At 41.4% G+C, this 230,686-nt stretch carries 181 protein-coding genes, 4 tRNA genes and 4 other RNA genes (1 of these 189 running past the window's edge); 102 read left to right on the top strand and 87 right to left on the bottom strand.

Annotation, left to right across the window (positions count from 1 at the left end; translation table 11 throughout):
• Window positions 1-34: 34 nt before the first annotated feature.
• Window positions 35-955 (bottom strand): AEC family transporter, encoded by a 921-nt coding sequence (locus AL038_RS10110; RefSeq protein WP_062152439.1) that lies wholly within the window; start codon window positions 953-955, stop codon window positions 35-37.
• Window positions 956-1,286: 331 nt separating this feature from the next.
• Here AL038_RS10110 and AL038_RS10105 point away from each other — a divergent pair, with 331 nt between their 5' ends.
• From AL038_RS10105 to AL038_RS10095, 3 genes are read left to right on the top strand one after another with little or no spacing between them, the layout of a single operon-like run.
• On the top strand, window positions 1,287-1,985 hold the full coding sequence (locus AL038_RS10105; RefSeq protein ID WP_066246125.1) for a glycine zipper 2TM domain-containing protein: 699 nt from the start codon (window positions 1,287-1,289) through the stop codon (window positions 1,983-1,985).
• A 24-nt stretch (window positions 1,986-2,009) separates the two neighbouring features.
• On the top strand, window positions 2,010-2,522 hold the full coding sequence (locus AL038_RS10100) for a hypothetical protein (RefSeq protein WP_062152435.1): 513 nt from the start codon (window positions 2,010-2,012) through the stop codon (window positions 2,520-2,522).
• 13 nt (window positions 2,523-2,535) lie between these two features.
• Entirely contained in the window at window positions 2,536-3,162 is a 627-nt protein-coding gene (locus tag AL038_RS10095) for a hypothetical protein (RefSeq protein ID WP_062152433.1), read from the top strand.
• Window positions 3,163-3,342: 180 nt separating this feature from the next.
• Here AL038_RS10095 and AL038_RS10090 read toward each other — a convergent pair whose 3' ends face one another.
• The 5 genes from AL038_RS10090 to waaA all read right to left on the bottom strand — a co-directional run bounded on the left by AL038_RS10090 (window position 3,343) and on the right by waaA (window position 8,256).
• The gene (locus tag AL038_RS10090; protein ID WP_062152431.1) at window positions 3,343-3,702 is read right to left on the bottom strand and encodes a phasin family protein; all 360 of its coding nucleotides are present in this window, start codon (window positions 3,700-3,702) and stop codon (window positions 3,343-3,345) included.
• A gap of 217 nt (window positions 3,703-3,919) precedes the next feature.
• A complete protein-coding gene (gene phbB, locus AL038_RS10085) occupies window positions 3,920-4,666 on the bottom strand; it encodes an acetoacetyl-CoA reductase (protein ID WP_062152427.1) in 747 nt (248 codons plus the stop codon).
• 147 nt (window positions 4,667-4,813) lie between these two features.
• Entirely contained in the window at window positions 4,814-5,338 is a 525-nt protein-coding gene (gene phaR, locus AL038_RS10080) for a polyhydroxyalkanoate synthesis repressor PhaR (RefSeq protein WP_062152425.1), read from the bottom strand.
• A gap of 151 nt (window positions 5,339-5,489) precedes the next feature.
• Entirely contained in the window at window positions 5,490-6,668 is a 1,179-nt protein-coding gene (locus tag AL038_RS10075) for an acetyl-CoA C-acetyltransferase (protein ID WP_062152423.1), read from the bottom strand.
• Window positions 6,669-6,966: 298 nt separating this feature from the next.
• Window positions 6,967-8,256, bottom strand: a complete 1,290-nt coding sequence (gene waaA, locus AL038_RS10070) for a lipid IV(A) 3-deoxy-D-manno-octulosonic acid transferase (protein WP_066246124.1) — start codon at window positions 8,254-8,256, stop codon at window positions 6,967-6,969.
• 396 nt (window positions 8,257-8,652) lie between these two features.
• On the opposite strand from waaA, the gene AL038_RS10065 reads away from it, so the two are divergent.
• Both AL038_RS10065 and mrdA read left to right on the top strand, forming a co-directional pair.
• Window positions 8,653-9,948 carry an ATP-binding response regulator gene (locus AL038_RS10065; protein WP_161575458.1) on the top strand — a complete coding sequence of 432 codons (1,296 nt, stop codon included), beginning with the start codon at window positions 8,653-8,655 and terminating at the stop codon, window positions 9,946-9,948.
• Between the two features lie 82 nt (window positions 9,949-10,030).
• The gene (gene mrdA, locus AL038_RS10060) at window positions 10,031-11,950 is read left to right on the top strand and encodes a penicillin-binding protein 2 (protein WP_062152420.1); all 1,920 of its coding nucleotides are present in this window, start codon (window positions 10,031-10,033) and stop codon (window positions 11,948-11,950) included.
• 68 nt (window positions 11,951-12,018) lie between these two features.
• Here mrdA and AL038_RS10055 read toward each other — a convergent pair whose 3' ends face one another.
• Window positions 12,019-12,462 carry a DMT family transporter gene (locus AL038_RS10055; RefSeq protein ID WP_062152418.1) on the bottom strand — a complete coding sequence of 148 codons (444 nt, stop codon included), beginning with the start codon at window positions 12,460-12,462 and terminating at the stop codon, window positions 12,019-12,021.
• A gap of 135 nt (window positions 12,463-12,597) precedes the next feature.
• Here AL038_RS10055 and trxA point away from each other — a divergent pair, with 135 nt between their 5' ends.
• The gene (gene trxA, locus AL038_RS10050; protein WP_062152416.1) at window positions 12,598-13,461 is read left to right on the top strand and encodes a thioredoxin; all 864 of its coding nucleotides are present in this window, start codon (window positions 12,598-12,600) and stop codon (window positions 13,459-13,461) included.
• Between the two features lie 108 nt (window positions 13,462-13,569).
• The gene (locus AL038_RS10045; RefSeq protein WP_062152414.1) at window positions 13,570-14,379 is read left to right on the top strand and encodes a cytochrome C assembly family protein; all 810 of its coding nucleotides are present in this window, start codon (window positions 13,570-13,572) and stop codon (window positions 14,377-14,379) included.
• Window positions 14,380-14,540: 161 nt separating this feature from the next.
• Here the strand turns inward: AL038_RS10045 and ubiB are convergent, their stop codons facing one another.
• The 11 genes from ubiB to petA form a co-directional block, all read right to left on the bottom strand.
• A complete protein-coding gene (gene ubiB / locus AL038_RS10040) occupies window positions 14,541-16,199 on the bottom strand; it encodes a ubiquinone biosynthesis regulatory protein kinase UbiB (protein ID WP_062152412.1) in 1,659 nt (552 codons plus the stop codon).
• A gap of 19 nt (window positions 16,200-16,218) precedes the next feature.
• On the bottom strand, window positions 16,219-16,839 hold the full coding sequence (locus AL038_RS10035) for a ubiquinone biosynthesis accessory factor UbiJ (protein ID WP_062152410.1): 621 nt from the start codon (window positions 16,837-16,839) through the stop codon (window positions 16,219-16,221).
• A gap of 15 nt (window positions 16,840-16,854) precedes the next feature.
• Window positions 16,855-17,598: a bifunctional demethylmenaquinone methyltransferase/2-methoxy-6-polyprenyl-1,4-benzoquinol methylase UbiE gene (ubiE, locus tag AL038_RS10030; protein ID WP_062152408.1), complete on the bottom strand. Its 744-nt coding sequence runs from the start codon at window positions 17,596-17,598 to the stop codon at window positions 16,855-16,857.
• Between the two features lie 87 nt (window positions 17,599-17,685).
• Complete coding sequence (locus AL038_RS10025; protein ID WP_062152407.1) at window positions 17,686-18,429, bottom strand: UDP-2,3-diacylglucosamine diphosphatase; 744 nt, start codon at window positions 18,427-18,429, stop codon at window positions 17,686-17,688.
• A gap of 95 nt (window positions 18,430-18,524) precedes the next feature.
• On the bottom strand, window positions 18,525-19,022 hold the full coding sequence (locus AL038_RS10020; RefSeq protein ID WP_062152405.1) for a peptidylprolyl isomerase: 498 nt from the start codon (window positions 19,020-19,022) through the stop codon (window positions 18,525-18,527).
• A gap of 89 nt (window positions 19,023-19,111) precedes the next feature.
• A complete protein-coding gene (locus tag AL038_RS18880; protein ID WP_066246123.1) occupies window positions 19,112-19,963 on the bottom strand; it encodes a peptidylprolyl isomerase in 852 nt (283 codons plus the stop codon).
• 258 nt (window positions 19,964-20,221) lie between these two features.
• The gene (locus AL038_RS10010) at window positions 20,222-20,749 is read right to left on the bottom strand and encodes a DUF3305 domain-containing protein (protein WP_062152402.1); all 528 of its coding nucleotides are present in this window, start codon (window positions 20,747-20,749) and stop codon (window positions 20,222-20,224) included.
• A gap of 12 nt (window positions 20,750-20,761) precedes the next feature.
• A complete protein-coding gene (locus tag AL038_RS10005; RefSeq protein WP_062152400.1) occupies window positions 20,762-21,169 on the bottom strand; it encodes a ClpXP protease specificity-enhancing factor in 408 nt (135 codons plus the stop codon).
• 86 nt (window positions 21,170-21,255) lie between these two features.
• On the bottom strand, window positions 21,256-22,011 hold the full coding sequence (locus tag AL038_RS10000; protein WP_062152398.1) for a cytochrome c1: 756 nt from the start codon (window positions 22,009-22,011) through the stop codon (window positions 21,256-21,258).
• A 25-nt stretch (window positions 22,012-22,036) separates the two neighbouring features.
• The gene (locus tag AL038_RS09995) at window positions 22,037-23,296 is read right to left on the bottom strand and encodes a cytochrome b (RefSeq protein ID WP_062152396.1); all 1,260 of its coding nucleotides are present in this window, start codon (window positions 23,294-23,296) and stop codon (window positions 22,037-22,039) included.
• Complete coding sequence (gene petA, locus AL038_RS09990) at window positions 23,296-23,898, bottom strand: ubiquinol-cytochrome c reductase iron-sulfur subunit (RefSeq protein WP_062152394.1); 603 nt, start codon at window positions 23,896-23,898, stop codon at window positions 23,296-23,298. Before petA ends, AL038_RS09995 begins: the two co-directional genes overlap by 1 nt.
• 536 nt (window positions 23,899-24,434) lie before the next feature.
• Here petA and AL038_RS09985 point away from each other — a divergent pair.
• On the top strand, window positions 24,435-25,247 hold the full coding sequence (locus AL038_RS09985; RefSeq protein WP_062152392.1) for a DUF4395 family protein: 813 nt from the start codon (window positions 24,435-24,437) through the stop codon (window positions 25,245-25,247).
• 175 nt (window positions 25,248-25,422) lie between these two features.
• Here the strand turns inward: AL038_RS09985 and AL038_RS09980 are convergent, their stop codons facing one another.
• The 3 genes from AL038_RS09980 to lspA are packed head-to-tail and all read right to left on the bottom strand — an operon-like array spanning window position 25,423 to window position 28,551.
• Complete coding sequence (locus tag AL038_RS09980) at window positions 25,423-27,054, bottom strand: alpha-D-glucose phosphate-specific phosphoglucomutase (RefSeq protein ID WP_062152390.1); 1,632 nt, start codon at window positions 27,052-27,054, stop codon at window positions 25,423-25,425.
• 42 nt (window positions 27,055-27,096) lie between these two features.
• Window positions 27,097-28,029 carry a type II secretion system minor pseudopilin GspK gene (gspK, locus tag AL038_RS09975; protein ID WP_062152389.1) on the bottom strand — a complete coding sequence of 311 codons (933 nt, stop codon included), beginning with the start codon at window positions 28,027-28,029 and terminating at the stop codon, window positions 27,097-27,099.
• Entirely contained in the window at window positions 28,030-28,551 is a 522-nt protein-coding gene (gene lspA / locus AL038_RS09970; RefSeq protein WP_101539199.1) for a signal peptidase II, read from the bottom strand.
• Between the two features lie 95 nt (window positions 28,552-28,646).
• On the opposite strand from lspA, the gene AL038_RS09965 reads away from it, so the two are divergent.
• Window positions 28,647-29,558: a LysR family transcriptional regulator gene (locus tag AL038_RS09965; protein ID WP_062152386.1), complete on the top strand. Its 912-nt coding sequence runs from the start codon at window positions 28,647-28,649 to the stop codon at window positions 29,556-29,558.
• A 32-nt stretch (window positions 29,559-29,590) separates the two neighbouring features.
• Here the strand turns inward: AL038_RS09965 and AL038_RS09960 are convergent, their stop codons facing one another.
• Window positions 29,591-30,700 (bottom strand): CobW family GTP-binding protein, encoded by a 1,110-nt coding sequence (locus tag AL038_RS09960; protein WP_066246122.1) that lies wholly within the window; start codon window positions 30,698-30,700, stop codon window positions 29,591-29,593.
• A 357-nt stretch (window positions 30,701-31,057) separates the two neighbouring features.
• Between AL038_RS09960 and AL038_RS09955 the strand changes: the two genes are divergently transcribed.
• Window positions 31,058-31,636 carry a FlgO family outer membrane protein gene (locus AL038_RS09955; RefSeq protein ID WP_062152384.1) on the top strand — a complete coding sequence of 193 codons (579 nt, stop codon included), beginning with the start codon at window positions 31,058-31,060 and terminating at the stop codon, window positions 31,634-31,636.
• 61 nt (window positions 31,637-31,697) lie between these two features.
• Here AL038_RS09955 and AL038_RS09950 read toward each other — a convergent pair whose 3' ends face one another.
• The 5 genes from AL038_RS09950 to AL038_RS09930 all read right to left on the bottom strand — a co-directional run bounded on the left by AL038_RS09950 (window position 31,698) and on the right by AL038_RS09930 (window position 37,446).
• Entirely contained in the window at window positions 31,698-32,525 is an 828-nt protein-coding gene (locus AL038_RS09950) for a hypothetical protein (RefSeq protein ID WP_062152382.1), read from the bottom strand.
• 34 nt (window positions 32,526-32,559) lie between these two features.
• Window positions 32,560-33,381, bottom strand: a complete 822-nt coding sequence (locus tag AL038_RS09945; protein WP_062152380.1) for a hypothetical protein — start codon at window positions 33,379-33,381, stop codon at window positions 32,560-32,562.
• Window positions 33,382-33,417: 36 nt separating this feature from the next.
• A protein-coding gene (locus tag AL038_RS09940; RefSeq protein WP_101539186.1) for an IS5 family transposase occupies window positions 33,418-34,166 on the bottom strand; the annotation gives its coding sequence in 2 pieces (ribosomal slippage) (window positions 33,418-33,752 and window positions 33,752-34,166; 750 coding nt in all).
• A 69-nt stretch (window positions 34,167-34,235) separates the two neighbouring features.
• Window positions 34,236-34,850, bottom strand: coding sequence for a glycerol-3-phosphate 1-O-acyltransferase PlsY (plsY, locus tag AL038_RS09935; protein WP_062152378.1), 615 nt, complete (start codon window positions 34,848-34,850; stop codon window positions 34,236-34,238).
• A gap of 1 nt (window position 34,851) precedes the next feature.
• Entirely contained in the window at window positions 34,852-37,446 is a 2,595-nt protein-coding gene (locus tag AL038_RS09930; protein WP_062152376.1) for a penicillin-binding protein 1A, read from the bottom strand.
• 140 nt (window positions 37,447-37,586) lie between these two features.
• Here AL038_RS09930 and AL038_RS09925 point away from each other — a divergent pair, with 140 nt between their 5' ends.
• The 7 genes from AL038_RS09925 (at window position 37,587) to AL038_RS09895 (ending at window position 49,920) form a co-directional block, all read left to right on the top strand.
• Complete coding sequence (locus tag AL038_RS09925) at window positions 37,587-38,672, top strand: pilus assembly protein PilM (RefSeq protein ID WP_062152374.1); 1,086 nt, start codon at window positions 37,587-37,589, stop codon at window positions 38,670-38,672.
• A gap of 54 nt (window positions 38,673-38,726) precedes the next feature.
• On the top strand, window positions 38,727-39,371 hold the full coding sequence (locus AL038_RS09920; protein ID WP_062152372.1) for a PilN domain-containing protein: 645 nt from the start codon (window positions 38,727-38,729) through the stop codon (window positions 39,369-39,371).
• Window positions 39,372-39,375: 4 nt separating this feature from the next.
• Complete coding sequence (locus tag AL038_RS09915) at window positions 39,376-40,017, top strand: type IV pilus inner membrane component PilO (RefSeq protein WP_083991489.1); 642 nt, start codon at window positions 39,376-39,378, stop codon at window positions 40,015-40,017.
• A gap of 142 nt (window positions 40,018-40,159) precedes the next feature.
• Window positions 40,160-40,717 carry a pilus assembly protein PilP gene (locus AL038_RS09910; protein ID WP_062152368.1) on the top strand — a complete coding sequence of 186 codons (558 nt, stop codon included), beginning with the start codon at window positions 40,160-40,162 and terminating at the stop codon, window positions 40,715-40,717.
• Window positions 40,718-40,814: 97 nt separating this feature from the next.
• On the top strand, window positions 40,815-42,914 hold the full coding sequence (locus AL038_RS09905) for a type IV pilus secretin PilQ (RefSeq protein WP_062152366.1): 2,100 nt from the start codon (window positions 40,815-40,817) through the stop codon (window positions 42,912-42,914).
• A 198-nt stretch (window positions 42,915-43,112) separates the two neighbouring features.
• Entirely contained in the window at window positions 43,113-48,353 is a 5,241-nt protein-coding gene (locus AL038_RS09900) for a beta strand repeat-containing protein (RefSeq protein WP_062152364.1), read from the top strand.
• Between the two features lie 166 nt (window positions 48,354-48,519).
• Window positions 48,520-49,920: an aminotransferase-like domain-containing protein gene (locus AL038_RS09895; RefSeq protein WP_066246120.1), complete on the top strand. Its 1,401-nt coding sequence runs from the start codon at window positions 48,520-48,522 to the stop codon at window positions 49,918-49,920.
• A gap of 38 nt (window positions 49,921-49,958) precedes the next feature.
• On the opposite strand, the gene AL038_RS09890 is transcribed toward AL038_RS09895, so the two are convergent.
• The 3 genes from AL038_RS09890 to AL038_RS09880 are packed head-to-tail and all read right to left on the bottom strand — an operon-like array spanning window position 49,959 to window position 51,790.
• The gene (locus AL038_RS09890) at window positions 49,959-50,672 is read right to left on the bottom strand and encodes a glycoside hydrolase family 19 protein (protein WP_062152360.1); all 714 of its coding nucleotides are present in this window, start codon (window positions 50,670-50,672) and stop codon (window positions 49,959-49,961) included.
• A gap of 27 nt (window positions 50,673-50,699) precedes the next feature.
• Window positions 50,700-51,062 carry a DUF2304 domain-containing protein gene (locus tag AL038_RS09885; protein WP_062152358.1) on the bottom strand — a complete coding sequence of 121 codons (363 nt, stop codon included), beginning with the start codon at window positions 51,060-51,062 and terminating at the stop codon, window positions 50,700-50,702.
• Window positions 51,059-51,790 (bottom strand): glycosyltransferase family 2 protein, encoded by a 732-nt coding sequence (locus AL038_RS09880; RefSeq protein ID WP_062152357.1) that lies wholly within the window; start codon window positions 51,788-51,790, stop codon window positions 51,059-51,061. Before AL038_RS09880 ends, AL038_RS09885 begins: the two co-directional genes overlap by 4 nt.
• 125 nt (window positions 51,791-51,915) lie before the next feature.
• On the opposite strand from AL038_RS09880, the gene lptM reads away from it, so the two are divergent.
• Together lptM and lysA are read left to right on the top strand one after the other, a co-directional pair.
• On the top strand, window positions 51,916-52,077 hold the full coding sequence (gene lptM / locus AL038_RS09875; protein ID WP_145917089.1) for an LPS translocon maturation chaperone LptM: 162 nt from the start codon (window positions 51,916-51,918) through the stop codon (window positions 52,075-52,077).
• Window positions 52,078-53,322 carry a diaminopimelate decarboxylase gene (gene lysA / locus AL038_RS09870; RefSeq protein WP_062152355.1) on the top strand — a complete coding sequence of 415 codons (1,245 nt, stop codon included), beginning with the start codon at window positions 52,078-52,080 and terminating at the stop codon, window positions 53,320-53,322.
• A gap of 95 nt (window positions 53,323-53,417) precedes the next feature.
• Here the strand turns inward: lysA and AL038_RS09865 are convergent, their stop codons facing one another.
• The gene (locus AL038_RS09865) at window positions 53,418-54,533 is read right to left on the bottom strand and encodes an FIST signal transduction protein (RefSeq protein WP_062152353.1); all 1,116 of its coding nucleotides are present in this window, start codon (window positions 54,531-54,533) and stop codon (window positions 53,418-53,420) included.
• Between the two features lie 110 nt (window positions 54,534-54,643).
• On the opposite strand from AL038_RS09865, the gene AL038_RS09860 reads away from it, so the two are divergent.
• Window positions 54,644-54,841 (top strand): hypothetical protein, encoded by a 198-nt coding sequence (locus AL038_RS09860; protein WP_062152351.1) that lies wholly within the window; start codon window positions 54,644-54,646, stop codon window positions 54,839-54,841.
• Window positions 54,842-54,856: 15 nt separating this feature from the next.
• Here the strand turns inward: AL038_RS09860 and AL038_RS09855 are convergent, their stop codons facing one another.
• From AL038_RS09855 to AL038_RS09820, 8 genes are all read right to left on the bottom strand, one after another.
• The gene (locus AL038_RS09855; protein WP_062152349.1) at window positions 54,857-55,711 is read right to left on the bottom strand and encodes a segregation and condensation protein A; all 855 of its coding nucleotides are present in this window, start codon (window positions 55,709-55,711) and stop codon (window positions 54,857-54,859) included.
• On the bottom strand, window positions 55,711-57,615 hold the full coding sequence (locus tag AL038_RS09850) for an AsmA family protein (protein WP_062152347.1): 1,905 nt from the start codon (window positions 57,613-57,615) through the stop codon (window positions 55,711-55,713). The genes AL038_RS09855 and AL038_RS09850 overlap by 1 nt, the downstream gene beginning before the upstream one ends.
• Before the next feature lie 125 nt (window positions 57,616-57,740).
• Entirely contained in the window at window positions 57,741-58,763 is a 1,023-nt protein-coding gene (locus tag AL038_RS09845) for an ABC transporter substrate-binding protein (protein WP_062152345.1), read from the bottom strand.
• Entirely contained in the window at window positions 58,760-60,874 is a 2,115-nt protein-coding gene (locus AL038_RS09840; RefSeq protein WP_062152344.1) for an MFS transporter, read from the bottom strand. The genes AL038_RS09845 and AL038_RS09840 overlap by 4 nt, the downstream gene beginning before the upstream one ends.
• Window positions 60,871-61,389, bottom strand: a complete 519-nt coding sequence (locus AL038_RS09835; protein ID WP_145917088.1) for a hypothetical protein — start codon at window positions 61,387-61,389, stop codon at window positions 60,871-60,873. The genes AL038_RS09840 and AL038_RS09835 overlap by 4 nt, the downstream gene beginning before the upstream one ends.
• 18 nt (window positions 61,390-61,407) lie before the next feature.
• A protein-coding gene (locus AL038_RS09830; protein WP_101539186.1) for an IS5 family transposase occupies window positions 61,408-62,156 on the bottom strand; the annotation gives its coding sequence in 2 pieces (ribosomal slippage) (window positions 61,408-61,742 and window positions 61,742-62,156; 750 coding nt in all).
• A gap of 32 nt (window positions 62,157-62,188) precedes the next feature.
• On the bottom strand, window positions 62,189-62,524 hold the full coding sequence (locus tag AL038_RS09825) for a hypothetical protein (RefSeq protein WP_062152340.1): 336 nt from the start codon (window positions 62,522-62,524) through the stop codon (window positions 62,189-62,191).
• A gap of 112 nt (window positions 62,525-62,636) precedes the next feature.
• Window positions 62,637-64,076 (bottom strand): SUMF1/EgtB/PvdO family nonheme iron enzyme, encoded by a 1,440-nt coding sequence (locus AL038_RS09820; RefSeq protein WP_062152338.1) that lies wholly within the window; start codon window positions 64,074-64,076, stop codon window positions 62,637-62,639.
• A gap of 375 nt (window positions 64,077-64,451) precedes the next feature.
• Between AL038_RS09820 and AL038_RS09815 the strand changes: the two genes are divergently transcribed.
• Entirely contained in the window at window positions 64,452-65,408 is a 957-nt protein-coding gene (locus tag AL038_RS09815; RefSeq protein ID WP_062152336.1) for a hypothetical protein, read from the top strand.
• A gap of 113 nt (window positions 65,409-65,521) precedes the next feature.
• Here the strand turns inward: AL038_RS09815 and ftsY are convergent, their stop codons facing one another.
• Window positions 65,522-66,526, bottom strand: a complete 1,005-nt coding sequence (gene ftsY, locus AL038_RS09810; protein WP_062152334.1) for a signal recognition particle-docking protein FtsY — start codon at window positions 66,524-66,526, stop codon at window positions 65,522-65,524.
• Between the two features lie 357 nt (window positions 66,527-66,883).
• Between ftsY and AL038_RS09805 the strand changes: the two genes are divergently transcribed.
• The 5 genes from AL038_RS09805 (at window position 66,884) to AL038_RS09785 (ending at window position 73,352) form a co-directional block, all read left to right on the top strand.
• Window positions 66,884-69,829 carry a molybdopterin oxidoreductase family protein gene (locus tag AL038_RS09805; RefSeq protein ID WP_083991488.1) on the top strand — a complete coding sequence of 982 codons (2,946 nt, stop codon included), beginning with the start codon at window positions 66,884-66,886 and terminating at the stop codon, window positions 69,827-69,829.
• 195 nt (window positions 69,830-70,024) lie between these two features.
• Window positions 70,025-70,717: a 4Fe-4S dicluster domain-containing protein gene (locus AL038_RS09800; RefSeq protein WP_062152332.1), complete on the top strand. Its 693-nt coding sequence runs from the start codon at window positions 70,025-70,027 to the stop codon at window positions 70,715-70,717.
• Between the two features lie 20 nt (window positions 70,718-70,737).
• A complete protein-coding gene (locus AL038_RS09795) occupies window positions 70,738-71,640 on the top strand; it encodes a dimethyl sulfoxide reductase anchor subunit family protein (RefSeq protein ID WP_062152329.1) in 903 nt (300 codons plus the stop codon).
• A gap of 170 nt (window positions 71,641-71,810) precedes the next feature.
• The gene (locus tag AL038_RS09790; RefSeq protein WP_062152328.1) at window positions 71,811-72,647 is read left to right on the top strand and encodes an N-acetylmuramoyl-L-alanine amidase; all 837 of its coding nucleotides are present in this window, start codon (window positions 71,811-71,813) and stop codon (window positions 72,645-72,647) included.
• 186 nt (window positions 72,648-72,833) lie between these two features.
• Window positions 72,834-73,352, top strand: coding sequence for a zinc ribbon-containing protein (locus AL038_RS09785; protein ID WP_062152325.1), 519 nt, complete (start codon window positions 72,834-72,836; stop codon window positions 73,350-73,352).
• 53 nt (window positions 73,353-73,405) lie between these two features.
• Here the strand turns inward: AL038_RS09785 and AL038_RS09780 are convergent, their stop codons facing one another.
• Both AL038_RS09780 and AL038_RS09775 read right to left on the bottom strand, forming a co-directional pair.
• On the bottom strand, window positions 73,406-74,374 hold the full coding sequence (locus AL038_RS09780; protein WP_062152323.1) for a diguanylate cyclase: 969 nt from the start codon (window positions 74,372-74,374) through the stop codon (window positions 73,406-73,408).
• Complete coding sequence (locus AL038_RS09775; protein ID WP_062152321.1) at window positions 74,374-77,556, bottom strand: HAMP domain-containing hybrid sensor histidine kinase/response regulator; 3,183 nt, start codon at window positions 77,554-77,556, stop codon at window positions 74,374-74,376. The genes AL038_RS09780 and AL038_RS09775 overlap by 1 nt, the downstream gene beginning before the upstream one ends.
• A 221-nt stretch (window positions 77,557-77,777) precedes the next feature.
• Between AL038_RS09775 and AL038_RS09770 the strand changes: the two genes are divergently transcribed.
• Window positions 77,778-79,304, top strand: coding sequence for a fumarate hydratase (locus AL038_RS09770; RefSeq protein WP_062152319.1), 1,527 nt, complete (start codon window positions 77,778-77,780; stop codon window positions 79,302-79,304).
• A gap of 147 nt (window positions 79,305-79,451) precedes the next feature.
• On the opposite strand, the gene AL038_RS09765 is transcribed toward AL038_RS09770, so the two are convergent.
• From AL038_RS09765 to cysQ, 9 genes are all read right to left on the bottom strand, one after another.
• The gene (locus tag AL038_RS09765; protein WP_062152317.1) at window positions 79,452-80,789 is read right to left on the bottom strand and encodes a serine/threonine protein kinase; all 1,338 of its coding nucleotides are present in this window, start codon (window positions 80,787-80,789) and stop codon (window positions 79,452-79,454) included.
• A gap of 59 nt (window positions 80,790-80,848) precedes the next feature.
• Complete coding sequence (locus AL038_RS09760) at window positions 80,849-81,262, bottom strand: PulJ/GspJ family protein (protein WP_062152315.1); 414 nt, start codon at window positions 81,260-81,262, stop codon at window positions 80,849-80,851.
• Entirely contained in the window at window positions 81,259-81,678 is a 420-nt protein-coding gene (locus AL038_RS09755; protein WP_083991486.1) for a prepilin-type N-terminal cleavage/methylation domain-containing protein, read from the bottom strand. The genes AL038_RS09760 and AL038_RS09755 overlap by 4 nt, the downstream gene beginning before the upstream one ends.
• Window positions 81,679-81,810: 132 nt before the next feature.
• Entirely contained in the window at window positions 81,811-82,281 is a 471-nt protein-coding gene (rimI, locus tag AL038_RS09750; RefSeq protein WP_062152312.1) for a ribosomal protein S18-alanine N-acetyltransferase, read from the bottom strand.
• A 15-nt stretch (window positions 82,282-82,296) separates the two neighbouring features.
• Window positions 82,297-83,139, bottom strand: a complete 843-nt coding sequence (locus tag AL038_RS09745) for a uracil-DNA glycosylase (RefSeq protein WP_062152310.1) — start codon at window positions 83,137-83,139, stop codon at window positions 82,297-82,299.
• Window positions 83,140-83,291: 152 nt separating this feature from the next.
• The gene (locus AL038_RS09740) at window positions 83,292-84,308 is read right to left on the bottom strand and encodes an Rpn family recombination-promoting nuclease/putative transposase (protein ID WP_066246119.1); all 1,017 of its coding nucleotides are present in this window, start codon (window positions 84,306-84,308) and stop codon (window positions 83,292-83,294) included.
• Between the two features lie 222 nt (window positions 84,309-84,530).
• Complete coding sequence (locus tag AL038_RS09735) at window positions 84,531-85,031, bottom strand: Rieske (2Fe-2S) protein (RefSeq protein WP_062152306.1); 501 nt, start codon at window positions 85,029-85,031, stop codon at window positions 84,531-84,533.
• Between the two features lie 124 nt (window positions 85,032-85,155).
• Window positions 85,156-86,808 (bottom strand): SagB/ThcOx family dehydrogenase, encoded by a 1,653-nt coding sequence (locus AL038_RS09730; protein WP_062152304.1) that lies wholly within the window; start codon window positions 86,806-86,808, stop codon window positions 85,156-85,158.
• Window positions 86,809-86,978: 170 nt separating this feature from the next.
• The gene (gene cysQ / locus AL038_RS09725) at window positions 86,979-87,803 is read right to left on the bottom strand and encodes a 3'(2'),5'-bisphosphate nucleotidase CysQ (protein WP_349701075.1); all 825 of its coding nucleotides are present in this window, start codon (window positions 87,801-87,803) and stop codon (window positions 86,979-86,981) included.
• A 501-nt stretch (window positions 87,804-88,304) separates the two neighbouring features.
• Here cysQ and mutS point away from each other — a divergent pair.
• The 15 genes from mutS (at window position 88,305) to rpoC (ending at window position 105,698) form a co-directional block, all read left to right on the top strand.
• Window positions 88,305-90,857, top strand: coding sequence for a DNA mismatch repair protein MutS (mutS, locus tag AL038_RS09720; RefSeq protein ID WP_062152302.1), 2,553 nt, complete (start codon window positions 88,305-88,307; stop codon window positions 90,855-90,857).
• A gap of 164 nt (window positions 90,858-91,021) precedes the next feature.
• Window positions 91,022-91,873: an alpha/beta fold hydrolase gene (locus AL038_RS09715; protein ID WP_062152300.1), complete on the top strand. Its 852-nt coding sequence runs from the start codon at window positions 91,022-91,024 to the stop codon at window positions 91,871-91,873.
• Between the two features lie 114 nt (window positions 91,874-91,987).
• Window positions 91,988-92,072 (top strand) — tRNA-Tyr (locus tag AL038_RS09710).
• 61 nt (window positions 92,073-92,133) lie between these two features.
• Window positions 92,134-92,207, top strand: a tRNA-Gly gene (locus tag AL038_RS09705).
• Window positions 92,208-92,218: 11 nt separating this feature from the next.
• Window positions 92,219-92,294 (top strand) — tRNA-Thr (locus tag AL038_RS09700).
• A 54-nt stretch (window positions 92,295-92,348) separates the two neighbouring features.
• Window positions 92,349-93,539, top strand: coding sequence for an elongation factor Tu (tuf, locus tag AL038_RS09695; protein ID WP_062152299.1), 1,191 nt, complete (start codon window positions 92,349-92,351; stop codon window positions 93,537-93,539).
• 47 nt (window positions 93,540-93,586) lie between these two features.
• Window positions 93,587-93,662: transfer RNA gene (locus AL038_RS09690), tRNA-Trp, on the top strand.
• A 31-nt stretch (window positions 93,663-93,693) separates the two neighbouring features.
• A complete protein-coding gene (secE, locus tag AL038_RS09685) occupies window positions 93,694-94,074 on the top strand; it encodes a preprotein translocase subunit SecE (RefSeq protein ID WP_062152297.1) in 381 nt (126 codons plus the stop codon).
• A 3-nt stretch (window positions 94,075-94,077) separates the two neighbouring features.
• On the top strand, window positions 94,078-94,683 hold the full coding sequence (nusG, locus tag AL038_RS09680) for a transcription termination/antitermination protein NusG (RefSeq protein ID WP_062152295.1): 606 nt from the start codon (window positions 94,078-94,080) through the stop codon (window positions 94,681-94,683).
• 95 nt (window positions 94,684-94,778) lie between these two features.
• On the top strand, window positions 94,779-95,210 hold the full coding sequence (rplK, locus tag AL038_RS09675) for a 50S ribosomal protein L11 (protein WP_062152294.1): 432 nt from the start codon (window positions 94,779-94,781) through the stop codon (window positions 95,208-95,210).
• A gap of 2 nt (window positions 95,211-95,212) precedes the next feature.
• Window positions 95,213-95,917: a 50S ribosomal protein L1 gene (gene rplA / locus AL038_RS09670; protein WP_062152292.1), complete on the top strand. Its 705-nt coding sequence runs from the start codon at window positions 95,213-95,215 to the stop codon at window positions 95,915-95,917.
• A gap of 184 nt (window positions 95,918-96,101) precedes the next feature.
• Complete coding sequence (gene rplJ / locus AL038_RS09665; RefSeq protein ID WP_062152290.1) at window positions 96,102-96,629, top strand: 50S ribosomal protein L10; 528 nt, start codon at window positions 96,102-96,104, stop codon at window positions 96,627-96,629.
• 67 nt (window positions 96,630-96,696) lie between these two features.
• Window positions 96,697-97,074 carry a 50S ribosomal protein L7/L12 gene (gene rplL, locus AL038_RS09660; RefSeq protein ID WP_062152288.1) on the top strand — a complete coding sequence of 126 codons (378 nt, stop codon included), beginning with the start codon at window positions 96,697-96,699 and terminating at the stop codon, window positions 97,072-97,074.
• Between the two features lie 176 nt (window positions 97,075-97,250).
• Window positions 97,251-101,348: a DNA-directed RNA polymerase subunit beta gene (gene rpoB / locus AL038_RS09655; RefSeq protein ID WP_062152287.1), complete on the top strand. Its 4,098-nt coding sequence runs from the start codon at window positions 97,251-97,253 to the stop codon at window positions 101,346-101,348.
• Window positions 101,349-101,465: 117 nt separating this feature from the next.
• Complete coding sequence (gene rpoC / locus AL038_RS09650; protein WP_062152285.1) at window positions 101,466-105,698, top strand: DNA-directed RNA polymerase subunit beta'; 4,233 nt, start codon at window positions 101,466-101,468, stop codon at window positions 105,696-105,698.
• Window positions 105,699-106,032: 334 nt separating this feature from the next.
• Here the strand turns inward: rpoC and AL038_RS09645 are convergent, their stop codons facing one another.
• Entirely contained in the window at window positions 106,033-106,791 is a 759-nt protein-coding gene (locus AL038_RS09645) for a hypothetical protein (RefSeq protein ID WP_145917087.1), read from the bottom strand.
• A 305-nt stretch (window positions 106,792-107,096) separates the two neighbouring features.
• Here AL038_RS09645 and AL038_RS09640 point away from each other — a divergent pair, with 305 nt between their 5' ends.
• From AL038_RS09640 to soxZ, 3 genes are all read left to right on the top strand, one after another.
• On the top strand, window positions 107,097-107,522 hold the full coding sequence (locus tag AL038_RS09640) for a hypothetical protein (RefSeq protein WP_062152281.1): 426 nt from the start codon (window positions 107,097-107,099) through the stop codon (window positions 107,520-107,522).
• A 242-nt stretch (window positions 107,523-107,764) separates the two neighbouring features.
• A complete protein-coding gene (soxY, locus tag AL038_RS09635) occupies window positions 107,765-108,232 on the top strand; it encodes a thiosulfate oxidation carrier protein SoxY (RefSeq protein ID WP_062152279.1) in 468 nt (155 codons plus the stop codon).
• A 23-nt stretch (window positions 108,233-108,255) separates the two neighbouring features.
• Window positions 108,256-108,570 carry a thiosulfate oxidation carrier complex protein SoxZ gene (gene soxZ / locus AL038_RS09630; RefSeq protein ID WP_062152277.1) on the top strand — a complete coding sequence of 105 codons (315 nt, stop codon included), beginning with the start codon at window positions 108,256-108,258 and terminating at the stop codon, window positions 108,568-108,570.
• Window positions 108,571-108,657: 87 nt separating this feature from the next.
• On the opposite strand, the gene AL038_RS09625 is transcribed toward soxZ, so the two are convergent.
• Entirely contained in the window at window positions 108,658-109,941 is a 1,284-nt protein-coding gene (locus AL038_RS09625; protein ID WP_062152275.1) for a sensor histidine kinase, read from the bottom strand.
• 55 nt (window positions 109,942-109,996) lie between these two features.
• Window positions 109,997-110,794 (bottom strand): efflux RND transporter periplasmic adaptor subunit, encoded by a 798-nt coding sequence (locus AL038_RS09620; RefSeq protein WP_062152273.1) that lies wholly within the window; start codon window positions 110,792-110,794, stop codon window positions 109,997-109,999.
• Window positions 110,795-111,153: 359 nt separating this feature from the next.
• Here AL038_RS09620 and AL038_RS09615 point away from each other — a divergent pair, with 359 nt between their 5' ends.
• The 3 genes from AL038_RS09615 to AL038_RS09605 all read left to right on the top strand — a co-directional run bounded on the left by AL038_RS09615 (window position 111,154) and on the right by AL038_RS09605 (window position 142,602).
• On the top strand, window positions 111,154-112,503 hold the full coding sequence (locus tag AL038_RS09615) for a hypothetical protein (RefSeq protein ID WP_062152271.1): 1,350 nt from the start codon (window positions 111,154-111,156) through the stop codon (window positions 112,501-112,503).
• A gap of 143 nt (window positions 112,504-112,646) precedes the next feature.
• Entirely contained in the window at window positions 112,647-140,279 is a 27,633-nt protein-coding gene (locus tag AL038_RS09610; protein ID WP_062152269.1) for an SdrD B-like domain-containing protein, read from the top strand.
• An 88-nt stretch (window positions 140,280-140,367) separates the two neighbouring features.
• Window positions 140,368-142,602, top strand: a complete 2,235-nt coding sequence (locus tag AL038_RS09605) for an OmpA family protein (protein ID WP_062152267.1) — start codon at window positions 140,368-140,370, stop codon at window positions 142,600-142,602.
• Between the two features lie 114 nt (window positions 142,603-142,716).
• Here AL038_RS09605 and AL038_RS09600 read toward each other — a convergent pair whose 3' ends face one another.
• Window positions 142,717-143,508, bottom strand: coding sequence for an enoyl-ACP reductase FabI (locus AL038_RS09600; RefSeq protein ID WP_062152264.1), 792 nt, complete (start codon window positions 143,506-143,508; stop codon window positions 142,717-142,719).
• Between the two features lie 263 nt (window positions 143,509-143,771).
• Here AL038_RS09600 and AL038_RS09595 point away from each other — a divergent pair, with 263 nt between their 5' ends.
• Window positions 143,772-147,188 carry a PAS domain S-box protein gene (locus tag AL038_RS09595; RefSeq protein WP_062152262.1) on the top strand — a complete coding sequence of 1,139 codons (3,417 nt, stop codon included), beginning with the start codon at window positions 143,772-143,774 and terminating at the stop codon, window positions 147,186-147,188.
• Between the two features lie 134 nt (window positions 147,189-147,322).
• Here AL038_RS09595 and AL038_RS09590 read toward each other — a convergent pair whose 3' ends face one another.
• The 4 genes from AL038_RS09590 to AL038_RS09575 form a co-directional block, all read right to left on the bottom strand.
• A complete protein-coding gene (locus AL038_RS09590) occupies window positions 147,323-147,967 on the bottom strand; it encodes a thiamine diphosphokinase (RefSeq protein WP_062152261.1) in 645 nt (214 codons plus the stop codon).
• On the bottom strand, window positions 147,964-149,250 hold the full coding sequence (locus AL038_RS09585; protein ID WP_062152259.1) for an O-acetylhomoserine aminocarboxypropyltransferase/cysteine synthase family protein: 1,287 nt from the start codon (window positions 149,248-149,250) through the stop codon (window positions 147,964-147,966). The genes AL038_RS09590 and AL038_RS09585 overlap by 4 nt, the downstream gene beginning before the upstream one ends.
• Before the next feature lie 563 nt (window positions 149,251-149,813).
• Window positions 149,814-150,113 carry a hypothetical protein gene (locus tag AL038_RS09580; RefSeq protein ID WP_062152257.1) on the bottom strand — a complete coding sequence of 100 codons (300 nt, stop codon included), beginning with the start codon at window positions 150,111-150,113 and terminating at the stop codon, window positions 149,814-149,816.
• Window positions 150,114-150,166: 53 nt separating this feature from the next.
• Complete coding sequence (locus tag AL038_RS09575) at window positions 150,167-150,520, bottom strand: helix-turn-helix domain-containing protein (protein ID WP_062152256.1); 354 nt, start codon at window positions 150,518-150,520, stop codon at window positions 150,167-150,169.
• A gap of 96 nt (window positions 150,521-150,616) precedes the next feature.
• Between AL038_RS09575 and AL038_RS09570 the strand changes: the two genes are divergently transcribed.
• The 24 genes from AL038_RS09570 to AL038_RS09460 all read left to right on the top strand — a co-directional run bounded on the left by AL038_RS09570 (window position 150,617) and on the right by AL038_RS09460 (window position 163,598).
• Window positions 150,617-150,820: a helix-turn-helix domain-containing protein gene (locus tag AL038_RS09570; protein ID WP_062152254.1), complete on the top strand. Its 204-nt coding sequence runs from the start codon at window positions 150,617-150,619 to the stop codon at window positions 150,818-150,820.
• 14 nt (window positions 150,821-150,834) lie between these two features.
• Window positions 150,835-151,341, top strand: a complete 507-nt coding sequence (locus AL038_RS09565; RefSeq protein ID WP_062152253.1) for a hypothetical protein — start codon at window positions 150,835-150,837, stop codon at window positions 151,339-151,341.
• A gap of 83 nt (window positions 151,342-151,424) precedes the next feature.
• On the top strand, window positions 151,425-153,446 hold the full coding sequence (locus tag AL038_RS09560; protein WP_062152252.1) for a transposase domain-containing protein: 2,022 nt from the start codon (window positions 151,425-151,427) through the stop codon (window positions 153,444-153,446).
• 56 nt (window positions 153,447-153,502) lie between these two features.
• Window positions 153,503-154,444 (top strand): AAA family ATPase, encoded by a 942-nt coding sequence (locus AL038_RS09555; protein ID WP_062152250.1) that lies wholly within the window; start codon window positions 153,503-153,505, stop codon window positions 154,442-154,444.
• A 141-nt stretch (window positions 154,445-154,585) separates the two neighbouring features.
• A complete protein-coding gene (locus AL038_RS09550) occupies window positions 154,586-154,933 on the top strand; it encodes a hypothetical protein (RefSeq protein ID WP_062152248.1) in 348 nt (115 codons plus the stop codon).
• Window positions 154,934-155,016: 83 nt separating this feature from the next.
• Window positions 155,017-155,295, top strand: coding sequence for a hypothetical protein (locus tag AL038_RS09545; protein WP_062152246.1), 279 nt, complete (start codon window positions 155,017-155,019; stop codon window positions 155,293-155,295).
• Between the two features lie 190 nt (window positions 155,296-155,485).
• Window positions 155,486-155,620, top strand: coding sequence for a hypothetical protein (locus AL038_RS18800; protein ID WP_272898022.1), 135 nt, complete (start codon window positions 155,486-155,488; stop codon window positions 155,618-155,620).
• A gap of 92 nt (window positions 155,621-155,712) precedes the next feature.
• Window positions 155,713-156,345 (top strand): DUF3164 family protein, encoded by a 633-nt coding sequence (locus tag AL038_RS09540; protein WP_062152244.1) that lies wholly within the window; start codon window positions 155,713-155,715, stop codon window positions 156,343-156,345.
• A 38-nt stretch (window positions 156,346-156,383) separates the two neighbouring features.
• Window positions 156,384-156,665 (top strand): hypothetical protein, encoded by a 282-nt coding sequence (locus AL038_RS09535; RefSeq protein ID WP_062152242.1) that lies wholly within the window; start codon window positions 156,384-156,386, stop codon window positions 156,663-156,665.
• Between the two features lie 34 nt (window positions 156,666-156,699).
• Window positions 156,700-157,011: a hypothetical protein gene (locus AL038_RS09530; RefSeq protein WP_062152241.1), complete on the top strand. Its 312-nt coding sequence runs from the start codon at window positions 156,700-156,702 to the stop codon at window positions 157,009-157,011.
• A gap of 137 nt (window positions 157,012-157,148) precedes the next feature.
• Window positions 157,149-157,217: hammerhead ribozyme type II (locus AL038_RS09525), an RNA gene on the top strand.
• A 398-nt stretch (window positions 157,218-157,615) separates the two neighbouring features.
• Window positions 157,616-157,687: hammerhead ribozyme type II (locus AL038_RS09520), an RNA gene on the top strand.
• A gap of 49 nt (window positions 157,688-157,736) precedes the next feature.
• Complete coding sequence (locus tag AL038_RS09515; RefSeq protein ID WP_062152238.1) at window positions 157,737-158,069, top strand: hypothetical protein; 333 nt, start codon at window positions 157,737-157,739, stop codon at window positions 158,067-158,069.
• A 19-nt stretch (window positions 158,070-158,088) separates the two neighbouring features.
• An RNA gene (locus AL038_RS09510) (hammerhead ribozyme type II) lies at window positions 158,089-158,155 on the top strand.
• A gap of 284 nt (window positions 158,156-158,439) precedes the next feature.
• Window positions 158,440-158,763, top strand: a complete 324-nt coding sequence (locus tag AL038_RS09505) for a hypothetical protein (protein ID WP_145917085.1) — start codon at window positions 158,440-158,442, stop codon at window positions 158,761-158,763.
• 13 nt (window positions 158,764-158,776) lie between these two features.
• Window positions 158,777-158,846: hammerhead ribozyme type II (locus tag AL038_RS09500), an RNA gene on the top strand.
• An 18-nt stretch (window positions 158,847-158,864) separates the two neighbouring features.
• Entirely contained in the window at window positions 158,865-159,428 is a 564-nt protein-coding gene (locus tag AL038_RS09495; RefSeq protein WP_062152232.1) for a regulatory protein GemA, read from the top strand.
• Entirely contained in the window at window positions 159,425-159,907 is a 483-nt protein-coding gene (locus AL038_RS09490) for a hypothetical protein (protein WP_062152230.1), read from the top strand. Before AL038_RS09495 ends, AL038_RS09490 begins: the two co-directional genes overlap by 4 nt.
• Complete coding sequence (locus tag AL038_RS09485) at window positions 159,904-160,281, top strand: hypothetical protein (RefSeq protein WP_062152228.1); 378 nt, start codon at window positions 159,904-159,906, stop codon at window positions 160,279-160,281. The genes AL038_RS09490 and AL038_RS09485 overlap by 4 nt, the downstream gene beginning before the upstream one ends.
• Before the next feature lie 3 nt (window positions 160,282-160,284).
• Window positions 160,285-160,449 (top strand): hypothetical protein, encoded by a 165-nt coding sequence (locus AL038_RS09480; RefSeq protein ID WP_161575457.1) that lies wholly within the window; start codon window positions 160,285-160,287, stop codon window positions 160,447-160,449.
• The gene (locus tag AL038_RS09475; protein WP_062152226.1) at window positions 160,442-160,918 is read left to right on the top strand and encodes a hypothetical protein; all 477 of its coding nucleotides are present in this window, start codon (window positions 160,442-160,444) and stop codon (window positions 160,916-160,918) included. The genes AL038_RS09480 and AL038_RS09475 overlap by 8 nt, the downstream gene beginning before the upstream one ends.
• 155 nt (window positions 160,919-161,073) lie before the next feature.
• Window positions 161,074-161,427 carry a hypothetical protein gene (locus AL038_RS09470; protein ID WP_145917084.1) on the top strand — a complete coding sequence of 118 codons (354 nt, stop codon included), beginning with the start codon at window positions 161,074-161,076 and terminating at the stop codon, window positions 161,425-161,427.
• A gap of 155 nt (window positions 161,428-161,582) precedes the next feature.
• Window positions 161,583-162,716 (top strand): GIY-YIG nuclease family protein, encoded by a 1,134-nt coding sequence (locus tag AL038_RS09465; RefSeq protein WP_062152221.1) that lies wholly within the window; start codon window positions 161,583-161,585, stop codon window positions 162,714-162,716.
• Between the two features lie 117 nt (window positions 162,717-162,833).
• Entirely contained in the window at window positions 162,834-163,598 is a 765-nt protein-coding gene (locus AL038_RS09460) for a DNA adenine methylase (protein WP_062152219.1), read from the top strand.
• 48 nt (window positions 163,599-163,646) lie between these two features.
• On the opposite strand, the gene AL038_RS09455 is transcribed toward AL038_RS09460, so the two are convergent.
• Window positions 163,647-164,468 carry a type I restriction enzyme HsdR N-terminal domain-containing protein gene (locus AL038_RS09455; protein ID WP_062152217.1) on the bottom strand — a complete coding sequence of 274 codons (822 nt, stop codon included), beginning with the start codon at window positions 164,466-164,468 and terminating at the stop codon, window positions 163,647-163,649.
• Between the two features lie 127 nt (window positions 164,469-164,595).
• Between AL038_RS09455 and AL038_RS09450 the strand changes: the two genes are divergently transcribed.
• Window positions 164,596-165,003 carry a hypothetical protein gene (locus AL038_RS09450; protein WP_062152215.1) on the top strand — a complete coding sequence of 136 codons (408 nt, stop codon included), beginning with the start codon at window positions 164,596-164,598 and terminating at the stop codon, window positions 165,001-165,003.
• Between the two features lie 7 nt (window positions 165,004-165,010).
• Here AL038_RS09450 and AL038_RS09445 read toward each other — a convergent pair whose 3' ends face one another.
• The 7 genes from AL038_RS09445 to AL038_RS09415 all read right to left on the bottom strand — a co-directional run bounded on the left by AL038_RS09445 (window position 165,011) and on the right by AL038_RS09415 (window position 170,812).
• A complete protein-coding gene (locus AL038_RS09445; protein WP_062152213.1) occupies window positions 165,011-165,451 on the bottom strand; it encodes a phage virion morphogenesis protein in 441 nt (146 codons plus the stop codon).
• 1 nt (window position 165,452) lies between these two features.
• Window positions 165,453-166,463 (bottom strand): phage head morphogenesis protein, encoded by a 1,011-nt coding sequence (locus AL038_RS09440; protein WP_062152211.1) that lies wholly within the window; start codon window positions 166,461-166,463, stop codon window positions 165,453-165,455.
• Window positions 166,450-167,877 (bottom strand): DUF935 domain-containing protein, encoded by a 1,428-nt coding sequence (locus tag AL038_RS09435; protein ID WP_062152209.1) that lies wholly within the window; start codon window positions 167,875-167,877, stop codon window positions 166,450-166,452. The genes AL038_RS09440 and AL038_RS09435 overlap by 14 nt, the downstream gene beginning before the upstream one ends.
• Window positions 167,867-169,555, bottom strand: coding sequence for a hypothetical protein (locus AL038_RS09430; protein ID WP_062152207.1), 1,689 nt, complete (start codon window positions 169,553-169,555; stop codon window positions 167,867-167,869). The genes AL038_RS09435 and AL038_RS09430 overlap by 11 nt, the downstream gene beginning before the upstream one ends.
• Before the next feature lie 120 nt (window positions 169,556-169,675).
• Window positions 169,676-169,966: a hypothetical protein gene (locus AL038_RS09425; protein ID WP_062152205.1), complete on the bottom strand. Its 291-nt coding sequence runs from the start codon at window positions 169,964-169,966 to the stop codon at window positions 169,676-169,678.
• Window positions 169,963-170,472, bottom strand: coding sequence for a DUF1804 family protein (locus tag AL038_RS09420; RefSeq protein WP_062152203.1), 510 nt, complete (start codon window positions 170,470-170,472; stop codon window positions 169,963-169,965). The genes AL038_RS09425 and AL038_RS09420 overlap by 4 nt, the downstream gene beginning before the upstream one ends.
• Complete coding sequence (locus tag AL038_RS09415) at window positions 170,465-170,812, bottom strand: Mor transcription activator family protein (RefSeq protein WP_062152201.1); 348 nt, start codon at window positions 170,810-170,812, stop codon at window positions 170,465-170,467. The genes AL038_RS09420 and AL038_RS09415 overlap by 8 nt, the downstream gene beginning before the upstream one ends.
• Before the next feature lie 107 nt (window positions 170,813-170,919).
• Between AL038_RS09415 and AL038_RS09410 the strand changes: the two genes are divergently transcribed.
• The 18 genes from AL038_RS09410 to AL038_RS09325 all read left to right on the top strand — a co-directional run bounded on the left by AL038_RS09410 (window position 170,920) and on the right by AL038_RS09325 (window position 192,314).
• A complete protein-coding gene (locus AL038_RS09410; protein WP_062152199.1) occupies window positions 170,920-171,966 on the top strand; it encodes a hypothetical protein in 1,047 nt (348 codons plus the stop codon).
• Window positions 171,967-171,968: 2 nt separating this feature from the next.
• A complete protein-coding gene (locus AL038_RS09405) occupies window positions 171,969-172,331 on the top strand; it encodes a DUF2190 family protein (RefSeq protein ID WP_062152197.1) in 363 nt (120 codons plus the stop codon).
• A gap of 2 nt (window positions 172,332-172,333) precedes the next feature.
• The gene (locus AL038_RS09400; protein WP_161575456.1) at window positions 172,334-172,510 is read left to right on the top strand and encodes a hypothetical protein; all 177 of its coding nucleotides are present in this window, start codon (window positions 172,334-172,336) and stop codon (window positions 172,508-172,510) included.
• An 11-nt stretch (window positions 172,511-172,521) separates the two neighbouring features.
• Window positions 172,522-173,496 carry a major capsid protein gene (locus AL038_RS09395; protein ID WP_062152195.1) on the top strand — a complete coding sequence of 325 codons (975 nt, stop codon included), beginning with the start codon at window positions 172,522-172,524 and terminating at the stop codon, window positions 173,494-173,496.
• Between the two features lie 2 nt (window positions 173,497-173,498).
• Complete coding sequence (locus AL038_RS09390; protein ID WP_062152193.1) at window positions 173,499-174,017, top strand: DUF1320 domain-containing protein; 519 nt, start codon at window positions 173,499-173,501, stop codon at window positions 174,015-174,017.
• Window positions 174,017-174,403: a hypothetical protein gene (locus tag AL038_RS09385; RefSeq protein WP_062152191.1), complete on the top strand. Its 387-nt coding sequence runs from the start codon at window positions 174,017-174,019 to the stop codon at window positions 174,401-174,403. Before AL038_RS09390 ends, AL038_RS09385 begins: the two co-directional genes overlap by 1 nt.
• Complete coding sequence (locus AL038_RS09380; protein WP_062152189.1) at window positions 174,400-175,197, top strand: hypothetical protein; 798 nt, start codon at window positions 174,400-174,402, stop codon at window positions 175,195-175,197. Before AL038_RS09385 ends, AL038_RS09380 begins: the two co-directional genes overlap by 4 nt.
• A gap of 3 nt (window positions 175,198-175,200) precedes the next feature.
• Window positions 175,201-175,554, top strand: coding sequence for a hypothetical protein (locus AL038_RS09375; protein WP_062152187.1), 354 nt, complete (start codon window positions 175,201-175,203; stop codon window positions 175,552-175,554).
• Window positions 175,523-176,413, top strand: coding sequence for a phage tail terminator protein (locus AL038_RS09370; RefSeq protein ID WP_062152185.1), 891 nt, complete (start codon window positions 175,523-175,525; stop codon window positions 176,411-176,413). Before AL038_RS09375 ends, AL038_RS09370 begins: the two co-directional genes overlap by 32 nt.
• Window positions 176,414-176,415: 2 nt before the next feature.
• Complete coding sequence (locus AL038_RS09365; protein WP_062152183.1) at window positions 176,416-177,564, top strand: hypothetical protein; 1,149 nt, start codon at window positions 176,416-176,418, stop codon at window positions 177,562-177,564.
• A 34-nt stretch (window positions 177,565-177,598) separates the two neighbouring features.
• Complete coding sequence (locus AL038_RS09360; RefSeq protein WP_062152180.1) at window positions 177,599-177,922, top strand: hypothetical protein; 324 nt, start codon at window positions 177,599-177,601, stop codon at window positions 177,920-177,922.
• Window positions 177,903-178,262 (top strand): DUF1799 domain-containing protein, encoded by a 360-nt coding sequence (locus AL038_RS09355; protein WP_145917083.1) that lies wholly within the window; start codon window positions 177,903-177,905, stop codon window positions 178,260-178,262. The genes AL038_RS09360 and AL038_RS09355 overlap by 20 nt, the downstream gene beginning before the upstream one ends.
• A 6-nt stretch (window positions 178,263-178,268) precedes the next feature.
• Window positions 178,269-186,704, top strand: a complete 8,436-nt coding sequence (locus AL038_RS09350) for a tape measure protein (RefSeq protein ID WP_062152176.1) — start codon at window positions 178,269-178,271, stop codon at window positions 186,702-186,704.
• Window positions 186,704-187,495, top strand: a complete 792-nt coding sequence (locus tag AL038_RS09345) for a hypothetical protein (protein ID WP_062152174.1) — start codon at window positions 186,704-186,706, stop codon at window positions 187,493-187,495. The genes AL038_RS09350 and AL038_RS09345 overlap by 1 nt, the downstream gene beginning before the upstream one ends.
• Window positions 187,495-188,403 carry a hypothetical protein gene (locus AL038_RS09340; protein ID WP_062152172.1) on the top strand — a complete coding sequence of 303 codons (909 nt, stop codon included), beginning with the start codon at window positions 187,495-187,497 and terminating at the stop codon, window positions 188,401-188,403. Before AL038_RS09345 ends, AL038_RS09340 begins: the two co-directional genes overlap by 1 nt.
• Before the next feature lies 1 nt (window position 188,404).
• Complete coding sequence (locus tag AL038_RS09335; RefSeq protein ID WP_062152170.1) at window positions 188,405-190,126, top strand: hypothetical protein; 1,722 nt, start codon at window positions 188,405-188,407, stop codon at window positions 190,124-190,126.
• Entirely contained in the window at window positions 190,123-191,403 is a 1,281-nt protein-coding gene (locus AL038_RS09330) for a hypothetical protein (RefSeq protein WP_062152168.1), read from the top strand. Before AL038_RS09335 ends, AL038_RS09330 begins: the two co-directional genes overlap by 4 nt.
• A gap of 230 nt (window positions 191,404-191,633) precedes the next feature.
• Entirely contained in the window at window positions 191,634-192,314 is a 681-nt protein-coding gene (locus AL038_RS09325) for a formylglycine-generating enzyme family protein (RefSeq protein WP_066246116.1), read from the top strand.
• Between the two features lie 171 nt (window positions 192,315-192,485).
• Here AL038_RS09325 and hslV read toward each other — a convergent pair whose 3' ends face one another.
• From hslV to AL038_RS09310, 3 genes are all read right to left on the bottom strand, one after another.
• The gene (gene hslV / locus AL038_RS09320; protein WP_062152164.1) at window positions 192,486-193,028 is read right to left on the bottom strand and encodes an ATP-dependent protease subunit HslV; all 543 of its coding nucleotides are present in this window, start codon (window positions 193,026-193,028) and stop codon (window positions 192,486-192,488) included.
• A gap of 62 nt (window positions 193,029-193,090) precedes the next feature.
• Window positions 193,091-194,998 carry a M48 family metallopeptidase gene (locus AL038_RS09315; protein WP_062152162.1) on the bottom strand — a complete coding sequence of 636 codons (1,908 nt, stop codon included), beginning with the start codon at window positions 194,996-194,998 and terminating at the stop codon, window positions 193,091-193,093.
• 203 nt (window positions 194,999-195,201) lie between these two features.
• Window positions 195,202-197,820, bottom strand: a complete 2,619-nt coding sequence (locus AL038_RS09310) for a hypothetical protein (protein WP_062152160.1) — start codon at window positions 197,818-197,820, stop codon at window positions 195,202-195,204.
• A gap of 398 nt (window positions 197,821-198,218) precedes the next feature.
• Between AL038_RS09310 and AL038_RS09305 the strand changes: the two genes are divergently transcribed.
• From AL038_RS09305 to AL038_RS09280, 6 genes are all read left to right on the top strand, one after another.
• A complete protein-coding gene (locus AL038_RS09305) occupies window positions 198,219-200,930 on the top strand; it encodes an ATP-binding protein (RefSeq protein ID WP_062152158.1) in 2,712 nt (903 codons plus the stop codon).
• A 79-nt stretch (window positions 200,931-201,009) separates the two neighbouring features.
• Window positions 201,010-201,825, top strand: coding sequence for a C40 family peptidase (locus AL038_RS09300; RefSeq protein WP_062152156.1), 816 nt, complete (start codon window positions 201,010-201,012; stop codon window positions 201,823-201,825).
• 3 nt (window positions 201,826-201,828) lie between these two features.
• Complete coding sequence (locus tag AL038_RS09295) at window positions 201,829-202,641, top strand: ABC transporter ATP-binding protein (protein WP_062152154.1); 813 nt, start codon at window positions 201,829-201,831, stop codon at window positions 202,639-202,641.
• Between the two features lie 17 nt (window positions 202,642-202,658).
• Window positions 202,659-203,441, top strand: coding sequence for a lipid asymmetry maintenance ABC transporter permease subunit MlaE (gene mlaE, locus AL038_RS09290; protein WP_062152152.1), 783 nt, complete (start codon window positions 202,659-202,661; stop codon window positions 203,439-203,441).
• On the top strand, window positions 203,441-203,833 hold the full coding sequence (locus tag AL038_RS09285) for a YchJ family protein (RefSeq protein ID WP_062152148.1): 393 nt from the start codon (window positions 203,441-203,443) through the stop codon (window positions 203,831-203,833). The genes mlaE and AL038_RS09285 overlap by 1 nt, the downstream gene beginning before the upstream one ends.
• A gap of 209 nt (window positions 203,834-204,042) precedes the next feature.
• On the top strand, window positions 204,043-207,723 hold the full coding sequence (locus AL038_RS09280) for a PAS domain S-box protein (RefSeq protein WP_062152146.1): 3,681 nt from the start codon (window positions 204,043-204,045) through the stop codon (window positions 207,721-207,723).
• Window positions 207,724-207,833: 110 nt separating this feature from the next.
• Here AL038_RS09280 and AL038_RS09275 read toward each other — a convergent pair whose 3' ends face one another.
• Entirely contained in the window at window positions 207,834-210,659 is a 2,826-nt protein-coding gene (locus AL038_RS09275) for a two-partner secretion domain-containing protein (RefSeq protein WP_062152145.1), read from the bottom strand.
• A 389-nt stretch (window positions 210,660-211,048) separates the two neighbouring features.
• Between AL038_RS09275 and AL038_RS09270 the strand changes: the two genes are divergently transcribed.
• Window positions 211,049-213,073 (top strand): sigma-54-dependent Fis family transcriptional regulator, encoded by a 2,025-nt coding sequence (locus AL038_RS09270; RefSeq protein ID WP_062152143.1) that lies wholly within the window; start codon window positions 211,049-211,051, stop codon window positions 213,071-213,073.
• Window positions 213,074-213,169: 96 nt separating this feature from the next.
• Here AL038_RS09270 and AL038_RS09265 read toward each other — a convergent pair whose 3' ends face one another.
• The 11 genes from AL038_RS09265 to AL038_RS09215 all read right to left on the bottom strand — a co-directional run bounded on the left by AL038_RS09265 (window position 213,170) and on the right by AL038_RS09215 (window position 223,510).
• Complete coding sequence (locus AL038_RS09265; RefSeq protein WP_062152141.1) at window positions 213,170-213,589, bottom strand: F0F1 ATP synthase subunit epsilon; 420 nt, start codon at window positions 213,587-213,589, stop codon at window positions 213,170-213,172.
• A gap of 64 nt (window positions 213,590-213,653) precedes the next feature.
• Window positions 213,654-215,030: a F0F1 ATP synthase subunit beta gene (gene atpD, locus AL038_RS09260; RefSeq protein ID WP_062152139.1), complete on the bottom strand. Its 1,377-nt coding sequence runs from the start codon at window positions 215,028-215,030 to the stop codon at window positions 213,654-213,656.
• 79 nt (window positions 215,031-215,109) lie between these two features.
• On the bottom strand, window positions 215,110-215,973 hold the full coding sequence (gene atpG / locus AL038_RS09255; protein ID WP_062152137.1) for a F0F1 ATP synthase subunit gamma: 864 nt from the start codon (window positions 215,971-215,973) through the stop codon (window positions 215,110-215,112).
• 74 nt (window positions 215,974-216,047) lie between these two features.
• A complete protein-coding gene (atpA, locus tag AL038_RS09250) occupies window positions 216,048-217,589 on the bottom strand; it encodes a F0F1 ATP synthase subunit alpha (RefSeq protein ID WP_062152135.1) in 1,542 nt (513 codons plus the stop codon).
• A 24-nt stretch (window positions 217,590-217,613) separates the two neighbouring features.
• A complete protein-coding gene (locus AL038_RS09245) occupies window positions 217,614-218,150 on the bottom strand; it encodes a F0F1 ATP synthase subunit delta (RefSeq protein WP_062152133.1) in 537 nt (178 codons plus the stop codon).
• A gap of 10 nt (window positions 218,151-218,160) precedes the next feature.
• Window positions 218,161-218,631: a F0F1 ATP synthase subunit B gene (locus AL038_RS09240; RefSeq protein WP_062152131.1), complete on the bottom strand. Its 471-nt coding sequence runs from the start codon at window positions 218,629-218,631 to the stop codon at window positions 218,161-218,163.
• Window positions 218,632-218,679: 48 nt separating this feature from the next.
• Entirely contained in the window at window positions 218,680-218,973 is a 294-nt protein-coding gene (gene atpE / locus AL038_RS09235; RefSeq protein ID WP_062152130.1) for a F0F1 ATP synthase subunit C, read from the bottom strand.
• 114 nt (window positions 218,974-219,087) lie between these two features.
• A complete protein-coding gene (gene atpB, locus AL038_RS09230; protein WP_062152127.1) occupies window positions 219,088-219,900 on the bottom strand; it encodes a F0F1 ATP synthase subunit A in 813 nt (270 codons plus the stop codon).
• Window positions 219,901-219,924: 24 nt separating this feature from the next.
• On the bottom strand, window positions 219,925-220,332 hold the full coding sequence (locus AL038_RS09225; RefSeq protein ID WP_062152124.1) for an ATP synthase subunit I: 408 nt from the start codon (window positions 220,330-220,332) through the stop codon (window positions 219,925-219,927).
• A 491-nt stretch (window positions 220,333-220,823) separates the two neighbouring features.
• Window positions 220,824-222,659, bottom strand: a complete 1,836-nt coding sequence (gene glmS / locus AL038_RS09220; RefSeq protein ID WP_062152121.1) for a glutamine--fructose-6-phosphate transaminase (isomerizing) — start codon at window positions 222,657-222,659, stop codon at window positions 220,824-220,826.
• A 102-nt stretch (window positions 222,660-222,761) separates the two neighbouring features.
• Window positions 222,762-223,510, bottom strand: a protein-coding gene (locus tag AL038_RS09215) for an IS5 family transposase (RefSeq protein ID WP_101539186.1) whose coding sequence is annotated in 2 segments (ribosomal slippage) — window positions 222,762-223,096 and window positions 223,096-223,510 — 750 coding nt in all. Because the reading frame shifts where the segments join, the coding sequence is not laid out codon by codon here.
• Between the two features lie 168 nt (window positions 223,511-223,678).
• Between AL038_RS09215 and AL038_RS09210 the strand changes: the two genes are divergently transcribed.
• Complete coding sequence (locus AL038_RS09210) at window positions 223,679-224,251, top strand: class I SAM-dependent methyltransferase (protein ID WP_062152118.1); 573 nt, start codon at window positions 223,679-223,681, stop codon at window positions 224,249-224,251.
• Window position 224,252: 1 nt separating this feature from the next.
• Here the strand turns inward: AL038_RS09210 and AL038_RS09205 are convergent, their stop codons facing one another.
• A complete protein-coding gene (locus AL038_RS09205; protein WP_062152115.1) occupies window positions 224,253-224,687 on the bottom strand; it encodes an acyl-CoA thioesterase in 435 nt (144 codons plus the stop codon).
• A 176-nt stretch (window positions 224,688-224,863) separates the two neighbouring features.
• On the opposite strand from AL038_RS09205, the gene aat reads away from it, so the two are divergent.
• Together aat and AL038_RS09195 are read left to right on the top strand one after the other, a co-directional pair.
• Window positions 224,864-225,598: a leucyl/phenylalanyl-tRNA--protein transferase gene (aat, locus tag AL038_RS09200; RefSeq protein WP_062152112.1), complete on the top strand. Its 735-nt coding sequence runs from the start codon at window positions 224,864-224,866 to the stop codon at window positions 225,596-225,598.
• A gap of 9 nt (window positions 225,599-225,607) precedes the next feature.
• Window positions 225,608-226,321 (top strand): arginyltransferase, encoded by a 714-nt coding sequence (locus tag AL038_RS09195; protein ID WP_062152110.1) that lies wholly within the window; start codon window positions 225,608-225,610, stop codon window positions 226,319-226,321.
• Window positions 226,322-226,368: 47 nt separating this feature from the next.
• On the opposite strand, the gene AL038_RS09190 is transcribed toward AL038_RS09195, so the two are convergent.
• The 4 genes from AL038_RS09190 to nuoL all read right to left on the bottom strand — a co-directional run.
• A complete protein-coding gene (locus AL038_RS09190) occupies window positions 226,369-226,731 on the bottom strand; it encodes a ComEA family DNA-binding protein (protein ID WP_062152107.1) in 363 nt (120 codons plus the stop codon).
• 193 nt (window positions 226,732-226,924) lie between these two features.
• Entirely contained in the window at window positions 226,925-228,370 is a 1,446-nt protein-coding gene (gene nuoN / locus AL038_RS09185) for an NADH-quinone oxidoreductase subunit NuoN (RefSeq protein WP_101539204.1), read from the bottom strand.
• 64 nt (window positions 228,371-228,434) lie between these two features.
• Window positions 228,435-230,045: a complex I subunit 4 family protein gene (locus AL038_RS09180; protein ID WP_062152101.1), complete on the bottom strand. Its 1,611-nt coding sequence runs from the start codon at window positions 230,043-230,045 to the stop codon at window positions 228,435-228,437.
• 15 nt (window positions 230,046-230,060) lie between these two features.
• Window positions 230,061-230,686, bottom strand: partial view of an NADH-quinone oxidoreductase subunit L gene (gene nuoL / locus AL038_RS09175; RefSeq protein ID WP_062152098.1) — the end only. Its footprint extends 1,339 nt past the window's final position; only the last 626 of its 1,965 coding nucleotides appear in the window; its start codon lies beyond the right edge, outside the window; the stop codon is at window positions 230,061-230,063.

The following is a 230,686-nucleotide window of genomic DNA, read 5'->3' as shown; positions in this document are numbered from 1 at the left end:
TACCTCAGATAGCTATCAAGACTACAAATAAAACTTACCCAACAACCAAAATGCTTAAGATTAATGGCATGGTTAATGCCGCAATAATTGTTTGAAAAGTAATAATATTCGCCATTAATGTTGCATCTCCTCCCATCTGTCTTGCCAAAATATAAGCCGATGTTGCTGTTGGTAAAGAACCATATAAAACGGCAATTGTACTGGTTTGTTTGTCTAATGCCATTAACTCACACAATCCCCAAACACACAGCGGATAAATGAGTAATTTAAGCAAAGTACTGACAAATAAACCACTAATATTATTCTTGAACGCGCCAAATCGCAGTCCAGCACCCGCTGCTAACAAACCAAATGGCAAGGAAGCCTTGCCTAAAATTCCTAACGTTTGTTGAATGGGTGTAGGCAATAGTAATCCAGAAATATTCAAGCTAATACCAATAACACATCCTAAGATTAATGGATTACGTAATAACGTTTTAAAAATAGCTAGCCAGTGCGTTGGTTCATGCGTTGCGTAATGCGCCAATACAGAGACACATAACACATTAGCCAGAGGAATCATACATGCCATTGCTAAGGCCGCGAGTGGAACACCCGCCCCTTGCAACAAAGCAGCGGCAACGGCAATACCAACATAAGAATTAAATCGTACACTTCCCTGAAAAACCGAGGTAAACCCTCGCCCATCAATGGGTAAAATTGTCCGACTTAACCACGTTAAAAAGGCAATAAATAACATACTACCCATGAGCGCAATCAACATTGGAATAATATTTAGCCCATGTAATTTTGCTGAAGATAACTCATTGATAAGTAAGCATGGAAATAAAATATAATACGTCACTTCTTCCATTGGTTGCCAAAAGGACTCATTAGGAAAACGAATATGCACTAATAAATATCCCAGCAAGATAACCAAAAAAATAGGGATTAACGCAAGACTCACTGTCAACATAATAGGAAACCGTTATGCAGTAACTGAAAAATAAGGGTGAGGATATTACCAAATTAACCACTTGGATGATTGTCAACGCAACAAATAATTCATTACTTACCCATCAGCATAAGATAAGAATAGGGTATATATCTTATTTTAAAGTCATTTTTACCAACTACACTTTATAAAACACTGCACTTTATGCTTAAGCAGTTTCGCCCAAAAATCAAATCATTATTTATCATTAAACTGAATTTATTGGTTTGGTATGGTTTCTGCCATTATAAAAAATAACATGCACTTGGTGGAAATAAAAATAAGCAGTTATCTTTTTCTAAAGAGGTCAAAAATGACTACGCGATACAAAATCTTACCTGTTTCACTTAGCATAATGCTCGCATTAAGTGCTTGTGCAGGAATGGAGAATTATGTTGGAAATTTGACAGGCACTGGCAACACGACAACAGATGATCAAACGCGCACACGGACAGAAGGAACATTACTGGGTGCAACTGTTGGGGCTTTGGCAGGTAATTTGATAGGTGACGACACTAAAAGCACTCTTATTGGCTCTGCAATTGGCGCAGGGGTTGGTTACATCGTTGCAGATGAAGTTGCAAAACGTAAACAAGCCTATAAAACACAAGAAGAACTGATTGAAGCAGAAAGCAAACGAACCGAAGCGGTAACGGCTGAGCTTAAACAGGTTAATACACAATTACAGGTAGAAATTGCTACTTATCGTAAACAGATTAGTACGTTAAAAAAACAGGTAGCGAAAGACACTAGCAAAAAATCGCTGTTGACTGCACAAAAAACGGTACTAGACAAACGGTATGCAGATTCACAACAGGCTTTAAAAGGGGTGAATAACGAATTACAAGTTACCGAGTCTTTATATGCAGATGCACAAGCAACACCTGATACAGCAAACGAGAAAAAGCTAACGGCTTGGAACAACAAAATCAGCTCTCTTAAACAAGAGAAAAGCAAGTTAGAGCAACAAACTAACCAATTACAAGCCATGAGTAGTGAAATAGCCGTGTAATTCGTTGACATGAAGGAAATTATCATGCAGAAAGTGTATGGAATACTGGTATTAAGTTTGTTTGTTAATGCCTGTGCTGTCAGTGATGATCCTGCACAAGGTGGTTTTTTTGGTGGTGTTTATGGTATTACATCTGGTGGTTATGACCGTAGAGTTGATGAGCGAGAGCAAAATTTAGCGGCTCTGAAAAATCTCAAAAATCAAAACGAGACCGAACAACAAGCATTAACCATAGAAAAAACAACTACTATAGAGCGTTTATCAGCACTACGTGAACAAAGCCAACAATTATCAACAGCGGTTTCACAACTAACCCGTCAAATCAACAGCACGCAGGCAAAAACAACCGCCCTACAACAGAAAAAACAGGCATTGGCAAAACAAGCACAACAATTACAAGGTAGTTTGAAAAAGCTACAACAAGCGAGCGCGGCGCAGCAAGTCACAAATAGCACATTACAAACTTATGAAAATGAAGAAAAACGCCTACGACAAGAAATTGCACAGTTGAAAGATGATTTATACTTGCTTAAATAAAGCCGAATAAATAATGTGGTTGAGACTATTGATAATATTAGGTATTCTATGGTTTTTACAACAATGGTTTTTTGTAACAGATGCACTGGTTGTGAAAACGAATATTTTGGCGGATTATCCTGTTGCATTCAGCACTAAGCTGACACTATCCCAAGCACCGATTCAGGATAATATTGAACCGCAACAAGCTTATACATTTCAACAATATCAAATTACGCCACTTGCGCGTTTTCAAGTAGAAGCGCGTGTATTGAGTCGAACAAACTACAGTTCTGGACGTGAGGCAGAATTATCGCCTGTAGATTTAGCCTTAGGATGGGCAGACATGTCTAATCCAGACGTATTAGCGCAAATTAGGATTCGACAATCAGGGCGTTTTTATTTTTGGTCTGTAGATTCTTTTCCGATTCCGCGTCAAGCCATAGAAACTAACAGTGCGAATATGCACTTAATTCCTGCAACAGAAACCGTCAAAAAAGCCCTTAGACAGATTGATGAAGGCGATACGGTGCGTTTACTGGGTTACTTAGTGAATATTGATGCAAGTGATGGATGGCGGTGGCATAGTTCTTTAACACGTAACGACACAGGCAATGGCGCGTGCGAACTTTTTCTAGTGGCTGCCGTTGAGCAAATTTAAGCGGGATTTACAAGCTTTAAGGGGAAGTAGTACTACCTTCCCCATTTTCTAAATAATATTATTTCTGGTTGTGCTAAAAAGAATTTTTTCCCTTATTACTGTAAATAGAGGGAATTTGTACCGTATTTGTAAACTAGATAATTATCAAAATTTCCCCTTTAGCACTACTTTATTTCTTACTTATTTCTTAGCAACATTAGGTAGGTTAGCATTTGCTACTTCCATACCTTTCTCTGCCCAAGAAGCTAATTCAGACTTTACATCAACCAAAATTTCAATGGTTTGACGTGCATTTTCCATTAGTTTTTCGTTCATTTCTGCAAACAAACGGGATTGAACGTTCACCATATCTTGCACGTTCTTCACTTCTCCCATGGCTTGCAGTTGTTTAGCACCACTTTCCATGTATAAATTAACCATTTCCATTTGACGTTGTGTCAAACGAGTCATGGCGGCGGTATTGATTTCGCCTAACTCTTTCATCGCATCCATTGCGGTTTTATTCATGTCAGTCCATTTCTTGAGCAATTCATTATCCATTAGTACGGTTCTCCAACAAGGGTAATTATTAAGAAAAGTAATGAAAGAATTTATGCCTTCGTTTAAAGACATCAAACTCAATATTGTGCAGTGCATTAAATATGACGCACTGCACAATAACGAAACTAAACACGCCTGTCAAGAGCTAATATGCGAACAAAACAAAAAATCAATTTTAAGAAAAACAAATTATTATACTGCTCCCGACAAGATAAAACTAACCCATGTGTAAACCACCATTAACAGAGATGTTAGCACCTGTAATGAAGGCAGACTTCTCATCGGCTAGGAATTGCACTGTCCAAGCAATTTCTTCAGGCTTGCCTAAACGACCAACGGGGATTTGGGCAACGATTTGGTTACGGATTTCTTCTTTAATTGACATAACCATTGCTGTACCAATATAACCGGGAGAAATGGTATTGACGGTAACGCCTTTGCTGGCAACTTCTTGAGCAATTGCCATTGTAAAGCCGTGCATACCTGCTTTAGCAGCAGAGTAGTTAGCTTGACCCGCTTGACCTTTTTGACCGTTGACAGAGGAAATATTAACAATACGTCCCCAACCCCGTTCAACCATTCCATCTAATACTTGTTTAGTAACGTTGAAAATACTACTCAGATTACTGTTAATTACTGCATCCCATTGAGATTTTTCCATTTTACGGAACATCTTATCACGGGTAATACCTGCATTATTGACTAATATATCAATAGGTGCGCCTGCTTTTTCTACGGCTTCTTTAACCATAGCAACGGCTTGGTCATAATCAGAAACATCCCCTTCAGCAATCAGGATATTGTCATACCCGTCTGCTTTTTGTTTAGCTTCCCATGCTGGACCGTCATCAATACCTTTTAACCAATTCGCAACAACAATATAACCTGCTGTGGATAATGTTCTGCAAATTTGTGTACCAATACCGCCTGTACCACCTGTAACTAAAGCGACTTTTTTTGTCATAAAACCTCCGCTAGCTGTGTTGTTTTAAAGTAAATCAGTCCGTTGTATTACTATGACTGACAATGGTGAAACAATAATGCGACTATAAGGTTTTTACTGTTATGCATGAAAATATTTAAACACATAAGGACATAACAGTGAGAATAATTAGGCTTTATTATCTTCGTCAACAGACGAATTTTTTTTATTATCTTTACCAATGTCAATGGATTTATTGGGTAAGGTCGCACGGAAAAAACTTTCTTGCATATCTTTCCATAACGTAATGTTTTGTTCAGCAATATCTGTCATGAAGGAAATGGGATTATACATTTTCGCCCGTGCATCTTCTTGTTGTTTGGAAAACAAGCCCAAGCTACGTTCAAAATAACTTGCCAAAATTCCTTGTAATGTATCGCCGTAAAAACGAATCAATTGTGCTAATACTTCACTACTGAAAATGGGCTCACCAGCCGCTTCTTGTTCGAGAATAATTTGTAACAAGATACTGCGCGTGATGTCTTCGCCAGTTTTTGCATCTTGAATATAAAATCTGACATTATCCCGCACGAGAGATTTTACGTCATCGAGCGTAATATAACTACTAATCGCCGTGTCATACAAACGACGGTTAGGGTATTTCTTTATGATGCGAGGGGAATTATCTGGTGCGTCCGTCATATTTAACTGCATAGCCATCTTCTCTAGTGAAACAAATTACCCAATCACGTGAAAAGCATACTGGATAGTTGCTACTTAAAAGGCAGGGTTTAAAAACCCTTAAGTAAACGATTTTTCGGGAAAAATTCAGTGGAATACTAGGCGTACTCCACCGAATGTTTACTTAGCGTTCTATTGCTAAGGCAACACCTTGACCACCACCAATACATAAGGTAGCCAAGCCTTTATGTGCGTCACGGCGTACCATTTCGTGTAATAAAGACACGAGTACCCGTGCGCCTGATGCACCAATCGGATGACCTAATGCAATTGCGCCACCGTTGACGTTGACTTTAGACATATCCCAACCCAAGTCGCGGTTGACAGAAATCGCTTGCGAAGCAAATGCTTCATTCGCTTCAATCAAATCTAAGTCACTGACTTGCCAGCCTGCTTTTTCTAAACATTTACGTGTTGAGGGAATAGGACCTGTTCCCATAATGCTTGGATCAACCCCCGCCGTAGCATAAGCAACAACGCGCGCCATAATGGGTAAACCTAATTCTTTCGCTTTACGCTCGCTCATTAATAAAATAGCGGCTGCACCGTCATTAATGCCAGAAGCGTTTGCAGCGGTTACTGTACCATCAGGTTTGAAAGCAGGACGTAATTTACCCAAGCTTTCTTTGGTTGAACCATGACGAGGGAATTCATCCACTTTAAAAACAACAGGGTCACCTTTCTTTTGTGGGATAACAACGGGAACAATTTGGCTGTCAAAATATCCTGCTTTTTGGGCAGCTTCAGCACGTTGTTGAGAAGTCGCAGCAAAACTATCTTGTTCATCACGGCTAATATTGAATTGTGCCGCAATATTTTCCGCCGTAATGCCCATGTGATAATTATTGAACGCATCCATCAAGCCATCGACTAGCATCGTATCGCTTAATGTCCAATCACCCATTTTTACCCCTTGACGGGATTTTGGTAAAACATGGGGAGACGCGCTCATATTTTCTTGACCGCCTGCAATGACAATATCAGCATCACCACAACGAATCGCTTGTGCTGCTAAATGGACAGAACGCAAACCACTACCGCAAACAATATTAATGGTCATAGCAGGGACTTCAACAGGTAAACCCGCTGCAATCGCAGTTTGACGGGCGGGATTTTGTCCTTGTCCGCCTGTTAATACTTGCCCTAAAATCACTTCACTGACTTGTTCAGGTTTTACGCCAGTCCGTTCCAATAAGGCTTTAATGACGATAGCACCCAATTTAGGTGCGGAAACATCAGCAATTGAACCGTTGAAATTACCAATAGCGGTACGGACAGCATCTACAATAACCACATTTTCCATGTTTGAGTTCTCTACGTTTGCTTATGTTATCAGATAAATAAAACTACCAAACGTCTTTAATTACAAGCTTTTTAAAGACATACTACTTATTATTATGATAATAATCGTTACAAATGCTAAAAAATTATTTACCAGTTAAGAATTAAAAAATCGAGTGTAACAAGCATTTATTAAGTATCAATGAAACAGTGTTCTACTACGAATTTATCATCGTATAGATATATATGGAGTATAACAGTTTTAACAAGGTATAAAAACCACGCAACAAACTACGTTTTCAATAAAAATAAGACTTTGTCTAAAGTAAGGGTGTAATCAAATGATATAACCTAAATAAAGTGCCACGATTCTGCGCAATAAATCCACGGGCTTTTTTACTTATCTCCTGACGTGCTTGAGGTGTTGTGAGCAAATAACAAATAGCCGTTGCAATCTCTTCGGGTGTTGTGAGTTGTTGAGCAATGTTTAATTGACATAATTTTTTACAAATATCTGCAAAATTAAAAACATATTCTCCAAAAATAATTGGCAGTCCTAATGCAGCAGGTTCTAAGGGATTATGCCCGCCAACAGGTACGAAACTACCGCCAACAACGCTTATATCTGCACAAGCATATAAAAGCAACAATTCTCCCATTGTATCACCTAAATAAATATCAGTTGTCAGATTGCCATGATTTTTTTGGCTACGACGACAAACACTAAATCCTTGTTGCTCACAATATTGTGCAACATTATTAAAGCGTTCTGGATGACGAGGGACTAAAATCAATAATACGTTGGGTAATGATGTGCGAACTTGCTTCAAAACGGTCAACAGTAAGGACTCTTCGCCTGCATGTGTACTAGCAGCAATCCAGATAGGACGCGCATCACCCCATTGAGCGCGGAGTAAATTCGCTTGTTCAGTTAATTGCTCAGGCAAATGCAAATCAAATTTAATGCTACCCGTGACTTGTAACTGCGTTGCGTTTGCCCCTAACCGCATGAATCGTTCAGCATCTTCTGTGGTTTGTGCCGCTATCAACGTAAGCCGTTGCACAACAGGGCAGATTAGTGCGCGAATATATTGATAACCTTTTGCAGAACGCGCAGATAAGCGTGCATTAACCAGTAAAACAGGGATTTTTCTTTGATAACAAGCTTCTAATGCATTTATCCACAACTCTGTTTCAATTAAAATTAATAAGCATGGACGACCAATACGCTGAAAAAAACGATATAGCGCGTCAGGTAAATCATAAGGTAAATAGAGATGGTAAACCGTGTTACCAAACGCATCTCGTACCCGTTGCGACCCTGTTGGTGTCATGGTTGTGACCAATAAAGGCAAATGAGGATAATCAACCTGTAATAACTTAATTAATGGAATAGCTGCCTGTACCTCGCCAAAAGAAACTGCATGAATCCATAGAATTTTTTCTTGCTTGGGGAGTGGATGAAAAAAACCAAATCGTTCTCCCCAACGTTGCCAATAAGCACGTGCATAAAACCCGCGCCATATTAGCCGTAAAAAGAGAAAAGGAATCAATAAATACAATAAACCCGTATAAAACAAACGCAATATGGAATAATTAAAATTTAACACAGGATTTTTATCGTCAATGAAAGTGATGAATTTACAAATTTAGTTACGTGTCATGCTCACACGAGACTAAATAACGATTTTTTGTTCTGAATTGGCAAATATTCGCCTGTTAGAATCAGAATTGCAACAGAGACGATTTGAGTTAAGCACTATTATATTCACAATAGTTGATTAACTTTCTATACAATTATCCAATACGGACATATTTAGTTTTTATGCGCGGCGAACATTGATTCCCTTTCTGTTGTTGTTCTTATCAACTTAATACTAACGAAAACATATTATTTCTGAAAAGCCTTTTGTTATAGCGACAATCTAATTTTTGAAATTTTAGTATTTTTTGCCATGATTTGAGCAAGAAAGCTATTTATGGTCATTGGGGGTTATTTAATCACTATGAGTACAGCGTCTTATCTATCTGAGGCAAAAACGGAAGATACCATTCGGTTTATGGATGATGAACCAAACGAACCTGTTGAAAGAACCGAATCATGGAAAGTGTTAGTCGTAGATGATGATAAATATATCCATCAAATTACACATATCGCACTGGATAAATTCATTTTTCGGCATAAATCACTCATTATTTTAAGTGCGTATTCTGCCAGCGAAGCGCGAGAAATACTAGCGAAAAACCATGATATTGCTGTCATTCTACTAGATGTGGTTATGGAAACTTCTGATGCAGGGCTTGTTTTGGTTGAATATATTCGTGAGGTTTGTGGCAATCATTTCGTCCAAATTGTTTTACGAACAGGACAACCGGGATATGCCCCTGAAAAAGATGTTATTAGTAAATATGAGATTAACTATTATGCGAATAAAACGGAATTAACCGCACAAAAACTATTTGCGGTGATGACCAGTAGTTTACGCTCTTACTGCAATATCATGACCTTAGAAGCATACAGGCAAAATTTAGAATTGATGGTGCAAGCACGTACTTGTGAATTACGGGAAAAAAACGAACAGCTAATGCAACTTAATCAAGAAAAAAATGAGTTTTTAAGCATAGCAGCCCATGATATTAAAAATCCCCTATCAAATATCAAAGTTTATGCGGAAGAAATTGAAACAGACTATGACAAGTTGTCAAAAATAGATGTTGTAAAATTTGCACGTTTGATTCAACACAGCTCATTGCAAATGTTTAATTTAGTAAAAGACTTATTAGACGTGAATCGAATAGAATCTGGTGTTATGTCCTTTACAATGCGAAAAATGGATTTATTGCCTTTAGTGCGGTCATTAGTTGCACAATACAAACGGCGAGCGGAAGAAAAAAACATTCAACTGGTATTAATTGCAGAAAACGCTTCCTACCTCATCCATGCGGATGAAATGCGGATTAATCAGATCTTAGAAAATTTAATTTCCAATGCAGTGAAATATTCTACGCATCACAAACAAGTAACGATACAATTGGATGCAGACGAGTATAAAGTTCGTTGCACTGTCGCGGATGAAGGTCCCGGACTGAGTCACGAAGATCAGCATAAATTATTTGGTAAATTTACCCGTTTAACACCCAGACCAACAGGAAATGAATACTCATCAGGGTTAGGTTTATTTATTGTAAAAAAATTGACTGAAGCACAATTAGGACGGGTATGGTGTAATAGTATTATCAATCAAGGTTCACAGTTTATTGTAGAATTCGCACTAGATACTAAACCCCTCTCATTCCGCTAACTGCTTCTTAGATTCAACGGGTAATATGCTTATTGCAATACCTTTATTCCCCTCCGAAAAAGCTACGTGTATATCCTAATATATGTCATCTCCCCGCCAGACCCCCTTTATTTTAAAAGATGTTGTTAAAGAAAATCATATTTTTAAAAGCCGTCTCATCATTGCATGGCTGTGCATGATGGTTGGTTTATCCCTGATTGTAACCCGCTTAGTTTTTCTACAAGTTATTAATCATGAACGTTATACAACACTATCAGAAAAAAACCGTTTAAAAATATTACCATTACCACCGACACGTGGTTTAATTTATGACCGTAATGGTGTTGTTTTAGCAGAAAATAGAACCTCTTACACACTAGAAGTCGTGCCTGAACAAGTGGAGGGTGAACTAGACGATATGCTACAACGGCTTGGTCAGGTTGTACGCATTGAACCTTCTGAAATTGAACGCTTTAAACGCCAATTAAAACTAAAACGCCGTTTTGATTCTATCCCCTTACGCTTCCGCCTAACTGAATTAGAAGTTGCAAAGTTTTCTGTACAACGTCATCGCTTTCAAGGGGTTGATATAACCGCTAATTTAAGTCGCTATTATCCACTGGGTAATACGGGTTCACATGTCATCGGCTATGTTGGACGCATCAGTGAACAAGAACTACAAAATATAGACCAATCCAATTATAGCGGTAGCGATTACATCGGCAAAACAGGCGTAGAAAAAACCTATGAAACAGAACTACACGGCAAAGTAGGCTTTCAACAAGTAGAAACGAATGTGACAGGGCGCGTTGTTCGTGTATTAGAGCGTACACCCCCCATACCAGGTAAAAACTTATACCTAAATATTGATATTAAGCTACAAACTTATGCAGAACAAGTGCTTGCAAATGAGCGAGGCGCGATTGTTGCCATTGAACCAGATAAAGGTGCTATTTTAGCCCTTGCCAGTATGCCGAATTTTGACCCTAATTTATTCGTGAATGGCATTGACACCAAAACCTACCATTCTTTGCTATACGCACCTGAACGCCCACTTTTTAACCGCGCATTACGTGGACAATATCCCCCCGGTTCAACCGTTAAAGCCTTTGTTGGGATAGCAGGCTTAGAATATGGTTTGCGGACAGAAAACAGCCGAACTTGGTGTCCGGGTTGGTATAGCCTGCCAGACTATTCACACCGTTATCGAGACTGGAAAAAAACAGGTCATGGATTTGTTAATCTTCGCCAAGCGATTGAACAATCTTGTGATGTCTATTTTTACTCATTGGCAAATGATTTAGGTATAGACCGATTGCACAACTTTATGACACGCTTTGGGTTTGGTAAACCGACAGGCATTGATATTGATGGTGAACTGGGGGGATTAATGCCCTCTCGTGAGTGGAAACGGGATGTCCGTAAAAGCGTTTGGTTTCCGGGAGAAACACTGATTGCAGGGATTGGACAAGGGTTTGTATTAGCAACCCCCTTACAATTAGCAGTTGCAACAGCAACCTTGAGTATGCACGGACAAATCCGTCAACCACGAGTCGTATTTACCGTAGATGATACGACAAGCAACGAAAGTGTTTTAGTACGTGCAGAACCCAAAAATGCAATTACCTTAAAATACGATGAATATTGGCAATTAGGCATTGCGGGCATGATGGATGTTGTGCATGGCAATCGGGGAACGGCTCGTAAAGTTGGTTTAGGGTCAGCCTATCACTTTGCGGGTAAAACAGGGACAGCTCAGGTAGTTGGTATTAAACAAGATGAAAAATATGATGCTAAACGACTAGAAAAACGTTTTCATGACCATGCTTTATTCATCGCATTTGCACCCATTGAAGAACCGCGTATTGCAGTTGCCGTTATTGTAGAAAATGGTGGAAGCGGCAGCGGAACGGCCGCACCTATTGCGAAAAAAGTGATGGATTACTACCTGCTAGGTTCTGCTCCCACCGAACCCACAGAAACACCAACCACAACAAGTATTGGTGGACGACGACAAGAATAATCAGTGCGCATAAATACGCACTGATATTATTAATTACGACTATTTCTCTGACTAATGCGGTGTGTTGATTAAAAAATCTTAATTAATACAACGCCCGCAATTAACAAAATAGCCCCTGCAATTCGTCCAGCAGATAAAGACGTTTCCACAAAACCGACTAACCCATAATGATCTAGTGTTAAAGAAGCTAACATTTGCCCTGTTACGGTTAAAGCAATCAACGTTGCCGAACCTAACTTGTGCGCTACAGTTACCGCAATCAACACATAAAAAGCACCTAACACGCCCCCAATCCACACCCAATAAGGGATATTCTTCAACGTCGTAAAAGTAGGAAGCTCTTGTCGTGTCAACAAATAATAAGCCAATAAAGCCAGCGTTCCTACTAAAAACGACATCAGCGCGGCCAGTGCAGGACTACCTAAATAACGCGATAATGTCGCATTAACCCCTGCTTGTAATGGTAAAGCCATACCACCAATAAGTGTTAAGAGTGCTAATAACCAATTCATAAAAATACCTACGTTAATTGCAAAATTATATAAAAGCCAAGAGATGCTTGAAGTTTACCTAGAAAAACCCTATATTCTCACTAGAGTTAAACAATAAAATAAACAAGTTAAAGCAATAACTGGAGCCTTAAACTGATGAATGAATCTCCTTATGTTGTCACGATTACGACACAAAATTTTGTTGAGGCAGTGATAGAAAAATCTAAAGAAGTACCCGTTTTAGTTGATTTTTGGGCAGAATGGTGTTCGCCCTGCAAAACCTTGATGCCAACCCTATACAAATTGGCAGATGCGTATCAAGGAAACTTCATTCTGGCAAAAATCAATATTGATGAACAGCCCGAACTCGCCACACAATATTCCGTTCGTAGTGTACCAACTTTAAAATTGTTTAAAAACAGTAATATTGTTGATGAATTATTAGGAGTACAACCTGAATCTGCCTTACGTACACTGATTGAACGCCATCGAGAACGCCCTGCGGATAGATTGCGTCAACAAGCCAATATCGCTTACAAACAGGGAAATATCAAAGCCGCTATTGAAATTCTACAAACGGCTCGAGCAGAAGAACCTGACTATTATCCACTACACCTAGACTTAGCCAATTATTTTATCAGCGATAAACAATTTGATGATGCTGAACGTGTCCTGCAAGCCTTACCCGTAAATATTCAAGCAGACCCCATTTTTAACCAATTATCTAATAAATTGAACTTTGCCAGAATCGCATTAACAGCACCTACTATAGACCATTTAGATACGCAAATAGCACAGCATCCTGATGATATACAAGCTTATTATCAACGTGGTGCTTATGCGGTTTTAATAGGGGAATATGAAAAAGCCTTAGCAGATTTTCTAGTTGTCATGCGCTTAAATCGTCGTTTTCAAGAAGATGCAGGACGTAAAGGCATACTGGCTGTTTTCAACTTATTAAATAATCAGGGCGATTTGGTGAGTCAATACCGTAGTAAAATGTCGGCATTACTCTATTAAAACGCGGCACATTGTGCGAACGCGCCCACACTGATACCCCCCATTTTTGACAAAATAATAATCGCGTATGTTATTTGTAAAATAAGCTAGTTAATCAGAGGATTGTTTGTGAACACCTTAATGTTAAGTTTCTCTGCCATGCTTCTCTATATTGCCACTGCGATGGCTCGCTTCTATGGCAAATTAGATAACAACACATACCTGTTTATCCCACAAAAAACGATGTTGATGGGGTTAGGTATTGTGGCTGTGATATTACATGCGTTGGTTTTGTATCAAAGCGTGGTGACACCAGAAGGTTTAAATTTAGGTGTTTTCAATGCAGCATCAATGGTGACATGGGTTATCGCCTTGTTATTATTGCTAACGTTATCGCGTGAACCTGTGGAAAATCTTATTTTTATCTTGTTTCCCTTGGCCGCCTTAAGCATTGCTTTAGATACTTATTTTCCCTCTGTACGCATTCTTGCAGTTGAATTGGGCGTTAAGTTTCATATTTTTTCAGCCATTGTTGCATACAGTTTTTTAAGCATTTCCGCGTTACAAGCTATTTTTATTGCTATTCAGGATTATCAATTACGCCATAAACATCCCGGTTGGGTAATACAAATTCTTCCACCACTCCAAATCATGGAAACGCTATTGTTTCAACTGATTGCACTGGGAATTTTTTGGCTTAGTTTGGGATTAATCAGTGGATTTTTATTTGTTGAAGACTTATTTGCACAACATCTGGTTCATAAAACCGTATTATCCCTGATTGCATGGGGATTTTTCGTTATTTTATTATGGGGACATTGGCAATATGGTTGGCGCGGACGCAAAGCAATTTATTGGACATTAAGCGGTTTTGTATTATTAATGCTGGCCTATTTCGGCAGTAAAATTGTTTTAGAATTGGTTTTGCAACGCTATTGAACGTAATATTTTAATAAAAAAAGTATTGTTTGATTAACAATAACTCAAGTTAAGATAACACCTTGCAAAACTTCCCCCCTGTGTGCATAGAGGGGAGTTTTATCTTTAAACCGTTGGTTTAGCACTTTTAAAATTTGTAAGCAGGGATAATAGCTTGATAATTAGCGTTTTTGTATCCATGTCAACAATAAAAAACCACTCCCAGCAATCCCCAATAATCCGCCCAATAATGACATGTTCCACAACAAAAAGGGTTGCAAGGCAAGAATCACACACCCCCCTAAAATCAAAGTACTACCTGTATTTAATAGAATTCTTTGTTCATGTTGTTGTCCCATGCTTTCCCGCAGTTGAGAAACTTCATTTATCAAGCGTTTAACTTGTTCACGCTCTGTTTGGCGTTGCATGATATTTTCATAAATTAACATAGGCATTTCTGGCATTTTTTCTGCCCAGAAAGGTAAATTTGCCTGTATGCCCTTTAAAAAAGCCCGCATTCCTACCCGCTCATCCATCCAACGTTCTAAATAAGGTTTTGCAGTTTTCCACAAATCGAGTTCAGGATAGAGTTCACGACCTAACCCCTCAATATTTAACAATGTTTTTTGTAGTAAAACCAGTTGTGGTTGTACTTCCATGTGAAAACGACGAGCAGTTTGAAATAAACGTAATAGCAACAAACCAAAAGAAATATCTTTGAGCGGACGGTCAAAAATGGGTTCGCAAACACTCCGAATTGCACCTTCAAACTCTTCTACTCGTGTTCCTTCAGGTACCCAACCAGAATGCACGTGTAATTCTGCAACGCGTCGATAATCACGGTTAAAAAAAGCGAGAAAATTAGCGGCGAGATAATGTTGGTCTTGACTGCTAAGTGTTCCCATAATGCCAAAATCTACCGCGATGTAATGCGGACGATTCGGATTACTGGTGTCAACAAATACGTTACCGGGGTGCATGTCAGCATGAAAAAAATTATCTCTAAAAACTTGGGTGAAGAAAATTTCTACCCCAGTTTCTGCCAGATATTTAAAATTTACGCCCAGTTGATGCATCGTCGCAATATCGCCAACAGGCAATCCACTAATGCGTTCCATGACCATTACATTGTTTTGGGTATAAGCCCATTCAATTTCAGGAATATAGAGTAAGTTAGATTGATGAAAATTGCGTCGTAATTGGGTGCAATTTGCGGCTTCTTGCATTAAATCCAGTTCGGAATATAGGTTTTTTTCAAATTCAGCAACCACTTCATGAGGACGTAATCGTCGTCCATCTATCCAATAATGATTGATAAGTCGGGCGATAAGATAAAGCAGGTCGACATCTCGACGAATACCTTTTTCTAAATTGGGACGGACAACTTTAACGACAACTTCACGTCCATTATGTAAACGGGCAGCATGAACTTGGGCAATGGATGCAGCAGCAATGGGTTCGGGATTAAAGCTTGCAAAAACTTCATTAATTGGGCGGTTATAGGCACGTTCTACAATGCGTTGTGCTTGTTCTCCATTAAAGGGCTTAACTTTATCTTGTAGTTGTGCGAGTTCTAGGGCAATGTCGTTAGGTAGTAAATCGCGACGAGTAGAAAGAATTTGTCCAAATTTGACAAAAATAGGGCCTAATTCTTCCATTGCTAAACGCAGGCGTGCGCCCCGAGATAGATTTTTTGTATGTAACCAAAAACCGGGGGAGAGGTAGAGCAAAATCCGAATGGGGCGCAAAATTTCGGTGGAGAGCAAAAGTTCATCTAAACCATAACGAACAATCACGCGATAAATTTTAATAAGATGAAATAGCTGAAAAAGATAACGCATTCAGTGTGTGCAACGTAGGCTAGGGGAGAGAAGATGTATTGGCTGTCAGTAATGCAATGCGTTGTTCTAAACGCGCAACATCATCGCGCAAGGTATCAACATGGGTTAAAAAGACTTGCATTTCTGCACCAGCGGGTAGAACTTTAAGCTCTTCTTGTAAATATTCGCCAAGATTTGTTTGTCCTGTTTGCCAACGGTCATTGGCATAATCTTGGGTTTGTTGTGCCATGCGTCCTAGTTGATGAGCAGGAATGTCGCCTACCCAATGAGCGAGTTTTTCTTCCCAATCTATGTGCAGTTGACGAAAAACCTGCATTAGTCCTTGAATAACATCCATATCACCTGATAAAACAATATCAGGGTCATGGCTTACTGTGCCTGCGGGTTGACGTAACAAACGCAGCAGAGAAAAAGGCAATCCACATATAGTGGCATCAGCAACACCTTGATATTCGCTTAATACAGTAAAACCATTTGTTATTGATGGGAAAATATATAGTTGCAGATTTATACCTTGTATATCTAAGGCAATAATCTTGTTATCAATTTTGTCAAGACTAGAAAAGTCATCTACAGCTAAACGTAAGGCTTGATTTAAAAGCGTTTCTGCACTGGAGGCGATAAGTGTATGGGCTATCATCTCATTTTCTCTCTATTAGAATTTGTAACCACGATGAATGGCGACAACACCACCTGTTAAATTGTGATATTGACAGTGTTCAAAACCTGCGGTTTGCATCATGTTTAAGAGGGTTTCTTGGTTGGGGTGCATCCGAATGGATTCGGCAAGGTAGCGATAGCTTTCTGCATCATTTGCGACTAATTTTCCCATTAATGGCAAAATTCTAAAAGAATATAAGTCGTAAAAAGGTTTGAGCGGTTTTAGTTGTAGTTCAGAAAATTCTAAAATGAGTGCTTGTCCACCGGGTTTTAGCACACGCAGGATAGAACGTAAGGCGGCGGGCTTATCAGTGACATTACGCAAGCCAAATGCCATTGTAACAATATCAAAAGTATTATCGGCAAAAGGTAAACATTCAGCATTCGCTTGCGCACAATCGACGACTATGCCTGCATCAAGTAAGCGTTCCCGTCCAACGGCTAACATGGGCGCGTTAATATCCGCTAATACGACATTACCTGTTCCACCAACAATTGCCGCGAATTGTTTGGCTAAATCACCCGTACCACCTGCCAAGTCTAAAACTTTCTGCCCACGTTTAACAGCAGATAGTTCAATAGCATAGCGTTTCCATAAGCGGTGGATACCAAAGGACATTAAATCATTCATCACATCGTAACGTGTCGCAACAGAGCTAAACACATCGGCAACGCGCTTTGCTTTCTCTTCAACAGGGACTTGGGTAAAGCCGAAATCAGTGGTTTTGCGGGTGGTCATAGGATGCTCGACAAATTCGGTGAGTAATAGGAATGATAAGGATTATAGAGGTTTTTCGCGTACCTTGGTTAATATTGCGGTGTATGGTTAATTATTTTTTGATTGGTGTGCATAATTTTCTAGTGTCCAAGCCATTGGCGTACAAGCTAAAATAATGGCTTGAGTGGCTTGCCAATCGCCAACGACATAACGATATGCAGTTTGTTGATTTGCATTAAATTGGTGTAGGGCTGGACGATGCGTATGTCCATGAATAAGATGTTGAACCCCCATTTTTTCTACAACCGCCACGACCTCATCAGGGGTTACATCCATAATCATTTCGGTGAGTTGTTGCTGATGTGCTTGGCTCTGACTACGTGCTTGTTGAGCAATAACGCGACGTTGTGCCAGTGGATAGGCTAAAAAGGTTTTCTGCCATAAAGATTGACGAACTTGTTGGCGGAAAGTTTGATAGGCAAGGTCTGCTGTACAAAGTGTGTCGCCATGCATCAATAAAGTTGGTGTGCCATAAAGCGATATTTGTAAACTATCGGCGGTTAAAAGCTGACAACCGATGCGTTGGGCAAATTGTTCGCCCAATAAAAAATCGCGGTTGCCATGTAATACAGTAATATTTACACCGGCTTGTGAGACTTTTTTTAATGCGTGAATAACGGTTTGATAAAAATCGTGGTCTTCATCATCACCTAGCCATGCTTCAAATAAATCACCCAAAATATAGAGGGTTTGTGCATGTAGTACGCGGTGTGTGAGAAAATGTTGAAAGAGTGCAAAAATTTCGGGTTTTTCTGGGCTTAGGTGTAAATCAGCAATAAATAGGGTTTCCATAAGGAGAATTTCGACGGGTCGGGCAAGAAAATGATAAACCCGTCAGCAGTTGATACACGACAGACGGGTTTGTGACAATATTTTTAACAACAGGTTTATTCAACGACGCTGGCTTTTTCTATAACCACGTTTTCTACGGGTACATCTTGATGACCTGCACGGCTGGTGGTACTGACGGTTTTAATTTTATTCACAACATCTGTACCATCAACAACTTCACCAAAAACACAGTAACCCCAACCTTGAGTGGTGGGCGCGGTAAAGTCTAAAAACGTGTTGTCTGCAACGTTGATGAAAAATTGTGCTGTCGCAGAATGAGGGTCAGAAGTCCGTGCCATTGCTAATGTCAACGTCTTGTTACTTAGACCATTATTGGCTTCATTTTCTATGGGTTTACTGGTGGGTTTGTTAATCATACCCGCTTCTAAACCACCACCTTGAATCATAAACTTATTGATAACCCGATGAAATAGTGTGCCGTCATAAAAGCCTGAGCGCACATAACTAACGAAGTTTTCTACAGTTTTTGGAGCTTTTTCGGTATATAACTCGACAGTAATCGCGCCATAGTTAGTTTGTAATATAACCTGCATATTTTGTCATCCTCATTTTTTGCGGGCGATACAAAACAGGTAATCATGCAAGCACTGTTTTGTATATGAATGTTATCTATAGGAAAAATTTATGGGTTAGGCTCTGGTTTGTCAGGTTTAGACGGTGCATCAGTCGCTTTTGTTGCTTTACTGAGCATTTCAGGCGTAACGGCTGGCTTTGGTTTGGATTCTACCTTAGGCGCATCTGTAGATGCTTGTTCCACAGGTTTTTCAGGGGTTTTGCTGGTTGCTGCTGGTGCTGTATTTGTTTCGGCAACGGGCATTTTCGTTTCAGTTTTTGGTGGCGTGAGGGGCGCAGTTGTCTTGTTTTCTGTTACTGGTGGAGGGGCTGCCAGCGCGGCTTCTGCATTTTTTAACTTAATCCCTTCAATCGTAACCGCTTGTTCAGGAACATTTTTAGGTAATGGGCCACCTGCACCCGTTGGTAAGGCTTGGATTTTATCCACAACATCCATTCCTGCAGTTACTTTACCAAAAACAGTATAGCCCCAACCAGCCGTGGTTGAAGATTGATAGTCTAAAAAGTAGTTATCATTAACGTTTACAAAAAATTGTGAGCTTGCTGAATCGGGGTCTGATGACCGCGCCATCGCAACGGTGCCCCGTAGATTTTTCAATCCATTATTGGCTTCGTTTTTAATTTCTGCTCGAGTGGGCTTTTTTTCAAAATCAGCTGTATATCCACCACCTTGAACCATAAAGTCTTTAATAACACGGTGGAAAATTGTGCCTGTGTAAAATCCTTCTTGTGCATAGAGTAGAAAATTATGAACGGTAATGGGGGCTTTATCTGGATATAATTCCAGTACAATTTTTCCCATATTCGTTTGAATTTCAACTTGTGGTAACGGCGTTTCTTGTGCGGCGTGAGCAAATACCGTTGCAAAGAAAAGTAAACAGGCTGTGACATATCTCATCATTTTAAACATCCTGTGCGGGAGTCAGTAGGCTTATATCATAAGGGGTTTTAACAGGCTTAAAAAGAACTTATTCGTATTCTATAGCGTTTAGCGTGGAAAAACAGGCAGATTATCTGTTGTAAAGAATGACGGCTTAACCTTATTTGGTGATGGGGTCAGAACATTCGTTACTAAAGACATAAAAATGGTAATAAGTTAATTGAAACTGATAGATTATTAGTCTTAATTTATATCAAGCAGATAGGTTTTTGAATGCGCTTAGCCATTATTGCTGCGATCTATTATAGATTTGCTTGCAACAATTATGTGTTCGTGAGGCGGTGGAATTTGATGCCCCTGTTTTTCGCTGGTTTGTGGACGGTGTTTTAGTACATAGCGTTCTATCCAACGGTGAATTTCCGCAGGCATGGCAATATCATACACACGTAAGCCTTCTTTACTATAACTGTCTGCTTCATCACGGCTTAAAGTAATCAAAAAAGGGATAGGCTCTTCTGTTTCGTCTCCGTGACAAATCACGTATAAACAAAATGTTGGCATTTTTAAATTGCGAGCATAATTTTCTATCTCATCCTCATGCAATTCAATTGCAAAACCTGTCCATAGATATTGTTGTCCCTCCGTCGTTTCTAATAAAACAGTTCGTTCCGTGTCTTGATATTCATAAACAGGAACAACGCCCAGCAAGTGCCAGCGTTCAGTAAGCCATGCGTGTTTTGCTAGGTTTTCTCGAGCAGTTAAGACAGATACATAAAATATATTCGGAAAATCAACGGTAAGCGACATATTTTTACTGTCTCATTTAACGACTTTTAAGAAGGAGGCTTTTTTAGTTGTTGGGGAGGGTGACGGTGGTGTTGGTATATCAGGTGGCGTTTCGTTTTGAAATTCTTCGGTATTAAAGAAGAAACCGCGTCCATTTTCTTTAGTGTAAATGCCTAAAACAGCGGTAATAGGAACAAGAACATTAAGGGCTCTGCCTGAAAAACGGGCGTTAAAACTTAACCATTCATTGCCTAACTCTAAATCACGCACAGCAGAAGGCGATACATTGAGAATAATACTGCCATCTTCATTAACAAACTCACGAGGGACTTCAACGTGTTCTAGGTTTGCATTGACTTTTAAATAGGGGGTAAAACCATTATCTATAATCCATTCATAGATAGCACGGACTAGGTAGGGACGGGGAGAAGTCATCATCATTCAACTTGCTAGTAATGTTTTATTAATAATAGAAAAGGGAACTCTTGGAGTTCCCTATTTCCATTACTTGCTAAGGGGTAACAGGATTAATGTACATCCCGCCAAAATTCTTTCTTCAGTGCGTAAGCAAAGACGAAAAGGAAGGCAAGGAAGAGTAATACCCAAATACCTAAATAATGTCTTTGGAATTTAGCAGGTTCACCAACGTAATCAAGGAAGTTGACTAAATCGCGGACTGTACGACGATAGTCATCTTGTTTCCGTTTGGATTCTTCATCAGTCATGCCTGCTGGATTGATAGGTTCTAAAGATTCCAGCACTTGATGTTTTTTACCTTCTTCATCAGTTACTTCTTCATAAATAGGCATTTGATAGCCTTGCAATTCCCATAAGACGTGGGGCATTGCAGTATCTTTAAAAATTAGGTTATTAACGCCAGTTGGTTTGCTTTCGTCCACATAGAAAGAGAGCAGAAAGCTGTAAATCCAATCTGTTCCACGGGCGCGGGCAATCACACTTAAATCAGGCGGGGCAACGCCAAACCAGCTTAAGGCTTCTTTCTTACGCATACCAATGGTCATCAGCTCACCAATTTTTTCGCTGGTGAACATTAAATTGGCTTTCATAATGTCTTCAGGGATTTCTAAATCTTTAGCAACCCGTTGAAAACGAGAGTATTGCAGTGAATGACAGCCCATGCAGTAGTTTGTGAATAATTTCGCACCATTTTGTAATGAGGCTTTATCATAAACATCATTGTTTGCATGTTGTAAAGCAATGCCCTCAGAGGCAAGCACTAAGGTAGGAAGCAATAATAAACAACTTAAAAGCAGTTTTTTCATAGTTTTCTTTATCCTGTTCACAGTGTTAGTGTGCGGGCATGGTGACACGTTCAGGGACTTCTTTATAGGAATCCAGTGAGGTATAAACTGGCATTAAGATAAAGAATAAGAAGTAAATCACTGCCAAAATCTGGGCTAACAAGGTTAGGAGGGGTGAGGGGGGTAAAACGCCTAAAATACCTAACCCAATAAAGCTCACTACAAAAATAGATAAGGCAATCTTAAACAAAGGACCCTTGTAACGAATCGATTTAACAGGACTGCGGTCTAACCATGGTAACAAGCAGAAAATCATAACGGCCGCACCCATTGCAATAACCCCCATTAATTTATCAGGCACTGCGCGCAAAATGGCGTAGTAAGGGGTGAAATACCATACAGGTGCAATGTGTAACGGTGTTACTAACGGGTCAGCAGGTACAAAGTTCGGTGCTTCTAAGAAGTAGCCACCCATTTCAGGGACATAGAACATTACAACGGAGAAAAACATTAAGAAAACAATAACACCCATAAAGTCTTTAACGGTGTAATAGGGATGAAAAGCAATACCATCTAATGGTTTACCGTTAGCATCTTTTAATTTCTTAATTTCTACGCCGTCTGGATTGTTAGAACCTACAGCATGTAGGGCAACAATATGTAAAAACACAAGACCCACTAAAACTAAGGGAATTGCAATGACATGTAAGGCAAAGAAGCGGTTTAATGTTGCATCAGATACGACATAATCACCACGAATCCACAGCGTTAAATCGTCACCAATAAAGGGAATTGCACCAAAGAGGGAAATAATAACTTGCGCACCCCAATAAGACATTTGTCCCCAAGGTAACAGATAACCGAAAAAGGCCTCTGCCATCAAACACAAGTAAATACCCATCCCAACCAACCAAACTAATTCACGAGGATTTTTGTAAGAGCCGTATAATAAGGCTCTAAACATGTGTAAATATACAACGATAAAGAAGAAAGACGCGCCCGTAGAGTGCATATAGCGAATCAGCCAGCCGAAGGATACATCACGCATGATGTATTCAACCGAGGCAAATGCTAACGTACCATCAGGTTTGTAATTCATTGTTAAGAAAATACCTGTAACAATTTGAAGAACTAACATGACGATGGAAAATACACCGAAATAGTACCAAAAGTTAAAGTTTTTCGGCGCGTAGTATTTCCCCATGTGGGTATTCCACGTTTCAACAAGGGGGAAACGGTCATCAAACCAACCTATTAAACCGCCTAATAAGCCACTTCTATCAATATTGCTCGCCTCTTTACTCATTACGCGGCTCCTTCTACTTTATCAGCACCCACTAAAATACGGGTGTCGCTCAAATAATTGTAAGGGGGAATCGTTAGATTAGTAGGTGCAGGTACACCTTGGAACACGCGACCTGCTAAATCAAAGCGTGAACCATGGCAAGGACAGAAAAATCCGCCTTTCCAACTAGAACCCAACGCTGCACCACCTTCACCTAATGGCACATAATTTGGTGAACACCCTAAATGGGTACAAATTCCAACCACCACCAAGTATTCATCTTTAATGGCACGATTAGGATTTTTAGCATAAGCGGGTTGCAGACTTTCCGCAGACTCTGGATCACGTAACGTAGTGTTTAACGTTGGTAATGCCTCTAAAATCTCTTTAGTTCGTCTTACAATCCACACAGGTTTGCCGCGCCATTCAACGGTCATACGTTGTCCCGGCTCTAACTTGCTGATGTCGACTTCTACAGGCGCACCTGCTGCTTGCGCCTTCGCGCTAGGTTGCCAATAGGCAACAAAAGGATACGCGGCAGCCGCGACCCCCATTGCACCGACAACGGAAGTGGAAGCCACTAAAAACCGTCGTCTGCTTTGATTTACACCCTCTGTACTCATGTACTCATCATCTCCGCATGTTTGAGTGGATTAACACAAAGAATTAAACATAATTGTTTAGCTGTGAAAAGTTTGATTATTGTAAAACAATAAATATATTCGTAGTGATAAAAACTTACGTCATACGCCACATTGATAGAAAATAATTTTAATGCTCAAACTGCTTGAGAATTAATTATTAAAACCTATTTTAAGGAAAGAGAACTCAATCGTAAAATAATTGCTTCGTAATTTATTGTAATTGTAAAAACAAGGCTTTTTGGTAGGTAATTATAGAGATTAATCTAAACCTTAAACGAGCATTATAACACGCTTACCCGATGCTTCAGTAGTTCCAACCATACTGAATTCGCAATTTCCCCAGTAAATCGCATAGAAATCGCAGAATAAAAATTTACACGTGATGACGGCTACTGAAAAATCATACTGTTTTATGATTGCTTGCGCCAAAAAATCCACGATAAGATTGCCAATATTGAATATTAGTATATGCTGATATACGATAAATTTCTTTTATAATGTGTAAGGATAAAATAATGTCTGACTGTAAATTATCTTTTCAACAAATGTCGCTTTTTCAACAAGGTTATCAAAGCTATACTCCTGCTGAATTAAAACAATTAGAATGGGGTTTGCGTTTTACCCCTGCTATTTGCTCACTTATTACGTTACTGGGTTTACTCACACAACAACCCTATTTATTGTTTGCAGTTAGTATATTAGGTTTTTTAGCGTTTTTCTTTCCTGCGGGACACCCCATGGATTTATTATATAACCATGTTGTCCGTCATTGGTTTAACGCGGCTAAATTACCGCCCAATCCTTTTCAACGCCGACTTGCCTGTTTATCGGCGGCTGTGATGAATATTATTGCCGCTGTTTTGTTTCTCTTCGACCTACCTATCGCTGCATGGGTTGTTGGGGGGATTTTATTGGTTTTGCAACTTATTGTCATTACAACGCATTTCTGTACTCTTTCATGGATGTATGAAGGACTCATGCGTGCATTGGGTAAATGGACTGTGCCTATAGAGTTGGTACAAGTAGAAAAATTATGCCATGAAGGCGCAATTCTAGTAGATGTGAGAGGGGCGGACGAGTTTGCACAAGGGCATTTACCTAATGCGATAAACATTCCGTTAGAACAATTACCTAACTATTTTGTACAGATGGCAGATAAAAAAGTGATGCTATATTGTGCCAGTGGTATGCGGAGTTTTATTGCAACAGAAATGTTTCAAAAACAAGGCTATAAAAATAGCTACAACATTGGTTCTATGGCGCGTTGTCAATCGCTGTTTACTAATTTTGCTAAACAACCAGCCAGTAATACCCTTGTCACAGGCTAACTGATAAACAGCAAACGGATAATACCGCTTTAAGCGAGGTTATCCGTTTTGTTTTTACAGCTTGTTGATTATCGGCTGTAAGTTATCCAAAATGAAATTCATTGCTTTTTCAAATTAACACTTTAACATTCCAATAATTTTTAAAATGCTAAAAATTCCGCTTCAGAAGGACTTTTTATGTAATAACAGATGGTTTTTCGCGTCCTGTTAAGTGTCGAATATTTGCGAATTGGTCAGCCAGCTGAATTAAATCCGCCAGTAAGATTTGCGCATCTTGTGTTTGTTTTACTACATCTGTTTGATAGCTTTCTAAATAAACACGTAGTGTTGCACCATCAGTGCCTGTGCCTGACAAACGAAAAATGAGACGTGAGCCATCGGTAAAACCGATTCTTAAACCTTGTCCTGTGCTGATACTATGGTCAACAGGGTCGGTATAACTAAAATCATCACAAAAAGCGACTTGATACCCTTTGAATGTTTGATGTATCAAACTAGGGAATTTTGCTTGTAACGCAGTCATTAACTGTTTTGCTACCGCGCTGTCTATGCCTTCATAATCATGGCGGCTGTAAACATTACGTCCATATTGTGTCCAATGCTCATGCAGGATTTCTGCAACGGATTGTTGTCTAACGGCCAGAATATTTAGCCAAAATAACACAGCCCACAAACCATCTTTTTCGCGCACGTGATTTGAACCCGTGCCAAAACTCTCCTCACCACACAGGGTTGCTTTACCCGCATCCAGCAAATTACCAAAAAACTTCCACCCCGTTGGTGTTTCATAACAAGGAATATTCAAGGCATGAGCTACACGGTCAACTGCCATGCTAGTCGGCATAGAACGGGCAACGCCTGCGAGTCCTTGTTGATAGCCTTTCACATGCTGGGCATTCGCCGCCAAAATAGCGAGGCTGTCGGATGGTGTTACAAAGCAATGTCGCCCTAAAATCATATTGCGGTCACCATCACCATCAGATGCTGCGCCAAAATCGGGTGCATTATCGCTATATAATTGTTTTACCAATGCTTCTGCATAAGTTAAATTAGGGTCAGGGTGTCCACCGCCAAAATCTTCTAAAGGAACGCCATTCATAACTGTACCAGCGGGTGCACCTAATTGCTGTTCTAAAATAGCATGTGCATAAATCCCTGTAACTGCGTGCATTGCATCAAAACGCATGGTAAAACCCGACTGAAAAAATTGACGAATACGGTCAAAATCAAACAGACTTTCCATAAGTCTGGCGTAATCCGTTACGGGGTCTATCACTTCCACCGTTAAATCGCCTACTTGTTGTATGCCTAGGGCATTTAATTCAATATCTGCCGTATCTACGGTTCTATAGTTTTGAATAACTTGTGTTTCTGCATAAATCGCTTCAGTAAGTTTTTCAGGGGCAGGACTGCCGCTACTAACATTATATTTAATCCCAAAATCGCCTTCTTTGCCTGCAGGATTATGGCTTGCCGACAGAATAATGCCCCCAAAGGCTTGATATTGACGAATTACGGCAGAAGCGGCAGGAGTAGATAAAATACCTTGTTGTCCAACCAATACACGGGCAAAACCATTCGCCGCTGCCATTTTCAAAATTGTCTGAATAGCAACCGTGTTGTAATAACGTCCATCACCACCAACAACCAGCGTTTTACCATGAACATCACCCAAGACATTAAACAAGGCTTGGACAAAGTTTTCTAAGTAGTGTGTTTGTTGAAAAACGGTTACTTTTTTGCGTAAGCCAGATGTACCTGCTTTTTGTCCACTATAAGGCTGTGTATTAATCGTTTTTATCTGCATGATATTCTTTATAAATAAGGCGATATTAAAAAAGTGGAGTGCTTAGAATGTGCTGGGTTCTTGGCTACGGGCGAGCGTTATAATACCGGTCTCCGAGCGTTGTAAAATACTGGTAAGACGTGAGCGACCACGTTCAATATAAACATCTGCTTGATAACGAAAATAAGATGTTGTAACCCCTAAACCTTGTGTTTCTAGCTTGATACCTGCAAAAGCCTCATGTGTGAGAAATTCTTGCAGGGTTTTAAAAGGCGTTGTTTCCCGATTTTTAACTAAGCCTTCTATTTGTGAGACGGGTAAATCTTCTGCTAATGCCATTAGTACAGGCAATGGGGCTGTATTCACGTTAATCGTTGTCGCTTCAGGTAATGCGGTTACATAAGGAATAAGTTTGTTATAAATTTCGGTTTTAAAGCCTGTTACAAGCCGTAATTCTGTCGGACTAGACATAAGCGCATTAGCCGCACGGTAAGCAGGTTTATTGATTAAATAGGTTGTTTCTTCCGCACCATTGGGAAGTTGTGGGTCATTATCGCCATCTATCCAATCAACAACTGCTTGAGCAAGATTAGGGGATATTTCTAAATAACGCAGTAGTCTTTGAAAACGAGCAAGTTGTTCAGCAACAACTTTTCCCTTCTCATCAATCAAACTATTTATATTAAATAATCCTTGTAAATCTGTTAGTTGCCCTTGCAACGTTCCGCCTTCAATTGGAAAGGGTGGAAGTTGTACCGCCCATAATTCTGTTAATGCGTCATATTTACTATTTTGACTATCACGCCTCAAAATTTGTGCTGCCCATGTTTCACCGCTCAAGGCATATAGATAGGCTTGGTCGGTATTTAATACATTGGCTGTGCGACGGATGTCTAATTGTTGGCGGGTGGTGATGGCAACAGCAACAACCGTTGCAAGGGCGACAATCAAAATCGCGGTGATAAGTGCAACACCACGTTGTTGAGGAATACGCATTTAGGAGGAAAAAGGGGCTTGTTGAGTGCGATTTAGCCATAGCGCATCAATTAAGAGCATAACCGCTCCTACGGTAATGGCACTGTCAGCAATATTAAATGCGGGAAAGTGCCATGCTTGATAATATATATCTATAAAATCAATAACATATCCATATAAAACACGATCAATTAAATTTCCTAACGCGCCACCTAAAATTAGGGCAATCGTTGCAGCTAACCATTTTTGATTGGCAGATAAACGACTTAACCAGACAACCATAATAAGACTAACAATGACCGCTAATGCCGTTAAAAAATAACGTTGCCAACCCCCAGCTTCCGCTAAAAAACTGAATGCTGCCCCTGTGTTGTGAACCAGTGTGAAGTTTAAAAAAGGGATGATGGAATAGGGTTCTTGATAAGTAAGCACTTGACTCGCCCAAAATTTGGTTAATTGGTCAAGTACAAGGGTTAGAAGTGATAAACCTAACCACCATAATGAGCTACGGTGTGGCGCGTTCACCATCGGAGGGTATGCCATACTAAACGGTATCCTTGATTTTATGCAATATTAACGGTTTTTTCCGATATTTTATCATAAACTATAAAAAAGTATTTTTGAGGATGGAAAAGATTATGGCTGATCGTCGTTTGCAGGTGTTTTATACAGTCGCACGTTTATTGAGTTTTACAAAAGCAGCGGAGGCATTACACATGACACAGCCTGCGGTCACTTTTCAAATTCGTCAATTAGAAGAACATTTTAATACCCGTTTATTTGACCGCACGCACAGTAGTATTGCCTTAACAGATGTGGGAAAACGTGTTTATCTTTATGCAGAAAAGATTCTCGAACAATATACACAGATGGAAAATGAAGTACGTGAAATAACGGGTAATGTTGGCGGTTTATTATTAATTGGGGCGAGTACTACGATTGCCGAATATATGTTGCCCGCATTATTGGGCGATTTTAAAAATAAATATCCTGATGTTGTTATTCGATTAAAAGTTTCTAATACAGAAGAAATTGTTTCTATGGTGGAGAGCAATATTATCGATTTAGGTGTGGTAGAAGCTCCCGTCAGCAATAAAACCCTTGCGGTTGAATTATGTCGTATGGATGAATTAGTTGCTATTATACCAATAAATCATCCACTTGCCCACAACACGACAATTACACCACAAGAGTTTGCCCGCTACCCGTATATTTCGCGTGAAGAAGGGTCGGGCACACGCGAGGTTATTGCTACTTATTTTAGTCGTGCGGGTTTGTCTTTATATGATTTAAATATTGTTATGGAATTAGGCAGTTCTGAATCGATAAAAGGGGCGGTGATATCGGGTATGGGAATTTCTATCATGTCACGAGCAGCCATTCAAAAAGAGATACAGTTAAATATATTGAAACAGTTACAACTTGTTCCCTGTTTAGAAAGACCTTTTTCTTTTGTACATCAAAAACAAAAATTTCAGTTTTTGGCAATGGATGAACTTTTAAAATTTGCTAGTCATTATTGCATTACGCGTTCATTACAGGTTGCATAGTGACAAACGTTAATATTCAGAACTAAATCATATTAGGCACATTCTAGTAAAATCAAAGCGGCTTGGCAGGCTTCAACATAGCTTTTGCTATTCACTAATACGGCTAACATTCGCTCAATGACTGGCTTTTGAATATTGCGGGTAATAAATACGATTCGCGAGGCTTTTGGGGTATTTGGAGGCCATTGGGGTAATGTAGTTGGTGGCTGAAAAATATGTTGCACGCCCTGAACTATTACTGGTAAGTCAGTTTCTTTTGTATAAACAATGCCTTTTACACGTAACAAATCTTTTCCCCGTAGTGCGGTGAGTTGTTGAAACCAACGATTGAGTACGACCCATGATAACGGCTCGTTATATTCGATGCAGTAGGATTGAATATATTTGTCATGGCGAATAGTCTCGTTATGTGTATGATGATGTTCATGTATATCATGCACATCGGGATAAGTTTCTGCTTGTAACCAAGCGACAACATCGGGCGTTTTAGTCTGTGGATTATATAAACCCGCATGAAATAGACGCTCAATAATAAGGTTATCTTCTGTACTTTCAATTTGTAACGCGGCAGGATTGAGCCGTTGTAAACGGTGTTTCAATCGCTCAATTTGTTCGGCATTTGTTAATTCAATTTTAGTCAGTACTAAACGGTCAGCAACGGCAGCTTGTTTCGTTGTTTCATAATGTTCTTCTAATTGACGTAAGCCATAAACACAGTCGATAGTTGTTATTACGCTGTCTAGCTGGATGATATTTCTAAGAACCGTATCATTCATGATGGTATGAATAATGGGCGCGGGGTCTGCAAGCCCTGTTGTTTCAATAAGTAAGCGGTCAAAGCAGGGGATTTCACCCGCGCTCCGTTTTGCAAATAAGCCTTGTAGGGTTTCCACTAAATCGCCCCGAATTGTGCAACAGACACAACCACCATCAATGACGACTATATCTTCGGTTGCTGCTTGTACTAGTAAATGGTCTAAGCTGACCGAACCAAATTCGTTAATAATCACGGCGGTATTTTTCAAATTTGGATGTTTTAATAGTTTGTTCAATAAAGTAGTTTTCCCACTTCCTAAAAAGCCTGTGATAATAGCCGTAGGTAGCCGATTCAGGGCATTATCGATGGGTAGTTGTTGTTGCATGATGCAGGACTCTAAATAGCGGTAAATGAAATCTGGACTGATTATAGCGGTTATCTCTTTATTTATCGTAATACAGGAAAGGCTAAACAATTGCCCAAAGCAGGATTTTCAAAATTGACAGGGTTTAACGCATTCTAAGCAGACTATTAGACGCGAATAAGATAAAAATAGCATTGATAATGCTAGAAATTCTATTAGCCTTGAGAGTTCTGATTCAGACCGTCGCTTATCAGGAAAATGATTTATCCTTAGTTTTTTTGGCACTGCTGAGATTAATATATGAGTCATACGATTGATTTTTTTAAAAATTATTTAATTTTGGCAGGGTTTAATGATGGACATTAAAAAGGAAATACTATGCAGTTTAAGTGGTTATACTTAATTCTGTTTGCTTTAACGGGTTGTGCGGAATATACCGCTTTTGGTGACTGTGCGCATCGTGTGCATACCAGTGAATGCACTAGTACGCAGAGACAACAACGCGACGCAGATTTGGTGGCAACAAGCTATGCGGCCGCAGATGAATTGCTACAGTATCATACGAATAATGTTCAACCCAATAAGTGTTTATTGGTTACAACTATCGCGGACATTAATAATTTACATAACAGTACACCATTAGGACGTTTAATCGGCGAACAGTTATCCGTTCGGTTTACCCAAAAAGGCTATTTTGTGCGTGAGGTTAAGTTACAAGACCCATTGGCATTAATTTCAGCAGAAGGGGAATTCGCACTTGCGCGTGATGTACAGACGATTTGTACTAATGGACAGGGAAATGTTGTGACAGGAACGTATGCAGTGGGTGAAAATATGGTTTTTATCACATTAAAATTACTTAGTTTTCGTGATAGTCAAGTATTAGCGGCACATGCGTATAGTTTGCCGTTAGGAGAAAATACCATGCGGTTGTTAAAAGAACCGTCGTGGTGGTAGCCACTGGCGTAAAGCAATCAGACCTGTAGAATCTGACTGCTTTATTTTCATAAGATTATGACTATTGACATCCAAACGCCGATTGTGTGCCACCATTTTCAATCGTCAACTCGCCTGTTTCGCTAATGATTATCTTGCGTCCATCACTGGCAATATTGCTACTGGTGGTCACGGGAGAAACACAGGCAGGGGGCGGAATAGGAACGGGTTGGCTTTCTTGCATAGAAACACGCCATGCGTTGGTCTTGGATGCATTGGTTAAAATGATATAACCGTCTTTGTGCCATGTTGCTATCAGTGGTTCTGTGATATTCATATATTGTGCTGAGGTGATATTCAGATTGTTTGCAAAGAGAAAATCAACACTAACCGCACCACATTCAGGGCTATAAATATTTGCTAGAATTTGTCCATCAGGGGAGGGAAGAACGGTGTGGAAAACTTGAACACCTTGTGATTCTTCACGACAAGGTTGGCTGTCTTTATTAGGTGTTTCGATAATTAGAATTTCACGCCCATCTAGCAATATTTTATTGAATTGTCGCACACCATTATCTAGCAAAGATTCTACAACCAGATAACCTGCTTGTTTCATATAGTATATTTCCCCATTGAGGTTTTCACGTGCCTGTGGGGTAATCTCATGTTTATTGCTACCATCCGCATTTTGAATAAATAAACGGTGGGTTATATTGCGTTTATTATCTTGTTGTTGTTCAAACGATTGGCTAACAACAGCAATATCTGACGCATCATCCGCCCAGACAGCTTTGTCGGTTCGTTCTATGGTTTTCCATTCTTCTGGTTTTACTTCTGTACTGGTGGTGCTACAGCCATTGATGAGTAAAGCCGTTAAACTAATCCCTATTAATGATAAGTAGTAGCGCATTACACATTTTTCCTTCTTGTGACGAAACGATAAATTATTGACACCCAAAAGCGGGATATGTGCCAATAGCACTGATATTAATACCTTTCTCATCTAAACTGACAGCGCGACCATCAGCGGTAATCATGCTACTACTGGTTGCTGGGCTAAAACAACGAGGCATAGCGGTGTTGACAATTGGGGTTTGTGGTAGCAGTTGCCATGCCGTTTTTGCTGTGGTGGAAGCAAGAATAAATGCGCCATCTTTGCGCCATGTTACTTCATATTGTCCAGCATCTACGGTTAAGATTTGTTGGTCTGCAAACGTTGCACGGTCGGTCGTGTAAAACAGGATGTTAATTTGTTGACAATGCATGAGGTAGGCATACGCAATATAGTGACCATCAGCAGATGGGATGACTGTTGAGTTTAAGTCAACAGACTTATCAGGACAGGTATTTTCGGCAATGGGCGGAATTTCTAATAAAAGGCGTTCATTACCTTGTAAATCAATTTTATGAAACTGTTTTACGCCATTTTCTAGCAATGATTCGACAAGTACATAACCCGCTTGTTTCATATAATAAATTTGTCCCAGTTGATTTGGGCGATTAGAGGTAAGGGCGCGTCTATTTGAACCATCAGGATTAACGAGGAATAGTTGGTGGGAAAAATGGCGTTTTGTAGTTGTTCCCATCAAGGGGTCTAGGCTTTGGCGTTGTTCAAAACGGGTATTGCCGATAAGAAGTTCCGTGTTGTCATCTGCCCAGACAATATGCGTGTCATAACTGACAGGTTGCCACGCATAGCGGTTGGTGTTGCAAGCAGTAAGCAGTAGAAATATGCCAAATAGAAAATATTTTTTTAGCGTTATCATGTTAGAGCCTGTCATCAAATAAGAAGGGTTAAAGGTTCAAGCTAAAAGAATCAAGGTAGAAGCCAAATAAACCCCACTTAAGAAATTCCTAGCGCGTTTATCATATCGTGTAGCTATTGCACGATATTGCTTTAATTTACCAAAGAAATGCTCGATTAAATAACGTGCCTTATAAAGAGCTTTATCATAATCAGGTGGATTTAAACGATTTTTCCTGAACGGAATCACAGGTTCTATGCTTTTCTGTTTTAAAACATCTCTAACCCGTTCATCAGCATCATAAGCCTTATCAGCCAATAAAGCGTTTGCCTTTATCTGAGGAATAAGAGCATCAGCCCCTTCAAGGTCGCTTGCCTGTCCCGCAGTCAAAAAAAAAGGGTCGGATTGCCCAGTGCGTCAACAACGGAGTTAATCTTGGTACTTAAACCCCCTGCGCTACGTCCAATGGCTTCATCTGCGCCACCACCACTACTATGTTGATGCGCTCTAACTATTGTGCTGTCTATCATGGCATATTCATTATCGGCATCGGCACTTAGTATCTTGAAAACACGTTCCCAGACACCTTTCTTAGACCAACGACTGAAGCGGGTATGGACGACACGGAAATCACCAAAGCGTTCGGGGAGGTCGCGCCAAGGAATGCCACTGCGATAACGGAATAGAACAGCATCAATAAACAAGCGGTTATCTTTAGCCGTCATCCCGACATGTCCTTTACGCCCAGGGAGTAGCGGTTCTAGTTTTGACCATTGTTCATCGGTTAAGGCATAGCGACGACTCATTGTTTTATCCTTGGCGATATCTGGGTATATACCTATAATATAACATTTTTTACTATTTGATGACACGCCCTAGTCAGAGGATACATCAGCGGATTTTTTAGCGCCTATTTTACTTTCTTGTCCATTTAGCAGTTTGTGAATATTGCTACGGTGTCGCCAGATGAGTAACAAACTGATGAGAATATCCGTTGCCCAATAAGCAACTGGCGCGTGCCAAAGATAGAGGTAAAGCGGTGCAAGTGTACCTGCTATCAAGGCAGATAAGGAGGAGTAACGGCTGATAACAGCAACCAATAACCATGTTGCTAGTGTGGTGAGTCCTGCAAGACTGTTAAACATAACAATCACACCAAATGCGGTTGCTACCCCTTTCCCGCCCTTAAAGTGAAAAAATAAGGGGAATAGGTGTCCAATAAATACAGTAAATCCGACTAATGCGATGCTTACCGTTGATAAATTGAGTAATAAAGCAACACCAACAGCAATAACCCCCTTAGATATGTCCAACAGCAGGGTAACAATGGCAGCTTTTGTACCGCCTAGACGTAATACGTTGGTTGCACCGGGGTTGCCAGACCCTTGTGTGCGCGGGTCGGTAAACCCCATGACGTGACTAATGACGACAGCAGAGTTAAATGAACCTAATAAGTAGGCCATTATAAGAATTAGTATATCAATTAGCATGTTAAAAAAGTTGCTCTAAAGGATTGCCACTTTGACCTTGTGATGTATCGGGTGTGCTTTGTGACGCAGAAGAATATTGTTTAGGAACGGTGTCAGGGGAAAACTCTTCCATTTTACCATTAGGATTGTCGCCTGTTGCGCGTAGCCCTGTACTGGGGTCAATCCGTACAGTGATTAATCCATCTGGTTTTGGTAAGGTGCGTTCTTTGTATTTCTTTAAGGCTTCTTCCATAAACTCCATCCACATAGGCAATGCCGCCCGTCCCCCTGTTTCTTTGCTACCCAGTGAGCGCGGTTGGTCAAAACCAACCCATGTTGTTGTAACTACATCGGGAGTGTAACCTGAGAACCACGCATCATTAGGTCCGTTAGTTGTTCCTGTTTTTCCTGCAATGTCGTTACGATTTAGTTTTAAGGCGCGCTTTGCCGTACCAAAACGCACAACATCTTTCAACATAGAAGTCATAATCCACGCATTTTGTGGGCGTAGTACTAATTCAGCAGGACGTGGCATTTTTTCAGGTGATACAGATGAAATATTTGCATCAACAGGGGCAGGTGTGACGGTGTTTATTGGTAAGTTGGTAAAGACTTTGGTCGCTTCGGTTATTTTTGTTGTGTTGCAGTCATAACAAACGGTGGGTGGATTGGCTTCATATAGTACTGTGCCTGCACTGTCTTCAATTCGCGCAATAAAATAAGGTTCTACGGCATAACCACCATTTGCTAAGGTGGCATAACCCGTTACTAATTCTAAGGGAGTGACTTCACCAGTTCCTAATGCCGTTGTTAAATTACGTGGAATACGGTCTTTTTTAAATCCAAATTTAGTTACATAATCAATAGCATAGTCAATACCAACTTCTTCTAATAGACGAATGGAAACCATGTTTCGTGAGTGGGTTAACGCCGTGCGAACGCTGGTTGGTCCATAGAATTTATGGCTATAATTTTCAGGTCGCCATGTGATGTTGCCTGTTTGATAAGTTTTTGGTGCGTCATTGATAATGCTTGCAGCAGAAAATCCTTTATCTAAGGCGGCAGAGTAAATAAATGGTTTAAAATTAGACCCCGGTTGACGCAAGGCTTGTATAACACGATTGAATTTACTTTGGTTAAAATCAAATCCACCTGATAAGGCGATAATTGCACCATTTGCTGGTTTTAAGGCAATCAATGCACCTTCTATTTGTGGAACCGATGCCAATCGCCATTTAATTGACGGGTCGTTAAAAGTCACAAACTCATCACTAGTGGGGGCTTGTACTTCTTCGTTACCATCTTCATCCATCGTCGTATTATCAGGATTAACTTGTTGTTTAATCGCGCGAACCATAATGATATCGCCTTTATTGGCAATGTCTTTAGGGCTTCTAGGGTTTGCACCCCGTCTATCATCATCAATATATCGCCCTGCCCAAGCAAGGTTTTCCCATGTAATCTCAAAACGTCCGATACGTCCATTATAGGCTTGCAGTGTTCGCTCTTTAACGGCAAGGACGATACTGGGTAACATACCGCCGTGTATAGAATACTTACTGAGTAAAGTGTTTAATTCTTCAGGATTAGGATCAGCGGATATTTTTTCATGTCCTATTGCACCACGATAACCATGACGCTCATCATAATCAAAGAGGGCATTACGCAATGCGGTTTGTGCTTTGCTTTGTAATGCAGGGTCTATGGTTGTAAAAACTCGAAGTCCTTTAGTATTAAAATCATCACCATATTTTTCTTGCATGTAAGCACGCACCATCTCGGCTATGTAAGGTGCATCAGCTTCTAACGTTGTCGCATAAATTTTGGCGGTATTAGGCGCGTTAATTGCCTCTGCATGTTGGGCAGGCGTGATATACCCAAACTCTAACATGCGATTCAAAATGTAATTGCGTCGTTGCATGGCGCGTTCTGGATTGCTAATAGGATTATTAGCGGATGGTGCTTTAGGAAGTCCTGCTAACATTGCATATTCAGCAACCGTTAAGTCTTGTAAATTGTGCCCATAATAAATCTGTGCAGCAGCCCCTACACCATAAGCTCGATTGCCCATGAAAATAACATTTAGATACAATTCTAAAATTTCTTCTTTTGTCAGTTCACGTTCAATTTGTAATGCAAGGAAGATTTCTTTTAATTTACGCTCAAATTTTTTCTCAGGAGAAAGTAGGAAATTACGTGCAACTTGCATCGTTATAGTACTACCGCCTTGAGATTTTTCGCCCGTTTTTAGGTAACTCCACGCAGCACGTAACAACCCTTTTAAATCAACGCCTGAGTGTTCAAAAAAACGGGAATCCTCAGCCGCTAAGACAGCATTGACCATCATTGGAGGCAAACTATCTTTTCCGATGGGAATACGTCGTTGTTCGCCAAATTCGGCGATTAATTTGCCGTCATTGGTATAAACCCGTAACGGTACTTGAAGCTGAATATCCTTCAGCCGTTCGGTAGCAGGTAATTGTGGAATAATATACCATTGCAAGTAAATTCCAATACCTATCATGATGGTAGCTAAAAGCAGGCCCATCACAAGAAAAGCGCGAAAAATCTTATAGAAGAATTGGCTGATAATCATAAGCAAACAGTAAAATGACATTTATACTTTTCATTATAAAGCGTTGTGAGTAAAGACTCTAATCAATACTTTTTAATAAGTATTGACCTATAGTTAGCTTTAGAGTTTAATGTATATTAACAAATATCCTGTATAACATATCTGTTTTAAAGGAAAATTCAGTGGGAATCTTTAGTTTAAAGCCTGAACCGCTGGTGGGCATAGATATAAGCTCTACAGCCGTTAAACTACTTGAACTCAGCCGAGCGGGTAATAACTACAAGGTTGAGAGTTACGCGATAGAACCCTTGCCAGAAAAAGCGGTAGAGGATAAAAACGTCGTCGAACTAGAAACTGTTGGTGAGGCCATTAGTCGTGTTGTTCGCCGTGCTAAGCCAAAAGCACAGTTTTCTGCGGTTGCTGTTTCTGGTCCTGCCGTGATTACCAAAATCATCGAAATGGACAAAGGCATGTCAGATGATGAACGACGCGCCCTGATTGAAGCCGATGCTGAGCAATATATCCCTTACCCCTTAGACGAAATCAGCTTTGACTTTGAGGTTATTGGTCCTAATGATAAAGACCCTGAGACACGCATGGATGTTCTTTTAGCTGCCTCGCGTAGTGAAAATGTTGAAATACGCATTGCAAGTGCAGAACTGGGTGGATTAAAAGTCAGGGTCGTGGACATTGAAAAGTATGCACTCGAAAATGCGTTTCGTCTATTGGCAGAAAGCGATCCTGAAATTAACGTGGATGAAACCATTGGTTTAGTCGATGTAGGTGCAACAACCACAACGATTAATGTATTAGGGAATAATAAGATTGTCTATTCGCGTGAAGAGTTATTTGGTGGTAAACGACTCACCGAAAATATTCAGCATCGTTATGGTATTAGTTATGAAGAAGCCAACTTAGCAAAGCGTAACGGTGGATTGCCAGACGATTATGAAATTGAAGTATTAGAACCCTTTAAAGCAGAAATGGCACAACAAATTAGCCGTATGGTGCAATATTACTATTCATCAGATGCTTCTCCGAAATATGGGCAGTTATCACATATTCTCATCGCGGGTGGTTGTGCGTCCATTCCGGGCATTATAGAACATGTCAGTAATAAGGTTGGAGGGCATGTCACGATTGCAAATCCTTTCGCTTCCATGTCGTTATCCGCTAAAGTTCCTAAGAAGGATTTAATGCGCGATGCCCCTGCATTAATGATTGCATGTGGGTTAGCATTGCGGACTTTTGACAAATTTAATTATTGATGACGTATTCCTTTGATAACAACTTCGTTGGGATAGGCATGAGGCATTAACACGATGGCAAATATTAACCTCCTCCCTTGGCGTGAAACGCTAAAGCATGAACGTGAAACCCGTTTTTTCATTATTCTGGGTATTTCACTGGCCATCGCAGGTTTGGTAGTGTTAGGCGTACATCTGTATATGGAAGGTGAAATCGACTACCAAAATAGTCGCAACAGCTATATCACCTCAGAAATTGATATTGTTAAAAAACAAATTGAGGAAATTAAAGAGTTAGAAGCAAAAAAAGCGGTGTTAATTGAGCGGATGAATGTGATTCAGCAATTGGAGGCTAGTCGCCCTTTATCTGTCAGATTGATGGATGAAATGGTGTTGCGCGTCCCTGAAGGGGTTTACTTCACCAACATGACACAAAAGCAAGATAATCTGACTATAGAAGGCGTTGCGCAATCTGATGCACGTGTTTCTTCACTAATGCGTCAATTAGATAGTTCCCCTTATCTAGCAAGTCCAATGGTTGAATTTATTGAAAATAAAGATGAGAAAGTGGTAGCAGGTGCGCAACAGGCTCGTACCCCTGCTAATGCAACCACTAAACGCACAATCAGTAGCTTCAAATTAACATTAAAACAAGAAACGCCTAAAGAAGAAGACCCATTGATGAACTCACCAGATAAACCTGCTCAGTCCAGCAAATGAGGGCATGATAATGAAATTTAATGCGGATGATTTTAGCAATTTAGACGCTAAGAATATGGGCAATTGGCCTATTCCTGTTAAAGCCGTTGCCATACTCTTTGCTTGTGCTTTAGCGTTAGGTGCAGGTTATTACTTTGATACGCAAGACCAGATAACACGCTTAGAAACCGTACAGCGTAAAGAAGGTGAGCTAATCAAAGAGTACACTGATACCCAATGGAAAGCGGCAACACTACCTAGGCTTAAAGAACAATTAGTGACCATTGAAAAATCCCTCACTGATTTACAACGGCGTTTGCCAAATCAAGCGGAAGTTGCAGGGCTGATTCAAGATATATCACAAGCGGCAATTGCAACTGGTTTAAAGTCTGAACTCTTCAGACCAGGTACACAGCTTCAAGAAAATAACTATTATATTTTGCCTATCGCCTTGCGCTTAAGCGGTGACTATCATGCTTTTGGTAAATTTGTCAGTCAAGTCGCTTCTATGCCACGGATTGTGACGCAGCATGATATTACAATTAAGAGCGTGACAGCAAAAGGACCGTTGACGATGGAGTTAGTCGCACGGATTTACTTTTTCCCTGATGCAGATTCTGCGGCTGCGATAGATACAAAAGCAAAACCAAAACCGCCCAAAAAATAACATTCTCCTCTTGGATGAAGAAATTTATACCTTGGTGGATTAGCTTGCTCATCAAGTATTACCCTGATTACCTAACAGCGTGTAAGCAGAATAAGATAATGAATAATAAATTCAGAGTATTATCTGTTGCGGAGAGTTCGACATGCGTTTATTAACTTACACTGTAAGTTGTTTATTTTTCACACTCTTGCTTACTGCTTGTAGTGACAGAGGAATGGCAGATTTAGAAGCGGAAATTGGTCGTATCAAAGCACGGGATAACCCACAGGTTGAGCCAATTCCCGAATTTAAGCTCGTACCCAGTCATTTTTATGAAGTTGATAACAAACGCTCACCCTTTGAAAGATGGGATGATTCTGCACAAGGCTCAGAAGATGGAAACAATACGGGTCCTGTCGTTATAGATTGTCCTAAGCCAGACCCATTTCGTGTACGAGTTGGGTTGGAATCATCTCCCTTAGATGCGTTAAAACTGGTAGGTATTTTAGAAGATGCAACAGGGACTACATGGGGATTAATTATGTCACCTGAAGGGTTAATTACCCGAGTACAAACGGGTGATTATATGGGACAAAATAGCGGATTAATCACCAGTATCACAGATAGAGAAATAGAACTCTTGGAACTACATCCTGACCCAGCTCTACCAGGATGTTGGAAAGAACAACAAACAAAACTGGCAATGCCAGAGGAACAATAGCGAGGTTCTGCTCATGGATATGCGCATATTCTTTTTTAATCCTTTTAAAAGAAGGCAATATCAACAGCATCTGTTTGCCAGATGGCTTCTGCTTATCATGAGTTTGGGAAGCTTCTCAACGGCTCAAGCAGCTATCAATCAACTTGATAAAGTTGGTTTTTCTACATTGCCAGGTAATCGGGTACAAATTAATTTAGATTTTGCAGGTAATGCACAAACGCCTATCAGCTTTTCTACAGAAAATCCTGCACGGATTGTTCTAGATTTTCCCAATACAGCTATGCGGGTAGATAACCGTTCTCAAGTTATTGGGATTGGTGCTGTACAAGGGGCTAATGTTGTAGAGACCAATGACCGCACACGAGTTGTCTTAAACCTCGTGCGCCTTGTCCCCTTTACCATTCAATCACAAGGTAATCGAGTTTATGTAGAAGTGGCCAATGTAGGCAATCAAATTGCGCCACCCGCTAACTCACCCATTACTGCTGTCAGCCAAAAGGCTGCGACTTTATCTGCTAAGGCCGTTGAAGCTCCTCGGGGCCCTCGTATTGAAAATATTAATTTTAAACGGACGCGTGAAGATTCTGCACAAATCATTATTACCCTCTCAGACCCAGAATCTATTGTTAATATTCAGCGTGAAGTCAATGACCTTATCGTTGATATAGAAGATACGGCTTTACCAGAAAGTTTAGATCGTAAATTAGACGTAACGGATTTCGCGACACCTGTCAGCTTTATCGATGCTAAACAACAAGGAAAGAATGTTCGTATGGTCATTACTCCAAAAAACAATGAGTTTGACCATCTTGCTTATCAATCAGACAATCAATACATCATAGAGGTCAAACCACTAACCGCCGATGAAAAGGAAACGCTAAAGAAAACTGATCCAGCCTATGCAGGACAACGGGTTTCCTTCAATATCCAAAATATCCCTGTCAGTAGTGCCTTGATGTTACTGACTGAATTACCGGGCGTTAATCTCAATATCATCACCAGCCCAGCGGTTAGCCAACTTCCTCCTATTAGTTTGCGGTTAAAAAACGTTCCTTGGGACCAAGCATTGGAAATTATTTTACAATCTCAAGGGTTGGGTAAAAAACAGATTGGTAATGTGATGACCATTGACTTAAAAACCAATTTGGATGAGCGCGAACGTAAAGAATTAGAAGCACAAAAAGCTATAAAAGAGCTTGAACCTGTTGTGACCAGACAATTTCAAATCAACTATGCTAAAGCCAGTGATTTAGTTAGCTTACTACGCGAAAGTTCCGCAGAAAAAAGTCATTCTTTTCTGTCTGAGCGTGGTAGCGTGACACAAGATGTAAGAACCAACAAATTGATTATTCAGGATACAGCAACAAAGCTGGATGAAATTGCCGTGCTTGTTGCGGCGATTGATACCCCTATCAGACAGGTTCTTATCGAAGGACGTGTGGTAATTGCTGAAGAAAGTTTTGGCAAAAGTTTAGGTGTTAAATTTGGGTATGGTGCTGATCAAGATTTAGGCAGTGGTTATGGCGTTGTTGTTGGGGGTAAAACGACAGGTGACACCGAATTTAGTTCAGGTACATCCTTCCAAGTTGATGGTAATGAAGGCTTAATGGTCTCACTGCCTGCAGTTGCCTCTGCAATTGGTGCAAGTGCTACATCACAAACAGCCTCGGTTGGATTGGCGATTGGGAAAATTGGTAGCTACTTATTGCAATTAGAGTTATCAGCTTTACAGGTAGAGGGGCGTGGAGAGGTTATTTCTAGCCCACGTGTTGTCACCTCAAACCAAAAAAAGGCGACTGTTTTGCAAGGGGTAGAATTCCCTGTTGCAGGAACGGCTGGGGTAGGTGCTACAGCAGCACCTACCTTTAAAGAAGCCTTGTTACAATTGGATGTTACACCACAAATAACCCCTGATGATCGTGTCATCATGGATTTAAACGTGAAAAAAGACGATGTAGCATCAACTTCAGGTTCAATTAATCGCCGTGAAGTGGAAACACAGGTGTTAGTTGATAATGGAGAAACCGTTGTGTTAGGTGGGGTTTACGAACAGAAGACGGAAAACAAAGTGGAACGTGTCCCATTTTTTAGTGACTTGCCACTGGTTGGCAATCTCTTTAAAACAAGAACAAACACAGAGAATAAATCTGAATTGCTTATCTTTATTACACCTAGAATTATTAAAGGTAATTCCTAATGACTCGATTGTTTATTGCTTTGTCGCATAACTTTACCTGCGCTTAGGTGCAGTTGTTTTAACCTTAAAGCTGATACAGTCAAACGTTCAAGGGTAATCGACCTATACCTGCATATTTTTGAAATGTGTCAGTTTTAAACCTAAGACGCAAAGAAAAATGAAATTGTTTAGAATCAAATTTAATAGAGGATATGTCTGATGTTTATACGTATTTTATTAAGATGGCTACTATACGCCTTCATACTGGGGACACTCAGTGCTTGTGGTGGCGGGAGCGACGAAGCAAGTAACTTACTGGATGATAAGGGTACTGATACTCCTACTACTGATCCTGATACCACGACACCTACAACGGTTTCCGTGCTTGTCACGGGTGAAACGGTTGTTGCGGTTGGGGATAATACCGCAACAATTACTATCACAACTTTAGATGGCACAAGTACCACGACAACTGCTACTGTCCCTAATGTTCCTTTCCGTGTCAGCGTTACAGGTTCAGCACGGTTTAGCAATGGAGAAGCTACCCTAGATGCAGTGAGTAACTCGCAAGGACAATCAACGCTTACAATTACTGATAGTAGCCTTGAAAATGTTCTTGTGAGTTTCTCAGGCAGAGATAACTATACGGGAAGTTTCAGCTTTAGCGTCTATTTTGGTGGGACTGTTACCGCTAGTATTTCACCTGCTTATCCAACAACGATTATTGCAGGGGGTTCAGATACAGCAACCCTAACGGTACAAGCACGAGATGCAACAGGCTTACCTATCGTCGGTCAAAATGTTTCCCTTTCCTTTGCACAAGGCTCTTTTGCAACAGCGTCAACGACAGAAACGACATCTGTTACTAATTCACAAGGGCAATTTGTTGCAACGATTACAAATACGGTTGCACAAGATACGTCTGTCACACCTGTTGTGGGGGGGTACACTGTAAAACCCGCGCTTGCTATGCGCTTTGGAGCATCAACGGTTTATACCAATCCAACCGCCGTTGATTTGCTTGTTGCCGCGAATAATGTGCCAGCAGATGGTACAACAACAGCCAGATTACTTGTCGTTGCACGCGATGATGCAGGTGTCCCTGTTACCAACGTTCCCATTAGTATTTCAATCAGTTCAGGGTCAGCCCAACTCAGTACCAATGGCTCAACTTACCAACCCGTCTTTATTAATGGTAATACAGGTAGCGCAGGGAATTTCAGCGTTTACATCAAAAATACGGTAGAAGAAGATGTTACGCTAACCGCCTCAGCACGCATTACGAATTCTGACAGTACAACAGCAATTATCAGTGATAGCGTCACTATTACCTTTAAAAACGCGGTTGTAGACCCAACAACTACAGTAACAATCTCCTCAGTCACCTTAGATGCCCCCATTTATACACCTGTTGCTGCTGCAACAGCTAACGGTACGGACACAGCCAGTATTGTTGGACGGGTTTTATACAGCGACAGTACCCCTGTTGCAAATACAACCGTTAGCTTCTTAACCAGTAATGGGTTATCTATTCCAAATGCAACTACTGACAGTGCGGGTTTTTTCCGTCTTTCTTTGAGCAGTACAACGGTTGTTAGCTACACACTTCGTGCGGTTGTTGCAGGTATTTCTAGCAGTTCTATTACAGTTGCATTTATTGCGCGTGCCACAACACCTGATACAGAAACTCCCACATCACCCTCTAATGTCACTTTAATCGCCAGTCCATCTTCAACACTTGCTGATGGGACAAGTAGCATTACCTTGACGGCAATTGTGCGAGATTCTACCAGTACACCCATGACAGGAATACAAGTGAGTATTTCTGCTGCCGGTACAGCTGCTAGTACAGCACTGTTTGACAATGGTATTGTAAAAACGGGTTCATCAGGGACTGCCGTCTTTAAACTCACTAATACGGTAGCTGGTAACGTGTCCGTAACAGCGTCTGCTGTTGCACTCACCACTGCAGGTATTCCCAGTGGTACAACTGTAACAGATACTGAAGTCGTTACTTTCACCAATCCTGCAACACAAGTTGCTCAATTAGATGTCAGTTGCTCACCTGTTGGTACTTCTACTGGCACTGATGTGACTTGCGGTACAGGTTTAAAAGCCAATGGCACAGATCAAGCAACCATCAGCGTTGTGGCGCGTGATTCAACAGGAAAACCCGTTGCAAACGCACCTATCATTATTCTTGGCACGGGCGGTGCGGCAGTTGCTGACCCTTCATCAGGTGTAACAAATAGTAATGGTTTCTTCTCTGCTTCTGTCACTTCTACGGATGTAGGACCTGCTGATTTCACCGTAACGGTAGAGAATGTTTCTACAGGGGGTTCTAACATTGCTAAAAATGTCCGTATTAATTTTGAAGCAACTGCTGGTACTGCACCTGCTTTTATTGATGTAGAAGCAATCAACTCTCCACAACCTGCTGATGGAACTTCAAAAATTATATTGGTTGTTACACCACGGGATTCAACAAATACACCTATTACGGGTGCTGCTGTTGAAATTTTTGTTGATTCCATTAATGCAACTATTGCTGGTTCTACAGGTACAACCAATTCTTTAGGTGAATACCGTGCAACGGTAACTAGTACGGTTGCTGAAGAAAATATTTCTGTTGTCGCGGTTTCTAGTGGTGTTCGGTCAGATAAGAACAGTACACCATTAAAAATCACCTTTACTGGTGGTACAACGCTACCTGCTGACCAAATTCCTGACAGTTTGGTATTAACGGTTTCTCAACCCAGTGTTGAAACAGGCAGTAATATTGAAGTCACGTTGTTAGCTAGAAAGAATAACTCACCGTTAGGTGATGTTCCTATCGTCCTCTCTGCAACAGGGGATATTGCAGGATCAACCATTTTTACCGCATTCTCAGGAAAAACAGCAACCTCTTCAGGGGCTTTTACAACAACGGTTACCAGTAGTAAAGCAGGTACAGTTACTATTCAAGCCAGACTTAATGCTACAAATGTAGTGCTAACCAGCAATGCCATTGAATTAACCTTTAATCCTTCATCAGGCAGTACTGCAGATATTGCAAGTCTTGAGTTGCTCAGTAGTTCATCAACGTTAAATTCAGAAGGGGATAGTGATGGAGTGACTATCACGGGTTTGGTTAAAGACTCAAAAAATAACCTACTTAGTGACGTAACTATCAATTTCTCTTCAGTTTGTGGTATTCCAAGTACACCAACACCTGCCGATGGCTTAACTGTTACAACATGTGAAAGCGTTGACCCAACCACGAGTGAATCCCGTGCTGGCGCTGGTGGAGAATTGCTGCCGATTTTAATTTCTGGCACAACAACGGGGACACCCGGTGTAACGGATACTTCTGGACGGGCGCAAGCGCGTTTGACAACACAAAGTAATGCAGATAATCGCTACATTACCGTCATAGCGTCTGTGAGCAAAGGTGATGGAACAACTTTACAAAAAGCTATTTCCGTCAAGGTAATTGGTACAACATTAAATATTACGGGACCTTCCTCACTGATTATTAACAATGTGGGAACTTATGTTATTACTCTCCGTAATTCAAAAAATGATCCCCTCGCAGGTCAAACGTTATTAGTAACGTCAGCCAATGGAAACAACATTACTTATGGACAAACAACAGCAACACAAGTAAATGTTGTAACCGATGTAAGTGGACGGGCAGAGATTACCTTGCAAGCCAGTACTGGTTTGAGTAATCAAGGTATCTTAACTGACACGTTAAGTGCCTCTAAACCGGGGGCATCAGCAATTACACCTGCAACATTAGCCATTTCCATTTCAACTGATCAGTTGGAGGTTGTACCTGTTACTGCTAATGCTGATTGTTTAAGTATTACCGATTGTCAAATACCGATAGGCCAAACTCAGCAATTTAGAATTGTGTGGACACAAGCCAGTGGTCCTATTAGTGGTGATGTACAAGTGACATCAACACGCGGTACTTTAACACCGGGAAATACCGTATCATTAGATGCTGATACAACATGTAAAACAACGCCCTTTGTGGCAAACTGCTTTACATTGAGTTCTGCTGATGCAGGGGTTGCGACAGTGAGTATTAGTGGTGTTCGGACAACGCCACCGCCTCCCTCAATTACATTTAACATAACCTTTATTGCAACCACAGCTAGCAAACTAACATTGCAGGCATCCAGTACCGTGTTAAGTACCAACACGGCAGGAAGTACTGACCAACAATCCGAAATAACGGCAATTGTTCGTGATGCGAATGATAATCTTGTCAGTAATAAAACGGTTACATTTGTTTTAACCGATGTAACGGGTGGTTCTTTAACACAAGGTTCAGCGACTACCGATGCTTTCGGACGCGCAACTACAACTTATATTGCAGGTACGACAACCAGTTCAACTGATGGTGTGAAAATTACAGTTACTGTGGATGGTTTATCTGAGGTTATTAATTTAACGGTTGGACAGCGCAGTTTATTTGTCACGGTTGCATCAGGTAATGTTATTGAAGATGACCAGAACTTAGGTATTCGTTATAAATTACCGCATACTGTTTTAGTCACAGACTCCAATGGTTCACCTGTCAATAATAGTGTTGTTACACTGAGCATTTATCCGCACTACTATATTCGCGGTTCTTTGAGTGCTTCTAGCTATTATCAATGTATCAATGAAGATACAAATCGGAATGGGATATTAGATAGTGGAGAAGATTTAAATAGCAATGGTTCATTAGACCCAGGCGGGGTTATTACCTTGGATGCCTTAACAGTTACCACAGGTCCAACCACAAGCTCACCCAACACATCGGCAGGTTTTGCAGATTTTAATGTTGTGTATGCGAAACAGTATGCAAATTATCTCATCGATGTAGAGTTAAAAGCGCAAACCACTGTTTCAGGAAGCGAAGCATCAGATAGTTTATCTTTTGTTCCACCTTGTAGCAAAGCAGATGCAGATGCTGAAACATGCCCTGTTTCTAATCCTTTTGCATCAACAGCAGCATTACTGGGTGGATGTACCTTAGTGACACAAAATACAGGTGTTGTATTAGCTGATTCACAAATTCCTGATCTTGTAACCTTGGTAATTACGCCACCAACAATAAATGTTGATACCGTTAGTACTGATATATTAGGTGATGAGCTTGGACAATTAACCGTTGTTGCCCAGAAAATTGACCCAACATCGCCGACAGGAAAAATTGCTTTAAGTGGTATTCCTATTACGCTATATGTTGACCCAGTTGCCACGCCAGATATTAAAGGTTCTATTGTGTTTGGTGCCTCTTCTGGTACGACGACAGGTGATGCTGATACGGGTTCATTTGTTACCACGATTAAAGGACTATGTCCGGGTCAAGTCTCTATTACTGCGCGGATTGAAGCGACAAATAGTAATCTGCCTATCAGTAATGTAGCGACAGTTACCTTTGTACTAAAACAAGGGGCTACTAAACCCGCAGGTTGCCCATAACCCCTAGGCTAATCCCCTAAACCAACCATACCCTCTGCCTTAAAAACAGAGGGTATTTTTTTGTCCTTAATTTTTAGGTGATTACAAATATGGTGTAAATTACATTACTATTACCGCAAGTAATTTAAGAAATTTGTTGCCCTATATTAAGGGCATGGAGTTGGTTATGTCCTTAATTAGTCTAAATAATCAGGACACTGTTTCTTTAATAGAACAAATTGTGCGCGGGATTCAACAACAAGTGGATACGCGAATACTACGCAACGGAACACGCTTGCCTTCTATTCGCAAATTTGCAGAAACACACTGCATTAGTCGTTTTACGGTTGTTCAAGCCTACGATAAATTAGTGGCATCAGGCTATTTAGAATCACGGAAAGGCTCAGGATTTTATGTTACTAAACCAATCACCAATGAAGTGATTATAGAAAATCCCTGTCATTTAGAACGGGCTGTTGATGTCTTATGGTTGTTACATCAATCTTTTCATACGAGTGACCATTACGCTTCCCCCGGTTGTGGCTGGTTACCTGTGGAATGGCGCGATGAAGCCAGTTTACAAAAAGCCATGCGGACAGTGTCACGGCATCACGACTACGCAAGCGGTGGATATGGCAATATTTATGGCTATACGCCCTTACGTCAAGACTTACAAAAACGCCTTGCGGAACTGGGCATTGTCACGACAATACAGAATATTATAACCACCTATGGGGCTACACATGCCATAGACTTAGTTGGACGTTATTTGGTACGCCCCGGTGATGCTGTATTGGTTGATGACCCCGGTTATTACACGTTATTTGGTCATTTAAAAGCCTTAGGGGCAACATTAGTGGGTGTACCTCGCACACTAGATGGTTCTGACACACAAGTAATGGAGTCACTGATTCAACGATATAAGCCAAAAGTATTTTTTACAAATACCGTCTTGCATAACCCAACAGGAACTAGTTTAAGCCAAGCCAATGCCCATCGTATTTTACAACTCGCGGAAAAATATGATTTAACTATTATTGAAGACGATGTTTATGGTGATTTTAGCCCGTCAAATGTGCCACGTTTAGCAACGTTAGACCATTTACAGCGCGTGATTTATATCAGCAGTTTTTCTAAAACGATTACTACCAGTGTGCGAGTTGGGTTTCTTGCTGCTCGAGCGGACATATTACACGCATTAGTTGACCTAAAATTATTAACCAGTTTAACAACCTCAGAAACCAATGAACGCGTTGTACACCAAGTACTTGTTGATGGTTATTACCGTAAACATTTGGATAAATTGCGGATGCGCGTGCAAATCGCGCGTGAAAAAACCATGAAACAACTAGAAAAAGCAGGATTGGAAATTTTTGCAGAAACTGAACACGGTTTATTTATTTGGGCGAAGTTACCAGATTGTCACGATGCCGCCCATATTGCGAGTTTAGCCGCCAAACAGGGAATTATGCTTGCACCGGGGAATGTATTTCGCCCACATCAAGAATCTTCACCTTGGTTACGCTTTAATGCGGCATTTTGTGAAAATGCGGACATTTTTCGGTTTTTAGCAGAAATTCATCATTAATATTATTAGAGGGTGCAAATCCCTTTGCACTGTCTAAGCTACACAGTTAAGAGGGCTAAACCTTTTTGATAAGCTTCACTAAATTCTTTCAAACCGTGTGAACCACCATTAATAGCCCGACGCGCACTTTTTAAATCATTTGCTTCTAATGCACGTTTTATTCTGGCTTCTTTGTCCAAAATAAAATGTGCCAATAAACGCGATGCAATAGTAGGATCATTAGCTAAGTCTGGATTATCAATTAACTGAGTGCTTAATTTTAATCGTTCGCTGTATTTTGCATAATTAACACGCCCTGTTAATTGAATAAATCCCCGTCCTCTAAAACGCTCTCCATCAGGCTCACCCCGATTGCCTAAATCTGCACGATTATCATATAAATTAAATGGATGCCCATCAGGGGAAGTATTAAACTTAGACTTATATTCGCTAATGGGTTCAAAACGCACAGATTCTACACGGATAGTTGCTAATGCAAGCAATACCAATTTTTTATCAATTAATCCCATGATTTTAAAAGCAGATAATATTTCGGGTAAATATTTTTCAATATTGCGCCGTGAAACAGCAGGAAACAAAGCTGCAACAAAATCAACCGTAAAATCAGCAAGACTATCAACGGATTCAGAAGATTCTGAGGGTATTATAACCGCGCTTGAATCGACAAAATCAACGGTCGGTGTAATAGTGTCAGGTATTGGTGTGGATTCTACGGTGGGTGATTGCTTTAAATCGTCAGTAATATCAGGCATGATTGTGCATCTCTGTGTAAAAAATAACTAATCCGTTTCATTATTCTGCGCAGGCGGTTGTTTCATCTGCTCTGCTTCTAAAAGAGCCAAACGTTGTGCTAAACGGCGCATTTTGCGTTCTAGTTGCGATTGATGCAAATCAATACTTAATACTTTTATTAAAATCATACTCATGCCCAATACAAATAATAAGGTTGGTGGATAACTAATCCCCAGTTGTAAGGCAAAAAAATCAATGATTCTAGGAAAAATCCCTAGAATGACGACTAGAAACGCAGTTAATAACCACCAAAAGGCATGATGACCATGTAAACGGTCACGACGAATTAACCATAAAATGGTGGTAGCAAGTCCTAATCCTAATACGGCGGAAGTCACTTGATAGGTCATTTAAAAATCGTAGGAGTAAGAGGTAATTGCCGAATTCTAATCCGTTTTGAGCGGGCAAGACAGAGCGTCAAGGTATAAACCATATAGTGCGTGACTGCCCACCATGAGCTAAAAATGCGAGAATGCCCACTGCTACGTGGATACATGAGAATTGGCACTTCCTCAATGAGTAAGTTATTTTGGGATAATAACATTAAAACACCCATATCCTGATAATCCAATAATGTCGCTTCATTAGAGGCTAAAATCGCAATGGCTTTTTTATTATAACCTCTTAAGCCAGAAGTTAAATCTTCTAAAGTAACACCCGATAACCAGCGAAACAGTGACCACGCCAAGCGACGCGCTAGGCTTCCACGTTGGGGGTGCGCGCCAATCACAACATCACAATACGCGGGGGCGAGTGTTGCTAACAGTGTTGGGATTGATTCGGGTTCGTGCTGTCCGTCTGCGTCCATCGTAATGGCGATGTCATATCCTTGTTGCCACGCATAACGCAAGCCTGTTTGTGTTGCGCCCCACGCACCGAGTGAATAAGCCAGCGGGATAACATACGCCCCTGCTTGACGAGCAATTGTTGCAGTGTCATCTTGGCTAGCATCATCAATGACAACAATTTGCCCAAAAAAACAGCGTTGAATGCCCTGAATAACCGTTCCAACACTTTGAGCTTCATTCTTTGCAGGGATTAAAATAACAACTTTTTTATGTAACTCATAATCTTGCATAGTAACACACGTTGAGATAAAAAGTTTTATCTTATCATACCGTGATTTTATTGCTTGTGTTGCTTGTTATCCATGAGAAATCATACAATTTTACCCGTCATTCCCCATTATTTTCCGCAAATACTATGAAAAAAACATACGGTTTATGTATTGTATTATTGCTTTGCTATTTGACTGCTTGTGGGCAAAAAGGCGATTTAGTCCGTCCAGTGCCTGATGATGTACAAGCTTTGTCTAAAAAAAGCCCCGTGATTCCCGTACATTCTAAAACCAATGAGAATAAATAAATGGATTGTTTTCAGTATAGAAACGGCGTGTTACACGCTGAAGATATTAGTTTAGTGAGCATTGCTGAGCAGTATGGCACGCCTTGTTATGTTTATTCGCGCACCGCTATTGAACAGCAATGGCGAACTTTTGATAGAGCCTTAACCGCTTATCCGCATTTGATTTGTTATGCAGTAAAAGCAAATTCAAACCTTGCTGTATTAAATACCTTAGCACAACTCGGTGCAGGTTTTGACATCGTATCTGGTGGCGAATTAGAACGGGTTTTACACGCGGGTGGACAGGCAAACAAAATTGTATTTTCTGGCGTGGGTAAAACCATTGCTGAAATGCAGAGAGCATTAGAGCTTGGTATTTTTTGTTTTAATGTTGAATCAGAAGCAGAATTATTCCGCCTTAATGACGTTGCGGGCAAAATGGGCAAGCGCGCGCCTGTTTCATTGCGTGTTAATCCTGATGTGGATGCTAAAACGCACCCGTATATTTCTACGGGAATGAAAAAAAATAAGTTTGGTATTGATATCGCACTTGCACCATTGGTTTATGCAACGGCTGCTCAGTTGCCACATATTGAAGTAACAGGGGTTGATTGTCATATCGGCTCACAACTGACCGAAATTACACCTTTTATTGATGCAGCACAGCGTGTTATGCAATTAGTCGCTACCTTAAAGCAACAAGGAATTGAGCTGAAACATGTTGATTTTGGTGGCGGTTTAGGGGTGCAATATGATGCGGAAACACCACCGAGTGTTGTCGAGTATGCGCAAGCCTTACAAGCTATTTTAGGTAATGCGCCTTATCAAATTGTGTTTGAACCGGGGCGCGTTATCGTTGCAAATGCAGGTATTCTGTTAACCAAAGTAGAATATTTAAAGCAAACACCTGAAAAGCATTTTGCCATTGTTGATGCGGCAATGAATGATTTAATCCGCCCTGCATTGTATAGCGCGTGGCAAGCCGTTAGCCCTGTCATACCGCGTGAAGATATATCATCACAAGAATATGACATTGTAGGACCTATTTGTGAAACAGGCGATTTTTTAGCAAAAGACCGTAATCTATCTTTACAACCAGATGATTTATTAGCGATTCGTTCAGCAGGTGCGTATGGTTTTGCAATGAGTTCGAATTATAACAGCCGTCCACGTGTTGCCGAGATTATGGTACAGGGTGCAGAATGTCGTGTGATTCGCCAACGGGAGAATGTGGCAGATTTGTGGGCGTTGGAGCGTATTTGGTAATTTATTAACGGAATAAACTTTATTCAGACTGGCTTTAATGTCTGGTTGTGGGAAGGCAGATAACACCGCTTCAAACGGTGTTATCTGCGGTCAGGTTATAAAAATAAGGTTAATACCCCTGTATAACCATACAAGCGTTGGTGCGAAATTTCCCCATTAGCAAAAAAACCAACCAGTGGAACATCGCCTAATACCGATTGGATAATCTTTAGCTCTTCAGAGTTTTCCCCAAATAAATTTGCACCCCGTCCTAAGCAAGAATAATAAACGCCCCCTTTTGGCGTGGTTGTTAGACCTTTTTTAATATTATTCAGCATTTTTATCAGGTCTTCGCGGGCTGTTCGTGAGTCGCGCTGAGCAAATATAATGGGTGTTCCTGTATTCACTAATTCACCAATAGCCACTAATTTATTTTCCTTATCAATCCCGACTAAATTACGGATTAAATAATCGCCTGTGTCTGAGCCTTGCACAGGTAAGGCTGCAAAAATATGCCCCGCAACTTGATTTAAATCATTGGCTAATTCTTCACCTATATCTTCATTAAAAACATCTAGTGCTGGACGGTCATCTAATTTAACCAGTACGTTATAGCTAGATTCAGTAATTTGATGACGTTGCCCTATGGTTGCACACCCCTGTGTTAAACGGGTTGTTACCACAACATTACTGTCAAACATTACGCCCGATAAATTACCTTCTGTAATATTATCCGCTATTTGAAAATAGTGTTGGCGCGAACTGGTTAAGCCACCTACTAAGAACCCCTCGCCCATGCGTTCACTCAATTGCGTGATTTGATGCGCAATTTTTTGATTGCGTGGGTCGCCGTGTACAACAGCAAATAACGGTTGTTTGCTCGCTAACCATGTTTGATGCGTGCTGACAAAATCGTCAAAATCTTCATTAGTGGTACTAAAAATATTAAAAGAATTTTCAGGAAATTGACCTAACATCATCACAATAGCAGGGGAATTAAAATATTCTTGTCCTGTGCAGCAGATACCAATTCCCGTTGTACCCACCCAATGTTCTATTTGAGTACGGTGTTTTAAGTGCGACAAAATATCATAGACAGACTCAGCAAATTTATCCGTTAGATATAAAAAGCCTAAGTTGGCAGGTTTATTTAAGTCCATTTGTGCAAGACAACTTTCCATTGCTTCTTGCCATTGTGTTGCACTGGCGTGACCTATTTGAAAACTATCCATGCCAATAATCTCCCAATTAGTGAATAAAAAGAGTTATAAATAGGGTTGTACCAAATGATGTAAATCCTGACAACAAATATAGTAACCGTATTTTAAAAAGAGAATAAGAAATGACCTATTCAACAGATTTCCGTAAAAAAGTATTGCTCGTTACCAAGTTTCACTTGGTAATGCTTGGCGGGTACTTGAACGCCCCACGCCTAAGTCCGCTTGTACTCGGCAAGCGGAGCTTGCAAGGCAGGCATTACCGAGCAGAGCTTGGTAACGAGCAAAATGATGTAAATCCTGACAACAAATATAATCGGTAATGCAGAACAAACAATTTAATAATCACTGAGTGCCGTCAATTTGATATGTAGATGTTCAGTATTTTTTTCTACTTGAATCGGGCTAAATATTTCCGCTTGTGTAATTGTAATCAGGGATTCTTTGGCTAATTCTAAAATGGCTAATAAGGTGACAACAACACCCGCCCGTCCTTCTTCTACGGTAAATAGGTGAATAAACGCCACTGCTCGCCCTTGTTCTAAACACGCCAATATCATTCCCATGCGTTCACGTACAGATAAAGGCTCTAGCATAATTTGATGTGAACGAAACAAGGCAGCACGTGCCATTAATTCTTTCATAGCAAGTAATAAAGCTGACCATGGAATAGTCGGAATAATCACTTCATAGGGGATTTCTGGCGTATCCACGCTAACAGGGAAAAGCTCCCGCCCGACTTGGGGCATGACAGCAAATGTTTCTGCCGCCTTTTTAAAACGGGCATATTCCTGTAGTTGTTGAACTAGTTTTGCTCGAGGGTCATTTGCTGGGTCATCTTCAGCACGTGCTTGATGTTCAGGTAATAACAAGCGCGATTTAATTTCCATTAAAACAGCCGCCATCACTAAATATTCAGCCGCCAAATCAAGCTGAAAATCTTTCATTAAATCAATAAACTGCAAGTATTGACGTGTAACTTCGGCAATCGGAATATCTAAAATATTGATATTTTGATGTTGGATGAGATACAGCAATAAGTCTAAAGGGCCTTCAAACTGTTCTAAAAAAACCTTTAGCGCATCAGGCGGAATATATAAATCATCAGGTAAATCAATAAAAGGCGCGCCCTCAATAATGGCTAGCGGATTATCGAGGGGGGAAGATTCTGGTGTATCAGTGACTATATTCATTACTCAATCACAATTGCCGTATCTTTCACAATAATATCATTCATCTTTAGCGTATCAATCATGATTGTGCCTTGCAGATTGGTTGCCTGTATTTCTGCCCAAGGCAAGTCGGGTAAGATTGTGTTTGTCGACTTATTATTGGCGGTTTGTGTCGGTGCTAAATAACGGTCTGCATCAATATCATCCACTTGCAACGCGAGTTTTCCTATTAATGGTTGCCACGCACTTACGTTGATATAACCGCGTAAACGGCTTTGATCTACACGTAAGTTAATATCGGTTAATTGTACGCTATGTAAATCACTCTTAACTTGCAGACTTAATTCCGCCGCGTCTAAAGCCTTTGCATCGCGGGTACTGGGCGGAGAAATATTTAATTTTTTCAATAGTTCACGTGGACTAAAGCTGGCTAGTTGTATCGTGCCTAACAGGACGGGTTGGGTTGTCCATTGCGTAAAATTGGCTTGTCCTGTCAGACGTAGCCCAAAAGCACTTAATACGGATTGTTCTAACGTTGCTGTTTTGGCGGGTACATTTATTTGCAAATTATTGATAGATGCGTTGTTATCATCGATAATACCTTGTAAATCCACCTTTAACGCTTCACGTGTGCCATTTACAGCCAAGCGCAACGCCGCTGTTTTTAAGGGCAAATAGGCAAGTTCAGGAATGGTAAAATCAAATGTTTGTAAAAATTCTTTTAAAGAAAATGGTTTAACAATTAACTCACCAATAAATAAGGGATTTGTAAAAAGTTGTTGAATTGTTAAAACGGCGGTTGCATTCAGATTTGCGATTTGTAGCACAAAATTGACCATTTGTAATTGTTGTGTATTTATATCTAATTGAATTTGTGGAATAGTTAAAGTATGTTTATCCAGTTGAATATTAATATTATTAAGACTGACTTTATCTTGCAATGTGGCATCAATCTCAGCACTCGCATTAATAGATTGTAATTTATCACTATTATTTATGTTGATACCCAGTTGTTTTAAGGCAATTTGTGGGGCAAAAGATGGAACAGTGAGTTTACCCGTTAAATGTGGGTTAGTGAGTAAATTTTGCGTATTAAGTTGTAACTGTATATTTATATTGTCTAATAAATTGATTTGTAAAGTATCTATAGCGAGTTGTTGTTGCGCAATGTCAACAAAAAGTTGGGTATTAATCCGTAACGTTTGTTGCTGATTGGGAATAGCTTGCCCTGTTGCTGTCAGCGTCATGGTCAATGGGTTTAAACGATATTGCTGTTTTGTTGGGGTCAGTTGAATTTGGGTATTTAACGCTATTTCCGTTTTTAAATTAGTGGATAATAGTTGACTGGCTAAATGGAGCGGTAGCACTTGTTGATTTAAGGGATACGCCAGAGTCCCCATGTCTATATTTAAATTTGTCGCACTGTAATGTTGTTGTTGCTGTACATCATCCCAGTGAATTTGTGCCTGTTGTAACGTCGTTTGTTGAATCTCAATGCTAAAACTGTTTGATGCTGTATTATCTGTCGTGGCGGATTTATTAGATAAATCTTCCCAGTTCCCTTGTCCCAGTATATTACGTTGTAAATTTAGATTAACCCCTGACAGTAATACTTTTTCCAGCACAATGCGTTTCATCAACAACGGCAAAATCTGCAACCGTATCTCAGTATTTTCTATAGAAATAAAGGCAATTTTATCAAAATTTTCTGCATTACTAAGCCATGTTTTTCCCATGGTTATGCTAATGCGTGGCAACAATGAGATGCTAATGTCGCCCTCAATGTATAAAGTGCGTCCTGTTGCGGTTTTAACCATTTCAGCCAGCGTACTTTTATAATCGTTTGGGTTAATCAGTTGACTGGCAACAATAATACTAAAGAGTAAGACTAAAAAAACGACACCAATAATTTTGAGAATTTTCATTACTTTTCTGCAAAAAAATTAAGGGAATATACTCACAACACTACCTTATTTGCTGTTACCTCGCTATCGCTTTTTTTTGAGGATGCTGAGTTGAATAACGGCAAAAATGGCGGACAGCGTAAACGTTAGTTAGCTGGTTTTGTTGGCACGTTGATAACTTCAGCAAATTGAATAACAGGCAGTGGGGGATATGCTTTTAAGGCCGTTGCAATTTTCATATTAATAATAAAAGAAAAACGCTTGAGGGTTTCTATAGGAATTTCTTGAGGGGGAATTTTTTCTACCAGTATTTGTTCTGCTTTGTATGCAGTGAATTGTCCTAGACTGTAATAACCACTGACCAACCCTATCATTGCATCTGCTTTGCGTACAGATTGTTCAGTCGCGGTAAAGGTGGGTAATTTATATAATAATGCGGTACGTGTCAGCACATCGGCATTTGCGCCCGCGACAAAAGAATCAGGCCCGATATATAAGTAATCTACTTTTTCCCGCGCCATTTTTTCTACTAAATCGGGCAATAATTCGGGTAATGGTTGTTCTGCGGCATCTAGGGGAACTGCCATTGCGACCAGTTCAAAATTGAGTTTTTTAGCTTGTGCGCGAAGTTCTTGCACAATAATCACTGAATTTTGTTCTTTTTCATTATAAATAACGCCCAATCGTTTAAACGGTTTATAGCTAATCAATGTATTTAATTGGGTTTCAAGTGGTGCAACATGACTTGTTCCTGTGATATTACGCCCAGATGAAGCATTATTAGCAACAATGCCCGAGCTAACGGCATCAGTTACTAATGTAAAAACAACGGGTATATCCGTAATATGTTTCTCGGGTTTTACTTCTTTTTCTTTGCCTACCAGACCAAGCGTCACGGGTGTTGTTACGGCATAGACCAAATCAGGTTTTGTCTGTTTAATCTCGGCAATAACGTCAGGAAATTTGCTACTGTCCCGATTCATATCTCTTACAATAAATTCAGCAGGAATTTTATTATTTTTGAAGTAGTCACGAAAACCAATATCCACTTCCGTTTCTCCCCGCCAAACCACCATATAGATTTTAAACGGTTTAACCGTTTCATCCGCATAAAGCACGATATTATAAAGTGATAACAGGAAAATAATTAGAAAGCGTAAATTATTCATGTGGTGCTTACCACCTCTGTTGTGGTGTTTGAGGTTGTGCCAAGAAAAGAAAAAAACAGGGTAAACAACACCGCACTAATTAATAACCAAATCCCAATCCCAATAATTGCACCTGTGTATCCATAGAAACCGACAAAAATCGCGGCGATTAGTGAACCTGCAACCGCACCCATGCGTTCAATTAAGCGAAAGAAACTGATGACGGTTGCTTGTCCAAGACGGCGTGATTCTTCAGGGCAAATATCAGGTACAAGCGCGAGTTGTGGGGAAAGACTGATTGCGTGGGCAATACCCAATAGGGTAACGCTAATGACGATGGCAAAAGTATTTTGCCATTCAATAATTAATAAAATCCCAATCGCGCCCAAAAATCCGCCAAAACTGACAAATTGCCGTTTTTTCCCTAAGCGATCGGCTAATGTCGCCGAAAAAGGGGAAATTAAAATCGCAGCGATACCATACAACATTAACACACGCCCAATCGTTGCCTGATTATTATCTAATGAATTCAAGTATAAAGGAACTAAAAAGAAAATAAATCCTGTAAGGGCAAACTTGGTTGGAAATGCACTGAGTAACGATAAGATAACAAAGCGTATATTCTTAAAAAGAACCAGCATTTCTATAAATGTCGCGGGTTTTACTTGGGATTTGTTGGTATTTTTACGTGTACTTTCGTCCGCTAGAAATAAATAAACCATCATTCCTGCGGGTAGCGATAAAATCGCAGACATGATAAAAACCGCCCGAAAACCAATTTGATCCGCCAAAATCCCACCAATTGGAGGGCCACACATTGCGGCCGCCATCACTGCCCCGACAAACATTGCCATGCCTTGTGAACGATTGGTTGCTGTGGTGTTATTAGCAATATAGCCTTGACATGCAATAAACATCATGCCGTACCCAAAGGCGGAGAAGCTACGCCAGAAAAGCAGGTCATATAAGTTAAACGCAAGGCTTGCCCCCAGAAAACCAATGGTGCTGGGAATTAATCCAATCAAGAAAATACGACGGCTGCCATAGTAGTCGGACCAACGCCCAGACATAGGCATTGCAACGGCAACTAGAAACATAAATAAGGAAATGGGTAACCCGATAACCACTTGTTGGGATAATCCGGGAATGGGGGCGTATAGCTCACGGACATAAAGGGGAAAAAATGAGCGAGACAGCTCTTCAGCAAACATAAATAAAAATACAGGGATACGAATATTTATCAGGTTTTTTTCTGAGAGCTTGTAGGGGGGTTCTGTGCTGACTATATAGCGTTCTTTAAAATCGTTAAGGAGATGCAGGCTATCTTTGCCTTTATTGGCTAAGGTTTCAATTTGGTGGCTTATCTGTTGATATTGTAAATTTACTTTCTGGATAAGATTATTAAATGCACTGACAAATCGTCCGATTTCATCTTGGGATTGGTTTGCTATCGTATAGCTAAAATTGCCGCGTCGTGCGCGGGATAAGACATTATTAATTAAGCGAATGGGGGTGGAAATATTAAAAGTAATCAGGAAAAGTAATAATTCAAATGTAATCAGCAGGGAAACCAGCAGAACAATCAGAATATCGTAGGTAATTTCTTCTAAGCTGTTTTGAACAAATTTTTGATCAATACCAATATGTAACGTACCAACTAATTGTTCATCAACAATAATGGGCATCATTGTGTCATAAAACCCCTCAAGCAGAACGATATTACTTGCACCATTCGTTAAAACGGTTTTATTAGGAGTATCATGAAAATAAGTGTGTAGATTATTATTTGTTTCGCCATGTGAATAAATGATATTGCCTGTTTTATTAATAATGGCGATATATTTTATGTCATTATGGTCAGAAACCACTTTCTTTAAAAAAATATCAACGCCTTCTAATTGTTCAAAAGGAACGCCATAGCTTACGGTGCGGAGAATAAGTTGATTAATCGTATTGCCAACGGCGACTGATTTTTTATTAATTTCAGGCATTAATTCATTTTCAAATGCTTGTAAGGAAAAGTAAGAGATTCCCGCAGAGGAAAAAATTAATAAAATCAGTGATAGTGTAAATAATTGATTGCGAATTTTTTTTGCGTATTCGGTGCTTTCTGGAATAGGTTGTTCTGTCATGTTCTTTCTTCAAGCGTCTTAAGGGTTTGTTGCACCTGATATAAGGCGGCTAAGGCTTCTTCGCTCTTGTCTTTAAATTCACAGACATGTTGTTCTAGCTCTGACATGTTCATTTTCTTTTCGCTTATTCCATCTTCATGCATCACGCTGGGATTGTCAGCCGTCTTTTGTAAAGAAGCACTCATTTTTGCAAAACTGCGGGTAATTTCACGAAAGAACAGAAAAACAATTAAAATTGTTAAAATTCCAAAACTACTAATAGCGATAAAGAAAATTTTGGATAGCTGAATGAACATGCTTTGTACTTTACTTTGATGATAGGCTTTAGACGAGCGTAACGCGACACCACCAACAGTTTTACCAAAGTTATTGATGAGGGGAACACCCACAATAAATGCATCTTGATCAGTAACTGTCCAATAGGCTTCTTTTGTTAAACGTTGTTGTGTTTTTAACCAGTTATCAGGGACAATTTGCCCTACTTCTACCATGCTAGTACTAGAGCCTGTCATCAAATAAGAAGGGTTAAAGGTTCAAGCTAAAAGAATCAAGGTAGAAGCCAAATAAACCCCACTTAAGAAATTCCTAGCGCGTTTATCATATCGTGTAGCTATTGCACGATATTGCTTTAATTTACCAAAGAAATGCTCGATTAAATAACGTGCCTTATAAAGAGCTTTATCATAATCAGGTGGATTTAAACGATTTTTCCTGAACGGAATCACAGGTTCTATGCTTTTCTGTTTTAAAACATCTCTAACCCGTTCATCAGCATCATAAGCCTTATCAGCCAATAAAGCGTTTGCCTTTATCTGAGGAATAAGAGCATCAGCCCCTTCAAGGTCGCTTGCCTGTCCCGCAGTCAAAAAAAAAGGGTCGGATTGCCCAGTGCGTCAACAACGGAGTTAATCTTGGTACTTAAACCCCCTGCGCTACGTCCAATGGCTTCATCTGCGCCACCACCACTACTATGTTGATGCGCTCTAACTATTGTGCTGTCTATCATGGCATATTCATTATCGGCATCGGCACTTAGTATCTTGAAAACACGTTCCCAGACACCTTTCTTAGACCAACGACTGAAGCGGGTATGGACGACACGGAAATCACCAAAGCGTTCGGGGAGGTCGCGCCAAGGAATGCCACTGCGATAACGGAATAGAACAGCATCAATAAACAAGCGGTTATCTTTAGCCGTCATCCCGACATGTCCTTTACGCCCAGGGAGTAGCGGTTCTAGTTTTGACCATTGTTCATCGGTTAAGGCATAGCGACGACTCATTGTTTTATCCTTGGCGATATCTGGGTATATACCTATAATATAACATTTTTTACTATTTGATGACACGCCCTAAAGAGTAATGCCCCTGTTTGGTCAAAAATATCAATAGAGAAAATTTGCTCGTCTTGTTGTGCAATCCGTTCAATAATTTTTTGAGTGTTGTTAATTTCGGCTAAAGATAACCCTAGGTTAATGCTGTTCTCTAAGGTATTTTTTAAGTCTAATACCAACACAACAAAACGGGATTGCACAAGACTAGAAAAGGTTTTTTCATACTTGAAATAATTTAATAAACTAATCATCCCCAATGCAAAAGACAAAAGCAGGATAATTGTGAAGGAGATTTTAAGGGTTAAGTTAAGACGCATAACATCGCTTGTTTAAAACATAAGTAAACGGGAAGTGGTAATGTTTTGGAAAAAAAAGATTGTATCGAGATGCAAAAAGGATTATTTACGCACAAAAACGGGTAAAACACCCTCATTTTAATCGGACTAAACGAAATCCACCACTATGACTATAGTCTGTTTTGAGCATTTTAAAACGCGCTGCCATGCGTGAAAATGTTGGACGATAATTCCATGCTCCTCCTCGAACAACAACTTGCTCAGATAGTTGTGTTACAGAACATTCTTTTTCTGGTGGAGAATATGTTGCATGATAGCTTGTACAAGTCCATTCCCATACATTGCCTACAATATCGTATAAACCAAAGGGATTCGCTTGAAAATGACCAACTGGAGCAGTGACTGTAAAACCGTCATCGCATTCATAACCAGACCAACTAAACGGATTATATTTCAATGAATGTGCATCATGGACATTTGCATATTGACAGGCTTGTTTAGCATCAGCCCCCCAAAAATAAGGCGTTTGTGTTCCCCCGCGCCCAGCATATTCCCATTGCGTTTCTGTTGGTAACTGTAGGGTATATCCCGCGATTTTGCTTAGCCATTGCGCATAGTCTTGTGCATCTTGCCATGTTACTTTTATAACAGGTTGTTCATTTTCATTTAACGATTGTTCGCTGTAAGTTCCACTATCATGACTGGGTTTAAACAGTCGATATTGCGCATTCGTGACTTCTGTCTGTCCCATCCAAAATCCTTGTACGCACGCTTTATGCGTAGGGGACTCATCCACATATCTCCCGCCCTCTGTGTCTGGGCTACCCATATTAAAACACCCATCAGGTATCCAGACAAAAACCATTTTTGTGTTTGGTTCTTGCCATGTTTTAAGATTCTTTTTAGCTTCTATTTTATTGTCTGGTTTTATTTCTGGTTTATTATCGGGTGCGGGTCGTATTTGAACAGGTGCTTGGTTTTGCTCTACTTTATCAATAGGATTAACAGGGTTAGAGATAGTTGGCTTACCATTATGAGGATGGGTATTTGTTAGTGTTGGTACGGGTTTTTCAACAGGTGGGACAATAGGGGCTTGAGGTTCTGTCGTTGTTGTTATTTTTTGTTGCAGTACATCAATTTCTTTTGTTAATTCGGCAATGGCTTTATGTTTTGGATTAACTTTTTTCAATCGAGATAGAAAAACCCGTGCTTTTTCTACGGTTTCTTTCTCAATAGCTTGTTTTGTTAAGGTTTCATATTCACGAGCAATGCTTTCTAACCCGTCTAAAGCCGTTTTATTGCGCGGTTCAATTTTTAATACTTGTTTATAACAATCAAAGGCAGTACCTGATTTACCTGTTAATAAGCGTTTCGCATCCAAATGTGTTTGGCAAGTATTTAAAAGCACTGGGACAGACACCGTTGTAGGCTCGTCAGGTGTAGGGATTACAACAGACTGCGTCACTACAGGAGAAGAGGGTGAGTTTATCACATTATTCTCAACGGCTTGTGTCGGCAATGTGCCTAAAAATAAGGGAAATGTGACCGTCAGAATTATCGAGTAATAACGCATAAATAACAGTGAATTCAAATTTTTGAGTAAAAAGGGCTATAAATAATAAAAATGCAAAAACTAAACCATATTTATAATCTACTTAATCCTAAAACTATTCAACTAAAATTTAAATCCAGAAATACTTAATATCTATATGACCACCATAAAATGGTAATATTCACAAGATAATAGTCTTACTGATGACTTGCTAAAATGGGCTTTCTCAAGACAGGTTAAGACTCCTCCTTAAAATAGGTGATTGTTTTATTTCAAGTCCATTTTAATAAAATTGGGTGAATCCGTTTATCAAAACGAGAAAACGTATAAATTAGTTGATGCTTAAGTCTAAATGACTTTAATTTAACCCTCAACATTTTAAGAGAAAAAACGATAATGCAAAAAATCCCTACAGAAGTACAAAAAGATAATAATGCATTAGATATTCGTCTTGTGCGTACAGTAACGGATTGTCGCCACTTTCAAATGGTGCAACAACGGGTTTGGATGTCGGATGATATTGATTTAATTCCCTTTCATGTCGCAATGACCATTGCAAAAAATGGGGGGATATTGCTGGTTGCCAGAACCGCTGATGGCCCTCCAGAATTAGACAGAATGGTAGGAATGGTGATTGGCTGGCCGGGATTGGTTTTGCGAATGGCAGATGGCTCTATGGTTTATAAACATTGTAGCCACATGACGGGCGTATTACCCGAATGGCGGAGTAGGGATATTGGCTTGCGTCTAAAATTAGCACAGCGTGAGGAAATTCTTGCTCAAGGCGTAACAGATTGGATTACTTGGACATTTGACCCATTGCAACATGTTAACGCCGTTTTTAATCTGCATCGTTTAGGCACAACCAGCAATATTTACATGCGCAATATTTATGGGGAAATGCGGGATGAAATTAATGCAGGCTTGCCGACCGACCGTTTACAAGTTGACTGGCGTATTCGAAGCCAATGGGTAGAGGACGTACTGGCGGATAAACGGGATAATAGTTTGTGGCAAGTTGAAGCAGATAAAATGCAAATTTTAGCAACCCAAGAATGGGGGGATGGATTACATCAACCCTTACGCCCTAATACACTGGAACTGGAAGGCAACCCCATTGCAGTTCCCATTCCAGACAGTGTGGATGCTATTCGTAAACAGAGTATTGCATTAATGATTGAATGGCGTTTATTTATGCGAACAGTATTTGAAGAAGCATTTGGCGCAGGCTACGTTATTATCGACTGCGTGCAGTTCCAGAATACAGGGCTAAAATTAGGCTGGCATTATATTTTAGTTCCTGCTTATACCATTCATTATCGACTGTTAAAGAATAATCGCGATAGCAAGTAATCAACTTGTTACTTGTAAAGATAATAATTGTTGTAGGGTGCATTCGTATCGCGTAACGCACCCTATACGGTAAATATTTTAATTCAACTAGTTACTATTGTTAGCAGAAGGGTTTATTCTTCCCGACTTAATAAGGCAGTGACAAAATTTTCCGCAGAAAATACTCGTAAATCATCAGATTGTTCGCCAACACCAATAAAACGAATCGGTAAATTCAGTTTTTTTGCTACCGCGAAAATCATTCCGCCTTTTGCCGTACCGTCCAATTTTGTTAAAGTAATTCCCGTTACACCAACAGCTTGATGAAATTGTTGCGCTTGTACTAGGGCATTTTGTCCGATACTTGCGTCTAATACCAACATAATCTCATGTGGCGCGCTATCATCCAATTTTTGTAACACACGCTTAACCTTTTGCAATTCTGCCATCAGGTTGCTTTGTGTGTGCAAGCGTCCTGCGGTATCTGCAATTAACACATCAATACCTTTTGCCGTCGCCGATTGCAATGCGTCAAAAATGACTGATGCTGAGTCCGCTCGCCCTTGTTGTGCAATAACAGATACTTGATTCCGCTCACCCCACACTTGTAACTGCTCAACGGCTGCCGCGCGGAATGTATCACCCGCCGCTAACATTACCGACCGCCCTTCTGCCTGAAAACGTTTCGCTAATTTACCAATCGTTGTAGTCTTGCCTGCACCATTGACACCAACCATAAGTAATACAAAAGGTTTATTTGATTTTTCAGGCAACACTAAGGGTTTTTCAGCCGTTTGTAACAAGCTCAACATATCAGCTTGTAATGCCGTAAATAAAGCATCCGAATCTTTTAATTGTTGTCGTGATGCCCGCTCGGTTAAATCTTTAATCATCGCTTGCGTGGCATCTACCCCCATATCTGCGGATAACAACAAGGTTTCTAACTCATCCAACAGTGTCGCATCGATTGCCTTCTTACCCAGCAATAAATGCGCTAATCCACTGGTTAGGTTTTCACGGGTACGACTTAATCCTTGTTTTAAACGATTTAATAAACTGGGTTTTGCTGTCTGTTCAGGACTGATTTCTGTAGCGGGTGTCACTGATGAATTTTCTTGCTTTTTGCCGAATATAAACATAGTTTTTCAATTGGTTACAAATTATGGAGTAAGGGGAATTCGTGTTTTTATAATGTAGCTTTATAAAACAGATACAAGTGAAAATATCTTGTCGAGGCGGATTTGTTCATATATAGCCATTTCTAGTTAAAAAATAGCCGTTTTCTTGCGAATGGGAAATGTACAAACAAACACGCTAGTACAGTTTAATGGCTAAGTCCTAGTAAATACAAATTTAGGCTATGACATAAACTGGGTTTATGACCATAAAAAATAAATCCATTTGTGCGATAAGTACAGAATCGTTATTTTAATAGACAGCTTAATTAGTAAATTTGAATATAACCAATTATTAAAATACAAAGGGTTTATGTGTTTATGAATGCTCCTCATGTGCCTACTCAAGTAAAAAACGATAATTTTCAAACAGACAAATTGGTGCTTGATTTACCTGTATTCGAAGACCATACCCAGCAAAAAACCGAATATACAAGCTGTTATATGTGTGCTTGTCGTTGTGGCATTAAAGTGACATTGGAAAACGAACAAGTACGCTTTATTCAAGGCAATCGTGACCATCCTGTTAATCAGGGGGTGTTATGTGCTAAGGGTAACGCGGGGATTATGAAACAACAATCGCCCGCGAAATTACATACCCCATTATTACGTAAACAAGGAACAGCGCGCGGTGCGGGCGAGTTTGAAGAAATTTCATGGGAACAGGCTTTAACATTACTGACTGACCGTTTACGCCAAATTCGCGCAACTGACCCTAAAAAACTTGCTTATTTTACAGGACGCGACCAAATGCAAGCCTTAACCGCGTTGTGGGCGAGCCAATTTGGAACAATTAACTGGGCTGCACATGGGGGTTTATGCTCGGTTAATATGGCTGCCGCAGGGCTTTATACAATGGGTTATGCCTTTTGGGAGTTTGGTGAACCTGATTGGGAACATACCAAATATTTTATGCTCTGGGGTGTTGCTGAAGATCATGCGTCAAATCCATTAAAGATAGGCTTAGAAAAACTAAAACGGCGTGGTGCAAAATTTGTTTCAATCAATCCTGTTCGCACGGGGTATCAAGCCATTGCGGATGAATGGATTGCTATTCGTCCCACCACAGATGCCATATTCGCGTTATCGATGGTGCATGTTTTACTAAAAAATGAGCAATTTGATTGGGCATTTTTACTGCGCTATACCAATGCACCTTACTTAGTTGTCAATACCCCCAATCAAGCAGGGGATGGCTTATTCTGGCGTGATGCAAACGGTCAACCACAAATCTGGGATTTAAGCCAACATGAGTTTACAGATGCCACACAAGCAGGTGTTCAGCCCGCTTTATTTGGCGAATTTACCGCGCCCGACGGTAAGCCACTAAAAACTGTTATGCAAATTTTGGCAGATAAATATTTAACCGCAGACTATTCTCCAGCGGTTGCTGCCGACATTTGTGGCGTTAGCGCGGAAACCATTGAACGACTAGCCCTAGAAATGGCGCATGTTGCTTTTAAAGAAAGTATTACCCTAGACATTGAATGGACAGATTGGGCAGGACGTAAGCAAACACAGTTTATTGGTCGTCCTGTTTCCATGCACGCGATGCGTGGGATTTCTGCGCATTCCAATGGTTTTCAAGCCTGTCGTGCTTTGCATTTATTACAAATTTTACTGGGTACTATCGACTGTCCGGGCGGACATTTAGCCAAGCCACCCTATCCAAAACCTATTCCGCCTGCGATGAAGCCCGCCAAAACCACCGCGCCTAATACGCCACTCACATCGCCACCCTTGGGTTTTCCTACCTGCCCTGAAGATTTAGCAATTGATGCCGAAGGTAACCCACTCCGAATTGACAAAGCCTTTTCATGGGACGCACCCTTATCTATACATGGTTTAATGCACATGGTGATTCATAACGCCGTAAACGCTGACCCTTACCCAATAGATACTTTATTGTTATTTATGGCAAATATGGCGTGGAATTCCAGCATGAACACCGCTAATACTATTGATATGTTAAAAAGCAAAGATGCAAGTGGTGCGTATAAAATCCCCTTTTTGGTCGTAGTTGATGCGTTTCATTCTGAAACAGTCAACTATGCCGATTTAGTGTTGCCTGATACGACCTACTTAGAACGTTATGACACTATTTCTATGCTCGACCGTCCAATTTCAGAACCAACTGCCGCCTGCGATTCAATTCGCCATACGGTTATTACACCTGATAGAGATGTTCGCGCTTGGCAAGAGGTTATGTTGGAATTAGCGGGACGTTTAGGTTTTCCTGCTTTTACACATCAGAATGGCGAACGCAAATACAAAGATTATAAAGATTTTATTGTCAATTATGAAAAAGAAGCAGGTATCGGTTTTTTAGCAGGTTGGCGCGGAAAAGATGGTTCACACTCTTTACGGGGTGAACCCAACCCACGACAATGGGAACAATATATTGAAAATAAATCTTTTTTCCGTTACGCGCTTAAACCCAATCAACATTATTATCGCTTTGCCAATCAAGACTATTTAACCTTAGCCAAACAAGCGGGTTGGATTGATACCACTCAACCAATGGTATTAGAAATTTATTCGGAAACTTTGCAAAAATTCCGTTTAGCAGGTTTGGGTTTATATGCAGGCATACAGCCAAGCCGTGCCGACCATCAACAACGGCTTGTTCGTTATTTTGACCCTCTCCCCTTTTATTACCCGCCGTTAGAAGAACAACGCATTGATACAAATGAGTATCCATTTCATGCGATTACTCAACGTCCTATGTTTATGTATCACTCATGGGATTCACAAAACGCATGGTTACGACAACTCATGGCACAAAACTATTTATATATGAATCGTCAACGTGCAGAAAAACTAAATATTCAGGATTTATCATGGGTTTGGGTAGAATCACATAACGGTAAAATTCGTGTACAAGTAAAATTAATGGAAGGTGTTGAAGCGAATACTGTTTGGACATGGAATGCTGTTGGTAAACAAGCTGGGGCGTGGGGATTGTCGCCCGATGCAAATGAAGCAACACAAGGATTTTTAATAAATCATCTAATTGCCGAATTGCTACCTGCGCAGGCGGAGACACCTGATATAACTAATTCAGACCCGATAACAGGACAAGCAGCATGGTATGACTTACGGGTAAAAATTTATCCTGCTAAAGAAATAGGAAATTACCCACAGTTTCCATCTATAAAGCCCTTAAAACAACAAGCAACCGCACCATCAACACTCCGTTATCAAACACATAAAGCGGTATCTCTTAAACGGTCTTTTTGGGATATTTTAACGAAAGGCTGGCGGTAGTTTACTAATAAACTGAATTTAATAAGGTAAACAAGAAGTTTTAAAACAACGGTTAGCGTTTTGGCAATTTCAACAATGGGTTGCAGTACGGATGGAACAAGCTACGCTTACCCAGTTGCAAGCGTGGCGTGTTCGCGTTTTAACAACTCATAAAGTTAGAACAGATAGTTAAATAACATTATAAAAGGCAAGGTTATGAAACTTGGTTTAGTCATCGACTTAGATGTCTGTGTGGGTTGTCATGCGTGTTCGGTTGCGTGTAAACAATGGAATACATCAGGAACGACGGGGGCATTAACTGATTATAATCCATACGGTAAAGACCCCAGTGGTGTCTGGTTTAACCGAGTTCGCCAGTATGAGGTTGGGGATTTCCCACATAACAAAACTGTCAATTTTCCAATGTCTTGTATGCACTGTGAAGTAGCCGCTTGTGTTACGGTTTGCCCGACAGGTGCGTCGTATAAACGCGCCGAAGATGGCATTGTACTGGTCGACCAAGATAAATGTATGGGCTGTAATTACTGTTCTTGGGCTTGTCCTTATGGCGCAAGGGAATTAGATGCTGTTGATGGAACAATGAAAAAATGCACATTGTGCATAGACAGAATTTATGACACTGCCTTATCTCCTGAAGACCGTCAACCTGCTTGTGTTGTGACATGCCCTGCACATGCCCGTTATTTTGGGGATTTTGCAGATGAAAATTCTAAGGTTAGTCAACTGGTTAGTGAGCGTGCAGGCTATCAACTGATGCCTGAAATGGGATATCAACCCACGAATCATTATTTACCTCCACGCCAGCGTAAACCCATTGCAACGGACGATGTGCAACAAAGTTTATTAAATACTGTTAAAACTTGGATAAATAAAGCGATTATCCGTTAAAAATAAAAAGGGTTGATACGATGCGTCCTGCATTTTCTGTTATTTTCTTCACGGTGACGGCTGGCATGGGTTATGGCTTAATGTTCCTGCTCATGCTGGTACAACTAATTAATTTAAATGTTTATTTGTCAGTTACACAAATTTTTTTAATTGTCTGTATTGCTCTCGTTTTCATTACGGCTGGTTTGTTATCTTCTACGCTGCATTTAGCGAACCCAACAAGGGCATGGCGAGCATTTAGCCGTTTTCGAACTTCGTGGTTGTCGCGTGAGGGTATATTGGCGGTCATTTTTTATCCTGTGGTTTTAATTTATTTAATCAGCTTATGGATAGGGAAACCACATTGGAGTATTACATTATTTATCAGTATATTAGCCATTTTAACCTTGTTTGCAACGGGCATGATTTACGCCTGTTTGAAAACTATTCGCCAGTGGTACACACCTTTAACCCCGATTAATTATGTGTTGTTGGGAATTATGTTGGGTGGTTTATTATTTGTCGCGTTATTGGGCGATATTGCCACTGGTTTTTTACCGTTTGTACTTAGCTTAATAGCCATTGCAGCAAGTGCAAAACTAATTTATTACGGTTGGTTAGGGCAACCAACAGAAACGAGTATAAACACCGCTACAGGCTTTAGTTATGCTATTGTCCGTTTATTGGAGATAGGGCATACGGCGGATACGTTTGTAACGCGTGAATTTAACTATTCTATTTCCGCACTGCAAATTCGTATATTGCGCAGTATTGTGTTTATTATGGGATTTATTTTACCTGCCATCTTGCTAGGCTATGCGAGTGTTGTCTCACAATGGCTTGCTGTCATTATCGCTTATAGTGGTATCTTATTAGAACGTTGGCTGTTTTTTGCTGAGGCGCGCCACGTTGTAAACTTGTATCATGGTTTGCAAAGTGTCTAAATTATTAATATTGTAAGGACTACTAGACAGATATTTTGTTAATTCATACAGATTTACACATCTTGATTTCTCACTGATTGACGTTATCAAAGATACCTGTAAAACTGTGTAGGTAGCGAGTTTGTCTGTTTTTTGGCTTGCAAACTTCAACGTAATAAGAAGGATACCCCATGAAGATTATAAATCACCGCCTGTGCCGTGATGACGATACACCTTATCCTTTCCGTGCTTCTCCTAATATTGGTGATGCTCTAAATCCTAGTTTTTTGGTGATGCACTACACCGCAGGGCGTAATTTTGACCAGTCTGTCAATTGGTTAGTTAATCCTGCGGCAAAAGCCTCTGCACATCTGGTTGTTGGACGCGATGGTAGTGTTATTCAACTGGTTGCTTTTAATAAGGTTGCATGGCACGCAGGGAGCAGTTCTTGGCAGGGTTATACAGGGTTAAACAACTATTCTATCGGGATAGAATTAGACAATGTTGGGATTGTAAACCCTTCTCCAACAGGTGATTTTCGCACTTGGTTTGGTGACCCTATTCCCATTGAGCAAGTCATTCAAGCGCAACATAAAAATGAAACGGTTTCTCGTTATTGGCAATTATATACACCTGAGCAATTGTTTACTGCCTTAGAAATTGCGGGGACATTAATTCAACATTATGGATTAAAAGATATTTTAGGACATGATGATATAGCCCCCGGACGTAAGAGCGACCCCGGTCCTGCTTTCCCTATGATGACTTTTCGCTCACGTTTATTAGGACGTTCAGATTCTGTCAGTGATGAGGGGGGAACGTATGTAACAACGGCTAATTTACACATTCGTAAAACGCCTGACCAAAACGGGGCGACGTTGCCAAATAGTCCACTGCCTAAAGATACCCGCTTAAAAGCGACGGGAGAGGAAACAGGTGTGTGGAAAGAAGTTGAAGTCTTAGATAATGTTAAAAATTTGAAGGGGCAAATCGGTTGGGTACATAGCCGTTTTATCGTGGCAAAATAGATATATAAAGTCAGCATTGATTATTAAAGGGGTAAATCGGTTATGGATTTACCCCTGTTTTTTTGAAAAACGTTGTAATAGGGAGGTAATTCAGCCAAAAAACTATTTTTTAGCTAAACTATTTGAGCAAGTGCTAACCGCTTTATAGATAATCAGTTTTATCTTTCTCATACAGGAATGTTTACCATGCAAAATAATGATAATAAATTGCTTTCTGGCTATCAACGGATGATGACACGGGTGAAAGACGCGCTTGATACACCCGCAACTTTAACTTTACGAGAACACATTGAGGCAGCAAAAGAAAAAGCAATTGCTTTGGAAGAATTGACGGTTGAAGAAGCGGAGCGCATTGGTCATTATTTGTTTCGAGATTTACAGGATGCGGCTCACTATCTATCAGAAACAGAGCAGGGGTTAAAAGAATGGGCGCGGTTTGATTTGGCACTTATCGAGGATAAGTTGCTAGATATGTTTAGTTTTATGGTAGATCATACCCGTTCAGAGTTGGATGCATGGGCAGAACGGGCGCGGCTTGCAACGGAATGGATGAGTGGTGAAGTCACAGGGCCGGGTACGTTACAGTGTGATAATTGTCAACATTCTTTGCAGTTTACGCAACCTGCCTATATTCCTGTGTGTCCAAATTGTGGTGCAACTTTGTTTAAACGGGTAATGGATACGGATGATGAAGCGGTTAGCTAGCAGTGGTTTTTGTTAAAAAGCTTGGGTGAGATAGCTTGTTAGTGAAAAAATCGTTATGGGGTGAGATATCGTATGCGGTTTCGTCCTGATGATTTTGCTTGATATAGTAGTGCATCTGCCTGTCTTATAAGCTGTATTGCGACATTGTTATTGGTTGTTGAGGGTATCATACAGGTAACACCGATGCTTAGCGTCAGTAAATGACTGACGGTTGATTGTGTGTGTGGTATTGCAAGCAGTTTGATATTGTCTTGAATAGTTTCAGCGACTTGTAATGCGTCTGTTATATCTGTTTCAGGTAAAATGACTGCAAATTCTTCTCCTCCATACCGAGCAGCAAGGTCTGTTGCTCGATGTGTTGCGCCTTCAATTGTTTTTGCTACTTTTTTTAAGCATTCATCACCCATTAAATGTCCATAAGTGTCATTGTAGGTTTTAAAATAATCTATATCAGCGAGAATCAAGGCAATAGGCTTTTGTAAATTCATCATTTGTTGCCACATTTGTTCTAAATAGCTATCAAAACGGCGACGGTTAGCAATTTGGGTTAAACCATCTAAGGTTGCTTGACGATACAATTCTTGATTCGCTAGTTCTAGGCGTTTTTGTAAGTGGCGGATGGTTAAGTGGGTGCGCACTCTTGCTAATACTTCGTCCACGTGAAAAGGTTTGGTGATGTAGTCCACACCGCCAATACTAAAGGCTTTAACTTTATCTAAAATATCGTGCATTGCACTGATAAAAATCACGGGAATATCACGGGTTTTTTCGTCAGCTTTTAGCCGTTCACAAACTTCATAGCCATTTATATCGGGAATATTAATATCAAGTAGGACTAAATCGGGTAGTGATAAATGGATAGCAATCAATGCACTATTGCCGTTAGTAACGCCTCGAACTTTATAGCCTTGTTCGGTTAGCATATTGGAAAGTAGGCGTAAATTAGGCAGGGTATCATCAATAATGAGGATATTATCTTTATAATTTATCTCTGTTTTTAAGGGGTAAAGAGGTGTATCCATTATTGCACCTGCCGATTAGGTGAGAGTGATAAAACTGATTTACAGAGAGTGATGATAGTATCAAATTGAAAATCGTGGGCTAAGGTTGCAATGTTATCTGCAATATCATGATGTGTGTTAGGCAGTTCTTGTAGTAGTTGCATAACAACATCATTATCTGCTTGTGCTGCTGCTAGTTGTAAATCCGTTAGCCATTGAGCAGGGAGCGTATGCAGTCGTTGTTCCAAGTGATGGAAGGACGTTGTTGATTGTTCAGTCGGTGCAGGGCTAATACTGTTATTGGTTTGGGTATTGTAGATAAAACGCACGCCTAAATAATATGCTAATTTATCAAATATTTCTCTTTCTCTAAAGGGTTTACGTACAAAGTCGTCACAGCCTGCATCCAGTATATGTTGGCGTTCATGTTCAAATGCGCTGGCTGTGAGTGCGATGATGATGATGTTTTTCCCCTTCGCTTGCGCTTTAATTTGTTTGGTTGCTTCATAACCATTCATAACAGGCATACGAATATCCATCCAAATTAAATCAGGTTGCCATTGTTGGCAAAGGCTTACGGCTTGTTTGCCATTACTGGCTTCATTAACAACAAAACCAACCCCTTCAAGCAGGCGTTTTAATAAGAGGCGACTTTCATCATTATCTTCAACGATTAATAATTTATAATTTGCTTGTCCCGTTGCCAATCCAACAACGGTGGCATAAGGTTCACTAATGGGCAAGGTATTAATATCTGCGCGTTCAATCGTTACTGTGAAGTGAAACGTTGAGCCTTCACCTAATTGGCTTTGTACGTCAATATCGCCCCCCATGAGTTGCACAAATTGACGACTGATAGGCAAGCCTAAACCTGAGCCTTCATAAGGCTTATTATGGTGTACACTTTGTTGAAAAGCCTCAAAAAGCCGTTCTATTTCGTTCGGGTCAATTCCAATACCTGTATCTTGTACTGCAAAATGCAGTTGTGCCATCTTGTTCGCGGTTGCAGGTTGATAAGCCACTTGTACCGTTACTTGTCCTTGTTCAGTAAATTTAATGGCGTTAGCAATTAAATTAATTAAAATTTGTCGTAGCTTGTTTTCATCAGTTTTAACATAGCGCGGCACAGTTGCGTGAACAACATCATGTAGCAATAGCCCTTTATTTTTTGCCCGAATTCTTAACATTTTTAGGATATTATTTAACATTTGTTGCAAATCAACCGTTGTTTTATTTAAGGTAATTTGCCCTGCTTCAATTTTTGACATTTCTAAGACATCATTGATTAATTCTAATAAATGCTCGCCACTTTCAATAATAATATTTAAGTTTTCTTGTTGAACGGCGGTTACTTGTGCATCACGTATCATCAATTGTGCAAAGCCTAGAATTGCATTCATGGGGGTACGCAGTTCATGGCTCATATTGGCTAAAAATCGACTTTTTGCATGGTTTGCAATATCAGCCGCTAATTTTGCTTGTTCTGCGGTTTCCTTGGCTTGGCGTAGAGATTCTTCTAAGGCTTGTTGTTGAGTAATATCAATGATGATGCCATTGAGTACCACTTCATCCCGACTCATCACGGGTTTTGCGATGATGCGCCACCATTTCACTTCCCCATTTTTTAATACAAAACGCCCTTCAACAGACAACTCTTCGCCTCGTTCAATAGCACGGCGGACATTTTCGCGCCAATGAATATCATCATCAGGGTGAATAGGTAAGCTTTGCGTACCTGCTTGTAAGGCTTCAGCACTGATACCGTATAAATCCCAACAGCGTGAACTCACATAATAAAAGCCTTGTTGTCCTGTATTTTTTTCATACCATTGAAAAATAACACCGGGAACCATCGCGGCCATGTTATGAAATTTAATTTCTTTTAATTGATTAAGTTGTTGTAACTCATCATTTTTAATTTTAAGGGTTGCAATTGATGCTTGTAATTGTCGCGCCATCGTGTTGAAAGACACCGCTAAACTGCCCATTTCATCAACTCGTCTAACAGGTAATGCATGTGCCCATTTTCCCATAGCCAACTGTTGCGCCGCGTCATCTAAAGATAAAACAGGTTTAATCACCCAGCGTGCAGTTCGTATGCTAAACCATGCAAATAATAAAACGGCCAGTAATGCAAATGTCACCATATTGAGCGTGTCTTTATGTACGGCTGTCATAAAATCTAATTCTGGTGATAACACGACAATAAACCATGATAAATCATGTTTATCCTTAAATGGTTTAATCGTAAATAAATGATTTTTTTCATTAATACTCATGTGTAAATGTTGTAATTCATGTATCGTTCTGCCTGATTTAAGATAGGTTTGCAGTTGATTCATCATACTTTGTAATGGCTGGGGTAGTGATGTTACAAACACATTTGAATAAATAAGCGATTCTAGTGGTGGCATAACGGTCTGTTGATTAAACCGTGATGCAAGCGCTAATAAAGGCCCTTTTGACTCAAAAATTAATATATGACTGTTTTCACTGACTAAGGTTTGTTGTAAAAAATCGCTGATGTCGTATGTATCAACCCCAATACCCAACACTCCGATAAGTTGTCCTTTTAAGTCATAGACGGGTTTACTCAATACTTGTTGAGGACGCTCCAATAAGGGCAAGTCGGCACTGGTCACGTTTGACCATGTTTCCCAGTGATTCATTAAAGGTAATTGATACCAAAAAGAATGTTGAAAAGAAAATGTATCTTGCTGTTCAGTATGAGAATAATCCCCCGCTATATTCTGAAAAGATTGTTGTAGAACAGTATGATAAGGTGATTTAGTGCTGATTAATAACAGACTATCATGGGTTTTAACCACACTGACAAATTGCCCTTGTATCGATGCAAACCAAATGCTAGAAATAGCATTAAAACTATATAATTGTTTTGAAAAATAGCTGGTTAGTTTCTCACTTTCTATAGATTCTTTTTGCAGAAACGCTACATCATAATCAAGCAATTGCGTAGGCAAGGTTAAATAATTCTGTAAATATTGCTCTATCCGTAATAAACACGCCTCATTCAAGCGTTGCATAAACCCTTCGGCTAATTGTCCCCGATAAATAAATGACAAACTAATCACTAAAATTAAGGCAATAATCATTTGTAAAATAAATGGAATCGTTAGCATGATCAGCAAAGGAACGCGCCCAAAAACTTTTTCAGCAAAACGATTAATTGCACTAATTAACATGATGGTTTGACAACTCACGAAGGGAAAGAGGAGAAAAATGCTTGGTTATTCTTAAACACTGGTAGATTGTTTGAAAAAGACAAGTTCTATTAAGATTCAAGGGACATAAGCGAAAGATAAATGGCATTTTCAAGCACAATACGGCGTTGTCAAAGTCATCCCGATAGCTTCTCCTTGCGTTATAATAACCGCTTTATCGTCACCATAAGTAGGACACGCCCATGACTGTCATTCGTGAAGAAGATTTTGTTCAAAGTATCGCCGATGCCTTTCAATTTATTTCTTATTATCATCCCATTGATTACATCCAAGCCTTAGGCGAAGCCTATGAACGAGAAGAATCTGATGCGGCTAAAGACGCAATGGCACAAATTCTCGTCAACTCGCGCATGAGTGCCGAAGGTCATCGTCCCCTCTGTCAAGACACAGGAATCTGTGTTGTCTTTTTAAAAATTGGGATGGATGTCCGTTTTGATACACAACATAGTATTCAAGAAATGGTTGATGAAGGCATTCGTCTTGCCTATGGTCATCCTGATAACACCCTTCGTGCCTCTGTTGTTAATGACCCTGCGGGCGCACGCAAAAACACCCGCGACAATACCCCCGGTATTGTTCACATAGAATTAGTATCGGGTGATAAAGTAGAAGTTAAAGTAGCTGCTAAAGGCGGTGGTTCTGAGAATAAAAGCAAATTTGTCATGCTCAACCCAAGTGATAGCATTGTCGATTGGGTTTTGGAAACCGTGCCAAAAATGGGAGCAGGTTGGTGTCCGCCCGGTATTTTAGGCATAGGCATTGGTGGCACAGCAGAAAAAGCCATGCTCCTCGCTAAAGAATCACTCATGGAACACATCGATATTCATGAACTAAAAGCCCGTGGTGCTAGCAATCGCATAGAAGAATTACGCCTAGAACTCTATGAAAAAGTAAATGCCTTGGGCATTGGTGCGCAAGGTTTGGGTGGTTTAACCACCGTTTTAGACATTAAGATTTTAGATTACCCCACTCATGCTGCCTCCCTGCCCGTTGCAATGATTCCTAACTGTGCGGCAACTCGTCATGCTCACTTTACACTGGATGGCACAGGGGCTGCCCACTTACCTGTTCCCAAACTAGAAGACTGGCCAAAAGTCACATGGACAGCAAGCTCACAAACACGCCGTGTTAATTTAGACACTATCACGCATGAAGAAATTCTCCAATGGCAACCCGGTGAACGCTTGTTGCTCAATGGTAAATTACTCACTGGGCGCGATGCAGCACACAAACGTATTGCGGATTTATTCGCACAAGGCAAAGGATTACCTGAAGGAGTTGATTTTAACAATCGCTTTATTTACTACGTCGGACCTGTCGATGCAGTACGTGATGAAGCCGTAGGTCCTGCAGGTCCTACAACAGCGACGCGGATGGACAAATTCACCGAAATGATGCTTGCTAAAACGGGTTTATTGGGCATGGTAGGCAAAGCAGAACGGGGTGATATTGCGATTGAAGCCATTAAGAAACACAAAGCTGTTTATTTAATGGCGGTTGGTGGTGCTGCCTATTTAGTTTCTAAGGCTATCCGTTCTTCTCGTGTTGTTGCGTTTGGCGATTTGGGTATGGAAGCTATTTATGAGTTTGAGGTGCAAGACATGCCTGTCACAGTTGCCGTTGATTCTAAAGGAACTTCTGTACATAAAACAGGGCCAGTGGAATGGCAGGCAAAAATCGGTAAAATCCCTGTCGCTGTTAAAGCCTAATTGACTTAACACTTGATAAAGTAGCATGGATAACATCATGTTGAACGGTGTTATCCACCTGTAGAACACAGGGATATTACCGCTGGAATTACGCTGTGTTCAAGTGATAATGCCAATTCTATGTGTCAAAGGAATGTCTATCGCACGTTATGCGATAATTTCAGCATGGGCAACGCCTGCGAGAATTTCTAAGCGTAGCCCTAAACTAAGTGGTGCAGCGCGTTGTGGTTCTACCGTTTTTACTTGCCCGTTGGGTAACGTTGCCGTCCAGTTATAATCGGTTAGATTGCGAATTCCCCAAACGTTAGGATTATTCGGATTTTGTACAACTTCACCAATTACTTGCGGACTTTTATCACTATGGGGTTGAATATGCCGTTGTAGTAGTTGGGTTTCTTTATGCAACAATAAGGTGTGTTTACCTTTAGTATGGGTAATAGACAATTTTGGCGGAATGGGGATAGTCGTTTGACAGTGCCAACAAGCTAATTGGTTTTGTGGGGGGGACCACAAGTTTTCTGCGTGGCAATGTGGACAGCGTAACGCATTATCTTTAAGTTCTAAAAATAAATCTTGCCATTCGCCTTCCGTTACCCGTTTGGCGGGATGATGCAAACCATCAGAAAAAGCACGTGTAAAAAGGGCTTGCAGTGTAGATGGGCAATATTGCCAACGTTTACGCGCAGTGTGATATTCCGCATCAGATGGGAGTTGATTACTCGTATTGTTTGGGTCAAAAATAAAAACAGGATTTTCCCCATAAATACGCTTTTTCGCAGGTAAATCCCACACATAAATCTGATATTCCATGTCACCGTGCATGGGATGATGCCATACCCATAAATTAAACAGTAAGACGGCTAGCGAATGCTGGTCAGTTTCAATGGATGGTTTTGCTTGTCCGCGTATCACTTCGGGGGCCATATATTCCATCGTTCCCCACACTTGGGACGTGGCATCACGGCTGTTGATGCCAACATTATCGTTATCACAAATCAGAGTTTCCCCTGTTTGTGCATCAAACATTACATTACCTGCGGAAATATCGCGGTAACAATAACCATCTAAATGTAACATACGGTAACTATTAGCGATTTGATAAGAAATCTCACACAAAGTTGCAAAACTGGGTGCAGGTTTACGATGTGCTTGAATTTCACCCAATTCTGCAAAACGTTGGGTATCAATTAAGGGCATTAAATAGCCAAATTGTGCATTTTTTTCAGTTGTAACGATGTCTAAAGGCCAAATAAAGCGTTTTCCTGCCGCACCATGTGGCGCGCCATGGCTCACTAATTCCTGAATAGATTTTTTTTGTTCTGGTGTGGATTGTTCAGTGTTGTACCACTTTAGCGCGTAAGAATGTTGATTATTATGTATAACTCGATAAACTTCGCCTTGTCCTCCCTCGCCCAATTTTTCTTGGACAATAAGGTCATATTGCAAAATTTCGGCGGTAACGTGTTGTCCTTTACGCAATGACATGGAAGTAATAACCTTTAAATCTGTTGTAGAAATAGAAAAAAACGGAAAGGGGAATTTTACTACAGGTCAGTAACGGGGTCGCGGACTTGTAACGCGCCGATGTGGCGAAAATTAAATTCTGTGAGCAGTTCTTCTGCTTGATAAATTTGCACGGTCATCGTGAATAAACCAACCTGATATAGTCCAATACTGCCCAAGCGATTAATTCCATCACGCGGGGGTTCTATGGGGGTTGCTGTCCAAACAAAACGGTAAGCCCCCAGTGTTTCCTGTCCTTCAGGACGTTGTAGTGGGTTAATCGTGCTGACAAAAGCAAGTGCGTTACGAATGGCTTCATTACGTTGTTGTACTTGTTGTACACGGTACAGGCTGAATAAACTGGTATTAATCCAGCTAAATAGCGCAAGTCCTGTGGTTGCAATCAGAACAAGTGCAACAATTGCTTCTAAGATAGTGAATCCACGCTGTTTCATAACAAATGGGCTCGACAAAAAGGGGGCGTGAGTTCGGCACGATAAGATAGATTTTCTTGATAAGATAAGGAAACAATCCCGCCATTACACGCGCCATTTTCCCGAAAAAGAATTGGTTTTTCTGCGGTCACACGCCAACCTTGTGGCAAAACAAGGGGAATATCAATGGGTTTTTCGGGGGAGCTTGCGGGAAAAGTGGTTAGTACAAATATTCTACCTTGTTGGTAGGCTTTATAACTTAATCCATTGAGTTGAATAAGAATATCTTCCCGCTCAGAAGCGGATTGAAAGGTATTATATAAATTGGTTAAACGCGGGAGCGTCATGCCCGCAAGTAAGCCTATGAGTAATAGAACAACGAGGAGTTCTAGGAGGGTGAAACCTGAGTATTGTATTGGCGCGGAGTGAGCCATCATGGTTAATCGTTATTACACATCAGCGTGGTGGTTGTAGCCTTAAATAATACACGTTTATCCTTTCGCTAATTTTTGTCATCAATAAACTATTTGCAAAAATATATTAAGATAAAAACGCTATTATTCATTTAATTACAATATTTTTGTTAGTATCAACGCATGTTCCCGAATATGAATATTATCCGTTGGATAATAATGTTTCCGTATGCCAACTTCTATAAATCCCATCATTGTATAAAGCCGATAAGCGGCCGTATTGGATGCACGGACTTCTAGTAACATCGTTTTTAAATGTTGTTGGCAGGCTATTTCAAATAGATGACTTAATAAGCGTTGTCCATGTCCACAGCGTTGGTAATCGGGGTGAATACATAGGTTTAAAATATGTGCTTCATCTAAAACAATGGACAGTAGCGCGTACCCCAACAATATACCGTTTTGTTCTAAAACCCATGCAGGATAGCCAACACGCAAACAGTCCCGAAAAATTCCTTCTGTCCAAGGATGCGTATAAGCAACGGTTTCTATCAACATAATGTTGGTGATATCGATTTGTTGCATAGGACGGATGGCGAATTCTGATAATTGTAAAACAGCACTCATACGGGTTTATAGTGGTCAGGGTTGGAGATTTGCAAAAATCTGACAAGCAACTTGAAAGTCGTTCCAAACTTTTGTTTTTTGTGAGGGACTCCGCAGTAAATACGCGGGGTGATAGGTTGCAATGAGGGGAATACCCGTTTTTGCATAGCTGTGTTGTTTACCCCGTAATTCACCGATGGGTTTATTGGTATTGAGTAGGTGTTGTGCGGCAAATGCACCTAGTGCAATGATTATTTTGGGTTGAATCAATGCAATTTGACGGTCTAAAAAGGGGGTACAACAGGCTAACTCATCAGGTGCAGGATTGCGATTATCTGGCGGACGACATTTTAACACATTAGCAATATAGACTTGTGTACGTGGTAGTTGTAATGCGGTGAGAATTTGGGTGAGTAGCTGTCCTGCCTTGCCCACAAAGGGTTCTCCTTGTAAATCTTCATCTGCACCGGGAGCTTCGCCAATTAACAGCCAATCGGCTTGTTGATTACCTGCACCAAACACGGTTTGGGTTCTGCTCTGATGTAAACGGCAGGCGGTACAGGCGGTAACACGGTGTTCTAATGCTATCCAGTCTAAATTAGCTAAAACTTGTACTTCACGGTCTATAAAATTGAGTGCGTTTGTTTCAACAATAGCAGGTATTTCTTTTTGTATTACAGTCGGTTTATCATTATTTCGTAAGCCTTGACGAAGAGATTGTAAGTGTGTTTGTAAATTTGCGGTGTTGACTGACGGAGGCGTAATTGTTTCAGTGGGTAGTTCTTCAGCATCTAAAACGGGCAGGCTACGTCTAACCCATTGTTGTATGCCCATGGCTTTTAGATAGTGAAGACGAGCAGCGGGGTTAACAGAATTCATGGGAAAATCGTGGCACGTTACAAAGGGGGTTATTTATCCAAAATGGTAGCATAGAACGTGCAGATAGGCGGGGTTTTTAAATAACACTTGCATGATGTGATAGTCATTCCCACGCTGACGCATGGGAGTAAGTATTGTATAGGTAAAGTATGTTAATTCGTTTTCACCCATTGCTCACAAAAAACGGTTAATGATTCAACTAATACGGCTTGTTTTAAACAGGTTTCTAGTAAATTCATCTCCGTCATACTTTTTACTTGCTCGACAAGACTAAGTGGTAACTCACCAAAACGGATTTCTAATATCATTAAAATATCCCGTTGTTTTTCTTCTTGCCTGCCACGTTGTAACCCAAAATATTCACCTTGCTGCAATCCTTGTTGCACACCTATTTGCATTCCTTCGGCATACCATTGTTGCACGCGTTCTTCTAACATAATTCTAACCTCTTCTAATTCATTAATAACAGGCATCGGGGTATTGGGTAAATGGCGTGGTAAATAAATTTGTTTTAACCATGCTACAAATGCCCGTTTTAATCCTGCTTGTTCGGGGGAGTCTAACCAGTCCGCTAAGGCTTTGATGACTTCTACTATTATAGTATCTGCTTGTTCATGATTTCGGCTATTTTCCATGCGAAATAATGCCGCAACAAGGTTTTTTAAGGGCGATAGTTCTGCATCTTGATACGCTAGTTCGTCTATGAGTAAGTAGTGTAGTTGTGGACGATATTGTGCTAATCCTTCAGGTGCGGGATGAATCAAACTGTCTAGTGAAATTGGGGCATTCCAGCGTTGATTGCCATTGTAGAGAACTAAAGGCAAAACGGGAGGGAGTTTGTCATGACGATTGAGTTTTTCGGTTTTTATCAGATGTTGATAGAGTAAACCGATGTAAACCCACAGGCGAATTGCCATAAAATCATCAATAGAGGATTGAAATTCTAGGATGATGTAGATGTATAGCCAATTTTCTTGATAACGAACGCGCCAAATCAGGTCATCATTGCGACTGTGGAATTTTTCGCTAATAAAGTCGGTTTTGTAGGGTTCTAAGGTGTTGAAATCGACATTTTCTACCCATTTTTCATGTACAAAGCCTGTGAGTAGGTCTTTAACCATTTCGGGGTAGGAAAAGAGCAGTTTGTAGCTAGTGTCGTGAAGATTCATCGCGTCTTTGGCCCGTTTAGAAAATCCCGTAAGTTAATATAACGGATTTATTTGGATAATTTTGTGCTGTCTAACACGTTATCCTGCTTTGAGGATTATCTATTTAGCACTAACTTAAAGCAACCTCCCGCATGTAGGGGGAGGTTTTATCACTGCGGGCGAAAAATCTGGATAAAAGACAACTTTCCGCTATTAGCGAGGGGATTGTGCAGGGGAATGTCTTTAGTTGTCTTGATGATAAATACAGGAATATTCATTTTGAATGAATAGTTGAGTATCCGCATTTTTTCCAATAGAAAACTGAAGTAAATGTTTATTAGATAAACTGGTATGTGCGTCTTTTAGAAAAATCACGCCATTCAATTCATAAATACTTAATGCAATAAGCTTTTCCCCTAAACCAATCGGGCTAAAACACTCGCCCGTGCGTGGGTCATAGCAAATACCATCATGGCTGGAACATAAAAAATTACCAGACGCATCAAAAACTTCATCATCTTCACTGTCTAAGGGTTTCCCCGAATATAAACAGCGGTTTAAGTAGGCATAAGCCTGCCCTTTGTAGCGAATTAATAAGGCTTCGCATAAACGACTTTGGTAAATCACCCAAAAGGATTGTTTACCGCGTTCAGGTAGTGAGTAACTGTGACAAATTTTTTGTGTCAAGTTACGTAATCGAGATAATGGTTGACTGTTCACGATAGTAGAATAACGATAGTTCATCACAAATAACCCTAAATAATCATAAAAATACGAAAAATCCTTTTTTCAAAACTCCTTTGGGTATTGTGCGAGTGCGTATCTACGTACCTGTTCCTTTACTCAACACACTACTATGCTTTTGTCATTACACATGATTTTTTAGATGGGCATACGGTTCTAATGTATTTAAGCGATGGTCTTCTAACGCTTTGCCTATCGTAAAATGGTAGAGACTTTGATAAGTTAAGTCACTGAGTCCTAATGTGTTGTGCATTGCATCATCAAAATAACAGCCAATCCCTGTACCGCGATAGCCTGCGGCTTCTGCTTCTAAATATAAAACTTGTCCGATTAAACCAGCTTCCCAAAATAACCGACGGTATTGCCACGCGCCTTTTTCTAAACGGGCTGAAAAATCTGCAATCATGCCTAAACTAAAGGCACTATCGGCGGCAATGTCTTGGTGACAAGAAAGGGAACGCGCAAATTTTCGCGCATTTGCGCTAACTAAACGGTATAACGGTAAGTGAGACGGACAGTCAGCGGGCTTTTCCCATTGGAATTCTGCGCGCATCTTGGCTTGTAAGGTTTCTAAAATATCCTGTTGTCTTATTAGGATATATAACCCACTGCTCATATCGGTTACTCTATGCACAAACAATACCAAATTAATGGCAGGCATTTGTGGCAAAACGGTAAACGGAAATCCCGATTTACGAGGTAACAGGCTGTCTAAAATACGAAAAAACGCATTTTTATTCAGTACGCCTGTTCCATCAAATTGTTGCGCGCTACGGCGTTGACGGATGACAGTATTCGTTGTTGCACTGCAACAATCTAGTGGCAACAGCGGTGTATTTAAAGAGGCGCGCCAGATTATTTCTGTGGTTTGTGGTTTTTCTGTGGCTTTAACCGCAACATCGATGATATCCCATTGAAATTGCTTTTTCTTTGATAAAATATTAGCTTGACCAAACCATTGTTGGTTTTTTAATAGGTTATGTAGTAGTTTTGCATCAATTTGTTGCAAATTTGGTACAAATTGTGTCTTAATACATAGTACGACTTCAGGAACTTCTTTTTCTGCTTGTGCAAAACTGTCTTTGTGATTTAATCCAAAGAGTTGCGCAATATCATCATCTGACCAGTTTATTAAAATTTGTGCGTCCCACCCTAAACTACGGGCGGCATAGGTGATTGCGCCTAATGCATGTCCAATATCATGTTGGCAGTAGCGAAAGGCTCTTTCTCCGTATTTCCATGCTTCTCGCCATGTAATCGAGCTTAGTCCCAGCAAAAAACAGTCCGATGGTAGGGACTGTTGAAAATCCGCATGTTGCATCTGCACAATTTCAGCACGTTGTTCTAAGGCGTGGTCATGGCTGTTGTAGTGATAGACCCCCGCAGGTAGGTCGGTGAGTGGTGGTAAAAATACGTAGCCTTCTGTGGGGTGCAAGTTACCACTGGAAGGATTGCAGCGCAGTGACCATTGGTCATTGCCGTATTGTTTCCATGCAGATAAGCCTAAGGACAGTTCAAGTAAGGTGGCAATATTATTTTTATTAAGTGGTTTAGGTGTTATATCTGCTTGATAAAGTTCAGTATAAAGTGTGGTTATTTGGTCTGCACATAGGGGCAATTCTATGCGGGGCGCGCCTGTAAAGGTACGAAAGGGATTGGGTTGATGAATCCAATCCATAAAGTCAGGTCCTGCGGCATATTGTTCTGGTTGGTGTTTGGTTTGGTTGTGGTACGTAATGATGGTATCTATTGTATTTTGAGTATCAGTAGGTTGCATAATAAATTGTCAAGTTGAGAGGGAAATAAAAAAACCTTCAAGTATCCCATTGGGGCTTGAAGGTTTTCTGTTGAGACATTTATTGAAAGTTGATGATTGAAAACAATCTATTATAGTAACAGAGCTTCTCAATTATCAGCTTTCATCACGTCATGGTCATAAGCCAGTATTTAAACGGCTTGGGCAAGATAGTGTGACCATGCTTGGCTTGCATCGCCAAAAACTAAGAAATTCGGGTTTAACAGGGATTCTTTGGTGTTATAGCGTAAAGGTTGTAAATAGACATCGGTTAAGTATCCACCAGCTTGTTCTACAATACATTGAGCTGCTGCTGTATCCCATTCGGAAGTTGGTCCAAAACGCGGATAAACATCAACTTTACCTTCAGCAATTAAGCAAGATTTTAAAGAGCTGCCAATACTTAATACGTCCACTTCGCCAAGCATTTTAACAAAGCGTTGGAAGTGTTCATCCCCATGTGAGCGACTACCAGCAACTGTTAAACGGTCAGCACGACGACGGGCAAAAATCCGTTGAGGGGGTTGTCCATCTTGTTGTTTGTACGCACCTAGTTGGTGTATCGCGTAATATAGTACTTTTGTAACAGGGACATAAACCACACCTAACATGGGGTGATGTTTGTGAATCAGGGCGATATTAACCGTAAATTCGCCATTGCGTTTAATAAACTCGCGCGTGCCATCTAAGGGGTCAACCAGCCAATAGGTTTGCCATTTTTCGCGTTCTTGAAAGGGGATTCGTGCGGATTCTTCAGATAGGACGGGAATATCTGGCGTTAGTTGTTGTAAGCCTTTGACAATCACGTTGTGCGCTGCCATGTCGGCTTCAGTTAGAGGCGATTTATCCGCCTTTTGGACAACATTAAAATCGGTTTTTTCATAAACCGTCATAATATGCTCGCCAGCAGTTTTGGCGATTGTATTGACGGCTTCCAACAAGATAGTTGGGTCTGGGTCGGAATCATCGGACATCATTCTATTTCTCCATAGCTTAACGGCTGTTTGTATCATTAAAGATACAATACTAGCTTATCTACAACACATGAACACATTTAACAACAAAAAAGTTGTTTAGACAAGTAAATGCAAGTTTCATACGCAGTTGTAGAAAATGTTCGGTTAAGCGGTAATTCTCAGCAATTTGTGTATAGTTAATAGCTGAAATTTTTATAAAACAGTATAAGCAATTATCCTTATAATACGTAGTGTTTGCTATGGGAAAATCAACTGAATCCTTAAAAGATAATATTATGAGGATAAACGGTAATCTTTTGTAAAAATTGTTGGTGTAAAAATGACAATTGGGTGAAATGCGCGAAGATGATTTGTCGACTCTGGACAGAAAGCAGGTTTTCATAGGAATTCTGTTTTACAATGAGTGCCTATCTACCAACCAATCTTGGTATGCAACGAGAGGTGCAGATTTATTTGCATCTTTAGAAATAATGAATCTTAATAATTGAATATATTAAATTTATGACTGATTTTGCTGACCACACACCGATGATGCAGCAGTATTTGCGCATTAAGGCTGAATATCCTGATATTTTGTTGTTTTATCGCATGGGCGATTTTTATGAGTTATTTTTTGATGATGCTAAAAAAGCAGCGAAATTATTGGATATTGCTTTAACTGCACGCGGTAAAACGGCAGGGCAAGATATTGCGATGGCGGGTGTGCCGTATCATGCCATTGAGAACTATTTAGCAAAGTTGGTACGTTTAGGGGAATCAGCCGTCATTTGCGAGCAAGTTGGCGACCCTGCGACAAGTAAAGGGCCTGTTGAACGGCAGGTGACGCGCATTATTACTCCCGGAACGTTGACAGATGAGGCTTTGTTACAGGAGCGACAGGATAATTTATTGGTTGCCATTCATCAGGTTGATAAATCCTTTGGAATTGCAACGTTAGATTTGTCTAGTGGGCGTTTTGCTGTGTTGGAAGTAGCTGATGCAAACGCGCTGAATAGTGAGTTAGAACGATTAGCTCCTGCAGAGTTGTTGTTGAGTGATGTGGGGGGTTTGTCTTTTCCAAAATTGCCAATACGTAAACAGCCTGCATGGTATTTCGACACGGAAGCGGCACGACATTTGTTGTTGCAACAGTTTGGTACGAAAGATTTAGCGGGTTTTGGTTGTGAGCAGTTGACGGTTGCAATTGGGGCGGCGGGGTGTTTGTTGCAATATGCACGTGATACGCAAAAAACAGCTTTGCCACACATTCAAGGGCTGACATGGGAACGGCGTGAGGACAGTATTTTATTAGATGCGGCAACACGCCGTAATTTGGAGCTAGATAGTCGTTTAGCTGTGGGGAAACAAGACTATACCTTAATACAGATTTTAGATCAGTGTGCCACCCCGATGGGTAGCCGTTTGTTACGTCGTTGGTTACATCGTCCTTTGCGTGATATTAGTGTGTTACAACATCGTCATCAAAGCATTGGCATGTTATTACAACAGCGTTGTGTAGATGCGTTGTATCAATGTTTGCGTGGTATTGGTGATATTGAGCGTATTTTGGCACGAGTTGCGTTAAAGTCTGCTCGCCCTCGTGATTTAATGCAGTTGCGCAATGCACTGAGTTTGTTGCCTAATTTGCAGGGTTTACTGATAGAGTTATCTCATCCTCATTTGCAAATGTTGGCACAACAAGTGGGTGTTTTTCCCGAGTTACAAGATTTATTGTGCCGTGCGTTGATAGAAACGCCACCGTTGTTGATTCGGGATGGCGGGGTGATTGCGAATGGTTTTGATGCGGAATTGGATGAGTTACGCAATTTAAGCGATAACAGCCAGCAGTATTTATTGGATTTAGAAGCGCGTGAACGGCAACAGACGGGATTAAATAATTTAAAAGTGGGTTATAACCGTGTACATGGTTATTACATTGAACTCAGTCGCACTCACGCAGAAAAAGTACCTACGCATTATACCCGTCGACAAACGCTGAAAGGGGTTGAACGGTATATTACGGAAGAATTAAAGCATTTTGAAGATAAAGTACTGAGTGCGCGAGAACGTGCATTAAATCGTGAAAAATATTTGTATGAACAATTGCTTGATACATTGTTACAAGCCTTATTAGCATTACAAAGCAGTGTCGCGGCATTGGCTGAAATTGATGTATTAAATAATTTTGCAGAGCGAGCGGATACATTGAAGTATTATCCGCCAACCTTTAGTAATCAGGCGGGAATTCATATCAGTGAAGGACGACATCCTGTTGTTGAGGTTGTTTTAGACTCACCCTTTATGCCAAATGATATTATTCTTGATAATAAAAGACGTATGTTAATTATTACAGGGCCAAACATGGGTGGGAAGTCTGTTTTAATGCGGCAGACCGCACTGATTGTGTTATTGGCGCACATTGGTAGTCTTGTTCCTGCACAAGAAGCCATTATCGGTCCTATTGATGGTATTTTTACACGGATTGGTGCGAGTGACGATTTAGCGGGTGGACGCTCCACGTTTATGGTGGAAATGACTGAAACAGCGAATATTTTACATAACGCAACTCGTAATAGTTTAGTTTTAATGGATGAAATTGGGCGTGGTACGAGTACCTTTGATGGTTTATCGCTTGCGTGGGCATGTGCAGAGTATTTAGCCAAACAAGTCGGTGCTTATACGCTATTTGCAACGCATTATTTTGAACTTACACGGCTACCAGAATCTTGTCATGGGGTTATCAATGTTCATTTAGATGCCATAGAACAAGAAGATAAGCTGATTTTTATGCACCGTGTTAAAGAAGGGCCTGCAAATAAAAGCTATGGTTTACAAGTTGCACTATTGGCGGGTGTACCAAAGAATGTAGTAAAACAAGCACGTATTCGTTTAAAACATTTGGAATCACAACAATATCATGCAGGGGCGCAACAAACAGAATTAAATTTAGTCTCGCCTGCGTCACTAACACCAATTCATCCCGTGTTGGTCAAATTACAAAACGTTGTACTGGACAATTTAACGCCTAAACAAGCCTTAGACTTGCTGTATGAATTACATCGTTTATTGGAATGACCCTGATTAACCAGCGTTTGGCAAAAAATATTGTTGGGTTCTGGTAATTAATCTAAGTTTGATAGCAAAACACAACATGCAAAGAATACTCTTGGTTATAACTATCGGTTTTACCTAAAGGATACTAAACGTAGGTTAGTTAAATACATCAAAAGGAACATGGAATGCAAACACAATTTGTCACTTGTCCCCACCCTCAAGGGACGCACCGCATGGCATACCATGAATGGGGTGATACACAAAATCCTAAGGTCTTAGTCTGCGTACATGGATTGACCCGAAATGGGCGCGATTTTGACGAGATTGCAGAGAAATTATCTGTACATTACCGTGTACTTTGCCCCGATGTTGTTGGACGTGGTGATAGTGAGTGGCTAACGCAACCCGAACATTACACTTATCCACAATATGTTATGGATATGCTGTGTTTACTTCAAACATTGGAGATTAAACAAGTTGATTGGTTAGGTACATCAATGGGTGGACTAATCGGTATGTTTATCGCGAGCTTGCCAAACTCACCCATTCAACACTTGATATTAAATGATATTGGCGCATTTATTTCCAAATCTGCATTGGAACGGATTATTCAATACTTAAAAATTCGTCCTGCACATTTTGACACTCTAGAAGCGTTTGAAACCTATATACGTACTGTTCATGCACCTTTTGGACAATTAACTGATGCTCAATGGCGTAAATTAACACTGAATAGTGCCTGTCCCGATACGCCGAGTGGCTACCAATTTAAATATGATGTAGCCATAGCTAAAGCACTACAAATAATGGATAAACCTGTGGAAGATGTTGATTTATGGGCTTATTGGCAGACTGTCATCTGTCCAGTGCTAATTATCCATGGATGCCACTCAGACCTATTATTCACAGATACCATCATGAAAATGCAAGAAATTCATCCACAAACAAAAGTTGTGACAATTGCAGATGCAGGACATGCACCTGCATTAATGATAGATGAACAAATTATGTTGATTCAGAACTGGCTATTAGCATAGAATGCACGCCTTGATGAATGACATGGTGAGAATGATTTGGCACATCACTACAAAAAATAGTAAATGATGCTTGCTTTTTTAAAAACTCATACTTATAATGTGCATTCTTTTAGGGGAGAGGTTCCCGAGCGGTTAAAGGGAGCAGACTGTAAATCTGCCGGCTCAGCCTTCGAAGGTTCGAATCCTTCCCTCTCCACCAATTCAGAATTTAATACGGTGTAGGTCTTAAGGTAGTCGTGTAGTCCCATGTATTAAGTAAAGCGGGTGTAGTTCAATGGTAGAACTTCAGCCTTCCAAGCTGATAGCGTGGGTTCGATTCCCATCACCCGCTCCAAACAAATATTTGCCCATATAGCTCAGTCGGTAGAGCACTTCCTTGGTAAGGAAGAGGTCACCGGTTCAAATCCGGTTATGGGCTCCAGTAAAAACTGATCGCTATAAACATCCGCTTTGTTGAGTTGAAGGAATAGAACCGATGTCCAAGGCAAAATTTGAACGCACTAAACCGCATGTAAACGTAGGTACAATCGGACACGTTGACCACGGTAAAACCACCCTGACAGCGGCATTAACTAAGTGCATGGCGGAAAAATTCGGTGGCGAATTCAAAGCCTATGACCAAATCGACAAAGCACCTGAAGAGCGTGCGCGCGGTATCACTATTGCGACAGCTCACGTTGAATACCAATCAGAAGCTCGTCATTACGCACATGTTGACTGCCCAGGTCATGCTGACTATGTAAAAAACATGATTACGGGTGCAGCACAAATGGACGGCGCAATTCTTGTCGTCTCTGCTGCCGATGGTCCTATGCCTCAAACCCGTGAACACATCCTGTTAGCCCGTCAAGTTGGCGTGCCTTACATTGTTGTGTTTATGAATAAAGCTGATATGGTTGACGATGCGGAATTATTAGAGCTCGTTGAAATGGAAGTGCGTGAATTATTAGACAAGTATCAGTTCCCAGGTGATGATACACCTGTCGTGATTGGTTCTGCATTAAAAGCGTTAGAAGGGGATGCTAGCGATATCGGTGTGAGTGCGATTTACAAACTCGTCGCCGAAATGGATAGATACATTCCTGAACCCGTTCGTGAAATCAGCAAGCCTTTCTTAATGCCTATTGAAGATGTGTTCTCTATTTCTGGTCGCGGTACAGTTGTGACCGGTCGTATTGAACAAGGTAAAGTCAAGGTTGGCGAGGAAGTGGAAATCGTAGGAATTCGTCCTACCACCAAAACAACCTGCACAGGTGTGGAAATGTTCCGCAAACTGTTAGATGAAGGTGTCGCAGGGGACAACGTGGGTGTGTTATTACGTGGAACTAAACGTGATGACGTGGAACGTGGACAAGTCTTGGCAAAACCGGGTACGATTACCCCACACACACATTTTGAAACAGAAGTTTATATTTTAGGTAAAGAAGAGGGTGGTCGTCACACACCTTTCTTCAATGGCTATCGCCCCCAGTTTTACTTCCGTACAACGGACGTAACAGGCGCGTGTGATTTACCAGAAGGCGTGGAAATGGTCATGCCTGGTGACAACGTGAAGTTAGTTGTAAAGTTAATCAACCCAATTGCAATGACCGAAGGTTTACGCTTCGCAATTCGTGAAGGTGGTCGTACTGTTGGTGCTGGTGTTGTTACTAAAGTTATCGAGTAAGCATATCTCTTTTGGCACAATCAGCAGTGATTGTGCTTGCCAAATTTAGGCCAGTAGCTCAATTGGCAGAGCGGCGGTCTCCAAAACCGCAGGTTGGGGGTTCGATTCCCTCCTGGCCTGCCATTATTTCCAATCAATTGTATTTAGGATGCACATGAATACAAATATGGATGCGCCCGCGTCTGATAAATCCGACATTATTAAATGGGGTGTTGCCGTTGCTTTAATTCTAGCGAGTGTGGTCATGTTCCATCTGCTGGAAGGGCAACTTTTCGCTATACGTGTAGCACTGGTACTGGTTGCCGTTGGTGTAGCGGTGTTTATTGCCTCTAAGACAGAAAAAGGTCGTTTTGTCTGGAACTTTTTGCGTGAAGCACACGTAGAAGTCCGTAAGGTTGTTTGGCCTAGTAATCAAGAAACTGTGCAAACAACTGGGATTGTATTACTGATGGTCGTTGTTGTTGCCTTGTTTGTCTGGATATTAGATGCAACCCTGTTTTGGATTGTACGCCTATTAACTGGACAGGGGGGCTAACGCGTGGCAATGCGTTGGTATGTCGTACATGCTCACTCTAATTTTGAGAAAGCAGCAAAACGTTCGTTAGAAGAACGTGTAGAGCGCGCGCACCCCGAATTAAAAAATTGTTTTGGGCGTGATGAGAATAACAAACTCAATGTATTAGTTCCTAGTGAGTCTGTTACAGAAATACGTGAAGGACAAAAACGAACCGTTGAGCGCAAACTCTATCCTGGTTATGTACTCGTCCAAATGGACATGGAACGAGAGGATATTGACGATGTCGTGCAACGAAAAGAATTGCGTAACGAGTTGTGGCATTTAGTTAAAGACACTGCTCGAGTTGTTGGATTTATTGGTGGAACACAGGAACATCCTGCACCACTTAAAGAAAAAGAAGTGACTGTTATTCTACAACGGGTTTTAGAAGGTGCAGAAAAACCGCGTCCGAAAGTACTGTTTGAAACAGGCGAAGTTGTGCGTGTTATCGATGGACCTTTTAATGATTTCAATGGCGTTGTAGAAGAAGTTAATTATGAAAAAAATAGGTTGCGAGTTGCCGTATTAATTTTTGGACGCTCTACACCTGTTGAATTAGAATTCAGTCAAGTTGAAAAAGAAAATTAATTGTTGAACAAATGGGATTGTAGCCCGTTTGTGTTTTTTACCTCTTAAATTTGGGGAGCTATGTTTGTAGCGTTAATACCCAAGGAGCTTTATTCATGGCAAAGAAAGTCCAAGCCTATATTAAACTGCAAGTAAAAGCAGGTCAGGCAAATCCAAGCCCTCCCGTTGGTCCTGCTTTAGGACAACACGGTTTGAATATTATGGCGTTCTGTAAAGAGTTTAATGCACAGACCCAACATTTAGAAGCAGGAATGCCAACCCCTGTGGTGATTACTGCTTATAGTGATCGTTCCTTTACCTTTATTCTGAAGACACCACCCGCTTCCGTGTTATTGAAGAAAGCGGCAGGTATCAAGAGCGGTAGTAAAACACCACACACAGATAAGGTTGGTAAAGTAACACGTCAACAGTTAGAAGACATTGCCAAGTTGAAGATGCCTGACTTAACTGCGGCTGATTTGGATGCAGCTGTCCGCACCATTGCGGGTAGTGCGCGCAGTATGGGTATTGAGACGGAAGGGGTATAAACATGGCAAAGCTATCTAAAAGACAAAAAGCAATTCAAGAAAAATTGCAACCTGGCAAGCAATATGCTGTGCTAGATGCTTTTGATTTTTTAAAATCTTTACCCCCTGTAAAGTTTGTTGAGTCTGTTGATGTGAGCGTTAACTTAGGTGTTGACCCCCGTAAATCAGACCAAGTTGTTCGTAGCTCTACTGTTCTGCCTAACGGAACAGGTAACACCGTGCGTGTTGCTGTGTTCGCTCAAGGTGCTGCTGCTGATGCCGCGCGTGCCGCAGGTGCTGACATTGTTGGGTTCGATGATTTAGCTGCACAAATTAAGGGTGGCGTGATGGATTTTGATGTTGTCATTGCTTCTCCTGATGCAATGCGCGTCGTTGGACAATTAGGACAAATTTTAGGTCCACGTGGATTAATGCCCAACCCTAAAGTAGGTACAGTTACCCCTGATGTTGCGGGTGCTGTTAAAAACGCCAAAGCAGGTCAAGTGCGTTACCGTACAGACAAAGCAGGCATTATCCATTGCACCATTGGTAAAGTTTCTTTTGATGGCAATGCATTAAAAGAAAATTTACAAGCACTGTTAAATGATTTAAATAAGATTAAACCCAGTACCGCAAAAGGTGTCTATGTGAAACGGATTACCGTTTCCAGCACAATGGGTCCTGGATTACTCATTGATCAAAATACACTAGTAAACACTGTCCAATAAGTAACAGGCTTTCGGCTGCTGAATAAATCCAAGTCAGTGGCCGTCAAAGACCGTAGGTGTCATCCGACTTAATAAAACCTACGCAGACGGCAAATTCCATTAGGTTTTTGCTGGTATGTTCAGTTTTTAACCTACTTTTTAGGTTAGAAATTGAAGATAAAAAACCAAACCAGGAGATTAAGCAATGCCGCTTAAGCTTGAAGATAAGCAAGCCATCATCGCGGAAGTATCTGAAGTTGCTGTTAAAGCACATTCCGCCGTTGTCGCTGAATATCGTGGTATGACTGTCGCTGAACTCACTAAATTACGTGTTGACGCACGCAAGGCTGATGTCTATGTCCGCGTCATTAAAAACACGTTAGCACGTCGCGCTGTTGAAGGAACTTCACTCAAATGTATTCAAGAAGTGCTAAAAGGACCCGTTATCCTTGCACTTTCTGGTGAAGACCCCGGCGCACCTGCAAGAGTGTTCAGAGATTTCCTGAAAACTAACCAAAAAATGGTAGTTAAAGGAGTTGCAATTGGTGGGCAATTGTTTGGGGCAGAAGATTTAGATAAAGTTGCAAAACTCCCCACACGCGACGAAGCCATTGCCAGCCTCATGTCAGTCATGCAAGCCCCGATTACCAAATTTGTCCGTACCTTGGCAGAGCCTCACGCCAAAATGGTGCGTACAGTTGCAGCGATACGCGACAGCAAAGAAGCCGCTTAAGTTTATCAATTTACTTTATTATTCAATACTGTTCTCTTTTTGTAGAGTATAGTTTTAGGAGTTTACAATGGCCGTATCTAAGGACGATATTTTAGAAACTATTTCCAACATGACAGTGATGGAAGTTGTTGATTTAATCAAAGCAATGGAAGAGAAGTTTGGTGTTTCCGCTGCCGCTGCTGTTGCAGTTGCTGCACCAACAGCCGCTGCTGCTGCGCCTGTTGCTGAAGAACAAACCGAATTCAACGTCATCATGACCAGTTTCGGAGCCAACAAAGTCGGCGTGATCAAAACCATTCGTGGTATTACTGGTTTGGGTCTGAAAGAAGCGAAAGACCTCGTTGAAGCCGTACCCGCTACAGTTAAAGAAGCGGTCTCTAAAGATGAAGCCGCAAAAATTAAGAAAGAACTTGAAGAAGCCGGCGCAGCTGTCGATATCAAGTAATATTGATTGGCAGTTTTCGCTTGTGAAGGCGTACAGACTATTTGCTACGTCGTGATAAAATAAACGGCTGGTGACCCTTACGTTACCGGCCTTTTTCTGTTAGTGCTAGCCTATCATTTTGATGAGGTGATTCAATTGAATCTTTTCATCATTCTTATGGTCAACCGGGAGTCCCCATGACTTACTCTTTCACTGAGAAAAAGCGCATCCGCAAGAGCTTCGGTAAACTGCCAAAGATATTGGATATTCCTTATCTGCTTGCCATCCAGCTTGAATCCTACCGCACTTTCCTCCAGAAAGACACCCTTCCTGAGCAAAGAACCAGTATCGGATTACATGCTGCCTTTAAATCTGTATTTCCCATAGTTAGTTACTCGGGTAATGCCGCGTTAGAATATGTCAGTTACCGTTTAGGTAAACCATTGTTTGATGTGAAAGAATGTCAAGTGCGCGGAATGACATTTGCTGCTTCTTTACGGGTTAAAGTCCGTTTGATGTTATACGACAAGGAAGCGAAAGATACCAAAACCCGCAGCATTAAAGATATTAAAGAACAAGAAGTTTACATGGGCGAACTGCCACTAATGACCAATAATGGCACGTTTGTCATTAATGGCACTGAGCGGGTGATTGTGTCCCAATTACACCGTTCTCCAGGTGTATTTTTTGACCATGACAAGGGAAAAACACACTCATCAGGTAAGTTCCTGTATGCAGCACGGGTGATTCCTTATCGTGGTTCATGGCTAGATTTTGAGTTTGACCACAAAGATTGTATTTTTGTGCGAATTGACAGACGACGTAAGTTGCCTGTTAGTATTTTGTTGCGTGCGTTAGGGTTTAACAACCAACAAATGCTAGAAATGTTTTTTGAAACTAATAACTTCAGTTATAGCACAGACAAAGACCAGTTTTCTTTTGCCCTTGTTGCCGATCGGTTACGAGGTGAATTAGCCAGTTTTGACATTCGTGACACCGAAGGGCAACTGGTGGTTGAAACAGGCCGACGTATTACTGCAAAACACATTAAACAACTAGAAAAAGCCAATATTACCTCCTTGCCTGTTCCTGATGATTACCTATTTGGCAAAGTGATTGCCCATGATATTAATGGCAGTGATGGTAAACTCATTATCAAAGCAAATGAGGAAATCACGGCTGATATTATTCGCTTATTACGTGAGCATCAAATTCGTAAGTTTAACACCCTGTATATTAACGACTTAGACCGTGGTCCTTACCTCTCTGATACCTTGCGATTAGATACGGCAACAACCCCCTTAGAAGCGCATTACGAAATTTATCGCATGATGCGTCCTGGTGAACCGCCTACAGCAGAATCCGCAGAGACGCTATTCCAGAGTCTATTTTTCTCTGAAGACCGTTATGATTTATCCGCTGTTGGACGGATGAAATTTAACCGCCGTGTTGGACGTGATGAATTAATCGGCTCAGGCGTGTTATCCACAGATGACATCTTAGCGGTTTTACGCACGTTGATTGATATTCGTAATGGCAACGGTACGGTTGATGACATTGACCATTTAGGCAATCGTCGCATTCGTAGCGTTGGGGAAATGGCAGAAAATCAATTCCGTATTGGTTTAGTGCGCGTTGAACGGGCGGTAAAAGAACGTTTATCCTTAGCGGAATCAGAAAATATGATGCCGCAAGAACTTATTAACGCGAAACCTGTTTCTGCGGCCATTCGTGAGTTTTTTGGTTCTAGCCAACTCTCCCAATTCATGGATCAAAATAATCCATTGTCCGAAGTCACGCATAAACGCCGTGTTTCCGCCTTAGGGCCGGGCGGGTTGACTCGTGAACGCGCAGGCTTTGAAGTCCGCGACGTGCATCCTACGCATTATGGGCGTGTGTGTCCAATTGAAACCCCTGAAGGGCCAAACATCGGTTTGATTAATTCCCTTTCCGTGTTTGCCCGTACAAATGAATACGGCTTTTTAGAAACACCTTATCGTCGTGTGGAGGATGGCAAAGTTACCAATAAGGTAGATTACCTCTCTGCGATTGAAGAAGGTAACTTCGTCATTGCGCAAGCAAATTCTACGCTGGATGCAGAAGGGCGATTTATTGAAGAACATGTAACCGCCAGACACAAAAACGAATTTACCTTAGTTTTAAAAGACAGTGTGCAATACATGGACGTATCGCCCATGCAAATTGTTTCCGTTGCTGCGGCCTTAATTCCCTTCTTAGAACACGATGACGCAAACCGTGCGTTAATGGGTTCTAACATGCAACGTCAAGCAGTTCCTACCTTACGGGCAGAAAAACCGCTAGTTGGCACAGGCATTGAACGCACGGTTGCGATTGACTCGGGGGTTGCTGTTGCAGCAGAACGCGGTGGTATTGTTGACTCTGTTGACGCGGCGCGTGTTGTGGTGCGAGTAAACGACGGTGAAACAGAACCCGGTGAAGCAGGGGTTGATATTTACAACTTCACTAAATACGTGCGCTCTAACCAAAATACATGTATTAATCAACGTCCTTTAGTCAAACCGGGCGATATAATTGCAAAAGGTGATGTGTTAGCCGATGGTCCTTCCACCGACATGGGGGAATTAGCCTTAGGACAAAACATGCTCGTTGCCTTCATGCCTTGGAATGGATACAACTTTGAAGACTCGATTCTCATTTCCGAACGGGTGGTTGAAGAAGACCGTTTCACCTCAATTCACATTGTAGAATTGAGTTGTATGGCGCGAGATACCAAACTAGGACCAGAGGAAATCACCTCTGATATTCCCAACGTCAGCGAGGCTGCGCTGAATAAGCTGGACGCTTCGGGGATTGTTTATATTGGTGCAGAAGTCCGTCCCGGCGATATTCTGGTTGGTAAAGTAACGCCTAAAGGCGAAACGCAACTCACCCCAGAAGAAAAACTGTTACGTGCTATCTTTGGCGAAAAAGCCTCCGATGTAAAAGACACCTCATTACGTGTTTCTTCAGGAACTTATGGCACGGTCATTGATGTACAAGTCTTTACCCGTGACAGCGTGGAAAAAGACGAACGCGCCAAACAGATTGACCACTCAGAATTAGAAAAGGTTCGCAAAGACTTACGCGATAAGTTCCGTATTCTGGAAGATGATACTTATCAACGGTTAGAAAAAATTCTGATTGGGCACAAAGCAATCAGCGGACCTAAAGGTCTAGATTCTCATAAACCCATCAGCAAAGAATACCTAATTACGCTGAATCGTGAACAATGGTTTGAAATCAACCTGCAAGAACCCGCTGTACAAGAACAACTGGAACTATCTAAAGACATTCTGGAACAAGAACGGAAGCGTGCCGACGAAGCGTTTGAAGAAAAACGCAAAAAGCTCGCGGCCGGTGATGACCTTGCCCCCGGTGTCCTAAAAATGGTGAAAGTTTATCTTGCAGTGAAACGTCGGGTACAACCGGGTGACAAGATGGCAGGTCGCCATGGCAATAAAGGGGTTGTCTCCATGATTGTCCCCGTTGAAGACATGCCCTATCGGAAAGATGGTCGTCCTGTGGACATCGTCTTAAACCCACTGGGTGTGCCGTCACGGATGAACATTGGACAGGTGTTAGAAACCCACTTAGGCTGGGCAGCAAAAGGCATTGGTGAACGCATTGACAATATGTTAAAAGCCCATCAACGCGCGACCGTTGCAGAAATCCGCGAATTCTTACACAAAGTCTATAATACGACAGGTGGTAAGACAGAAGATTTAGCGTCATTTACCGATGATGAAATTATTGAATTAGCGAAAAATCTTCGTAAAGGCGTACCCACCGCAACCCCTGTTTTCGACGGGGCAAGCGAAAATGAAATTCAAGCCATGTTAGAACTGGCAAACCTGCCCATAACAGGACAAACCGTGCTGTATGACGGACGGACAGGCGAAGCCTTTGAACGTGAAGTCACCGTCGGCTACATGTACATGCTCAAACTCAACCACTTAGTTGATGACAAGATGCACGCCCGTTCTACAGGGCCTTACAGCCTTGTTACCCAACAACCTTTAGGCGGTAAAGCCCAATTCGGGGGACAACGTTTCGGGGAAATGGAAGTCTGGGCGTTGGAAGCCTATGGTGCGGCCTACACCTTGCAAGAAATGCTGACCGTCAAATCAGACGACGTAAATGGACGGACAAAGATGTACAAAAACATCGTTGATGGCGACCACCGTATGGAAGCGGGGATGCCAGAGTCCTTTAATGTATTAGTGAAGGAAATTCGCTCATTGGGAATTGATATGGAGTTAGAGCAAAACAATTAGTACGAATACGGTACGTTTATGAATCATGGGCGGTTTTGTGCGGATTTATAGTCAAAAAAGACTGCATAAATGACAGCACACCGCCCACCTCCAGAATTCTGCAAGCGGAGAACGACCTTGAAAGATTTAATGAATTTGTTGAACAGCCAAGGGCATATAGAAGAATTTGACCGCATTTGTATCGGTCTAGCCTCCCCCGAGAAAATTCGCTCTTGGTCTTATGGGGAAGTCAAAAAACCAGAAACCATCAACTACCGCACATTTAAACCTGAGCGGGATGGATTGTTTTGCGCAAAAATCTTCGGACCTGTCAAAGATTACGAATGCTTATGCGGCAAATACAAACGCTTAAAACATCGTGGTGTTGTTTGCGAAAAATGCGGCGTGGAAGTTACCCAAGCCAAAGTCCGTCGCGAACGCATGGGACACATCGAATTAGCCAGCCCTGTCGCGCATATTTGGTACTTAAAATCTTTACCCTCTCGCATGGGCTTGATTTTAGACTTAACTCTGCGTGACATTGAACGTATTCTCTATTTTGAAGCCTACGTTGTTATTGAACCCGGTTTAACCTCTTTAGAACGCGGTCAATTACTGACAGAAGAGCAATATTTAGATGCCTTAGAAGAACATGGCGACGAATTTGACGCACGCATGGGTGCGGAAGCCATTTATGAATTACTTCGTACCCTAGATTTAGCGGGAGAAGTCAACCGCTTACGCGAAGAAATTAATGGCACAAACTCCGATACCAAAATCAAAAAGCTCAACAAACGCTTAAAACTGATTGAATCCTTCCTACACTCAGGCAACCGCCCTGAATGGATGGTTTTAAAAGTCTTACCCGTGTTACCACCTGAATTACGTCCTTTAGTTCCCTTAGATGGTGGGCGTTTTGCGACTTCTGACTTAAACGATTTATATCGTCGTGTTATTAACCGTAACAACCGTTTAAAACGGCTGCTCGACTTAAACGCGCCTGACATTATCGTGCGTAACGAAAAACGCATGTTACAAGAAGCCGTCGACGCACTGTTAGACAACGGACGGCGTGGGCGCGCGATTACAGGCACGAACAAACTGCCTTTAAAATCCCTTGCTGACATGATTAAAGGGAAACAAGGGCGTTTCCGTCAAAACTTACTCGGTAAACGCGTCGACTACTCTGGTCGTTCCGTTATCGTGGTCGGCCCTACCCTGCGCCTGCATCAATGCGGGTTGCCGAAAAAAATGGCGTTGGAACTCTTCAAGCCTTTTGTCTTCGGCAAATTAGAATTGCGTGGTTTAGCGACAACGATTAAAGCCGCTAAGAAAATGGTGGAGCGCGAAGGCCCTGAAGTGTGGGATGTATTAGAAGAAGTCATTCGTGAACATCCTGTATTACTCAACCGCGCACCAACCCTGCACCGTTTAGGGATTCAAGCCTTTGAGCCTGTTTTGATTGAAGGGAAAGCGATTCAACTGCATCCGCTGGTATGTACCGCCTTTAATGCCGACTTCGACGGCGACCAAATGGCCGTCCATGTTCCCTTATCCATTGAGGCACAATTAGAAGCACGTGCTTTAATGATGTCTTCTAACAACGTCTTATCACCTGCGAATGGTGAACCTATTATTGTTCCTTCACAGGACGTGGTACTAGGCTTGTACTATATGACCCGCTTGCGTGTGAATGCGCTGGGTGAAGGTATGAAATTCGCCGACGTTGATGAAGTGCATCGTGCCTATGAAAATCGAGTCGTTGCTTTACAAGCCGAAATTCAAGTGCGGATTAAAGAAGTCCTCTTTGATGAAAAAGGCGCGCGCGTAGAAAGAACGGTGTTGCGTAAAACGACGGTCGGACGTGCCTTATTATCTGAAATCATCCCTGAAGGCTTGCCCTTCTCTGTTGTTGATTGCGACTTAAGCAAAAAAGCGATTTCTAAACTGATTAATACCAGCTATCGCCGTGTTGGCTTAAAAGATACCGTTGTTTTTGCTGACCGTTTGATGTACACGGGATTTTCTTTTGCAACCCGTGCGGGGATTTCCATTGGGATTAAAGACATGGTCATTCCTGATGAAAAACCGGGAATTATTTCGTCCGCAGAAAGAGAAGTAACAGAAATTCAAAACCAATATGCCTCAGGTTTAATCACTGATGGTGAACGTTACAACAAAGTTATCGATATTTGGTCACGTACCAATGACAAATTGGCAAAAGCCATGATGACCAAGTTGGCAGACGAACCCGTTAAAGACTTAGACGGCAATATTGTTGTAGATAAAGATACAAGCAAAGTAAAACTGCAACGTTCTTTCAACTCCATCTATATGATGGCGGACTCTGGGGCGCGGGGTTCTGCCGCGCAGATTCGGCAATTAGCTGGGATGCGGGGGTTAATGGCAAAGCCTGACGGCTCTATCATTGAAACGCCCATTACGGCAAACTTCCGTGAAGGTTTGGATGTTTTACAATACTTTATCTCCACTCACGGCGCGCGGAAAGGCTTAGCAGATACCGCGTTAAAAACTGCAAACTCAGGTTACTTAACCCGTCGTTTAGTGGATGTTGCACAAGACTTAGTGATTTTAGAAAAAGACTGTGGCACACATAATGGTTTAGAAATGACCCCATTAATTGAAGGGGGCGATGTAGTCGAACCCTTGCGTGAACGGGTATTAGGACGGATTGTTGCTGAAGATATTTTTGTTCCTGAACAAGAAGAAGCCGTCGTCAAACGTGGCACGCTCTTAGACGAAACTTGGGTAGAAAAACTCGACGCTTTAGGGATAGACCGCGTTAAAGTTCGTTCCGCCATCAGTTGCGAAGCCCGTTATGGTATTTGCGCCCATTGCTATGGACGTGATTTAGGGCGTGGGCATCTTGTCAATATGGGCGAAGCGGTTGGCGTTATTGCCGCACAATCTATTGGTGAACCCGGTACACAGCTCACCATGCGTACCTTCCATATTGGGGGGGCTGCTTCTCGAGCTGTTGCCATCAACAATATTGAAGTGAAGGCGAAAGGGATTGCGAAACTTCACAACATCAAAACCGTTGAGCAACAAAACGCTGAAGGAGTCGCGCGAGTTGTTGCCGTTTCTCGGTCAGGTGAGTTAGCCATACAAGACGATAATGGACGCGAGCGTGAACGCTACAAAGTGCCTTACGGTGCGGTGTTCACTATTCGTGATGGTGATCCTGTGGAAGCAGGACAATTAGTCGCCAGTTGGGACCCCCATACCCACCCAATTATCACTGAAGTAAAAGGGAAAATTAATTTTACAGATGTGATTGAAGGGGTAACCGTGAACCGTCAAACTGACGAATACACGGGTTTAACCAGTATTGTAGTGACTGACCCGAAACAACGTCCGTCCAACGCAAAAGATATGCGTCCAATGGTGAAATTAGTGAGCGAGGATGGGCAAGATTTAAACATCATCGGCACTCAAATTCCCGCAACATATTTCTTGCCACCCCGCGCAATTATTACGGTAGAAGATGGGCAAGCAGTGAATGTTGGCGATGTTATTGCTCGGTTACCGCAAGAGTCCTCAAAAACCCGTGATATTACAGGGGGCTTGCCACGTGTCGCGGACTTGTTTGAAGCGCGTATTCCTAAAGAACCCTCTGTTTTGGCAGAATACAGCGGTACCGTTAGTTTTGGTAAAGATACCAAGACGAAACAACGTTTAATCATCACCTCTAAAGATGGGCAACAATATGAAATTCCCATTCCAAAGTGGCGACATGTCAACGTGTTCGAAGGGGAGCATGTAGAAAAGGGTGAAACGTTAGTTGACGGCGCACCTAATCCACATGATATTTTACGTCTGCTTGGCGTGGCTGAATTAGCCCGTTACATTGTCAACGAAGTGCAGGAAGTTTACCGTTTACAAGGCGTAAAAATTAATGATAAGCACATCGAAGTTATCGTGCGTCAAATGTTGCGTAAAGTATCCATTATTGACCCCGGCGATACCCGTTTACTCAAGGGTGAACAGATTGAACGTGCGAAGTTATATGAAGAAAATGAACGTGTTCGTGTAGAAGATAAGGCATTATCAACTTGGGAACCCATGTTATTAGGGATTACCAAAGCCTCATTGGCAACAGAATCCTTTATTTCTGCCGCCTCTTTCCAAGAAACTACGCGCGTATTGACGGAAGCCTCAGTTAGCGGCAAGTACGATGATTTACGTGGCTTAAAGGAAAATGTGATTGTAGGGCGTTTAATTCCTGCGGGAACAGGCTTGGCGTATCATGAAGAACGTCGTGCACAACGGCGCAAAGCGCAAGGCTTAGGTAGCACAACCGTTAGCCCTGAAGCGACAACAAATACAGAAAATACTTCAGAAACTTAAGATGTTTAATAAGGAATTCTGAAGATTAAAAGTCCCGTTAGATTTATTCTAACGGGACTTTTTTTTGAGTAACTTATAAAATCCGTCGTTATGGTATATAGCAAACGCACCATAAAGTGATTTGAATTTAGGATTAGCAGTCCTGACAGGACCGCTAATTCTCCGCATCGTTTTTATAGTGTGTTTACTATAGCTAACGCACTTCAAAATGATTATTGTAGGGTGGAATACGCTACGCTATTCCACCCTACATTAAGCTGCTTTTTAAGTTGCGTTAGCTATACGGACATCTGTCCTTAATGCACCCTACGTTAGTCTTTGTAAACAATCTAAACTACTCTTTAAACTGCAATTCTTTTCCATCAATAAACCGAATCCAATTGGGATACCATTCAACAACCAATTCATTTTCTGACATATCAACATAAGCCCGATTCTCAGGGGTAACAGGTTTGTTTACATTGCCACATTGAAAAACAATGCTTTCTTGTGGAACTAATGGTTTATCTTGTGGAAGACCAGCGAGATAACAACCATCTAAACTTAAACTAAAATCTATCAATTTGCGATGGGCTTTATAAATAGTCACATTGGCTTTAATGGCTTCAATCGTGTTATCAGAAGTATTTTTTAAGCGATAAGTTGTTACTAATATCTGCTCTTTTTTATTAGCTGGATTAATAGGTCGTGTAGCATGTTTAGGCAAATTGTCTTGTAGATATCCTGCGGGGTTGGGTGCAAATGCGGAGTCTTCACGTGCGACAATTTCACGCTTTATCAATTGAATTGACAATGCAGCACGCAATGGCTCAAGGGCTTTGTCTTTAATATCCATTCGCTTACGCAAATCACTTTCTCGTTGCGCTTCTTGTACTAGGAATTTTTTTTGTAATTCAATAGCTTCACTCACTGTGCGTGCGGTAAATGGCATGTCAGGGTCGGCAAAAGCAGCAGGTAATACATCTCCATTACTTCGTTCCACATAACCAATGACTAATGCACGGTCGTCTTCTGGTAATCTATCCAATTGTGTTTGAATCGACGATAAATCTGTCGTTCCAAATGGTAACGCGGTTCGATAAGGATTACGCATAATGGAGACTCCCCAAGCGATTCCCCCAGCTATTAAAGCGATAGTGATTATCTTTTTTAACGCCATATTATAAATCCTTGTAGATATTTACTATATAAATCAGAATATTTAGGGTTAAAACGCGGTTAATTCTGGAAATTTAGCGAATTCTGATTCAGATAAATACGTTATCAGAATATTTATTAATTCAAAAAAGTTATCGGTATATCAGTAAATAATAATGTAATTGATTGGTATATTATCTTAATATGATTAGAAATTTTACTAATATGTTCTTTATTAATCAATGTTATAAGAGAATTATCATGATTGCCTTTGAACAGCATTATAAAGGTCGTTTTTCTGGGATTTTACGTTGGACACAGTTAGATGCGTTATGGGAAAAAGTACAAGCAAGTCCTGAAGGCTGGTATGTTTATTTTGTAGGTGGTGCAGTCCCACAACAACCTACTAATGCACTAAATTTACAATTATTTATTGATGAATTAGATAGTTTATTACGTCATGAGCATGATTATGATTTTTGCGGTTTAATTTATGCGGATAATGTGGAAAATCCTGCGATGATTAAAGTATTTGACCCGCATCAGCTAGGTTCTGGTTGTGGGGTCAATCACAAACCTGTTTTTCCCCGTTGGCTATTGAGTAAAATCCCACCTGAATCCTTGCTAGATAATACACGACCTACAGCCAATCGCCATCGCTGGTGGAAACAACTTTTTTTTAAGTAAATGCTTTTATAACTAATTATTAATGTAGCTTAATGCAATTAAGCATTATGTATAACAATATGTTATCCCTTTCGGGTTAAAGATAAGGTTTAAAATTCGGTTTAAGTATGATATATCTTTCACAGGTTAAACTGACTATTTACAGTTTGTGTAAGGTCAAGTATTTATTGCTTTCTATATAATTTTTTTTGATAGCATTAAGGGAAGCGGACGGTTTATCGATATTTTTGGAGGATAGCTTTATGGCAAATCGTAGAACCTTTTTACAAGGCTCTTTAGCAAGCGGTGTCGCGCTCGTTGGTGCAAGCGTCCTTCCGCAAACAGGCATGGCTGAATGGTCTGCTGCGATTAAACCCGCATTCGCGGCGAAAGAAACAACCGATATTATTAAAGCCTTGTTCAATCAGAGCGAGGTTGTCGAGAGTGCGGATATTGAAGTTAAAGCCCCTGATATTGCAGAAAATGGCGCGGTTGTCCCCGTTCAAGTTATAACTAAACTACCTAATTTGACCTCTATTACGTTAATCGCGCCTAAAAACCCTGTGCCTTTAGTCGCTAAGTTTTCGTTGAGTGCTGGAATGGAAGGCTTTGTTTCTACTCGTATTAAAATGGGTGGGACGGGTGACGTGGTTGCGATTGTTGAGTCTGATGGCAAACTTTTTTCTGCAAAGAAGGAAGTAAAAGTGACTATTGGCGGTTGTGGCGGTTAATGCGTGAAGGGGAATAATTAAAAATGTCTAGTATTCGTGTACAAGCTAAGTTAAAAGAGGGTGTAACGGAAGTTAAAGCCCTAATTAGTCATCCTATGGAAACAGGTTCACGTAAAGATCGTGATACGGGCGAGTTGATTCCTGCACATTTTATTGAGGAGTTGACATGCGAGCATAATGGCAGTGTGGTGATGAGTGCCATTTGGAGCGCGGGTATTTCGCAAAATCCGTATTGTGCGTTTAATCTTAAAAATATTAAGGAAGGCGACACTATCAAGTTATCTTGGAAAGATAATTTGGGTAAAAATGATACTGCGGAAGTGCAGGTAACGGTATAATTTAATGGTGTCGTTTTTTTGAAGATAAAGCATTAAAAAATCTAAGATTTGATAATCGCCCCCTGCAGTCTGTTGGGGGCGATTTTTTTATGTTTCTTTTTCATAAGGAAAGCGCAGGCTAATGCAATATTTTCCTTGTTCTGCACGGCGGGTTAGTTTGGCTTGTGAACCGTAGTAAAAAGTTAAACGGCGTTGAATATTTTCTTGTCCAATTCCATTGCCCTGATGGGTTTTAGGCGAGGTTAATAAGGGGCTTTCTATGTCTAAGCGAATATGTGTCCCATCAAATAAACCCGTTATAACAATTGTTCCCCCTTCTAAAGCGGGTTGAATCCCATAATAAACCGCGTTTTCTAAGAGTGGCTGTAGCGTTAGGGAAGGAATCAAGGCATCTTCTGGGACATTGTTTAGTCGCCACTCAACCCGCAATCTGTCACCTAATCGCAGGGTTTCTATGCGTAGGTATTGCTCACACAGTTCTAACTCATCTTCTAACGCGACACGTTGGCTTGCATCTGATAGCGCGACTCTAAATAATTCCGCAAAATCTTCAACCGCTTGTTCAGCTTCTTTGGGTTGAAAACGAATAAGACTTGCTATGGTATTCATGCTATTGAATAAAAAGTGGGGTCGAATTCGTGATTGTAGTGCTTGAATATGTGCATGTGCATTGGTATTACTTTCTTGTTGAAAATTATATTGGATATACAGATAGCGTAGGGCTATCGCGCTGATAATCGCACTAATAGCTAAGTTTCTGAGTAAAAATAACAGGTGTTGTTCGGCAATATAGCGTAGGGGAAAAGGGGTTAAGAGAAAGGCAATCAGTTCACTTAGGATAAGTGCTGCAAGTAATATGCTTGCGTAGATTAATACGAGGATTGCTTTACGTCCGATTTTTTTATAGAAAAAATAGCCCAGCATCGTGCTGTCGATAACGGCAATAATGGCAAAAATTTGTAACATAAGCCAATAATGTTGCGGATTAAGCATTTGCCCTAATATTTGGCTTAAACTTTCTTCAATAAACCAAGCGGTTTCACTAACGAGCAGTGAAATAATGAGAATAATAAAATAACTCACAATCCCTACAATTTTATTACTTCCCAATTTGGATAAAAAATCTTTTAATAAACAAAGCATAGCCATGCTACACAAGGTTATCCATTGCATAAATAGGGAAACAAGCGCGAGGTCATTAAAAATATTGCGTAGTGCATATCCCCAGCCAAATCCAATTTTACTTAAAGGGGCTAAAACCAGCACGAAAGCAAGTAATTCGGTGAGGATAATGCCAAAAAAAACACTTTTTACGCTACAAAAATCAGGTAAAAACAGCCGATTGGGCGGGGAAGTTGGGTATGTTGTCATAAATTGGCAGTAAGTGCGAAGGGATTCACACTCACTATATCAAGTAACTCACTGATTATAAATTAGCCTCAACCAGACATTTCACGCCTATTCGCAGTTTTCCGTCAGGGTTTGCCATTTGTACAATAACTTTTACCGTGTCGGTGCTGGCATCAGTAATCGGTGAAATATAAGTGATTTTCCCTTGTGCAGGGGGGATATCCAACTGTGGGAATTTTACATTCACTGCTTGCGCTGTCTTTAATTTAAGCGCGTCGGTCGTTGGTACGTTAATGGTTGCTTGTAAAGGGTCAGTACTGACAAGGGTAATGACTTTAAAATCATTTCCACCCACTAATTCAGCAACTTCCTTATGTACAACGGTCACAATTCCATTGATAGGACTGCGTAACGTTCGCCGTGTGATTTGTGCCTCTAACTGTTTATATTCCATTTCGCTGATTTGCATGGCTTCTCGTGCTGCTTGTGTTTCTGCAACAGCGGATTCTAACTCGATTTGTGTTTGACTCACCTCAGACTGTTGTGCATTACCTTTTGCTAATAGGGGTAAGAGTCGGTCTAATCTGTCACGGCGCAATTTTTCTATGGCACGGGCAGCCGTTAATCGTCCAGACGCGCCTTTTTTAGCTTTTGCAACGGCTAGTGCTGCAACTAATACATCTGTATCTAAAACAGCTAATACTTGTCCTGTTTTTACTCTATCGCCTTCTTTCACTTTTACGATGTCTAACACCCCAATTTCAGGTGCAGCAACGTCTATTTCGTGTTCCGATTCTGTAAACCCCTCATACTCAGCCGCAACAACTAATTGGCTGAAACATAACAACAAACCAAGTGGTATGGATTTTATCATGATTTATCCCTTTTCAGTAAAAAATGTATTAACTAACTATCTGATACACTAAAACAAACCAATTAGTATGATTATAAAAAGAAAAATTCTATAAAAATTTAAAAAAAAGTGGTTATACTAAGAGCATATAACGATGTGTTACAGGCATCTGCAAGCATGGTAGCACAACTTGGTTTCTTCATAATACAAAGACATTCTATAATTAACTACTTGTTATTGATATATATAATCTATGAATCACCTTGCTTTTTAACGGTATATTTATTGCTTAATTATAGATAAAACACTAAGCATCATTGTTTCTTAGTTAGAATCATAACATGATAAATTTTTGTCAAATTGCCATCTACGGTAGAGTTATGTATAAATCACTATTATTTATTTTATTATCTACCCTAATCATCAATAATACATGGGCAGTAACGTATGATGAATCGCAAGAAAATATTGTTTTTGCGGAAGGTGAAACCACAGAATTGGTTAGTGAAGTTTCTGATGATGTAATGGAAAGTAGTGAAAATGTTCCTGCTACGCCTGAAGGTGAGCCTGTTATTGAAGTTCCTGCCGAAGAAATACCCGTCGTCGAACAACCACCTGTTGTAACAGAACCTCCAGCCAGTGAACCAACAATACCCGCCGAAGAAACACCCGTTGTAACAGTGCCTCCAACCAGTGAACCCGTAACACCTGTAGAAACGCCCGTTGTAACCACACCAACATCAGGGCCTAAAACGACTATTACAGCAAGTCTGCATGTGTTTATGCAAGAGAATACACATCGTTTAGCAGGGTTTTATTTTGATTTACCTCCCTTACCCAGCACAGGCACTTTACGCACGGCAAAATTACAATTTACGAACCGTCAAGCGGGGGAATTTATTTCTGGCACATTTGATATATTTGCAGAAATAGGCTCACATCCTGCGATTTTCTCGCTAAAAAATCCATTAACGCCACGTCAATTATCTGCCTATGCCAGCCCCTACATTCCACATAGTCATTGGCAAGCAGGAGAAACATGGTCTTTAGACGTAACACTTCCCGTACAATCAGTATTACAAACAGAGCGTTGTAACCAAGCTATTGCACTTATTGCTCAAAGCACTGATGTACAGGGATATAACTTTGAACGCTATACGGTTAATGAGCAGACAGTTAGCTTAGAATTGACGTTTGATGGACAGCAAGCCATTGATACAAATAGTAGTCGTTGTCTTGTAACAACCGATATTTTAGAAGAATTAAATGCTTTGCCTACCTTTGTGAATTCAGGCTTAAGTATTAGCAAGAATAGTGATGGTGTTTTACAAAGTGAATTAGAAGGTGTGCGGTTTATGCTCGCACCACAAGCGTTATATACAACGACAACAGAAATAGCGACTGCTTTAGCAGAGGGACAAATCAGTTTTACCTTGGAAAACGGAAAAACATTGGTGACAACGCCCGTTATTCAAGACATCTCCGCCTTTAAACAAGCAATTAAAACCATCGATAATCTACAAAATGCGTCCATTAGTATCGCGGAAGATGGCAAAGTTTTAATAAAAGTAAATGGGTTAATACGTTATGTGCTTTATCCCGATATCAGTTCAACGCCTGTACACCAGACCACCGTGTTAGGGCTAACTGTGCATACACAATACTGGTCATTCGTATTTACTGATGCGCAGGGACAGAACCGCGAACAATATTTATATATTGTTCTGTAAATTTATAATGATAGGTAGGGCAGTTTTTTCCTTTATCACTTAGCAAAAATAAAAATATGGGAATAACTGACGATTACATTAGATAAACACAACTTGTCGATGTACTGCTGATTTAATCCGTAGGCATCACTTGCGAGACGACCATGAAAAAGACGCAAAAACCCTATACCACCCTTTTTGAAAAGTTAGAAGACCGTTTATTATTAAGTGCTAATCCCCTCGTCGCGCTAGACGTGCCTGAAGAACAGGTTACAGATGCAATTGCTGCCGACCAATTAGACTTAAATTTGCACACAACCGCTGTTGCTGATGCAAATACAAATGCGTTGCAAACTGAAAAGGCGACATTAACCGCCGATGCGTCGTCCAGCCAAGCTGCTACGGTTAAACCCGAAGCATCATCGACAGATTCCAGCAATACCACAACTGATAGTGATACCAACACAAGCAATGCAGGCGCACAAGTTACGGTTGATACCAGTAAATTAACCAATACAACATCCGATGCAACAACACCATCTGATGATGTAGGTGCATCAAGCACTGCAAACAGTGTAGGCACACAAGTTACCGTTAATACAGATAAACTAACCGATACAGCATCTGATGCAACAACACCAACTGATGATGTGGGCGCATCAAGCACTGCAAACAGTGTAGGCACACAAGTTACTGTTAATACAGATAAACTAACCGATACATCAAGTACTACCAACAGTGGCGATGTAACAGACACAACGTCTGTTTCTGCAACCAGCCCGTTAAATACTGAATCTACAACCAGTACAACCCCCCATACCGATGCCGCAGACACGACAACAACACCAATTGCAGGTGTTGATGTGCCACAAGATGATGCTGATACAAGTGTTCGTGTAGAAATTGCCTTTGTTGACAGCAATGTATCTGGCTATCAAGCCATTGTTGATGCTTACAAAGCACAATCTTCCCAAACCGTACAAATGGAAGTCGTTGTCTTATCCGCTGACCAAAACGGTGTTTCACAAATCACCGACGTTTTAAACTTTTATAAAGACAAAGGTATCGCCATAGATGGGATTCATATTTTATCCCATGCGGAATCGGGTTCTTTAACCTTAGGTAACGCACATTTTTCCCTTGAAGATATTCAATCCAATAGCAGTGCCGCTACGTTAGTCAAAACATGGCAAGGTGCATTAAGTGCTGATGCCGATATTCTACTTTACGGCTGTGATGTTGCCAGTGGTGAATTAGGCGTGCAATTTACGCAAGAATTGCATCAACTAACTGGGGCGGATGTTGCTGCTTCTACAGATAAAACAGGACGGGACGATTTAGGCGGTAACTGGACATTAGAAGAACAAACAGGACAAATCGATACTCAAGTTGTTAGTAGTGATACAACCGTGTTACTGGCTGGAACACCCGCACCTGTCACTACTATCGGCTTACCCAGTGAATGGATGATTAACGAAAACTTCACCTTCACGGTTGATTTTGACAATGCAGGAACAGGAATAGGTTACGCACCGTATATTGATTTAAAAATTCCGCAAGGAATGAATTTATTAGCTGGTAAATATTCTATTGCCGATTTAACCATGGTGAAAGTCGCCACATGGGACGGCACAAAATGGATAGACGGTGGCGGTAATCAAGTTATTAAACATTATTATGGTGATCGTGGTGTTACCTTACCGACTTTTGACACGAGTTTACAAGTGGGCGACCAGTGGTACACCATAGAATTACCCTTTGGTAGCTTTGTTCCTACTCAACCAACTGCTGAATTTCAATTTACCGCCATATTAGACCCCTTATCGGGTGCGGTTTTTAATACCCCGCTGAATGTTAGTGCAACCAGTGGTTTTAGCTTTGGACAAGACGAGTTTAAAAACCCTGTTGCGGACAGTCCGAATATAACAGGTGTAACCCGCGAGACTTCTCATTCTGCGGCAATTACGCCTAAAGTTATCACCATTACCAAAGTATCCAATGCGACTGAGGGAGAGAGTGCTACAGGGGAGAATTTCCCCGTTCAATATACGTTGACTGTTAATGTTGCTAATGGCGCGACTGTGACAGCAATGGATATTATGGATTTCCTACCTGAAAATTTACAACATCTTAATTTAGCAAATTATCATATAGAGGTGAACCCCGGCACCGTCGTCACAACAGATGCACCCACCACAGGACATCCCAATACTGCGGCCAGTGGTAACAATAATTATTTATTTGAAAATACGACCGTTACAGGCACGACGGCGACGAATGAAATTGTCATTACTTATTACAATATTGTCCCTGAAAATGATGCCAACAAAGGCGTTATTCTCAATCCCACAACAGGAAATGAAACAACTTCCGTTAATGAATCACAAGTTTCTGGTACTTACACCAATCAAAGCGGGATTGACATCACTGACCAAGTTGTGACTGATGGGACAATAAACGATGCAAATGATGGAACACCAACAGATGACGAAGACGACGATAGCACCCTTATTGACCGTTCAATTGCAATCCAGAAAAGCCATGAAATTGTAGAAAATATCACTGCGACGGCTAACCAAGCACTAACCCTACCGGGTAGCGTGGTTAAATATACCCTAACATTCCAAATTTCTGACTACTTTGATTTTAATAATGTTGTTATTCAAGACTTATTTTCAGATGGACAACGACTTTACACGCCTAATAGTTCGTATGCACCAACATTACAAATTTTAGGCGATGCGGATAGCGTTTTAGCAACCACTGCGTTTTCAGGGTTTAATACAAGCACGCAAACAGCAACAAACTTTACCCTCACGTTTGACCCATCTACCGCACCAACAGGATATGACGGTAGCTATTTCAGCAATGTTCCCTTATATGATGCAACCTTACTAACGTTTAATGTTTCTGCCGAACTGGTTTCGCAAGGCGTGGATGGCATTTTAGAAGGCAATCGTATCAGTAGTGCTGATCCTTACGCCTCTGCCGCCAGCCCATGGACAAATGGGACAAATACACCGAATGGCACACGCGGCGTAATCACTTATTACACCCTGATACAAGAAGATTTTACTGATTTACAAAATGCCCCCGGTTATACATCAGATGACAGCGTTGACACAGGCGACCGCTTGTTTAACGACGTTGCCATTAAAGGGAATATTGTTAATAGCTCGGGTACAGTGATTGGGACAGAAGACGATAACAGCTCGGATGGATTGACTATTGCCGATATTGATGTCCAAAAAACCATTTATGCCATCAATGGTAATACTGCTGCAGTCACCAATCCCACCATTTTACAACCGGGTGATATTGTTACTTACCGCTTAAAAGTTGAATTACCAACGGCTGATGCAGAAAATTTCTATTTAACCGACTATTTGCCCTTACCAACCCTCAATGCCTTTACAAGCGTCACGAGTGTTAGTGCTTATTCAGGCTCTGCGCCCGCTGCGGGTACTGTCAGTTTTGGCCCTCTACATAATTTAAATACCGTTGTTGATGTTTATGATGCAACGGCAATTAATCCTATAGTCAGTGCCGATTTAGCCAATAACAGTTTAAAAATTTACTTTGGTGATTTTGACGCAAAAGCCGATACACCAACAGCGGGCGCACAGGTTCATGCAACGATTGACCTTTTAATTTCTGTTCGAGCCGATGCAGACCCCTTCTCAGATGGTTTATATCTTACCAACCAAGCAGAATCAGGGCTAGGCAATACTGAAGGCAAACAAAACGCCACCAGCGAAATTGTACAGATTTACCTCGTAAATCCAGAATTGTCCATCACCAAAGGGATTATCGCGACAGACAACATTGACGCGGTTTATAGTCCCACCCAAAAAATGCCCACAGGCGTGACGGCTGATGCCATCACAGACACGACAGGTGCTGCATTTACAGGGATAATCAACAGCAGCAACCTTAGTGCAAACCGAATTGATAGCAATCTCTCTCTCCCCTACATCGATGCAGGCGACACCGTGCGCTTTGCTATCACCGTAGAAAATACTGGCGGGAGAGATGCCTACAATGTGCAAGTGTCTGATACTGTTCCTGTCGGTTTCCGCGTGCCTGACAATACAACGCTTGCCTCAACGAATTTACGGGTAACGGATGGTGCGGGTAATGCGATTGCCTTTACCGTAGATAGTTTTGATGCCACAACGGGTGACTTTACCATTACCTTAACCGATGGTGCGACAGAAGGCGCAATTAATCAAGGTTATACCGTTGCACCATCAGGTGGTTATCTCAATCCAACAACAGTCAGTAATGGCAGTAACATTGCCATCATCACCTTTGATGTTGTTGCAGAAGGTACCAGTAATACCAATACCGTGGTTGCCAGCTCGGTAGAAACAAACATCGCAAGAATAGAACAATACACCAGCGTAGAAACAGGGGGGGTGAGTTTTGTGTACAATGGCGAAGAACCTTCAGATACCGCCACTGTTACTATTGCAGCCCCCAATAACTTTACTAAAACCCTTGTTACTACAGGGGTTAATGATACTAACAATAACCATACACAAGCAACCATTGGTGAAACCGTTCAATACACGGTAGAAATCACCATCCCCGAAGGGAACACAAACACCTTTAAAATCGTGGATACCCTAGATCCCGGACTGGCTTTTGTGAGTTTAGACAGCGTTGTAGCCAGTGCAAGTTTAACCATAGGTGGAAGCCCGATTACCTTAGCCAGCTTAAATGCAGGATTAAACGTAACCGGTGATGGTAACAGCAGTGCGCAAGTCGTCACCTTCTTCAATACGGCTGGCAGTAACATAGCCAATAGCAACTCAAACAATGCAACAGATGAAAAAATCACCCTTACATACACTGCTGTTGTATTAAACACAACGGGTGCAAACAGCACTGATGCAGGGGACAATCTAAACAATTCGGCAAAAGCAACATGGGCGAATAACGCCACGGGGTTAACCGTTTCAGCAGCAAATGTTGCCATTGTTGAACCTGAAGTAACCATTGCAATTAACGATGGTGGAATCACAACGGCAGACGCGGGTGACATCATCACCTATACCGTTACGGTTACTAGCACCGCCAGTAAACCCACAGCCCATAACGTACAAGTACAAGATATTATTCCATCAGGATTAAACTATGTTGCGGGTAGCGTTACCACACCAACCATAACGGGAACAGTTGTTGGTGCAACCGCCAGTGAGAGTGCTGGAACTGTTTCAGCCAGCGCAACATCAATGGCAGCAGGTTCAACCATGACCTTTACTTTCCAAGCAAAAGTAAATGTCAGTTTATCGCCCGGTGACACAATTACCATGCCTGCTGATGTTATCTACACCAGCATGGCGGGCAACGTTAGCAATACATCCAGTTACATTACAGGCACAACAGATACAGAACGGACAGGTACATTCACAACCACAGTCCAGCCAGATGATTATCACAATACAGCGCAAGATTCTCTGATGATTGCTTCCCCACAACCGGGTAAGCAAATCAACGATACTTCCGAAGCACATACAGGGGTTGATGCAAAAAATCCCGGTGACAGCACCACTGTACAACTTGCCATTGGTGAAATTGTTCGTTATGAACTGACCGTTGACCTCTCGGAAGCCAACTTAGTTGACTTCAAAATTGTTGATGATTTACCTGATGGTCTAGTGTTCTTAGACGGCTCAGTAAGACTCGCCATAACTAACGCTAACCCCAGTGGTAGTGGAGTTACTTTTTCAGATGCACTCATTGGTTCAGCATTAGGTAACTTTGTCGATTTTTCCGCTGGCGACACTAACCACGTCAGCTACGATACCGCTACCCATAAAGTCACGTTTGACCTGAAAAATATTAACAACCAAGAAACAGACGGTTCAGGTGGAACTAATAATGAAACCGTCACTATCATCTACAGCGCAATTGTTACTAATGCGACGGGTATTACACGTGGAACTGCTTTAGACAACTCCGCACAGGTTACTATTGGTGGTACACCACTTGGTACACCAGCAACGATTGGTGCAACTGTCGTAGAACCCAATGTTACTATCAATAAAGTTGTATCTTCTGCAAGTGCTGATGCAGGCGATGTTGTGACCTACACACTAACGGTTACTAACGATAACGATACTAATGGCGCAGATGCATTTGACCTCAACCTGACAGACATCATTCCAAGCTACCTGCGTTTTGATAATGCAACGGTCACAACCGCACCCAGCACAACACCGTCGCCAAATATCACCATTAGCCCCACTGGCGGTACTTTCCCTGATGCATCTGGTGAAACACTGACTATCACCGCTGACCGTTTAAATAAAAATGACAGCTTCACCATTACAATAACGGCTTCCGTTTTAAACACCATTCCACCCGAAACAACCGTAACTAATAACGCAACAATTACCTATACCAGCTTACCTGGTAGCGGTACGCCTAACGGCTCCGGTGATAACAACACACGAGAAACCGCTGGTACAGCAGGGAGTTCTACAGGCGAACGCACAGGCACAGGCGGGGTTAATAGTTACACCGCAACGGATAGCGATGTTTTTACCTCACCAGCGGTAACAACGAGCAAAACGATTGTCAGTACCTCCGAAACACATACTGGTGTTGTGAGTGGCACAGAACGCGTTGCCATTGGCGAAATTATCCGTTATCGCATCGTTACCCAAATCCCTGAAGGGACAATAAACCTGATGACTATCCGTGATAACCTGCCAAATGGACTACAGTTTATCAATGATGGAACGGCAACCGTTGCATTTGTAGCAAATGGGACGGGAATCACCTCCTCCGTTGTAACGGGTGCAAGTATCACAGGCAACAGTGGTGCAGTTACACCAACAACGGCTTTAATTAATCTTGCGGTTTCCAGTGCAACAAATGGCAATGTGGATACCTACAATTCTGGTACAGATACCTATTTTCGTGTAGGTGATGTGGTTAATAGTGACAATGATGCAGACAATGAATATGTTGTTATCGAATTTAATGCGTTAGTTGTCAACGAAACAGCCAACCAAGCGGGTACAAGTCTTAGCAACTCAGTCGCTGTTTATCGAGATATTGATGGTAATGGTTTGATAAATACAGGAACAGAATCACCTATAGCAACCTCCGGGAATATTATCGTCAGAGTTGCTGAACCCAGTATAGCTATTACCAAAACCGCAACACCGACAGCGGGCGATGCCGACGATACCATCACCTACACCATCACGGTTACAAATAATTCATCAGGCAATAACAGTGCGGCTGCATTTGATATTAACGTATTAGATGACCTAAACGCCTTAGATGCGGGTGCGCATAGCATCCAAAGTATTACACCCAATGTTGGCGGTACAGGGGCAAACCTAACCGATGCCAGCACTGGCAACATCATGAATTACACGATTGACCGCCTAGACCCCAGTGAATCCGTCACTTTTACCGTTACCGCCAAATTAACCAGCAGTGTTACACCTGCTCAAGTTGTTGACAACAAAGCAACCGTTACCTATACCAGCCTACCCAATACAGGCACAACCAGTAATCCGACAGGTTCAAACACACCCGGTGCAAGTGGTGCTAGCAATGGTGAACGGAATGGCGCAGATGGCAGTGGTGGTGTACTTAACGACTATGCGAACAACGCCAGTAGCACCGTTACGATTTACACCAACAACGTCTCAGGCTTTGTGTACAGCGATATTAACAACGATGGCATTTTTGATGCGGACGGGGCGGACAATATTGCAGGAAATGATGATGATGAAACACCTATTCAAGGCGTTAGCATTGCACTGAACGGCATAGACCATCTTGGAAATACCATAACCCTGACCACAACAACCAATACGTCAGGGCAATACCAATTTACAGGCTTACGTCCCAGCGACGCAGCGGGTTACACCATTACCGAAACCCAACCCGTTGCTTATGCCGATGGACAAGAAAAAATAGGCACAGGTGGGACAATTACCATTCCTGCGGCAACCAATGACATAATCAACGTAGTCATTCCCGAAGGCACAAGTACCAACTCCACCAGCAACAACTTCTTTGAAATACCTGCCCAACTAGGCGACAAAGTCTGGCGCGATTACAACGCAGACGGTATTCAAGACGCTGGAGAACCCGGTGTTGCGGGTTTAACGGTCAATCTACTCGACAGCAGCAACACTATTATCAAAACCGTCACAACCGACACCAATGGCAACTACCGTTTTTACAACCTCCTTGCAGGTGATTATCGCGTTGAATTTACTGGCGTAGGCTCAGGAACACTCACAGATAGCGCATTTGTAACCGCCAACGAACCAACCGCTACTGAAGCCACCGACAGCGACGTAACAGGTAACACAGGTGCAGGCAGAACCGACTTAATCACGCTCACTGCGGGCGAAAATAATCCAGATATTGATGCAGGTATTCGCTGGACAGGCAGTATTGGCGACTACGTCTGGCTAGACAATAATGGCGACAACGTCCAAAGCACAGGTGACACCCCCCTAGAAGGGGTAACAGTTAATCTTTACGACAACACCAACACACTGATTACCAGTAAAATAACCGATAGTAGCGGTCACTACATCTTTGAAAACCTTGCTGCAGGCAACTACAAAGTTGAAGTTATTCCGCTAGCAAGCATGGGATTTGTCACCCAAAGTGCGGGCGGTAATACAACCCTAGACAGCGATGTTGACGCAACAGGCATTACCAATGTCACCACCACCTTTGCAAACCTCAATCGCACAGACATTGATGCAGGCCTAAAATTCAGTGGAACAGGCAGTATTGGTAATTTCGTCTTCATCGATGCCAACGCCAACGGCGTACAAGATGCAGGTGAAATCGGTATTAGCGGTGCAACCGTCAAACTGTTTGACAATGCAGGCGTACTACTAACCACCACCACCACCGACACAACGGGTTCATACCTATTCAATAATCTTGTTGCAGGTAACTACAAGGTTCAAATCAGCAATGTACCCGCAAGCTTAGTGCCAACCACTGCCAACGTAGGGAGTGATGACACACTAGACAGCGACATAGACAACGCAGGTAATATCAACACGGTTAGCCTAGCCTCAGGTGAAAATAAACTCGATGTTGATGCGGGCTATGTTTACACAGGCACAGGCAGCATTGGCGACCGTGTGTGGCTAGACTCCAATGCAGACGGCATTCAAGATGCAGGCGAAACAAGCGTTGCAAATGTCACCGTACAACTCTACGACAGCACAGGCACAACCCTACTTGCCAGCATCAACACCGACAGCAGTGGCAACTACCTCTTTGACAATCTCAGTGCAGGCACATACACCGTCAAAGTGATTGCCCCGACAGGTAGAGGCTTCACAACCGCCAATGTGGGTGGAGATGACAACCTAGACAGCGATGCAGACAACTCAGGCATGATTTCCAGCATTGCACTTACCACAGGACAAGACCGCACCGATGTTGACGCAGGTCTAACCCTCAACGGTACAGGCAGCATAGGCGATTTCATCTTTATCGATGCCAACGCCAACGGCGTACAAGACGCAGGCGAAATTGGTATTGCAGGTGCAACCGTCACCCTCTTAGACAACAGCAACAACCCCTTAGCGACGGTATTGACAGGCAGCAACGGCGAATACGTTTTCAACGGTCTAGCAGCGGGCGATTACAAAATCCAAGTGAGCGGTGTTTCAGCCAGCCTCACCCCAACTGGCAAAGACTCAGCAAGTGGAAACGACGCAACCGACAGCGATATAAACCCAACAAACATCAGCGACACCATCACCTTAACGGCGGGTCAAAACAACCAAACAGTTGATGCGGGCTATGTTTACACAGGCACAGGCAGCATTGGCGACCGTGTGTGGCTAGACTCCAATGCAGACGGCATTCAAGATGCAGGCGAAACAAGCGTTGCAAATGTCACCGTACAACTCTACGACAGCACAGGCACAACCCTACTTGCCAGCATCAACACCGACAGCAACGGCAACTACCTCTTTGACAATCTCAGTGCAGGCACATACACCGTCAAAGTGATTGCCCCGACAGGTAGAGGCTTCACAACCGCCAATGTGGGTGGAAATGACAACCTAGACAGCGATGCAGACAACTCAGGCGTGATTTCCAGCATTGCACTTACCACAGGACAAGACCGCACCGATGTTGACGCAGGTCTAACCCTCAACGGTACAGGTAGCATAGGCGATTTCATCTTTATCGATGCCAACGCCAACGGCGTACAAGACGCAGGCGAAATTGGAATTAGCGGTGCAACCGTCACCCTCTTAGACAACAGCAACAACCCCTTAGCGACGGTATTGACAGGCAGCAACGGCGAATACGTTTTCAACGGTCTAGCAGCGGGCGATTACAAAATCCAAGTGAGCGGTGTTTCAGCCAGCCTCACCCCAACTGGCAAAGACTCAGCAAGTGGAAACGACGCAACCGACAGCGATATAAACCCAACAAACATCAGCGACACCATCACCTTAACGGCGGGTCAAAACAACCAAACAGTTGATGCGGGCTATGTTTACACAGGCACAGGCAGCATTGGCGACCGTGTGTGGCTAGACTCCAATGCAGACGGCATTCAAGATGCGGGCGAAACAAGCGTTGCAAATGTCACCGTACAACTCTACGACAGCACAGGCACAACCCTACTTGCCAGCATCAACACCGACAGCAGTGGCAACTACCTCTTTGACAATCTCAGTGCAGGCACATACACCGTCAAAGTAATTGCCCCGACAGGTAGAGGCTTCACAACCGCCAATGTGGGTGGAAATGACAACCTAGACAGCGATGCAGACAACTCAGGCGTGATTTCCAGCATTGCACTTACCACAGGACAAGACCGCACCGATGTTGACGCAGGTCTAACCCTCAACGGTACAGGTAGCATAGGCGATTTCATCTTTATCGATGCCAACGCCAACGGCGTACAAGACGCAGGCGAAATTGGTATTAGCGGTGCAACCGTCACCCTCTTAGACAACAGCAACAACCCCTTAGCGACGGTATTGACAGGCAGCAACGGCGAATACGTTTTCAACGGTCTAGCAGCGGGCGATTACAAAATCCAAGTGAGCGGTGTTTCAGCCAGCCTCACCCCGACCAGCAAAGACTCAGCAAGTGGAAACGACGCAACCGACAGCGATATAAACCCAACAAACATCAGCGACACCATCACCTTAACGGCGGGTCAAAACAACCAAACAGTTGATGCGGGTTACGTTTACACAGGCACAGGCAGCATTGGCGACCGTATATGGCTAGACTCCAATGCAGACGGCATTCAAGATGCGGGCGAAACAAGCGTTGCAAATGTCACCGTACAACTCTACGACAGCACAGGCACAACCCTACTTGCCAGCATCAACACCGACAGCAGTGGCAACTACCTCTTTGACAATCTCAGTGCAGGCACATACACCGTCAAAGTGATTGCCCCGACAGGTAGAGGCTTCACAACCGCCAATGTGGGTGGAAATGACAACCTAGACAGCGATGCGGACAACTCAGGCGTGATTTCCAGCATTGCACTTACCACAGGACAAGACCGCACCGATGTTGACGCAGGGCTAACCCTCAACGGTACAGGTAGCATAGGCGATTTCATCTTTATCGATGCCAACGCCAACGGCGTACAAGACGCAGGCGAAATTGGAATTAGCGGTGCAACCGTCACCCTCTTAGACAACAGCAACAACCCCTTAGCGACGGTATTGACAGGCAGCAACGGCGAATACGTTTTCAACGGTCTAGCAGCGGGCGATTACAAAATCCAAGTGAGCGGTGTTTCAGCCAGCCTCACCCCGACCAGCAAAGACGCAGCAAGTGGAAACGACGCAACCGACAGCGATATAAACCCAACAAACATCAGCGACACCATCACCTTAACGGCGGGTCAAAACAACCAAACAGTTGATGCGGGCTATGTTTACACAGGCACAGGCAGCATTGGCGACCGTGTGTGGCTAGATTATGATGCGGATGGTATTCAGGATGCGACGGAAACAGCGGGTGTGCCTAATGTCAACGTTAGTTTGTATGACAGTACAGGCACGACGCTATTGGCAAGTGTGGATACGGATGCCAATGGTAATTATTTGTTTAATAAATTAATTGCGGGCAATTACATCGTTAAAGTCACTAAACCTGCAACGATGAATATTTCCTCTGCGAATCAAGGTGCTGATGATGCACTGGATAGTGATGTGGACACTAGCACAGGGAAAACGGCAACGATTGCCTTGTCCACTGGTACGGATATAACCAATGTTGATATTGGTTTGCAATATCCTGAGAGCATTAGCGGAACAGTGTTTCATGATTTGAATGATGATGGGGTTATTGATGCGGGTGAAACGGGTATTGCAGGGGTTGGTCTCACGCTGAAGGATGCTGGCGGTACAACGATTGCGACTACAGTTACGGATAGTAATGGTCAATATTTCTTTGCGATCAATGCGGGCAGTTCTTATACGATTGTGGAAACGCAGGCAACGGGATATTTAGACGGTAAGGATTCCGCAGGCTCTAATGGTGGCGATGACAGCACGGTTAATGATGAAATCAGCACTATTACTATTGGTTCGGGTGATAACGCAACAGGTTATAACTTTGGTGAAGTGTTAGCGAGTACTGTATCGGGTTATGTCTATGAAGATGATAATAATGATGGCGTAAAAGATACTGGTGAAGCCCCGATTGAAAATATTACGATTACTTTGACGGGAACAGATGATTTAGGGAATGCCGTTTCTAAAACCACGACAACAGATGCAACTGGTTATTATGAATTTGCGAATTTACGCCCTAGTGACGCAACGGGTTATATTTTAACTCAAACACATCCAAGTGCTTATATAGATGGTAAGGATACGGCAGGAACGCCGTTTGGTGGTGCTTCTTCAGAAACGCCAACGGTGCGTGATGATAAAATCACGGGGGTTGTCGTTAGTAATTCTTCAGGTACAACAGGCGTTAATTACAATTTTGGCGAGTTGAAGCAAACCAGTTTAAGTGGTTATGTGTATAACGATGTTGATAATGATGGTGTAAAAGACGCGACAGAATCAGGTATTGCGGGTGTTTCCGTGCGTTTAACAGGCACGGATGATGTGGGTAATACGGTTGATGTAACGGTTGCAACTGATGCGAATGGTCTTTATACCTTTGATGGGTTGCGTCCAAGCGATGCAACAGGCTACACCATTACGGAAACCCAGCCAAATGGCTTCGATGATGGTATTGATACTATCGGTTCACAGGGGGGGACGACCGGTAGCGATACCTTTAGCAGCTTGGTCTTAGTGGCGGGTACGGTTGGTACAGATAATAACTTTGGTGAGGTATTTAACCCTGTTTTAGAAAAAACGATTGTTGCTACTTCAGAAGCAGGGACAACGGGTAGTAACGCGACGATTGGGGAAATTGTTCGTTATCGCTTGGTTGCTGAAGTTTATGAAGGTGCTATGTCGAATTTGCAAATTCGGGAGAATCTGCCCGCTGGGTTGCAGTTCTTGAATGATGATACGACAACAGTTGCATTTGTCAGTACAAATATTAGTAATATCAATACTAGTGATACAACATTAAACGGGTTGACCGGTTTAAAAATCACGGGTGATGAAACCACGTTAAGCGGGATTACACTGACGGCTTTGTTGCCTGATGCAAATATTTCCACCAGTGTCAGTACGAACAGTGATGGTTATGCGTCGGGTACGGATATTTATTTTAAATTTGGCACGCTGACAAATAGTAATCTCAATAGTAATAAAGAGTTTGTGGTTATTGAGTTTAATGCGCTGGTTTTGAATGAGACAGGTAATCAAGCAGGGAATACGTTAGACAATACGTTTACATTAACGTATGACCAAAATGCAGACAGCACGCCAGATGACAGTAAAACATCAGATTTAACAAGCGTAACGGTAGTTGAGCCTGAAATCAGTAACTTAACTAAAACGATTAAATCTAGTACTGCCACACCGCCTGATATAGGCGATACCATCGTTTACCAAATCACTTACAGCAACACGGGTACTGCATCTGCGTATGATGTCTTGCTCACAGACTTTTTAGATGATGCGGATAAAGTTTCGCCATTTGATGGGTCTTTAGAGTTAGTTGATGCCCGCGTTACAGCTTCCTCACCTGCGTTAAATTCGAGTGACATTACTATTAATGAAAACTTTACCGACAATAATGCAGAAGTTCTCATTTCTGAATTGGCAGTTGGACAAAGTGTTACGGTAGAAATTGAGGCGATTGTTAAAGCCGATACAAGCCCATCAACAGCGTTGGATAACGTTGCCGATATCAGCTACAGCAGTTTACCCAGCAGTGGCACAACCAGTAATCCAACAGGTTCAGATACACCAACAGGTAGCGGTACGCCAACAGGCGAGCGTGATGGTAGCAATGGTGTTGGTGGTTTAAACAATTACGTTGATAGCGATAGCGCACCGACAGAAACCAGCAGTAATGCCAACTCGCTAGGGGATTATGTGTGGTTTGATTTCGACGGCGACGGTGTTCAGGATGCCAATGAAAAAGGCATTCCGAATGTGACGGTAAATTTATATTGGGCGGGCGCAAATGATGTGCTAGACCCAGCGGATTTGGTCACGCCGTATAAAACCACGACAACAGATGCGAATGGCTTCTACAGTTTTACGGATTTACCGGCCAGTACGTTTAAAGTGGTGTTAGACAGTGCGGATTTAACCAGTTTAACCCCAACCATTGATTATGATGGTATTGCTACTGTTAATGAAGCGACGGTAACGCTTACGAATACAACAGATGAAGTGGCTGTTGACTTTGGTTATGTCGGTACAAACAGCATTGGTGATAAGGTCTTTTTAGACCTTGATGCGGATGGTGTAGAAGATGCCAGCGAAATAGGCTTGCCCAACGCAGAAATCACCCTGACATGGACATTTAACGGCGCAACCATTACGACAACAGCCACAACGGATAATGATGGTAAGTACTTGTTTGCGGGTTTGCCAGCAGGGACGGATTATAAGGCAACCGTTACGCCTAGCAGTGTCAGTGGTGCGAATTTAACCACGGCTGGTAATTTTGCCAATATTGTTTTAACAGATAACACAAATTATCTGACGGCTGATTTTGGTTTTGTTGGCACGGGTTCAATTGGTAATTATGTTTGGAATGATGGCAACGGTAATTCTCTCCAAGATGTAAACGAATTAGGTGCTGCAGGCATAAGCATCGATTTATACCTAGACCGCAATAATGATGGTTTATTGGATGCGGGTGATGTCAAAATTACCACGACAACAACTAATGCCAGTGGTATATATCAATTTAATCATCTGCCTGAAGGTAAATATTTGGTTGATGTGACGGACACATCAGGCTTACTAACGGGTTTTATCCTCACGGGTGGAACAGACCCGCAAGCCGTCACCTTGCCAGCTAATGGCAATATTGTATCGGTCGACTTTGGTTATCAACAACAAGCGGCAGTCATTGGGGATTATGTTTGGCACGATGTTGATGGTGATGGCGTACAAGATGTTACTGAAACGGGATTAGCAGGTGTACAGGTTGATTTGTACCGTGATACCAATAGCAACGGAGTGTTGGATATTGGCGATACATTAATTACCAGTCACATAACGGATGCAAATGGCTACTATCAATTTGCAGAGTTGACGGTTGGTCGCTATTTGGTCAACGTGGATGAATCTACCCTACCCACCGATTATAAAATTACTACGAATAACGAACCTTTTGTTGCGAATATTACAACACCAACACAAATTATCAGCACCGCTGATTTTGGTTATCGTGAACAAGTCAGTATTGGCGATTATGTGTGGTTAGACGCAAACGGTGATGGCATACAAGATGTGGGTGAAACAGGGCTTTCTAATGTCAGTCTTGCTTTATATAAAGACAATAATGGCGATGGCATTATTAACGGTTCAGACAGCGTACTAAAAACGGTCTTAACGGACGCAAACGGTGCGTATCTCTTCCGTAATTTAGATGTCGGTAGTTATGTTGTCAAAATCACCGATAGTTTTGGCGTACTTGCCGGGTTATCACAAACTTACGGTACAAATAGCTATGCGAAAACCCTCACTACGGGGGAAAACGACACCGCTGCTGATTTTGGCTTTAATGACCCCGCAACAGGCAGTATTGGCGATTATGTATGGAATGATGCTGATGGTGATGGTGTGCAAGATGTGGGTGAAACAGGCATTGATGGTGTAACCCTAGAACTGCACACAGCGGGGACAGATGGCTTATTTGGTACGGGTGATGATGTTGTCGTAGATACCACAACAACGGCTAGCGGTGGTGCGTATCACTTCACAGGCTTAACCAAAGGGACTTATCAAGTTGTCATTACTGACACAGCCAATGTCCTTAGTTCCTTTGCCCTTACAAAAGACCCTGATAGCATTGCTGATGAACAACACGCGCTTAGCCTAAACGTTGGACAAACCATTAATACAGTGGACTTTGGCTATCAACAACGCGATGCTCGCATTGGCGATTTAATTTGGAATGATACGAATGCCGATGGAATAGTTGATGGCGGTGAAGCGGGGATTGCGGGGGTTACCGTCACGCTATACCGCGATACAAATGGCAATGGCAGTCTTGATGCGGGTGATATAAGCCTTGCGGTCACAAGTACCGATACGAATGGTCTATATGAATTCAAAGGGCTGGCTGCGGGCAAATACTTAGTGGATGTTGATACCACAGGTATATTGCAGGGCGATACATTTACCAGCGGTAGCACCAAAGGTGCTGAACCGATGCCTGTTACCTTAACGGCAGGGCAAGACTTTACCGATGCAGATTTTGGCTATGATGACCCCCAAACCGCGAGTATTGGCGACCGTGTATGGAATGATACGGATGGTGATGGTGTACAAGATACGGGAGAAGTAGGATTAGCTAACGTGTCTGTAACATTACGTAATGCAGGTACTGATGGCATTTTTGGCACAGGGGATGACACCACCAGCACGACAACCACCGACACGTTAGGAAATTACAGCTTTACGGGCTTAGATGCAGGCAAATATCGTGTAGAAATGACTAACCCCAGCAGTGATTTGCCAAATTATGGGCAAACAGGTGACCCTGATGCGACCAAAGACCATCAGCATGAAATCACGTTAAATGCAGGGCAAACCGTTACAACAGCAGATTTTGGCTATCAATTACAAGCCAGTGTGATTGGTGACCGTGTTTGGAGTGATACCAACGGCGATGGTATTCAAGATGTCGGTGAGGTCGGCATTAATGGTGTAACTGTCACATTACTGCAAGATAACGATAACAATGGTACGTATGAAACCACCGTTGCAACTCAAATAACCAGCGGTGATGGTGATTATCAATTTACCCAACTGCCTGCGGGCAAATATCGTGTTGATGTCACCACCACAGGCGTGCTAGCTAGCTACGTCCAAACGGCTGACCCTGATGCAACCAAGAATAACAGTCATGCACTGATTTTAAACGCATCAGAAACTATCGACACAGTTGATTTTGGTTATCAACAACTTGCGCAAATTGGTGATACTGTTTGGAGTGATTTAGACAGTGACGGCACGCAAGATGTGGGTGAATCAGGCATTGCAGGTGTTACGGTTGCACTTTATAAAGATGTGAATAACGATGGTATATTCAATGCGGGTGACACACTAGTTACAACGCAAACCACCGATGCAAATGGAAATTACCATTTCTTAAAATTGGCGGCAGGTAGCTATTTAGTCACTGTTACCGATACCGCTAATGTGCTGGGTTTATACGCAGCAACCACCCCCGAAACCAAAGCCATTACAGTTAATGCAGGCGAAACCAATAACACGGCTGATTTTGGCTACGCTGACCCTAAAACAAGCAGTATAGGGGATACCGTGTGGAATGATGCCAACGGTGATGGTGTGCAAGACACCGGCGAAGTTGGGATTAATGGCGTAACCGTTACCCTAAAAACGGCTGGAACAGATGGTGTGTTAGGCACAGCGGATGATGTTACGGTTGATACACAGATAACGGATAGTACAGGTCATTACAGCTTTGACAATCTGCCTGTAGGACAATATCAAGTTGTCATCACCCCGCCAACAGGTTTTACCCAAACAGGTGACCCTGATGCGACCAAAGACCATAAAAACACAGTAACGTTGACCGCAGGACAAACCGTCACAACTGCCGACTTTGGCTATCAACAAAGTGATGCCAGCATTGGGGATTTGGTGTGGCACGATGCGGATGGTGACGGCACTAAAGATGTGGGCGAAGTCGGCATTGATGGTGTAACCGTCGCCTTATATAAAGACGTGAACAATAATGGCGTGTTAGATGCGGGCATCGACACAGTGCTGGATACCCAAACCACGACAGGGGGCGGGGCATATCTGTTTGATAATTTAACCGCTGATAACTATTTAGTTGCTGTTACTGACACGGCAAATGTACTGTACAACTATCAATCCATTAATGGCGGTCAAGCCATGGCAAGCCCACACGCAGTTGCATTAACTGCGGGTGAAAATGTGGATACGGTCGATTTTGCTTATCAACGCTACGCCAGTATTGGCGATTATCTCTGGTTAGATGATGGTGATGGTGTACAAGAAACCAATGAATTTGGAACAACAGGGAATTATGGCTTAGCGGGTGTCACCATTAACTTATACAGTGATGATGATAGCAGCGGCACGTTGACCTTTGGCGATGCGCTGATTGCAACCACTACCACCGACATTAATGGATACTACGACTTTACCAAACTATCCGCAGGCACATACGTTGTCAGCGTGACAGACACAAATAACGCCTTAACAGGATTGATTGCATCAACACCACAAACAAAAACCGTTACTGTCACATCAGGTCAAGATTATAACGATGCTGACTACCCCTACACCGACCCACAAACGGCCAGTATTGGCGACTATGTGTGGGAAGATAAAAATGGCAATGGGATTGCCGAGTCAGGCGAATTAGGGCTTGAAGGCGTTACAGTCAATCTTTACCGCGATAATAATGCCAATGGTGTTTATGATGCGAGCGATAGCTTAGTCTCGACCACCACAACAGACCCCTTAGGACATTACAACTTTACCAAGTTACCAACAGGCAGTTACCTCGTTGATGTAAATGCAGGTGTGCCAAGTGGTTATGTCTTAACAGGTGGAACAGACCCGCATCCTGTCACCCTCGCGCCCGCACAAACCTATATTGATGCTGACTTTGGCTATCAACGCCAAACAGCAAGTATTGGTGATTTAGTCTGGCAAGATACCAACAGCAACGGCGTGTTAGACGGCAGTGAAACAGGTATTGCAGGTGTTACCCTCAGCTTATACCGTGATAGTAATAACAACGGTATAAAAGACAGTGGCGATACATTAATCACAGCGACAACAACGGATACCACAGGACATTACAGCTTTAACAACTTACCTGCTGGACAATACTTTGTTGATGTGACGGATACAGGAAGCAAACTCAATAGTTACAGTTCCACCACGCATAATGACCCCTTATTAGTCAGCTTGGCAGAAAACCAAACCTATCTGCTCGCTGATTTTGGCTACCAGTACAACGCAACTCCCATCGCACAAGGCGCAGTGGGTGACCAACTATGGTTAGACAACGACGGTGATGGCGTATTTGATGCGGGTGAACCTGTCTTAGCAAATGTTGGTATTACCTTACGTGAAGCAGGTGCTGATGGCGTGTTAGGTACAGCCGATGATGTGTTACGCACGACGACAACCAATAGCGCAGGACAATATCAATTTACAGGGTTACCAACAGGCTTATACCGTGTAGAAGTCAACACCAGCCAACTTCCCACAGGCGTGAGTACAACAACCCCCAATAGCAGCGACCCCTTCTTATTAAACAATATCCAAAGCAAGCAAGATGTCGACTTTGGTTATCGGGGAAACAGCGCGCTAGGCGATTATGTCTGGCTTGATACGGATAAAGACGGTATTCAAGACGCGACAGAAGCAGGACTTGCAGGCGTTGCAGTACAAATTACATGGGCGGGTTTAGACGGCAATCTAGCCACCACCACCGACAATGTAATATTTAACACCGTTACCGATAGCACAGGACATTATAAAGTTGACCACTTGCCCGCAGGACAATATCAAGTCAGCCTAGGCGCAGGTCTGCCCACTGGTGCAAGCATTACCCAAGGTGCGCAATCCGTCGGTAGCACATCCGTAACCATTACACTACCCGCCAGCACCAACAAACTAGATGTTGATTTTGGAGTAACGACTACGACAGATAAAGGCAGCATTGGCGATACCGTCTGGCTAGATAATGATGGCGATGGCGTGGTTGATGCGGATGAATTACCACTCAGTGGCGTTACCGTCACACTCACAGGTGCAGGCACAGACGGCATACTCGGCACGGCCGATGATACCCATGTAACGACCACGACAGACAGCACAGGACACTATCTATTCAACAATTTACCGCCGAATAGCTATCAAGTCAGCGTCACAACCCCATCAGGGCTTACCCTAACAACCCCCAACAGCTTAAATCCTGTGAGCTTGGCAAAAGACCAAGTAATAGACACCATTGATTTTGGGTTTAAACCACAAAATACCGCCTCACTCGGCGACTATGTATGGATAGACAGCAATAACGATGGCTTACAAACAGCGGGTGAAACAGGCATTGCAGGTGTGACCATACAAGCCGTGTGGGCAGGTGCGGACGGCAATTTAAATACTACGGCTGACAACCTCATATTTACCACCACAACGGATAGTAACGGCCTGTATCATTTTGAAAACTTACCCGCCGGTGTTTATCAAGTCAGCGTTACAGGTGTTACCAATGATTTAAGCCCCTTTGCAGGCGGACAATCCATTGGCACAGGCACAAGTACCCTAACATTAGCCACAGGACAAACCCGTAACGATATTGACTTTGGCTATCGCCCTACACTAGGCAGCATTGGCGACACCGTCTGGAATGATATAGACCAAGACGGCATCCAAGACCTGAATGAAACAGGGGTTGCTGGTGTCACCGTTACCCTAACAAGTGCAGGTCAAGACGGCATTATTGGTACAGCCGACGATACCACTCAAACGGCAACAACCGACAGCAACGGACAATATCATTTCACAGATTTAAATACAGGCAATTACAGCGTAAACATTACACCACCAACAGGCAGTAATTTAACCACGCCTGCCACCGTCAATATTACCCTTGCGCCACAACAAAATATTGATACCGCAGACTTTGGCTTATACAGTCCAACCCCTATCGGCAGCATTGGCGATACCGTTTGGAACGACTTAGACCAAGACGGCATCCAAGACCCGAATGAAATAGGCGTTGCAGGGGTTAGCGTCACCTTAACCAGCGCGGGAAAAGATGGTGTTTATGGCACAACCGACGATATTAACCAAACCCTCATAACAGATAGCAATGGTCAATACCGTTTCACAAGTTTAGATGCGGGCAACTACACCGTTAGCATCACACCGCCAGCGGGGAGCAATTTAACAACACCGCCAAGTATTAGCCTCAATCTCACACCGCAACAACAAATTGATACGGCTGACTTTGGGCTACACAGCACAACAATCCAGCCCCCAACAGGACGGATTGGCGACACCGTATGGAACGACATTAATGGCGATGGCATACAAGACCCCAACGAAGCAGGATTAGCAGGAATCACCGTTAAACTCACCAACGCAGGTGCAGATGGCATTTTTGGAACAACAGATGACCTAAGCACCAGCACCACAACAGACAGCAATGGACATTATCAATTTGTCGGCTTAAATGCAGGTGAATACCAAGTATCACTCATTCCACCCACTGGCATGAGCATTACCACCCCTAGCCGTTTAAACCCATTTGGCTTAAGTCAAGGACAACAAATTGACACAGTGGACATTGGACTGACTGCCCCCAAAGGAACAGGCTCAATTGGCGATACCGTCTGGAATGATACCGACGGCGACGGCATCCAAGACCCCAATGAAACAGGTGTTGCAAACCAGCTCGTTACCCTAAAAGGAGCAGGACAAGATGGTATTTTTGGCACAGTTGACGACACCCTAACGACGACAACAACGGATAACAACGGTAAATACCTATTTGATAAAGTCAGCGCGGGATTGTATCAAGTCAGTATCACCCCCCCCAACGGCACAGCCTTAACCACCCCCAATAGCCTCAATGTGTTCACCCTAACAACAGGACAACACATTGAAACAATTGATTTCGGTTTATACAAACCACAAGGCAACAGCAGTGTTGGCGATACCGTTTGGAACGATATTAATGGCGACGGTGTACAAGACCCAAATGAAGCAGGTGTAACAGGTATTACCGTTACCCTCACGGGCGCGGGTAAAGATAACCTGTTTGGCACGGCTGACGATTTGGTGATGACCACAACAACCAACGGCGTAGGACAATACCAATTCACCAACCTAGAAGCAGGACAATATCAAGTCACGATAACCCCACCTTCGGGCATGTCAATTACAACACCTAATAGTGCTAATGCGTTTACTTTAGGGAAAAACCAACAAATCGACACCATAGACTTTGGTTTAAACAAACCAACAGGCACAGGCAAGATTGGCGACACCGTATGGGAAGACACCGATGGTGATGGCATACAAGACCCGAATGAAATAGGTGTTGGTGGCATTAGCGTGATTTTAACGGGTGCGGGTAAAGATGGCGTATTCGGCACGGCAGACGACACAAAAGCAACCACCATTACGGATGCAAAAGGTCAATATAATTTTGACAAGCTAGATGCTGGGCTTTACAAAGTCAGTATTGTGCCGCCCACAGATACCTTTGTTACCACGCCCAACAGCTACAATCCTGTTAATTTATCAACAAATCAAACTATTGATACGGTTGACTTTGGGCTAAATAAACCAAAGGGTAACAGCAGCATTGGCGATTACGTATGGAATGACAAAGACAAAGACGGTGTTCAAGATGCAGATGAAACACCCGTTGCGGGCTTAACTGTCACGCTAACAGGCGCAGGAAAAGATGGCGTATTTGGTACAGCGGATGATTTTACATTATCCACAGTGACCAATAGTAACGGTAAATACCTGTTTGATAACCTAGAAGCAGGCAATTACAAAGTAGCCATTACACCGCCAACAGGTTCAGAAGTCACAACACCAAATAGCTTTAATCCCGTCACACTCGCAAAAGACCAACATATCGACACAGTGGATTTTGGCTTATATAACCCCACAGGTTCAATTGGCGATTACGTGTGGAATGACAAAGACAAAGACGGTGTTCAAGATGCAGATGAAACACCCGTTGCGGGCTTAACTGTCACGCTAACAGGCGCAGGAAAAGATGGCGTATTTGGTACAGCGGATGATTTTACATTATCCACAGTGACCAATAGTAACGGTAAATACCTGTTTGATAACCTAGAAGCAGGCAATTACAAAGTAGCCATTACACCGCCAACAGGTTCAGAAGTCACAACACCAAATAGCTTTAATCCCGTCACACTCGCAAAAGACCAACATATCGACACAGTGGATTTTGGCTTATATAACCCCACAGGTTCAATTGGCGATTACGTGTGGAATGACAAAGACAAAGACGGTGTTCAAGATGCAGATGAAACCCCTGTTGCGGGCTTAACTGTGACTTTAACAGGTGCAGGAAAAGATGGCGTATTCGGTACGGCGGATGATTTTACGTTATCCACAACCACAGACAACAATGGTAAATACCTGTTTGATAACCTAGAAGCAGGCAATTACAAAGTCTCCATTACACCGCCAGCAGGTTCAGAAGTTACAACACCAAATAGCTTTAACCCTGTCACACTCGCAAAAGACCAACATATCGACACAGTGGACTTTGGCTTATATAACCCCAAAGGTTCAATTGGCGATTACGTATGGAATGACAAAGACAAAGACGGTGTTCAAGACGCAGATGAAACACCCGTTGCGGGCTTAACTGTCACGCTAACAGGCGCAGGAAAAGATGGCGTATTTGGTACAGCGGATGATTTTACATTATCCACAGTGACCAATAGTAACGGTAAATACCTGTTTGATAACCTAGAAGCAGGTAATTATAAGGTTTCCATTACACCACCAACAGGTTCAGAAGTCACAACACTGAATAGCTTTAACCCCGTCACACTCGCAAAAGACCAAGACATAAACACAGTGGACTTTGGTTTATATAACCCCACAGGTTCAATTGGCGATTACGTATGGAATGACAAAGACAAAGATGGTGTTCAAGACGCAGATGAAACCCCTGTTGCGGGCTTAACTGTGACTTTAACAGGTGCAGGAAAAGATGGCGTATTTGGTACGGCGGATGATTTTACGTTATCCACAACCACAGACAACAATGGTAAATACCTGTTTGATAACCTAGAAGCAGGCAATTACAAAGTAGCCATTACACCGCCAACAGGCTCAGAAGTCACAACGCCAAATAGCTTCAATCCCGTCACACTCGCAAAAGACCAAGACATAGATACGGTGGACTTTGGTTTATATAACCCCACAGGTTCAATTGGCGATTACGTGTGGAATGACAAAGACAAAGACGGTGTTCAAGATGCAGATGAAACCCCTGTTGCGGGCTTAACCGTCACGCTAACAGGTGCAGGAAAAGATGGCATATTCGGTACAGCGGATGATTTTACATTATCCACAACCACAGACAACAACGGTAAATACCTGTTTGATAACCTAGAAGCAGGTAATTACAAAGTAGCCATTACACCGCCAACAGGCTCAGAAGTCACAACGCCAAATAGCTTCAATCCCGTCACACTCGCAAAAGACCAAGACATAGATACAGTGGATTTTGGTTTATATAACCCCACAGGTTCAATTGGCGATTACGTGTGGAATGACAAAGACAAAGACGGTGTTCAAGACGCAGATGAAACACCCGTTGCGGGCTTAACTGTCACGCTAACAGGCGCAGGAAAAGATGGCGTATTTGGTACAGCGGATGATTTTACGTTATCCACAACCACAGACAGTAACGGTAAATACCTGTTTGATAACCTAGAAGCAGGCAATTACAAAGTAGCCATTACACCGCCAACAGGTTCAGAAGTCACAACACCAAATAGCTTTAACCCCGTCACACTCGCAAAAGACCAAGACATAGATACGGTGGACTTTGGTTTATATAACCCCAAAGGTTCAATTGGCGATTACGTGTGGAATGACAAAGACAAAGACGGTGTTCAAGACGCAGATGAAACCCCTGTTGCGGGCTTAACTGTGACTTTAACAGGTGCAGGAAAAGATGGCGTATTTGGTACGGCGGATGATTTTACGTTATCCACAACCACAGACAGTAACGGTAAATACCTGTTTGATAACCTAGAAGCAGGCAATTACAAAGTAACCATTACATCACCATTAGAAGTTACAACACCAAATAGCTTTAACCCTGTCACACTCGCAAAAGACCAACATATCGACACAGTGGACTTTGGTTTATATAACCCCATAGGTTCAATTGGCGATTACGTGTGGCTTGATGTGAATAATGATGGCGTACAAGATTTGGATGAACTTCCTGTTGCGGGCTTAACTGTGACTTTAACAGGTGCAGGAAAAGATGGTGTATTTGGTACGGCGGATGATTTTACGTTATCCACAACCACAGACAACAACGGTAAATACCTGTTTGATAACCTAGAAGCAGGTAATTACAAAGTAGCCATTACATCACCATTAGAAGTCACAACACCAAATAGCTTTAACCCTGTCACACTCGCAAAAGACCAACATATCGACACAGTGGACTTTGGTTTATATAACCCCACAGGTTCAATTGGCGATTACGTGTGGCTTGATGTGAATAATGATGGCGTACAAGATTTGGATGAACTTCCTGTTGCGGGCTTAGCTGTGACTTTAACAGGTGCAGGAAAAGATGGCGTATTTGGTACGGCGGATGATGTCACGTTATTCACAACCACAGACAACAACGGTAAATACCTGTTTGATAACCTAGAAGCAGGTAATTATAAGGTTTCCATTGTGCCTCCCGATGGCTTGAAAGTCACAACACCAAATAGCTTCAATCCCGTCACACTCGCAAAAGACCAAGACATAGACACGGTGGACTTTGGCTTGTACAGACCGCTTAGCGCAATTGGTGATTATGTCTGGCTTGATGCGAATAATGATGGCGTACAAGATTCGGATGAACTTCCCGTTGCGGGCTTAACCGTGACTTTAACAGGTGCGGGTCAAGATGGTGTATTCGGTACGGCGGATGATTTTACGTTATCCACAACCACAGACAGTAACGGTAAATACCTGTTTGATAACCTAGAAGCGGGTAATTACAAAGTTTCCATTGTGCCTCCTAATGGTTTGGAAGTCACAACGCCGAATAGTTTCAATCCTGTCAATTTGGGGTCTAACCAATTGATTGATACGGTTGACTTTGGCTTGTATCGTCCAAATATCAAAATTGGTGATTATATTTGGTTTGATGAAGACGGTGATGGCATCCAAGATCAGAATGAACACGGCATTGCAGGCGTAACCGTCAAACTTACATGGGGTGGCTTAGACAATAATCTTGATACGCTTGAGGATAATCAAACCTTTATCACCATTACCGATGAAAATGGTCATTATCAGTTTGAAAACTTGGAACTAGGACGTTATAAGATTGAAGTCATTGATGGAATTGATAACGGTAAGTTAAAAGGAATTGAAAAAGGTCAATCCATCGGTGTTGGTCAAACCACGCTAGATATTACTGAAGAACAACAAAACCACGATGAAGTGGACTTCGGTTATATCCGAAACGACGGTTCAACCACAGAAGAAGCCACGCTGTTGATTGAAAAAACCGATGGACGCGAGTTTATCGTGTCAGGACAAACAACAACTTATAGCATCACTATCAGCAATATTAGTGATGTCACGGCGGAACAGGTCATTATTACCGACTTCCTGCCTGACGGTAGCGTATTTATCAGTGCAAGCAATGGCGGAGAATTGAATGCAGATGGCAATATTGTATTTGATACCATGACTCTCACGGCTCATGCCGAGCAAACGGTGACAATTACATTATCAGCGCCTTCTACAGGCGCATCTTTAACCAATACGGCTATTGTCGAACTGGAAAATGGTGCAACTGCAGTTGCTACGGACACAAATCAGTTACGCAGTTATGAATATAGCGTCTTTACAAATCATAGAGGGTATGACGAAATACGTGGCGATAGAGAAGACACTAACTACTTCTACTTTAGACACAGTAATCTACAGTATTCATTGCCCCCTTTACCCATTTACCCAATTTATAGCGGTATGGTCGCACCGGGAACAACCTTAGAAATTATTCTCTACGGTGAAAATGGTTTAGAACTGGGTTCGCAAACCGTGATGGGTGATACGGGTGGTAACTGGTTGGCTTCCTTCCCTAGCATTATCCTGCATGATACGCCACATTCCATGCGTGTTGTTCAACTCAGTTCTTTGTATAACGATAATGCCATGAGCATTTTTGACGTGCGCACATTCTTTGTTCCCGCGCTGACACCGCAATTATTCTTTAGCCATGAGATGACCGTGTCTAAAGTCATTGAACTTAATCCCTCGCTCTTGCTAAAGGCCTTACATCAAGCCTATGCAAACCCATTGGCTATAAAATGGAATGATTTTGATAGTTATCAATTTGTTTCATCTTCTAGCACAACAACGCAAGCGAACTTCTAAACACGCAAAATTTAACTTATATGCCTGTGCAAATACTGCACGGGCATGTAACACGTATCGCTTTAAATTTTAAAAGGATAAAACAACAATGTTTCCCACCTCTCGCTATACCCCCTTACTACTTAGTGTATTGATTCTTAACGCGTGCAGTTCTTCGCCCTCTTACGAAAAACGCTACGACCAAATCAGTGACCCTATACGCAAAGAATATCAAGAGCTTGCAGAACAATTGGGTTATGATGCATATAGCTATGATTTTGTGTTAGAAACCCATAACGGTGTGTTAACCGTTGTTCCGTCAGACAAAGCAGGACAAGCACCTGCTGCGCAACCTAATGCACCCCAACAATTTGTTTTACATGTAAATTATCAAGGCTCTGATTTAGCTGCATTAGACCAAGCCGCCATAGCGAAATTAGACCAAGCCATTACACCTTTACGCAGTCAAAGCAATATTAAAATTCTTGTTATCGGACATGCCAATAATCGCCCCTTAAAATCCAATGCGTTATATAGTGATAATCAAGCCTTAAGCGAAGCACGCGCGAAAGTAGTTGCTGACTATGTACAAAAAGCCTTGAATTTAACCGCTGATGCAGTGACCTATCGCGGCGCAGGTGATACCCAACCAATTGCGAGTAATGCAACCGCAGAAGGAAGGAATTTAAACCGCCGTGTCGAACTCAATATTGATTCCGCAACCCTGCAAGAAACCTCACAAATTTCTACACGCCTCGCGCCTAGCGCACCCCTTCCACCATTAAATTTTGAATACGACTTGTGGTGGGAACGTCTTGCTAAAGAACAACTAAACACCAGTTCTAACCCCGTGCGTTTTAGCGTAGAAGATTTACTCTTACGTGCGACGAAAAATTCAAATCAAATTAAGGTATTTAGTGAATTACCCCTGATTCGCCAAACCTCTATCCAAGAAGCTGAAGGCAAATTCGATACTCATGCGTTTGTTGAAGGCAAATATAATGATTTAGATGAAGCACTTGGCAGTACATTACGCACAGGTAGAACAACAGGGCGGTTTGAAGAGCAAGAATGGAGCGTAGAAGCGGGTGCGCGTAAACCCCTAACAACAGGCGGAGAAATCGAGTTATCTCAAAAAATTGGCACATTGAAAAATAACTCTGATTATTTAATTCCTAACCCCCAAGCCAATGCACGGCTGGCTTTAACCTATCGTCAGCCATTATTAAATGGTGCAGGCATTGAATACAACGAAACCACGATTGAAGTAGCAAAAGTTGACCAATCCATTTCAATGGATGAATTTAGACGACAAGTTCAAGCCCATTTATTAGAAATTGAACGCAGTTACTGGAGTTTATACCTAGAACGTGCTGTCCTTTTACAGAAAAAACGCTTGTTGGCAGAAGCGGAAAGCATTGTTAAAGAATTAAAATCCCGCGATGCACTCCGTAGTCAAGTCATTAACGCTGAAGCAGTTTTAACCGCTCGTCGTGCAGACAGTGTGCGTTATGAACAATCCGTCCGTAATGCCGAAGCAAAATTAGTTTCATTGGTGAATGACCCCACCTTAATCATGAAACAAGACTTTGAATTAATTCCCGTTACACCGCCTGAAAAAGATTTTGCACGGGCGAATATGTCGCAATCTATCAAACTCGCGCTAGACAAACGCCCTGAAATTAATCAAGCATTTAAACAGCTTAGAGCAGGTGTTATGCGTTCATCGATGAGTGAAAACGAAGTTTTGCCCGTGTTAAATCTCGTTTTAGGCACGTACTTAGATGGACTGGCTGAGGGCAAAAATACAGGCAACGCGATAGATGATGAATACAACGAAGGTAAACCCAGTTTTACCGCAGGGTTACTGTTTGATATGCCATTAGGAAACAATGTGGCTAAAGCCCGCGAACAACGCCGCCGTTTAGAAGTTCGCCAATTAGTCAATCAATTACGCACGACAATAGACACCGTTTTCTTAGAAGTTCAAGTCGCAACCCGTGAAGTGGACACTGCGTATCGTGATTTAAGTAGTAAATATCAAGCCATGCTAGCCAGTCATGCAAAGCGTGAAACCTTGCAAGAACGTCGTGATTTACTCAGCAGTGCAGAACAAACCAACTACTTACAAAATCTGTTAGACGCACAACAAGAATTAGCAGGCAGTGAAGAAGGCTTTTTAACAGCTTATATTACCTACAATATTGCACAAGCCAATTTACGTCGTGCCGAAGGGGTTTTATTAGAAGTGAAGAAACTAGAAGCGGTTGAAACAGAAGAAGATACGTATTATGGCGACAAATTGCCAACCTTAAAGATTCAGCCACAAACAGAAAAGCAGTAATTCAATAAAGACGGATAACACCGTTTAACGCGGTGCTATCCGTGCTACTTTTGCAAAAATTTTCCTGTTTTTATAATTCTGATAATCCTGAAAATTCTGATTTAGACAATCTCTTTAAGCCTTCTTATAGCCACCCATACCTATGGTGTTAAATCCACAATCAACATAGGTAACTTCACCTGTAACGCCTGACGCTAAATCGGAACAAAGGAAAGCAGCAACATTGCCAACTTCCTCAATCGTTACGTTACGCCGTAACGGTGCATTTTCCTGCACGTAATCCAACATACTACGAAAATCGGCAATACCCGCTGCGGCTAATGTACGAATAGGCCCTGCGGAAATGGCATTTACCCGTATGCCTTCCTCTCCCAAACTGTACGCTAAATAACGCATGTTTGCTTCTAAACTGGCTTTTGCTAATCCCATCACATTGTAATTAGGCATTGCACGTTCTGCCCCTAAATAACTCAAGGTTAATAAGGCGGCCTTGCGTCCTTGCATCATCTGTCGACCTGCCATTGCTAAGGCAGAAAAGCTATAAGAACTAATATCATGTGCCATGCGAAACCCTTCACGAGAAGCATTGTCTAAATAGCGACCTTTTAATTCTTCCGCAGGGGCAAACGCAACAGAATGAATAATAATATCTAAGCCATCCCATGTTTTGGCGAGATTATCAAATACACTTTGGATTTGTTCATCACTTTGTACATCGCAAGGAAAAATAAGAGAAGAACCACATTCTCCCGCCATTTTTTCTACCCGTTCTTTCAATTTTTCCCCTTGATAAGCAAAAGCCAATTCCGCGCCTTCGCGGTGCATGGCTTGGGCAACGCCCCATGCAATAGAACGGGTACTGGCTAAGCCGACAATTAACGCACGCTTACCTGCTAAAAAACCCATGTTGATGTTCTCCTAAAGATTGTTTTATAAAAATTGGGTAATGCCAAAAAATTAAGGATAATCAATAAATTTAACCATAAAAAAACTTTTTCATTAACAACAAATATGAAACGGAAAAGATTTTTTATCCTTATGTCGTTTAGCACCGTCGAAAATTGTATATTGTAACTGATTTTGTTATGTTGCTTGGGGTCTCACTTCTTCAACTCTTCAACTACTGTGTGTCGGTGCATTTTGTCCACCGATATTGCACGCACCTTGTTATGTCCACAATTCATCCTGCCAAAAATCATCGTCGTATTTTATATATTGGTAAAAACCCAGCACAGGCAAGACTTGTACAATGCCATTTACAACAAGTTGGTTTTAGTGTCACGCATCTGAGTGATGCAAAACAAGGTTTATTGGCTTTGCAAAATGAAAACTATGCGTTGTTAATCTTTGATTATCAATTGCAACCTTTTGATGGTTTGCAATTATTGCGCTTGTTAGGTGAGCAAAATATTGCAATTGCCAGTATTTTGTTGGTAAAAGCAGGCTATGAATCCATCGTTATGGAGGCGATTAAACTGGGTGTTGGGGATTATGTGATGCGCGATAAAAAAGCGCATTATGTAAAATTGTTACCCGTGATTATAGAACGCTTATTTACTGTGCGTAATCAAGCTATTTCGCGGCAATCAGCCGAAAAGTCTTTGCGTGAAGAGCGCGACTTTATAAAAGCGATTTATCAGACAGCGAGCAGTTTATTAGCGGTTATTGATGTTAAGGGACATATTTTAAGTTTTAATCGTGCTTGTGAGCAGTTGACAGCCTATAAATTTGAAGAAGTACAAGGATGTTCTATTTTTGATTTATTTCTACTACCTGAAGATAGTTATTATATTCAACAATTACTAGTCAAACTCACACCGCAACAGTGTCCGTTGCAATATGAAAGTTATTGGGTTGATAAAAAAGGTAAACGCCATTTAATTACTTGGTCAAACAGCGTTATTGTTGATGAACAGAATGTAGTGAAATACATTGTTAGCAATGGTATTGATATTACAGAACAACGGCGTGTAGAAGAAGAATTACGCCATAGCGAGTCTTGTTATCGCACCATTATCGAATCACAATCAGAATTAGTGTGTCGTATCACACCAGATACCTTGTTAATGTTTGTCAATAACGCCTATTGTACGCATTTTGGTAAATCGCGGGCTGAATTATTAAATCGGTCATTTCTCCACTCATTACCGCTAGAAAATCGCCAACATTATTTAGAACTGCACCGCGCCCACGTTAAAGCCCCCTCCGTTATTACTTACGAGCAACCCAATATTTCTCATGATGGCCATATTCATTGGTTTGAATGGACGGACAGTCCAATTTTTGATGAATACGGAAATTTAATAGAATTTCAATCTGTTGGGCGAGATATAACCCTGCGTAAACAGATGGAAGAAAAGCTACGTAATAGTGAAGCCCGTTTAGCGGAAGCCCAACGCATTGCACATGTTGGACATAGAGATTGGGATATTTTAACCAATACTGAAGAATGGTCAGATGAGTTATACCGCATTTTTGGGATTGAACGCGACGCATATCCTGTTATCAACAATGGTATTTTACACGCGCTGATTCATCCCGATGACCGCGAAATTTACTATTTTGCCTTACATGATACGTTAGAACATGGTAAACCGTATCATACAGAATATCGGATTATTCGTTGGTTAGATGGGCAAACCCGTTATTTACATTGTGTAGGAGAATTACTACATGATGCAAGTGGTAAACCGCACCGTATTCTCGGTATTGTTCAAGATATTACTGAACATCAGCAAATAGAACAAGCACTGCGCCAAAGTGAATCCCATTTGCGCACACTTATCAATGCATCCCCCATAGGATTGGCACTTATTACGCTAGCGGGTGATTTTGTTGAGGTAAATCCCTCATACGCACATGCACTTGGTTATGAAGCGGCGGATATTGGCGGAAAAATGAGTTTATGGGAACTCACACCTGAAAAATTTCATCCACTTGAACAGGATAGAATTGCAAGCCTACAAAAAAAACGATATTTTCGTCCCTACGAAAAAGAATTGCGCCATAAAGCGGGTCATCTTGTTCCTGTGCGATTGCATAGTTTATTGATTGAGCGGAATGGAGAAACTTACATTTGGAGCAGTGTTGAAGATATTACTGAACAAAAACGGACTGAAGCGCAGTTACGCGAAGCAAAACATATAGCAGAGGTCGCAAATTCCGCTAAAACAACCTTTTTAGCCAATATGAGCCATGAATTGCGTACCCCATTAAATGCAATCCTTGGCTATGCGCAAATTTTATACCGTGACACCTTGTTAAATCCGCAACAGCGGGAACGCATCGGCATCATGCAACGCGCAGGGGATTATTTACTAACGTTAATTAATGACATTCTCGACATTGCTAAAATAGAAGCCAACCGTTTGGATTTACAACCTGTAGAAATAAATTTAGCGCAGTTTTTAGGTGATTTGGTTAATTTATTCCAAGCACGCGCAGAACAAAAAGGAGTTGATTTTTCTTATAAAAATAATGAGATATTACCAAATACTATTTATGCAGACGCAAAACGATTACGCCAGATTTTAATTAATTTACTCAGTAATGCTGTTAAGTTTACTAATCGGGGCAATATTACTTTTTTTGTTGAATATTTACAGGGAAATCAATTTTGTTTTCATGTAGAAGATACAGGAATAGGCATCGCTACAGAATCATTAGAGAAAATCTTTCTCCCTTTTGAGCAATTGGGTAAACCCCACTATCGTGAACAAGGAACAGGATTAGGATTAGCCATTACAAAAAAATTAGTAGAAACAATGGCAGGGCGAATAACCGTTGATAGTGTTTATAAACAAGGAAGCCATTTTCGCGTTTGGTTAGATTTTCCTGTTGTTACACAACGCTCATTACCCTTTTCCTCAGAAACACCGCACATATGCAGTTATCATTTTCCTGCGCATAGCGCGCACAAAATGCCTTGTAAAATCCTGATTGCTGATGATGTTGCGGATAATCGCTATGTTTTAAGTAATTTACTTAGTCAGTTAGGATTTGAGATTATTGAAGCAGAGGATGGACAAGAAGCTCTTGAACTTACACTAGAACATAAACCCGATGCGATATTAACCGATATTGTCATGCCACGATTAGATGGTTTGGCATTAGCGCGACAAGTCCGTCAACATCCTGAATTATCTAGTACTATTATTTTTGCCATTTCCGCAAGTGTTTTTGAAATTGACCAAGATGCTTGTATTGTCGCAGGATGTCAGGCATTTATTGCCAAACCAATTCCAACCGATGTTTTATTGAGTCATTTGCAACATTATCTAAATTTTGTTTGGATTTATGAGACACCCATGCCCGAGAATTTTTCTGTCTCACCCACCATAAGCCTGCCACCACTACAGCAACCAAGTCCTACGCTCGCAGAATTAGATGTTTTATATGATTTAGCATTACAAGGTGATATGCACGGCATTGTTCAATATGGGCAAAAGTTAATTAAACAAGACAATGTATTACAAGACTTTATCACGACAGTTAGCAGACTTGCCAAACAGTTGCAAGAAAAAGAGTTGTGCGAACTCTTGCAGGATTACATCCAGATAAAACGGCAGAAAGTATCAAGCAAATAAGTAATAAAAAATTATCAAACGGATACCAGTGCTTAAAGCAGTGTTATCCGTTGTTAAAGACCGTCTGAAGCAGACAATAAGGATTAGCCGAATGAACCGTGTTCAAAAGCAAAATAGATTATGATTCGGATAAGTTAAACATTCTCGAAAGGGACAATATTTTCTCGTGCTTTAATCACCACCACTTTACCCTGTTGTAACCGAATACTCGCTTGTGTGCCGATTAAGCGGTTCGACGTGCCTAACCAACCCGTATTAACATGCAGATTATCCACGCTCCATTTTAACCCTGTATAAGTAAGACCCTCAACAGCAGAAATAGGTAAAATTGAAATAATATCATTTGGTTGTCCTGTAATTTCAACATAATCTTGAACCAAATAAATATCATTGTGTTCATCTAATAAAACACAGGGAACTTGTACCTGATCCAAAGAAATGATGTTGCTCAACGTATGGTCTAGGCGTGTCCCTATCGCACCAATAATGCTGAGTTTTACAGGGTTAAATGTTTGTGCGAGGGTAAAAGCCAGTTCTAAATCTGTTTTATTCTGGTCGGGGTCTTCTATGATTTGAGTTGTTCCAGTGAGTTGGGCGCGGGTTATGGGTGTGATGGAGTCTAAATCACCAATTACATAATCAGGCATGATACCCAAACGCAAACAGTTATTTGCCCCGCCATCCGCTGCAATAATTAAATCAACCTGCATAATAAGTGGTTGATACCATTCTGGATAATGAATGCTACCATTTGCAACAATCAGAATATGTGGCTTCATGATTGGGAAATCTGCAATGCTTGGTTTATATCCCACAGAATATCATCAATACTTTCAATTCCAACGGAAATACGCACCATATCAGGTCCTACACCAGCCGACAGTTGTTCGGCTTCGCTGAGTTGGCGATGTGTTGTCGAGGCGGGATGAATAATTAACGTTTTAGCATCGCCAACATTGGCTAAATGGCTTAAAAACTGGACATTTTCTATAAATTTAACTCCCGCAGCTTGTCCGCCTTTAATACCAAAGGTCATGATAGCACTTGCCCCTTTTGGTAGATATTTTTTCGCTAAGGGATAATATTTGTTATCGGCTAAATCGGGATAATTGACCCATGCAATGGCAGGATGTTGTTGTAAAAATTGGGCAACTGCCAGTGCATTTTGACAATGTCTATCCATTCGCACATGTAATGTTTCTAAGCCTTGTAAAAATAAAAAAGCGTTAAAAGGACTAAGCGCGGGGCCCATCGTGCGTAATACTTCTAAACGGGCGCGCATGGTGTAGCTAAAATCGCCAAATGTTTCATAAAAACGCACACCATGATAACCGCTGGAAGGCTCTGTCATCCCTGGAAAATTGCCATTGTCCCAAGGAAATTTACCCGATTCGATAATCACGCCACCAATAGACGTTCCATGTCCACCAATAAATTTGGTTGCCGAATGCAACACAATATCTGCCCCAAAATCAATAGGACGGCAAAGGTAAGGCGTTGCAAAGGTATTGTCGATAATGAGTGGAATCCCTGCCTCATGCGCAATATTTGCAATCGCTTCAATATCTAAAACATTACCCGATGGATTGCCAATGGTTTCTGCATAAATCGCTTTAGTCTTTGGTGTAATCGCTTGTCGAAAATTATCAGGGTTATCAGGATGCACAAATGTTGTGTGAATACCGAATTTACGGAAGTTCACATTAAATAGGGAATACGTGCCACCATATAAAGTACTAGCCGACAATAACTCATCCCCTGCTTCTAGTAGGGTGAGGATTGCCACCATTTCTGCTGCCATCCCTGAAGCAACCGCAACGGCTGCCCGCCCATTTTCTAGGGCTGCCATGCGTTCTTCAAACACAGCAGTTGTGGGGTTCATAATGCGGGTATAGATATTGCCAAAGGTTTGCAGATTAAACAAACTCGCGGCATGGTCTGTGCTGTCAAACACAAACGAAGTGGTTTGATACAAAGGAACAGCCCGCGCGCCTGTTGCCGCATCAGGTATTTGTCCTGCATGTAAACAAAGGGTTTCAATGCCAAATTCTCTATCGGGCATGTTATGAACGTCCTGTAGGGTTATGTGATTATTGTCAGGATTATTTTACAGGTGATAATTGAAGCATTAAGACGCTCAGAAAGGCAAGCGAGCGACGAAGAAGTTTTACACACTGTCATTATTAATGCTTTGTAAAAAAAGAATTTTTATGTATTGGTCATGACGTTATCGTTATGAGTATAACGCAATCATATCAGGAGGATAACCATATAATGAACGCATTTCGTATTGTATTTAGTGTGATATGTAGTCTGTTATTTTTATACACAGCAAACGCAGCGTGTAGGGGGTAAATAGAAATTTAAATATGAGAAAATAGAAAATTAAATTTTTTGGTGGGGAAAATTTTATATTTTACTGTTTGTTATAGGTGAATCAGGGGATTTAAGAGCATTTATGAGGAATTGGAAAAAACACGAATTTAAGCCGTTTTTTTATGTAAAAAACTGTAATTTTTATCATTTTTTTATGTTAGTTTTTGCGCAACAGGTTGCGCAAAGTTGCGCAATAATTTTACAGGTTGCGCAATATTTGGTTGCGCAAAGTTGCGCAACCTTTAGTAGTTAGCCAGCAAATTTTACGATTAAATCGTTCAAGTCTTTTAGCTCGTTATCACGAATATCCCTAAATTTGGCACTACGGGCGTACATCTCGCTAGCAATCTCTAAATAAAGGGTGAGTGCATCGCCTATTTTCTCCACACTTTCTATATTTCCTGCTTGAGCCTCTTTTAGTAAGTTGTGATAAAGCGATTGCGCTGCATTAAATCTATCGGTTATGCCAAAGAAATTTCTATCTGTTTGAATAGAGATAACGACATCTTTTAATTCCTTCGCGGCATAAAGTTTCTTGGCCTTTGTCATAGGTTGAGTCTCGCTATTCCTACCTTCTAAAGTGTTCTAATAGTTGGAACACTTTAACCCATTTTTTTAACCAATTCCATGCCTTTCTCCGTTTCTTGAAGGATTAATTCAAGCGTATCCATCAGTTCTTTTTTCGTCACGTGCTGGGTTTCTGACGGCTGGTTATTTGCGGGCGTTTTTCGGTGAAAATTGTGATCAAGGATATTTCCATCCCCAGTAAGTAGCCAATTCAAATTAATGTCAGGAAAATGAGTCGCTATACCGACAGCTACATCAATAGATACCTTGCTTTTCTCAGATTCTATTTCTGATATATAGCTACGAGATACGTTTGTTATTTCAGAAAATCTTTTTTGATTCAGTTTTTTAGAAAGTCTAATTTCTTTTATTCTGCTACCGATTCCCATAATTCCCTCAATGTTGTCGCTATATTGACATGTGTCGTTATAGCGACTATATTAGCATCATGTGTACCAACAATAGGAACACATCAAGGACAAACCATGAACCTAGAACACATCAAACAGCGTTTAAAAAAAAAACGATACACCCTTCGCTCTTGGGCGATACAGCACAACTTTCATCCGCGAACAGTAGATAACAGTTTGCGCCGCGCAATAAAACGCGGTGGTACGCCACCCCGTGGCTTAGTCGCCCGCAACATTATCAACAGCATAGAAAAAACCATCGGCAAACCACTTTTTTAAATAAAGGAAACATCATGCTAAATCTTCCATCAGTCTCAAAAGAATGCACCATGTCATTCACCTTACCTGCACTAAATGCAGTGACATCAGAATATACCGATTTTCCGTCATTTGATGCACTTCTTAATGCTCAAGGGGGTTACTTCCCCTCTTTTAACATTGGCGATAAAGCCTTATTGCAACTCGCCAATGCCTACGACTTTGCTCAGGCTTGCCGTAACGATAGTCGTCGCGTCAATCGCTATTCCAAAGTAGGCAGAGCAACGCTCAATTTACAAGAAAAGTATCAGTACAACATTCAGCAAGTCAGCGTAAGAAGCTTCATACCTGATGCAAATTTTCTCTATCCATACTGTGGTGCAATCGCCTTTCACTCAGAAGCAACCGATTTTTCAGATATCGACACGGCTGAAAAAGAAACGAATTACATCTTTTTTCCCCCGACAAAGCTGGGATACCGCGTTGCCATGAGAGCGTTTAAAACAGTTGGGTTTTTTACTCCGCCAGTTCCAATATTCTAAATCATGTTTTTACTGCCCCCATGAATTGGGGGTTAAAAAATGATTAATGGTGTAGATAAAACTATTGGTGCGAGTTGTTTATTATGAGTTTTATTTCAATAAGAGAAATAGCCGAAATCACTGATGTTTCTCCACAGTCAATCAGAAAAGCTATTAGTCAAGGCTCTTGGCTAGGCTCACCCCTAGATGTCCGTGAGGTTTCCGTGCAAGGCGGACGCGGTGGGGTGGGTTATGAAATCAATATCGATAGTCTGCCTGAAAAATATAAAGAAATTGTCCTTTCTAAGTTAAATCAATCAGAAAAAAACGCAAAAATTGCTGTTTTACCTCAAAAAAATTCAAAAAAACTGAAAGAAATCGCGCTCGAATTGCAAGAGCCTCAAATTAAATCTTCTAAACCCAGCTATTCCCCAGCGTCTTTATGGGCAACTTGGGAAGTTGCCAAAACCGCAGCGCGGGAAAAAGCAGAATATCGGTTAAAAATCATTAAAGAAATAAATTCGTTAGTGGCTTTAGGCATGGCAAAGGTGGATGCAATTGCACAGGCTGCGCCCGATGTCACTTATGTGAGTGTTTATGGTTGGTACAAGCAAATAAAAGACATTGGAGTTGCTGATTGGTTGCCTGCTTTGTTGCCGAATAATAAAGGGCGGTTGCCTTTAACTGATAGTTATCAGCCTGTGATTTATCAGGCGTTTAAGGATTATTACTTAACGACGGCAAAACGGTCTTTTTCGCATTGTTATCAATTAACGTCGGTAGATGCGGGTCGATACGGTTGGGGTGAAATGCCTTCGTTGTATCTGCTTAAGTCGCGTTTAGAGAATGAACTTGCCCAACAGCTTAAGGATTATGGACGGCAAGGCAAAAAAGCGAAGTCGTTTTTAAACCCAATTCCCCCGCAAGTTCGGGATAAAAGTGGAATGGTTGCGTTGGAATGGATTAATGGGGACGGTTACGACCATGAGTTTTATGTGATTTTCCCCGATGGAAAAGAAGGAAAACCCGTTACTTGGTTCTGGCAGGACGTGTATAGCGGAATGTTATTGAGTTATTACAGTGATGTGAGCGAAAACAGCGATATGTTACGGCTTGCCTTGCGGGAAACGATTAAGCAGTACGGGTTAGGGGTTAATAACAAGCCATTCAATATCACGGTGGATAACACCCGCGCGGCTTCGGCGCGCGTTCTGACAGGTCGGGCAGTATATCGGCATCGGTATAAGTTGCGGGATGACGAGGCTAAGGGCGTGTTTGGACGGTTAGGGACTGAGTATCACCCGACGCTTCCTTTTAGCGGGCAATCTAAACCAATAGAACGCAAATTCGGGATTGGTGGGATTAGTGAGTTGGTGGATAGAGACCCGCTTGTTGAGGATGCCAGGAACGCTGGTAAGGCGATTAGTTGGGAGGCGTTTCAGGCTTTATTAAAAAAAGCCGTCAATGTGATAAATAACCGTGTCTCACGGTCCAAGGTGTGTAACGGGAAGCGGACACCCTTGCAAGTTTTTAATATGTCTATTGAACAAAACATTGTTTTAAAAGCAAGTAATGCGCAGTTGAATATGTTGATGATGTGTGCAGTGGGTGTGCCTGTGAATAAAACGAATGGTTCTGTTGCGTTCTTGGATAACGTGTACTGGGTTGAGGAGTTGGCTCGGTATTGTGGTGAAAGAGTGATGATTGAGTATGACCCGCAAAATTTACATGACGGGGTCAATGTTTATACGCTTGATAATCAGTTTATTGCCCACGCGCCTTGTATCCATGCGGTTGGTTGGGCGGATACAGACGCGGCTAGGGAAACAGCCAAGTTAAAACGTCGTCATCAGAAAGCGATTAAGGAAGCCTTTAAGGCTGAGGTGGCGATTGGTGCAAAAGAGCGGGCTAAACGGAATTTGAAGGCGGAATTAGAGGAAATTCCTGGTGTTGGGTCTGTTGATAAGCGCACTGGGGAGATTGTGGATTATAAGCCTGTTGTGACTAAGGTTGTGGGGGTTGATTTTAAGAAACCCGCTAAACCGCAGGGTATGACTGAGGAACAAGAGGCTATGTATGCGAAGCGAATGGCGGAACAAAGAGCAAAACTGCGGAAAGCCATTTAATTATCAATGATGCCTCTCTGCACTAACAGAGAGGCGATTACAACATAGGTGTCATCATGACGAATGACTTAGAAAATAGTAGCAAACCCGATACGTTAATTCAAGAAGTACGCGAATTGATGAGTGAAATGGGTCTTACCCAAAAGGATTTAGCGAATCGTATCGGCTTAAAGTCTGCATCGGCGGCGGTTAATCAATGGTTGCAAGGAAAATATGCAGGGGATAATGCCAAGATTGCGGACGCAGCTAGCCGTTGGGTAGCTACTTGTAAACGCGAGGCAGATTTGCCGCTTGTTGATGTACCTGCATTTATAGAAACACCGACGGCGGGGAAAATTGCGGATGTTTTAACGGATGCACAAGCCAATGCCGAAATGGTGGTTGTTTATGGTGGTGCGGGTGTTGGTAAAACCAAAGCCGTTGATAATTACAAGAAATCGTCGCCTAACGTTTGGCATATCACGATGTCCCCTTGTGTTAAAACAGCAGGAAATTGCCTTGAGTGGTTATGTTCTGACTTAGGGATTGGGGATATTCGCGGTAAGGGTAAAGCCTTACGTGCCATTATTCAGTTTTTAAAAAATTCTCATGGGCTTTTGGTAATTGATGAAGCCCAACACCTTGAATTAGAAGCATTAGAAATCATTCGCAGTATTTACGACGCGTCGGGTGTTGGGGTTGCGTTGGTTGGTAATGAATCTGTCTATACGAAATTAACGGGCGGTCGTCGTTCGGCTGATTTCGCTCAACTTTATAGCCGTGTTGGTCAACGGTTAAAAATCTCTAAACCTACTAAAGCGGACGTGTTAGCAATCATTGAGCGATGTGGGATTGATAACAAAGAAAGTCGTGGCTTATTGCAGGAAATCGCCAGCAAGAATGGCGGTTTGAGAGGGATGTTTAAAACCTTACGGGTTGCCTATCAATTAACCGAAACGAATGTGCCTACGGTAGATGATTTTCATGCCGCGTGGACGAATTTGTCTATGGAAGTGTAGGAAAAAAAAGAATTTTACCTTCTTATTAAGGGATAAAAAAATGTTGCGTTTTGTATTTGTTCATGTATAATTATTCTTGTTCTCGCTAATGAGAACAAAATATAAAACGACGTTGAATTTACTTAATAAGGAGTTGTAAAAATGGCAATAACAACAATGTTGGGTTTAAAAGGTCTTAAAATTATCCAAGTTAGCAAAGAAGATGTTGCACACGTGGATATGTACGACGTGTTGGATACCCCTTTTTCTGAGTGTTTGTTTTTTGAATTAGGGGCTTTTGCTGGTTCTGAGTTCGTTATCGCTAACATCGGTTATGGTTTCTATTATGCAACTGACTTAGTTGCAAATATCTATAATGAGAAGGGTTATAAACTCATTATTGTTATTCACAACGCGAATGAGGAAGTTTACAGAAAGCTGGTTGCTACTTTACGTTATTTCAAGACGCACCCAGTTACACCGATAACTGATGTAATTATGTGTAGTTAATTAGCACGGTAGTTAATTAAGCGAGTCTTAAAGGCTCGCTTAACTAAGTAGAGTGTTTAGAACGGAATGTAGGAGGGTAAATCATGTTTGCTTATTACGAACCAAATGTAAGACGGTTGTGTGAGCTGTTGAATGAGACCCCAGAAGTCTTGCACGCACGGGGTTATCTTTTTAAGTTTCGCTGTTTTTGGCGGTTGTCGTTGCTTGGTAATGGGATTTTAAAAACCATGAGTTCTATTGCTGACGCAAACTATGATGTTAATCAGTTGATTCGTCGTGGTTATCTCGTAGAAAGAAATGGAAGAATTGAAACGACCCTGTTGGGTCGGGAAGTAATTAATAAGGGGGAATCATGCAAGTAGCAACTGAAGAAGAATGGCTTCTGGCGATACGTCGCGGGAATGGGGAATTGCGTGGTTACAGTGAAGAGGGCTTTTTACGGTTTTATGACAGATTGATTGGGCGGTTTTTAATCCCGTTCACCCTCTGTTTATTCGCCCAAATGAGCGGGAATTACCGCGTTATCTGCAAGCCTGCGAAGGGAATTTGCCGTTGTTACCTGCGCAGGAACGTATCCGTGAGGCGTTAGAAACGCAGGAGGATATTGCGGAGCGTGAATACTTAGAAGCTGTTATACAGCGGTTTTTTGGGGATGGTATCAGTTTTAGCGTTATAGAGGGGGATTGAATTATGTTGCTTCCTGAAACGAGTGACGAAGTGGGTTTCGTGTCATCAATTAAGTAAACCAAGCCCGCGAGGGCTTTAAACAAGGAAAAAATATGAATGTAGTTATCGAACAACCTTCTACAGAAGGTTACAGAAAAAACCACAAAGGGTATTTAGTCCCTGCTGAACTGATTTCCCCACTGGAAATGTTGCGTGACGAAACAGTAATAGGCGTTGTTAATAGATTGAAGGCATTAAGTGATTTTATTGCCAAAGAAAAAGCGATGACTTGGGAAAGCCTTAATGCTTTCCTGGAAGTCTCTGCCCAAGAGTATGGGACAAAGGTTAAGGACGGTAAGGGAAATATTACCTTAATGTCATTTGATGGATTGTGCAAGGTACAAATAGCCGTTAGCGACTTTATTTCTTTTGATGAACAAATTCAATCGGCAAAAGCACTAATCGATGAGTGCTTAGCTGAGTGGACTGCGTCAAGCAACGCGCCTATTAGAGCGATTGTTTCCCAAGTATTTCAAGTGAGCAAAGAAGGGCATGTTGACGGACGACGTATGTTTGATTTATTGCGGATGAGCAAGGAAATCAAAGATGAAAAATGGCAACGCGCCATGCAGGCGTTAAAAAACAGCATTTATACCGTTGGCTCTAAAACATATATCCGCGCCCACACCCGCCCTACTTTAGATGGAAATTGGGAAATAATTAATATTAACTTTAGCGACTTATAAAACATTACCCCTGCCAAGACAAAATTGGAGATAAGTTTATGAATCGGGAAGTAAAAGCAACGCCCATTGCGCATGTAACGGGTTCGCCAGAACAGGTAGCCGAAAAGGCTGTTTTAGAACAATTTGTCCGTTATTTGTTTGATGAGAGGGTTTCAATAGTGGGTATTGCCGCATTTGCGAGATGTTTATTACTAAACGTCGGACGGATTCTTAATGAAATGCCAGCAGGTAATGGCACGGCAACAATTGAAAAGCTGTTGAATGATGTTGTTTTAGAATTGAAAACTAAACCGAATGGTTCAGGTGAAACTTTACATTGAGATGGATGGGGCGCAAGCCCCAATGGAGGTTTAAGTGAAAAAAGGTATTCAATTTAATACGACAGGGTTTACGCCCGCCGATTGGTTACGGGCTGAGGTTCTTTCAAGATTTGTAAAAAGTTACCCTAAATCTGCTCCTAAATCTTGGTTTAAGACTGTGTTTGAAGGAAAAGATATAAATGCTGTTTTTGAGAATTCAGAAAAGTATGTCAACTCGGAATGCGGTCTTCTGGATGTGCGTGACGAATTTAGAAAGTCAGGTGAATCAACAGGTAAGTATCGTGAGAACGCATGGGTACGAGATTATGAAGATGAAGAAGTTGCTGTTCTTTGCTTAGAACAGTAATGGGTAGGCTTTACTTTTTATTCAGGCGGTGGTCGTCATGGATACCCAGATGAAATTGAATGGATAGAAAACAGTTACTTTGTAACTGTAGTAGAAAAAGAAGTTACAGAAATTCAAAGGTTTTTTTATTTTGTATAAAACGAAACAGGGCAGAACATCGCCCTGTCTGCCTAACGTGGTGGCAGGGTACTGATGAGTAGCTAAGAGGAGAAGAAATACCTAAAGCCTGTTTCCCACATACTACTAAGTCTTTCGGAGAAAAATGAAGAATCCCAATGATGATAACCCATACTATCAGCAGTTTATAACCTGCGTGACACCAGAACCACCGTGTTCTGATTCCAAACAGAGAATACATACGCATGTGTATGTAAGATTCAGAGATTTTTTCGACGTTATTTTGCGTGCGAATAACCCTTACGGGATAGATTTTTACTGTGTAAAACAACCGTTTCTAGTAAAAAAAAAGGTGGTATTTGAAATGCTATTTACTGAGGAGGCGAGAAAGAATTTAGACTACCAAAAGGCATTTAATGCCGCGTGGCGATTTACCCTAAAGCTAGAGTATCTCATTTATTGTGGGAAGAACAAAAAACTTTGGTATTTGCAAAATTAGTTACCGTATATCGCCCTGTCTGCCTAACGTGGTGGTTAGGTACTGATGATGTAGCCAAAGGTAAGAAATATGAAAGAACTTATTGATGATGTAGCCAAAGGTAAGAAATATGAAAGAACTTATTGATGTTAGTGACGAGCTATTCAATCTAGCACAACGAATTTGTCAGTGTAATGAAAATCGGGAATTAACGCGTTCTGAAGTAGTTGTGATGGCTCTTGAGTCTCTCGTTGAAAAAGCTATCTGCAATATTGCTGTTGCTGAGGAGAGAATGGCGATAAAAAATGGCATGTCCAGAGAGGAAAAAATTGAATGTTTACTCAATAGTTTGCTTGGGATAAAAGAAGATTTAAACGGAAATGAGCGACCGTTTCAACAAGCAATCAAGACGCTCAATAACTACGGCAAGTTTATAGAGTGGAACGAGCAAAAAACTGAATAAAAACTATAAGGGGAAGGGGAAACGAAACAGGGCAGAACATCGCCCTGTCTGCCTAACGTGGTGTGGGTACTGATGAGTAGCCAAAAGAACGGCTCTATTTGGAGTGCATATGACTAATGTCGACTGTGTGAGAGAAGATGTATCTAATTGGATAAAAAGAAAAGATTTAGAATCTGCTTTCTGTACCATAAACGACAAACTTTATACGTGGGGGGACGTTTTACAAGAGGTAGAGAATAGGACTGAGTTTGGAAACGATTTTGTGTTTCGTTTATTTTTTGTGGTGACGGCTAAAATTTAGCGCACGCTAGCAACGATACAATCAAAAGGTAATCATAAAAATGTTGGTAATTTTTCCAAGTAATTTTGTGTGATGGGTGTCAACGGGTATCCAATTGGGATTAGTTTCAAAAAACGTGGTGACAAGATGAGCAATGATGCGATTAACCGAGTACTGGTTAGAGTAAAGAAGATTACTGCTGATAATGTGTTGATAGTTATCCCAACACGTAATTATCGTGAAGTCATCAGTATTTCAAAAGCAGTATTCCCGCCTAACTACAAACTTGCTATAGGCACTCGCTTTTTTTGTATGGCTAATCAGGATGTAACTGATGTTTGTCGGCTACGGCTGACAAACTTTGAGCCTATAAAACCGCTCAAAGAAAAATATGCAAAGTTATTGAACGAATAAAAACTATAAGGGGAAACGAAACAGGGCAGAACACCGCCCTGTCTGCCCAGCGTGGTGGCTGGGTACTGATGAGTTACCTGCCTATCTGGAGAGAGTTATTTATGGCGAAAATAACACCAAAGCAGATTCATACCCTGCTTAGTCAAGCAGGGATAGACAATGAAACCTATCGTGTTTTGTTGAAAGATAGGTTCAAGGTGGACAGCTCTTTAAAGCTAACCGAAGCGCAAAAAGTCGAGTTAGTTAAACATCTGAACCGTTGTTTAAACGGTGCTAAAAAGCCGTTTAAACCCAGTTTTTACCGCTTTAAAAAACCACAAGCCAGAAAGATTATGGCGATGTGGTCGGAAATGTATAAGAAGGGAATCGTGAGAGAAAAAAACGGTTTACTGGGTTTTGTAAATCGTTTTAAACCGCTCGAAAAGTTGGAATGGATGGATATGTTAAGCGTCCCTGAGTTCAATAAGGTTATAGAGGGGTTAAAAGAAATGACTGCACGACACGAGAAGGAAAAAGCGCAGATAGTTGAACAAATAGAGGCGATATTTTCACAGTTAAGTATGGAAGAAAAAGCGCGTAAGTTAGTAACGGCGTGTAATGAGTATGGGTTGGTAAATCTCCCAATGGATTTTTTACGGGTTTTTATGAGTAAGGTGGTCGTATGACGCAACTCACTTGTCCTGTATGCAAGACGATATTAACCCTTGAACACATCGTTTTGAATGAAACCAGAAGCCAACTTTATAGGCTGCTTTTTGTACAACCAAAAGAGTTAGAGACTGCGATAGTTCTGTATATGGGGTTGTTCCGTAACAAACGGGATTTAAGCGATGACAAGGCGTTATCGCTAGTTAAACAAGTGCTTGAACTACATACGGATAAAGCAATTTTAGTTGAAAGTTTAAATCGGGTGGTTTCCTCTTTTCGGCAAAAAGAAGAATATGAACCCTTGAAAAATCACAACTATTTAAAATCCGTTTTAAAGACAGTTGCAAATGAAATGTCTGCACGAGTAGAGACGTTAGTTAATGGAAGCAGTGGGAACAGCATGATAGTTGAACAGCGCCCTGTAAAAAGAGTGCAAAAAAGCAAAGCAATTGAGGGTTTAACTGACTTAGAAGCCTTAAAGGGGAAATACGCATGAAACCACCAACTCCCCCTGGTTGGTTTGCTCAACGGATTATTTCAGGGATACAAGCTATGTATCTATTGAACCTAAATAACCGCCCTGCTTCCGACCAAGTAACGGTAACGGCTGAGTTATGGATTAACATTTTGTGGGGTAAAAATATTAACTGGGATAAAACCCTTGACTCAGAAAGACTGGCAAAAGGGTTTCAGCGCGCCTGTGCGGAATGTACAGAATGGATTGCTCCCGCAAAGTTTATGGAATACCTGCCTGCACGGGTTTATCCCATTGCTTTACCACCCCCGACAACCTCACCAGAAAAAGCGCGGGAGAACTTGGAAAGGTTATATAGATTAATAGGAAGTATGCCTAATAAGAATAGAGGCTAAATAATGAATCTATTGGATTTATTAACGAAAGAAAGCCAACCACATGGATGCGGTGGTGCGTGTACTGAGCATAATGGATTAGGGGCTTGTGAGTGTGCTGAAAGTCGGCGTTTTTTTAAACAATTATTAGAATTGAAGGGTAAAGTTAAGGAAGCCCAACATGCTTAAAAAACTAGCAATATTAATCCCGCTACTATCAGGCTGTAGTGTTGCTGAACAGCCAGTTACGCGGGCGCAAATTCCACCTTCTTTTGAAGTGTCATTTGCCGAAGCGAAGGATTTTAAATTAACGGTTTATGATGAAAAACTAATGCCCAAGCAGGCGACGAATGGGAATGATGTTTGGTTGGCAGGGATTAATTCATTAACAGGGCTTGCGAATCAAGCAATTCCTTATGTCGCGCTTACACGATTATTTAGCCGTGTCACCTCAGACGTGACAACCGTTTACGATGGTTCGTTTAATTCTGAGTCGTCAAGCAATGCCAGCAATACCACAACAACGAATACCAACGCGACCATCGCGTCAAACAACCCGATAACCAGTAATGCCACAACCACAACTGACTACGCTAATTCGTTTAATAAAACGGATACAGCAGTTAATACGAACACAAATACTGATATTCATGAGTGACAAACAGCTCGCTTTTGCGCGTCGTCAAGGGTGCGGACAACAATGTACCCTGTTAAATGGGTGGGGTTATTGTGAGTGTGTCGAGAATAGGCGATTTTTTAAACAATTGTCTGATAAAACAGACGTAAATAGTCACTGCAATAAGACAGATTGCAGTGACTGAGGTAAAAATGATGGGTATTGAAGACGTTTATTTTGATGTTGCAGCGTTGCAAAAGAAATACGGTTCACTCACTACTTTTGAGGCACTTCAAATAGTAGTGGCGTTTAAACAATCAGTGGCAATTAATTCATTCACTGAAATGTACGGTCATAGTAGCGATACAAACCTAGTGCTAGCAGAGGCAATTAATTCATTTACTGAAGCCTTTCGTGAGGCTCATTTAATTCAAGTCGGTACGAACAGTTTGCACCCGACTGTTTTAGAAAAGCAAGCAATGGCACTTGGTGAAATTAGCAGTGGGTTAAATGAGATTGCCAGTGCGATAAGAGAGTGTCAGATGGAATAATAATCCTAAAATCGTGAACGGGAAAAGCAGGCTTAATGCCTGCTTTTTTTATTTGCTTTTCCAGATGAAAACTTACTTCATTTTTCATCCAGTATTCTCTTAAAATAACCTGTATATTTATTTCACTCTAAAATACATTACACTAATGACTTAACATGCAATTTATAAAAGATATTTTATTAGCATTTCTTGCAATGTGTCTGCTCTTTTTTGGGTTGGGGGCTTTAGTATCGGGGATGGGTAGTAAAAATTATGTTTTAGCTTTTTTCGGTGGTTTTTTATTATTTTGCTGTCTTCTAATTTTTGTCAATAATTTTTCGGGTCAGAAAGATAAGTATAAACCGCCCTCTCCCCAGCCTGATTCAAAACAAAATGAGATTGAAGAATTACGCGCAAAATTAGATAAATTTACAAAATCTTATCAAGAGATTCGTCCGTTTTTTTTAAATTTGGCGAATGCCTATATACAGGAAGTTGTAAACAAGGCAGTCAATAAATTAACAGTTAATAATTACCTTGTGCAAAAAGCAAAATTAGAAAAACAATTGAATGCAATGCATCAATATGGGGTGACTGTTGGACATGCTAATGTCGATAAGTATTTATTGGTACTTAAGAATGAGTATGAACGGTTATTAGAAAAAGAAGCCCAACGACAAGAACAAGCACGTATCAGGGAAAAAATAAGAGAAGAACAGCGGATAGAACGTGAGCGTCAGCAGGAGCTAGAACGGATAGAACGTGAGCAGAAACTGTTAGAAAAAGCCTTGATGGAAGCGAGATTAAGTCATAGCGCTGATGTTGCGCGTCTTGAACAGCAATTGATGGAATTAGAAGCCAAAAGTCAGCGTGCGCAATCTATGGCAGAATTAACTAAAGCAGGCTATGTATATATTATTTCTAACGTTGGTTCTTTTGGTGAAGGTGTTTATAAGGTAGGGATGACACGACGACTTGAACCTATGGACAGGGTTAAAGAGTTAAGTAGTGCCTCCGTACCTTTTTCGTTTGATGTTCACGCTATGATTAGCTCAGAGAATGCACCTGCATTAGAGCACGCTTTACATAAAGCATTGAATCATTGTCGAGTGAATAAGGTTAATGTTAGGAAAGAATTCTTCCGAGTGCCATTAGAGACGATTCTAAATGCAGTTGAGCAACATCATGGTAAAATTGAATATGTTGCTACGGCGGAAGCATTGGAATTTTATCAATCTGCTGACGTGAAGAATGAAGATATGGATTACGTGTATTCCAAGACGGAGCATGAGGTCAGTGAGGATGAATAATCGCGCTTGACAACCATCGCGGGTGTTTGCTAACTCGAATTCACTAAAAGCAATGTTATATATCCATGTTATAATGTAACTTGTTACAAGGATGTAACGCCACATACAAGGATGTATATGAACAGTTTTTTAAGTTATGTTGGGGGTAAATCCCGACTGGCTGAGGAAATCGTTAAACTCATTCCACCGCATAACACTTACGCCGAAGTCTTTGGCGGTGCAGGTTGGGTCATGTTCCGCAAAGACCCGTCTAAAAATGAAGTCATTAATGATATTAATGGCGATTTAATCAGAACCTACCGCGTTATTAAATTCCACTATACAGAATTTATCCGCCAATTGCGCGGGGTGATGATTTCCCGTGATGAATTCAATAGATTGTTAAATCAAAATATTGAACACTTGACCGATGTGCAACGTGCAATCCGCTATTACTACCTGAACAAAACAGGATACGGCGGGCGCATGGTAAAACCAACCTTTCCCGCCTACAGAACCGACCCTAGTCGGTTTAATCAATTCACTCTCCGCAAGAACCTATTGCAAGTCAGTCGTCGCTTGGCGCGTGTTTGTGTGGAGAACAAAACCTATCAAGATTTTATCTCTTTATACGATACCAGCGAGACAGTGTTTTACGTTGACCCACCGTATTATGACTGCGAGACCTATTACGGGAAGGGAATATTTGGCAAAGAAGATTTTTCTGTATTGGCTGGATTATTAGAAGGGGTAAAAGGTAAGGTTATTATTTCTATTAATGACCGCCCTGAAATCCGTTGTATTTTTGCCAATTTCCACCTTAGAGAAGTAGCAACCAGTTATAGCCTTAGTGGTAAGACGCAAGCGGTTAGTGAGTTGATTTTTACTAACTTTGTGCCTTAAGTAAGTCAAGAAAAACCAGTAATGATATTGTCATTACTGGTTTCATGCTTAAGTAATTTCTTCAACTGTGCCGAATTGGCTTGTATAAAATTGGGTTAAGACTGATTTAGAAATGATTTTATAGAGTTCTGAGAATTTGCTTGCTAATTCTATTCTGGAACAATTGAACAAAATCGTTTCTTTTTCTAAGTGGGTACGGGGTAGAGAAAACACTTCTATGATGTTGCCGTCCGTAATTAGGCAGAATGAGCAACCTGTCCATAATGCGTAACTTTTGGCTTGGTTACGTGCTTGAATAATTTCTTTTTGCGTAGTTAATCTATTTTCTCGTTTTGCTTCAACTGTGAGTAAAACCTGATTTTTTAGGCTTTCCAATTCGCTATTAAATAGTGCGAAGTCAATATGCAACACGGTTGGCTTAGAGCCAGTCGCGGCATTAATTGCCATGTCGTCGTAACGGTCTGTTTCATTGAATCCTAATTTAAAAAGTAGTGGGATGATAAACTTCATTTCCACTTCTTTTTCTGTGCGCAGTTGTTTATCCGCTAAATTTTCTAGGTCTAGCCATTGATTGCCATCCCATTCTATAACCTGCATTTCTGCTGTACTTTCTGGTAATTGGGGTTGTGGTGTGTCCAGAGATAAATAAATCCAGTCTTCTAAGTCTAATCTCCATGTATCACCCAATTTCATGATGGTTGGGTTTACTAAGATTTCATGATCACGAAATAGTTCTGTGAGCCTTAACATGTTTTCTTCAGTACGACGGACAAAACCAAATTTTTTAATTAAGGTTTTCACCTTCATGCGTTTTGGCTTTACGTCCAAAGTGCTTTTTAATTGTTCAATAATTTCATTATCATCAGCCATTATTAACTCCTTGTAGTTTATCGAAGCATAACTAATTATTGCTATTCGTGGTTATATTTAATACTATTCTCGTTAGTGAGAACAGTAACAAGAGTTTATTAATTTTTAGATTTATAAGGGATAAGTCATGCCTAAGCCAAGTAAATGCGAAGTCGTTAATCAACTGATTACAAAATTTAAAAAGCCACTAGCGGCAATAGCCGAAGATTTGAATGTGGGCAGAGTTGCTCTGTATCAAGCAGGAGAAGGCAAGCATAGCCGTGAAATGCGGTCATTGCTTGCAAAAACGCTAGGGAAGTTACCTAGTAGTTTATGGGGTAAAAAAGAACAATATATCGCTGATGACGATATATTGTTCCGTCATCTTGAGGAAGATGCAGAGTATAGATTTTTATTGCTTTATACTATTAAAAGCGGTGGCGATATGTCCAGCTTGATAAATAATGGAATGGTGAAAGATGGCAAGCTGACTGAAGATGGACGGGTATTTGTTAGTGATTTGATTGTTAAATCGGATATGATAAACTTCGTTTAAGTCGAGTTTAAGTTCGTTTTAAACGTTGTTTAATCCATTCTGTTAATTCGGCTTCAACGTCGTTTTTATTGTCCTCGCTCAGTCCAAAGAACGGACGAGCGGGGATATTTTTTTTAGGATTGCCAAATTGATGTACAGCACCATAAACCGAGTCAGTGGCAACAAAAGCCTCAGCGGTGTTGATAACACCATTGTGAATGGATTTTAGTAAATCGCCTGTATCGATTAATAAAGAATGTTCTGGCTTTCTTGTTCTTGCGTAACGTTTTGACCATTGTTGCCACCGTGTGCCGTTTGGCGCTGTTTTTTCCTTACTGATTCTGTCTTTAATTTGCCCTTCTACTAGTTGGGCAATAAACTCCATAGTGTCTGTTGTGCCTAATATCCCGTCTAATTGCCTTAGCAAATTATCTAAATCTTTAAATTTTCCTGCTTTTATTTCTATCATGTTACTCTCCTAAACTGAATAACTTTTTGATAAACGAGAAAAATAACGTCATCGCCGTTTTTTGTTCAGTCAGCATAAGGTCTGCGTTTGTTTTATACAGGTTGTTATATTCCTTAATCATTTCCATTGCGAAGGGTTTGGCAATGGCTGGCGGGGCGACTTTTATTTTTTCGGTTAGTGTTTGAGTTAATGACCCTAAACGGGCTTGGTTGGCAAGTCCTACGTTGTAATCAAAGCCTGCATCTATGCCTTTGGGGATTTTTTCCATTTTGCCTGTGCGGCTGTTATACCAGTCGACCATTTCTAACTTCGGCGCAGTGGTTTGCAGTGGGATTTTTTTAAAGGTGGCGTGACCTGTTGGCAAGCCTGTTTCGGGGTCTATTTCTTGTGTGCCGATAGAGCTGTCAATTCCCTCTTTAAGGTATTTTTCATATTGGCGTTTGGTTATTTGGTCAACGTCGCAATGACAAAGCCAACCGTTTGGCGGGTAGATTATTTTCCAAATAGGGTGGCGAACGGGCAAGCATAAGCCGTCGAGTTTGACGTGTTCGGGTCTGTGTTCTTTGGCTACCCCAATCCGATATACAAGATAGGGGAAATCTTTCTCGCGTTCTTCAATGCGTTTCCATTTTGAGGCTGCATAAGCCATATCTTTGTTGGTTCTATAGATTGTATGCAGTCTATGCGGGCTACCCAGTTGCACATCGCGGATTTCGCCTGTTTTGGGGTCGGTCATTTGTCCTTTACCCCACCATCCCAACGCTTCTAATTTTGGTTGTAAATCCTTTTTAAATTGACTAAATGGCAAGCCTTTTTCTATGGCTTGATGTAAGGATTCATGTATCGTGGTTAGCACGTCCAACTGCATGGCTTTTGCCACGACAAAATTATTGAGATGTTCCTCTTTCCAAACATCACGCCAATCAAAGGTAGTTTTGCCTATTTTCTTTTGGGCGAGATAAGCAACGGCTTCTGCGTTGGGTTCTTGAAAGCGAAAATTAGGGAGCGACATAACCATCCACCGCTGATTTAAAGGTTTCTAAGATTAGGTTTTCGTGCAATGGGTCGGTGTCCATGCTTTTTAGTAAGGTTTGTAATTGCACGTCCTCATAGTCTTTTGCCTTGTCTATTAAATCCACAAGCGGATTTAATACGGGGTCGGTAACGCCTGCCCATGATTGGTATTCGTGTTCGTGTTGGCAATGTTCGCTGTGTGTGATGGGTTGCGCAGGTTGAGAAATTGGTGTATCCGCGCTTAATAATTCATCACCGTCTTTTGGCGCAGGAATTTGTAAGCGGTCATAGGCGAATTGTCTTGAAATTGGTAAGTAGTGGCGGGCTTTATCAAGGACATCCGTCCAGTCTTGTCTGGCTTCTGCTTCTTCATAAAATTCATGCGTTGGGGGTTCTGCTTCTGTACCGATGTTAATTTCAGTTATCCAGCGACATAACTCGCTTAAGGTTTGGCTGACCATTTCGCGGTCACACTCAAAACCCGCTTGTTCTCTCCCGCGATGGGTTTCAGCAGCAGCACGGCTACCATTGCCTTGAATGTCACTGGCTAATGTTTGGCTGGTTAAGGCGATGCCCATTTCTTTGTTACACGCCTTAATAAAATTGTCGTGGGATTCACCCCTTGCAGTGGGTTCTAATAATTGCACCTCGCCGTCTGAAGGAATGATGGAGACTGCCATCTCTACCATTTGCTCTAACCCTTGCAGGAGTTTGGCTTGTGTTATCTCGTCTGTCCCTGCGGGATATTTTCCAATTGTCCACGGCGTGCCAAATCGTTCACAAAATTTAGACCAGTATTTAAATCCACCATGTTTAAAGGTGTATGTCCAGAAACAGCTAGAAAATACTGCTTCGCCGTATGGGTTGGTATAACTAGGCATGTGGCGTGTTAGCAGAAACTTATAAGGGGGTAACTCCTCACCCATTACAGGCGAGTCTCGGGTAAGTAGGCGAGGTTCGCCTTCATAATTGAAAATGAACCGTCGGTTGGGTCTTGGCAGTATTTGGGCAGGTAATAAATAATCGCCTTGTTTTTCCCATACGATTTCTATCGCTGAATAGCCTCTAAAGACTGCCTCAGCAATTTGCCAAATGATGTCACCCCATTGCCAGTATTGAGCGGGTTTTCTGTCTAGCACTTGCTGGCAAAGTTCATAGGCTCTTTTATTGACGCGGTTGCTCGCAGGCATTTGTAGGCGTTGTTCAAAGCCTAATAGCCCTGCACGGATTGCGCGTAGTTGTCCTGTTACAAAGGGGTCTTTTTGAATGGCATCATAAACCTCCTGCGTTTTTCCCATTTTACGCAGGACGGGGTCGGGGTTGGGCAGGTGGAATAAGCCAGTAAAGAAGCGCGGGTCTGTACTGTTGCCTGCTAATTCGTTTAGTAATGGGTTGAGTGGTTTAGTAACCATCGTAATTAGTTCCTCTTCTCTTGTTTGCGCTACGTATGGTAGTAACGCCACTACCCCTGCTTACCGCTATCATCCATAAAAGGTGTAAGGCAGTTAATCCATCATAGTGATGGTGGTTTTGTGGGTCTGGAAAGGTGTCTAACTCGTCGAGTAGTTGGACGTGCGTAGCGTGGAATAGAATTCTTGGTTCTATGCCTGTAATGAATTCTTCTAAACTCGCTATACGAGTTTCTGCGGGAATGGTGGCTGTTACACCAATCAGTGGTAACGGGACCCCTTGCTGTACGGCGTTTTGTATAAAGGATAGACGCATGTATTCGTAGGCGTTATTATTTTCAAATGCCCACGCTAGACAATTGTATTGCCTTTGTAATTTTATGATGTCGTACTGTAATGCAGAGGTAACGCGACGTTTTATTTTGGCTTCTATAATGTGCAGTTTATGACTGGCAACGTCCCACCCACCGATTAATATCGCGCTGGGGTCGCTTTTTTCCCCTTTTCCCATAGAGGGGTCACATGCACCGAAGTAAACCCAGTGGGCAAGGGGAGATACCCAGAAAGCTAAATTTGTGAACACTTTCTCGCCGTCGTCTCTTGGCTCTCCCTGCATTTCAGTTAAAAATGCCTTCGGATTATTAGCCCGTTGTGCCATTAACCAATAGAGCGAGCGAACCGTTCCCCAACTGATGACTGCGCCCTTATTCATTTGTTTTTTATTTTTCGCGTAGTATTTATGCGAAGGTAAGTCTTCTGTTGTGGGTACTTTCCCGTCTTTTGCCATTTTATCAATGGCTCGTTTGTCCTCATTTCTCATGATTCTTTCGCACTCTTCCCATAATTCCATGCGTTCAGGGAATTGTTCGATTGCCTTGAAATGGTGGACAACATGACCGATGGATTTTTTAGCCCGGCTGACAGGGTCATCGTTATTTAAGACAGTGGCGACGTTTAAAGCCTTTACAGAACCATCGGGAGAGCCTAAATAGCTCACGGCTCTTTCATACCATTCCCAACGATTTTGTCGTTCTGTTGGGCTTTTGGCTTCTTTGTCGGTGATGAGGTCGTCGCCAATGATAACTTTAGGTCTGGATGCGCCATGAAATGTGCCACGTATGGCTTGGTCTGCGCCAAAGGATTCAAACTTAACGTTGTTCGCTGTGATAATTTCCCCGATGCGCCATAAACCAGTAGAGCCGTATATCTCTGGAAAATCTAAGGTTAAAGCAGGGTTAAAACAGAGTTCGGTTTTTATAACTTCTACCAATTTGGCAGGGAATGAGGCTTCTGCACCTAGCAGAACGATATAGTTAAGGTCTTTATTTTGGATGGCTTGCGTGGCTATCCATAGACAGCCAATTTTGCACAGTAGCGAGGTTTTAGCTTCACCGCGTGGCGCAATCCACCATTCTTTACATCCCTGTTTAGCGGTTAGCAGTTTGGGAAAACGCTCCATAAAGTGTTTTTGAAACACGGAGGCTTCCCCTCTAATATGGTGCGGGAAATAGTTGTAAGCAAAAAAAGCAAAGTCGCTGGCGAAAACTCGCTTGCGTCGTTTCTCAATCGCTTCTGGGGCTGGGTCTAGCCCATGCTCACGGGCTTCTAGTTGTTGCCTGAGCGATTGCGAGATTGCATAAATCTCTTGCAGGAATTCTTTGCTAGTGAGGCTATTATCCATTTTCTTCTTAAATGGCTTTTTAAAGCGGTTTAATTGCTAAGGTATGCAATCGGGCTACTAAGAAAAGTTAAACGTTTTTAAATCGGTTTTAAATCGTTTTAAATCGGGTTTAATCGCCGTTTAATGATTGTTGAGGTAGTAACCTAAAAGCAGCATGAGAATAGACCCGCTAATACCTAAAAGCCACATACCTATCCTGCGAAAGGTTTTCCAATAGCTCAGCTCTTCCTTGACCCCTTCTAATTCATCTTCTAGCTTTTGAATTTGTTTGTCGTGATTCATAGAACGTTCCTCTAATACGATTAGTTTATCTAGTTTCTCATCTACTCTAACTAGGGTTTTATTGCCCGCAGTTATCCGTTCTTCCATTCTGGCTATGCGGCTGGCAACATCATCAGTTGTTGAACTCATTTTTTATTCCCTACTTGTTTTGTCATATGCACCGCAAATGGCTCTAAGATGTCCACGAATGCGGTTAGATGCTGCGGATACTTTTCTTCTATAAATTTTCTTAAAATTGTCAAGGTTTTTTGAATAACAGCTAATTCATTTAATTGCGGTGTGCCGTCTCTGATTGCTCGCGTTAATTTTGAATAGCTATCTCCGAGTTGAGCAATAGCACCTACCGCCTCAAGTGGATTCTCCAGCTCTTTTATTTTTTCAAAAATATTCTGTGAATTTCTCGCTAGTTCTTCTAATAACCGTGCATTAATAGCACTCAATCCACCCTCAGCTATACGGTGGGCAGAGCGTGCTTTATCCCAATCGTCTCCCAATTTGGCAGATTTTTCTTTCCATGCTCGAACAGTTGTCGATGCAACCGTACCGAGTAGCTCCGCTATTTCTTCAAGGTTGCGGTATTCATACACGTACATATTGCGTGCTTTAAGTTTGTTCTGTTCGTTTATTTTAGCCATTGATAATTTTATGTATCCACTGTCTTGTCACGCCGTATTCATGCGACAACCTCACAACTATCGCGCCATTTATACGCCTTTCTTTTATTTCTTTATCACGAATGGCGTTTTTTAAAGTTTTGCATTGTGGTACGTCTATTAATGTACCGCCATATCTTATACGTAATTTAGCTTGGGCATCCTCGCTTAAAAATGCAAATTTCCCCGTGTTTTTAGTAGGGATGTACAAGCGTTGATTGGCGTATCTATTGATTAGTTCAAGGGTATCTTCTAGCCCTATCACCATGCTTAATTGCCACATTTTGGGCGGCAATAATTTTTGCAACTCGGTCTTATCCATACTTTACCTCATTTTAAGCATTTTTGTATGTGTAAACTACATTACCCTATTAATTATAAATCATTTTATCTATATTGCTTACTAGTAAATCGTTAAAGTGAAAAATTATGTTTACTGACACATTTACCGAGATTTTTCGGGCTGGAAAACAAACCGATTCTAAAGGCGATACATTCGAATGGTCTATTGAAGATTTAGACCAAATTATTGCGAATCATGGTGATGCAAGTAATTCAGCGCCGATTGTCATCGGACACCCTAAAACTAACGACCCTGCATGGGGTTGGACGGCGGAACTAAAAAGAGTCGGTAACGTATTGCTTGCCAAGTTCAGAGATGTAGCACCTGAATTTGAGGCGTTGGTAAAAGAAGGGCGATACCGCAACCGTTCAGTCAGTTTGGCAAAAACAGATAGTGGTTGGATGTTAAGACATGTCGGATTTTTAGGGGCAGTTCCCCCAGCGATTAAGGGGTTAAAGCCCATTTTTAATGCGTCTGATGATGCCTGTATTTTTGAGTTCAATTGTGAGAAGGAGTACGCAGATATGCCACCCGAAGTAAAAGATAAAGCCAATGGAGAAGCTGAGGCGAAGACAGTTAAAGCGCAAGAAGATAAAACTGACCCCAAGAATTTTAATGAAAAAATCATTGAATCTAAGGAGTTCCGCGATTACGTTCAAGCGCAAATTGAATTGGCGAGAACTGAGGCTACAAAAGCCACTGAACGTGAAATTGCTGCATTGAAGGCGCGGTTAGCCTCACAAGAACGTGCGGCAATGTTTGCAGAGAATAAGCAGTTGCTTGATGCCTTAGTTGGACAGGGTAAATTAATCCCTGCGCAAGTAACTGGTTTGAGCGAGTTTATGGTTGATTTGCGTGAGGCGGAAGGCTCTCGGACGTTTGAGTTTTCCAGTACGGACGGGAAGCAAGAAAAATCAAGCCCATCTGTTTTCTTCAAACAGTTTTTAGAAAAGTTACCTCAGCAAGTGCAACTCGGGCGTTCTAATCAATTCGGTCAGGAAAACGATGTTGCTACCAGTGTAATGCAGCAAGCAAAGATGATTTCTGATTATGTGGAAGCGCAGGGTAAAGCTGGTCGTATCATCTCATTTTCAACGGCGAAATCTGAGCTGTCAGGACAAGGAAAAATCTAACCATGAATCCTAATAATCAATTGATTAAGTGTTATCAAGCGGGTGCAGACGTTGCGCCTTATCTGATTGTCAAAATTGGGGCTTCTGCTGGTTATGTTGTTCCCGCTGCGGCTGAAACTGACAAGTTACTCGGCGTTGCCAATAGCTTAAATATCACGTCGGGCGACCGTGTAGATATTGTTCAAGCGGGTATCGCAGAAGTGACTTGCGGGGACGTGGTTGCTTTTGGTGATTGGCTGACTACCGATGCAAACGGAAAAGCCGTTGCGACGACAACCGCAGGTGATGAGTTGATTGGTAAAGCCTTAAGTGGTGGCGTTGCTGAGCAAGTTATTCCTGTGCTGATTCAATTTGGCAGATATTAATCATGACCATCAATAAAAACTATTTTATCAAGTTGGTGGGTGAACGCTCGACGTGGCTTGGGTTAGTGACGTTTCTTAGTGCTTTTGGTGCGGTGATTAGTCCTGAAAGTGCTGAAACGATTGCAGGTATTGGTGTATCGCTCGCTGGGTTAATTTTTGGCGTGACAACAGACGAATAGGAAAAAATAGCATGTCTAAATTAAATCCCCTTGATGTTTTTAGAGACTTTTCTGACTTAGGAAACTATCCAGTCGACAGTGAAAGATTGCCTTTGGTAATTGCCTATAGCAATCGTAAATTTATTGCCGATATGGTTTTACCGCGTGTTACTCCCGTGTCTCGTCAATCTTATGACTACATTGCTATCAACAGAGAAACTGCCATGCGTATTCCTGATACGCGGACGGGTCGCACGTCAGAACCGAATATTGTAGAGCTGAAAGGCGAGGAAAAAACTGGAAAAACAGAACCGCATTACATCGGTAGCCCTGTGCCTCAAGCGGACATCGACAACGCGGGACGTGAAGGTAATCCATTAGACCGCGCGGCTGAAGCTGCAATCAATTGGGTTTTACTTGACCGTGAAAAACGCGTGGCTGACATGGTGTTTAATGCAAGCACTTATGTGACTGGGCAAAAGGAGACATTAACAGGGACAGACCAATGGAGTAATGCTGCAAGCTTACCCGTCCAAAAAATTGGGGATGCTTTGGATAAGCCGATTTACCGACCTAACACGATGGTGATTGGACGGGCTGCATGGTCAAAATTATCCAGAAACCCTGAAATCTTAAAAGCCGTTCATGGTAATGAAGGGGGGAGCGGGATTGCGCGAGTTGATGCCGTTAGAGAGTTATTCGAATTAGATAACATCATCATTGGTGACAGCTTTTACAACGCAGCCCCTGAAGGTTTAGTGGAAAACATGACCCGTTTATGGGGCAAACATTGCGCGTTGATTTACGTTGACCCACGGGCGGATACCACAAAAAGTGGTTTAGTGACGTTTGGCTTCACTGTTTCGTGGGGGACACGTCAAGTTAAAACTGTTCCTGTTCCGACAATGGGTGGACGCGGTGGTTATGCGGTGTATGCAGGCGAAGATGTAGACGAAAACATTATTTGTCCTGATGTGGGTTATTTATTCACTAACTGCGTGGCTTAATCATGGCTTATGCAACTGCCCTTGATATGTTGCTGTACTACCAAGCGAAAGAACTGGCAAAGACAGCAACGCCAAAAAGTAGCCCAACAGCGGCGAATATTGTCCCTGAGTGCTTAGAAGCCTTGATTAAAGATGAAAACACTAGCGCGTGGACATCTGAACAAGTTGAAACAGCGCAAGCGGGTTTAGAGGCTATCAATGAGGCATTGGCAGACGCTGAAAAACTCATGACTAGTTATTTTGCACGACGTTATCAAATGCCTCTCAACGACGCAACAATCGCAGTGAATCCCGTTAAACGAGGGTGTGGGGATATTGCGCGTTACTTCATAGCGGAACGCAAGTTTAAAGATATAACCGAAGTCACCAAGCGGTATAACGATGTGATGACATGGTTATTAGATGTTGGTTCTGGCAAGGCTGGTTTGATGATTAAAGAAACAATTGACTCCGCTACAACTAGCCCATTTAAGGCTTCTTTTGGACAAGGAGTTAGTCGGACTGATTGGGGGACTTATTAATGGCTAACACCATCATAACCGATTATCTCGCGGCAAAGATGCGAGACCATGTATTAGGTATTGCACCCTATTCGATGCCAACGAGTCTGAGGTGTGCACTGTATTTAGGCGATGACGGCATTCAGGTAAACGCACCGACTGAGGAAGTGAGCGATGTTAATTACGCTCATCAAGTAGTTAGTTTTGTGGGGGGGAGTTCTACGGTTAATTTCCCCCCGCTGACCATTGCTTACACGCCGTTATATCTGGGTATTATTGATTTTACAGTTAGTAAGATATTACTTGCCTTACCGTTTACAACGCCAAGCCTATATCCGATAGGTAAACCGCTGTATATCCCTGAAGGAAATATAACGGTTAGTTGGGTAGATGGGGGTGTAGTGTGATTCAGAACTGGGATTCTGTTATTGCTGCGTGCAATGCACAGCAAGTGTTGAATTTTTATGCGCCATCAACGACAACAAAAGGAGCAGGGACGTTTTTCAATTATTGGGGAACGACTTGGACGTATGGCGCAGGTGTAACACCTTCAACTGGTGCAGGTCAAACCTTCAATAAAGATAGTGTCGGGGCTATTCGCTTTACTGCCCCGCCATCTGGCGAAAAGCTGTATTTAGGTAAATGGTTTATGTCTAGCTCAGTCGCCTCCTCTTTTTTCCTGTACGACTTTTTGTGGGGAAATAGTGGGCTTGTTGGTAATAGCTTGACATTGCAAGCCATTAATTCAGTTGCGTTACCTACCCGCGCAAGCAATGGGGAAGGCGTGCAATTGTGGGTTAATTTTTATCAAGGAACAGATAACGCCGCGCCAAGCATCACCATCAAGTACACAAATTCAGAAGGTGTCGCAAATAGAACCGCTACCGCCACGATACCTGCAACTAACCCCGTCGTTGGACAAGCCTTTCCTGTCTTGTTACAGGCAGGGGATAAAGGCGTGCAGTCTATTCAATCTTTTCAAATGGCAACAGTAACGCCAAGCGCGGGCGATATTGGGTTGATGCTAGTTAAGCAGGTGTCTGAAATGTCTTTGCAACAGGCAAACGTTGCAGAGAGTAGAGACCCTATTGCTTTATTATTACCCCAAATAGATGAAAATGCCGCGATTTCCATTATGCAAATGTGTACGACGACTGTATCTGGAATACAGCAAGGCACATTCAGATTGTTAGCGGGGTAAGTCATGCACTTATTACTGCTTATTATTCCTTTTTTGTTGCTTGGTTGTGCAGAGCATCCTACACGGTTATCAAATGGGTTTGGCTTGATTATTCATCAAGTAGATGAAGATAGAGTACCCACAGACTGTGCAACGTTGACAGGGGTCAGCTATCCCTATGTAGGGTGTACAAGGATATTTAATGAAGAAAATCTGTGTATTGTTGTTGCGCCGACAGATGCCTTTCCTTACTTTAATCAGCGTGAACAGGCGATTGTCGACCATGAAATCAGGCATTGCACAGAGGGTAATTATCATGAACCCGATTTAAGGGATGAGCAACTTTATGAACAATTGCTCCCGATTAAACCTACCTAGACAAGCGTTATTTCCCACCACGTTTGAAAGCGGGTTTCAGCCAGCGGCGCATAATTTTTGGTTTGGCTTGCCAAGATTGCGTGGGGATATTGCCCTAGTCGGTAGCGTTACCACACAAGACACCACCGCGCTGGTTGATAGTGGGATTGTTGCGTTAGTTGGCAGTGTCACAGCGGAACAAACCAATTTAGTTTTTACAGGGAATATTCAATTAGTTGGCGATGTTACGCCTACTGCTGTGATAGCAGAACAGATTGATGCGGGGATTGTTCGCTTAGTGGGTAGCGTTACCCTGATTGAACCTACGTATGTTGATAGTGGCGTTATTGCGCTAACAGGCAGTGTTAGCACGCAGGATACCACCGCGTTGGTTGATAGTGGGGCTGTTGCGTTAGTTGGTGGTGTTACAACGGGAAGTATTATCGCTGAAGACTCAATAGTCAGACAACAAATTGTTTTAAAACTAAAAGAAATTACAGATTTTTTAGAAGTTTCTGGGGTGGCAAATCTGAAGGCTGGAGCGGATAACGTTGACAACATGCCGAGTGCTTATGTGTTTGAAAGCGGTGTGACGGCAACAGATAACCAAGCCGCTACGGGTGTGTTGCAAACAGTTTCTACTTTATTCGTCATTATATTGATGATTGAAAACAATACAGATGATTTTGGTTCGGATAGTTCCGACCAAATGAATCAGTTACGGGCTCAAGTAATGAGCAAACTTTTAGGGTTTAAACCAATCGGGCAAGTGCAACGATTGGAGTATAGAGGCGGTCGGGTTTATGACTTTACCGACGATATTTTAGTCTGGCAAGAACATTACCTCTTGCCTTATACCGTAATCAGTGACAGGAGCTAGTAATGGCTTACGAAATAAAATTTACGAAACGAGCCGTTGTTGAAGCTGCATTAGAAGCAACGGCGGGTGTTAACCCTAATAGCGGTTTTACCGCCATATTAGCTAATGTAGGCGCAAAAGTTGATAAAAACAGCACGCCGATTGACCGTAATGTTCTGGACAGAGAATTCGGGGCTTTCGGCTCTGCAATTACCGCGTCCATGTTCAAGGAATCTATCGAAGTAGAAATGAAAGCGTTAGGGCGGGAAGCAGGAAATATTCTTGTGCCTGAATGGACTGTTCCGCTGCAAGCCTGCGCAACGGTTAAAAATGATGCTTATGTGCTGGCTCTGTCAGGCGTAACGGGTACGTTTGAAGTGGGTGAAGAGGTAAGCGTTACCTCGACTGTTGTTGGGGTAATTATTGACATTGCAGGAACGACTTTATACGTGCGCAAGGTGGGCTTAACCACTGTTACACCCAGTGATGTAGTTGATGGTGAAAGCAGTAGCGCGTCGGGAACGGTTAGTACGGTGACTACGGGCTTATTGTTTGAGCCGACAAGCGACGAAAGCCTGATGAAATCTATGACGGCGCGATTTAATCAAGACGGTATCTTAAAGATATCCACGTACATGCGCGGGACAGCCGTAATTACAGGAGCAGCAAAAGCACTGCCTAAAATTGCGTTTGATTTAACAGGTATTTATAACGCGCCAACAGATACGGCTATGCCTGATGTAACCACATCAGGGGTTAAGCCTATCCCATTTCAGAATGTAACGTTGACATGGGGAGACTTGGATGTCTCCAAAATTATGTTTAGCGAATTCTCTTTGGATTTGGGTAATGTAGTTGTTGAGTCCGAAGATTCAAAGAAGGCTAACAGTATCGGCGGAGTGTTCATTACAGACGGATTACCCAAGTTAAAGCTGATATTTAGCCAGTCTACTTTAGCGGAGTATAACCCCTTTGCAGAGCATGAAACCCCTGTTGAGCGCGACTTTGCCGTAACCTATGGGGTAACTGATAAGTTTATTCGGGTTGGGGCGCGTAAAGTGCAAATCACCACTATTGCCGAACAGGAAAAAAACAATATTAATTTTTATACCCTTGATTGTACCTGCAATAAAGGCGGTTTAACGCCCAAATGGTACATTGCTATTTACTAACCTAACCATTGTTTTTAATCAGGAGATTTACATCATGAGTTTTGATATTGCTGAAAAAATTATTATTCCTACCGATGTTAATGTCATTACTGCCGACCCCAAGAAGCCTATTAAATTACGGGTTCATTATGCCATCGTGCCACAAGATGAAATTGACGAAGCGGTAGAAACTGATGGCGATAAAGGGTTTATTAGTGCTGTCGTTGAAAAGGTAGAGGGTATCGTCAAGTCTGGCGTTGCCGTTGACCCTGTGGAGGCTGTGCAGTTAATTGCTAATCACCCGTTATTAAGTACTGCGGTGATGGGGGCTTACGCTGAGTTGCGCAATCGCAATTTTCGTGGACAAAAATCTAAGTAATATCGGTGAACACTGGGCGATGTTACAAACTCGCCCACGTGCAGTGAATATCCGTAAAGACTACGGATATTTGCCTGATGAGGTGATTGAAGCCTTAGAAGGCGAACAAATTCAAACCGATAATGTTGTTTGTCAGGTTTATGCTTGCAATGTTCCTGCTTTTAACTTGTTTCTCGATGTTTGCCATTTGTGGCGATATTTGCCGATGGGTGGATTAATCGGGTTGGACTGGGTTCAGGTGCAAGCATGGCTTGCATTAACACAACAAGTTATTTCCCCTATTGTTATTCGTGCTGTGCAGGTTATTGAATCTAGCGCGGTACGCACATTAAACAAGTAATCCATCATGTCCACTGTTACCGTTACTGTAAAAATCCTCGCCGATGGCTCTGCTTTAGTCGGTACAACCCGCTTAACCCGTGAAGAACTGGCAAAGTTAAGCGGGGGAATGGACTATGCGAAAACAGCAGCAGGCTCACTGGATAATAGTTTTAGTCGTTTGGCTAATACCTTAAAAGGGGTTGTTGCGGCGGCTGTTGGCTTGTCAGTTATAAAGCAGGTTGGTAGCGATTTTGTTCAAACGATTGCAGAGACTCAACAGTTAAATTCACGATTACTGTCTTTAACAGGCACATTAGAAGGCTTGGCAGAGGCTCAAGATTATGCGTCGAATGCAGCAAATAAGCTGAATACTGATTTACAAGCCTTTAAAGCATCTTATGCCAGCACATTAGTTTTACAGCAAGCAGGATTAATGACAACGCGGGAAGCCCGCGCATTAATTGAAGGTATTTCACAGGTTGCGGCGAATATTGGAGCAAGTAGCGACCAAGTTAAGACTGCAATGTATGGTATTGCGCAGTCATTAGGTAGTGGCGTGTTGCAAATGCAGGAGTTGATGCAGGTTGCAGAACCTTTGCCGGGTATTTTGAATTCGGTTGCAAGAGCTGCGGGGGTGACGGTCGGACAATTTCGACAAATGGTTTCAGATGGAAAAATAACTTCTGAAATGTATAAAAATTATTTGTTGAAAGCAGTCAAAGAATACGACGGTGCAGCACAAGCCAGTGCGAAAAATTTAATTCCTGCTTATACCCGTTTAAACAACGCTTATACCGAATTTAAAAACGCTTTTGAAAAGCCTATTTCCGACACTTTAACCCCGCTTATGCAGAATGCAACGTCTGCGCTTAAGACTATGACGGGGTACGCACCGCAAATTATTGGCGCATTCTCGCCCGTGGTTAATATTTTAGGCGTTGGTGGTGGTTTGTATTTAGGCATGAAAGGCTTGCCTGTTGTCGTTGGTGGGGCAACCACTGCATTTACTACCTTAAGTCGTGCAATGTATGTATTAACCGTTGCTACCAGCACGGCGATTGTGCCTACTAGTCGGCTTGATATGGCATTGTTAGCGTTACGCGCAAACTTAGCTGCCCAAACGACTTTATTGGGTAAAACCTCTGTCTTGTGGGGCACATTAAACACGTCTCTTTATGGTACGGCGGTTGCCGCACAGTTTGCCAGCGGTTGGATGGGCAAGTTACAGGTAGCGGGCGGTTTATTGTTTGCTGCTTATGCAGGGTGGGAAATTGGCTCATATCTTTATGAGCAATTTGATATTGCAAAAACTGGCGGGATGTTTTTTGTATCAACAACCTTACAGGGCTGGGAATACCTTAAGCAGGGTGGTGATAATCTTGTAGGTAGATTAAGTAAAGGTTGGGGGATTATGGGGGAAGCCTTTAAGTCTCCCATTCAAGCGATACAAACGATGTTTTTTACGACGATTGGGGCGATGACCGATACCTTTATCGGCTTTATCCAAACCGTTGTTAGTATTGGCGAGTATATTCCCGCTGTTGGCGACCAATTTACTCAGTTAAATGGCTATCTTGAAAGTATAAAAACTTCAAGCAATACCACTTTTGCTGAATTATCCACTACCGATTTTGCCACTAATATCACTAAAAATAATGCAGAAATTGATGCTTCTTTAGCTGATTTAAATAAAGGCTATGCGGACAATATTACGCAGATTCAGAAATTAGCTGATGAGCAAGCCGTGAGTGTTGTTGTGGGTAATCAGAAAGTTACGCAGTTGGATGAGGAAAAGCGCAACCTTGCTGAAATAACCAAGATGGAGACGGAGCGCACAGAAGGACACAAGAAACAGTTAGAAGCGATTAAAACCTCAATGGCAGAGCAGTTGCGCTTGTCGACACTTAACGAGAAGCAGGCAGGTGCTGAACAAACTGTTACAGAACTTTTAAAAAATCAAAAATTTCAAGCAACTGAAGAAGAAAAACAGTCGTTAATTTCCCTGCAATTACAAATTGAAGGCAATAAAGAAACACGTAAGAAAGCGGCGCAAGTTGAAGAACAAGCGATAAAACAACAAGCGGATACGCTTAAGAAATATGTTGATACTGCAAAAGAAGCTTATGCGGAAATAGCCCAAGCGGGATTAAATGCACAACAGAAAACGCAGTATGAAGCCACTGATAAGTATGGTAATGACTTAGGTTTGTTGGTATCACAAGCCCAGCAAGCAGGTGAGGCAATCACACTATTAAGAGATAAACGCCTTGAACTGCAAAAGGTCGGCTTGTCTGAAACCCAACAAAAAGAATTAGATTTAACCCAACAATATAATTCAGAATTAGCAAAACAAGTTATTGAAATAGACCGTTTAGTTGTGTCACAAACCGCACTGATTGAAGCACAACAAGGTTATGATGCGTCTGGTTTAACCAAGCAAGCGCGTGAATATCTTGATTTGATGAAACAAGTTGGTGAAGAAACCGCTAAACAGGTTATTACGTTAAATAATCAAGCCACTGCTAAAAGCACGGGCGTTGACCGCATTGCATCCCTGCAAGAAGAAATCACCCTTTTACAACTCACAGAAAAAGAGCGCGCGCAATACAATGCGCTAGTTGACATTGCACCAGACCAACGCGATGCGGTCAAGTCTCTGTTAGAGCAGAAGGCTGTCTTAGAGAATACGCAAAAACAATGGGAAACTATGACCAATTCTGCGGCGGATTATGCAGAAAAAGTGGCAACGGGTGAATTAAAGATTGGTGATGCGGTTAAAGGGTTTATAGTTGATATTAATAAGCAAAATATAAAAGACCAGCTCACTAAATTAAAAGAACAAATAACCAGTTTCTTTAATGGTGATAGCGGTAAGGTCACGCTTGAAGGTGCGTTGGGTATTGCAGACGCACAAACGGCTAAAGATGTTAGTGCAGCAAGTAAGATATTTGAAACTTACCAAGAAAGCCTTAAAACGGGAACGGATGACAGTGTTAAACGCATGATAGACGGCGTTAATACGGGTATTGCTAATCTGCAAAAAGGGATTGAGGAATCATTACTTAAAGTAAATATTGGGTTAAACGATGCTACCGCTAATCTCACAAAAGCGGTGGAAAAAAGCAATGTAGTATCTGCAAGCAATACCTCACAAACCTATACCGCAAAAGGCAATAATCAATCCATTGAAGCGATTATTCAAGCCGCCGTTAAAAACGGTATTTCACAAACCGATTTCTTGAAGTTTGCGAGCATAGAAACGGGTGGTAAATTCAATGCCGATGCGTATAACTCAGGTTCAGGTGCTTCTGGGTTATTTCAATTTGTCAAAAGTACAGCCAAACAATACGGGCTTGATAGCAGTAATGTCTTTGACCCTTTCGCTAACGCCAATGCAGCGGCTAAGTTATACATAGATAACTTAAAGCAAATTCAAAAATATACGAATGATATTAGTGCAACCGATATGTACCTTGCGCATCAGCAAGGCATGGGTGGTTATGCGTCGATTAAATCAGCACAAGATACAGGGAGTTTTACCCGTAGCGATACCCGTAAAAATATCTTAAGTAATGTCAGTAGTGCAGATATTAAAAAGATTTTAGGCATTGATTTGAATCAGTTTAAATCCCTTAACGATAAGGAAATGGCTGAAAACTTCGAGAAGTATTGGAAAACAAAAGTTGATGCTATTGATATTAGTAAATTTGTGACGGCAAATAACACGCTAACACAGGCACAACAGCAACAAGCGCAGGCTTTAACCCAATCTACTGTACAAAAAACCGTTACCGACCAACAGCAAATAGTCGCGGGTCAAACGCTTGCTACAGCCAATATGCAACAAGTTGACGCATTGGGTTTAGCAGGTCAAGGCGTGCAAGGTTTTGCGAATGCAACCGCGTTGTCTGCACAAGCAATTGTTGACACGGCGAAAGGATTCGCCAGTGGTGCGGGCGATTTAGTCAAGCAAGTAGCAAACAAAATACAAACGACGCAACCTAGTACAAGTAAGGAATCGGATAAGGGTCTTCTTTCCAGTATCACTGGTATCTTTGATAGTGACGGAATGCTGTCAGGTGTTGGCGACCTGTTTAAAACTGGCGGTGCGCTGGAAAGCGTAGGAAGTGCCGTATCAGGCTTGACGGATAAATTGGGTAAAGCGGGTGGTAGTTTAGGTGGTTTTTCTACGTCAATAATGTCTCTATTTAGCGGTGATATTAAAGGCGCATTAACCAGTGGGATTAGTGCAGGTTTAAGCGTGGCGTTGCCCGGTGTTGGTACAGCGTTAGGTTTCGCTGTTACACCCGTTATGAATAAGTTATTTGGTTCGTGGGAAGTTGAATCGCAACATTTAACAGCAAGTTTTAAAGACTTGAGCGCGTCGTTTGCTGTAAAAACGGTGGAAGTCAACAAGGGGTTAATCGGCGGGGGTAAGAAAACCACTTATAGCGAAGTTGATAGTGAAACGAATCAGCAATTGCAAGAGTCTATTGACGCTACCGTTAAGTTAATTGAGGATGCTGGACAAAAGATTGGCAAGGCTCTGACTGATAACTTTAACTTTAAATCTGTCATAGACATGGTGCATGAGGGGACTGATGACTTTGAAACGCAATTCGCACGTATGCAGAGCATCATGGTTAAAAATGCGTTTACCGAGGCGAATATTGCGGGTGTTGATACCAGCATAACAGCCGTCATGGCAGACAAAGTTCAAAACGTACTTAAGCAAGCGAGCGATGGCTTATATGATAAAGCTACGCAAGAATTCATGTGGAAACCTGACACGCAAAAATACGCCGTGCAAATTACGGGGACTGTACAAGACGGCTTGAACAGCCTGATTGCTAGCACTGATTGGAGCGGATTAACCTTTGATGAATCTCAAAGTAAGTTACAAACCTATTTAACTGATGCGTTTAATGCAATCGGGGTGGACGTTCCTCAAGAAACATTCATCAACATGGCCAACGACTTTGCCACGCAAATTCAAGACGGTATGTCTTGGCTAAATGATACTCAAGACATTGTTGACCCTGACGCGCAATTCTTTAAAAACATGCGGGAAATTGTTAATAATTTTAACGAATGGGATGCACAACCAGAAGAGGTTAGTGCGTTTATTAATTCGTTATTGGGGTTAAAGGATGCGTTCAAATTAGTTGGTTATGACGCGGGTTTAATTAGCCAATCATTAATAGATGCGTCTGGTGATATTGGTACGTTGTCTAGCAATTTGGATACTTTCTACAGTAATTTTTTAAGTGAAGAAGAACAACGCACTAACAAAATGACGGTGTTAAACGATAGTTTAACGTCGTCATTTACACAGTTAGGGCTAGAAATGCCTAAGTCAAAAGATGCTTTTAGAGCATTAATTGACGGCATGGCAAGTGATATGAGCGACCCCGCGTTATTTGCAGATGCCATCGCGTTGTCTGAACAGGTTGCTGAATACTTTAATTTACAAGCGGAAAGTGTGAACGATGGAATTACTAACGTAGCGAATGGTTTTGATATTTTAATTGAACAAATTGATGCTCTTGCAACCTCATTAACTGCGCAAGATGTTGGTGGTTGGTTAAAAGATTCCGTTCTTAACGCAACTAATGCAGAAGATGCAGGATTACGTTTTAGCAACGCCTTTGCCAACGCTTTTCAAGAGCAGATGTTGAGTACGGTACTTTCTACCGTGTCTAACATGGTGTACACAGGTTTAGTTGAGCCTATGTTACAGGCTTCATCTATATCTGCGAGTAACACGGTTTCAGCTTCTACACTTTCAGCTAATCAAGATATTACTGCCAGCAATAATTCTGCCGTTAGTTTAACCGCAGGTGGAAGTACCGCCGCTACAGCCCTAGCAGCAGGTGGACAAATCGCAGCGGAATATATTGCAGGTGTCGTTTCTGAGGTTAAGAACGTTATCGCAGTAATGACTACCGTTATGCAAGATGAAAGCATCAAAGCAATGCTTGCTGATTTACAACCCGCCTTGCAAGATATTGGCAGTGCGACGTTTAGCGCGGTATCTACGCCTACTTCTATTACCGCGCCTTATGTGCAATCACAACAGGCTAGTGCTGTATCTGATAAAGCAGACACGGCTACCTCAAATACAACTCAAGAAGTAGAAAAAGAAGTAGAAAGCCTTGATAGCTTACGTCAATCCTTACGTGAATTCGGAACAGGGTTAGATGACACGGATTTAAAACTGTATCAATTGTCTGATGTTTTCAAAAATGCTGATTTGAGCATGATCAACTTTAGCGGCAGTGCTGAGGACATCGCTAATTCTATAAATGGATTGGATGATACGCAACTACGCAAGATTGCAAGTGAAACAGGGATTTCTATTGATGAATTAGAAGGCTACGCTGTTGACTATCTCAGTATTTTACGCGAGCAAGCGACGGCTGAAAAAGAACGCTTGGCAGAATTTACCGCTTGGCAAACAGGGTTATTAGATTACACCGCCAACGGCTCGCAAGTAGCCCAAGTCACACAATGGCTAACCGATTCAGTAAATCGCTTGGGCATGAATGCCGATTCAGCCGTTGGATTTTTGCAGGGCTTGAATCAAGCCGACATCGCGGGATATGCCCAAGATTTAGGTATTACCGATGATGAATTACAAGAACTTATCCCTGATGTGATTAGTGGATTAAATGATTTTGCGAAATCTATTGAATCTTTCCATACCTCATTAAATGACTTTTTAACCCTGAGCGACCCTTTAAATGAGTTCGCAAAACAAACGCTTGAGTTAGGCGTTGGTAGTGCGCAGGCGGCGGAATGGGCGAAATCTCAAAACCCTGAAACCTTAGCAAAATGGGCTGAGGAATTAGGTATTTCTACTGATGAATTAATGCAGAACGCTGTGAAAGTTGTCACGTACATGCAGACGGCAGAAACAGATGCGCGGGCGATGGCAGATGGGTGGATTAGTGTTTTTACAGAGTTAATGGATTCATTAGATTCGCTTAATCAGGGAATTGGTGATGATATTAATAGCCTTAACGGCTTGTCTGTTGATTCTGTTGCACGGTTAAAAGAACAGGTTTATGGGGATTACACAGGTAATGCAGACTCAATTTTGCAAGACCCTGATGAATTGAAAAAGCGGATTAGCTTAGCGGGCGATTTACGCCAAGCGATTATGACGCAATATGAAGAACAAAAATCCTTGCTAGAAGAGAAGCATCAAACCGAATTAGATAACGCCAATGAGTTATTAGATATTGCGCAATCGTTAAAAGACCGCGTGATGTCGATTCAGCTCAATAAAACTTATTTTAGCGCGCAGGACCGCTTTAGTACTGCGCAAACGCAATACCAAGATTTATTAGGTAAAGCACAAGGCGGCGATGCGGAAGCGGCTAAAAAAGTCGGTGAAGCGTTTAGTTCTTATTTAGATGTTGCCAGTGAAATGTATGCGAGCAGCGCGCAATTTAAAGCGATTCGTGACGCGGGCTTAAAAGATTTAACGTCGTTAGGGGTGGATTTAACCACTAAAGGTAATAGTGTTAGTCAATCTTTTCAAGATTCTACTTATGCAGGGGAATTGAAGGGATTACAGGAAAGTGCTTTGTCAGAATTGCAAACGCTTTCCAATGTAGTGGAAACCACGCAAGCCCAAGGGACTAATCAACTGGTTGCGAGTTTAAAGGATTTAGGAACGCAATTTGGGATTGATATTAATAATGTAGGTCAAGTTATTAAGGATTTATTCCCCCAATTAGGCACACGCACGGATAGCGTTGCTAATGCAGTAACGACTCCCGCAGTTTCTGATAAGCAAATAGCAGATTATGTAAGTCAAGCGGTGCAGGCGAGTGGGGGGGTTAATCAGCAATCGGTTAGTCAGATTGTGAATACAGCAAGTCAGTATGGCATTGCACCTGATAGATTAGCGGGCGCAATCGGCGTGGATAAGCAAACGGTTAGCCAAACCGCTGCGCAATATGGACAAACTTATAACGCCGTGTCCAAAAAAGATATTACCGATTATGTCGGAGCGGTTGTTGCGCAAAAGGGTATTACCCAAGAAAGCATGACCGAAATTTACAACATGGCTAAACAGTCTGGGGTAACCAGCGGTCAGTTGGCAGACGCGCTGGGTTATACCAGAGAGGATGTGCTGGCAATTGCGGCACAATATGGATTACCTGCGTTTGCCGAGGGTGGAATTGTCACCAAGCCTACTATTGGCTTGATTGGTGAGGCGGGTAGAGAGGCGATTATTCCGCTAAATCAGTTACCACAAATGACGCAACAAGGGGCAAGTCCTGAGTTGTTGGCGTTGATTGCCCGTTTGATTGAAGCGCAACAGAGAACACAGGCGATTTTAGAGCAATTATTGAGTAGTTCAGATCGTGTTTCTAGCACGGTAAAAGAAACAGGCGATAAACAAGCAAAAGCCTTAGAAAAAGCAGGTAGTAATGGGAGATTTTCCTAATGTATTTAAGTTTGAGTTTAAGCAGTACCGCTACTAATGCGACCGTTTTAGACGCGATTCGTCTTGCTTTAACAGGAACGACAACACTTATTGGGCTTGGCAGTGCGTGTGATATGGCAAATAGTGAGTTGTTGACGGATGTCAGCGCTGGCTGGACGCTGGTAGATAGTGGTACGGGGTTTATCGTTTTAAGCGCGCCACAAGAAACAGGAACGGCGATTAAGTTTGTACGGATTCGGTTAATTAGCAACTCCTTATCTATAGACGGTATGGAGGCGTGGAATAGTACCACTGTATCAGGCACTAACGTTACAACGGCTGCAAGCATTTCCCTTGCTATGCCCACGGTTAATCAACTAAATAAGTTAGTTTTGTTTTCTTCCAACCGTTTTGTTGCTATGCAAAGCACACAAAATGGCGTGGTTAGTACATTGATTTATGCGTGTGAATATACGCCAATTTATCCCGCTTCTTTGGATAAAGTGAGACTATTAGTGAGTGGAAGGTGTGTTACTCAGTTTAATCAAGACACGCAAATATTACTTTATAACTACAGTGCAACAGTACAAACGTTGGATGCTGATTTTGCGACAACCTCAACAGGGCAAGACACCAGCGGTAATTTATACGCGCCTGCTTATCCTCAGTTTGTAAACCCCGCGTCGGGTGGTTTTGTATTAGGTAAATTATTTGGGTTATTAAAAACAATTGCCTTGAGTCAAATGGAGGTAACGCTAAATGCAGACAGTTACGCCGTGATAGATACAACCACATTGATTAGGAAAGGATAATGAGAACTAAATACACATATTCTGCTAGCGCAACACTTGCCCATGTACACGCAGATATTATTGCAATACTGACAGGTGAAACCGATGTTAATAATCTATCGGCAAGCTGTAATAAGGCGAGTTCATCTATTTTAACGACTATTTCCACCGCAGGTTGGTCGGTGCATGATAGTAGTACAGGCACGACTAATAAGACGATTATAAAAGCTCCCCATGCGGACAATGCGAGTAATTATAAGTATGTGGAAATTTATTCGCAAACGAGTAGCCTTACCGTAACCTTATGGGAAGCGTGGAACGAAACCACTAATGCAGGTACGAACCAATCCACAGCCGTTACACAGCCGCTGAATCTTACTAGCGGGGGAAGTGTCTATATTTGGGCTAATCCCCGATACCTTGTAATGGCTTCGGAAATAGGTGCGTCGTGGGGTAATTCACAGAATAGTGGAGTAGTCCCAATTTTTGAACTGAGCAGGGGACAGCCATGGAATACAACGAGCTATCCATCTTTTTGTTTGGTGAACTTCTATTACACTATTTATAGCAATACTGCTGCCACTTATATTCCTAAAGCGGTTGATAATAATGGTAATACCGTCACAGGTACAAACGCGAATTGCTACATAGGGTCAATTGCCGCACTAATTTATTTAAATGTGCCCAGCGGGGCTACAGCCCGCGTGCCAGATGGTTCTGGCGGATTTACAACCCCTTTCTATCCGTTGTATCTGCATAACCCCAGCAAGTATGCTGCTCCAGTGGGACAAATTACCAGCATTTGTGATATTTGGTTAGCTCCAAGTAGTCTTTTTTCAAACCTTGCAACGATTGATAAAGAAGGTGTTACTTATGAGGCTGTACTCATTTATAGCACAGGCTATCATCTCTTAATCCCCAAAGGTTAAAATGAGCATAACCCCAGCCCCACCAACCAATTCGAGTGTCAACAACGCTTATTATTGGCATTTTACCAGTGATGGGGAAATGGTAGAGGCTGTTAGTCTTCCCCTTTTTTTAAGCCTGACGACCACGCCAACAGGCTATGCGTTATCTGGCACACCTTACCAAGTAGGTAGTCACGTTATAGAACTACTCGTAGGCGGAATCGCCTACAGCTATACCTTATTAGTAGAGATGCCAAGTAGTGAACAGGCGCTCGTAACTATACCCGCAACAGATACCGCTGTTTTATTGGTACAACTCAATTACTTTAACCCACAAACCAGCGTTGTTGAACGCCATTTTATTGCTACTGCACCCTACATCAGCAAGCCTACTGATGCACGCGCTAATACTTCATTCTATGAATGTATTGTTAATAAACCAACGGTTAGTCGTGAGTTAAGCGGGGCATTTGATGGAATTATAAAAACCAATACCGACGCTTTAACCGTGAAAAACTTCGCCAATGAGCGCGATGATTGGTTAATGCAATCGTTTGGAATGCGTCGTTATAGAATGTGGGTAGGCAGTAAAAATCAAGCCTTAGATACCCTGACACAAATTGCTTATGGCTATATTGCGCGGGAAGGCATCACCACCAGTGGCGAAACCCAGTTAAGTATTCCGTTTAGAGATGCAACGGAAATCTTAGATAATCCCTTGCAGACAAATACGTACACACAAACACATATTAAAAATCAGATTTATCCTGATGTATTCGGGACGGTTTTTAATATTGAGCCTATTTGTATTGATACGGCTTTGTTAATTTATCAATTTCATAGTGGTTCGTCTAACGCCTTAACGGCTGTTAGGGATGGTGGCATTGGTTTAACGTTGGGAATTGATTACACCGATGTTGACTTGCAAAACAGCACGTTCCGATTGATTCAACCCGTTAAATATCGGCTGACTTGCGACGTTCAAGGGGCGACGTGGAATGGGCAATTTGTGCAAACCGTAGGCGATATTATTAACTATGTACTGGTAAATAGACTGCCAGAATTAGAACTGGTTAATTTGGCAGAATTTAACTATTTATGTCCTCAGCCAGTGGGGATTTATATTAAAGAGAAAATGACATTTAAAACGCTCTTTAATAAGCTATTAAGTTCTATTGGTGCGTTTGCCATAACGGATAATGAAGGGCGATTAAGTCTAAAACGCTTTGGTGACGTAACAGGAAATCCTGTCATCAATATTCCGAAAAATGACATTGTGCAAGGGAGTATGGAATTAGCCAAACGAATTCCGCCCGTTGCAAGCCTACGCTTAGGCTATAAGAAAAATTACACTGTACAGGCAGACAGCTTTGCAGAAGACTTAACCGAAGCAGAAAGACAGCCATTTAAGCAAGAATGGTTGATTGCACAAACAAGCAATACGGGGATTGAAGAACAATGGCGGGAAGCAACGTTATTAGAATCAACAGGCGATATAACAGAAACCTGCCTAGTTAATGAATTAGATGCGTTTGCTGAAGCCTCGCGCCGTACAGTAATGTACTCACGAATGCGTGATGTGTTTAAATTTAAAGTATATTTTAACGCAAGTTTGTTGCCAATCGGCTCAGAAATCACCATTGCCTATAATCGTTTTGGTTTGGCAGTTGCGACAAATGTGATTGTATTAAGTATTTCCGCGCCCTTAATCGGCGGTTCAAGTGAAATAGGGGTTTTAAGATGAGTAACACAGATAATCTAAAAATTATCATGGTAAATGATGGAGATAATGCCACACTATCCTGTGTACCTACCCCTGTTACGCCGATTGATAATTTAAAAATGGAATCGGCTTCACATCCCGCCCGTGTTATTGGGACAAGCATAACTATTAGCGGTGCATTAGCCGTTGCACGGGTGGCAAGCGGTTGTTGCCTATGGAATTGCAATTTTTCTGCAACGGTTAGTATTAGCTTAACCTTAAAGTTAGAATCTGACACGGTTCTAACCGTGTCGTTAGCGAGCAATCAAGCTATTGCACCCGATACCACCCGCAATTATGCCTTCAATTTCTTTACTGAAACTGCCTATGATGAATTTATTATTACGATAACCGATACGAATAATACAGATAGTTATATTGATGTTGGGCGATTATTCATTGGTTTGGCGTTATCCCCTCAAATTAACATTGAATACGGTTACTCATGGGGACACGAAGATGATAGTGAACAGGAAAGAACCGCAGGTAATAGCCTACAATCGGATAATTTGCCCACGTACAGAACCTTACAGTTTCCTCTTAACCATTTGAGAGAAAGCGAGCGGGCTACATGGGCGGCTTCTATCGCCTATGTTGGAAAGAAAAAACAGATTTTTGTGTGTTTATTTCCCAATACATCAGGCAAGCGCGCAGTGGACTTTGCCTTTATGGGGAAATTCACGGCGTTAGGAAAATTTAGTGGAGCAGGTTACGACCGTTACCAGTTACAATTTACGATTGAAGAAACCGTAGGCGGAAATGAAACAGGGACAACTGATAGTTTAAGCCTAAGTTATTTATCACAGATTACGACCTTGCAACAACAAGTTGTTCAGTTACAAACCACTATCGCATCACTACAAAGCCAGATTAATACCTTGCAAGTTGCAGGATACGTATTGCCTGAACAGTTTGAAGAAGTACAAGCTGAACTTGCAACGGTTCAAGCGGAACTCGCAACAGTCCAAGCCGAATTGACTACTGTTCAAGCCGAACTAACTACCGCTCAAGCAGACCTTGCAACGGCTCAGGCAGACCTTGCCATTGCCCAAGCTGACCTTGTCACTGTTCAAGCCGAACTAACAACCGCTCAATCTGAGATAGTCGCCTTAGAATCCACGTTGTCAGAGGTTCAAAAGTCTTTGGTAAATCATGGGACATTAGCACCGCTTACACTAACGCTAGTGGATAGTGAAGTGTATCAGGTAGCAATTGCATTTGTAGGAAGCAGTGTTGATGAATTAGCAGTAGCGTTTTAATTCTGTCAGATTAAATGCCGTTTAAATCGGGTTTAAATGGGGATTATGAAAAAATAGAAACTTAAATTTTTTCGTGTAATTTAAGTTTCTATTTTTTTATTTAGGTTATAGACGTAAAATTTAAAAAACGAACATTTATTTATTTTCATATAGTTATGAAATTTAAAATTTAAGTTTAAATTTTCCGCCTACACGCAGCGGACAAAAAACCGCTTTATATTGAACCAACAGTGGTAAAAATCCCGATGGGGAAATTTTTGGCAGGTGATTTGTTAGGGGGCGGAGACCCTGATGAAAAGCCTGTACATTCGGTAACTATTACCAGTGATTTTTATATGAGTCAATATGAAATCACTTTTGCACAATACGACTTATTTTGTGATGCAACGGGACGAGAGAAACCCAGCGATGAGGGATGGGGACGCGATAATCGCCCTGTTATTAATGTTAGTTGGCAAGATGCAACGGATTATTCTCGTTGGCTTAGTGAATTAACAGGTAAACGTTATCGTTTACCAACAGAGGCAGAGTGGGAATATGCCGCGCGTGGTGGCACAAAAACAGCCTATTGGTGGGGAGATGAGGTTAAACCCAATATGGCAAACTGCATAGACTGCGGTGATGAATTTGTGAACCAAACGGCACCTGTGGGTTCATTTCCTGCTAATCCTTATGGTTTATATGACATGACGGGAAATGTGTGGGAATGGACACGCGATTGGTATGCTTCTTATAGCAGAGAACCCAAAACTGACCCTTACGGGCCGATTATCGGCTCGCACCGTGTTATTCGTGGCAATAGTTGGGAAGATAACGCCCGCCGTTCACGTTCTTCATTTCGCGGGTATCATGAACCTGAGAAAAAAACGGCATATTTAGGATTTAGATTAATAATAGAAATGGAACAGTAAATAGTGAGTAGTGCTAAATGCGTAAAGATAAGTCAGCGTAGGGTGCGTTAGGTCGCTATTTTTACAGCGCGACTTATCCTTAATACTGAGGATGTTTTTTCATTAACTATTACAAACAGTTCTTATTTAGCACTACTCTAAAAGGCGAATAAATTCGCCCTTCAAAAATGCTTAAACGGCATTCAATATTTCAATGGTTAAATTATGATTGGTGTAAATACAAATATCTGCGGCGATATGTAGCGATTTTTCTACGATTTCTGCGGCACTTAACTCCGTGTTTTCTAATAAGGCGCGGGCGGCAGATTGGGCAAACATACTGCCAGAGCCGATAGACATGAGTCCCATTTCAGGTTCAACCACATCACCATTGCCTGAAATAATTAAAGATGCGGTGTGATCAGCCACGGCTAACATGGCTTCTAAACGGCGTAACATGCGGTCAGTGCGCCAGTCTTTTGCTAATTCTACGGCTGAACGGGTTAAATTGCCCTGATGTTTTTCTAATTTAGCTTCGAAGCGTTCAAATAAAGTAAACGCATCCGCTGTTCCGCCTGCAAATCCTGCGATAATTTTGTTTTGATATAAGCGTCTTACTTTACGCGCATTTCCTTTTAATTTGGTATTGCCGAATGTAACTTGCCCATCGCCCCCAATAACAACTTGTCCATTCCGACGTACAGATAATATTGTTGTTCCATCAAATTGTTCCACTGCGTTGCCTCTGTCAGGTGTTGACTAATAATTAATGCTTGTATGACGCATCATAAGGGTAATTATCCAATTAATGGGGGCATGGGACAATCTAAACTTTCTACCACAGCGCGCAATACTTCTAACTCGGCGGTTTCTACTTGTTTATCTGCCAACACACAGGTTACGCAGGCATCGATAACCGATTTTTTTAATTGCGGGGTAAGATATTTTAACCGATTGATAGCTCCGTTTAATTTCTCAGGTTTACACGCAACGATTGAGGCAAAGGGAAGGGGTTGTGTCGTTAGGGTTTTTAAGGCGATAGTATAGGCACTTTGTCCACTGCCAACATGGGCAAGTAAGGATAAAATCAGGCTAATATCGGGTAACGCTTCCGCTAAATTTTTATAGCTCACGGTTGATGTGCGCATGGTATGCGTGTCTAAATGATGGCGTAAAATCGTTTCTAATACATATTCAAATAAACTAACCTTACCATCTGCTTTGATTAAATCATTGATAATTGTCAAGTATGTGGTACGTTCCACATAAGGTAATTTTTTTAATGCGGGTAAGGCTAAATCGAGTAATGGAACCCGTACTTGATTACCTAATGTGTCTAGTTGTTGGCGTAACGCAATAACTTGTTGTGTTATTTCTGTAGATTCGGCGGTATTTAAGACGATTTCGCGGGCTTGTTTATCCGCTACTTTGCCTTGAAACAGCAGGGCATAAGTGATGATTTTTGCACCTGTTTGTTGATGTACAAGGGTTAAAATATTTTTAGGAATTTGTTGGTAAATCTTTGTAGCATAGGCTAAATGTTCGGGGGTAGGATTGCCGATGGAAGCCACGACGGTTGTTTTGGTTGTTGGCGGTCTAACTGTTGGAGTGGATTGAAAACTTAAATATTCCTCGCTTAGTGGGGCGGTTTGTTGGCTGGCGGTTTGTTCGCCTAATTTGCCATATTTTAAACGGTAGGGGTATGCGCGGTCGATGCGGGTGATACGTTCATCAAGTGTGGGGTGGGTAGCCAGTAATCGTGATAGGTTAAAGGCAGAACCAAAGCATAAATGGCTTACTTCTTCTGCACGATAATTATATAATTTTGAACCAATTCTATGCCCTTTAATTTTTAGTAACGCGCCAACAAGACAAGCGGGGTCACGGGTATATTGCACAGCCGCCGCATCCGCAAGAAATTCACGTTGGCGCGAAATGGCGGATTTAATTACACGTCCACAAAATAGACCAATATAGCCTAAGCTGATGAGTAAAATAGAAAAGGGAAGGGCAAAGGGAAAAATATTTAAGTCACGCAGATTACGGTTTAATCGGTCTTCGTATTGATAAGTTCCGCCTGTCAGCAGGTAAAACCCCATTTGTCCAATCGCCAAAATACCTGCAAGAATCCCGATTAAATGTAAATTTAACCGCATGTCACCTTGTAAAATATGGCTAAATTCGTGTCCTATTACGCCTTGTAATTCTCGACGGTCTAGTTGTTCTAATGCGCCACGGGTAACAACCAGCGTAACATCGGAGGCATGGTAGCCTGCAACAAAAGAATTAATTCCATGTTCCATCTGTAAAACATAGAGAGCGGGAACAGGAATTCCCGCCGCAATGGCCATTTCTTCCACGACATTCATTAAACGGCGTTCTTCTTCGCGATAAGTATCGGGTTCTATAGGTGTTGCACCTATCATAATGGCAAGGGCTTCACCGCCTTCACGTAGTTGATAAAGACGACGTATTGTCCCACCCAAGATAACCATAAGCGTTATACCAATAACCCAATGGCTGGCAGGGCTTTGTAACCATTGGGAGAGTTGGTAATGATGTAGGCTAATAAACTTGCCGACAAGAAAAAAAGTCAGGTTGATAAAACCAATAATGACAAAGAGTGCGATGATAAAGTAGAGAATTAACCACCGAGTTTTTTGTTGTGCTTGGTCTTGTTGCCCAAAAAAATCGACTTTTAGCATGTATTTTTCCTGCAACAGGGGATTATGTTTATTAGATTTTATACGGCTTTTAAAGCCTGCCTGAATCAGAACTTGCTGAGTTTTCAGAATTAAAAAATATAAAGGTTCAGGCAATTAATTGTTTATATGTTATACGGATAACACCGACTAAAGCGGTATTATCCGTTTTTTTACACGTAAGATGAAGGACGGTTTGAAACACTTTAATTTGTAAGTGGTAAGGCAATCAGCTCTAATTTTTTCTCGCTTTTATTGCCATTAACAATATAAACCGTGTTGTCGTTTACTAAAATATCATCAGTGCGATTTAAACGAACTTCTGTGCCTAGTGCAATAATATCGCTACGTTTTTGCCCTTGTTCGCTAATTTTTAGCATGTAGGTATTTACGTATTGGCTATCAGTCCATAATTCCCACAATAATAATATGTTACCGTCGTTCAATTTAACTGATTTTAAGCGGGATACATTGGCTTGCGTTTTATCTTGGTAATTCGTCAGCCAGACGACACCCGTATTGCGTTGTGGCGACCATGTACCGTTAAAGGTGTAAAAACCGCCTGTTTCTGTCAGTCCGTCGGTCAGAATGAGACCTTCAGGGACTTCATTATCGGTATTGGGCGTGATGCTGGCAAAATCGTGGATAACTTGCACAATACCAAGATTGCGGGGGTCATTGAGATAGCTACCAACACGGCTGTTATCCAGTGATACGCCTGTTGGACTCTTTTCACCTGCAAAAATAACGGTGTAGCCTTGTTGTCCTTCAATCACACCACCCAGTTCGCTGTAAGTATTATTATCATTTGACCATTTGTAATAGGTATGACTGCTATCACTAATTTCTGAGTAGAGTGGGTAACTCTTGCCTGCGGGACTGGTTGCGGTAGTGCCATGTTGGGTTTTAAACGTGTAAATCACACGGGAGTCGATACGGCTGTCAGTAAATTTGTGTAAGTTGATACCGCGCGGATAGTTATCACCTAAGTCCACACCCACAAATTCGTTTTGACTGTTGGTTGTTAGGATGTTTTCAAAAGAATGTCCTGATGTTTGCCCAAAATTTTTCAGTAGTGCTAAGGTGTTAGCGTCAAAGGTAACAGCAATCGCCCCCTGATGGTTTAAGCCGTCGTTGCTAGTGTGCATTAAACGCCCAATGATTAAACCTAATTTGCCTTGTGCATAACGCAGGCTCGCAACATTGTCTGTGTCGAAACTGACAATGTTTAAACCTGTTTTTGCCGTGTCTAAGGCTAGACTGGTACTCAGCACGCCATTCTCATTAGATTTATAAAGGGTTGCTACACGCGAGCTATCGGTTTGCGCACCATTACCTGATTGAATTGTTAGGTAGTAAATAAAGCCCTCATCGTCACCTGTTGCAACAGCAAGGTCCATTCCATTATTGTTTAATGTGATGGTAGTATAAGATTGTAAGTCATTGCTTAACCAAGTGAGTTGAATGCTATGGTCAGCTTGATTTTGCCAAACAATACCGATTTGTCCGTTGGTTTTACGCACGAAGAAAAACTGACGCGGTTGAGCGTAAATGTTTGCATGGTCACTTGGGCTATAAGGAAAACCTTGTTTAGTGTCAAAGGGTAAGCCATTAACATTGTAGCGGTATTTGAATGGCGTGCCTAATGCGGTTGTCGTTAAATGAGCCGCTTCAACGTTTGTACTGAGTGCCGTAAATGGACTGATACGTTGGGTTGCGGGGATAAAAACGTAGATAACAGAACCTGAGACTTTACTAACGGTTAGGCTTTTAATCGGTGTAAATTCATTGAGCGTAATGGCAGAGGCAGCAATGTCAGCAACTTTGACTAATCCGTTATTGTTAAAACTATAAACGGTGTAATCTTCTTGTGTTGGAAATTGGTAGTAGATAGCATGTTCAGAGGCAAGAAACGCCTGCGCTTTACTGCTTGGTTCATGAATCTGATACGCCTCAAATTGTTGTTGTGTGGAACTGTTGAGCGTGCCTTTTTCTACAAGGTAGTTGTTATTGTTATAAGTGCCATCGGTATAACACCCGTTTTGATAAAACAATGAGACTAGGGCTAAACGTCCAATTTGGTCGGTCGCTTTAATCGTTCCTGAGCAATTGAACCCTGTCGCATTTTCCGTACTTGTACCTTGAATCGTTTTACTTTGTTCTGATTTAAACGCATAGCTGGTTAAGGCGGGAATACCATTGATTGCATCAGTAGATGGATCAGGGTCAGGCGTTGGCTCTGTCGTGGTATCGGTAATTGTGATGGAAATAGGTTGATAATTATAAATAAATGTTCCATCCAACAAACGATAGCCAAAATAAATATCCAGTTTACCGGGATAAAAAAACTTGCCTTGATAAAGGGACAGCGATTGTGTTGCTGTTAATGTGACATTGGGGATGAAGGGGACGATGGTATTTGTATATTGATCCCATAAGTCAATATATAAGCCCTCACCCAGCATGAAATAATAAACGTCTGTTGAGACAGATAATGTAGTGACCGCAAAAACAAAAATATCTGCTTTTTCACCAATATGCGTAGGGTCAACTTGAATTGTTGCCTTAACATCAGCAACTGCATTTAAGGATTGAGTTACTGTCGTTTGATAAGATTGTCCAGCAACGGCATTTCCACCCGAAAAAATGACATTAGGAGAAAACGATTCCCCAGTCGTGTCTAAGCCTGACGCGCCCTCTAATTGGGGCAATGTCGTATCGGCTGCTTGTGCAGGAAAGGTAAAACTTAATCCTATAAAAAACAACAGGTAAAATGCGTAATCAGTCCACACACAACTGTTTGAATGCTGTTTAAATACACACATATAACCTCCTCATTGTCAGTGTGAATTGTTCTTGTTATCAATAATACCGAAATAAACGAGGATAAAGTGGTTATAAAAATTACAAAATTTCATTGATTATAAATCGTTATAACCAATTCCTACCCATCATCAGGTATCTTAATTTAAATAAAATCCATCCTTGCTTTAATTTATTTGGTACTACGCTATTTTTTTAAGTTCTCTATTTTAAATACTACTACATATTGTCGTTAATTCCATATAATTTATAGGGAAGATAAGCGTTTATTTACTTGTTAAGATATATAAAACTGACACCTTGCAAAAATATTTATGATGCGTGTTTGAATAACCCTTAAAATGTACAGCACGTCTTATTAGCAATTCGTTGCTAAGGTGGAAGGAAGTTAAAATAAATTATGTCAAATATAATTCATTTCGCACAACAAACAACAAATAGGATACTTGCTGTTTTTCCTTTACGTGTTGTTTTAATTGTTCCTTTTTTAGCTCAATTAATTATTACCGTTGGATTAGTCGCTTGGCTCTCTTTTGCTAATGGACAAAAAGCGGTACAAGAACTCAGTCAAGCTTTACGAAGCGAAATTACTCAAAAAATTCAACAAAATTTAGCTGATTATCTTTCTGTTCCCTTTTATGTGGTTAAAAATAACCTTGCTTTACTGAATCAACATTTTTTAACAGCAAGCGATTTAACCAAATGGGAAAAATTATTCAGAGAGCAAATATATACTTATAAAACAATTAACTCTATCGCCTTAGCAAATGAGCAAAAAGAATTTGTTGCAATTCGTCGTATTGAAGCATCAAAACTAAGTTTTGCCCTGTCTAACGAAAAAACTAACTTTAACCTCATTAATTACGATTATTACACCAATCAAGAAATTGCACGCTCAGATAATTTTGACCCACGTTCACGTTCTTGGTATAAAAATCCTGTAAAATATAATGGGTTAAGGTGGAGTGATATATTTATCGCGCTAGATACAACTGCGCTACAACTCACTGTAGGCGTTCCCATTACCAATGTACAAGCACAACTATCAGGCGTTATTGCGAGTACATTACGGCTTACCTATATAAGTGATTTTCTAAAGAATTTAAAAATAGGCAAAACAGGACAAACTTTTATTATTGAACGTAATGGTATGTTAGTCGCCAGTTCTACAGGAGAAAATTTATTTAAAAAAGAAGATAATACGACTAAACGAATGGCTGTAACCGAAAGCACTAATGCATTAACCAGATATATCGCCGATGTTTTATTACAACGTTTTACACAACTATCTACCATACAGACTGAACAACAAATTGATTTTGTTTGGTCAGATGCGCGTTATTTTCTGCAAGTAACCCCTTATCAAGACGATTATGGGCTAGACTGGCTGATTGTAGTCTTAATTCCCGAAGCGGATTTTATGGCGCAAATTCATACAAATACACGGGTTACTTTCGTTTTATCTTTACTCGCCTTAATTATCGCTATTTTTGTCGGCTTACTGACGGCTCGCTGGGTTATTAAACCTATTTTAGAATTAAATCATGCAGCTCAAAATCTGGCGAATGGACAATGGCAAGCACAATCTTTATTACAAACCCAACGACAAGATGAGCTTGGACAACTTGCCAACTCTTTTCAACGCATGGCAGACCAGCTTTATATCTCTTTTAAAAACTTGGAAAATGAAGTTGTTGCACGTACTCAAGCCCAAGCATCGGCTGAAGCAGCGAATCGTGCAAAAAGCACTTTTTTAGCGACAATGAGTCATGAACTACGCACCCCATTAAATGGTATTTTAGGCTATACCCAGATTTTAGAAGATGATGAAAATTTAACGTTAGAACAACAAGAAGGCATTAAAACAATTCAACGCAGCGGTGAATATTTATTAACATTAATTAACGATATTTTAGATTTAACGAAAATAGAAGCAAACCGTTTAGAACTATATCCAAGCAGTTTTAAATTAAAACAATTTTTAGAAGAGCTAGTGATTTTTTTCAAAACCAATGCCCAACAGAAAAATGTGACTTTTTTGTATGAGGCACTCACCCTTTTACCCCGTTTTATCTGTACTGACGAAAAACGCTTGCGCCAAGTTTTGATTAATTTACTTAGCAATGCGGTTAAATTTACTGCACGCGGTGGCATTACTTTCCGAGTGAGCTATCTTGATGAAAAATTATGTTTCCAAATAGAAGATACAGGCGTAGGAATTTCACCTGAGGATTTAATACATATTTGTGAATCATTCAAACAAGTTGGCGACCCAAAGTATCGTCCAGATGGCACAGGATTGGGTTTGTCGATTACGAAACGATTATTAGCACTATTAGGTGGAGAACTACTTATAAATAGCGAGCTTGGAAAAGGTAGTTGTTTCAGTTTTTGTTTACATTTATCGGAAATAGTTGAGTTGGAAAAACCAACAGAAACGCCATTAGCCATTGGTTATACTGGCACACCGCGTAAAATTTTGGTCATCGATGATCACTGGGAAAATAGAGCATTATTAAACAGTTTATTAAAACCACTAGGATTTGAAATGATTGAAGCCGTGAATGGGGCTGATGGCTTAGAAAAAGCGAAATACTATATCCCTGATTTAATTGTGACTGACTTTGTTATGCCTGTGATGGATGGGTTTGAAGTTGTTAGACAATTACGTAAAATTCCAGCGTTAAAAAATATTCCAATTATTGCGGATTCTATGAGTTTATTAGATTATCCACAAAATACCGTTTCTAACATAGAAATTAATGCTTTTTTACCTAAACCAATAAAAATTGAAATATTATTGGCCATTTTAGAAAAACAGTTAGCATTGACATGGATATATAAAAAGCCTCAAGGTATATTGTCGGAAAATGTTGAACAGAATGCCACACAGTACATTGATAAAACAATCATATTACCTTCACCAACGATGCTTCGTTCCTTACACGAATTAGCAACAATGGGGCATATTAATGGTATTTTTAAACAATTAAATCATTTAGAAACCATGGATAAGCAGTTTTCCCCTTTTGTGAAACAAATTCACGTGCTTGCAAAGGGATTTCAGCTAGATGAAATTTGCGCGTTGATTGAGCAGTATTTGCAACAGTGATAAAACAATAATCATCGTTGTAATATTGGATGATAACCAACAAATTTACTTTAGATAAATAAGATATGGAGTAACCATTATGCAAGTTGAGCGTAAAAAATCATTTGTGGAAAAACTGTTGACATTCTTAAGCCGTTTGAAAGGTTACAAATCACCTTTATTTATTGTTTATCAACCGCATAGTTTTTTGATAAAAGGTAAAGATACGCAAGAGGTGATGCACTTGATTAAACCGGGTGACATTCTTTTACGAACATATAACAATTATTTAGATAAATATTTTGTTAAGGGTACGTTTACCCATGCAGGTTTATATTTAGGCGAAGTAACGGAAAATCATTTACGCCAAATTGCTAAAGTTGATAAACCCGAACGTTATGCAACAGGTACGCAAATGGTCATTCATGCCTTAGCAGATACGGTGATTTTGGAGGATTTAATTCAATTTTGTCGTTGTGATGCGTTGGCAATTTTGCGTTTCCCGCAACAATTGGTGTTGCAAAAAGGGCGTATTCCCCCCGATACCGTTTTAAATTATTTAACTGAATATGCTAAAGTTGAAGCTAAAAGTCATCAAGCAGCTGTATTAAAAGCTGAAATAGATATTATGACGCGACTTGCACAAGGGGATAGTTTACACTTTGACACTTTATTTAAAATTATTTATCGCGTTGCATTAAGTGAGTTGATAACACCGCATCCTGCTGATTTTGGTTTTGATAATTTTTCTCCATTGTCGTGTACAGAACTTATTTATTTTGCCACTAAAAGTATTTGCTGGAATTATGACATTGAACCCACAAAACAAAAGATTTTTTTCCAACAACGGCGTGTCATTGAAGCTGATACATTTACCAACACTGATTTAGAAGAAGTCTGGAAAAAAGTAGGATAAAGCATGACAGAAACAGCAAATGATAGTTTGGTTAAAGTACGGGGTTTACGCTTTTCTCGCGGTAAACACCTTATTTTTGATAATGTCGATATGGATATTCCGCGCGGCAAAATTACGGCCATTATGGGTCCTAGCGGTACGGGAAAAACAACGCTTTTAAGTCTTATCGGACGACAATTGCGTCCCCAAGCAGGCACAATTGAAGTAAATGGCTTGGATATTAATAAGTTATCTTTAAATGAATTATATAAAATTCGTAAGCAGATGGGCATGTTGTTTCAAAGTGGTGCGTTATTAACAGACCTTACGGTTTTTGAAAACGTCGCTTTTCCTTTAAGGGAACATACGCAGTTATCGGAAGCCTTGATTAGAAACTTGGTGTTGATGAAATTACAAGCCGTTGGTTTACGTAATGCCCGTGCGTTAATGCCTAGCCAATTATCAGGTGGAATGGCGCGCCGTGTTGCATTGGCTCGTGCGTTAGTGCTTGACCCAACAATGATTATGTATGATGAGCCATTTACAGGACAAGACCCAATTTCTATGGGGGTGTTAGTTCGTTTGATTAGTTCGATTAATAAGTCGTTGGGGGTAACTAGTTTGATTGTGTCGCATGATATTCATGAAACGGCCAGTATTGCCGATAAAATCTACATTATTGCGAATGGTAAAGTGGTTGGTGAAGGGCATCCTGATGAGTTACGTCAATCAAGCTCCGCGTGGGTACGGCAATTTATCAATGCTGAACCTGATGGACCTGTTCCTTTTCATTATCAGGGAATGGATTATGAAACCGATTTATTGGGCGATAAGTAGTGTGGAGCAACTCAGTGATGTTAGACCAATTTCAACAGATAGGTAGTCAAACACTTGCGCTTTTCGAACGGTTAGGGCGGAGTGTGCTTTTTATGTTGCATCTGCTTAGCGGTTTACCCAGTTTATTGTTGCGTCCGCGTTTGGTGGTCATGCAATTGTATTCTGTTGGGGTTTTGTCTTTAAGCCTTATTTTGGTATCAGGTTTGTTTGTTGGCATGGTGCTTGGTTTGCAAGGTTATAATATTTTAGTTAATTTTAACGCGACAGAAATGTTAGGTGTCATGGTTTCTTTGTCCTTGTTGCGGGAGTTAGGGTCTGTATTGACGGCTATTTTATTTGCAGGACGTGCAGGTTCAGCACTGACGGCAGAAATCGGTTTAATGAAAGCAACAGAACAGCTTGCCGCGATGGAAATGATGGCCGTTAATCCTTATCACCGTGTTATGGCACCGCGTTTTGTGGCGGGTGTATTGGCAATGCCTTTGTTAGCCGCGATGTTTAATATGATAGGTATTTTTGGGGGGCATTTAGTTGTTGTTAATTTGCTCGGGGTAGATTCGGGTTCTTACTGGTCACAAATGCAAAGCACGGTTGAACTGTATGATGATATTTTTAATGGTTTACTTAAAAGTTTTGTGTTTGGTATTGCCGTAACTTGGATTGCCGTTTTTGAAGGTTATGATTGTTTACCTACGTCTGAAGGTGTCAGTCGTGCGACAACGCGCACGGTTGTTTATTCTGCACTGGCAACGCTTGCGTTAGATTTTATGTTGACAGCTATCATGTTTAGTGATGTTTAATGGCAAAAAAAACGATAATAACCACTTGTCCGTGTGGTTCTGGTCAAGTTTTACAACGCTGTTGTGAGCCTTATTTACAAAGGCAAGATTATCCACTGACAGCAGAAGCCTTAATGCGCTCTCGTTATACCGCTTATGTATTGGGAAATGTTGATTATTTGCAGACAACATGGCATCCAAACACACGTCCTGCAACGTTGATACTTGATGACTCATGTCGTTGGGTAGCCTTAGAAGTTGTAAAAACCCAAGCGGGTAAAGCGACAGATATTCAGGGTACTGTCCATTTTAGAGCCTATTATAAACTTGCGACGGGACGTGGCGGTCGTTTAGAAGAAATTAGCCAATTTGAACGAATTGACCAACAATGGTTTTATCTGATGGGCGAATGATGTGAATAATTGGCGTGATAATTGCCATTGTCTTTTCAATGTGATTATTTCCATAACATCCTTTGTTAATGCGTAAAAGCTATCATTATTTCTAACGAAAACTCCTTTATACTAGGCTATAAGAACTAGGATTAACCGCCCCATTCTCGCTATAGCGATTCCTATAACAGTGGGCAATACGGCACAACCACCGTAGAGGATTAGATTGCATGGCAGTGAACAACCCTCGTCACTCACGCTTTTTCTGGCGTTCATCCGCAATGTTCGGCATTCTTGATATGGAGTGTCAATTTAAGGAAGTGAACGCTGCTTGGGAAAAAACGCTAGGCTTATCCACAGGGCAATTGTTGGCAAAGACTTTTTTTGCCTTTGTTCATCAGGAAGATCAGCCTTCAACCAAATATTATTTTGAGCAGCTAGAAAAAGGCATGGCTTCGGTGTCGTTTGCCTGTCGTTTCCGTCATCATGATGGAACTTATCGCCAGATTCTGTGGGAAATCAATGGTGCAGCATCGCAAGAATATGCTTATCATGCTGTTGGTATGGACATCACAGGACGTGAGCAACCGATGATTGCTGATGAAATCCTGAGCGTGTTGCAAGAGGGTGTTGTGTTGCAATATGCGAATGGAACTATCGGCGCGTGTAATCCAAGTGCTGAGCAAATTATTGGTTTACCTGCGGAACAGATGATGGGTTGGACTCTTATAGACCCTGATTGGCGGGCAATTCATGAAGATGGTTCACCCTTTCCAACAGAAACACATCCTGCTATTTGTACTTTACGCACGGGACAAGCCTATTCTGATGTGGTGATGGGTGTTGTGAAATCGGATGAGAGTATATTTTGGTTACGGGTTAATTCTTATCCTTTGTGGCGGGATGATGTGACTACGCCGTATGCGGTCGTCATTTCTTTTTCGGATATTAGTCATTATAAGGAAAATGAGCTGACTATTCGTAAGGAAATTCAGAAGCGTAGCAGTTCTCCTGAGACAGTGACGGATAATAATTATGAGTTATGGGATTGGAATTTAGACAGTAATGAGGTGTATTTTTCTAGCCGTTGGAAAAAAATGTTGGGGTTTGAAGAGGCTGAATTGCCAAATCATATTGATACATGGCATCAACGTATTCATCCTTCAGATTATAAAAAAGTCATGGCGGATATACAAAATCACTTAGAAGGGGTTACACCCGTTTGTGAAAATACGCATCGTTTGCAACATAAGGATGGAAGTTATCGGTGGATTTTGAGCCGTGCTGTGTTGGTACGTGATGCGAATGGTAAGCCACAACGCATGGTTGGTACGCATATTGACGTTACTGAAACGCGACGGGTAGAGGAAGAATTACAAGAGACGGAGAAAAAATATCGGCAGTTGCTTGAAGTAGAAAATAATGCTGTATTTATGATTGACGCGGAATCTACAGGGATTTTAGAGCTAAATAAAGCGGCTGTGCAGATGTATGGTTATGGGCGTAATGATTTGCTCAAAATGAAGACCTTGGATTTATCTGCACAACCTGAAAAAACGGCTAAATCCATTAAAAAGGGTCTGAAATATACGTCGCAGCAGTATCATAAAAAAGAAGATGGTACGGTTTTTCCTGTAGAAGTGACTGCAAACCCCTTTATTTGGCGTGGAAAACAAGTCTTAATGTTGATTGTGCATGATATTAGCGAACGCCAAAAAATTGAAACGGCGTTGTGGGAAAGTGAGTCTAAATATCGGCAATTGTTTGAGGCATCTTCTAACCCTACAATTGTTTTTGATGCGAATACACAGCAAATTTTTGATGTGAATCATGCGGCTGTTGATTTATATGGTTTTAGTAAGGAAGATTGGTTACGGCTAAAAACAGAGGAAGTGTCCGCCGAGTCGATGAAACAACGTTCAGCGTTTGGGGGGGGGACAACGAAAAAAGTTCAAACTATCCCTTTACGTTGGCATCGGAAGAAAGATGGTACGGTGTTTCCTGTAGAAATTTCTACGGGTAATACTTATTTGTTTCAAGGACGTTCATTAATCTGTGCGACGGTGCGTGATATTACAGAGCGTAAAGCGGCCGAAGAGGCTTTGCGTAAAGAACGCGATTTTATCAATATGTTGGTGCAAGCCTCGCCTGCTTTTTTCTTTGCGCTTGAGCCTGATGGTAAAATTCGTTTGATGAATAAGGCGATGTTGAACGCATTGGGTTATGTATTAGATGAGGTTGCAGGTAAGGAATATTTAACGTTTGTACCAGAAAGTGAACGTGGCATTGTCGCAACAGAATTCGATACGTTACGCAAATCAATGCAGCCCTCTTTGTTAGAAAGTCATGTCATTAGTAAATCAGGCGTGCCTTTGTTGGTAGAGTGGCATAGTCGCGCGATTGTTAAGGCAAATGGTGCATTAGATTATATCTTTGGTGTTGGTATCGATGTGACTGAGCGCAAAAAAGCGCAAGGACATTTGCGATTATTTAAGTCTATTATTGAGTCATCTGCTGAAGCTATTTTTGTTAGTAATCCCGAAGGACAAGTGGTTTACGTCAATCCTGCACATGAAAAACTCTTGGGTTATTCCACAAAAGATTCTCGTCAGATGAATTATCGGACTTATTATTCAGATTCATCGTTGATGGTTTGGGAAAGTGATGTTGTACCCGCTTTAGAAGAGGGCGGAAGTTGGGAAGGAGAGTTAGAGGTTCATACGCAAGAGGGGCAACTTTTCCCTGTGTGGGAACGGGTGGATGCGGTACGGGATACAGGTGGCAATATTTTATTTAGTTTTGGTTTGTTGCATGATATTAGCGAACAGCAACGTACACGCGACACGTTGTACAAGCAGGCAGAGGAAAATCACGTTATTCTCAATACGATACCTGCTTTTATTTGGTATCGTGATAGGGAAAACCAGTTGGTAAGACAAAATTTATTAGCCGATACAACATTTGGAACAGGTAATCCGTTGGTTATGCAACTGACGGATGGTAAAGATGTATTGCGTAATGGACTGGCTCAGTTTGGTATTATACAAACTTATCCAACTAAAACAGGCGATGCGGTACGCTTGAAAATTGATAAATTGCCTTATCATGACGGCTTGGGGCGTGTCAGTGGGGTTATCGTCTATGCCATACAATTGCAAGATAATATGTCTTTATCTGCGAATAAACCGACTGATGAGAGTGTTTATGAGGCTTTGCAAAAGCTGCCGTTTATGCTCATGGCTTTTGATAAAGAAAGAACCTTAATGGTTTGGAATGAAATGTGTACTACTATAACGGGTTATAGTGGTGAGGAAATGGTGGGTGATCCTGCCGCGCTCAAGCAGCTTTATCCCAGTATCGATCAATTAGAGGACATTTTATTTAGCACTAGTAATCAAGCGTCATTCCATTGGGAAAGTTTACTCACAGCAAAAGATGGACAATTAAAAAATGTCGTTTGGTACGATTTAGCTAAATATTTTGCATTGCCTAAGTGGTTTACATGGTATTTAGGCTATGAAATCCCGCTAGATAGTTATGATGATGATGCATTGCATGATGATGATGTGATGTTATCGGCGGTTTTTGATGCGAGTAAACTGGGTTTATGCTTAACGGATGATCGAGGACGTTTTTTACGTGTTAATCGGACATACGCAGAGTTTTATGGGTATCGTCAAGATGAGTTATTAGGGCAACCATTCACGCTAGTTTTACCGTCTAACACACACAGTGAGGCAGTTCGTGAATATTACAGTTTGTTGATGACCAATGAGCAGGCCATTATGTATAGGCAGCGTAATGAACAGCATCGTACAGGCGCGATTTTCGAGACCAACGTAATGGCAAGTCGGGTTATTTTAAATGATAAACGACGTTTATTATTAAGTGTGGTAAACAAGGTTATTTAATCAAATTATTGGCTTTAATTAGTTGATAGTCCGCGTTTTAATGTTTATACGTAATGATATTAGCGTGAATAAATTCGCGCTAATATCTTGCCTGTATAAAGTTTCATGTCTTAGGCTGTTTTCTTCCCACAACGAACTTGTACAAATAATTGTCCGCTCAAATCGGGTAGTTTTGTGGTTTTTTGTGCGACCTCTGTCGATTTGGACGGGGTATAAGCGGTCATGGTGCGCAAGTCGCGCGGGGTTTTGCCTATCCCTTGTAAACTCCGTACGATAAAACGACTTTCTAATTGTTCCCCTAGCCCGCCGCATTTAGCTTGTAATTGAGTCGTTGCATTTAAAAAGTTAGTGGGCAAGCTAATAACATTACCGCTTATGTCGACAATGGGTGAGGTAATGACAATTTTTCCAGAAATTCCCTTTTTTGAACTGGCATCAACTTGCGTTTGGGCGGCGGTCGAGGCTAAAAATTGGTCGGTTGTAACGGTGATATTACCACCATTGCCATCAGCTGCTTGTGCAACAATTTGTCCTTTATCAATAATGACAAAGTGGGGGGATTGGATGGTGATATTGCCGCCATTTCCTGTTCCACCACGAACACTGGTAGTAATGTTACCGCCATCACGTAAATAAATTTGGGTTGGAATGGTTAGGATAATGTTGCCACCGTCTGCATTTTGTGTGGAGGTGTTAATACTGCCCCCCTCTTTTAATGTTAACGTTTGAGCGGTCAGGTGTATCTCGCCTGCTTGTCCTGCATTTGTCTCAGTGCTTTCCGAATTGGCATAAATACCCGCATGGCGCATTTTACCTTCCAGAATTGTGCTACCACTAATTTCAACGGTGTCTGCATTTATCTCTATGAGATTACTTGCACCAGTTCCATTGGTTGAACTGGCAATAAGTGAACCGTTCATTGTCAGATTTTTGGCATCAATTTTGATGTTGCCAGACTGACCTGCATTTTCAATATCTGCATTACTAGAGGTTGCTTGAATTACCGTGGGATAAGCAAATTCTTTTTGAAGTTCCCCTGCTTGCATGTTTAATGTATCACTAATCTGTAAGGTAATCGTTCCGCCATTACCACTCCCTTCTGTAGAACTAGAGAGATTTGCCCCATTAAGCATGTACAAATTATCAGCGATGATGCTCACTGTGCCTGCATTTCCACTACCGCGCGTTGTAGTGGTGATAAAACCATTATTCATATCGACATTTTTTGCTTGAATCATTACAGCCCCTGCATTACCACTTGTTTCTAGGGTTGTATTGGTTGACGCGGCAAAAATACCGCTGGTGGTGGTTCGGGAGGGAATATCGCCTTCATCAGTATGTTCAGCCACTGGTTTATCCTTCACTTCATCTATAATGTCCTTTGGGTCTTCTAAGGGATTACCTATATTTGCATTGCCTATTGTTAATGTATCACTTGCGGCAATCGCAATTACCCCACCATTTCCACCGCCCGAGGTACTACTGCTAATTTGTCCTCCATCCGTTAGGCGCATATTCTTTGTTTCAATCGCAATTAATCCTGCATCGCCTGCGTTTTCTGAGGTATCGGTGGAATTGACAAACAAACCACTATAAGGATTATTGTCAGTATCTACCATTGTGCTGCCATTGATATCAATTTCATCTGCTTTAACAAGAATTCCGCCAGCATCGCCCCATCCGCCAGATGAACTATCCAGTTTTCCACCATCATGCAGTAGTAAAACGGGGGTTTCTACATAAATAATGCCTGCTTGTCCTGCATTTTCGCTGGTACTTAACGTATTTGCTGAAATTTGACTCGTTCGTATTTCATCATTATTAGATTCGTCTTTTTTTGTTCCACCAATATCTACAAATTCTTCAGCAAAAATATAAACATTGCCTCCTTTACCGCTACCATTTGTTAATGTTGTGATAAAGCTGTTTTCTAATTTAAGCGAGTTAATTTGCATCGTGATACTGCCACTATCTTCATTATTGATGATATCGGGATTAGTATCATCTATAGATAAATCAAGCACACCACCACTCATTAATAAACTATTCCTAACAATAAATTTTCCGCCATAGATATATAAGTCCCCCGCTTTTTGCGTATTAACGGTTAGTGTTTCGTTATTCACGTTAGCACCCGATACCAATAAGTAGCTATCATCAATGGTGATATTACCGCGTGCTGTTGTGGAACTTACATCCATATTTTCTTCGCCTGCTTCTGCATTAAATGAAACTATTCCTTGGTTGGCTAAACTAACCAGTGCTATACGTTTAGAAACAGCCCATAACAAACTATCTTTAATATTAATTTCACCTCCCGTTAACGTAATGTTATTATTAAAACTAATCATTTTTGTACTTTGCAAATCAATGCTTGCAGGTGTATTTGTTAAAAAACCATAAGCACTGGGAGGCGCGCTACTCAAGATACTCTGTTCAGGAAAACGTGCGTTAAATTCCCCATCCGTTCCTAACATAAGGGTATCTGCGGTGGACACATGAAATGAACTGAATAGTTCGATCTGTGAGTTTTCACCAAAAATAACGCCGTATGGATTGAGAAAAAATAAGTTACCGTCAACGAGATCCGATCTTAATGTTCCATCGATAAAAGAAGCACTACCACCAGTTACCCGACTAATAATATTCTGTATCTCAGCGCCTTGCCCTACTGTAAAATCAGCTATTTCGCCAGATTGTAAATTAAACTCCTTAAAACTATAAAATAAATTGCTCCCATACTGCGCGCCCAAATTAGGCGTAATCACAAAGGCATTTTGTTCTCCCTTATTTGGTGTTGATATTAATGATTCATTAATCCGTGTTGCTTCTGTTGCTGTACCAATGGTGCCATCTAACACAATATCAGCCTGTGCTATATAGCTAAAAATGAAGCTTAGCGAGACGGTAACGACGTAAAAAAGGTATTTCGTCATATTATTTTCCTCAACCACAACGTTACTTTTACTAGCTACATTGGGTGACACGATTATTGAAAATATTTCATCTATTTAACAGAATAGTGCATTTATAAAAATTGGCTTTCTTTAAAAACTAAATTAATCCTTAAAATTAAAGGATAGATTGGTATTTAGTCTTATTAATAGGGGGAAAACTTGGGTTTTTTACACATTTAAATCTGTTTATGAAAAACATTATATGGCTGAAAAATATATATATTATCTTGAAAAACATAAAAATTAACACTAGCGTTTTTATTAAGCGTGTGCCACACTGTTATTTGACTGTTACATTTCTGTAACACATGAATAACAATTATAATGACACACTTTTTCACAGACCAAATATCAGGGGATGTCAGGATATGATATTTGATGCAGTTACTCACCACCATGTTCAACAAATCTATTCCAATATAGATAAACAAGGTCTTACAGAAAAACTGGAGGCACAAATTGCCCGCTCGTGGGAAAGATGCGTCCAAAGTTATCGTATAGACCCAGAAGCACCACGGAAGCCACTGATTATTGAACATGCAGAACTAACAGACCATCGTGAACGCATTGATGAATTGTTAGGTGACTTCGCCAAAGAAGAAATGGCTCAGTTATATCAACGCATTGTTGGTTCAGGATATTCAGTTATCCTAACGAATAGCGATGGTATTATTGTCAATTATGTTGGCGACCCAACGCTCACAGAATATTTTAATCGCTCAGGCTTATTACCGGGGGCTATTTGGACGGAAGAAAAAGAAGGAACCAATGGGATTGGTACATGTCTTTATGAAAAATCTCCCGTTATTGTTTGTCGTGAGGAACATTTCCGCACCTCTCACACTATTCTAACGTGTTCTGCTGCCCCTATTTTTGATGCGCAAGGTGATTTACTCGCCGTGTTGGATGTCTCCTCAACCAGTGCGCAAGACTCTCGAGAAAGCCACCGTCATACAGCGGCTTTGGTTAATATTTCCGCTCGTCAAATTGAGAACTTTGGCTTCATTCGTCAATGTCAACACCATTGGATTTTACATTTCCATCCAAAGTCTTACTATATCGGACATGTAACAGAAGGCCTACTTGCTATTGATGAAGCTGGACATGTTATCGCAGCTAATCAAAACGCTGTGCATTATTTTAATAAAAATAGAACTGAATTTATTGGTAAAAACATTAGTGAGTTATTTACAACAAGTTTAACATTACTAATGACTTATACAAATCGTCAACCAAATGGGCTACAACTGGTTTACGATGCTCAACACGGACATCCTTATCATACCCAGCTACAATTTCCTAAACGTCGTAGTGTTCCTAGCACGAGCATTCAACGGATTCCGACAACACAAATGCCCTTATGCATGACATTAGAAGCTTTAGCGGGTAAAGACCCAAGTATGGCTTTTAACGTACGGTATGCACAAAAGGTAATGAATAAAAATATTCCTATCCTCTTACAAGGGGAAACAGGAACAGGCAAAGAAGCCCTTGCAAAAGCCATTCACGAAGCTAGCCAACGCAGACATAAATCTTTTGTTGCCTTAAACTGTGCGGCAATTCCAGAATCATTAATCGAAAGCGAATTGTTTGGTTATAAACATGGCGCGTTTACAGGCGCGCGACGTGAAGGGATGCGTGGCAAAATTCTACAATCACATGGTGGAACACTGTTTTTAGATGAAATTGGCGATATGCCTTTAACACTTCAAACTCGACTGTTACGGGTATTAGAAGAAAAAGAAGTATTACCACTAGGAAGTGAAGTACCTATTGCGATTGATCTTACTGTTGTCAGTGCAACACATCACAATTTGCCAAGACTGATTGCAGAAGGTGCTTTTCGTGAAGATTTATATTATCGGCTCAATGGCATTACGCTAACCTTACCCTCACTACGCGAACGTACTGATATTGATTCGCTAATCCATTGCGCGCTAGCGGCTGAAAATACAGAAAATGAGGCCATAGAGATAGAAGCTGAAGCTTTTGAGTTATTAGCAAGTTATAACTGGCCGGGTAATATCCGCCAATTGCGTAATGTTATTCGCACGGCGTTAGCACTACAAACAGGAAATCTGGTCACACGTCATGATTTACCACCAGAAATTACCTGTAGACCGCTTCTCTCTTTGCGTACATCGCTTATTGATGTTGCGGACATGTCCAACACAGTACCGCACTCCAGTATTACAACACCTGCCGTTTCACGTGTTCAACCGCCATCAACAACAGATATTCCTGATTTAGATTCAGCAGAAAAAAATGTTATCTTACAAACATTAGAGCATCATCGCTGGAATATCACGAATACTGCGGTGAGCTTAAAAATGAGTCGTAACACGCTTTATCGAAAAATGAAGAAGCACGCTATCGCGTTGTCAAGTTTATAACAAGTTGTTTAGGGGGATTTAAAAGAGGATGTATCTATTGATACATTTGTTAAGGAATAAAAACCCCTTTCTCCATTATAGAGAAAGGGACAAATATTATCGTCTACCCCGCAAGCGTTGAATAGCTTGCAGTTGTGCCATCGCCTCGCTTAACTCGGCTTGAGCACGAGAATAATCAATATCCGATTTTTTATCTGCCAACAGCTTTTCAGCACGTTGTTTTGCTTCTAAGGCGGCTGCTTCATCCAAATCTTTCGCACGTAACGCGGTATCCGCTAATACAGTGATCATATGTGGTTGAACTTCAAGCATACCACCCGACACATAAAAACCTTCCTCTGTGCCATCTTCTTTTTTGACCCGTACTTCACCTGCACGTAACGGACTCAATAAAGGAGCATGACGAGGGGTTACACCCACATCACCCATAACGGCGGGGGCGATCACCATTGTAGCCAGCCCTGAATATAAATCAGATTCAGCACTTACTATATTAATGTGAATGGTCATTGTCATTCTAAGCTCCTCAGTAACCAGAGGGCGGTTATCGACAGATTAACGGTCAATAACCGTACACTGCTTATAATTTCTTGGCTCTTTCAACAGCTTCTTCAATCGAACCTACCATGTAGAACGCTTGTTCTGGTAAGTGATCATATTCACCATTGACAATTGCCTTGAAACCACTGATGGTATCTTTCAGGGATACGTATTTACCAGGACTGCCTGTAAACACTTCAGCAACGAAGAAAGGTTGAGATAAGAAACGTTGAATCTTACGCGCACGAGCAACCGTCAATCTATCTTCTTCGGATAACTCGTCCATCCCCAAAATAGCGATGATGTCTTTTAACTCTTTATAACGTTGTAAAGTCCCTTGAACAGCGCGGGCTGTTTCATAGTGTTCTTGACCAACGACTAAAGGGTCCAATTGACGGCTAGTAGAATCCAATGGATCAACTGCAGGATAAATCCCTAACTCAGCAATCTGCCGTGATAACACAACTGTCGCATCTAAGTGAGCGAAGGTTGTTGCAGGTGATGGGTCGGTTAAATCGTCAGCAGGCACATATACTGCCTGAATAGAAGTAATAGAACCTGTTTTCGTAGAAGTAATACGCTCTTGTAATGCGCCCATTTCCTCTGCTAACGTCGGTTGATAACCCACTGCAGAAGGCATACGTCCTAATAATGCAGATACTTCTGTTCCTGCAAGGGTATAACGATAAATATTGTCAATAAATAACAACACATCGCGCCCTTCATCACGGAAATACTCGGCCATGGTCAAACCAGACAGGGCAACCCGCAAACGGTTTCCTGGGGGTTCATTCATCTGACCATAAACGAGAGAGACTTTGTCTAACACGCCGCCTTCACTCATTTCATGATAGAAGTCATTCCCTTCACGTGTCCGCTCGCCAACCCCAGCAAACACAGAATAACCACTGTGTTCGATAGCGATGTTACGAATCAATTCCATCATGTTGACGGTCTTGCCGACACCTGCACCACCGAACAGACCAACTTTCCCCCCTTTCGCAAAGGGGCAAACCAAGTCAATAACCTTGATACCTGTTTCTAACAACTCAGTGCTAGCAGATAAGTCTTCGTAACGTGGGGCTTTACGATGAATTCCCCAACGATGTTCTTCACCAATAGGACCTTTTTCATCAATAGGATTACCTAAGACATCCATGATGCGACCTAACGTTTTTTGTCCAACAGGTACACTAATAGGTGAACCCGTGTTTTTAACGGATAACTCACGACGCATCCCATCGGTTGTACCCATGGCGATAGTCCGTACAACGCCGTCGCCTAATTGTTGCTGGACTTCTAATGTTAAATTAGCTTCTTCCACCAACAAGGCATCATAGACTTTGGGAACAGCGTCGCTAGGAAACTCGACATCGATCACCGCGCCAATGATTTGCACTATTTTGCCTGAACTCATTTGTTTAAGTTCCTCTCATATCTTTAAATTGCGAGTATTCTATACGCAGTTTTCAGTAAGCATTGCTTACCGTGACTGGTTAAACCGCTGCAGCACCTGCCACAATTTCGGAAATTTCTTGCGTAATAGCGGCTTGACGGGCTTTGTTGTAAACCAGTTGGAGTTCATTAATCAAATTACCTGCGTTATCCGACGCGCTCTTCATTGCAACCATTCGCGCGGCTTGCTCACATGCGATGTTTTCCACCACACCTTGATAAACCAGTGATTCGATATAACGCATCAACAGTGCATCCACAACTTCGGGTGCGCTAGGCTCATACAGATAATCCCAGCTATGCCGTTCTAATTTATCACCTTCTCCCGCATGAATTGGCAACAACTGTTGCACTTGTGGAGATTGGGTCATTGTATTAACAAAACGGTTATAGACGATATATAGACGATCTATAGTGCCACTGTTATAAGCATCCAACATGACTTTAACTAAGCCAATTAAATCCTCAAGAGAGGGTGCATCCCCTAAATGTGTTGCTTGTGCAACGATGTTGCCACCAATCCGTTTAAAAAAACCACTGCCTTTATTGCCAATAGGACATATATCAACTGCAATACCATCAGCTTGCCATGTTTTTAAGGCTGACAATGTTGTCTTAAATAAATTAGTATTCAAACCACCACACAATCCCCGATCAGAGGACACAATCACCACGCCAACACGCTTGACAGGACGATCAACCATAAAAGAATGCTTATAGTCAGGGTGTGCCTGCGCTAAATGCCCAATAACAGAGCGAATTTTTTCTGTATAGGGGCGAGATTTACGCATTCTATCCTGCGCTTTACGCATCTTACTGGCGGCGACCATTTCCATCGCACGGGTAATTTTTTGCGTATTTTTAATACTCTTAATCTTATTGCGTATCTCTTTGCTACCTGCCATAACGAAGACTCTTGGTAAAAGGTAGATGATGAACAGGATAAGGGTGATAAATACTAATCACCCTCATCGCCGTTTTACCACGTATGATTAGCCTTGAAGTCTTGTAAGGCGGCTTTGAAACTCGCGGCAGTATTGTCGGTATAATCACCCGTTGCATTAATATCAGCCAATAACTTAGCTTGATTATTTTTCATATAGATGTGCAAGGATTTTTCAAAATCGACCACTTTCTTCACGGGTACATCGTCTAAGTAGCCTTCATTAGCGGCATACAAAGAGACAGCCATTTCCGCAACACTCAAGGGAGAGTATTGTTTTTGCTTCATTAATTCCGTAACACGTTGACCACGTTCAATCTGTTTGCGGGTACTGTCATCTAAATCAGAGGCAAACTGAGCGAATGCGGCTAACTCACGGTATTGTGCAAGGCTTAAACGGATACCACCGCCTAATTTCTTAATAATCTTGGTTTGGGCTGCACCACCAACACGGGACACAGATAAACCAGCATTAATAGCAGGACGAATACCAGAGTTAAATAAATCAGTCTCTAAGTAAATTTGTCCGTCAGTAATAGAAATTACGTTGGTAGGTACGAAAGCAGACACATCACCTGCTTGGGTTTCAATAATGGGTAAAGCAGTTAAAGAACCCGTTTTACCTTTTACTTCACCATTGGTGATTTTTTCAACATAGTCTGCATTTAAGCGAGACGCACGTTCGAGTAAACGAGAATGCAAATAGAATACATCACCAGGATAGGCTTCACGTCCAGGAGGACGACGCAATAACAAGGATACTTGACGATATGCCCAAGCCTGCTTGGTCAAGTCATCATAAACAATCAATGCGTCTTCACCACGATCACGGAAATACTCACCCATCGAACAACCCGCATAAGGTGCAATAAATTGTAATGCGGCGGTATCTGAAGCAGAGGCGGAAATAACAATGGTGTGTTCTAACGCGCCATGCTCTTCTAGTTTACGTACAACGTTGGCTACAGAGGACGCTTTTTGTCCAATTGCTACGTAGATACATTTAACACCCGTGCCTTTTTGATTGATGATAGCATCAACGGCAACAGCTGTTTTACCCGTTTGACGATCGCCAATGATTAACTCACGTTGCCCACGTCCAACAGGAACCATTGCGTCAATCGCCTTTAAACCTGTTTGTAAAGGTTGGCTAACAGATTGACGAGTAATAACGCCAGGCGCAATACGTTCGATAGGAGAACTTAACTGTGTATCGATAGGACCTTTACCATCTAATGGTTGTCCTAAAGAGTTGACGACGCGTCCTAACAATGCGGGTCCTACAGGAACTTCTAACACGCGACCAGTACATTTAACGGTGTCACCTTCGGACAAATGCTCATAAGGTCCTAACACCACTGCACCAACAGAATCACGCTCAAGGTTCAATGCCATCCCATAAGAACCGCTGGGAAGCTCTAACATTTCACCATACACAGCATCAGCAAGACCGTGAATACGCACGATCCCGTCAGTAATGCTGACGATAGTACCTTCACTACGACCTTCAGTTACGAGGTTGTAGCTTTGAATTTTTTGTTTAATCAGATCACTGATTTCAGAGGGATTAAGCTGCATCTTCTGCATGTGTTCTTTCTCGCTTTAACGACGCAATTCAGTGGCTAATTGTTGCAGACGACCCTTAACAGAGGCATCAATAACTTGATCACCCACACGCACTAACCAGCCCCCCATCAGCGATTCATCAATTCTTACGCTGATATTAACTGTCTTATCTAACTGTTTTTTTAGTACAGATGATAATTCTTGTTCTTGGGGTTCGGTAACGGGGAAAGCGGAGATTAACTCCACCGTTTCATAACCTTGCTGTTGGGCTTTGAGTAATTCATACTCTTGCGCAATGTAAGGCACAATAGACAAGCGATTATTATCGATCAAAACTTTAACCAAATTTTGAGCTTCATCACCAATCTTGTCTGCACATACATCCAACAACAAGCTAATTAAAACGGATTTTTCGACGCGTGGGTTGGCAATGACCACTGCAATTGCAGAATCCTTAACTATCATAGTCAACAAGCGCAAATTGTCAGACCATTGGGTAAAATCACCTGACGCTTTGGCAAGACCAAGCACTGCTTCCGCGTAAGGACGTGCTAGAGTTGCAAATTCTGCCATAACTCACTGCCTATAGCTGTTTAATCATTTGAGCAATGAATTCGCTATGGTTCGCCGCATTGATTTCACGTGCTAAGACTTTTTCTGCACATGCAATGGACAAGCTCACAACTTCTTCACGCAATTGTTCACGAGCACGACTTCTTTCTTGCTCAATTTCAGCCTGTGCGGCTTCAAGTTGACGCTGACCTTCTAAGCGCGCTTTTTCCTTAGACTCTTCGACAACTAAATCAGCTTGTTTGTTCGCGTGAGCCACAATGTCGGCCGCTTGTTGCTTCGCTTCACGAAGACGGTCTGCGGCACGTTGTGAGGCTAACTCTAGTTCGTGTTTACCACGTTCTGCGGAAGCTAATCCATCTGCTATTTGCGCATTTCTTTGCTCAAGCATCTGAATCATCGGTGTCCACAGATAACGCATCACGAACCAGACTAACACGCCAAACGTGATCATCTGTCCAAAGAGGGTCGCTGTAATACTCATACGCTAAGCTCCCAACTTTTTAAGTAATAGGGGAATTGGAGGTTTAAATTAACCACCAATCGCGGCACGTAAGGAAGCAGCGAACGGGTTTGCAAAAGTGAAGAACATGGCGATACCCAAACCAATCATGGGGAACGCTTCCATCAAACCACCACTAAATAACATTTGACCAATTAATTGCGCTCTCATTTCAGGTTGTCTGGCAATCCCTTCTAAGTATTTAGAACAAATAATTGCCCAACCAAATGCAGAAGCAAACACACCTGCTGCTAAAATAAAACCGACGACTAACACTGTGTTGGCATAAACAGAACCAATTTGAGCAATGATGTCAGGTGTCATGTGAAATATCTCCTTAAAATAGTGAATGTTAAAGAAAAATAGTTAAAAATTAAAAATTTTCCATTTGTAAGTATTAAAATACTCACCAATGGTTAAGACGACGGAACGTATTATTTAATGATCATCTAAAGATTGATGCGCAATACTCAAATAGACGATAGTCAATAACATGAAAATAAAAGCTTGTAGTGTAATAACTACAATATGGAAAATTGCCCATAAACCACCCGGTACCCATTGAATCCAATAAGGTAATAATGCAATAAGCACGAAAATTAATTCGCCCGCAAACATGTTACCAAAAAGACGTAAGCCCATACTGACAGGTTTGGCAATTTCTTCGATGCTGGTCATTAAAATATTAAACGGCATGAGAATGATTTTAACGACGGGATTACTGGAACTAAAAGGATGGAATAAGAACATTTTGGCAAAGCCAATAGGCCCTTTCACTTTGAAGTTGAAAAACATAATCAGAATGAAAACACTAAATGACATTGCGAATGTGGTTGATAAATCTGTTGTAGGCACAATTTTCATGTATGGAATACCTACGGAAGTAGCAATCAAAGGAACGAGATCAACAGGAATCAGGTCTAATGTGTTCATCATGAATATCCAGCAAAAAATGGTGAACGCAAGTGGACCAATAAGCGGATTATGACTGCTAAAAGATTCTCTTACTTGAGTTGCAACAAACTCAACAAGCACTTCTAGAAAAGATTGTAGTTTAGATGGCTTATCTAAACTAAGACTATCTCCAATTTTTTTACCAACCAAACCTAACAGAAGAGCCATTGCAATAGCCCAAAATAAACTGTCAATATTGATTGTCCAAAAACCATCACCAACACTCAAGTTGGTTAAGTGGTGGGTAATATATTCAACTGGACTACTGGGTGCGCCGTGATGACCTTCTGTACTCACACTTAATACTCCCTAAAAATTAAATTAAGAAATCGGTTTTGAACGAATAACATGTCCAACGGCATAACCTATTTGTGCAACTGCAAATGTCACGAGCATGGGAACAGGTGATAATTGTAACCATCCCATTCCTAAACCAAAAAAGATCAATGTTGCAACGAAACGTTGAATTGCGCCTGCATATAATGCGACAACTTCTTTTCCTGGTGCTACTTTTGCGAGTTCTAGCGCAGTTTGCAGACGACGGTGGGTTATCCACACGTTGAACAACACAATAAAACCACCGTAAAGGGCAGCTAAGGCTTCTGCTTGTCCGAAGCCAAAATAAAAAACAAGCGTTATTCCCGAAATAAGCAGGGTTTGTACACGCAAAACTTTTCGCGCACCCGTATCGCTTAACGGTGGGTGTATAGAGGACACTTGTTCATTCATTCAAATTATAATTCTGTCAGCAATATGGAGAGATTTTATGAACATATAAAATCATTGATTGCCCTAATTTTTTTATTGATTTAATTCTTAGGCATGTGTTAAGCAAGGCTGTATGATAATGGGACACAAGAGGGGGGTCAACTATGTTTTTCATACTTTTCTAAAAAAGGATTTTTTTATCACAAAATCCGAACAATATAGTTGTTCTTAGTACTCTCTTGTTACTTTCTAAATCAATTTTTTATTATTTTTGTGCAAAACAACAATCCACAGTAATTAAGTCAGGATTGTGTGTGGATTATAATGACCAATTACGTCCCAAATCAGCTCGTCATTATAAGTAGATTTGGTCTAATTGGGAATAGTTTAAATGCATTAAATGATTTTTGATGTTTTAGTTATTCCTTGATGCGGTTATTTTCGTTGCTCATTGTGAGTAATATCTTGACTAATAAGATAAAAAATGAAAATACTTTCTAAAATTGATATTTTTATTCAACAGTAACCGATTTTGCTAAATTACGTGGTTTATCGACATCTGTACCACGTATTAAAGCAACATGATAGGCAAGCAGTTGTAAAGGAATCGTGTACGCAATTGGGGAAATGTATTCGTTGATTTCGCCTAATTCAATAACGTTTACAAAACTAGAAGCTTGCATAATGGCTCGATGGTTGGCGAAAATGAACAATTGTCCACCGCGCGCATGAACTTCCTCTAAATTAGATTTAAGCTTTTCTTGCAGACTATCATTAGGCGCAACCGCAACAACAGGCATGTCTGCATCAACCAATGCCAGTGGTCCGTGCTTAAGCTCACCTGCAGGATAGGCTTCTGCATGAATATAGGAAATTTCCTTTAGCTTTAATGCCCCTTCCATTGCAATAGGATAATGTACCCCTCTACCCAAAAATAGTGTGTGATGTTTATCAGCAAACTTTTCTGCCAATCGTTTAATCGTATCATTTAGCAATAACAATTTATTAAGCTGTTCAGGTAATGTACGCATGGAACGCACAATGACTTTTTCTAATTCTGAAATTGTCCCGTTTCGTCTGCCCAAGACAACCGTCAACATCAGCAAACATAATAATTGTGTGGTAAATGCTTTGGTAGAAGCAACGCCAATTTCTGGACCTGCACGTGTCATCAGTACCATATCAGCAGCTCGGGCTAAGGCACTTTCTGGAACATTACAAATGGCTAAACTAGGTCCAAAGCCCAACCGTTTAGCTTCATGTAATGCCGCCAATGTATCCGCCGTTTCACCTGACTGAGAAATACAGACAACCAAGGCATTAGGATTGGGAAGGGGTTGGCGATAGCGGAACTCGCTCGCAATTTCCACGCTACAGGGAAGTTTTGCAAGTGATTCTATCCAGTAACGTGCAACTAACCCCGCATGATAACTAGTGCCACAAGCGATAATTTGCACTGCATAAATTTCATCTAATAACTGGTGAGCATTCGCGCCAAAAGCGGCTTCTAGCACTTGGTCATTGTGGATACGTCCTTCCAAGGTTTCTGCCAACGCACGCGGTTGTTCAAATATTTCTTTGAGCATGTAATGACGAAATTCACCCCGTTCAACAGCGTCCGCTTGTAACTGGCTAATATGAATGGGGCGTTCACAAGATTTACCCGTTATTGTTGTAATACTGAGTTGGTCACGTTGTAAATCAACAATATCACCATCCTCTAAATAAATAATTCTTTGTGTCACTGGGATTAAAGCAGCAACATCTGAAGCAACAAAATATTCACCAATCCCGACACCAACGACTAGAGGACATCCTTGGCGGGACGCAAATACATGACCAGAAGCCAAAGGGCTAATCACGGCCAGTGCATAGCTTCCTTCTAAACGTTTTAAGGTCGCACGAAAAGCATTGAGTACGTCTTTACCTTGCTCGGTATAATAATGGATAAGATGTGCGACAACTTCTGTATCCGTTTCAGAAGTAAATATATAACCTTTTTCTTGTAAAAAAGCGCGTAATATTTGATGATTTTCAATGATGCCGTTGTGTACTACAGCAATCATGTCTTTGGAAATGTGCGGATGTGCGTTTTGCTCTGTTGGTTTTCCGTGTGTTGCCCAACGAGTGTGCGCAATACCTGTTGGTGAATATAAGGATTTTTGCTGCAATGCAGATTCTAAAATATCGACTTTTCCAACGACACGCTGACGTGCAAGCCCTTGTGTTTGATAGTCAATAATAGCGACACCAGCGGAGTCATACCCACGATATTCTAATCGTTTTAATCCTTCTAACAAAATGGGAACAACGTCACGCTCTGCAACCGCACCAATAATACCGCACATAGCAAGTAAATCCTTTAGAGTTAAGAATGCTTGAGCCGTCGAAATTAACAGCTTTTTTTGCACTACACTAGAGCCTGTCATCAAATAAGAAGGGTTAAAGGTTCAAGCTAAAAGAATCAAGGTAGAAGCCAAATAAACCCCACTTAAGAAATTCCTAGCGCGTTTATCATATCGTGTAGCTATTGCACGATATTGCTTTAATTTACCAAAGAAATGCTCGATTAAATAACGTGCCTTATAAAGAGCTTTATCATAATCAGGTGGATTTAAACGATTTTTCCTGAACGGAATCACAGGTTCTATGCTTTTCTGTTTTAAAACATCTCTAACCCGTTCATCAGCATCATAAGCCTTATCAGCCAATAAAGCGTTTGCCTTTATCTGAGGAATAAGAGCATCAGCCCCTTCAAGGTCGCTTGCCTGTCCCGCAGTCAAAAAAAAAGGGTCGGATTGCCCAGTGCGTCAACAACGGAGTTAATCTTGGTACTTAAACCCCCTGCGCTACGTCCAATGGCTTCATCTGCGCCACCACCACTACTATGTTGATGCGCTCTAACTATTGTGCTGTCTATCATGGCATATTCATTATCGGCATCGGCACTTAGTATCTTGAAAACACGTTCCCAGACACCTTTCTTAGACCAACGACTGAAGCGGGTATGGACGACACGGAAATCACCAAAGCGTTCGGGGAGGTCGCGCCAAGGAATGCCACTGCGATAACGGAATAGAACAGCATCAATAAACAAGCGGTTATCTTTAGCCGTCATCCCGACATGTCCTTTACGCCCAGGGAGTAGCGGTTCTAGTTTTGACCATTGTTCATCGGTTAAGGCATAGCGACGACTCATTGTTTTATCCTTGGCGATATCTGGGTATATACCTATAATATAACATTTTTTACTATTTGATGACACGCCCTAGCTATTCAAACAAGTTTTACAAAATGGTTCTTGTATCTACTATCGATTTTTCTGTAATGTGTCATTCTCCTTTTTAATCGGCTTACAAAAAACATAATGACCAGCGCAACAGAATGGAATAATCGTTATCTCTCAATCATAAACAGTCCATCACCTTGTGAGATTCTTTCTAGTCATGCGTATTTATTGCCAACAACGGGTAAATCGCTTGATATTGCATCTGGGTTGGGTGCAAATGCCTTATTTTTGGCACAGCATGGTTTGGACAGTCATGCGTGGGATTATTCGGATGTTGCATTGGCGAAACTACAACTCATTGCCCAGCAACAACAATTGACTGTACACACAGCCCTACGCGATGTCGTTAGTCATCCACCAGAAACTGAAACATTTGATGTTATCCTTGTTGCACACTTTTTGGAGAGGGCTATTACGGAAGATTTGATACACGCTTTAAAACCCAATGGGCTATTATTTTATCAAACATTCACCCGTTGTTGTGTAACAGATACAGGCCCTAAAAATCCTACCTATCGTTTAGCCGAAAACGAATTATTGCAATTATTTAATTCATTACAAATCATTTTTTATCGAGAGGAAGGACAATTAGGTGATGTACATCAAGGATTTCGAGATAAAGCGCAACTAATTGCGCGTCGTGTAAAATAATTTATACATTGGACTGACTTTTTTTACGAAATTCAGTGGGGATTTCTACGACTTTGCGTTGGAGATAGTCAAAAAAAACAATGCCCGTTTTAGCCCGCGCAATTTCCTTTCCTGTCTGTTGATTAGTCAGTTTAAAAATGAAATCACAACCATATTTGTTAAAATCCTGTGGTGTGACTTGAACTAACATGGTTTCACCATGAAATGCTTCTGCTTTATAAATAATGGCCGTATCCGTCATAATCATGCCTAATCCTTCAATATCTAATTCTGAGCAATAACCCAACTGCTTTAAATAGCGAAAACGAGCTTCATGAATGAGTGATAAAATAGCATCATTACCAACATGTCCACCATAATTGATATGTCCAATTAAAACAGGTATTTCAGTTGTAAATGTAAATTGTTCGGGTAACTCTAAGATAAGTCTAGCCATGATTACGTAAAGCTCCTTGAGAAAAAACAATTATTATAAGTAAATAAGTTGGAAGAAAGATGAATAGTAAATATACTACTAAACAATTTATTATTTGTATTTAATCATAAAGATAGCCTTCAGCCCTTATTTAGGGTTGAAATACAAATTATTACTTACTGGTATTGATTAAAACTATGCGTCGCCCCTACTGGATTCCTAAAAATGCTAGTCCTTATGACTTTCCTAATGTCGACAATGCTCTTGATACACCAGATGGTTTACTTGCTATTGGAGGAGATTTAAGCCCTAGTCGGTTAATGGTTGCTTACCATCGGGGGATTTTTCCTTGGTATAGTGATGAGCAACCTATTTTATGGTGGTCGCCCAGCCAACGTATGGTATTGTTTCCTAATGAGTTAAAAACAGCAAGGAGTTTACGTAAAACACTACGTAAGCAGTTATTTACCGTTACAATAGACCAAGCCTTTCATGAGGTGATGCAAGCTTGTGCTGAACCACGTTCCCATCAGCAAGGAACATGGATAACAACAGATATGATAGAGGCTTATTGTCAATTACATGAATATGACTTCGCACATTCGATAGAAGCGTGGTATGGCAATCAGTTGGTGGGCGGATTGTATGGCGTAACGGTTGGAAAATTATTTTTTGGTGAATCAATGTTTAGTCGTATGACAGACGCATCAAAAGTTGCATTTACACAGTTGGTTTGGCAATTACAACGTTGGGGATATGAATTAATTGATTGTCAAGTTTATACTAATCATTTAGATAGTCTTGGCGCACGAGAAATTCCACGTAAGCAATTTTGTATGTTATTAGACCGATTAAGTGAAATGCCTGCTTATATAGGAAATTGGGAATTTGATGATGACTTGGTCACCACTATGTTAGCGACTAAATCATAGGTAGATGTAATGAATTTTCGAACACAGTTTAATTTATATGCAACGCCCCCACATACATGTAGTTATCTGCCCAATCGTCAAGCAACAACCGTTTTCATAGACCCCCATTTTCCGAAAGACAAAGCCTTATATAACACACTGTCACAACACGGATTTCGGCGCAGCGGTAATCATTTATATCGTCCACATTGTCATAGTTGTGATGCCTGTGTGCCTGTACGTATTCCTGTTTGGCTATTCAAACCCAATCGGACGCAAAAACGTATATGGCAAAAAAACCAAGATATCACTGTTAAAACAACAGCCAGCGTTTTTTGTGAAGCACATTTTCAACTTTACTGTCGTTATTTAGCAGCACGCCATGCAGGTGGCGGGATGGATAATCCAACCCGTGATAGTTATATACAATTTTTAACCAGTGGCTGGGCGGATACTATTTTCTACGAGTTTTATTTGCAAACAACATTGATTGGTGTTGCTGTTGTTGACCGTTTTGAACAAGGACTTTCTGCTGTTTATACGTTTTTTGACCCCACGCCCGAATATACAAAACGGAGCTTAGGTGTTTATGCTGTTTTATGGGAAATTGAGGAATGTAAACGACAATGTTGTGATGCATTGTATTTGGGATATTGGATTAAAGATTGCCAAAAAATGAGCTATAAAATAAATTATCACCCATTGGAACACTATCGACATGGTATATGGCAGTTGAAGCCTTAAAAGTAAAAGCCTTCAACCCAACTTGAAGGCTTTTAACACAATATAAATCAATGTGTTTCTGTAGAAGTAGGTTGTTCGGCTGAAGCGGGAGTTTCTGCCACAGTGTTTGGCTGTACTGGCTGAGAAACGGTTATTTTATCCCGATTTTTCTCAAACAACTTATCCCCAATGCCCGGCACTTTCTTCAATTCATCAATGGTTTTAAATGAACCATTGTCCGTACGGTACTTAAAAATCGCCTCTGCTTTCTTAGGTCCAACACCTATCAGTTCTGCATCTAGCGTTGCAATATCAGCCGTATTCAAGTCAACTTTCTGTTGTATAACAGGTTGTACAGATTCCGCCGCAAAAATATTACCACTCAATAAAAACAATGCACTTAACAAACCTACCCGTATTTTTTTTAGCATTATTTAATACTCCATATTATTATAACCGCTTGGTATTTAGTCATATTCCTTAAAAGTAAGGAAAAACAGAGTATAACAAATATTGCATGTATTACAAGTAACTGAAAAGCTTTTTTGAGTTTCTTAGCATAAAAAAAGGTTGACTCATAAATTATATGAATCAACCTTGAGATTAATTAATTTTACTTATGGTTTAGACACCCATTGCGCCAAAACACAAACTTAACAAAAGTTGAGGGACAATTCCTAAACCCAATATTAATAAACCATTTGCACTAAGTGCAACCTGCATATCCATTTGCGGATTGATGGCAGTAGTATCTTCAGGCTTATCAAAATACATCATTTTGATGACGCGCAAATAGTAGAACGCACCGATAACAGAGAAAATCACAGCAAAAATGGCTAACCAAAGATAACCTGCTTGAATAACCTCTGTTAATACAACCCACTTCGCCCAGAATCCCAGCAATGGAGGAATACCCGCCATAGACAACATCAGAATCAGCATAATGAAAGCAAACCAACTATTACGCTCGTTAAGACCTTTGAAATCTTCTAAACGCTCAGCTTCAAACCCCGCACGACTGAGCAATAAAATGACCCCAAAACTCCCCAGTGACATGAGGGTATAAACAAGTGTATAAAACATTGCTGCACCATAACCTTTTGATGTACCAGCAATAACACCTAACATTAAAAAGCCTACATGCGAAATTGTAGAGTATGCCAACATCCGTTTAATATTGGTCTGAGCAATCGCTACAATATTACCCAACCCCATAGACAAGAAGGATAATAAAACTAACATACCTTGCCAATGGCTTTGTAAATCACCCAAGCCTTCAACCAATAAACGCATCATAATTGCAAATGCTGCGATTTTAGGTGCGGAACTAATGAATAAAGTCACTGCAGTAGGCGCACCTTGATAAACATCAGGTACCCACATGTGAAAAGGAACTGCACCTAATTTAAAGGCTAACCCAATAACAATAAACACCAATCCATAAACTAACATGGTTTTACTTACTGTATTGGCATTAATACCTTGTGCGATGACACTGAGGTCTAACGAATTGGTCACACCATACAAAATTGACATTCCGTATAACAACATTCCTGATGCAATAGCACCCAGCACGAAATATTTCATTGCTGCTTCAGTTGCTTGATGTGACTCACGTTGCATGGCAACCATGCCATATAGGGAAAGTGATAACAATTCCAAGCCTAAATACACCAGTAAGAGGCTATGTGCAGAAACCATTATTAACATACCCAACGTGGCAAATAACCCTAAAACAAAAAATTCACCTTTTAATAACCCACGGTCACGTAAATAGTCACGTGAGTAAATAAACACAAAAAAGACAATGGATAAGATGAATAGTTTGAGAATAGCCGCCATAGGATCACTGATGTACATACCACTCATGACCACCATCCGACTTTCAGGATAGGTCGCAACCACCATTAAAGCACTACCAATCAATGCGCCTTGCGTCAATTGATAGGTTAGATTCCGCAACTGTTCAGGCAAGTAAACATCTACCAACAGCACCACACATGCCAGTGTCAACAACAAAATTTCTGGCATCAAGTATCCTAGCTCTGCGGCTACAAACTCAAAAGTCATGTTCATTTTCCTTGAAATAAACAACGGATACGGGTGTTCCCCAAAAGAGAACACCACTAACCGCTTACATCAATTTGGATTGCGAAATATGTTCTAACAAGTGTTGTACTGAAACTTGCATTACTTCTAATAATGGTGCGGGATAAATACCAAAGAATAAAACCATTGCAGCAAGGATTGCTAAAATAGTTATTTCTCTTGCATTTATATCATGCAATGTAGCGACACCTGTTGGAGCAAGTTGTTCAGATTCAGCACGCCGTCTGCGACGATTAGAGAAACGATCTAAATGGTCAAGATTGTAATTATGAACCTTACCAAAAATCACCCGTTTAACCATCCATAAGGTATAAGCTGCCCCCAAAATCAGGGTTGTAGCTGCCAGAAAAGCAATCCAGAAATTTGCTTTAAATGCACTCAAAATAACCAAAAATTCACCCACAAAACCAGATGTTCCCGGTAATCCTGAATTACTCATGGCAAAAAAGACAGAGAACATGGCAAATAATGGCATGGTATTGGCGACACCACCATAATCATGAATCATACGGCTGTGCAAACGGTCATATAACACACCGACACATAAGAACATTGCACCAGAAATGAATCCATGAGAAATCATTTGCACCATCGCACCCTGCATACCCATTGCAGCACCAGCCGTTGCCATTTCATGGGGAATAGCTGTGTTTCCTAAGATGCGAAAAACCATAAAGAAACCCAAAGTGACAAACCCCATGTGTGAAATGGAGGAATAAGCAATCAGTTTCTTCATATCTTTTTGCACAAGCGCGACAAAACCAATATAGACAACAGCCACTAAAGATAAAAATATCATGAACCAATCTAAATCTTTACTGGCATCAGGTACAATTGGCAGCGTGAAACGTAAGAAACCATAAGCACCTAATTTCAACATGATAGCCGCTAGAATGACAGAACCACCCGTTGGTGCTTCTACGTGTGCATCAGGTAACCATGTATGCACAGGCCACATAGGTACTTTAACCGCGAACGCCATAAAAAAGGCAAAGAAAATAAAAACTTGAGCTTGAAATCCAATTTTTAACTGATGATAGTCTAAAATGTAAAAACTGTCTGATTGCGTATAAAGATACAACAAGGCAATTAACATAAAGACTGAACCCAAAAAGGTATAAAGAAAGAATTTAATCGTTGCATAAATCCGATTGACTCCCCCCCAAACCCCAATGATGATAAACATTGGAACAAGCATTGCCTCAAACATAACATAGAAAAGAATGGCATCTAAAGAAGCAAACACGCCAATCATGATACCTTCCATAATAAGAAAGGATGCCATGTATTGTGCAGACTTGTATTGAATCACTTCCCAACCCGCTAAAACAACCAAAATTGTTGTAAAAGAGGTTAAGATAATCAATGGCATGGATATACCATCTACGCCTAAATGATAGTAGATATTAAAAGCGGGAATCCAAGCCAATTTTTCGCTAAATTGCATGGCGGGCGTTGTGCTATCAAAACCAAAAAATAGTGGCAAAGACAACACAAACGTAACAATAGAAATTGCCAGTGCTACGGGTTTTGCTGTGGAGCCACCATTGTCCTGACGACCCACTGCCAACACCCAAAGACCGCCCAAAATAGGCAGCCAAATTAATAAACTGAGTAAAGGTAAGTCAGCAAACATCCTGTTTTCCTTAAATTAAGCAGTACCGTAAAGGACAAACACACTGAGTAACACAGCAAGTCCGATTATCATGGCAAACGCATAGTGATAGAGATAACCTGTTTGTACATGTCGCATTGTACCTGACAACCATCCCACCATTTTTGCCGACCCGTTGACAATATAGCCGTCAATCGTTTTGACATCACCAAACCGCCACAACCAAAACCCAATGCGCAAAGACCCACCTGCAAAGAACCATGCATTAAATTGGTCAAACCCATATTTATTTAGCAACACCTTTTGAATTTTCTGCACAACTGATAGCTCAGTGATACGGGTTACTAATTGTGGTTGAATGAGATACAAATAAGCTGCAGTAAATAGCCCACCCATTGCTAACCAAAAGGGAGGCATTCCCATACCATGTTTAATAAACGCTAACACACCATGATATTCTTCTGCTTCAAAAACACGATGTGCTTCTTCCACAAAAATAGAACCTTCAAAGAATTTGCTATACAACATGGGTTCTACAAACAGTGCCCCAATGATAACTGATGGAATAGCAAGCAATACAAGCGGGACAGTGATAACAGCGGGCGTTTCATGTAAGTGTTTGCGTGTGTGTTCATCTATACGTTCCTTCCCATGAAAAACTA

The sequence above is a fragment of the Beggiatoa leptomitoformis genome (genome assembly GCF_001305575.3).
In the GTDB taxonomy this organism is placed as follows: domain Bacteria; phylum Pseudomonadota; class Gammaproteobacteria; order Beggiatoales; family Beggiatoaceae; genus Beggiatoa; species Beggiatoa leptomitoformis.
Note: the sequence above shows the minus strand (reverse complement) of the source record. Positions and strands in the feature narration are given on the sequence as shown.

Excerpts from the sequence above, each read along its gene's own strand:
- AL038_RS09305 (WP_062152158.1), top strand. The coding sequence starts at position 198,219 with ATGTCAAATATAATTCATTTCGCACAACAAACAACAAATAGGATACTT.
- mlaE (WP_062152152.1), top strand. The coding sequence starts at position 202,659 with ATGTTAGACCAATTTCAACAGATAGGTAGTCAAACACTTGCGCTTTTC.
- AL038_RS09580 (WP_062152257.1), bottom strand. The coding sequence starts at position 150,113 with ATGACAAAGGCCAAGAAACTTTATGCCGCGAAGGAATTAAAAGATGTC.
- lspA (WP_101539199.1), bottom strand. The coding sequence starts at position 28,551 with ATGGCATACCCTCCGATGGTGAACGCGCCACACCGTAGCTCATTATGG.
- AL038_RS09180 (WP_062152101.1), bottom strand. The coding sequence starts at position 230,045 with ATGTTTGCTGACTTACCTTTACTCAGTTTATTAATTTGGCTGCCTATT.
- AL038_RS09765 (WP_062152317.1), bottom strand. The coding sequence starts at position 80,789 with ATGTCATTGCGTAAAGGACAACACGTTACCGCCGAAATTTTGCAATAT.
- AL038_RS09455 (WP_062152217.1), bottom strand. The coding sequence starts at position 164,468 with ATGGCTGATGATAATGAAATTATTGAACAATTAAAAAGCACTTTGGAC.
- AL038_RS09190 (WP_062152107.1), bottom strand. The coding sequence starts at position 226,731 with ATGCTAAAAAAAATACGGGTAGGTTTGTTAAGTGCATTGTTTTTATTG.
- AL038_RS09285 (WP_062152148.1), top strand. The coding sequence starts at position 203,441 with ATGGCAAAAAAAACGATAATAACCACTTGTCCGTGTGGTTCTGGTCAA.
- AL038_RS09715 (WP_062152300.1), top strand. The coding sequence starts at position 91,022 with ATGCAAACACAATTTGTCACTTGTCCCCACCCTCAAGGGACGCACCGC.
- AL038_RS10110 (WP_062152439.1), bottom strand. The coding sequence starts at position 955 with ATGTTGACAGTGAGTCTTGCGTTAATCCCTATTTTTTTGGTTATCTTG.
- AL038_RS09585 (WP_062152259.1), bottom strand. The coding sequence starts at position 149,250 with ATGCCCGATAGAGAATTTGGCATTGAAACCCTTTGTTTACATGCAGGA.
- AL038_RS09880 (WP_062152357.1), bottom strand. The coding sequence starts at position 51,790 with ATGCAAGATTATGAGTTACATAAAAAAGTTGTTATTTTAATCCCTGCA.
- AL038_RS09365 (WP_062152183.1), top strand. The coding sequence starts at position 176,416 with ATGGCTTACGAAATAAAATTTACGAAACGAGCCGTTGTTGAAGCTGCA.
- AL038_RS09740 (WP_066246119.1), bottom strand. The coding sequence starts at position 84,308 with ATGAATCTTCACGACACTAGCTACAAACTGCTCTTTTCCTACCCCGAA.
- AL038_RS09335 (WP_062152170.1), top strand. The coding sequence starts at position 188,405 with ATGAGCATAACCCCAGCCCCACCAACCAATTCGAGTGTCAACAACGCT.
- lysA (WP_062152355.1), top strand. The coding sequence starts at position 52,078 with ATGGATTGTTTTCAGTATAGAAACGGCGTGTTACACGCTGAAGATATT.
- AL038_RS09315 (WP_062152162.1), bottom strand. The coding sequence starts at position 194,998 with ATGCTAAAAGTCGATTTTTTTGGGCAACAAGACCAAGCACAACAAAAA.
- AL038_RS09600 (WP_062152264.1), bottom strand. The coding sequence starts at position 143,508 with ATGGGTTTTTTAGCAGGTAAGCGTGCGTTAATTGTCGGCTTAGCCAGT.
- nuoN (WP_101539204.1), bottom strand. The coding sequence starts at position 228,370 with ATGACTTTTGAGTTTGTAGCCGCAGAGCTAGGATACTTGATGCCAGAA.
- AL038_RS09390 (WP_062152193.1), top strand. The coding sequence starts at position 173,499 with ATGGCTTATGCAACTGCCCTTGATATGTTGCTGTACTACCAAGCGAAA.
- AL038_RS09550 (WP_062152248.1), top strand. The coding sequence starts at position 154,586 with ATGGCAATAACAACAATGTTGGGTTTAAAAGGTCTTAAAATTATCCAA.
- AL038_RS09565 (WP_062152253.1), top strand. The coding sequence starts at position 150,835 with ATGCTAAATCTTCCATCAGTCTCAAAAGAATGCACCATGTCATTCACC.
- AL038_RS09495 (WP_062152232.1), top strand. The coding sequence starts at position 158,865 with ATGGCGAAAATAACACCAAAGCAGATTCATACCCTGCTTAGTCAAGCA.
- AL038_RS09915 (WP_083991489.1), top strand. The coding sequence starts at position 39,376 with ATGATAATGAAATTTAATGCGGATGATTTTAGCAATTTAGACGCTAAG.
- AL038_RS09825 (WP_062152340.1), bottom strand. The coding sequence starts at position 62,524 with ATGCGTCTTAACTTAACCCTTAAAATCTCCTTCACAATTATCCTGCTT.
- AL038_RS09790 (WP_062152328.1), top strand. The coding sequence starts at position 71,811 with ATGAAGATTATAAATCACCGCCTGTGCCGTGATGACGATACACCTTAT.
- mrdA (WP_062152420.1), top strand. The coding sequence starts at position 10,031 with ATGTCATCTCCCCGCCAGACCCCCTTTATTTTAAAAGATGTTGTTAAA.
- AL038_RS10055 (WP_062152418.1), bottom strand. The coding sequence starts at position 12,462 with ATGAATTGGTTATTAGCACTCTTAACACTTATTGGTGGTATGGCTTTA.
- AL038_RS09775 (WP_062152321.1), bottom strand. The coding sequence starts at position 77,556 with ATGTTAATTAGTGCAATTAATCGTTTTGCTGAAAAAGTTTTTGGGCGC.
- AL038_RS10065 (WP_161575458.1), top strand. The coding sequence starts at position 8,653 with ATGAGTACAGCGTCTTATCTATCTGAGGCAAAAACGGAAGATACCATT.
- AL038_RS09800 (WP_062152332.1), top strand. The coding sequence starts at position 70,025 with ATGAAACTTGGTTTAGTCATCGACTTAGATGTCTGTGTGGGTTGTCAT.
- AL038_RS09480 (WP_161575457.1), top strand. The coding sequence starts at position 160,285 with ATGAATCTATTGGATTTATTAACGAAAGAAAGCCAACCACATGGATGC.
- AL038_RS09310 (WP_062152160.1), bottom strand. The coding sequence starts at position 197,820 with ATGTGTGTATTTAAACAGCATTCAAACAGTTGTGTGTGGACTGATTAC.
- AL038_RS09295 (WP_062152154.1), top strand. The coding sequence starts at position 201,829 with ATGACAGAAACAGCAAATGATAGTTTGGTTAAAGTACGGGGTTTACGC.
- AL038_RS09370 (WP_062152185.1), top strand. The coding sequence starts at position 175,523 with ATGAACAATTGCTCCCGATTAAACCTACCTAGACAAGCGTTATTTCCC.
- AL038_RS09820 (WP_062152338.1), bottom strand. The coding sequence starts at position 64,076 with ATGCGTTATTACTCGATAATTCTGACGGTCACATTTCCCTTATTTTTA.
- AL038_RS10025 (WP_062152407.1), bottom strand. The coding sequence starts at position 18,429 with ATGGAAACCCTATTTATTGCTGATTTACACCTAAGCCCAGAAAAACCC.
- trxA (WP_062152416.1), top strand. The coding sequence starts at position 12,598 with ATGAATGAATCTCCTTATGTTGTCACGATTACGACACAAAATTTTGTT.
- AL038_RS09595 (WP_062152262.1), top strand. The coding sequence starts at position 143,772 with ATGTCCACAATTCATCCTGCCAAAAATCATCGTCGTATTTTATATATT.
- AL038_RS09865 (WP_062152353.1), bottom strand. The coding sequence starts at position 54,533 with ATGGATAGTTTTCAAATAGGTCACGCCAGTGCAACACAATGGCAAGAA.
- AL038_RS09535 (WP_062152242.1), top strand. The coding sequence starts at position 156,384 with ATGAATCGGGAAGTAAAAGCAACGCCCATTGCGCATGTAACGGGTTCG.
- AL038_RS09845 (WP_062152345.1), bottom strand. The coding sequence starts at position 58,763 with ATGAATAATTTACGCTTTCTAATTATTTTCCTGTTATCACTTTATAAT.
- soxZ (WP_062152277.1), top strand. The coding sequence starts at position 108,256 with ATGTCTAGTATTCGTGTACAAGCTAAGTTAAAAGAGGGTGTAACGGAA.
- AL038_RS09920 (WP_062152372.1), top strand. The coding sequence starts at position 38,727 with ATGGCAAATATTAACCTCCTCCCTTGGCGTGAAACGCTAAAGCATGAA.
- glmS (WP_062152121.1), bottom strand. The coding sequence starts at position 222,659 with ATGTGCGGTATTATTGGTGCGGTTGCAGAGCGTGACGTTGTTCCCATT.
- AL038_RS09545 (WP_062152246.1), top strand. The coding sequence starts at position 155,017 with ATGTTTGCTTATTACGAACCAAATGTAAGACGGTTGTGTGAGCTGTTG.
- AL038_RS09885 (WP_062152358.1), bottom strand. The coding sequence starts at position 51,062 with ATGACCTATCAAGTGACTTCCGCCGTATTAGGATTAGGACTTGCTACC.
- AL038_RS09930 (WP_062152376.1), bottom strand. The coding sequence starts at position 37,446 with ATGTCATTTTACTGTTTGCTTATGATTATCAGCCAATTCTTCTATAAG.
- AL038_RS09540 (WP_062152244.1), top strand. The coding sequence starts at position 155,713 with ATGAATGTAGTTATCGAACAACCTTCTACAGAAGGTTACAGAAAAAAC.
- AL038_RS09275 (WP_062152145.1), bottom strand. The coding sequence starts at position 210,659 with ATGACGAAATACCTTTTTTACGTCGTTACCGTCTCGCTAAGCTTCATT.
- tuf (WP_062152299.1), top strand. The coding sequence starts at position 92,349 with ATGTCCAAGGCAAAATTTGAACGCACTAAACCGCATGTAAACGTAGGT.
- AL038_RS09760 (WP_062152315.1), bottom strand. The coding sequence starts at position 81,262 with ATGAAACAGCGTGGATTCACTATCTTAGAAGCAATTGTTGCACTTGTT.
- AL038_RS09350 (WP_062152176.1), top strand. The coding sequence starts at position 178,269 with ATGTCCACTGTTACCGTTACTGTAAAAATCCTCGCCGATGGCTCTGCT.
- AL038_RS09360 (WP_062152180.1), top strand. The coding sequence starts at position 177,599 with ATGAGTTTTGATATTGCTGAAAAAATTATTATTCCTACCGATGTTAAT.
- atpD (WP_062152139.1), bottom strand. The coding sequence starts at position 215,030 with ATGAGTTCAGGCAAAATAGTGCAAATCATTGGCGCGGTGATCGATGTC.
- ubiE (WP_062152408.1), bottom strand. The coding sequence starts at position 17,598 with ATGACCACCCGCAAAACCACTGATTTCGGCTTTACCCAAGTCCCTGTT.
- AL038_RS09590 (WP_062152261.1), bottom strand. The coding sequence starts at position 147,967 with ATGAAGCCACATATTCTGATTGTTGCAAATGGTAGCATTCATTATCCA.
- AL038_RS09405 (WP_062152197.1), top strand. The coding sequence starts at position 171,969 with ATGAATCCTAATAATCAATTGATTAAGTGTTATCAAGCGGGTGCAGAC.
- AL038_RS09460 (WP_062152219.1), top strand. The coding sequence starts at position 162,834 with ATGAACAGTTTTTTAAGTTATGTTGGGGGTAAATCCCGACTGGCTGAG.
- AL038_RS09615 (WP_062152271.1), top strand. The coding sequence starts at position 111,154 with ATGTATAAATCACTATTATTTATTTTATTATCTACCCTAATCATCAAT.
- AL038_RS09485 (WP_062152228.1), top strand. The coding sequence starts at position 159,904 with ATGAAACCACCAACTCCCCCTGGTTGGTTTGCTCAACGGATTATTTCA.
- petA (WP_062152394.1), bottom strand. The coding sequence starts at position 23,898 with ATGAGTACAGAGGGTGTAAATCAAAGCAGACGACGGTTTTTAGTGGCT.
- AL038_RS09400 (WP_161575456.1), top strand. The coding sequence starts at position 172,334 with ATGACCATCAATAAAAACTATTTTATCAAGTTGGTGGGTGAACGCTCG.
- AL038_RS09900 (WP_062152364.1), top strand. The coding sequence starts at position 43,113 with ATGTTTATACGTATTTTATTAAGATGGCTACTATACGCCTTCATACTG.
- AL038_RS09805 (WP_083991488.1), top strand. The coding sequence starts at position 66,884 with ATGAATGCTCCTCATGTGCCTACTCAAGTAAAAAACGATAATTTTCAA.
- AL038_RS09340 (WP_062152172.1), top strand. The coding sequence starts at position 187,495 with ATGAGAACTAAATACACATATTCTGCTAGCGCAACACTTGCCCATGTA.
- soxY (WP_062152279.1), top strand. The coding sequence starts at position 107,765 with ATGGCAAATCGTAGAACCTTTTTACAAGGCTCTTTAGCAAGCGGTGTC.
- AL038_RS09855 (WP_062152349.1), bottom strand. The coding sequence starts at position 55,711 with ATGAATATAGTCACTGATACACCAGAATCTTCCCCCCTCGATAATCCG.
- AL038_RS09555 (WP_062152250.1), top strand. The coding sequence starts at position 153,503 with ATGACGAATGACTTAGAAAATAGTAGCAAACCCGATACGTTAATTCAA.
- AL038_RS09640 (WP_062152281.1), top strand. The coding sequence starts at position 107,097 with ATGATTGCCTTTGAACAGCATTATAAAGGTCGTTTTTCTGGGATTTTA.
- AL038_RS09435 (WP_062152209.1), bottom strand. The coding sequence starts at position 167,877 with ATGGTTACTAAACCACTCAACCCATTACTAAACGAATTAGCAGGCAAC.
- AL038_RS09965 (WP_062152386.1), top strand. The coding sequence starts at position 28,647 with ATGGCTGATCGTCGTTTGCAGGTGTTTTATACAGTCGCACGTTTATTG.
- AL038_RS09375 (WP_062152187.1), top strand. The coding sequence starts at position 175,201 with ATGCACTTATTACTGCTTATTATTCCTTTTTTGTTGCTTGGTTGTGCA.
- AL038_RS09605 (WP_062152267.1), top strand. The coding sequence starts at position 140,368 with ATGTTTCCCACCTCTCGCTATACCCCCTTACTACTTAGTGTATTGATT.
- AL038_RS09785 (WP_062152325.1), top strand. The coding sequence starts at position 72,834 with ATGCAAAATAATGATAATAAATTGCTTTCTGGCTATCAACGGATGATG.
- AL038_RS09730 (WP_062152304.1), bottom strand. The coding sequence starts at position 86,808 with ATGCAACCTACTGATACTCAAAATACAATAGATACCATCATTACGTAC.
- AL038_RS10000 (WP_062152398.1), bottom strand. The coding sequence starts at position 22,011 with ATGAAAAAACTGCTTTTAAGTTGTTTATTATTGCTTCCTACCTTAGTG.
- AL038_RS09770 (WP_062152319.1), top strand. The coding sequence starts at position 77,778 with ATGACTGTCATTCGTGAAGAAGATTTTGTTCAAAGTATCGCCGATGCC.
- rimI (WP_062152312.1), bottom strand. The coding sequence starts at position 82,281 with ATGAGTGCTGTTTTACAATTATCAGAATTCGCCATCCGTCCTATGCAA.
- AL038_RS09270 (WP_062152143.1), top strand. The coding sequence starts at position 211,049 with ATGATATTTGATGCAGTTACTCACCACCATGTTCAACAAATCTATTCC.
- AL038_RS09450 (WP_062152215.1), top strand. The coding sequence starts at position 164,596 with ATGCCTAAGCCAAGTAAATGCGAAGTCGTTAATCAACTGATTACAAAA.
- AL038_RS09575 (WP_062152256.1), bottom strand. The coding sequence starts at position 150,520 with ATGGGAATCGGTAGCAGAATAAAAGAAATTAGACTTTCTAAAAAACTG.
- AL038_RS09735 (WP_062152306.1), bottom strand. The coding sequence starts at position 85,031 with ATGAACTATCGTTATTCTACTATCGTGAACAGTCAACCATTATCTCGA.
- AL038_RS09440 (WP_062152211.1), bottom strand. The coding sequence starts at position 166,463 with ATGTCGCTCCCTAATTTTCGCTTTCAAGAACCCAACGCAGAAGCCGTT.
- AL038_RS09410 (WP_062152199.1), top strand. The coding sequence starts at position 170,920 with ATGTTTACTGACACATTTACCGAGATTTTTCGGGCTGGAAAACAAACC.
- AL038_RS10075 (WP_062152423.1), bottom strand. The coding sequence starts at position 6,668 with ATGGAAAATGTGGTTATTGTAGATGCTGTCCGTACCGCTATTGGTAAT.
- AL038_RS09905 (WP_062152366.1), top strand. The coding sequence starts at position 40,815 with ATGAGTTTGGGAAGCTTCTCAACGGCTCAAGCAGCTATCAATCAACTT.
- AL038_RS09280 (WP_062152146.1), top strand. The coding sequence starts at position 204,043 with ATGGCAGTGAACAACCCTCGTCACTCACGCTTTTTCTGGCGTTCATCC.
- phaR (WP_062152425.1), bottom strand. The coding sequence starts at position 5,338 with ATGCAGTTAAATATGACGGACGCACCAGATAATTCCCCTCGCATCATA.
- AL038_RS10005 (WP_062152400.1), bottom strand. The coding sequence starts at position 21,169 with ATGATGATGACTTCTCCCCGTCCCTACCTAGTCCGTGCTATCTATGAA.
- AL038_RS18880 (WP_066246123.1), bottom strand. The coding sequence starts at position 19,963 with ATGATGAGATATGTCACAGCCTGTTTACTTTTCTTTGCAACGGTATTT.
- rplL (WP_062152288.1), top strand. The coding sequence starts at position 96,697 with ATGGCCGTATCTAAGGACGATATTTTAGAAACTATTTCCAACATGACA.
- AL038_RS09895 (WP_066246120.1), top strand. The coding sequence starts at position 48,520 with ATGTCCTTAATTAGTCTAAATAATCAGGACACTGTTTCTTTAATAGAA.
- AL038_RS09960 (WP_066246122.1), bottom strand. The coding sequence starts at position 30,700 with ATGCAACAACAACTACCCATCGATAATGCCCTGAATCGGCTACCTACG.
- AL038_RS09465 (WP_062152221.1), top strand. The coding sequence starts at position 161,583 with ATGCAATTTATAAAAGATATTTTATTAGCATTTCTTGCAATGTGTCTG.
- rplK (WP_062152294.1), top strand. The coding sequence starts at position 94,779 with ATGGCAAAGAAAGTCCAAGCCTATATTAAACTGCAAGTAAAAGCAGGT.
- AL038_RS09560 (WP_062152252.1), top strand. The coding sequence starts at position 151,425 with ATGAGTTTTATTTCAATAAGAGAAATAGCCGAAATCACTGATGTTTCT.
- AL038_RS09570 (WP_062152254.1), top strand. The coding sequence starts at position 150,617 with ATGAACCTAGAACACATCAAACAGCGTTTAAAAAAAAAACGATACACC.
- AL038_RS09515 (WP_062152238.1), top strand. The coding sequence starts at position 157,737 with ATGAAAGAACTTATTGATGTTAGTGACGAGCTATTCAATCTAGCACAA.
- AL038_RS09950 (WP_062152382.1), bottom strand. The coding sequence starts at position 32,525 with ATGCGCTACTACTTATCATTAATAGGGATTAGTTTAACGGCTTTACTC.
- lptM (WP_145917089.1), top strand. The coding sequence starts at position 51,916 with ATGAAAAAAACATACGGTTTATGTATTGTATTATTGCTTTGCTATTTG.
- AL038_RS09910 (WP_062152368.1), top strand. The coding sequence starts at position 40,160 with ATGCGTTTATTAACTTACACTGTAAGTTGTTTATTTTTCACACTCTTG.
- AL038_RS09225 (WP_062152124.1), bottom strand. The coding sequence starts at position 220,332 with ATGAATGAACAAGTGTCCTCTATACACCCACCGTTAAGCGATACGGGT.
- gspK (WP_062152389.1), bottom strand. The coding sequence starts at position 28,029 with ATGCGTATTCCTCAACAACGTGGTGTTGCACTTATCACCGCGATTTTG.
- AL038_RS09490 (WP_062152230.1), top strand. The coding sequence starts at position 159,425 with ATGACGCAACTCACTTGTCCTGTATGCAAGACGATATTAACCCTTGAA.
- atpE (WP_062152130.1), bottom strand. The coding sequence starts at position 218,973 with ATGACACCTGACATCATTGCTCAAATTGGTTCTGTTTATGCCAACACA.
- AL038_RS09425 (WP_062152205.1), bottom strand. The coding sequence starts at position 169,966 with ATGAGTTCAACAACTGATGATGTTGCCAGCCGCATAGCCAGAATGGAA.
- AL038_RS10105 (WP_066246125.1), top strand. The coding sequence starts at position 1,287 with ATGACTACGCGATACAAAATCTTACCTGTTTCACTTAGCATAATGCTC.
- AL038_RS10090 (WP_062152431.1), bottom strand. The coding sequence starts at position 3,702 with ATGGATAATGAATTGCTCAAGAAATGGACTGACATGAATAAAACCGCA.
- AL038_RS09860 (WP_062152351.1), top strand. The coding sequence starts at position 54,644 with ATGACCTATTCAACAGATTTCCGTAAAAAAGTATTGCTCGTTACCAAG.
- AL038_RS09265 (WP_062152141.1), bottom strand. The coding sequence starts at position 213,589 with ATGACAATGACCATTCACATTAATATAGTAAGTGCTGAATCTGATTTA.
- atpA (WP_062152135.1), bottom strand. The coding sequence starts at position 217,589 with ATGCAGCTTAATCCCTCTGAAATCAGTGATCTGATTAAACAAAAAATT.
- AL038_RS09245 (WP_062152133.1), bottom strand. The coding sequence starts at position 218,150 with ATGGCAGAATTTGCAACTCTAGCACGTCCTTACGCGGAAGCAGTGCTT.
- secE (WP_062152297.1), top strand. The coding sequence starts at position 93,694 with ATGAATACAAATATGGATGCGCCCGCGTCTGATAAATCCGACATTATT.
- AL038_RS09780 (WP_062152323.1), bottom strand. The coding sequence starts at position 74,374 with ATGGATACACCTCTTTACCCCTTAAAAACAGAGATAAATTATAAAGAT.
- AL038_RS09985 (WP_062152392.1), top strand. The coding sequence starts at position 24,435 with ATGTCTGACTGTAAATTATCTTTTCAACAAATGTCGCTTTTTCAACAA.
- rpoB (WP_062152287.1), top strand. The coding sequence starts at position 97,251 with ATGACTTACTCTTTCACTGAGAAAAAGCGCATCCGCAAGAGCTTCGGT.
- AL038_RS09385 (WP_062152191.1), top strand. The coding sequence starts at position 174,017 with ATGGCTAACACCATCATAACCGATTATCTCGCGGCAAAGATGCGAGAC.
- AL038_RS09430 (WP_062152207.1), bottom strand. The coding sequence starts at position 169,555 with ATGGATAATAGCCTCACTAGCAAAGAATTCCTGCAAGAGATTTATGCA.
- AL038_RS09620 (WP_062152273.1), bottom strand. The coding sequence starts at position 110,794 with ATGATAAAATCCATACCACTTGGTTTGTTGTTATGTTTCAGCCAATTA.
- AL038_RS09625 (WP_062152275.1), bottom strand. The coding sequence starts at position 109,941 with ATGACAACATACCCAACTTCCCCGCCCAATCGGCTGTTTTTACCTGAT.
- mutS (WP_062152302.1), top strand. The coding sequence starts at position 88,305 with ATGACTGATTTTGCTGACCACACACCGATGATGCAGCAGTATTTGCGC.
- AL038_RS09945 (WP_062152380.1), bottom strand. The coding sequence starts at position 33,381 with ATGATAACGCTAAAAAAATATTTTCTATTTGGCATATTTCTACTGCTT.
- AL038_RS09610 (WP_062152269.1), top strand. The coding sequence starts at position 112,647 with ATGAAAAAGACGCAAAAACCCTATACCACCCTTTTTGAAAAGTTAGAA.
- atpG (WP_062152137.1), bottom strand. The coding sequence starts at position 215,973 with ATGGCAGGTAGCAAAGAGATACGCAATAAGATTAAGAGTATTAAAAAT.
- AL038_RS09755 (WP_083991486.1), bottom strand. The coding sequence starts at position 81,678 with ATGATGGCTCACTCCGCGCCAATACAATACTCAGGTTTCACCCTCCTA.
- AL038_RS09795 (WP_062152329.1), top strand. The coding sequence starts at position 70,738 with ATGCGTCCTGCATTTTCTGTTATTTTCTTCACGGTGACGGCTGGCATG.
- AL038_RS09345 (WP_062152174.1), top strand. The coding sequence starts at position 186,704 with ATGTATTTAAGTTTGAGTTTAAGCAGTACCGCTACTAATGCGACCGTT.
- AL038_RS09850 (WP_062152347.1), bottom strand. The coding sequence starts at position 57,615 with ATGAAAATTCTCAAAATTATTGGTGTCGTTTTTTTAGTCTTACTCTTT.
- AL038_RS09210 (WP_062152118.1), top strand. The coding sequence starts at position 223,679 with ATGACCAGCGCAACAGAATGGAATAATCGTTATCTCTCAATCATAAAC.
- cysQ (WP_349701075.1), bottom strand. The coding sequence starts at position 87,803 with ATGATGTCCGATGATTCCGACCCAGACCCAACTATCTTGTTGGAAGCC.
- AL038_RS09445 (WP_062152213.1), bottom strand. The coding sequence starts at position 165,451 with ATGATAGAAATAAAAGCAGGAAAATTTAAAGATTTAGATAATTTGCTA.
- AL038_RS09330 (WP_062152168.1), top strand. The coding sequence starts at position 190,123 with ATGAGTAACACAGATAATCTAAAAATTATCATGGTAAATGATGGAGAT.
- AL038_RS09815 (WP_062152336.1), top strand. The coding sequence starts at position 64,452 with ATGCAAAAAATCCCTACAGAAGTACAAAAAGATAATAATGCATTAGAT.
- rplA (WP_062152292.1), top strand. The coding sequence starts at position 95,213 with ATGGCAAAGCTATCTAAAAGACAAAAAGCAATTCAAGAAAAATTGCAA.
- AL038_RS09205 (WP_062152115.1), bottom strand. The coding sequence starts at position 224,687 with ATGGCTAGACTTATCTTAGAGTTACCCGAACAATTTACATTTACAACT.
- phbB (WP_062152427.1), bottom strand. The coding sequence starts at position 4,666 with ATGACAAAAAAAGTCGCTTTAGTTACAGGTGGTACAGGCGGTATTGGT.
- AL038_RS09955 (WP_062152384.1), top strand. The coding sequence starts at position 31,058 with ATGCAGTTTAAGTGGTTATACTTAATTCTGTTTGCTTTAACGGGTTGT.
- AL038_RS09745 (WP_062152310.1), bottom strand. The coding sequence starts at position 83,139 with ATGAATTCTGTTAACCCCGCTGCTCGTCTTCACTATCTAAAAGCCATG.
- AL038_RS10020 (WP_062152405.1), bottom strand. The coding sequence starts at position 19,022 with ATGCAGGTTATATTACAAACTAACTATGGCGCGATTACTGTCGAGTTA.
- AL038_RS09645 (WP_145917087.1), bottom strand. The coding sequence starts at position 106,791 with ATGCGTAATCCTTATCGAACCGCGTTACCATTTGGAACGACAGATTTA.
- AL038_RS09415 (WP_062152201.1), bottom strand. The coding sequence starts at position 170,812 with ATGGATAAGACCGAGTTGCAAAAATTATTGCCGCCCAAAATGTGGCAA.
- AL038_RS09240 (WP_062152131.1), bottom strand. The coding sequence starts at position 218,631 with ATGAGTATTACAGCGACCCTCTTTGGACAGATGATCACGTTTGGCGTG.
- AL038_RS09300 (WP_062152156.1), top strand. The coding sequence starts at position 201,010 with ATGCAAGTTGAGCGTAAAAAATCATTTGTGGAAAAACTGTTGACATTC.
- AL038_RS09980 (WP_062152390.1), bottom strand. The coding sequence starts at position 27,054 with ATGCAGATAAAAACGATTAATACACAGCCTTATAGTGGACAAAAAGCA.
- ftsY (WP_062152334.1), bottom strand. The coding sequence starts at position 66,526 with ATGTTTATATTCGGCAAAAAGCAAGAAAATTCATCAGTGACACCCGCT.
- rplJ (WP_062152290.1), top strand. The coding sequence starts at position 96,102 with ATGCCGCTTAAGCTTGAAGATAAGCAAGCCATCATCGCGGAAGTATCT.
- AL038_RS09890 (WP_062152360.1), bottom strand. The coding sequence starts at position 50,672 with ATGCCTGATATTACTGACGATTTAAAGCAATCACCCACCGTAGAATCC.
- AL038_RS10100 (WP_062152435.1), top strand. The coding sequence starts at position 2,010 with ATGCAGAAAGTGTATGGAATACTGGTATTAAGTTTGTTTGTTAATGCC.
- AL038_RS09840 (WP_062152344.1), bottom strand. The coding sequence starts at position 60,874 with ATGACAGAACAACCTATTCCAGAAAGCACCGAATACGCAAAAAAAATT.
- AL038_RS09420 (WP_062152203.1), bottom strand. The coding sequence starts at position 170,472 with ATGGCTAAAATAAACGAACAGAACAAACTTAAAGCACGCAATATGTAC.
- AL038_RS10095 (WP_062152433.1), top strand. The coding sequence starts at position 2,536 with ATGTGGTTGAGACTATTGATAATATTAGGTATTCTATGGTTTTTACAA.
- AL038_RS10010 (WP_062152402.1), bottom strand. The coding sequence starts at position 20,749 with ATGTCGCTTACCGTTGATTTTCCGAATATATTTTATGTATCTGTCTTA.
- AL038_RS09395 (WP_062152195.1), top strand. The coding sequence starts at position 172,522 with ATGTCTAAATTAAATCCCCTTGATGTTTTTAGAGACTTTTCTGACTTA.
- AL038_RS09195 (WP_062152110.1), top strand. The coding sequence starts at position 225,608 with ATGAATTTTCGAACACAGTTTAATTTATATGCAACGCCCCCACATACA.
- AL038_RS09995 (WP_062152396.1), bottom strand. The coding sequence starts at position 23,296 with ATGAGTAAAGAGGCGAGCAATATTGATAGAAGTGGCTTATTAGGCGGT.
- AL038_RS10035 (WP_062152410.1), bottom strand. The coding sequence starts at position 16,839 with ATGATAGCCCATACACTTATCGCCTCCAGTGCAGAAACGCTTTTAAAT.
- AL038_RS09475 (WP_062152226.1), top strand. The coding sequence starts at position 160,442 with ATGCTTAAAAAACTAGCAATATTAATCCCGCTACTATCAGGCTGTAGT.
- aat (WP_062152112.1), top strand. The coding sequence starts at position 224,864 with ATGCGTCGCCCCTACTGGATTCCTAAAAATGCTAGTCCTTATGACTTT.
- plsY (WP_062152378.1), bottom strand. The coding sequence starts at position 34,850 with ATGCTAATTGATATACTAATTCTTATAATGGCCTACTTATTAGGTTCA.
- ubiB (WP_062152412.1), bottom strand. The coding sequence starts at position 16,199 with ATGCGTTATCTTTTTCAGCTATTTCATCTTATTAAAATTTATCGCGTG.